This window comes from Pseudomonas sp. Hz4, assembly GCF_054898165.1.
On record NZ_CM142719.1, the window covers coordinates 3,955,001 to 4,185,686 of the forward strand.

General features: G+C 58.5%; 187 protein-coding genes, 10 tRNA genes, 1 other RNA gene and 14 pseudogenes (1 of these 212 only partly in view). 80 read left to right on the forward strand and 132 right to left on the reverse strand.

Annotated elements, in window-relative coordinates:
* Window positions 1-725: 725 nt before the first annotated feature.
* Window positions 726-976 (forward strand): annotated as a pseudogene (locus ACYZTR_RS18020) (hypothetical protein); the annotation flags it as partial.
* 23 nt (window positions 977-999) lie between these two features.
* Here ACYZTR_RS18020 and ACYZTR_RS18025 read toward each other — a convergent pair.
* The 9 genes from ACYZTR_RS18025 to thrS form a co-directional block, all read right to left on the reverse strand.
* Window positions 1,000-1,076: transfer RNA gene (locus tag ACYZTR_RS18025), tRNA-Pro, on the reverse strand.
* Window positions 1,077-1,165: 89 nt separating this feature from the next.
* The gene (locus ACYZTR_RS18030) at window positions 1,166-1,522 is read right to left on the reverse strand and encodes a MerR family transcriptional regulator (protein ID WP_003179985.1); all 357 of its coding nucleotides are present in this window, start codon (window positions 1,520-1,522) and stop codon (window positions 1,166-1,168) included.
* A complete protein-coding gene (gene ihfA, locus ACYZTR_RS18035; RefSeq protein ID WP_002553164.1) occupies window positions 1,503-1,805 on the reverse strand; it encodes an integration host factor subunit alpha in 303 nt (100 codons plus the stop codon). Before ihfA ends, ACYZTR_RS18030 begins: the two co-directional genes overlap by 20 nt.
* Window positions 1,806-1,808: 3 nt before the next feature.
* On the reverse strand, window positions 1,809-4,190 hold the full coding sequence (gene pheT / locus ACYZTR_RS18040; protein ID WP_461973012.1) for a phenylalanine--tRNA ligase subunit beta: 2,382 nt from the start codon (window positions 4,188-4,190) through the stop codon (window positions 1,809-1,811).
* Window positions 4,191-4,216: 26 nt separating this feature from the next.
* Window positions 4,217-5,233, reverse strand: a complete 1,017-nt coding sequence (gene pheS / locus ACYZTR_RS18045; RefSeq protein ID WP_461973014.1) for a phenylalanine--tRNA ligase subunit alpha — start codon at window positions 5,231-5,233, stop codon at window positions 4,217-4,219.
* A gap of 109 nt (window positions 5,234-5,342) precedes the next feature.
* Window positions 5,343-5,699 (reverse strand): 50S ribosomal protein L20, encoded by a 357-nt coding sequence (gene rplT, locus ACYZTR_RS18050; protein ID WP_461973016.1) that lies wholly within the window; start codon window positions 5,697-5,699, stop codon window positions 5,343-5,345.
* A gap of 27 nt (window positions 5,700-5,726) precedes the next feature.
* On the reverse strand, window positions 5,727-5,921 hold the full coding sequence (gene rpmI, locus ACYZTR_RS18055) for a 50S ribosomal protein L35 (protein WP_008145659.1): 195 nt from the start codon (window positions 5,919-5,921) through the stop codon (window positions 5,727-5,729).
* A 60-nt stretch (window positions 5,922-5,981) separates the two neighbouring features.
* A complete protein-coding gene (gene infC / locus ACYZTR_RS18060) occupies window positions 5,982-6,533 on the reverse strand; it encodes a translation initiation factor IF-3 (protein ID WP_176469887.1) in 552 nt (183 codons plus the stop codon).
* The gene (gene thrS / locus ACYZTR_RS18065; RefSeq protein WP_461973018.1) at window positions 6,533-8,455 is read right to left on the reverse strand and encodes a threonine--tRNA ligase; all 1,923 of its coding nucleotides are present in this window, start codon (window positions 8,453-8,455) and stop codon (window positions 6,533-6,535) included. The genes infC and thrS overlap by 1 nt, the downstream gene beginning before the upstream one ends.
* Before the next feature lie 373 nt (window positions 8,456-8,828).
* Here thrS and ACYZTR_RS18070 point away from each other — a divergent pair, with 373 nt between their 5' ends.
* Window positions 8,829-9,131 (forward strand): hypothetical protein, encoded by a 303-nt coding sequence (locus ACYZTR_RS18070; RefSeq protein ID WP_461973020.1) that lies wholly within the window; start codon window positions 8,829-8,831, stop codon window positions 9,129-9,131.
* Window positions 9,132-9,423: 292 nt separating this feature from the next.
* On the forward strand, window positions 9,424-9,636 hold the full coding sequence (locus ACYZTR_RS18075; protein ID WP_007905882.1) for a cold-shock protein: 213 nt from the start codon (window positions 9,424-9,426) through the stop codon (window positions 9,634-9,636).
* 72 nt (window positions 9,637-9,708) lie between these two features.
* On the opposite strand, the gene ACYZTR_RS18080 is transcribed toward ACYZTR_RS18075, so the two are convergent.
* Together ACYZTR_RS18080 and ACYZTR_RS18085 are read right to left on the reverse strand one after the other, a co-directional pair.
* On the reverse strand, window positions 9,709-10,029 hold the full coding sequence (locus ACYZTR_RS18080) for an I78 family peptidase inhibitor (RefSeq protein WP_461973022.1): 321 nt from the start codon (window positions 10,027-10,029) through the stop codon (window positions 9,709-9,711).
* A gap of 164 nt (window positions 10,030-10,193) precedes the next feature.
* Window positions 10,194-10,499, reverse strand: a complete 306-nt coding sequence (locus ACYZTR_RS18085; protein ID WP_461964683.1) for a hypothetical protein — start codon at window positions 10,497-10,499, stop codon at window positions 10,194-10,196.
* A 132-nt stretch (window positions 10,500-10,631) separates the two neighbouring features.
* Here ACYZTR_RS18085 and ACYZTR_RS18090 point away from each other — a divergent pair, with 132 nt between their 5' ends.
* Complete coding sequence (locus ACYZTR_RS18090; RefSeq protein ID WP_461973024.1) at window positions 10,632-10,844, forward strand: hypothetical protein; 213 nt, start codon at window positions 10,632-10,634, stop codon at window positions 10,842-10,844.
* A gap of 32 nt (window positions 10,845-10,876) precedes the next feature.
* Here ACYZTR_RS18090 and ACYZTR_RS18095 read toward each other — a convergent pair whose 3' ends face one another.
* The 8 genes from ACYZTR_RS18095 to ACYZTR_RS18130 all read right to left on the reverse strand — a co-directional run bounded on the left by ACYZTR_RS18095 (window position 10,877) and on the right by ACYZTR_RS18130 (window position 18,543).
* Window positions 10,877-11,905: a nucleoside hydrolase gene (locus tag ACYZTR_RS18095; RefSeq protein ID WP_461973026.1), complete on the reverse strand. Its 1,029-nt coding sequence runs from the start codon at window positions 11,903-11,905 to the stop codon at window positions 10,877-10,879.
* A 43-nt stretch (window positions 11,906-11,948) separates the two neighbouring features.
* Window positions 11,949-12,353, reverse strand: coding sequence for a D-ribose pyranase (gene rbsD / locus ACYZTR_RS18100; RefSeq protein ID WP_461973028.1), 405 nt, complete (start codon window positions 12,351-12,353; stop codon window positions 11,949-11,951).
* Entirely contained in the window at window positions 12,350-13,267 is a 918-nt protein-coding gene (gene rbsK, locus ACYZTR_RS18105; protein WP_461973030.1) for a ribokinase, read from the reverse strand. The genes rbsD and rbsK overlap by 4 nt, the downstream gene beginning before the upstream one ends.
* 58 nt (window positions 13,268-13,325) lie before the next feature.
* Complete coding sequence (locus ACYZTR_RS18110) at window positions 13,326-14,345, reverse strand: LacI family DNA-binding transcriptional regulator (RefSeq protein WP_461973032.1); 1,020 nt, start codon at window positions 14,343-14,345, stop codon at window positions 13,326-13,328.
* Between the two features lie 3 nt (window positions 14,346-14,348).
* A complete protein-coding gene (locus tag ACYZTR_RS18115) occupies window positions 14,349-15,326 on the reverse strand; it encodes an ABC transporter permease (RefSeq protein ID WP_282376628.1) in 978 nt (325 codons plus the stop codon).
* A complete protein-coding gene (locus tag ACYZTR_RS18120) occupies window positions 15,323-16,876 on the reverse strand; it encodes a sugar ABC transporter ATP-binding protein (RefSeq protein WP_461973034.1) in 1,554 nt (517 codons plus the stop codon). The genes ACYZTR_RS18115 and ACYZTR_RS18120 overlap by 4 nt, the downstream gene beginning before the upstream one ends.
* Before the next feature lie 56 nt (window positions 16,877-16,932).
* The gene (locus ACYZTR_RS18125; protein WP_461973036.1) at window positions 16,933-17,889 is read right to left on the reverse strand and encodes a substrate-binding domain-containing protein; all 957 of its coding nucleotides are present in this window, start codon (window positions 17,887-17,889) and stop codon (window positions 16,933-16,935) included.
* 195 nt (window positions 17,890-18,084) lie between these two features.
* On the reverse strand, window positions 18,085-18,543 hold the full coding sequence (locus ACYZTR_RS18130) for a hypothetical protein (RefSeq protein ID WP_461973038.1): 459 nt from the start codon (window positions 18,541-18,543) through the stop codon (window positions 18,085-18,087).
* A 349-nt stretch (window positions 18,544-18,892) separates the two neighbouring features.
* On the opposite strand from ACYZTR_RS18130, the gene ACYZTR_RS18135 reads away from it, so the two are divergent.
* The 3 genes from ACYZTR_RS18135 to ACYZTR_RS18145 all read left to right on the forward strand — a co-directional run bounded on the left by ACYZTR_RS18135 (window position 18,893) and on the right by ACYZTR_RS18145 (window position 21,136).
* Complete coding sequence (locus ACYZTR_RS18135) at window positions 18,893-19,981, forward strand: asparaginase (RefSeq protein WP_461973040.1); 1,089 nt, start codon at window positions 18,893-18,895, stop codon at window positions 19,979-19,981.
* Between the two features lie 170 nt (window positions 19,982-20,151).
* Entirely contained in the window at window positions 20,152-20,442 is a 291-nt protein-coding gene (locus ACYZTR_RS18140) for a DUF1654 domain-containing protein (RefSeq protein WP_461973042.1), read from the forward strand.
* Window positions 20,443-20,446: 4 nt separating this feature from the next.
* Window positions 20,447-21,136 carry an endonuclease gene (locus tag ACYZTR_RS18145; protein WP_461973044.1) on the forward strand — a complete coding sequence of 230 codons (690 nt, stop codon included), beginning with the start codon at window positions 20,447-20,449 and terminating at the stop codon, window positions 21,134-21,136.
* A gap of 220 nt (window positions 21,137-21,356) precedes the next feature.
* On the opposite strand, the gene ACYZTR_RS18150 is transcribed toward ACYZTR_RS18145, so the two are convergent.
* Window positions 21,357-21,722, reverse strand: a complete 366-nt coding sequence (locus ACYZTR_RS18150) for an SPOR domain-containing protein (protein ID WP_461973046.1) — start codon at window positions 21,720-21,722, stop codon at window positions 21,357-21,359.
* A gap of 250 nt (window positions 21,723-21,972) precedes the next feature.
* Here ACYZTR_RS18150 and csrA point away from each other — a divergent pair, with 250 nt between their 5' ends.
* Complete coding sequence (gene csrA / locus ACYZTR_RS18155) at window positions 21,973-22,167, forward strand: carbon storage regulator CsrA (RefSeq protein WP_007938114.1); 195 nt, start codon at window positions 21,973-21,975, stop codon at window positions 22,165-22,167.
* Between the two features lie 180 nt (window positions 22,168-22,347).
* Here csrA and ACYZTR_RS18160 read toward each other — a convergent pair whose 3' ends face one another.
* Window positions 22,348-22,803: a DUF2214 family protein gene (locus ACYZTR_RS18160; protein WP_461973047.1), complete on the reverse strand. Its 456-nt coding sequence runs from the start codon at window positions 22,801-22,803 to the stop codon at window positions 22,348-22,350.
* A gap of 210 nt (window positions 22,804-23,013) precedes the next feature.
* On the opposite strand from ACYZTR_RS18160, the gene ACYZTR_RS18165 reads away from it, so the two are divergent.
* From ACYZTR_RS18165 to ACYZTR_RS18175, 3 genes and pseudogenes are all read left to right on the forward strand, one after another.
* Window positions 23,014-23,226: a hypothetical protein gene (locus tag ACYZTR_RS18165; protein WP_461973049.1), complete on the forward strand. Its 213-nt coding sequence runs from the start codon at window positions 23,014-23,016 to the stop codon at window positions 23,224-23,226.
* A 587-nt stretch (window positions 23,227-23,813) separates the two neighbouring features.
* Window positions 23,814-23,975, forward strand: a pseudogene (locus tag ACYZTR_RS18170) (LexA family protein); the annotation flags it as partial.
* Between the two features lie 2 nt (window positions 23,976-23,977).
* A complete protein-coding gene (locus ACYZTR_RS18175; protein ID WP_461973051.1) occupies window positions 23,978-24,187 on the forward strand; it encodes a hypothetical protein in 210 nt (69 codons plus the stop codon).
* A gap of 1,226 nt (window positions 24,188-25,413) precedes the next feature.
* On the opposite strand, the gene ACYZTR_RS18180 is transcribed toward ACYZTR_RS18175, so the two are convergent.
* Window positions 25,414-25,490: transfer RNA gene (locus ACYZTR_RS18180), tRNA-Val, on the reverse strand.
* A 183-nt stretch (window positions 25,491-25,673) separates the two neighbouring features.
* Here ACYZTR_RS18180 and ACYZTR_RS18185 point away from each other — a divergent pair.
* A complete protein-coding gene (locus tag ACYZTR_RS18185; protein ID WP_461973053.1) occupies window positions 25,674-26,957 on the forward strand; it encodes an NAD(P)/FAD-dependent oxidoreductase in 1,284 nt (427 codons plus the stop codon).
* A gap of 61 nt (window positions 26,958-27,018) precedes the next feature.
* On the opposite strand, the gene ACYZTR_RS18190 is transcribed toward ACYZTR_RS18185, so the two are convergent.
* From ACYZTR_RS18190 to leuC, 35 genes and pseudogenes are all read right to left on the reverse strand, one after another.
* Window positions 27,019-27,651: an RraA family protein gene (locus ACYZTR_RS18190; RefSeq protein WP_461973055.1), complete on the reverse strand. Its 633-nt coding sequence runs from the start codon at window positions 27,649-27,651 to the stop codon at window positions 27,019-27,021.
* A complete protein-coding gene (locus ACYZTR_RS18195; RefSeq protein ID WP_461973057.1) occupies window positions 27,642-28,424 on the reverse strand; it encodes an IucA/IucC family C-terminal-domain containing protein in 783 nt (260 codons plus the stop codon). The genes ACYZTR_RS18190 and ACYZTR_RS18195 overlap by 10 nt, the downstream gene beginning before the upstream one ends.
* Window positions 28,421-29,212 (reverse strand): ABC transporter ATP-binding protein, encoded by a 792-nt coding sequence (locus ACYZTR_RS18200; RefSeq protein ID WP_461973059.1) that lies wholly within the window; start codon window positions 29,210-29,212, stop codon window positions 28,421-28,423. The genes ACYZTR_RS18195 and ACYZTR_RS18200 overlap by 4 nt, the downstream gene beginning before the upstream one ends.
* 12 nt (window positions 29,213-29,224) lie before the next feature.
* The gene (locus tag ACYZTR_RS18205) at window positions 29,225-30,256 is read right to left on the reverse strand and encodes a FecCD family ABC transporter permease (RefSeq protein ID WP_461973061.1); all 1,032 of its coding nucleotides are present in this window, start codon (window positions 30,254-30,256) and stop codon (window positions 29,225-29,227) included.
* Window positions 30,249-31,238, reverse strand: a complete 990-nt coding sequence (locus tag ACYZTR_RS18210) for a FecCD family ABC transporter permease (protein ID WP_461973062.1) — start codon at window positions 31,236-31,238, stop codon at window positions 30,249-30,251. Before ACYZTR_RS18210 ends, ACYZTR_RS18205 begins: the two co-directional genes overlap by 8 nt.
* The gene (locus tag ACYZTR_RS18215) at window positions 31,235-32,158 is read right to left on the reverse strand and encodes an ABC transporter substrate-binding protein (protein WP_461973064.1); all 924 of its coding nucleotides are present in this window, start codon (window positions 32,156-32,158) and stop codon (window positions 31,235-31,237) included. Before ACYZTR_RS18215 ends, ACYZTR_RS18210 begins: the two co-directional genes overlap by 4 nt.
* On the reverse strand, window positions 32,148-33,995 hold the full coding sequence (locus ACYZTR_RS18220; protein WP_461973066.1) for an IucA/IucC family protein: 1,848 nt from the start codon (window positions 33,993-33,995) through the stop codon (window positions 32,148-32,150). Before ACYZTR_RS18220 ends, ACYZTR_RS18215 begins: the two co-directional genes overlap by 11 nt.
* A 4-nt stretch (window positions 33,996-33,999) precedes the next feature.
* Window positions 34,000-34,773, reverse strand: coding sequence for an HpcH/HpaI aldolase family protein (locus tag ACYZTR_RS18225; protein WP_461973068.1), 774 nt, complete (start codon window positions 34,771-34,773; stop codon window positions 34,000-34,002).
* The gene (locus ACYZTR_RS18230) at window positions 34,767-36,638 is read right to left on the reverse strand and encodes an IucA/IucC family protein (protein ID WP_461973070.1); all 1,872 of its coding nucleotides are present in this window, start codon (window positions 36,636-36,638) and stop codon (window positions 34,767-34,769) included. The genes ACYZTR_RS18225 and ACYZTR_RS18230 overlap by 7 nt, the downstream gene beginning before the upstream one ends.
* Window positions 36,639-36,657: 19 nt before the next feature.
* Window positions 36,658-38,085 carry a DHA2 family efflux MFS transporter permease subunit gene (locus ACYZTR_RS18235; RefSeq protein WP_461979784.1) on the reverse strand — a complete coding sequence of 476 codons (1,428 nt, stop codon included), beginning with the start codon at window positions 38,083-38,085 and terminating at the stop codon, window positions 36,658-36,660.
* Complete coding sequence (locus tag ACYZTR_RS18240) at window positions 38,082-39,293, reverse strand: type III PLP-dependent enzyme (protein ID WP_461973071.1); 1,212 nt, start codon at window positions 39,291-39,293, stop codon at window positions 38,082-38,084. The genes ACYZTR_RS18235 and ACYZTR_RS18240 overlap by 4 nt, the downstream gene beginning before the upstream one ends.
* Window positions 39,286-41,070: an IucA/IucC family protein gene (locus tag ACYZTR_RS18245; protein ID WP_461973073.1), complete on the reverse strand. Its 1,785-nt coding sequence runs from the start codon at window positions 41,068-41,070 to the stop codon at window positions 39,286-39,288. The genes ACYZTR_RS18240 and ACYZTR_RS18245 overlap by 8 nt, the downstream gene beginning before the upstream one ends.
* A 210-nt stretch (window positions 41,071-41,280) precedes the next feature.
* Window positions 41,281-42,657, reverse strand: a complete 1,377-nt coding sequence (locus ACYZTR_RS18250; protein WP_461973075.1) for a diaminobutyrate--2-oxoglutarate transaminase — start codon at window positions 42,655-42,657, stop codon at window positions 41,281-41,283.
* Between the two features lie 357 nt (window positions 42,658-43,014).
* A complete protein-coding gene (locus tag ACYZTR_RS18255) occupies window positions 43,015-45,438 on the reverse strand; it encodes a TonB-dependent receptor (RefSeq protein ID WP_461973077.1) in 2,424 nt (807 codons plus the stop codon).
* Window positions 45,439-45,505: 67 nt separating this feature from the next.
* Window positions 45,506-46,456, reverse strand: a complete 951-nt coding sequence (locus tag ACYZTR_RS18260; protein WP_461973079.1) for a FecR domain-containing protein — start codon at window positions 46,454-46,456, stop codon at window positions 45,506-45,508.
* The gene (locus tag ACYZTR_RS18265; protein WP_461973081.1) at window positions 46,453-46,962 is read right to left on the reverse strand and encodes a sigma-70 family RNA polymerase sigma factor; all 510 of its coding nucleotides are present in this window, start codon (window positions 46,960-46,962) and stop codon (window positions 46,453-46,455) included. Before ACYZTR_RS18265 ends, ACYZTR_RS18260 begins: the two co-directional genes overlap by 4 nt.
* 392 nt (window positions 46,963-47,354) lie before the next feature.
* Window positions 47,355-47,431 (reverse strand) — tRNA-Asp (locus ACYZTR_RS18270).
* A gap of 93 nt (window positions 47,432-47,524) precedes the next feature.
* A tRNA-Asp gene (locus ACYZTR_RS18275) sits at window positions 47,525-47,601 on the reverse strand.
* A 55-nt stretch (window positions 47,602-47,656) separates the two neighbouring features.
* Window positions 47,657-47,732 (reverse strand) — tRNA-Val (locus ACYZTR_RS18280).
* A 159-nt stretch (window positions 47,733-47,891) separates the two neighbouring features.
* Window positions 47,892-48,668 (reverse strand): SDR family oxidoreductase, encoded by a 777-nt coding sequence (locus ACYZTR_RS18285; protein WP_461973083.1) that lies wholly within the window; start codon window positions 48,666-48,668, stop codon window positions 47,892-47,894.
* Window positions 48,665-49,876: an O-succinylhomoserine sulfhydrylase gene (locus ACYZTR_RS18290; protein ID WP_461973085.1), complete on the reverse strand. Its 1,212-nt coding sequence runs from the start codon at window positions 49,874-49,876 to the stop codon at window positions 48,665-48,667. Before ACYZTR_RS18290 ends, ACYZTR_RS18285 begins: the two co-directional genes overlap by 4 nt.
* Before the next feature lie 78 nt (window positions 49,877-49,954).
* A complete protein-coding gene (gene purF, locus ACYZTR_RS18295) occupies window positions 49,955-51,460 on the reverse strand; it encodes an amidophosphoribosyltransferase (RefSeq protein WP_010456022.1) in 1,506 nt (501 codons plus the stop codon).
* Between the two features lie 41 nt (window positions 51,461-51,501).
* Window positions 51,502-52,060: pseudogene (locus ACYZTR_RS18300) on the reverse strand (CvpA family protein).
* Window positions 52,061-52,158: 98 nt separating this feature from the next.
* Window positions 52,159-52,818 (reverse strand): SPOR domain-containing protein, encoded by a 660-nt coding sequence (locus ACYZTR_RS18305; RefSeq protein WP_461973087.1) that lies wholly within the window; start codon window positions 52,816-52,818, stop codon window positions 52,159-52,161.
* Entirely contained in the window at window positions 52,802-54,109 is a 1,308-nt protein-coding gene (gene folC / locus ACYZTR_RS18310) for a bifunctional tetrahydrofolate synthase/dihydrofolate synthase (protein ID WP_461973089.1), read from the reverse strand. Before folC ends, ACYZTR_RS18305 begins: the two co-directional genes overlap by 17 nt.
* Window positions 54,106-55,026 (reverse strand): acetyl-CoA carboxylase, carboxyltransferase subunit beta, encoded by a 921-nt coding sequence (gene accD / locus ACYZTR_RS18315; protein WP_461973091.1) that lies wholly within the window; start codon window positions 55,024-55,026, stop codon window positions 54,106-54,108. Before accD ends, folC begins: the two co-directional genes overlap by 4 nt.
* 206 nt (window positions 55,027-55,232) lie before the next feature.
* Window positions 55,233-55,856 carry a phosphoribosylanthranilate isomerase gene (locus tag ACYZTR_RS18320; RefSeq protein ID WP_461973093.1) on the reverse strand — a complete coding sequence of 208 codons (624 nt, stop codon included), beginning with the start codon at window positions 55,854-55,856 and terminating at the stop codon, window positions 55,233-55,235.
* A gap of 63 nt (window positions 55,857-55,919) precedes the next feature.
* Window positions 55,920-56,744, reverse strand: a complete 825-nt coding sequence (truA, locus tag ACYZTR_RS18325; protein WP_461979786.1) for a tRNA pseudouridine(38-40) synthase TruA — start codon at window positions 56,742-56,744, stop codon at window positions 55,920-55,922.
* Between the two features lie 197 nt (window positions 56,745-56,941).
* On the reverse strand, window positions 56,942-59,623 hold the full coding sequence (locus tag ACYZTR_RS18330; RefSeq protein ID WP_461973095.1) for a FimV/HubP family polar landmark protein: 2,682 nt from the start codon (window positions 59,621-59,623) through the stop codon (window positions 56,942-56,944).
* Window positions 59,624-59,830: 207 nt separating this feature from the next.
* Complete coding sequence (locus tag ACYZTR_RS18335) at window positions 59,831-60,841, reverse strand: aspartate-semialdehyde dehydrogenase (protein ID WP_461973097.1); 1,011 nt, start codon at window positions 60,839-60,841, stop codon at window positions 59,831-59,833.
* Window positions 60,842-61,085: 244 nt separating this feature from the next.
* Complete coding sequence (gene asd / locus ACYZTR_RS18340; RefSeq protein WP_461973099.1) at window positions 61,086-62,198, reverse strand: aspartate-semialdehyde dehydrogenase; 1,113 nt, start codon at window positions 62,196-62,198, stop codon at window positions 61,086-61,088.
* 69 nt (window positions 62,199-62,267) lie between these two features.
* Window positions 62,268-63,350, reverse strand: a complete 1,083-nt coding sequence (gene leuB / locus ACYZTR_RS18345; RefSeq protein WP_461973101.1) for a 3-isopropylmalate dehydrogenase — start codon at window positions 63,348-63,350, stop codon at window positions 62,268-62,270.
* A gap of 65 nt (window positions 63,351-63,415) precedes the next feature.
* Window positions 63,416-64,180, reverse strand: a complete 765-nt coding sequence (locus ACYZTR_RS18350; protein ID WP_461973103.1) for a class I SAM-dependent methyltransferase — start codon at window positions 64,178-64,180, stop codon at window positions 63,416-63,418.
* A 47-nt stretch (window positions 64,181-64,227) separates the two neighbouring features.
* Complete coding sequence (gene leuD, locus ACYZTR_RS18355; protein WP_461973105.1) at window positions 64,228-64,872, reverse strand: 3-isopropylmalate dehydratase small subunit; 645 nt, start codon at window positions 64,870-64,872, stop codon at window positions 64,228-64,230.
* Between the two features lie 10 nt (window positions 64,873-64,882).
* Window positions 64,883-66,301 (reverse strand): 3-isopropylmalate dehydratase large subunit, encoded by a 1,419-nt coding sequence (gene leuC / locus ACYZTR_RS18360; RefSeq protein ID WP_461973107.1) that lies wholly within the window; start codon window positions 66,299-66,301, stop codon window positions 64,883-64,885.
* Between the two features lie 153 nt (window positions 66,302-66,454).
* Here leuC and ACYZTR_RS18365 point away from each other — a divergent pair, with 153 nt between their 5' ends.
* On the forward strand, window positions 66,455-67,345 hold the full coding sequence (locus tag ACYZTR_RS18365; RefSeq protein ID WP_461973109.1) for a LysR family transcriptional regulator: 891 nt from the start codon (window positions 66,455-66,457) through the stop codon (window positions 67,343-67,345).
* Between the two features lie 64 nt (window positions 67,346-67,409).
* Window positions 67,410-70,688: an EAL domain-containing protein gene (locus tag ACYZTR_RS18370; protein WP_461973111.1), complete on the forward strand. Its 3,279-nt coding sequence runs from the start codon at window positions 67,410-67,412 to the stop codon at window positions 70,686-70,688.
* Window positions 70,689-70,800: 112 nt separating this feature from the next.
* Here ACYZTR_RS18370 and ACYZTR_RS18375 read toward each other — a convergent pair whose 3' ends face one another.
* The 9 genes from ACYZTR_RS18375 to gltX all read right to left on the reverse strand — a co-directional run bounded on the left by ACYZTR_RS18375 (window position 70,801) and on the right by gltX (window position 76,016).
* Complete coding sequence (locus ACYZTR_RS18375; RefSeq protein WP_150655386.1) at window positions 70,801-71,760, reverse strand: tRNA dihydrouridine synthase; 960 nt, start codon at window positions 71,758-71,760, stop codon at window positions 70,801-70,803.
* Between the two features lie 50 nt (window positions 71,761-71,810).
* Window positions 71,811-72,248, reverse strand: coding sequence for an acyl-CoA thioesterase (locus tag ACYZTR_RS18380; RefSeq protein ID WP_282377652.1), 438 nt, complete (start codon window positions 72,246-72,248; stop codon window positions 71,811-71,813).
* Between the two features lie 48 nt (window positions 72,249-72,296).
* Entirely contained in the window at window positions 72,297-73,130 is an 834-nt protein-coding gene (locus ACYZTR_RS18385; protein WP_461973114.1) for an alpha/beta fold hydrolase, read from the reverse strand.
* A gap of 30 nt (window positions 73,131-73,160) precedes the next feature.
* A complete protein-coding gene (locus ACYZTR_RS18390) occupies window positions 73,161-73,700 on the reverse strand; it encodes a TetR/AcrR family transcriptional regulator (protein ID WP_461973116.1) in 540 nt (179 codons plus the stop codon).
* A 183-nt stretch (window positions 73,701-73,883) separates the two neighbouring features.
* Window positions 73,884-73,959: transfer RNA gene (locus tag ACYZTR_RS18395), tRNA-Glu, on the reverse strand.
* Window positions 73,960-74,039: 80 nt separating this feature from the next.
* Window positions 74,040-74,115 (reverse strand) — tRNA-Ala (locus tag ACYZTR_RS18400).
* A gap of 53 nt (window positions 74,116-74,168) precedes the next feature.
* Window positions 74,169-74,244, reverse strand: a tRNA-Glu gene (locus ACYZTR_RS18405).
* A 79-nt stretch (window positions 74,245-74,323) separates the two neighbouring features.
* Window positions 74,324-74,399: transfer RNA gene (locus ACYZTR_RS18410), tRNA-Ala, on the reverse strand.
* 135 nt (window positions 74,400-74,534) lie between these two features.
* Complete coding sequence (gene gltX / locus ACYZTR_RS18415; protein WP_461973118.1) at window positions 74,535-76,016, reverse strand: glutamate--tRNA ligase; 1,482 nt, start codon at window positions 76,014-76,016, stop codon at window positions 74,535-74,537.
* A gap of 85 nt (window positions 76,017-76,101) precedes the next feature.
* Here gltX and ACYZTR_RS18420 point away from each other — a divergent pair.
* Window positions 76,102-76,272, forward strand: a pseudogene (locus ACYZTR_RS18420) (EmrB/QacA family drug resistance transporter); the annotation flags it as partial.
* A 31-nt stretch (window positions 76,273-76,303) separates the two neighbouring features.
* Here ACYZTR_RS18420 and uvrB read toward each other — a convergent pair.
* A complete protein-coding gene (gene uvrB / locus ACYZTR_RS18425; protein ID WP_461973119.1) occupies window positions 76,304-78,319 on the reverse strand; it encodes an excinuclease ABC subunit UvrB in 2,016 nt (671 codons plus the stop codon).
* Window positions 78,320-78,672: 353 nt separating this feature from the next.
* Here uvrB and ACYZTR_RS18430 point away from each other — a divergent pair, with 353 nt between their 5' ends.
* Together ACYZTR_RS18430 and ACYZTR_RS18435 are read left to right on the forward strand one after the other, a co-directional pair.
* Window positions 78,673-79,869, forward strand: a complete 1,197-nt coding sequence (locus tag ACYZTR_RS18430; RefSeq protein WP_461973121.1) for an amino acid aminotransferase — start codon at window positions 78,673-78,675, stop codon at window positions 79,867-79,869.
* A gap of 141 nt (window positions 79,870-80,010) precedes the next feature.
* Window positions 80,011-80,211 carry a hypothetical protein gene (locus ACYZTR_RS18435; RefSeq protein WP_461973123.1) on the forward strand — a complete coding sequence of 67 codons (201 nt, stop codon included), beginning with the start codon at window positions 80,011-80,013 and terminating at the stop codon, window positions 80,209-80,211.
* On the opposite strand, the gene ACYZTR_RS18440 is transcribed toward ACYZTR_RS18435, so the two are convergent.
* Window positions 80,208-80,438 carry a hypothetical protein gene (locus ACYZTR_RS18440; protein WP_033061947.1) on the reverse strand — a complete coding sequence of 77 codons (231 nt, stop codon included), beginning with the start codon at window positions 80,436-80,438 and terminating at the stop codon, window positions 80,208-80,210. The genes ACYZTR_RS18435 and ACYZTR_RS18440 overlap by 4 nt on opposite strands.
* Window positions 80,439-80,665: 227 nt before the next feature.
* On the opposite strand from ACYZTR_RS18440, the gene ACYZTR_RS18445 reads away from it, so the two are divergent.
* Window positions 80,666-80,741 (forward strand) — tRNA-Asn (locus ACYZTR_RS18445).
* 151 nt (window positions 80,742-80,892) lie between these two features.
* Here ACYZTR_RS18445 and ltrA (ACYZTR_RS18450) read toward each other — a convergent pair.
* The gene (ltrA, locus tag ACYZTR_RS18450; RefSeq protein WP_461973125.1) at window positions 80,893-82,185 is read right to left on the reverse strand and encodes a group II intron reverse transcriptase/maturase; all 1,293 of its coding nucleotides are present in this window, start codon (window positions 82,183-82,185) and stop codon (window positions 80,893-80,895) included.
* A gap of 505 nt (window positions 82,186-82,690) precedes the next feature.
* Window positions 82,691-84,208, reverse strand: a complete 1,518-nt coding sequence (locus ACYZTR_RS18455) for a nucleobase:cation symporter-2 family protein (RefSeq protein ID WP_461973127.1) — start codon at window positions 84,206-84,208, stop codon at window positions 82,691-82,693.
* Between the two features lie 254 nt (window positions 84,209-84,462).
* Here ACYZTR_RS18455 and ACYZTR_RS18460 point away from each other — a divergent pair, with 254 nt between their 5' ends.
* Entirely contained in the window at window positions 84,463-84,750 is a 288-nt protein-coding gene (locus ACYZTR_RS18460; RefSeq protein ID WP_461973129.1) for a BrnT family toxin, read from the forward strand.
* Complete coding sequence (locus ACYZTR_RS18465) at window positions 84,747-85,079, forward strand: BrnA antitoxin family protein (RefSeq protein WP_461973131.1); 333 nt, start codon at window positions 84,747-84,749, stop codon at window positions 85,077-85,079. Before ACYZTR_RS18460 ends, ACYZTR_RS18465 begins: the two co-directional genes overlap by 4 nt.
* A gap of 63 nt (window positions 85,080-85,142) precedes the next feature.
* Here ACYZTR_RS18465 and ACYZTR_RS18470 read toward each other — a convergent pair whose 3' ends face one another.
* From ACYZTR_RS18470 to ACYZTR_RS18480, 3 genes are all read right to left on the reverse strand, one after another.
* Complete coding sequence (locus ACYZTR_RS18470; protein ID WP_461973133.1) at window positions 85,143-85,970, reverse strand: arylamine N-acetyltransferase family protein; 828 nt, start codon at window positions 85,968-85,970, stop codon at window positions 85,143-85,145.
* 112 nt (window positions 85,971-86,082) lie between these two features.
* The gene (locus ACYZTR_RS18475) at window positions 86,083-86,877 is read right to left on the reverse strand and encodes an exodeoxyribonuclease III (RefSeq protein WP_461973135.1); all 795 of its coding nucleotides are present in this window, start codon (window positions 86,875-86,877) and stop codon (window positions 86,083-86,085) included.
* Between the two features lie 98 nt (window positions 86,878-86,975).
* Window positions 86,976-89,546 (reverse strand): bifunctional diguanylate cyclase/phosphodiesterase, encoded by a 2,571-nt coding sequence (locus ACYZTR_RS18480; protein WP_461973137.1) that lies wholly within the window; start codon window positions 89,544-89,546, stop codon window positions 86,976-86,978.
* A 239-nt stretch (window positions 89,547-89,785) separates the two neighbouring features.
* Here ACYZTR_RS18480 and ACYZTR_RS18485 point away from each other — a divergent pair.
* A pseudogene (locus ACYZTR_RS18485) lies at window positions 89,786-90,158 on the forward strand (GNAT family N-acetyltransferase).
* Between the two features lie 128 nt (window positions 90,159-90,286).
* A complete protein-coding gene (locus tag ACYZTR_RS18490; protein ID WP_461973139.1) occupies window positions 90,287-90,604 on the forward strand; it encodes a hypothetical protein in 318 nt (105 codons plus the stop codon).
* 154 nt (window positions 90,605-90,758) lie between these two features.
* On the opposite strand, the pseudogene ACYZTR_RS18495 reads toward ACYZTR_RS18490, so the two are convergent.
* From ACYZTR_RS18495 to ACYZTR_RS18515, 5 genes and pseudogenes are all read right to left on the reverse strand, one after another.
* A pseudogene (locus tag ACYZTR_RS18495) lies at window positions 90,759-91,694 on the reverse strand (DUF1254 domain-containing protein); the annotation flags it as partial.
* 125 nt (window positions 91,695-91,819) lie between these two features.
* On the reverse strand, window positions 91,820-93,391 hold the full coding sequence (locus ACYZTR_RS18500) for a sensor domain-containing diguanylate cyclase (RefSeq protein WP_461973141.1): 1,572 nt from the start codon (window positions 93,389-93,391) through the stop codon (window positions 91,820-91,822).
* On the reverse strand, window positions 93,343-94,098 hold the full coding sequence (locus ACYZTR_RS18505) for a hypothetical protein (protein ID WP_461973143.1): 756 nt from the start codon (window positions 94,096-94,098) through the stop codon (window positions 93,343-93,345). The genes ACYZTR_RS18500 and ACYZTR_RS18505 overlap by 49 nt, the downstream gene beginning before the upstream one ends.
* Window positions 94,099-94,340: 242 nt before the next feature.
* Window positions 94,341-94,541 (reverse strand): annotated as a pseudogene (locus ACYZTR_RS18510) (hypothetical protein); the annotation flags it as partial.
* 42 nt (window positions 94,542-94,583) lie between these two features.
* Window positions 94,584-96,335 (reverse strand): L,D-transpeptidase family protein, encoded by a 1,752-nt coding sequence (locus ACYZTR_RS18515; protein WP_461973145.1) that lies wholly within the window; start codon window positions 96,333-96,335, stop codon window positions 94,584-94,586.
* Window positions 96,336-96,416: 81 nt separating this feature from the next.
* On the opposite strand from ACYZTR_RS18515, the gene ACYZTR_RS18520 reads away from it, so the two are divergent.
* The 3 genes from ACYZTR_RS18520 to ACYZTR_RS18530 all read left to right on the forward strand — a co-directional run bounded on the left by ACYZTR_RS18520 (window position 96,417) and on the right by ACYZTR_RS18530 (window position 98,608).
* Window positions 96,417-97,118, forward strand: coding sequence for a murein L,D-transpeptidase catalytic domain family protein (locus tag ACYZTR_RS18520; RefSeq protein ID WP_461973147.1), 702 nt, complete (start codon window positions 96,417-96,419; stop codon window positions 97,116-97,118).
* Between the two features lie 173 nt (window positions 97,119-97,291).
* Complete coding sequence (locus ACYZTR_RS18525) at window positions 97,292-97,759, forward strand: hypothetical protein (protein ID WP_461973149.1); 468 nt, start codon at window positions 97,292-97,294, stop codon at window positions 97,757-97,759.
* Window positions 97,760-97,852: 93 nt separating this feature from the next.
* Window positions 97,853-98,608: a transporter substrate-binding domain-containing protein gene (locus tag ACYZTR_RS18530; RefSeq protein WP_461979787.1), complete on the forward strand. Its 756-nt coding sequence runs from the start codon at window positions 97,853-97,855 to the stop codon at window positions 98,606-98,608.
* 113 nt (window positions 98,609-98,721) lie between these two features.
* Here the strand turns inward: ACYZTR_RS18530 and ACYZTR_RS18535 are convergent, their stop codons facing one another.
* Entirely contained in the window at window positions 98,722-98,931 is a 210-nt protein-coding gene (locus tag ACYZTR_RS18535; protein WP_461973151.1) for a hypothetical protein, read from the reverse strand.
* A gap of 321 nt (window positions 98,932-99,252) precedes the next feature.
* Here ACYZTR_RS18535 and ACYZTR_RS18540 point away from each other — a divergent pair, with 321 nt between their 5' ends.
* The 3 genes from ACYZTR_RS18540 (at window position 99,253) to tal (ending at window position 101,834) form a co-directional block, all read left to right on the forward strand.
* A complete protein-coding gene (locus tag ACYZTR_RS18540; RefSeq protein ID WP_461973153.1) occupies window positions 99,253-99,522 on the forward strand; it encodes a short-chain dehydrogenase in 270 nt (89 codons plus the stop codon).
* Between the two features lie 211 nt (window positions 99,523-99,733).
* Window positions 99,734-100,729, forward strand: coding sequence for a tRNA dihydrouridine(20/20a) synthase DusA (dusA, locus tag ACYZTR_RS18545; protein WP_461973155.1), 996 nt, complete (start codon window positions 99,734-99,736; stop codon window positions 100,727-100,729).
* A 178-nt stretch (window positions 100,730-100,907) separates the two neighbouring features.
* Window positions 100,908-101,834 (forward strand): transaldolase, encoded by a 927-nt coding sequence (gene tal, locus ACYZTR_RS18550; RefSeq protein WP_461973157.1) that lies wholly within the window; start codon window positions 100,908-100,910, stop codon window positions 101,832-101,834.
* A gap of 128 nt (window positions 101,835-101,962) precedes the next feature.
* On the opposite strand, the gene rssC is transcribed toward tal, so the two are convergent.
* The 3 genes from rssC to ACYZTR_RS18565 all read right to left on the reverse strand — a co-directional run bounded on the left by rssC (window position 101,963) and on the right by ACYZTR_RS18565 (window position 104,668).
* A complete protein-coding gene (gene rssC / locus ACYZTR_RS18555; protein WP_007935262.1) occupies window positions 101,963-102,445 on the reverse strand; it encodes an anti-sigma factor antagonist RssC in 483 nt (160 codons plus the stop codon).
* Window positions 102,442-103,626 (reverse strand): two-component system response regulator RssB, encoded by a 1,185-nt coding sequence (rssB, locus tag ACYZTR_RS18560; RefSeq protein WP_461964740.1) that lies wholly within the window; start codon window positions 103,624-103,626, stop codon window positions 102,442-102,444. Before rssB ends, rssC begins: the two co-directional genes overlap by 4 nt.
* Window positions 103,627-103,978: 352 nt before the next feature.
* Entirely contained in the window at window positions 103,979-104,668 is a 690-nt protein-coding gene (locus ACYZTR_RS18565) for an MlaA family lipoprotein (protein WP_461973159.1), read from the reverse strand.
* 200 nt (window positions 104,669-104,868) lie between these two features.
* Between ACYZTR_RS18565 and ACYZTR_RS18570 the strand changes: the two genes are divergently transcribed.
* From ACYZTR_RS18570 to ACYZTR_RS18590, 5 genes are all read left to right on the forward strand, one after another.
* Window positions 104,869-105,489 carry an HAD family phosphatase gene (locus ACYZTR_RS18570; protein ID WP_461973161.1) on the forward strand — a complete coding sequence of 207 codons (621 nt, stop codon included), beginning with the start codon at window positions 104,869-104,871 and terminating at the stop codon, window positions 105,487-105,489.
* A 110-nt stretch (window positions 105,490-105,599) separates the two neighbouring features.
* Window positions 105,600-105,863, forward strand: a complete 264-nt coding sequence (locus ACYZTR_RS18575; RefSeq protein WP_131059929.1) for a DUF4404 family protein — start codon at window positions 105,600-105,602, stop codon at window positions 105,861-105,863.
* A gap of 534 nt (window positions 105,864-106,397) precedes the next feature.
* Complete coding sequence (locus ACYZTR_RS18580; RefSeq protein WP_461973163.1) at window positions 106,398-109,976, forward strand: hypothetical protein; 3,579 nt, start codon at window positions 106,398-106,400, stop codon at window positions 109,974-109,976.
* A complete protein-coding gene (locus ACYZTR_RS18585) occupies window positions 109,957-110,424 on the forward strand; it encodes a hypothetical protein (protein WP_461973165.1) in 468 nt (155 codons plus the stop codon). The genes ACYZTR_RS18580 and ACYZTR_RS18585 overlap by 20 nt, the downstream gene beginning before the upstream one ends.
* A complete protein-coding gene (locus ACYZTR_RS18590) occupies window positions 110,424-111,638 on the forward strand; it encodes a phosphorylase family protein (RefSeq protein WP_461973167.1) in 1,215 nt (404 codons plus the stop codon). Before ACYZTR_RS18585 ends, ACYZTR_RS18590 begins: the two co-directional genes overlap by 1 nt.
* Window positions 111,639-112,362: 724 nt before the next feature.
* Here ACYZTR_RS18590 and ACYZTR_RS18595 read toward each other — a convergent pair.
* The 7 genes from ACYZTR_RS18595 to ACYZTR_RS18625 all read right to left on the reverse strand — a co-directional run bounded on the left by ACYZTR_RS18595 (window position 112,363) and on the right by ACYZTR_RS18625 (window position 120,097).
* Complete coding sequence (locus ACYZTR_RS18595; protein ID WP_306493739.1) at window positions 112,363-113,241, reverse strand: hypothetical protein; 879 nt, start codon at window positions 113,239-113,241, stop codon at window positions 112,363-112,365.
* A 226-nt stretch (window positions 113,242-113,467) separates the two neighbouring features.
* On the reverse strand, window positions 113,468-114,127 hold the full coding sequence (gene gmtX / locus ACYZTR_RS18600) for a gamma-mobile-trio protein GmtX (protein ID WP_461973169.1): 660 nt from the start codon (window positions 114,125-114,127) through the stop codon (window positions 113,468-113,470).
* Complete coding sequence (gmtZ, locus tag ACYZTR_RS18605; protein WP_461973171.1) at window positions 114,124-116,721, reverse strand: gamma-mobile-trio integrase GmtZ; 2,598 nt, start codon at window positions 116,719-116,721, stop codon at window positions 114,124-114,126. Before gmtZ ends, gmtX begins: the two co-directional genes overlap by 4 nt.
* A gap of 9 nt (window positions 116,722-116,730) precedes the next feature.
* Complete coding sequence (gmtY, locus tag ACYZTR_RS18610; protein ID WP_283190420.1) at window positions 116,731-118,131, reverse strand: gamma-mobile-trio recombinase GmtY; 1,401 nt, start codon at window positions 118,129-118,131, stop codon at window positions 116,731-116,733.
* A gap of 30 nt (window positions 118,132-118,161) precedes the next feature.
* A complete protein-coding gene (locus ACYZTR_RS18615) occupies window positions 118,162-118,359 on the reverse strand; it encodes a hypothetical protein (protein ID WP_283190421.1) in 198 nt (65 codons plus the stop codon).
* Window positions 118,360-118,827: 468 nt separating this feature from the next.
* Window positions 118,828-119,658 carry an NADPH-dependent 7-cyano-7-deazaguanine reductase QueF gene (queF, locus tag ACYZTR_RS18620; protein ID WP_461973174.1) on the reverse strand — a complete coding sequence of 277 codons (831 nt, stop codon included), beginning with the start codon at window positions 119,656-119,658 and terminating at the stop codon, window positions 118,828-118,830.
* A gap of 61 nt (window positions 119,659-119,719) precedes the next feature.
* Window positions 119,720-120,097 (reverse strand): cupredoxin domain-containing protein, encoded by a 378-nt coding sequence (locus ACYZTR_RS18625; RefSeq protein WP_461973176.1) that lies wholly within the window; start codon window positions 120,095-120,097, stop codon window positions 119,720-119,722.
* A gap of 155 nt (window positions 120,098-120,252) precedes the next feature.
* On the opposite strand from ACYZTR_RS18625, the gene ACYZTR_RS18630 reads away from it, so the two are divergent.
* The gene (locus ACYZTR_RS18630) at window positions 120,253-120,933 is read left to right on the forward strand and encodes a heavy metal response regulator transcription factor (protein WP_461973179.1); all 681 of its coding nucleotides are present in this window, start codon (window positions 120,253-120,255) and stop codon (window positions 120,931-120,933) included.
* A complete protein-coding gene (locus ACYZTR_RS18635) occupies window positions 120,933-122,279 on the forward strand; it encodes a heavy metal sensor histidine kinase (protein WP_461973181.1) in 1,347 nt (448 codons plus the stop codon). Before ACYZTR_RS18630 ends, ACYZTR_RS18635 begins: the two co-directional genes overlap by 1 nt.
* A 36-nt stretch (window positions 122,280-122,315) precedes the next feature.
* Here the strand turns inward: ACYZTR_RS18635 and ACYZTR_RS18640 are convergent, their stop codons facing one another.
* The 3 genes from ACYZTR_RS18640 to ACYZTR_RS18650 form a co-directional block, all read right to left on the reverse strand.
* Complete coding sequence (locus ACYZTR_RS18640) at window positions 122,316-123,560, reverse strand: lipoprotein-releasing ABC transporter permease subunit (protein ID WP_449646009.1); 1,245 nt, start codon at window positions 123,558-123,560, stop codon at window positions 122,316-122,318.
* Window positions 123,561-123,626: 66 nt separating this feature from the next.
* Window positions 123,627-124,310, reverse strand: a complete 684-nt coding sequence (lolD, locus tag ACYZTR_RS18645) for a lipoprotein-releasing ABC transporter ATP-binding protein LolD (RefSeq protein WP_461973183.1) — start codon at window positions 124,308-124,310, stop codon at window positions 123,627-123,629.
* Window positions 124,311-124,317: 7 nt separating this feature from the next.
* Window positions 124,318-125,568: a lipoprotein-releasing ABC transporter permease subunit gene (locus tag ACYZTR_RS18650; protein WP_449646010.1), complete on the reverse strand. Its 1,251-nt coding sequence runs from the start codon at window positions 125,566-125,568 to the stop codon at window positions 124,318-124,320.
* Window positions 125,569-125,662: 94 nt separating this feature from the next.
* On the opposite strand from ACYZTR_RS18650, the gene ACYZTR_RS18655 reads away from it, so the two are divergent.
* A complete protein-coding gene (locus tag ACYZTR_RS18655; RefSeq protein ID WP_461973185.1) occupies window positions 125,663-126,244 on the forward strand; it encodes a PilZ domain-containing protein in 582 nt (193 codons plus the stop codon).
* A gap of 14 nt (window positions 126,245-126,258) precedes the next feature.
* Window positions 126,259-126,981 carry a glycerophosphodiester phosphodiesterase gene (locus ACYZTR_RS18660; protein ID WP_461973187.1) on the forward strand — a complete coding sequence of 241 codons (723 nt, stop codon included), beginning with the start codon at window positions 126,259-126,261 and terminating at the stop codon, window positions 126,979-126,981.
* 42 nt (window positions 126,982-127,023) lie between these two features.
* Here the strand turns inward: ACYZTR_RS18660 and sthA are convergent, their stop codons facing one another.
* The 3 genes from sthA to ltrA (ACYZTR_RS18675) form a co-directional block, all read right to left on the reverse strand.
* On the reverse strand, window positions 127,024-128,418 hold the full coding sequence (gene sthA / locus ACYZTR_RS18665) for a Si-specific NAD(P)(+) transhydrogenase (RefSeq protein ID WP_461973189.1): 1,395 nt from the start codon (window positions 128,416-128,418) through the stop codon (window positions 127,024-127,026).
* Window positions 128,419-128,625: 207 nt separating this feature from the next.
* A complete protein-coding gene (locus tag ACYZTR_RS18670) occupies window positions 128,626-129,606 on the reverse strand; it encodes an FAD:protein FMN transferase (protein ID WP_461979789.1) in 981 nt (326 codons plus the stop codon).
* A gap of 206 nt (window positions 129,607-129,812) precedes the next feature.
* Window positions 129,813-130,922, reverse strand: coding sequence for a group II intron reverse transcriptase/maturase (ltrA, locus tag ACYZTR_RS18675; protein WP_461973191.1), 1,110 nt, complete (start codon window positions 130,920-130,922; stop codon window positions 129,813-129,815).
* Window positions 130,923-130,944: 22 nt separating this feature from the next.
* Between ltrA (ACYZTR_RS18675) and ACYZTR_RS18680 the strand changes: the two genes are divergently transcribed.
* Window positions 130,945-132,204 carry an IS256 family transposase gene (locus ACYZTR_RS18680; RefSeq protein ID WP_461972851.1) on the forward strand — a complete coding sequence of 420 codons (1,260 nt, stop codon included), beginning with the start codon at window positions 130,945-130,947 and terminating at the stop codon, window positions 132,202-132,204.
* Between the two features lie 60 nt (window positions 132,205-132,264).
* On the opposite strand, the pseudogene ACYZTR_RS18685 reads toward ACYZTR_RS18680, so the two are convergent.
* A pseudogene (locus ACYZTR_RS18685) lies at window positions 132,265-132,486 on the reverse strand (group II intron reverse transcriptase/maturase); the annotation flags it as partial.
* A 502-nt stretch (window positions 132,487-132,988) separates the two neighbouring features.
* Window positions 132,989-134,452: a glyceraldehyde-3-phosphate dehydrogenase gene (locus ACYZTR_RS18690; protein WP_461973193.1), complete on the reverse strand. Its 1,464-nt coding sequence runs from the start codon at window positions 134,450-134,452 to the stop codon at window positions 132,989-132,991.
* A gap of 363 nt (window positions 134,453-134,815) precedes the next feature.
* Between ACYZTR_RS18690 and mfd the strand changes: the two genes are divergently transcribed.
* The 3 genes from mfd to ACYZTR_RS18705 are packed head-to-tail and all read left to right on the forward strand — an operon-like array spanning window position 134,816 to window position 141,547.
* A complete protein-coding gene (gene mfd / locus ACYZTR_RS18695; RefSeq protein ID WP_461973195.1) occupies window positions 134,816-138,265 on the forward strand; it encodes a transcription-repair coupling factor in 3,450 nt (1,149 codons plus the stop codon).
* A gap of 10 nt (window positions 138,266-138,275) precedes the next feature.
* On the forward strand, window positions 138,276-138,842 hold the full coding sequence (locus tag ACYZTR_RS18700; protein WP_461973197.1) for a CsiV family protein: 567 nt from the start codon (window positions 138,276-138,278) through the stop codon (window positions 138,840-138,842).
* An 11-nt stretch (window positions 138,843-138,853) separates the two neighbouring features.
* Complete coding sequence (locus ACYZTR_RS18705) at window positions 138,854-141,547, forward strand: DEAD/DEAH box helicase (protein WP_461973199.1); 2,694 nt, start codon at window positions 138,854-138,856, stop codon at window positions 141,545-141,547.
* Window positions 141,548-141,686: 139 nt separating this feature from the next.
* Here ACYZTR_RS18705 and ACYZTR_RS18710 read toward each other — a convergent pair whose 3' ends face one another.
* The 4 genes from ACYZTR_RS18710 to ACYZTR_RS18725 all read right to left on the reverse strand — a co-directional run bounded on the left by ACYZTR_RS18710 (window position 141,687) and on the right by ACYZTR_RS18725 (window position 147,667).
* Window positions 141,687-144,995 carry an SNF2-related protein gene (locus tag ACYZTR_RS18710; RefSeq protein WP_461973201.1) on the reverse strand — a complete coding sequence of 1,103 codons (3,309 nt, stop codon included), beginning with the start codon at window positions 144,993-144,995 and terminating at the stop codon, window positions 141,687-141,689.
* A gap of 45 nt (window positions 144,996-145,040) precedes the next feature.
* The gene (locus tag ACYZTR_RS18715; RefSeq protein ID WP_461973203.1) at window positions 145,041-145,778 is read right to left on the reverse strand and encodes an S-methyl-5'-thioinosine phosphorylase; all 738 of its coding nucleotides are present in this window, start codon (window positions 145,776-145,778) and stop codon (window positions 145,041-145,043) included.
* A gap of 12 nt (window positions 145,779-145,790) precedes the next feature.
* The gene (gene nagZ, locus ACYZTR_RS18720) at window positions 145,791-146,789 is read right to left on the reverse strand and encodes a beta-N-acetylhexosaminidase (protein WP_461979792.1); all 999 of its coding nucleotides are present in this window, start codon (window positions 146,787-146,789) and stop codon (window positions 145,791-145,793) included.
* Window positions 146,790-146,959: 170 nt separating this feature from the next.
* Window positions 146,960-147,667, reverse strand: coding sequence for a TetR/AcrR family transcriptional regulator (locus tag ACYZTR_RS18725; RefSeq protein ID WP_008028474.1), 708 nt, complete (start codon window positions 147,665-147,667; stop codon window positions 146,960-146,962).
* Between the two features lie 230 nt (window positions 147,668-147,897).
* Between ACYZTR_RS18725 and lexA the strand changes: the two genes are divergently transcribed.
* Window positions 147,898-148,506, forward strand: coding sequence for a transcriptional repressor LexA (gene lexA, locus ACYZTR_RS18730; RefSeq protein ID WP_461973205.1), 609 nt, complete (start codon window positions 147,898-147,900; stop codon window positions 148,504-148,506).
* Between the two features lie 10 nt (window positions 148,507-148,516).
* On the forward strand, window positions 148,517-148,990 hold the full coding sequence (gene sulA, locus ACYZTR_RS18735; RefSeq protein WP_461973207.1) for an SOS-induced cell division inhibitor SulA: 474 nt from the start codon (window positions 148,517-148,519) through the stop codon (window positions 148,988-148,990).
* 94 nt (window positions 148,991-149,084) lie between these two features.
* On the opposite strand, the gene ACYZTR_RS18740 is transcribed toward sulA, so the two are convergent.
* The 7 genes from ACYZTR_RS18740 to ACYZTR_RS18770 all read right to left on the reverse strand — a co-directional run bounded on the left by ACYZTR_RS18740 (window position 149,085) and on the right by ACYZTR_RS18770 (window position 157,551).
* Entirely contained in the window at window positions 149,085-149,318 is a 234-nt protein-coding gene (locus ACYZTR_RS18740) for a hypothetical protein (protein ID WP_285435759.1), read from the reverse strand.
* 154 nt (window positions 149,319-149,472) lie between these two features.
* A complete protein-coding gene (locus ACYZTR_RS18745; protein ID WP_461973209.1) occupies window positions 149,473-149,997 on the reverse strand; it encodes a DUF6586 family protein in 525 nt (174 codons plus the stop codon).
* 141 nt (window positions 149,998-150,138) lie between these two features.
* A complete protein-coding gene (gene topA / locus ACYZTR_RS18750) occupies window positions 150,139-152,766 on the reverse strand; it encodes a type I DNA topoisomerase (protein ID WP_461973211.1) in 2,628 nt (875 codons plus the stop codon).
* Between the two features lie 114 nt (window positions 152,767-152,880).
* A complete protein-coding gene (locus ACYZTR_RS18755) occupies window positions 152,881-153,117 on the reverse strand; it encodes a DUF1653 domain-containing protein (RefSeq protein ID WP_046047845.1) in 237 nt (78 codons plus the stop codon).
* A 99-nt stretch (window positions 153,118-153,216) separates the two neighbouring features.
* Window positions 153,217-154,392 (reverse strand): acetyl-CoA C-acyltransferase FadA, encoded by a 1,176-nt coding sequence (fadA, locus tag ACYZTR_RS18760; protein ID WP_007944141.1) that lies wholly within the window; start codon window positions 154,390-154,392, stop codon window positions 153,217-153,219.
* Between the two features lie 32 nt (window positions 154,393-154,424).
* Window positions 154,425-156,572: a fatty acid oxidation complex subunit alpha FadB gene (gene fadB / locus ACYZTR_RS18765; RefSeq protein ID WP_461973214.1), complete on the reverse strand. Its 2,148-nt coding sequence runs from the start codon at window positions 156,570-156,572 to the stop codon at window positions 154,425-154,427.
* A gap of 541 nt (window positions 156,573-157,113) precedes the next feature.
* Window positions 157,114-157,551, reverse strand: coding sequence for a hypothetical protein (locus ACYZTR_RS18770; protein WP_461973216.1), 438 nt, complete (start codon window positions 157,549-157,551; stop codon window positions 157,114-157,116).
* A gap of 104 nt (window positions 157,552-157,655) precedes the next feature.
* Between ACYZTR_RS18770 and ACYZTR_RS18775 the strand changes: the two genes are divergently transcribed.
* Window positions 157,656-158,093 carry a universal stress protein gene (locus ACYZTR_RS18775; protein ID WP_461973218.1) on the forward strand — a complete coding sequence of 146 codons (438 nt, stop codon included), beginning with the start codon at window positions 157,656-157,658 and terminating at the stop codon, window positions 158,091-158,093.
* Window positions 158,094-158,156: 63 nt separating this feature from the next.
* On the opposite strand, the gene ACYZTR_RS18780 is transcribed toward ACYZTR_RS18775, so the two are convergent.
* On the reverse strand, window positions 158,157-160,070 hold the full coding sequence (locus ACYZTR_RS18780; protein WP_461973219.1) for an ATP-binding cassette domain-containing protein: 1,914 nt from the start codon (window positions 160,068-160,070) through the stop codon (window positions 158,157-158,159).
* A gap of 213 nt (window positions 160,071-160,283) precedes the next feature.
* Here ACYZTR_RS18780 and ACYZTR_RS18785 point away from each other — a divergent pair, with 213 nt between their 5' ends.
* Window positions 160,284-162,212, forward strand: a complete 1,929-nt coding sequence (locus ACYZTR_RS18785; RefSeq protein ID WP_461973221.1) for a transglycosylase SLT domain-containing protein — start codon at window positions 160,284-160,286, stop codon at window positions 162,210-162,212.
* Between the two features lie 80 nt (window positions 162,213-162,292).
* Here the strand turns inward: ACYZTR_RS18785 and ACYZTR_RS18790 are convergent, their stop codons facing one another.
* A complete protein-coding gene (locus tag ACYZTR_RS18790; protein WP_461973223.1) occupies window positions 162,293-164,086 on the reverse strand; it encodes an ABC transporter transmembrane domain-containing protein in 1,794 nt (597 codons plus the stop codon).
* Between the two features lie 260 nt (window positions 164,087-164,346).
* Between ACYZTR_RS18790 and ACYZTR_RS18795 the strand changes: the two genes are divergently transcribed.
* Window positions 164,347-164,526 (forward strand): PA1571 family protein, encoded by a 180-nt coding sequence (locus tag ACYZTR_RS18795; RefSeq protein WP_449644286.1) that lies wholly within the window; start codon window positions 164,347-164,349, stop codon window positions 164,524-164,526.
* A 182-nt stretch (window positions 164,527-164,708) separates the two neighbouring features.
* On the opposite strand, the gene pdxB is transcribed toward ACYZTR_RS18795, so the two are convergent.
* Window positions 164,709-165,851, reverse strand: a complete 1,143-nt coding sequence (gene pdxB, locus ACYZTR_RS18800; protein ID WP_461973226.1) for a 4-phosphoerythronate dehydrogenase PdxB — start codon at window positions 165,849-165,851, stop codon at window positions 164,709-164,711.
* A gap of 200 nt (window positions 165,852-166,051) precedes the next feature.
* Between pdxB and ACYZTR_RS18805 the strand changes: the two genes are divergently transcribed.
* Window positions 166,052-167,461 (forward strand): MATE family efflux transporter, encoded by a 1,410-nt coding sequence (locus ACYZTR_RS18805; protein WP_461973228.1) that lies wholly within the window; start codon window positions 166,052-166,054, stop codon window positions 167,459-167,461.
* Here the strand turns inward: ACYZTR_RS18805 and tusA are convergent.
* Both tusA and rlmM read right to left on the reverse strand, forming a co-directional pair.
* On the reverse strand, window positions 167,458-167,709 hold the full coding sequence (tusA, locus tag ACYZTR_RS18810; RefSeq protein ID WP_095052036.1) for a sulfurtransferase TusA: 252 nt from the start codon (window positions 167,707-167,709) through the stop codon (window positions 167,458-167,460). The genes ACYZTR_RS18805 and tusA overlap by 4 nt on opposite strands.
* Window positions 167,710-167,867: 158 nt before the next feature.
* Window positions 167,868-168,941, reverse strand: a complete 1,074-nt coding sequence (rlmM, locus tag ACYZTR_RS18815; RefSeq protein ID WP_461973230.1) for a 23S rRNA (cytidine(2498)-2'-O)-methyltransferase RlmM — start codon at window positions 168,939-168,941, stop codon at window positions 167,868-167,870.
* A gap of 222 nt (window positions 168,942-169,163) precedes the next feature.
* Between rlmM and acnA the strand changes: the two genes are divergently transcribed.
* From acnA to ACYZTR_RS18830, 3 genes and pseudogenes are all read left to right on the forward strand, one after another.
* Window positions 169,164-171,905, forward strand: a complete 2,742-nt coding sequence (gene acnA / locus ACYZTR_RS18820) for an aconitate hydratase AcnA (protein WP_461973232.1) — start codon at window positions 169,164-169,166, stop codon at window positions 171,903-171,905.
* 127 nt (window positions 171,906-172,032) lie between these two features.
* Window positions 172,033-172,116, forward strand: a pseudogene (locus ACYZTR_RS18825) (CPBP family intramembrane glutamate endopeptidase); the annotation flags it as partial.
* A gap of 103 nt (window positions 172,117-172,219) precedes the next feature.
* Window positions 172,220-173,785 (forward strand): methyl-accepting chemotaxis protein, encoded by a 1,566-nt coding sequence (locus ACYZTR_RS18830; RefSeq protein WP_461973234.1) that lies wholly within the window; start codon window positions 172,220-172,222, stop codon window positions 173,783-173,785.
* Window positions 173,786-173,825: 40 nt separating this feature from the next.
* Here ACYZTR_RS18830 and ACYZTR_RS18835 read toward each other — a convergent pair whose 3' ends face one another.
* Complete coding sequence (locus tag ACYZTR_RS18835; protein ID WP_461973236.1) at window positions 173,826-174,503, reverse strand: alpha/beta family hydrolase; 678 nt, start codon at window positions 174,501-174,503, stop codon at window positions 173,826-173,828.
* 109 nt (window positions 174,504-174,612) lie between these two features.
* Between ACYZTR_RS18835 and ccoN (ACYZTR_RS18840) the strand changes: the two genes are divergently transcribed.
* The 8 genes from ccoN (ACYZTR_RS18840) (at window position 174,613) to ccoP (ACYZTR_RS18875) (ending at window position 181,532) form a co-directional block, all read left to right on the forward strand.
* Entirely contained in the window at window positions 174,613-176,037 is a 1,425-nt protein-coding gene (gene ccoN / locus ACYZTR_RS18840) for a cytochrome-c oxidase, cbb3-type subunit I (RefSeq protein ID WP_403138573.1), read from the forward strand.
* Between the two features lie 10 nt (window positions 176,038-176,047).
* Window positions 176,048-176,656: a cytochrome-c oxidase, cbb3-type subunit II gene (gene ccoO / locus ACYZTR_RS18845; protein ID WP_461973238.1), complete on the forward strand. Its 609-nt coding sequence runs from the start codon at window positions 176,048-176,050 to the stop codon at window positions 176,654-176,656.
* 21 nt (window positions 176,657-176,677) lie between these two features.
* Entirely contained in the window at window positions 176,678-176,878 is a 201-nt protein-coding gene (locus tag ACYZTR_RS18850) for a cbb3-type cytochrome oxidase subunit 3 (protein ID WP_461979794.1), read from the forward strand.
* Window positions 176,875-177,828 (forward strand): cytochrome-c oxidase, cbb3-type subunit III, encoded by a 954-nt coding sequence (gene ccoP, locus ACYZTR_RS18855; RefSeq protein WP_461973239.1) that lies wholly within the window; start codon window positions 176,875-176,877, stop codon window positions 177,826-177,828. Before ACYZTR_RS18850 ends, ccoP (ACYZTR_RS18855) begins: the two co-directional genes overlap by 4 nt.
* A gap of 482 nt (window positions 177,829-178,310) precedes the next feature.
* Complete coding sequence (gene ccoN, locus ACYZTR_RS18860) at window positions 178,311-179,753, forward strand: cytochrome-c oxidase, cbb3-type subunit I (protein WP_461973240.1); 1,443 nt, start codon at window positions 178,311-178,313, stop codon at window positions 179,751-179,753.
* Window positions 179,753-180,361, forward strand: a complete 609-nt coding sequence (gene ccoO, locus ACYZTR_RS18865) for a cytochrome-c oxidase, cbb3-type subunit II (RefSeq protein ID WP_017337535.1) — start codon at window positions 179,753-179,755, stop codon at window positions 180,359-180,361. The genes ccoN (ACYZTR_RS18860) and ccoO (ACYZTR_RS18865) overlap by 1 nt, the downstream gene beginning before the upstream one ends.
* A 5-nt stretch (window positions 180,362-180,366) precedes the next feature.
* Window positions 180,367-180,552, forward strand: coding sequence for a CcoQ/FixQ family Cbb3-type cytochrome c oxidase assembly chaperone (locus ACYZTR_RS18870; RefSeq protein WP_003175465.1), 186 nt, complete (start codon window positions 180,367-180,369; stop codon window positions 180,550-180,552).
* Window positions 180,549-181,532 (forward strand): cytochrome-c oxidase, cbb3-type subunit III, encoded by a 984-nt coding sequence (ccoP, locus tag ACYZTR_RS18875; RefSeq protein WP_461973241.1) that lies wholly within the window; start codon window positions 180,549-180,551, stop codon window positions 181,530-181,532. The genes ACYZTR_RS18870 and ccoP (ACYZTR_RS18875) overlap by 4 nt, the downstream gene beginning before the upstream one ends.
* Window positions 181,533-181,611: 79 nt before the next feature.
* On the opposite strand, the gene ACYZTR_RS18880 is transcribed toward ccoP (ACYZTR_RS18875), so the two are convergent.
* Window positions 181,612-182,598 carry a metallophosphoesterase family protein gene (locus ACYZTR_RS18880; protein WP_461973242.1) on the reverse strand — a complete coding sequence of 329 codons (987 nt, stop codon included), beginning with the start codon at window positions 182,596-182,598 and terminating at the stop codon, window positions 181,612-181,614.
* A 299-nt stretch (window positions 182,599-182,897) separates the two neighbouring features.
* Between ACYZTR_RS18880 and ACYZTR_RS18885 the strand changes: the two genes are divergently transcribed.
* From ACYZTR_RS18885 to ACYZTR_RS18925, 9 genes are all read left to right on the forward strand, one after another.
* The gene (locus ACYZTR_RS18885) at window positions 182,898-183,098 is read left to right on the forward strand and encodes a hypothetical protein (RefSeq protein WP_461973243.1); all 201 of its coding nucleotides are present in this window, start codon (window positions 182,898-182,900) and stop codon (window positions 183,096-183,098) included.
* 285 nt (window positions 183,099-183,383) lie between these two features.
* The gene (gene ccoG / locus ACYZTR_RS18890; RefSeq protein WP_461973244.1) at window positions 183,384-184,790 is read left to right on the forward strand and encodes a cytochrome c oxidase accessory protein CcoG; all 1,407 of its coding nucleotides are present in this window, start codon (window positions 183,384-183,386) and stop codon (window positions 184,788-184,790) included.
* 11 nt (window positions 184,791-184,801) lie between these two features.
* Window positions 184,802-185,341 (forward strand): FixH family protein, encoded by a 540-nt coding sequence (locus ACYZTR_RS18895; RefSeq protein ID WP_461973245.1) that lies wholly within the window; start codon window positions 184,802-184,804, stop codon window positions 185,339-185,341.
* Window positions 185,342-185,514: 173 nt separating this feature from the next.
* Window positions 185,515-187,965: a heavy metal translocating P-type ATPase gene (locus ACYZTR_RS18900; RefSeq protein WP_461973246.1), complete on the forward strand. Its 2,451-nt coding sequence runs from the start codon at window positions 185,515-185,517 to the stop codon at window positions 187,963-187,965.
* Between the two features lie 22 nt (window positions 187,966-187,987).
* Complete coding sequence (gene ccoS / locus ACYZTR_RS18905; RefSeq protein ID WP_007905420.1) at window positions 187,988-188,206, forward strand: cbb3-type cytochrome oxidase assembly protein CcoS; 219 nt, start codon at window positions 187,988-187,990, stop codon at window positions 188,204-188,206.
* Window positions 188,199-188,882, forward strand: coding sequence for a sulfite exporter TauE/SafE family protein (locus ACYZTR_RS18910; RefSeq protein WP_461973248.1), 684 nt, complete (start codon window positions 188,199-188,201; stop codon window positions 188,880-188,882). The genes ccoS and ACYZTR_RS18910 overlap by 8 nt, the downstream gene beginning before the upstream one ends.
* 141 nt (window positions 188,883-189,023) lie before the next feature.
* Window positions 189,024-190,406, forward strand: coding sequence for an oxygen-independent coproporphyrinogen III oxidase (hemN, locus tag ACYZTR_RS18915; protein ID WP_461979796.1), 1,383 nt, complete (start codon window positions 189,024-189,026; stop codon window positions 190,404-190,406).
* 127 nt (window positions 190,407-190,533) lie between these two features.
* The gene (fnr, locus tag ACYZTR_RS18920) at window positions 190,534-191,268 is read left to right on the forward strand and encodes a fumarate/nitrate reduction transcriptional regulator Fnr (RefSeq protein ID WP_282380436.1); all 735 of its coding nucleotides are present in this window, start codon (window positions 190,534-190,536) and stop codon (window positions 191,266-191,268) included.
* Between the two features lie 79 nt (window positions 191,269-191,347).
* A complete protein-coding gene (locus ACYZTR_RS18925) occupies window positions 191,348-191,896 on the forward strand; it encodes an adenine phosphoribosyltransferase (protein WP_154852465.1) in 549 nt (182 codons plus the stop codon).
* Window positions 191,897-192,035: 139 nt separating this feature from the next.
* Here ACYZTR_RS18925 and ACYZTR_RS18930 read toward each other — a convergent pair.
* From ACYZTR_RS18930 to dnaX, 5 genes and pseudogenes are all read right to left on the reverse strand, one after another.
* Window positions 192,036-192,623, reverse strand: a pseudogene (locus ACYZTR_RS18930) (acyl-CoA dehydrogenase family protein).
* 73 nt (window positions 192,624-192,696) lie between these two features.
* On the reverse strand, window positions 192,697-193,299 hold the full coding sequence (recR, locus tag ACYZTR_RS18935; RefSeq protein WP_046047871.1) for a recombination mediator RecR: 603 nt from the start codon (window positions 193,297-193,299) through the stop codon (window positions 192,697-192,699).
* Window positions 193,300-193,364: 65 nt separating this feature from the next.
* The gene (locus ACYZTR_RS18940; RefSeq protein ID WP_461973251.1) at window positions 193,365-194,399 is read right to left on the reverse strand and encodes an NADP-dependent oxidoreductase; all 1,035 of its coding nucleotides are present in this window, start codon (window positions 194,397-194,399) and stop codon (window positions 193,365-193,367) included.
* 266 nt (window positions 194,400-194,665) lie between these two features.
* Window positions 194,666-195,004: a YbaB/EbfC family nucleoid-associated protein gene (locus ACYZTR_RS18945; RefSeq protein WP_008028561.1), complete on the reverse strand. Its 339-nt coding sequence runs from the start codon at window positions 195,002-195,004 to the stop codon at window positions 194,666-194,668.
* A gap of 66 nt (window positions 195,005-195,070) precedes the next feature.
* Window positions 195,071-197,167, reverse strand: coding sequence for a DNA polymerase III subunit gamma/tau (gene dnaX, locus ACYZTR_RS18950; RefSeq protein WP_461973253.1), 2,097 nt, complete (start codon window positions 197,165-197,167; stop codon window positions 195,071-195,073).
* A 95-nt stretch (window positions 197,168-197,262) separates the two neighbouring features.
* Here dnaX and ACYZTR_RS18955 point away from each other — a divergent pair.
* Window positions 197,263-197,433: pseudogene (locus tag ACYZTR_RS18955) on the forward strand (amino acid ABC transporter substrate-binding protein); the annotation flags it as partial.
* On the opposite strand, the pseudogene ACYZTR_RS18960 reads toward ACYZTR_RS18955, so the two are convergent.
* A pseudogene (locus ACYZTR_RS18960) lies at window positions 197,430-199,129 on the reverse strand (putative bifunctional diguanylate cyclase/phosphodiesterase). The pseudogenes ACYZTR_RS18955 and ACYZTR_RS18960 sit on opposite strands and share 4 nt — an antisense overlap.
* 219 nt (window positions 199,130-199,348) lie before the next feature.
* Between ACYZTR_RS18960 and ACYZTR_RS18965 the strand changes: the two are divergent.
* Window positions 199,349-199,423 (forward strand): annotated as a pseudogene (locus tag ACYZTR_RS18965) (helix-turn-helix domain-containing protein); the annotation flags it as partial.
* Between the two features lie 184 nt (window positions 199,424-199,607).
* On the opposite strand, the gene ffs reads toward ACYZTR_RS18965, so the two are convergent.
* The 6 genes and pseudogenes from ffs to ACYZTR_RS18995 all read right to left on the reverse strand — a co-directional run bounded on the left by ffs (window position 199,608) and on the right by ACYZTR_RS18995 (window position 208,541).
* An RNA gene (ffs, locus tag ACYZTR_RS18970) (signal recognition particle sRNA small type) lies at window positions 199,608-199,704 on the reverse strand.
* 148 nt (window positions 199,705-199,852) lie between these two features.
* A pseudogene (locus ACYZTR_RS18975) lies at window positions 199,853-200,749 on the reverse strand (zinc-binding metallopeptidase family protein).
* 80 nt (window positions 200,750-200,829) lie between these two features.
* On the reverse strand, window positions 200,830-203,187 hold the full coding sequence (gene ligA, locus ACYZTR_RS18980) for an NAD-dependent DNA ligase LigA (protein ID WP_461973255.1): 2,358 nt from the start codon (window positions 203,185-203,187) through the stop codon (window positions 200,830-200,832).
* Between the two features lie 91 nt (window positions 203,188-203,278).
* Window positions 203,279-204,133, reverse strand: coding sequence for a cell division protein ZipA (gene zipA / locus ACYZTR_RS18985; protein WP_461973257.1), 855 nt, complete (start codon window positions 204,131-204,133; stop codon window positions 203,279-203,281).
* Between the two features lie 257 nt (window positions 204,134-204,390).
* Entirely contained in the window at window positions 204,391-207,879 is a 3,489-nt protein-coding gene (gene smc / locus ACYZTR_RS18990; protein WP_461973259.1) for a chromosome segregation protein SMC, read from the reverse strand.
* A gap of 2 nt (window positions 207,880-207,881) precedes the next feature.
* The gene (locus ACYZTR_RS18995; RefSeq protein WP_461973260.1) at window positions 207,882-208,541 is read right to left on the reverse strand and encodes a GntR family transcriptional regulator; all 660 of its coding nucleotides are present in this window, start codon (window positions 208,539-208,541) and stop codon (window positions 207,882-207,884) included.
* A 266-nt stretch (window positions 208,542-208,807) separates the two neighbouring features.
* Here ACYZTR_RS18995 and xdhA point away from each other — a divergent pair, with 266 nt between their 5' ends.
* The 4 genes from xdhA (at window position 208,808) to guaD (ending at window position 214,943) form a co-directional block, all read left to right on the forward strand.
* Complete coding sequence (xdhA, locus tag ACYZTR_RS19000; RefSeq protein ID WP_461973262.1) at window positions 208,808-210,262, forward strand: xanthine dehydrogenase small subunit; 1,455 nt, start codon at window positions 208,808-208,810, stop codon at window positions 210,260-210,262.
* Window positions 210,255-212,651, forward strand: a complete 2,397-nt coding sequence (gene xdhB, locus ACYZTR_RS19005; protein ID WP_461973263.1) for a xanthine dehydrogenase molybdopterin binding subunit — start codon at window positions 210,255-210,257, stop codon at window positions 212,649-212,651. Before xdhA ends, xdhB begins: the two co-directional genes overlap by 8 nt.
* A gap of 125 nt (window positions 212,652-212,776) precedes the next feature.
* Window positions 212,777-213,622 (forward strand): xanthine dehydrogenase accessory protein XdhC, encoded by an 846-nt coding sequence (gene xdhC / locus ACYZTR_RS19010; protein ID WP_461973265.1) that lies wholly within the window; start codon window positions 212,777-212,779, stop codon window positions 213,620-213,622.
* Between the two features lie 16 nt (window positions 213,623-213,638).
* Window positions 213,639-214,943, forward strand: a complete 1,305-nt coding sequence (gene guaD, locus ACYZTR_RS19015; protein ID WP_461973267.1) for a guanine deaminase — start codon at window positions 213,639-213,641, stop codon at window positions 214,941-214,943.
* 131 nt (window positions 214,944-215,074) lie between these two features.
* Here the strand turns inward: guaD and ACYZTR_RS19020 are convergent, their stop codons facing one another.
* Window positions 215,075-215,839 carry a GntR family transcriptional regulator gene (locus tag ACYZTR_RS19020; RefSeq protein ID WP_461973269.1) on the reverse strand — a complete coding sequence of 255 codons (765 nt, stop codon included), beginning with the start codon at window positions 215,837-215,839 and terminating at the stop codon, window positions 215,075-215,077.
* A gap of 266 nt (window positions 215,840-216,105) precedes the next feature.
* On the opposite strand from ACYZTR_RS19020, the gene ACYZTR_RS19025 reads away from it, so the two are divergent.
* Window positions 216,106-217,296 carry a benzoate/H(+) symporter BenE family transporter gene (locus ACYZTR_RS19025; protein ID WP_461973271.1) on the forward strand — a complete coding sequence of 397 codons (1,191 nt, stop codon included), beginning with the start codon at window positions 216,106-216,108 and terminating at the stop codon, window positions 217,294-217,296.
* Window positions 217,297-217,348: 52 nt separating this feature from the next.
* Here ACYZTR_RS19025 and ACYZTR_RS19030 read toward each other — a convergent pair whose 3' ends face one another.
* Window positions 217,349-217,693, reverse strand: coding sequence for a YggL family protein (locus ACYZTR_RS19030; RefSeq protein WP_007896965.1), 345 nt, complete (start codon window positions 217,691-217,693; stop codon window positions 217,349-217,351).
* Between the two features lie 234 nt (window positions 217,694-217,927).
* Between ACYZTR_RS19030 and dacB the strand changes: the two genes are divergently transcribed.
* Window positions 217,928-219,388, forward strand: a complete 1,461-nt coding sequence (gene dacB / locus ACYZTR_RS19035) for a D-alanyl-D-alanine carboxypeptidase/D-alanyl-D-alanine endopeptidase (RefSeq protein ID WP_461973274.1) — start codon at window positions 217,928-217,930, stop codon at window positions 219,386-219,388.
* A 130-nt stretch (window positions 219,389-219,518) separates the two neighbouring features.
* Here dacB and ACYZTR_RS19040 read toward each other — a convergent pair whose 3' ends face one another.
* Together ACYZTR_RS19040 and rlmKL are read right to left on the reverse strand one after the other, a co-directional pair.
* Complete coding sequence (locus ACYZTR_RS19040; RefSeq protein WP_461973276.1) at window positions 219,519-221,918, reverse strand: sensor domain-containing diguanylate cyclase; 2,400 nt, start codon at window positions 221,916-221,918, stop codon at window positions 219,519-219,521.
* Window positions 221,919-222,059: 141 nt separating this feature from the next.
* Window positions 222,060-224,330 carry a bifunctional 23S rRNA (guanine(2069)-N(7))-methyltransferase RlmK/23S rRNA (guanine(2445)-N(2))-methyltransferase RlmL gene (rlmKL, locus tag ACYZTR_RS19045; RefSeq protein ID WP_461973278.1) on the reverse strand — a complete coding sequence of 757 codons (2,271 nt, stop codon included), beginning with the start codon at window positions 224,328-224,330 and terminating at the stop codon, window positions 222,060-222,062.
* Between the two features lie 528 nt (window positions 224,331-224,858).
* Between rlmKL and rmf the strand changes: the two genes are divergently transcribed.
* Window positions 224,859-225,074 (forward strand): ribosome modulation factor, encoded by a 216-nt coding sequence (gene rmf / locus ACYZTR_RS19050; protein ID WP_003223300.1) that lies wholly within the window; start codon window positions 224,859-224,861, stop codon window positions 225,072-225,074.
* 283 nt (window positions 225,075-225,357) lie between these two features.
* Here rmf and ACYZTR_RS19055 read toward each other — a convergent pair whose 3' ends face one another.
* Entirely contained in the window at window positions 225,358-226,389 is a 1,032-nt protein-coding gene (locus ACYZTR_RS19055; protein ID WP_461973283.1) for a quinone-dependent dihydroorotate dehydrogenase, read from the reverse strand.
* A gap of 229 nt (window positions 226,390-226,618) precedes the next feature.
* Between ACYZTR_RS19055 and ACYZTR_RS19060 the strand changes: the two genes are divergently transcribed.
* From ACYZTR_RS19060 to ACYZTR_RS19075, 4 genes are all read left to right on the forward strand, one after another.
* A complete protein-coding gene (locus ACYZTR_RS19060) occupies window positions 226,619-227,830 on the forward strand; it encodes a CmpA/NrtA family ABC transporter substrate-binding protein (protein WP_461973285.1) in 1,212 nt (403 codons plus the stop codon).
* 15 nt (window positions 227,831-227,845) lie between these two features.
* Entirely contained in the window at window positions 227,846-228,421 is a 576-nt protein-coding gene (locus tag ACYZTR_RS19065) for an ANTAR domain-containing response regulator (RefSeq protein ID WP_008146285.1), read from the forward strand.
* A 354-nt stretch (window positions 228,422-228,775) separates the two neighbouring features.
* Window positions 228,776-229,987 (forward strand): nitrate/nitrite transporter, encoded by a 1,212-nt coding sequence (locus tag ACYZTR_RS19070; RefSeq protein WP_461973287.1) that lies wholly within the window; start codon window positions 228,776-228,778, stop codon window positions 229,985-229,987.
* Between the two features lie 7 nt (window positions 229,988-229,994).
* Window positions 229,995-230,686 carry the beginning of a protein kinase domain-containing protein gene (locus ACYZTR_RS19075; RefSeq protein WP_461973289.1) on the forward strand. Its footprint extends 976 nt past the window's final position, so 692 of the gene's 1,668 nt are visible here — the first part of the coding sequence; it begins with the start codon at window positions 229,995-229,997; the stop codon falls past the right edge of the window.

Here is a 230,686-nt window from a genome sequence, read left to right on the forward strand (position 1 = left end):
GGAGTTTTCCGTTTCGACTGCGCCGGAAGTGGGGCGAATTATAGACTTCCAGAATCTGCCGTCAACCCTTAATTGCGCTTTTCTATCAATCACTTGTAGAAAGGTGGAAACGCCCGCTCTCGTCTACAGAAAGAGCTAAATCAATCCTTCTATATAGAAGGACAGACACGACCGTCTTCAGCGGACGCAACTGCGAATGATGAGGCGCGCTGTGAAGCGGCGTTGATCGCCGCAACCGCGGTTTTTTTTTGCCGAACGACCGGACTAGTCGCCGACAATTATTGCCCCCCCCCGGGCAAAATACTGAAGCTCCACTGTCGATCAAGCTACAAGCCGTCCCTGCCATTCAAATCGCTCGCTTGACACTGCTTCAGGGCCAGCAGAAACGGCTCGGCGTATTTTGCAGCGTGCGCCCCGCTACGTGTGGAGCTCGGGGCTCGATGCAATCCGCGGAAGCGGCGGAGGCGAATTACTCAGCGTTGTCGATCGCAAACGTCGCGGCGAATAAAGGCTCGTTCAGTGCGAGCAGTGTGGAAAGCTGAAGCAACAACGATTCACCTGTTCCCCCAATTTACCTACCAGCCTGCCGGCGAACGAGCGCGAGGAATCCCTATGTCCGATTTTCAAATTGAATCCACGCCCATCGCTCGCAAGGTGCACGCTCGCAATGAATGTCGCGGCGATATCAGTCCGGGGCAGAATTACCAGCTAATTTCTGGTTGCTGGGATGGAAGGAAGAGGAGGTGCCGGGCTTTCATGAAGTACGTGCGTTGTCGCTGCACCGGTACAAGAGAGCCGGAAGGATGGGCAGAAAACTGCGAGGCACGCGCGTGAGGGCATGAACAAAAACTACTATCGGGACCACAAGATCGTCTGCTCCGAGGCGATTCCGGGCCTGAATATCAGCGAAAAGCCCCAGGTAGTTGTGCGCGTGTTTTGCGCAACCCCGAAACGAGAAAAGGGATCAAGCCACTAAGAGCTTGATCCCCTTACGAAATATGGTCGGGACGGAGTGATTCGAACACTCGACCCCTAGCACCCCATGCTAGTGCGCTACCGGACTGCGCTACGCCCCGACTAGGCGTGAAACTCGCCCCTCCTCTCGAAGAGCGCTCAAGAATATATCGCAAGCTTTTGAAAACTGAAAGTATTTAAAAGCAGGAATTTATTTCTTGAGTACCACCAGAACATCCTCCAGTTCGGCGATCATCTGGCGAATCATTTGCTTGTATTGAGTGGTGTCGTCTTTAGCTTCATCACCGGACAATCGCAAGCGTGCGCCGCCGATGGTGAACCCTTGATCGTAAAGAAGCGCGCGGATTTGACGGATCATCAGCACGTCTTGTCGCTGATAGTACCGACGGTTTCCGCGGCGTTTGACGGGGTTGAGTTGAGGAAACTCCTGCTCCCAGTAGCGCAGCACGTGCGGTTTTACCGCACACAGCTCGCTGACTTCACCAATGGTGAAGTATCGTTTGCCTGGGATGACGGGTAGCTCGTCGTTATGACTTGGTTCCAGCATAAGCCTCAACTCGGGCCTTTAACTTCTGCCCTGGACGAAAGGTGACCACACGGCGAGCCGTGATCGGGATTTCTTCACCCGTTTTCGGATTGCGGCCAGGCCGCTGGCGTTTGTCCCGAAGGTCGAAATTGCCGAAACCGGACAATTTGACTTGTTCGTTGTCTTCAAGAGCGTGCCTGATTTCCTCAAAAAACAGTTCGACCAATTCCTTGGCTTCCCGTTTATTCAGGCCCAGCTCTTCATACAGACGTTCCGCCATCTCAGCTTTCGTCAGAGCCCCCATACGTCACTTCCTTAGCGTGGCGTTCAACCTTTGTTCGAGCGAGGTGAGGATGTTTTGCGTCGTGGTATTCACCTCATCGTCATTAAGAGTGCGCGATGGATGCTGCCAGGTCAAGCCGACTGCGAGGCTTTTTCTATCAGGATCAATGCCTTTACCCTGATATACGTCAAATAGCCTGAGGTCTGTGAGCCATTCGCCTGCATTTTCACGGATTACATCCAGTACAGCGCTGGCCGCGACGTCCTTGGCCGCAATCAGTGCCAAGTCACGACGCACTTCAGGAAAGCGCGATAGCTCCTGGAATTTAGGCATTTTGCCCAATGCCACTTCAGCCAGAACCAGCTCGAAAGCGAAGACCGGACGGTCGAGACCGAGGGTTTTCGACAATTCAGGGTGAATAGCGCCGACGAAACCGACCAAGCGACCTTCACGCTCGATGCGTGCGGTTTGACCCGGGTGCAGCGCAGGATGTTTGCCCGGCACGAAGGTGAATGAATCCAGCGCACCGGCGAAGCCCAACACCGCTTCCACGTCGGCCTTGACGTCGAAGAAGTCCACGACATCGCGACCTTGTGCCCAGCCTTCCGGCAGGCGGCTACCGCAAACAACACCCGCCAGCATCGGCTCTTGCTTCAGGCCTTCCAGCTGACCGACGAAACGCAGGCCGCTTTCGAACAAACGAACGCGATCCTGCTGACGGTTCAGGTTGTGCTGAAGCGCCTTGACCAGACCTGGCCACAGGGACGAGCGCATGGCGGCCATGTCGTTCGAAATCGGGTTGGCCAGCAACAGCGGTTCGGCACCTGGATTAAACAGCTCAAACTGTTTCGGATCGATGAAGCTGTAGGTGATCGCTTCCTGATAGCCACGGGCTACCAGCAGACGGCGCAGCTCAGGCAAATCGCTACGCGCTTCCGCTTTGGCTTGCGGCGCCAGACGAGCTTGCGGGTAGCGAACCGGTAGACGGTTGTAACCGTACAGACGGGCCAGCTCTTCGATCAGATCGACTTCCAGACTGATGTCGAAGCGATGGCTTGGCACTTCAACGCGCCACTGCCCTGCCCCATCGGCAGAAATCTTTAGACCCAGGCCGCTAAGCAGTCGCTCGACTTCAGCCGAATCCATTTCCATACCCAGCATCTGAGTGATGCGTTGCGCACGCAGAGTAACCGGCGCAACCGACGGCAGATGCTGCTCGCTGACGGTTTCGATAATCGGGCCAGCTTCACCGCCCGTGATTTCCAGCAACAGGCCAGTGGCACGCTCCATGGCTTCACGGGCCAGTTGCCAGTCCACGCCACGCTCGTACCGGTGCGAGGCGTCGGTGTGCAGCCCGTAGGAACGAGCCTTACCTGCGACGGCAATCTGATCGAAGAACGCGCTTTCCAGGAAAATATCGCGAGTGGTCGCGGTGTTGACGCCGCTGTGCTCACCCCCCATGACGCCGGCGATAGCCAAGGCGCGGGTGTGGTCGGCGATCACCAGCGTATCGCTACGCAGGCTGACTTCCTGACCGTCGAGCAGCACCAGCTTCTCACCCTCTTCGGCCATACGCACGCGGATGCCGCCATTGATTTCGGCGAGATCGAACGCGTGCAGCGGTTGACCCAGTTCCAGCATCACGTAGTTGGTGATGTCGACGGCAGCGTCGATGCTGCGCACGTCGCCACGACGCAAACGCTCGACCATCCACAACGGTGTAGGCTTGGACAGGTCGACGTTACGGATCACGCGACCGAGGTAACGCGGGCAAGCGGCGGGCGCAAGCACTTCAACCGAGCGCACTTCGTCGTGCACGGCTGGAACGGTAGCAACGACCGGACGGGTGACTTCGGCGGCATACAGCGCGCCCACTTCACGAGCCAGACCGGCGAGGGACAAGCAGTCGCCGCGGTTCGGGGTCAGGTCGACCTCGATGCTGGCGTCGTCCAGGCTCAGGTACTCACGAATGTCCTGACCCACCGGCGCGTCGGCCGGCAATTCCATCAGGCCGTCATTGCCTTCGCCCACTTGCAGCTCGGCCTGAGAGCACAGCATGCCGTTGGACTCAACGCCGCGCAGCTTGGCTTTCTTGATTTTGAAGTCGCCCGGCAGTTCGGCACCGATCATGGCGAACGGGATCTTCAGGCCCGGGCGCACGTTTGGTGCACCGCATACTACCTGGAAGGTCTCCGAGCCATTGCTGACCTGGCAAACGCGCAGCTTGTCGGCGTCCGGGTGCTGCTCGGTGCTCAGCACCTCGCCCACGACCACGCCATTGAATTCACCGGCGGCCAGCGTAACGCTATCGACCTCAAGACCGGCCATCGACAGACGAGCAACCAGCTCGTCGCGACTTACCTGCGGGCTTACCCAGCCACGCAGCCATTGTTCACTGAATTTCATCCTGCTCTCCTAAGAATTCGTTACGACTAGCGAAATTGCGCGAGGAACCGCAAGTCGTTGTCGAAGAACAGACGCAAGTCGTTCACGCCGTAACGCAGCATGGCCAGACGCTCGACGCCCATACCGAAGGCAAAGCCCGAAAACGCTTCCGGGTCGATCCCGGACATGCGCAGCACGTTCGGGTGAACCATGCCGCAGCCCATCACTTCCAGCCAGCCCGTCTGCTTGCAGACACGGCAGCCTTTACCGCTGCACATCACGCATTCCATGTCGACTTCAGCGGACGGCTCGGTGAACGGGAAGTAGGAAGGACGGAACCGCACGGCCAGTTCTTTTTCGAAGAACACGCGCAGAAACTCTTCGATGGTGCCTTTCAGGTCGGCGAAATTGATGTCGCGATCGACCAGTAGGCCTTCGACCTGGTGGAACATCGGCGAGTGGGTGATATCGGAGTCGCTACGGTACACACGGCCTGGGCAGACGATGCGGATCGGCGGCTGTTTCGATTCCATGGTGCGGACCTGTACCGGCGAGGTATGGGTGCGCAACAACATGTTGGCATTGAAATAGAAGGTGTCATGCATCGACCGGGCCGGGTGATGGCCTGGGATGTTGAGCGCTTCGAAGTTGTGGTAGTCGTCTTCGACCTCAGGGCCTTCGGCGATGCCGTAGCCGATGTGGGTGAAGAACTGTTCGATACGTTCCAGAGTGCGGGTAACCGGATGCAGACCACCCGAGGTCTGGCCACGACCAGGCAGGGTCACGTCAATGGACTCGGCGGAGAGTTTGGCGGCTAGATCAGCCTCTTCAAACAATGCCTTGCGCGCATTGAGAACCTCTGTGACACGCTCCTTGGCAACGTTGATCAAAGCACCGACTTGCGGACGCTCTTCTGCCGGCAAATTCCCCAGGGTCTTCATCACCTGAGTCAATTCGCCCTTTTTGCCAAGGTAGTGAACCCGGATTTGCTCCAGGGCATTGATATCTTCAGCGCTTTGCACAGCCTCTAGTGCTTGAGAGACGAGCGCATCCAGGTTTTCCATGTACAGACTCCAGATACAAAATAGGGGAAGAGCTTGAAGGCTCTTCCCCTATTTATGACGTTTAACACCTGGCCCCACAGAGGTGGGGCTGGGTGACTGTCGGGGGTACTTAAGCCAAGGTGGCTTTAGCTTTCTCGACAATCGCAGCAAACGCCGCTTTTTCGTTCACTGCCAGCTCAGCCAGAACCTTACGGTCGATCTCGATGGACGCTTTTTTCAGGCCGGCGATGAAACGGCTGTAGGACAGACCGTTGATACGTGCACCAGCGTTGATACGAGCGATCCACAGGGCGCGGAACTGACGTTTTTTCTGACGACGGTCACGGTAGGCGTATTGGCCTGCCTTGATTACCGCTTGCTTGGCAACACGGAATACGCGCGAGCGAGCGCCGTAGTAGCCTTTAGCAAGTTTCAGAATTTTTTTGTGACGTTTACGGGCAATGACGCCACGCTTTACACGAGCCATGAGTTACTTCCTCTATTCTTGACTAAATTAACGAAGGCGCAGCATGCGCTCGACTTTTGCCACGTCACACGGTGCCAGCAAGCTGCTACCGCGCAGTTGACGCTTACGCTTGGTCGACATTTTAGTCAGGATGTGGCTCTTGAAAGCGTGCTTGTGCTTGATACCGTTAGCAGTTTTCAGAAACCGCTTAGCAGCACCACTTTTAGTTTTCATTTTTGGCATGTTCGGATACTCCGCATTCAGTTGATAAACATAATCAGAAGGCCTGCCGTGCCCTATTGATTATTTCTTCTTTTTCGGGGCGATGACCATGATCAGCTGGCGTCCTTCCATCTTAGGATGCTGTTCGACCGAACCGTACTCGAGCAAGTCACCTTCAACTCGCTTGAGGAGTTCCATCCCCAGCTCCTGGTGGGCCATCTCACGGCCGCGGAATCGCAAGGATACCTTGGCCCTGTCCCCATCACTCAGGAAACGTACCAGGTTGCGCAGTTTTACCTGGTAATCCCCTTCCTCCGTCCCTGGACGAAACTTGATTTCTTTAACCTGAATCTGCTTCTGGTTTTTCTTGGCCGCGGCAACTTGCTTCTTCTTCTCGAAGATCGATTTGCCGTAGTCCATCAGTTTACAAACAGGAGGTACTGCATCGGCGGAAATTTCCACCAGATCCAGTTTGGCCTCTTCAGCCTTAAGAAGCGCGTCTTCAATTGACACAATCCCAAGCTGTTCACCTTCAGCCCCAATTAACCGAACCTCGCGTGCCGAGATATTCTCGTTGATCGGGGCTTTCGGTGCAGCTCGTTTATCTTGTCTCATTTCACGCTTAATAGTAATTACTCCGAATCTGGGCGACCACGCCGGGAAACCGCTTGCGCGAGAAACTCAGCGAACTGGGCGACGGGCATCGAGCCCAGGTCAGCACCTTCACGAGTACGCACAGCGACAGTCTGCATCTCGACTTCCCGATCTCCAATAACCAAGAGATAAGGAACCTTGAGCAAAGTATGCTCGCGGATTTTAAAGCCGATCTTTTCATTTCTCAAGTCAGACTTGGCACGAAATCCGCTTTCATTGAGAGTTTTTTCAACCTCAGCGGCAAAATCGGCCTGTTTATCTGTGATGTTCATGATCACTGCCTGGGTCGGAGCCAGCCACGCAGGGAATGCACCCTCGTAGTGCTCGATCAGGATTCCGACGAAACGTTCGAAGGAGCCGAGGATCGCCCGGTGCAACATCACCGGGTGCTTGCGACTGTTGTCTTCGGAGACGTATTCGGCTCCAAGACGGACAGGCAGGTTAAAATCGAGCTGCAGAGTACCACACTGCCAGACGCGGCCGAGGCAATCTTTCAGCGAGAACTCGATCTTCGGACCGTAGAAAGCACCCTCGCCCGGCTGCAGATCGTACGGCAAGCCAGCGCTATCAAGGGCTGCAGCCAATGCAGCTTCGGCGCGATCCCACAGCTCGTCGGAACCGACGCGTTTTTCCGGACGAGTGGACAGCTTCATTTCCACTTCTTTAAAGCCGAAGTCGGCATAAACGTCCATGGTCAGCTTGATGAATGCAGCGGATTCGGCCTGCATCTGCTCTTCGGTGCAGAAGATGTGGGCGTCGTCCTGAGTGAACGCACGTACACGCATGATGCCGTGCAGCGCACCCGATGGCTCATTACGGTGGCAGGCACCGAATTCGGCCAGACGCATCGGCAACTCACGGTAGCTTTTCAGGCCCTGATTGAACACTTGCACGTGGCAAGGGCAGTTCATTGGCTTGATGGCATAGTCGCGGTTTTCCGACTGAGTGGTGAACATGTTGTCAGCGTAGTTGGCCCAGTGCCCGGATTTCTCCCAGAGGCTGCGGTCAACGACCTGCGGAGTCTTGATCTCCAGATAGCCGTTGTCGCGCTGGACCTTGCGCATGTACTGCTCGAGCACCTGATACAGAGTCCAGCCGTTGGGGTGCCAGAACACCATGCCCGGCGACTCTTCCTGGGTGTGGAACAGGCCCAGACGCTTGCCGATCTTGCGGTGATCGCGCTTTTCAGCTTCTTCGATGCGCTGGATGTAAGCCGCCAACTGCTTTTTGTCGGCCCATGCAGTGCCATAAACGCGCTGCAATTGCTCGTTCTTGGCATCGCCACGCCAGTAGGCGCCCGACAACTTGGTCAGCTTAAAAGATTTCAGGAAGCGCGTGTTCGGCACGTGCGGACCGCGGCACATGTCGACGTATTCTTCGTGATAGTACAGACCCATGGCCTGTTCGTTCGGCATGTCCTCGACCAGGCGCAGCTTGTAGTCTTCGCCACGGGCCTTGAACACTTCGATCACTTCGGCACGCGGAGTGACTTTCTTGGTGACGTCGTAATCTTTTTCGATCAGTTGCTGCATGCGCTGTTCGATAGCGGCCAGGTCGTCCGGAGTGAAAGGACGCTCGAAGGCGATGTCGTAATAAAAGCCTTCGTCGATGACCGGACCGATGACCATCTTCGCCGTAGGGTACAGCTGCTTGACCGCGTGACCCACCAGGTGAGCGCAAGAGTGGCGAATGATCTCCAGCCCCTCTTCATCCTTTGGCGTAATTATTTGCAGCGTAGCGTCGCTGTCGATGATGTCGCAGGCGTCGACCAGCTTGCCATCGACCTTGCCGGCCACGGTGGCTTTGGCCAGACCTGCACCAATGGATGCGGCGACCTCGGCTACGGAAACCGGGTGATCGAATGAACGTTGACTGCCGTCGGGAAGAGTAATAGTTGGCATGGCGCCTCCTCTCCTAGTGGTGACCCCTACCAAAGGTCACGTGGGTTGGGATGAGCCAGTACAAGATCCGATCCAGGCCATTCAATGACGAACGCCTGCCTTACAGCGGCAGGAGCCTTGCGGCCAACCGGAAACCGAACCAGAGTGACTGGGATTCAAATCAGGGTTATTCGCACATTTGCCGCTACCGGGACTGAAGGTCATCCGGGGCCTGCAAACGCCCGAGCGAGGCATGCTAGCACAGATGAACGGTCGTCGATGCAACGAGGATTTGTACCGGGGCAAATCGGGCAATTTTATGCCAGAGTGCTGAACTTGAACCCCGCTTTACCCCTCAGATAACAAGACATTGACCCACAAGGAGTATCCCAGCATGCGTCTGAATCGTTTGTTCGCAGTAATCGCCCCAATCGTTCTGCTGCTGCCACTGGCCGCCCATGCCGATTGGCCAAAAGGCGAGCGCGAGAAATACATGGCTCAGTGCACAGAAGCGGCCACTCCGCAGATCGGTGCTGCAGCAGCGAAGTCTCACTGCGCTTGCGGCGCCGACGCCATCAAATCGTACCCTGCCAAAGACATCCAGTCCCTGATGGACAACACCGCCAGTGATGCCCTGAAACAAAAAGCACTCACCCAAATTTCGTCCTGCAAAGCCGATAACAAGGCGAAAAAATAAGCCCGACCAAGCGCTTTTTGAGCCTGCAATGACAGCAAAAAGCCTCTGAAAACCGCTTTTTTGTACAATTTATTCAGGTTTTACAGGTTTTTTTATTGTCTTTACTTTTGGCTGAAAGCCTTTTAAAACGGGGCTTGCAGCCAGACAAAGCAGCAAACGGAACGCGACTGCAGGGCAAACAGCACGTCCGGGGGGCTCCCAAAGCGAACATTTCGACTATGATACCCCGGTGTGCCCAGTTGGCCTGAGCAGCACAGCACTACTGAAAATATATGTTTCTTGGAGATACACCATGTCTAATCGCCAAACCGGCACCGTTAAATGGTTCAACGATGAAAAAGGCTTCGGCTTCATCACTCCTCAGGGTGGCGGTGACGACCTGTTCGTACACTTCAAAGCTATCGAAAGCGACGGTTTCAAAAGCCTGAAAGAAGGCCAAACCGTTTCCTTCGTGGCTGAGAAAGGCCAAAAGGGTATGCAAGCTGCACAAGTCCGCGCTGAGTAATTTTCAGCCGCACTAGAAAAACCCCGTCCATGTGACGGGGTTTTTTATGGGCGAAACAAAAGCCTGAAGCGATCAGCCACAGTTGACACGGATGACCACTCGATCGGCATCGGTGTTGAGGTTCAGGCGATCAGAGCGGTACTCCAGGGTCACCATGTCGGTGGGCAAGAGGAACCGTGCATTCTGTGCGCCTGCGCGGGTACGCGCCTGCTCCAGCAATTCGGGCGAAGCTTTTTTGCCTATGGTGAATTCGGCAGCCTTTGCCTCACAACGGCTGTGGCCAGTGTCAGTCGTCGCCACAGAGTCTGTAGCCGACTCGGTGGAAGTAGTGCTGCAACCGGCCAGCATGGCAACGGCGAACAAAGTACCCAATGACGCGAGCTTCCAAGGCATGAAGCCTCCTTTTCAATAGTTATGCTGAGATCGTGCGAACACCCATCTGGCGTTTGGTTTCACAGGGGGACTAGCAGCACCCTGCCCCGATCCGGAAAAGCGGAGAGTTTGCCTGAGCATTCCCTGCCGTTCATCTCGCAATCGTGACTGAATATGAACAGCGCTCAATAGACATCAATGTAGTCGAACGGTGGATTCGGCCAATTTTCCTTGAGCGCATTGAAAATCTGCATGACCCAGACCTCGTCACTGGCCGCGACCAATCCTACATAACCGGAACCCTTGGCCCACGTCTCCAGGCGAAATAGCAGCCCGCTGATATCAGTGCCGCCCACAACGCCTGACGAAATGTAAGCGATGCCGCCCTTGGTCACCCGCAATTGAGTGTGCTCATCGTCGCTGGCGGAGGCCAGCAGCTGACGCACGGCCTCAAGGGTCAAGCCGTCGGGAGCGTTCAAATCGATCTGCACAGCACAGTCCTTGAAAATTCGTCAAAGACCAAGTGTCGCATAGGCCTCGCCTCATGCCTAAGTCGGAGTGTCAAAAGCCGCGCAAAATGGTTAACTCGAGACTCAGACTTTCCCGACTTCACGAGCGCCATCATGACCACCGTAAGCATCGACGCCGACATCAAAGCAAAGTGGCCACAGGGCCACAGCTCTTACAGCCCGGGCAGCCCGGAAGAGTTGGCAATCATTGGCATCGATCTACTGGTCAAGGAGTTGGGGACTGAAGCTGCACGATCCTTTATCGCGCAGGTGTTTGAGAAGTACCCGGGCGACTACAAAGGCGCAGAACATAATGAGAGAGAGTAAAACCCGCAGGCTGGCACCTGCGGGTGTATGGCTTACTTCAGACGAGCCAGACGCTCGGTCAGCAGGTCAAAGAAGCCCTGGGCGTCACCACTTCCAACCCAGAAGGCATTCTTCGGCGCTTTAAGGCCGTCATACCAGTCGACGATGGTTTGGCCGAACGTCGGGCCTTCGCGACTATCAACGACCACATTGACCGAACGACCGGTGAACAACTCAGGCTTGAGCAGGTAGGCGATGACGGTTGCGTCATGCACCGGGCCACCCGGAATACCGTAGTGCTCCATGTCGCCCTTGACGTATTCGTTGAGAATATCGCCTACCAGCCTGCTGGCATTGTTGTTGATTGCCGCGATCTGCTTCAGGCGCGCTTCACTGGTGAGAATCTTGTGAGTCACGTCCAGCGGCAGGTAGGTCAGCTTCACACCACTTTTGAGCACCACCTCAGCGGCTTGCGGGTCGGCGAACAGGTTGAACTCGGCCACCGGGGTGATGTTGCCACCGTTGAAGTGCGCACCGCCCATGATCACCACTTCCTTGATGCCCTGAACGATTTCAGGCTCCTGGATCAGCGCCAGGGCCAGATTGGTCTGCGGCCCCAGCATGGCGATGGTGATGCTATGGGGCTTGGCGGCTTTCAAGGTATCGATCAGGTAATTGACCGCATTGCCTTCGGCCAGGCCTTTCTTCGGTTCATGTACGGTGACGCCCGACAGGCCTTCCTTGCCATGGATGTTCTCGGCATAAATCGGCGTACGCATCAGCGGCTTCGGCGCACCCGCGTAGACCGGCACCTCCTCGCGCCCCGCCCACTCGCGGGCCAGCCGCGCATTACGCGAAGTCTTGTCCAGACGCACATTGCCGGCAACGGTGGTCAACGCACGAATGTTCAGCTCTTCCGGCGACGCCAGGGCAAACAGCAAGGCGACCACGTCGTCGGCACCCGGATCAGTGTCGATGATCAAGTCGATTTTTTCCGCCGCCTGGGCGCTTGTTGCGGTAATCAGGAACAAAAGCAGCAGACTCCGGAGCAGGTGGTGCAGTTTCTGAGCATAGCGGTGCATAGCGCACTCCTTGTGCGTGGGACAGCAGAAAGACAACAGCGAGTTAGAACGTGACCCCCGCCACCAGCACGATGTTGCAATACGGTTGACATTCGCCTGTACGAACAATCGCCCGTGCCTGTCGGCTGAGGACTTTGAATTGGTCATGACTGAGCAGCTCACGCTGACCTAGCGCACCTTCAGCATTCAGCTCATCGAGCGTCGCCAACACCGAAGGTTGCTTGTCCAGGATCTCCTGCGCCAGCACATGGCTCTCGACCTGCATTTCGCTGAGTACAACCTTCAACGTGCTGACGAAATCCGGGATGCCATGGGTCAGGGCCAGGTCGATCAGCTCAACGCCTGGTGGCACCGGCAGACCTGCGTCGCCGATCACCACTGTGTCGCCATGGCCCAGGGATGCGATCAGCCGCGACAGCGCGACGTTGAGCAAAGGTGTCTTTTTCATGGTGCTTTAAAGGCCTGTACGTCGGACAAGGTGGGGATCGAGGGTTGCGCGCCAGCACGGGTCACCGACAACGCTGCGGCGACTTGGCCGAAACGGATTGCTTCAGCTTCGCTTTTGCCCACCGCCAATGCCGCGGCGAAACCACCGACGAAAGTGTCGCCAGCCGCCGTGGTATCGACAGCTTTCACCTTCGGCGCAGGAAAATGCTCGAAGCTTTTGCCATTGGCAAACAGCGAGCCTTGGGCACCGAGGGTGATGATCACCTTGCCGGCGCCCATGGTGATCAGTCGGGCCGCTGCGGTTTCGGCGGTTGCCAGAGAATCTACTGGCAAACCACTCAGGGCCGAGGCCTCGCTTTCGTTGGGAATCAGGTAATCGATGGACGCGTACCAGTCCGCCGGCAGCGGGCGGCTGGCCGGCGCCGGATTGAGGATCACGGTCTTACCCAATTCACGGCCGCGCTTGAGCGCATGACCGACAGTGGCATCCGGCACTTCCAGCTGACAGATGATCACGTCCGCGGCCTGCAATACCGCATCGAAACGGTCGATCACCGCAGGCGTCAGCGCACCATTGGCGCCGGCAACGATCACGATTGCGTTCTGGCTGTTGTCATCGACCACGATTAACGCTACGCCACTGGAATCGTCGACGGTGCTGACCGCATGGCAATCGATCTGCTCGGCGAACAACGCCCCGCGCAGTTCTTCGCCGTAGGCATCGCTGCCCACGCAACCGACCATCGACACTTGCGCCCCCAGCCTCGCCGCGGCAACTGCCTGATTCGCGCCCTTGCCACCGGAAACCGTGGCAAACGACTCGCCGATCAGCGTCTCACCGCCACGGGGCAGCCGTGGCGCCCGGGTGACCAGGTCCATGTTCAGGCTGCCTATAACCACTACTTTTGCTGGCATACATCACTACTCATCAATTCTGTTTCCGGTGGTGCTTTTGATTTAGCGGCTTTCCATTTCAACGGAACTGGGCGAACACGCCGGCCAGCGGCGCAGTCGACTCCCGCAGGACAATACTGGGCATCACGATCCGTTGATCGGTGGCCATATCCGGTGTGGCGATTCTTCTTAAAAGCACTTCGGCTGCCATCTCACCGAGTTGCAGAATCGACTGCCCCACGGTGGTCAACGCCGGGTACACATAGCGGCTCATCTGAATATCGTCGAAGCCGATCACCGACAGCTCCGTCGGCACACGAATATTGCGCTCGGCCGCCGCTCGCAGCACACCGATGCCAATCATGTCGTTACCGGCGAAGATCGCGCTCGGTGGGTTCTGTTCCAACAGGATCGCAGCGGCGTTGTAACCGCCAGTGCTGGTGAAATCGCTTTCAAGCATGCGCTCGCGTGGTACGTCGACACCCGCTTCTTTCAGGGCACGGCAATAACCGGCCAAACGCATCTGCGCCACGCTGGTACTCGCCGGTCCACCAATGGTGGCGATGTCCCGATGCCCCAACTCCAGAAGGTGGCGGGTCGCCAGATACGCGCCGTATTCGTGATCGATGCGCACCAGATCGGCATTTACACCTTCCAGCCCACGGTCAACGATCACCATCGGTGTGCGCACGCCTGCCAGGCCTTCTGCCAGCCCCGCGTCACCGCCAGCCGAAGCGACGATCAGCCCGTCGATTCGTTTTTCCAGCAGTACGCGCAGGTAGCTGCGTTGCTTGTCCGGGTTGTCATCGGAATTACAGAGGATCACGCAGTAGCCATTACGCTCGCAGTAATCCTCGATGCCTCGCGCCAATTCGGCGAAGTACGGGTTAAGGCTGTTGGGTACCAGCAGACCGATGGTCGCCGTGGTTTTGGCCTTTAGGGACCGGGCCACGGCACTGGGCACGTAGTCGAGGGTTTTGATCGCCGCTTCGACCTTGACCCGTACCTCTTCACTGACCGGCCGGGTCTTGTTCACCACGTGGGAAACCGTGGTGTAGGAAATTCCCGCGAGCGCTGCCACATCCTTGATCGTTGCCATGACTCAGGTCCGCCGGCTTGCGCGCTGACTGCGATAAGTATCAAGCACCACCGCCACCACGATCACCGCGCCGGTGATGATGCGTTTGGTGGGTTCCGTCGCACCGATCTGCGCCAGACCGGCCGCCAACACGGAAATGATCAGAACCCCGAAGAACGTGCTGATGACCGAACCGCGACCACCCATCAAACTGGTACCGCCGATCACTACCGCGGCGATCACTTGCAGTTCAAGCCCGGAGCCGGCATTCGGATCCGCCGCTTCCAGACGGGAAATCTGGAACAACGCGGCAATACCGGCCAGCAGCCCCATCAGACTGAACACCAGGATCTTGTAGGGCTTTGGATTGATTCCTGCCAGACGCACCGCCTCTTCGTTGGTGCCGATGCCGATCAGGTAGCGGCCGAACACCGTACGCGTCAGCACTGCCTGGGCAATGAAGATGATCAGCAAGGCAATGATGAACGACGGCGAGATGCCGAAGGCGATCGGGTTGGACAACCAGGCAAAGGCGTCACCAATGTAGGCCGTGCGCGAACCGGTCATCTGATACGCCACGCCGCGGGCCATTTCCAATACGCCGAGGGACACGATGAACGACGGAATCCGCCACGCCACGGTGATCGACCCGGTGATAGTCCCGGCCAGCGCCGCCGCCGCCATTCCGAGCAGCGCCGCAGGTAGTACGCTCCAGCCCCAACCGAGAATGGCCACGCTGACCGTTGACGCCGCGAGCGCGAGCACCGAACCCACGGACAGGTCGATGCCGCCAATGATCAACACGAACGTCATGCCGACCGCCAGCACCATCAAGTCCGGAATCTGGTTGGCCAGGGTGCTGAAAGTGTCGTATGACAGGAAATGGCTGCTAAGAACCGAGAACAGCGCGACCATTGCCAGCAAGGCACCGGCCAGGCCCAGATAGGTACCGAGGCCGTAAAAGTTGCCACTACGTTTGCCGGCAGACACTGCAGTATTCATGTGAGATCCCTAGGCGTTGCTTCATTGAGCAACGCATCACGTTTTTGGTAGCCGGCGAACGCGGCGGCAAGCAAATCATCCTGGGACCAGCTGTCGCGCTCAAAGGTGTCGATCAGACGTCCCGCCGAGAGCACACCGATCCGGTCGCAGATCAACATCAGTTCACGCAGGTCGCTGGACACCACCACGAGCGCTTTGCCTTGACGGGTCAGCTCGCCGAGCAAGGCATAGATGTCAAACTTGGCGCCGACGTCGATGCCTCGCGTGGGCTCGTCGAACAACAACACTGAACAATCGCGCTCCAGCCAACGGCCGATCACGACTTTCTGCTGGTTGCCGCCGGAGAGTTCCGAAACCAATTGTGTCGGGCTGGAGCTGCGGATGCGCATGGCGTCGATCTGACGCTGGGCCAGGGCCATCTCGTCACCGTTGTTGACGAAGCCACCGCTGGAAATCACCGGCATGTTGCCCAAGGCAATATTGGCGCTGATCGATTGAGTCAGCAGCAGGCCTTCGCCCTTGCGGTCTTCGGTGATCAGGGCGATGCCATGACCGACCGCGTCAGCCGGTGACCGGAGACTGACAACCTGCGCCGGCGAACCGAGCGCAACAGTGCCGCTGTCTGCAATGTCAGCACCGAAAATCAACCGCAGCAACTCGGTGCGCCCTGCCCCGATCAAACCGGAGATCCCGTAGATCTCGCCGGCGCGTACTTCGAAGGATACGTCGCGAACCTTGTCGGAACGGGTCAGCCCTTTGACCGTCAAGGCTGGAGCACCCATCTTGCGCGGGCCCATGTCGATGTGTTCACCGAGCTCACGACCGACCATCAGCGTCACCAGTTGCTCGCTGTTGTAATTGGCCATCGGCTCGACGCAAACCAGGTTGCCATCGCGCAGTACCGCAATACGCTGGGCGACCCGCGCCAGCTCTTCGAGACGGTGCGAGATATAGATGATCGACACGCCGCGAGTTTGCAGACGAGTGATTTGCTCGAACAACATCTCGACTTCACGATTCGTCAACATCGCAGTCGGTTCGTCGAGGATCAGCACGTGGCAATCGCCGATCAGGTTGCGGGCGATCTCCACCATTTGCTGGTGACCAATGCCCAATTCGCCCACCAGCGTGTCCGGGTCAATCGCGTCGAGGCCAACCTGGGCCATGGCTTCGATCGCAGCCTTGCGCAATTGCTTGCGACTGATCCAGCCACAGCTACTAGGCAAGTTATCGAGAAACAGGTTTTCCGCCACGGACAGGGTCGGTAGCAGATTGAGTTCTTGCATGACCATTCGGATGCCCAGGTCTTCGGCCTGCGAGCGGCTGCCGGGGCGGTATTCCTGACCCTGGAATTGCATCTGGCCGGTGGTCGGTGTGACCAACCCGCCGATGATTTTCGACAAGGTGCTTTTGCCCGCACCGTTTTCGCCGGTCAGCGCCAGCACTTCACCGCGCATCAGCGTCAGGTCGATGCCGGTCAGGACGGGTTGGGCGTAGGTCTTACCGATACCGCTGACCGAGAGGACAGCGTTCGGGGCGGAAACTGACATAAAAACTCTCCATGCGCTCGCCCGGACGGGCGAGCACCGTTGTGTCGCCAGAAGGACTACTGGGTGACCAGCTCTACCGGAGTTTCGATGACGCTATTGGCGCCGCTATCGACTTTCGCACCTTTGATGATCTTCAGCGCAGTCTCGATGCCAAACACGGCTTGCCTGGCTGCAAACTGGTCAGCGGTGGCCAGGACACGGCCATCCTTGAGCATCGGCTTGATGGCGTTGATGTTGTCGTAACCGACCACTTGCACCTTGCCTGCCTTGCCCGCGGCGCGAACAGCGGAAACAGCGCCGACGGCCATGCTGTCGTTACCGGCCAGCAGGGCTTTGACTTGCGGGTACTCGCTGAGGATCGAGGCAGCAACCTTGTTGCCCTTGTCGATTTCCCAATCGCCGGACTGTAAGGACACGACCTTGATCTGGGCTGCTTCCATCGCATCCTTGAAACCTGCGGTGCGCTGCTGGGCGTTGGTGGTGGTGGACACGCCTTCGATAATGCCGACTTCGTCACCGGCCTTCAGTTGCTTGGCCAGGTACTCGCCCACCAGACGCGCGCCTTTGCGGTTGTCCGGGCCTACGAACGGTACGGTGATGTTCTTGCTTTTGACGACCGCCGGGTCCAGCTGGTTGTCGATGTTGATCACGGTGATACCGGCATCAATGGCTTTCTTGATCACTGGAACCATGGCCTTGGAGTCAGCTGGCGCGATGACCAGCGCATTGACCTTGGCCAGAATCATTTGCTCGACGATGCGCGTTTGGCCAGCCGTGTCGGTTTCGTCTTTGATGCCGTTGGAGATCAGCTCGAAATCGCCGGAGTGGTCTTTCTGATAAGCCTTGGCGCCGTCTTCCATGGTCAGGAAGAATTCGTTGGCCAGGGATTTCATGACCAGCGCGACTTTTGGCTTTTCAGGGGTCTCGGCGAAGGCCGAAGAGACAGGCAACGCAGCGGATGCGGCTGCCAGCATAGCGACAGCGAGAAGACGTCCAGCGAATGGCAGCTTCATGGGATCACTCCGATCTTATGATTATTGTGAGCAACGCTTGCGCGGGCATAGGCTCATGGCACTCACCGATGAACAAACCACCGGGAGCACCGCGCAAACGTTTGCGTAGAGCTGACTATGCGAACCCTGCCGACATTTGTCAACGACCAGAAAATCCGTTTTTCCGGGGCAATCCGCAAAAGCCGGGTATCCCTGTCATGCCGTCGTGTTAACCACCGATCCAGCACCGGAGCCCTTGGCCATTTCCTTGTACAGGCTGTTGGCCGCTTCCAGAATTGCAGCCGTGGTATCGGCCATTTGTCCCTGAATCGCCATCACGACTGTGGTCTTGGCTTCAGGCGTCGCGTAAGACGCTGCTTGGGCTGCTGCCAATTGTTGCTGTTGTTGACGCAGTTGCTCTTGCAGCTCTTTCAGACGCTGTAGCAAAACCTTTTCCGCGACAGAGGCATTGTCGGCGCCATTCGTTTCAGTCGATTCTGCACTTTTGCCCAGGCCCACAGCACCGGTTCTGACTTGCTTGCTGTCGCTTTCCTTCGTACCCAACGCTTGATTCGCGGCATCGGCCGCCTCATCGCTTAACGCTCGAATCGTAGCGGCGGACTTACCGCCGATGGTGACGCCTACGGCATTTGGGATACCGACAGATAACGACATGTCAACTCCTGAAAAAAAAGGTCCTTTAAAGAGGCATCGACCTACGCGCGTGTTTCTTTAGCACTAATTCACAATCTGGCAAGGCGGTTTGCTCTACAGAGGTCGTAGTACTTTTCGGAGAGCCGAACACAAATGCTTAACACGTTCGGAAACCCGGACATCCGACGATGTCACCATTTCACCAACCCACACAAATGATGATAAAAATCATCAGGTTAAAAGATTTTCTCATTCAAAGTACGACTGGTACAAATCCTGCTCTTCTCCTGCACCCCAAGCGTTCAGATCAGCCTGGGGCGTATCTAGATGAACCTGCATCAGCACCGTCTCACTACTAGAGAGAAAAATAATGACATCTGCTTTTAAGACCTTCGTTCCGGGCGCTTTGGCCCTCTTGCTGCTCCTGCCCTCCGCCCTTCAGGCAAAAGAAGTCGAAACCCAACAGAAACTGGCGAACGTGGTGATCCTGGCCACCGGTGGCACCATTGCCGGCGCGGGCGCCAGCGCGGCTAACAGCGCTACCTATCAAGCGGCAAAAGTCGGCATCGAACAATTGATTGCCGGGGTCCCGGAACTCAGCCAATTGGCTAACGTTCGTGGCGAACAGGTGATGCAGATCGCGTCCGAAAGCATCACCAACGACAACCTGCTGCAACTGGGTCGTCGCGTGGCTGAGCTGGCCGACAGCAACGACGTCGACGGCATCGTCATCACCCACGGCACCGACACTCTGGAAGAAACGGCCTACTTCCTGAACCTGGTGGAAAAAACTGACAAGCCAATCATCGTCGTCGGCTCCATGCGCCCGGGCACCGCGATGTCGGCCGACGGCATGCTGAACCTGTATAACGCTGTGGCCGTGGCCAGCAGCAAAGATGCACGCGGCAAAGGCGTACTGGTGACCATGAACGATGAAATCCAGTCGGGTCGCGACGTCAGCAAAATGATCAACATCAAGACCGAGGCGTTCAAAAGTGCCTGGGGCCCGCTCGGCATGGTGGTCGAGGGCAAATCCTACTGGTTCCGCCTGCCTGCCAAGCGCCACACCATGGACTCGGAATTCGACATCAAAACCATCAAGAGCCTGCCTGACGTCGAAATCGCCTATTCCTACGGCAATGTCAGCGACACCGCCTACAAAGCGCTGGCTCAATCCGGCGCCAAAGCCATCATTCACGCCGGTACCGGCAATGGGTCAGTCTCGTCCCGTGTAGTCCCAGCGCTGCAAGCCCTGCGCAAGGACGGCGTGCAAATCATTCGTTCCTCCCACGTCAACGCCGGCGGTTTCGTACTGCGCAACGCCGAACAGCCTGACGACAAGAACGATTGGGTTGTGGCGCATGACCTGAACCCGCAAAAAGCCCGCATCCTGGCCATGGTCGCACTGACCAAGACCAACGACAGCAAAGAGCTGCAACGGATGTTCTGGGAATACTGATTCGCCCTCGCCTGACCGGTTCCGGTCGGGCACCGCTTTCACCACTCGCCAACCCAGTCGAGTGGTTCACGCCTCCTCCCGATATTCCAATAAAAATTTTCTCATCGTCCTACACCAAACGGAAAAAACCGCTGTCAGAGGATTTTCTTGAATTTTAAGCAGTTGCGAAAATGCCTACAGTTAAATACTGTATGCACGTACAGCTTAATAAGGATAATTCCGTGGCCAACACCTCTGCTTCTCCTGATTCCTATGAACGCATGGGTCTGCGCGTTCAGAAAATCATCAATTCCCCCACCGCCCAAAAAGCCAAAGCCGCATTGATCTTCCGTCTACCGGACGAACCCGTGGACGAGTGGGAGCAATTGCTCGGAGAAATCGACGAGAACGACAACGTCACCCTCGCCTATCGCGACGATGGCGGTGTGCAGGTTTTCTGGGTTGTGCAGAAGGAAGATTGAGTCAATGAGTGTTCGCTGGTTTGCTTTGCTGTTTCTGTTCATCACTCTCGGTGCCCAGGCTGGCGCCCCCCGTACCTTCAACGAAGCCAAAAAAGTTGCCTGGAAGCTCTACGCACCGCAATCCACGGAGTTCTATTGCGGGTGCAAATACACCGGCAACAAGGTCAACCTCGCAGCCTGCGGTTATGTACCACGTAAAAACGCCAAGCGCGCTTCCCGCATCGAGTGGGAGCACATTGTTCCGGCCTGGCAGATCGGCCATCAGCGTCAATGCTGGCAAGAAGGTGGGCGCAAGAACTGCACGCGTTACGATCCGACCTATCAGAAGGCCGAAGCTGACCTGCACAACCTGGTGCCGAGCATCGGTGAGGTGAATGGTGATCGCAGCAACTTCAGCTTCGGCTGGTTGCCGTCGCAGTCGGGCCAATACGGTTCGTGCCTGACCCAGGTCGACTTCAAGGCGAAGAAGGTCATGCCCCGCCCGTCCATACGCGGCATGATCGCCCGGACGTATTTCTACATGAGCAAGCAGTATGGTTTGCGCCTGTCGAAACAGGATCGACAATTGTACGAAGCCTGGAACAAAACCTATCCGGTAGAGGCCTGGGAACGTCAGCGTAACCAGAGCGTGGCGTGCGTCATGGGACGTGGCAACGAGTTCGTCGGCGCGGTAGATATGAAAGCCTGCGGTTAAGCGTTCGCTGAAAACACAAAGGCTCGGGTTTAATGCCCGAGGCCTTTGTTTGTGCCTAACCGCCCACTTTTTTGTAGCGCCAGTAGCCCAGCAGGTTGGGTGACGCCTTGGCAATCCCGCATTCCTTGATCCCTATGGGAATCGACAGTGACTACGTCTAAAACGAGTCAATGTGGATCCCCTTTAAGGCGTTCCGTCGGAAGCTCCCTGGAAAAGACCGTTATTGGGCCACTGGGCGTTCGACAACCAGCAGTTCGATGTTCTGTTTCTTCGCCCGGACGAGCGCCGCGCGCACTTCTGCCTGTTTGGCCTCGGCCTCGGCTTTGGAACTGAATGGTCCGACCAGAATCCGGGTTTTCCCATTTTCCCTGACGACATTGGAAACGAAACTGTGCTCAATCAGCCAGCCGCTAAGGTCGCTGACCGCCTGAGTAGTTTCGCCTCGAACTTCGAGATCCCATTGTGGCGCGGATGCCACCGAAGGTGCAGCCGCAGCTGCCGGCTGCGGCTTTTGCGCGTCAACGCTCTTGCCCTCACCGCATCCCACCAGCGCCAGTACCGCGATTACCAAGACCATTTTGCGCACAACGCTTCCCTCAGAATGCTTAAAGCGACGATTTTAACATTCATAAATACTTCCCGAGTGCCGCAAAATGGGCTTAAAACAACGAGAATGATGGTTGCGGCCTCTGTATAGTTACGCCTTGGGAATTAATGCAGCATCTGCACGTCAGAAAGAGGCACCCAAACCGTGAGACTTCGCACTAATCTATACATACCACCGACCCCTGCACTGTCCGAATCAGGTGCCCTACCAAGCAATCAAGGAGAAGACCATGCTGATACTCACCCGCAAAGTCGGTGAAAGCATAAACATTGGTGATGACATTACGATCACCATTCTTGGCGTTAGCGGCCAGCAAGTCAGGATTGGCATTAACGCCCCGAAAGACGTTGCGGTGCATCGCGAAGAGATTTATCAGCGCATTCAGGCTGGCCTCACCGCTCCGGACAAACCCCAGACCCCCTGAATCCTGTTGCAGTCAGTAGCCAGCCCGTTCGTTACAGCGCAATGGCTGGCTAAAGATTCATGCTCGGCATTTTGCTGAGCACTCGCCTCCTCCCCTCATTACGTGAAGCCAATGCTACCGGCTTCGGCCTCGTCTTGGCTGTCAGATTATTCGCTTTAACCCCGACGAATCACGCCGTTATTAGCCGAAGGTCACACCGCGCGCCATGCCGGTGGCCGCAATCACCATCAACATCAACAACAACGCTTCGATATGGCTGATGCGTGCAAACAGCTTGGCTCGGCCCTGGTCAATCGAGGCGCCCCTGCCCAAGGCGATCCGCCACTTGATCAAGGTGATCATTGGTGCCACTTCGAGCAGCAGAATGATCACGAATAGCGTCATCTTCAGATGGAACAACGGCTGATGAAGGTAATAGTCGGTGCCTTTTTCGTACCCACCGAAGGCCCGCATCAAACCTGTGATCAGCAAAGTACCCGCACAGATGCCCCATACGTTATCGGCAACCAGCACGCTGCGAACCTGCGCCGTACCGACGACCAGGCGGCTTAACGCCGTCCCTCGGGCGAGCACCGCCCAGAGGCCCAAGGCAACAGCCAAGAGGTGGATCGCCGCAAGAAACCAGTGAGACAGCATAGGGATGCTCCTGTCAGGGATAAGGAAATGGGCTTGTCAGTAGTAGTCCAAAACCTGGAAATTTTCCTGCCAGGCACCCACGGTTGCTTATTGGTCGAATTGAGTAACACGCCGTGACATGACTGGCGAACAGCCAGCTATCTTCCTGTCATGCCGCCCACTGGCCCTTGCGTAAGGAGCCAGAGGACAATCATTTAAAAGGGAATAGTGGTGAAAGAGTTCGTAATAGGCGTAAACAACGTAGTTCTGTACGTCGCACTGGCCATTATCTGGATCGCCGCAGTGGTCATGATCTTCGTTCAGGGCTTCTGGTCCGGTGCAGGCGTTTTCATTACCGGCACCCTGACGTGGTGCATCATCTCCGGCTTCTGGTTTGTACAGTCGGCGACTTATGAAGAACTGAAAAAGTTGAACGCCAAGTAAGATTGGTTTTGTTGGTTGGACCTACCACGCAGGTCCGACGTTCAGGCAAGGACGATCAACGTTTCGTCATCCACCGCTGGATCGATGATGAAAATGGTGCTGGGTGCTGGGCGCACTGCCTTGCACCTGTCGGATGGGGTCAGCAAAGTATTGCTCGGCCGGTTCTCCACGAGCGCCTTGCGCGCAGCTCTACGCCAGGCCATCACTCAAGTGAGCCCTTCTGTAATGCGTTCACGACTGCGATCGGTTCTTACCGTGGACGTATCCGCCCAGCTCGCCCAAGTCAGCGTACCGACTATTTACCTTCGCGCTAAGCATGATTCGGTGGTTCCACGGACAGCGTCCGCGGTCCTTGGTGACGGAGTTATTTGTCACTGACTACGGCCTAGTAGCGAACCCAATTGATAGCATGTGCTGGGTCAAGTCGGACGCGCGCGACGAACCTTTTGATGGGAATCACTTGAGATTCCTCCTGATAAGCCTGTTTATATCCAAAGCAGAAGGAAACTTATTTGCACGCCGATAAGGAAACTTATAAATTCCAGCGAATGAGCACACTCGCCGAAAAAATCAAATCCGCACGAATTCACGCCAAGCTGCCGGTGAGCAACGAAGCCACGGTCAAGAAGCTCGTCAATGATAGCGGGAGACTGTACTTAAAGCCGCTGAACACTGGGTACCCGATTGAACCGCTTGACGAGCAATGCCGGATCGTGGGCGTCGTCGTGCGGGCGCTGCAGAAGTTCTGACAATGCCAAAGAAGCGGCCGGCAGACACCACTACAACAACCTCTGCAGAGATTGAAAGATCTATCCAGGCCCTGAATAAAATGGCTGAGCGCCTTTGGGGAGAGGGTCGAGAGACCGAGGCAAAGGCCCTCCTTGATGCGTTGGATTCTCTAAACCGGGCGCTGGACCGGATCAGGATTGGCGAAAGTCGCAGGGTCAGGACTCTTCATTGAAGACCTCCATGGACTTATTGGCATCATAACTGGCGCGTACCGAATGCTCGAAGACGACTTCCGAAAACGCTTCGGCCACGCTCCTTAGCATTGCCCTATCGCGCAGAGCCCGCACAGTGCAGGCTCTTTGTGCCTGCCGCTCGTCAGACGCCCAGCACGCTCCCTTTCCGCCATCTTCCAATGCACCACATCCGCCGCATGAAAGACTCCAAAATGAACAAAAAAAATCGCAGCTCTCACGCTTGCCAGCCTTGTGGCAACTTGCTCGCATTATACGTTTGCTGCCGAGACGACGACTCAGGAATCCTCCCTTCCTCCCACCGCTATTCCCGGCATTAACCAGGCTCAAGGCTCTGAATCTAGAGATCAAGGCCTAGCCAGGCTGAACGCTCAAGGCCCGAGCAACTGGGTACCCGCGGGTGCATTGGGAAAACTACCGAGAGGGAAAATAGACGTCACTGCTGCACCTTGGTGACGAGGTGCAGCGGAATGACAATCCAGAGAAACGCTGGAGGAGATCAGCCGGGGCATTAACCCACCTGAGGGCAAGCCAGAAAGGGTCAGTCGTCTCTATCGTCTCTATCGTCACGATCGCGACTGTGATTGCGATCATACCGTGAGTCGTTGTCACGGCGATCATATCCACGGCCATGCCCTCGATCATCGTCATACCCTCGGTCGTATCCACGACCGTGATCATGACTTCGATCACGATCACGATCCCGACCGTATCTTTCTCCGTCTTCCCAGTGATGCCCACAGCCTCCCAGTAAGAGAGAACCTGAAATGGCCATAAACATTATTACTGCGCGCTTCATTTGAACGTCCTAAAAACAAAGGTCAGCGTTATGACCATGAGGCGGATCAATGATTCATTGGTGAGATACAGCCAGCCAAAAAGCCAAATCTCAACGCCTGAATTAACAACGCGCCCCTTCCCCTCCCACACCACCCGCATGCACTCCCTCCGCGCCCAACGGCAACCAGCGGAACGGAATCACCATAATCCCCCGACCGAGCAACAGAAATTCCCGCAGGCGGACGAGTAGATGACGTAGCACTATCAGGAGGGGCACGACGAAAAGAAAATCGAGTACCTGGAGGTGGACGCCGAGTTGGCGTTTGGAGTGGGGGGTTTTGCAAAAGTTTTTGCAAATCGCAGACAACAAAAAAGGGCCCACCTTTCGGTGAGCCCTTCTAGACCGCCCAGCAGAGCGGATTTTGTTTGGTAGGCGCGATTGGACTCGAACCAACGACCCCCACCATGTCAAGGTGGTGCTCTAACCAACTGAGCTACGTGCCTGCTGTGAGGCGGCATTCTACGGAATTCCGGAGGGGTGTCAACACCTTTTTTCGAGCTAACCCTATGAATATGCAAAATATTTAATTTTGGCGCTGCAAAGAAGATTTTGCGGTGGCTGGCGGTCGTTTTTTATCTCGGGTAGGATCGATGCACTCGTAAAATATATTAAACAGAGGCTGCAGGATGGCGAACACACCCTACCCGGAATCCTATTACGCCGCTTCGGCCAATGCGGTTCCGCCGCGCCCGGCCCTGCAGGATGACGTAGAGACTGATGTCTGTGTGATCGGCGCCGGTTACACCGGTCTGTCCTCTGCCCTGTTTCTGCTGGAAAACGGTTTCCGAGTCATAGTGCTTGAAGCCGCGAAGGTAGGTTTTGGTGCGTCGGGGCGTAACGGTGGCCAGATCGTTAACAGTTACAGCCGCGACATCGATGTGATCGAGCGCAGTGTGGGTCCCAAGCAAGCGCAGTTGCTGGGGCAAATGGCGTTCGAGGGCGGGCGGATCATTCGTGAGCGGGTCGCCAAATATAATATCCAGTGCGACTTGAAGGACGGTGGTGTATTTGCCGCCATTACCGCCAAGCAGATGAGCCTTCTGGAATCCCAGAAGCGTCTGTGGGAGCGTTTCGGTCACACACAGCTTGAGCTGATGGATCAGCGTCGCATCAGCGAAGTGGTCGCGTGCGATCAATACATCGGCGGCATGCTCGACATGAGCGGCGGGCACGTTCATTCGCTTAACCTGGCCTTGGGCGAAGCGGCGGCTGTGGAGTCGTTGGGCGGCACCCTTTATGAGCAGTCGCCGGCGGTGCGCATAGAGCGCGGCGCGAATCCGGTGGTGCATACGCCTCAAGGCAAGGTCAGGGCCAAGTTCATCATCGTTGCGGGCAACGCGTATCTCGGTAATCTGGTGCCGGAACTGGCCGCCAAATCGATGCCCTGCGGGACTCAGGTGATCACCACTGAACCCTTGGGCGACGCATTGGCCAAGAGTCTGTTGCCGCAGGATTACTGCGTCGAGGACTGCAACTACCTGCTCGACTACTACCGTTTGACCGGCGACAAGCGCCTGGTCTTCGGCGGTGGTGTGGTGTATGGCGCGCGGAATCCGGCGAACATCGAGGCGATTATTCGGCCGAAGATGCTCAAGGCCTTCCCGCAACTCAAGGACGTGAAAATCGATTACGCCTGGACCGGCAATTTCCTGCTGACCTTGTCGCGGCTTCCTCAGGTCGGACGCTTGGGCGACAACATCTACTATTCCCAGGGCTGCAGCGGCCACGGCGTGACGTACACCCACCTGGCGGGCAAGGTGCTGGCCGAAGCGTTGCGTGGCCAGGCCGAGCGTTTCGACGCCTTTGCCGACCTGCCCCACTACCCGTTCCCCGGCGGACAACTGCTGCGTACACCGTTTGCTGCATTGGGCGCCTGGTATTACGGACTGCGAGACAAATTCGGCTTCTGACCGATAGATGCAAAAGAAGTGGGCCACTGCAAAGTGGCCCTTTTCATTTCAGCTTGGGAACTCAGCTCTTTCGCTGATTGAGCCTCTGCAACAATTCGGCGCTGCGCTGCTGGTCCATTTCCTCTTTGGCCAAGAGCTCGGGAAGCAACTCGGCCGCTCGCTGGGCGTCGAGGATGAAGACGCCGTCATCATCACCAATGGCCAAATCCCCCGCCTGCACCTGAACCCCGCCCACACTGATCGACTGATTGATTTCCCCACAGGCGCCAATACCGCGAGTCGTGTACGCACTGACGTCCCGACAAAAAATCGGCAAACCATGGCGACGCAATGCGCTGACATCCGTGACCGCACCCGACACCACCACCCCGGCCAACCCTTTGATCAGCCCGGCCAGGGTGCGCAGTTCGCCCCAGCAACCACACTCCTCGTCGCCCACACATTCGATGACCAGCACGTCGCCCGGCTGACTCAATAACAGCGCTTCACGCAAAATACTGCCATCCGGCGGGAAAACTTTGACGGTGACGACATTGCCGACCATGCGGATGTTGTTGAACAGCGGCTTGATCCCCCGCAGGAAGCCCCGATCGGAAAAATGGCCGATGGTTGACGAAGGGATCGACCGGTAGGCGTGGCGCTGCTCCGGGCTGACGAGCTGTTGGCGCGCGGCAATCTGATAACTCATCGGCATTTCCCCGGGCGTAGCAATGGGCAGGTCGAACAGTATTCAGCAGGCTCAGTAGCCAGGTAGTAGAAGCAGCAGGTCCGTCGAAAGCGAATACTGCGCTGCCCCTCGTCGAGCAGAGTCGGTGGACGGCGGAAGTGGCTCAGCGGGTTGTAATCGAGACCGAACAATGAAGGTTCTGCCTCGGTCAGCAACCACCTGAAGTCCGCTTCATAGCGCTCGCGCACCGACGGTTCCTCGATTTTTGCCATGCGTTTTTCATACAACGAATACACACGCACTGCGGAGTTTTCCCACAAGATGCGCCGTGAAACCCCACTCACACGGTTGAAGGTTTGCCACAACGGTTTCAGCAGCCCGGCAAACAGTGACTGCACCAGGGTTTCCCGCCAAGCCTCGCGCTCACCTGCCCGGTACGTCAGCGGCAGGGAATGAACCAGCGGCATCGAAGACGTCCACAGCCCCTCATCGTGGCCGTACTCGATCACTGCGTTGTCCAGTGACAGTAGCAATCCTTTGTCGTACACCGACATGGCGTACAAACAGGCGCCGGTGGCCAGAAACGACAAGCGCTTGCCCAGCAACGAGGCGGTGATCGCCCGCGACGGTGAGGCAATGACCGGGCTCAATGCGTCCAGCAGACGCTCGCACACGTCCTCTTGCAGCAGGTCACGCGCCATCAGGGAGCGTAATGGGTCACGCTCGGCGCAGTCCTTCAGACGCAACCCACCGCACAGCACGTTCCACTCTTGCCCGGTGAAGTGACGAGCCAGACTCATTGCGGCAATTCCCGACCAAATGGGATGCACATCGGCGTGCCAAAAAACGGGTCAGGAATAATCCGACAATTGAGGTCAAACACCGTTTTGACCAGCGCTTGGGTCAAGACGTCCTCAGGCCGGCCCTGGGCAAAAGCCGTACACTCATGCACCGCGACCATATGATCCGCATAGCGACAGGCCAGGTTGAGATCGTGAAGCACCATGATGATGGTTTTGTTCTCGAGCCGGTTGAGGTCGCGCAGCAGGTCCAGCACTTCAATCTGGTGAGCCAGGTCGAGGAAGGTCGTCGGCTCATCCAGCAGCACGATGCCGGTGTCCTGGGCCAGGGTCATGGCGATCCACGCACGCTGGCGCTGCCCGCCGGACAAGGCATCCACCGGCCGATCCGCCAGCGCCTGCAGACTGGTCTGCTCCAGCGCGCGATTGACCATGGCTTCATCCTCTGCCGACCACTGCTGCATCCAGCTCTGATACGGGTATCGGCCCAAGGCCACGAGCTGGCGCACGGTAATGCCTTCCGGCGCCGTTGGCGTCTGGGGCAGGATGGCCAACTCACGTGCCACCGCCGCGGTGGATTTTTGCTGGATATCCACACCGCTGAGAATCACCGAGCCTTGCTGCGGTTTCAGCAGTCGGGCGAAGGATTTGAGCAAGGTACTTTTGCCGCAGCCGTTACTGCCAATCAGCACCGAGATCTTGCCCTTGGGCAGTTGCATGTCCAGCGCGTCAATAATCACCTGGCGCTGATAACTCAGGGTCAGGCCGCGACTTGCAATCGACGTCATACGTTGAATTCCTTAATGACGCTGTTTAATCAGTAAATAGAGAAAAAAGGGTGTGCCCAGCACCGCGACAAAGATGCCGGCCGGTAGATCCAGGGGCAAAAACAGCGTGCGCCCGACCAAATCCGCCAGCATCACCAGGCTTGCCCCGACCAAGGCCGCCATCACGGCCTGCCCAGCGAAACCAGGTGCCACCAGACGTTTGGCAATATGCGGCGCGATCAGCCCGACAAACGCGATCGCCCCACCCCAGGCAATGGCTGCACCGGCCAACGCCACACTCACCAGCAACAAACCGGCCCGCAGCCATTGCACGCGCACGCCGATGCCCTGGGCCAGGTTGTCATCCAGCTGTTGCACCATCACCTGACGGGCCAACAGCACCAGCAGCGGACAAATGCCCAACAACCAGCCAGCCAGCGCCAGCGGTTCGGGCCAACTGGCGCCGTACACGCTACCGGTCAGCCAGACGTAGGCCGACAGGGTGGTGGTCAGCGGACTGAAAACCAGGATGAAGGTGGTCGCGGCCGTCAACATCGCCGAGACGCCCACACCAATCAGCACCAGCCGCAGCGGTGAGGTCCCCTGCTTCCAGGCCAGCAGATAAATGGCCAGTGTTGCCAGAGCCGCACCGAGCATTGCGGCCAGGGGCAGAAACTGTTGCCCCAGTGTCGCGGACAAGAACGACAGATAAAGCACGGCGGCGGCACTGGCACCGCTGGTGATGCCGAGCAGGTCGGGCGATGCCAGCGGGTTGCGGATGATGCTTTGCAAGATCAGCCCGGACACCGACAACGCAGCCCCCACCAGCGCCGCCAGCACAATGCGTGGAAAACGCAGTTGCTCGACGATCAACGTCAGGCTGGCGTCCTGACTGGAAAACAGGATTCGCAGCACCTCAAAGGGCGAGAGGATGACTTTCCCCAGTGACAACGAACCGAGCATTACCAGCACCGTCAGCACCAGGGCCATCGCCAGCCGCCACCACGTGGAGAGGTTGACCCGCCGGGAATACCCGCCCCGGCGCCAAGTCACCACCTTATCCATAACGGCCTCCGCGCCGGGCCAACATAATGAAGAAGGGTGCGCCGAACAGCGCCGTCATCACCCCCACCGGCACCTCCTGCGGCAGGATCACTACCCGCGACAGCGTATCCGCCAACAGCAGCAGAATGGCGCCGAGCAGTGCACAACCGGGCAGCAACCAGCGATGGTCGATGGACAACCCCTTGCGCACCATGTGCGGTACCAGAAGACCGATGAAACCGATGCTGCCGGCCAACGCCACCGCGCTACCCGCGAGACAGATCACCAGCACGCTCATCAGCAGCCGGATCAGGCCGGTTCGCTGGCCCAGTCCCGTGGCAATCTCTTCCCCGGCGTTCAACACGTTGACCTGCCCGGCCAGCAACAGCGCCCCCGACAACCCGAACACATCAGTCAGCAACAAGGGTGCGGCGCTCGACAGGTTGCGTTCGGTCAACGAACCGGCCAGCCAGAACAGCACCGTGTCCAGGCCATCCTGATTCACCACCAGCAGCGCCTGGCTGAAAGCGGAGAACAACGCGGCAATCGCCGCCCCCGCCAGCACGATGCGCAGCGGACTGAGACTGCCTTGCCCCATGTTACCGATCAGCCACACCAGACAACCCGCCATGGCAGCGCCAATGAACGCACACCATAGCCAGGCATCCGGGGATGACAGCGAGAAGATCGAGGAAAACAGGATGATAAAAAAGGTCGCACCGGCACTGATCCCGAACAGTCCGGGTGATGCCAATGGATTGCGCGTCAGTGCCTGCATCAAGGCGCCCGCGACCGCGAGACTGGCGCCTACGGAAATCGCCATCAAGGTGCGCGACAGACGCGTAGTGTTCACCAGTACATGACTGATACTCAACGGGTCGGGATGGACAAACGCCGCGGCAATCTGTGGCAGTGGAATCCAGGTGGCACCGACCGCCAGGCTTAACACGCAGCTCAGCAGCAACACGACACCCGCGCCGCACAGTTTTACACCGGGGCTCATGAGCTCGCCTGCGCTGCAGCCACGCGGGCAATGTCGTCGAGCATCAGGTTCGCCCCCAACATCCCGCCCGACAGACTCCACGCGATGCCATCGACCTGCCACACTTGTCCTTGCTGCGGGGCACGCATCTGCTTCCACAGCGGGTGTTGCACCAGGTTGTCGTAGTTGCGCTGCACCGCCGCGTTCTGCGCGCGCAGGAAAACAAAAAAGATGTCGGCATTCACCACGTCAAGGCTTTCCTTGCTGGTGAGTTTGATCGACACCCCGCTCGCCTCCCGACTGGTGTCACTCCAGTTGAATCCCAGTTCGGTGAGCACGGAGCCTGGAAAACTCGCCGGCAGGTAACTTCGGATGTGGTCTTCGCGGATATCCAGAATCGACACCGTGGGCGGCCAGCGTCCGGAAAATTTTTGCTGCAGTTGCTCGCACAGTTGGGCCACGCGCTGCTGCCATCGGTTCAGAATCTCGGCGGCCCTCTGTTCCTGGTGTAAGGCGGCGCCCATCAGCGCCAGGGTCTTTTTGAACTCAAACACCTCATCCAGCATCATCAGCGGGGCGATCTGCTTGAGTAATGGCGCAATGCGTTCATGGCGATAGCGCGAGGCAATAATCACGTCCGGTTTGAGCAGCGCGATGTCCTCAAGACTGGGTTGGGTTTCCAGCCCAACATGTGGCACAGCACCCAGTGCTGCGCGCAAATAGCGATAGGTCGGTTTTTCGCTCCAGGAATCAACCACGCCACACGGGGTCACGCCCAACACCACGGCGCTGTCGGTAGCCCCCTGAAACAGGGTGATCACCCGCAACGGCGCGGTGTCGGCCGCAGCCCACGCCGGCGCGGAAAACCTGAGGGCGAGCGCCCCCAGAGACAGGCGCAACAGCGTGCGCCTGGAGGGATCACGTCGTGGTTCAGGCTTCACGATCGAGCCTGTGAAACGGGTTGACCACCTGCCCTTTGCCAAACGGCATACTGCCAGGGCCGCCCGCGCGCTCGATCATCGGGGTGAGCAGCAATTTCTGCGGCCAATGCGGCGCCTCGAACAATTGGTGCTTGATCATGGCCCGTGCCTCGGCGGCAAACTCGATGGTGTCGATCAACTCGTTGAGCACCTCGCCCATCGCCGTCCACAATTGGGTCGCCGGCACTGCGTAGACCTCAGCCAGCGTATCGATGATGGCGCGGAGGTTGACCTGAATACCCAGGGTCTGCAACCAGAACAGCAGGTCTTCAGGGCGCTCGTGGTACAGCGTGTTGGCGTGCCCCTTCTTCAGCCGGTAAGCCGGGTCGGCCAGGCCGTTACGTTCCAGCCACGGCACGTAGATGCGCAACGAATCGTGATCGCGCAACAGCAGGCCCTGGGCGTAACCGGCCTTCCACACCAGCACCGCGTTCTGCCCGTGAATTTCCCCCAGCATGCCGATGCGCAACATCCGCAGATTGATATCGAAGAAGCTGTGGCACACCTCGCGGAACAGCGTCATCACCGACCCGGCGTTGGCCGGCAGTTGGCGGTAGCCCATCCAGTCATCGAAGAAGTGTTGCTTGCTGCCCGGCAGCGGTGTGCCCAACGCAGCCATCGGCACCAGTCGACAGTCCGGGTCTTCGAGCAGCGCGGGTGGATAGCCGCGCACCATGGCCGACAGGTGTCGCGGCGCTTCGTCGAACAGCGTCGCGTCCGGCGGCATGAATGCCCACCACTTGGTTTCGTCGCACAGGTGCAGCGACTGTTGCAGCGTTTGATCCTTGCCCAGTGCCTGACGCAGCAGCGCCTCGCTCAAGCCGCCGTTGATCATTTTTACGGCGGGCAGATAACGCGAAGCGCCCAGCGAATAGATCGCCATGGGCAACTTGAGGTAATCGGCACTGTTGAAGCACGGGGTCATCGAGCGCAACGACGAGGTAGCGAAAAAATCACCCTCGGTGAAGTCCAGTCGATGGCAGTCACCCTTTGCGAAGGCATCGCCGAGTTGCGCCTCCAGCACGTGTTCGAACTGCCATGGGTGTACCGGCAGCGCGATGTGGCTCTGGGCAATGCCCCGCTGTTGCAGCTCTTGCTGCAAGTTGGCCTGCAACAGCGGCGGCAACAGGTATTGAGCTGGATTACTCTGCGCCACGTCCGTCACGCCGTCGCCGCATTGCAGCAACGTGCGGTCGACCGCGACCCAATTGAGCGCCACCGGACGAGCAAATTCCGCCTGATACTGCTGATATTCGATTTCGCTCAAACCCTGCTTGGCTTTGGCCAGCGGGTGGTAGGGACGATCACGCAGCGAAGCCCACTGTTCCATCGCCAGGAAGAAGTCCGCGTTGCTCTTTTCCAGCAAGCGTTCGCTGTCGACCCGATGGGCCAGGGACAACTCGGTTTGCCGGACGCTGGTGTGCAATACATCCAGGAACAGGGCGAAGCCTTTTTCATTGTCCGGGTAGCGATCGGTCATTCCGGCCAACACCTGAGTCGTGAAGACCTCGGGTGACAACGCTGTCAGCTGGTCGCTCTGTCGAGCCCATACCGGGGTGCCCGGTACTTTTTCCCATTGCTGAGTGATACCGGGGCGCAGGGCTATGACGATGCAACTCTGGGGATCGCTGGGCCATTCCCAGATCCGCTGCCCGGCGCTCAACCCGGTAAACGGCTGATCGGCCGATGACGAGGGCGCCACCAGGTTCAGCGGCTCGGTACCGAAAAAATGTTCGGCGAGTAAACAATCGACCAGATCCTGCATCACCCTGTCGGCGGCCATTGCGGTGAAGTTCATTCGATTATTTTCCTTCTGCTGAAGTGGTGGCCAATTTGGCCTGGAGGGCACGAAAAGCGATGCCACGCTCGTCACCCAAAACAAAACTTTTTACGCCCCGAGCCAACCACCGTTCGTGGTCGCCCGGCTGGCGTGGAATGGCGCAGTACGGCACACCCACGGCATTGGCTGCCTGCCAGCTGGAGAGCAGCGCTTGCTGCACCTCGGGCCGGTCGATCTGCCAGGGCATACCCATCGATTGCGATAAATCGGCAGCCCCTTCCAGAATCATGTCCAGGCCAGGTACCGCGGCAATCTCTGCCGCCCGCCGCACACCTTCGGCACTTTCGATCATTGCCACGATCATGATTTGTTCGTTGGCCAGTCCGATGTACTCCGCCAGGCTGTGCTTGCCGAAAGCACCGGGGCGCCCGGCGTTCAGGCTGCGGGTGCCCTGCGGGTGGTATTTGCAGGCCCGAATGCTCTCGGCCAAAGGTTCAGGGCCTTCGATCATCGGCAACACAATGCCCTGCGCACCACCATCGAGCAGGCGCAGCAGGGTTTTCGGGTTGAGGTCCGCCACCCGCACCAGCGGGGTCAGCGCGTAACTCTCGGCGGTGCGAATCATGTTCTCCACGGTCTCGGGATTGATCAGCACGTGTTCCATATCGATGATCACGAAATCGAAACCGGCCTCGGCAATCAGTTCGATGGCCGCTGGCGAAGGAATCGAGCTGATCAGGCCGTAGACCGGCTCACCTGTCCTGAGCTTCTGCTTGAGCAGATTGGTCCTCAGCATGATTGCAGCCGGAACGCGTGCAGCGGATTCGGCACCGATTTGAAACGACGTTCACCGTCGCCCAGCAGGCGGCGCTTGGTCAGCTCTTCCACTTCATAGAAAGGCGCGAAGACATCAAACGCTGCATAACGCGGGCGGTGTTGCGGATGTTCGACTTGGTAAGCGCTGATCACCTCGGCGGCCATCTGCCAGAACAGGACCTCTTCCAGTTGATAGTGCTGATGCAGGAAGATCGCCATTTCGGCCAGGGCGATGAAAAAGAACGAATCACAGGAAAAATCCCGGACCGCATCCAGGTCGTCGGTGAGGATGAACGAGTTGCGATTGAGCTTGGCGTGGCTGGCGGGCAGCGGCACCAGGGTCGGACACAGATCGGGGCGTCCCAGGTGCTGCGGTGAATAGCGCACGCCGTCATGGAAGTCTTTCAGGGCAATACGTTGCGGCCAGCCCTGCTTCACGATCAGGACGATGTTCTGCCCATGGGACTCCATGCCGATCCCTTCGGCGTAGAGCATATGGATGATCGGCGACACCGCGACCTGCAACAGTTGACGGGTCCAGGCGTGCAGGCCGTATTGAGTGATCCACGCATCGATGAACGGAGTCTGTTCACCGTTGCCGTAGCGATTGTCCACGGAGCTCAAGCCATTGAACGGCACCGCTTGCTCATCGTCTTGCAGGTACTGGTGAATGCTTTCGCGCCACAGGGTGCCCATCGTGCCGTAGGCCTGGGACATCCGCGTGGCGGGCAGGTGATCGTAGTCAAAACTGACCCCGACCACTTCTCCGAGTATTACAAAGCCGAGGTCACGGGCGGTGCTGTCGCTGCGGATCAACTGCTGCAACCAGTCGGTGATGATCGGGCCGTTCATTACCGTGTGCCGGGCCAGAATTCGGGTGCTGGAGGTGTTGGTCATGCTCAGCGCGAGCTTGACGTAAGGCCGCTGTTTTTCACTGACGTTGGCCAGGGTGCGGATCGATTGCTGCGCCTGATAGCGATCATCCGTGGTGCCCAGATAGATCACTTCACCGCTGACCAGTTCTGGGTAGAACACGGGAACGATGACGTTTTCCCATTGCCACGGGTGCACCGGCATCAACCAATAATCGCCCATCGCCTTGCCGTGGCCGGTAAGGCTCTCAGCCAGTTGCTGCCAGCGCTGAAGTCCGAATTCCTGTTGGATAAACCCGTCGAACTCCAGGTGCCGCGAGATATTCATCGCCCCGCAAGTTTTCGCCACTGCCAACCAGACAATGGCGATGGGCGCGGCAAATTCCGGTCCGTAGCAGGCGTTGTCCTTGAGCGAAAAGCCGATGCGCGATTTGTAGCAGGGGTGATAGCTGTGGGCGTCCATGAAGTGCTGTTCCAGCGCATCGACATCCAGTTGATGGCCGGGCCGGGCCGCTTGATACCCCTGGCTGCGCGATTGCAGATCCTTGAGCATCGTTTGTTCAAGCTCATGGGTGAAGCGTGGCAGGTGCGGGCTGTCCTGAAGTTCGCTTAACAGCTCCGCCAATGCCTGATGAAGGTGCGGCCGGCTGCGCGCGCCCAACGCATCTACGCGCTCGAGACTGGCGTAGTCGAGGCGGATCAGCTCGAAGCTGGTGCTGAGCAATCCGCTGCAGTGGTATTCCACCGGTTGTTGCTGCGCATCGGTGCCGCTGACGACAAAACGGTGCTGGCCGCCATCGAGGGCCGAATGGCGATACGGCAGGACATTTTCATACAGCAGCGTTTGCAGCAGCTGTCCCACTACTCGCTGCTCCACGTGCTGATAGTGGCGCGGATCGGCGGTCGCCAGCCAGACGCTTGGCGCTGAATCCGCAGCCTGATGTGTTGCCTGTGAAGAAGTCGCCATAGTCATAACCTTGTCCATGAAAGAATTAACGGTGTTCGAGGGCTGAGGGCAGTGCCTCGGCCGACTCGTCGGATGCGGAAACTGGGAAACGCCAGGCACAGGGCAATGCCAGCAGAATGAGGATGCCGGTGACCATGAAGACCTCGCTGATTGCCCCTGAACTAACCATCGAAACAGCCCCGCCCCCCGTCTCAGCGGCCAGGCGAAACTCCAGCCACAGCGAGGCAATCACGATGGCCAGTGACGAGACGAGACGACGGGAAATGTTATTCATCGCCGCGCCCTGAGTGACCATCGGTTCAGGCAGCGCATCGAGCCCGGCAGTGGTGATGGGGATATAGGACAGGCCCAGCCCGACGCCGCGGACCATCATCAGAAAAAACACCACACCGATTGAAGCGCCAGCCCCCAGCATGCCCAATCCCAGGGTGGCGCCCCCGGTCAACAGCAGCCCCCAAAGCACTACTGCGCGCGGGCCGTGGCGGTCCAGCCACTTGCCGCCGAGATGCCCGAACAAGCTGGCGAACATCGCCGTGCACAGCAGCGACAAGCCGGTCCAGATCGCGCTGTAGCCCATCACCACTTGCACCAGCAGCGGCAGCAGGACCAGGCATTCGAACATGCCGACCGACTGCACCACCGCGATGATCACGCTCAAGCGATAACCGCGCAGGGCAAAGATGCGCAGATTGAGCAATGGCGAAGTCCGGTTCAGTTCCAGTCGCACAAACGCGACCAGGCACAGGATCGCCGCCAGCAACATGCCGAGGTTGAAAGGATCGGCCAGGGCTTGCGCGTGACGCAGACGGCCAACGGCGATCATCAGCAGACCGATGCCCGTCGCAATCAGTAGGTAACCTGCCAAATCGAAAGGTTTGCGCTCTGACGCTTCAGAGGCCGGAAGCACGCCGACACCCAGGATCAGCGCCAGCAAGCCAATAGGGACATTCATCAGGAACAGCGAGCGCCAACTGAACCACTCCAGCATCAGGCTGCCGCATAACGGCCCCAATGCCGGTGCCAGCATGACCGCCGCGCCCCACAGGCCAGTGACCTTCCCCCGCTCGCCTTTGGCGTACACCGAAAAAATGATCGCCAGGGACAGCGGAATCATCAGCCCGCTGGCGATGCCTTGCACCACGCGCGCGGCAATCACCAGCGCGATGGAGTTGGCCAGCGCCCCGAGCAACGAGCCGCAGACAAACAACGCCACGCCCCACAAATAGAGGGTTTTTCGCCCCACCCGCTGGCTGAGAAAACTGGTGAGGGGCATGGTCATGCCCATGCTCACCATGAACGCCGCCACAATCCAGGTGGCCAACAGCGGGCCGATCTCAAAGGCCTCCATGAAAGCCGGCAACGCCGGATTCAGCGAGCTGTTGTTCAGGCTGACCGTCAGCGTGCCCAACAGCACATTGACCACCACCAACCAACGCGGCACGGCAAACGTCAATCCCACGGTGCGACTCCGGCATCGTGCAGGAACACCTGTGATGGTCGCGGATGACAGAGGAAGTCGGCATGGGAAATGTTGTAGCCATAGGCACCTGCCAGCGGCAGCACCAGCATGTCGCCGACTTCGACACCCATCAGCGGGCAATCGCGGCTCAGCACATCCTTGGGCGTACAAAGTTGCCCGACCACGGTCCAGTCCTGTTGCAACGCGCCGGCTGTTGCTTGATGCCTGGGCAGATGAATGACCGGGTGATCGTGCCCCTGGGCGACCGGTAAACGGAATTGATGGGTGCCGCCCCGACAGACCAGAAAGTGCTTGCCGTGACTGGTTTTCTTATCCAGCACTTCAATGGCGTAGTAGCCACAGAAGGCGCTGATGAAACGACCGGGTTCAAAGCGCACGATGGGCGCATCGGCACACGCTGCAAGGCTCTGCCCCAAATGCGCACACAAGCGCTGCCAATCGAACTGCTGCGGGCTGAGGTAATTGACGCCGATTCCGCCGCCCACATTGAGGTGGGTGATCGCCGCCGGGTTGGCCGACAACGCTTTCCATTGCGGCCAGCGTTCCAGGTACAGATCGAGCAGTTGCTCATGACGGTCCACCAGCGACTGGTGAGACATCGCATGTATATGAAAGCCCTTGAGCCGCAGATGGCTGGCGTTATCGACCCAGCTTACCGCCTGGGCCAATTCTGACTCATCGATCCCGAACGGGGTGGCCGTGCCGGCCATCGCCAGTTTGCTGGACAGCGGCGATGGCAGTTCGGGGTTGATCCGCAGCAATACGTCTTGCACGCGCCCCGCTTCCAGTGCCAGCCGTTGCAGACGGACGATTTCACTCAGGCTTTCGATGTGGATGGCTTCGACCTGATGTTGCAGCGCCGAACGCAGGTCGGAATCCAGTTTGCCGGGGCCAGAGAATATGAACGGCTTGCGCGTAGAACAGGCCTGCAGGCGATCAATCTCACCGCCGGAGGAAATCTCGAACCCGTGCACCAACGGCGCCACAGCGGACACTATCTGCGGTTCACTGTTGGCCTTGATGGCGTAGTAAAGCTCCACGCCTTCAGGGAGCGCCGCCATCACCTGCGTCACGTGATGTTTAAGCGCGTCCAGGTCGTAGATGAACAGCGCCAACGGATCTTCGTGCTGCGTGCGGGCTTCGTCGATGGCGGCCAATATCGCTTCGGGCAATTTATCCATACTTGGCCTCCTTGCCCCACGGGGACACCAGACTGACGTAACCGGCCTGGCGATCGGCCTTGGCCGCCAAGCGGACTTTAAGGTTGGTTTTGCAGGCAATCGGCTGACCGGCGATCAGTGCGTCCAACTCCGGTGCATCGCGGGTCAGTTCGGCGCGGATACTGATCAATTGCTGCTCCACCCGTTGCCACATCAGCGGCGCCAGGTGCGGGCGTTCCCAGCTCAGGGCCAGTACAGCCTCGGACAAATTGTTGACGAACAGGCAATAAACGATGCGGTTCCATCCTTGCTGGCGGGAATAGAGCAGCGACTCACGCACCCGTGGATGAACGTCTGCGTCGATCCGCGAGGCACCCAGTTCGTCGGTCAGTTTGACCCCTTCAAAATCCCTTAGCAGCAAGCGTTGTGGACGACCGTTGTCGTGCACCAGCACGCTGTTCTGCAAATGCGGCTCCATCACGATGCCGTGGTTGAAGAACAGCGCCAGCACCGGCCGTAGCAACAGCGCCTGATAGTCGTCGAACCAGCTCAACAGCTGTTGGTCGTGGATGTCGTTGCCGTTGAACCGGCTCAGGAATTCATGCACCAACGGCGGTAAATGCAGGCCACGAGCGAACAACGTACCGGCCATGATGCTGCAGTCGGTGCCGGTGTCGAGGCAGAAGTTCTCCCGCAGGATCGCCCCGGTCTGTTCGCGGAACCAATGGTTATCGGCTTCGCCGGCCTGTTGCGGCGCCCAACTCAGAATGCCCGGTTCGGCCACCACCGAGAGCCCGCCAAGGGTCTCGGGGCGGGTCAGTTGCAGGTTACGAAAGATGCGGTCGATCATCAGTGCGCTTTCCAGTTCGTACCAGGCGTTTTTCCTGACGCAATTGGTGATGCGCACGTTCAGCGAGCCCTTGATGAAGAACTCATGACCCTCGATGTACCACGTCCGGATGGACGCAGTGGGGTTGGCCATCAGCCCTGTGGCGCCAAGATCGACGATGGCCGCGGATTTCAATAGACGCTGAACCCGGCCATCCTGCATGAATAACTGGGCCTGTACCGGATGCATGCAGATAACTGCGTGCCCTGGCCGCGCCTGCGCTTGATCGGCAAAACCGGCCAGCACTTGGGCTTTGCTCAGACCGTTGGCCCCGACGTTCAATCCTTCCAGCGGCACCTCGAACAGGTGCAACGGCGTGCGGGCCTGAAATTCCGGCGCATAGGTTTCCTGGGCCAGATGAGCTGGCCACAGGCGTGCCTTGGGTGCCGGGTGGTTCGGATGACCGAACCACAAGCCCTGCTCGCTGGCCAGGTAACCGCTGAGCGGTGCCGGGTGCTGGCCGTCCATGTTGTGGGCGACGATGGCTGCGGTCAGTAACTGGCTTTGCAACACCTGATCCAGCAACTCGTCGTTGCTGGCGCGGGTCATGTGTTCGCAAGCCGCGAGCAACTGTTCTACGAACTCGGCAAACCTCAGGCACGACCAGCAGCCCTCACCGCGCCGGGCATAGACGTCCGACAGGTAACGGTGACTGCCAAGGCCATCACGACGGTCCACCATCACAAAGAACTGCTGCTGGTTGGGCAGGTTGATGGTCAGCGGAATGCCCCTCCATTCCAGGCCCTCAAGGTAACTGCCCGGGGCAATACCTTGCATCTGCGTCGGCCAACTGTAACGGAGGCAGTTTTCCGGCAAGGCGAACTCTTTGATCAAACAATTAAGCAACGCGCGCGTCGTCGCCAACTCACTGACCATATTCGATAAAACACTGCGATCTGGATGACTCATGGGTGCTCCACAGTAGCCTGCTAAGCCACTGGACACGTTATATGGTGAAAAAATTAGTTGCTGATCGACCGATTAACAGCCGACGGAACCCCACGTAACGACATCACTTCACTGAACCTTTTAAACAATCTAACGACCACCGAAGTTACTTGCGCCAACGCCTTCAACCTGCAACTTGACGGGTTGTTAACGCAACGTCGATTGATTCACTCAAGCGCGCAACTGCAATAAAGCTGCCGCCATGGCGTTATCAAAACGCTGGATCACTTGCTGGCATTGTTCATCGTCGATAATCAATGGCGGCAACAAGCGGATGATATTGCCCTTACGCCCGCCGCGTTCCAGCAACAGGCCTTGTTTGAAGCACTGTTGCTGGATGGCCGCGGCCAGCGCCGGGTCCATCGGGAAACGCCCGTGGCGATCCGCCGGCTGGCGCTCGTCGACGATCTCGATGCCCAGCATCAGGCCGCGACCGCGCACTTGGCCAAGGGCCGGATAATGCACCTGCAACTCGACCAGTCGGTCCTTGAGCCACTGGCCACGACGCTCGGCCTGGGCGGCGAGGTTTTGCTGTTGCAGCACCTGCAACGTAGCCAGCCCGGCAGCCATGGCCATCTGGTTGCCGCGGAAGGTGCCGGCGTGGTTGCCTGGCTCCCAGGCGTCGAATTCACGCCGGATGCCCAGTACCGCCATGGGCAAACCGCCACCGACCGCTTTGGACATGACGATCAGGTCAGGCTCGATGTCGGCGTGTTCGAAGGCAAACATCTTGCCGGTGCGACCGAAACCGGTCTGCACTTCGTCGAGGATCAGCAGGATGCCGTGCTTGCGCGTCACCTCGCGGATCGCCCGCAGCCAGCTCGCCGGGGCACAGTTGACCCCGCCCTCACCCTGCACCGCTTCAAGGATCACCGCCGCCGGCAGTGACACGCCGCTTTCGACGTCTTCGATGAATTGAGTGAAATAGTATGTCAAGGCCTCGACCCCGGCCTCACCGCCAATGCCCAGGGGGCAACGGTATTCGTGGGGGTACGGCATGAACTGCACCCCGGGCATCAGGCTGGCGATGGCATTTTTTGGCGCGGTGTTGCCGGTCAGGGCCAGAGCGCCGTGGGTCATGCCATGGTAGGCCCCGGAAAAACTGATGATGTTGTTACGGCCGGTGTAGGTCTTGGCCAGCTTCAGCGCGGCCTCCACCGCATCCGCCCCGGACGGTCCGCAAAATTGCAGGCAATAATCACGGCCCTGGTTCGGCAACAGGCTGAGCAGGGTTTCGCTGAAGGCGTCCTTGACCGCGGTGGTCAGGTCCAGGGTGTGCATCGGCAGGCCTGAGGCGAGGAAGCTGTCGAGGCTGGCCATGATGGCCGGGTGATTGTGACCCAGGGCCAACGTGCCAGCGCCGGCCAGGCAGTCGAGGTAAGTATTGCCTTCGACGTCGGTGACCCAGAGCCCGTGCGCCTTGGCGATTGCCAGCGGCAACTTGCGTGGATAACTGCGCACATTAGATTCGAACTTGCTCTGTCGAGCCAGATAATCGGCATTGGTTTTTCGCAAAGGGTTAGAGTGCAATACGCCATCATTCAACATCGGTTGACCCTCGTTAAATCCGATATGCAACTTATTCTCATTACCAAGTTGTTGCAACTAATTCTTACAACCTATTTGGAAATTTACATATAGCGATTTTAACTATTCTAAAAATAATCAGACACGCAAAAACCAAGTTAATAAACCTGGTATATCTCCGGAAGCGCCATGATCTAGCCATGATCTTGTATGCAACTGACAACTTCGATATAGGTTACCGACAGACTGCAACTTATCCGAAAAGTGTCTTGAATGTTCATTAACTGATGGGGTGCATATGTCCTTCCTCTATTCGAATCAGGTCATGGCCCAACGACTGACTGCGCCCCGGTCTCTGGGGCGCATGACACGGATGAATCAGAAGTCGACAGTCGCCGAAAGGAGGTAGGTGCGTGGGGTCGATAGCGTCAAGCCAGGTTCGCTGTCATCCGAGGCTCCGGCCGAACTCCAGTAGCGCTTGTCCGCCACGTTCTCGATATTGGCACGCAGGGTGATGTTCTTTTCCTCAACCTTGAACGCGTAGCGTGCGCCCACGTCGAAACGCTCCCAGGAGTCGATTTCCTTGTTGTTGGACTGGTCCAGATACTGCGAGCTGGAATAGATGCCGCGGCTGGTCAGGGTCAGGCCCTGCACGGTCGGCACGTCCCACTCGGCCCCCAGGTTGACGTTGTATTTCGGCGTGGCCGGCGCCCGGTTGCCGTCAAAGGTGCCATTGGTGGTGTTGGACAGCTCGCTGTCGATGTACATGACACCGCCGAGCAGGCGGAAACCATCGAGCGGTTCACCGAACATACTCAGTTCCACACCCGTGTTCTCACGCTTGCCGTTCGGCCCGAAGACGCGCGTCGTGGCGTTGGTCTCGTAGGCCGGCTGCTTGATCCGGAATACGGCGGCGGTCACGGCGAACGCACCCGCGTCATACTTGGCGCCGACCTCGACCTGCCGGCTGATGAACGGCGGGAAGATTTCGTCCTCGTTGACCGAAGTCGACGGTGCGATCTTGCCCTGGCTCAGGCCTTCCATGTAGTTGGCATACAGCGACAGCTTGTCGGTCGCCTTGAACAGGATGCCGCCCGACGGCGAAACCTTTTCCTCATCGTAGGCCGTGTCGCCTCTGACATTATCGGTCCAGTCATCAACCTTCACGCGCTGCCAGCGGGCGCCGAGGGTCAGCAGCAGCCGGTCATCGAAGAAACCCAAGGTGTCGGACAACGCCACGCCGCTGGAGCGGTTCTCGGTATAGACCTGCGAATCCTGTCGCGTGGCTCTGACAGGCGTTGGTGTGTCCACGGGGTCGTAGAGGTTGCTGCGGGCAGCGGCATAACGGGCACCGCCATTCTCGAAGTCCATGTAGAAATAGCTGGCGGCCAGGTTGACTTCATGGCTCACCGGGCCGGTATGAAACCAGTTGCGCACCCCTGCCGTGGCCGTGCGGACATTTTCGTCACGGGTGAAATCACGCGGTTGAACGCTGAAATCGCCCGCGTCGTTGGTGACTGCAACGGCATGCCGGAGGAAGTCATGGTTACTTTTGCGCGCCCCCACGCCGCCGTACAGCATGACGGAATCGCTGACATCGAATTCGGCGTTCACCGTACCGAACGTGTCGTTGGTACTCGCCTTGCTCCAAGACTGCGCATAGTTGTGGCGGACATCGCTGGCATGCGGAACCTGCGCGTTGGCGCCAACCTGCACGCGTTCCTGCGGGGCGTCGGTATCACGCTCGGTGCGCCCGATATCCGTCGAGAGCCGCAGGCGTTCACCGCGAAAATCCAGGCCCAGCACGGCCATCTCGCGGTCGACATTCTGGTGATCCCAGTCGGTATCGCCAGACTGCTTTACGCCGTTGAAACGAAGACCGAACTTGTTGTCCTCACCGAAGCGCCGGCCGACATCCACGGCCCCACCGACCTGGCTATCGGAAGCGTAACTGCCCGTGAACGAAGTGATGGGCTTGTCGGTCGCGCGCTTGGGCACCACGTTGATCCCGCCACCCACGCTGCCCCGCGGCGAGATGCCGTTGATAAGCTGGCTCGGGCCTTTGATGACGTCGACGCGGTCGGCCATCTCCATGTCGATCGTATAGGTCGGCAGGACGCCGTAGAGACCGTTGTAGGCGACATCACTGTTGAACAGGCTCAACCCGCGAATGGTGAACTGCTCATAGCGCCCACCCGCCGGGTTGGTGGCGCGAACCGAGGGATCGCTGGCGATCAGGTCGCCCAGGGTACGAGCCTGCTGGTTTTTGACCACCTCGCTGGTGTAAGTGGTCATGCTGAACGGCGTTTCCATAAAGTCTCGCGAGCCCAGCAAACCTTGCGAACCGCGGCGCGCGACCTGGCCGCCGGCATACACCTCGCCATCCGCCCCGCCCGTGGCACCGAGAATCGAGGTGGGCGCCAGTTGCAGGCTGCGGCCTTCTGGCGCAGGGGTCAGGATGTACGCCTGTTCGCCCATCGGCTGCAATAGCAGACCGGAACCCTGCAACAGCCGGGCAAAGCCCTCCTTGACAGCGTATTCGCCAGAAAGACCAGGGCTGGTGCGACCACCCACCAGTGCCGGGTCCACTGACAGATTGACCCCGGCCAGCCCGGCGAAACGGGTTAGCGCTGCGCTGAGGCTTCCTGCAGGCACCTGATAACTGCGTCGTGGCGCATCTTCGGCCCAACCGGCAGTGATAAACAACGGACAGGCACTCAGACTCAGCAACAGGCTCAAGTGCAACAACGGGCGCAGCCTGGAAGAACCCAGACGCTTATTGCAGGGCATCACTGCGGGCATTGAGAATCTCTCTGATTTAGTTTCACACACCTTGAATGACAAGCGATGCGAAAAAAGGGGACAGACCTCAAACACTATTTTTGCGCGGCAGCAACGTAACCCAGTAGCGGGTTCGCCTATGCACCTCCAGCGGCAAGCTGGCCGCCAGCAACGTCAGGATGCGATCGGTGTCTTCCAGGCGAAAACTGCCGGTGACTCGCAGTGACTCGAGTTCCGGTTCCCAGCGCAGCACGCCCGGACGATAGGTGCTGAGTTCGCGCAGAAAATCGCCCAAGGGCTGGTTCTGCACCATCAGCACACCGTCACGCCAGCCTGGGGCAAGCACATCGAAAGGCTCTACGGCTCCCGCGCCCATTGCCTGAAGGCTGACTTGCTGGCCGGCGCGCAATGAAAAGACCGGTCCGCGCAAAGGCTGCAACTGCACCGTGCCTTTAAGCACTGACACCTTGCAACCCGCCTGCCCCTGACGAACGCACACTTCGCTCTGACTGACGACCACTTGCCCGAAGTGGGTCTGGATCGTCAGCGGCGAGGTTACGGGTACGTTCAGCGCTATTTCGCCTTCCACGAGTTTCAGTCGCCGGTTCTTCAGGTCTATATCGACGGCACTCGCGGTGTTCAATTGCAGCGAGCTGCCATCGGCCAATTGGACTTTTTTGCCCTCCCCGGTCGCGGTCCGCAGGTCGGCGCTCCAGACATCCAGAGGTAACTGCCGACTGATCAACCAGGCGGCCGGCACCAGCGCCACCGCTCCGACAGCGCGTTTGAGCACCGTGCGCCGACTCGTCTGCGGCCGATCCAGACTGGCCATGGCCAGTGCCGACGGCAGGTCGGCAAAGCGTTGGCGCAAGAGTTGAGCTTTCTGCCAGGCCTGTTCGTGGCTGGAATGGCTGTCACGCCAGCTCTGCAGATTGGCACGATCACGCTCATTGGCAGCGCCGGACTCCAGGAGTGCCAACCATTGCGCGGCAGCCCGCACGACTTGCCGGTCTTGCGCCGAAGGTGCTGAACCGATCACAACTCCACCAGCAGACAATGTTCGTAGGCTTGGGCCATGTAGCGCTTGATGGTGCGCTCCGAGACTTGCAGGCGCTCAGCGATGTCTTGGTAACCCAGGCCTTCCAGCTGGCTCCAGAGAAATGCCCGGCGCACCGGTGTCGGCAATCCATCGAGCAATTCGTCCAGGGCTTGCAGGGTTTCCAGCAGAATCCAGCGCTGCTCGGGAGATGGCACGCAATCCTCGGGCAGCAGCGCCAGTGCATTGAGGTAGACCTGCTCCAGGCTGCGACGCTTGTACAAATTGGTCAGCAACCGCTTGCCCACGGTCGCCAGGTAGGCACGGGGTTCTTGCAGGTCAGCAATGCGCTGGGAGCTGGCGAACAAACGCACGAACGTATCCTGGCTCAAGTCCGCCGCATCATGGCCATTGCTCATGCGTCGTCTCAACCAGCTTTCGAGCCAGCCACGATGGTCGCGGTACAGGTCGTGGAAGGTTTGCCCCGTCGGCATCGCTGCATCACTCATCTAAAGGAACCCTGCGCGAAGAAATATTTTAAATGCGACTCATTCTAATTAGTGTTGAGACTTCAAACCAAGCCCTTTGTGCGGTTTGCCCCCAGGAAGAACCTGAATAAATAAATGACGGACAGGCATTTCGGCCACGCAGGCGCCGGGGATTCAGGGCTGCGCGTTATTGAAGGAAATCATAAAGAAGAGTCAGAATTTATTGCACATCCGCGCTTGGCCGGCGGATGCAAATCCCTGAAGGTCAGGGAAAGGAGAGAAAAGCCAAATCGCAGACACAAAAAACCCTGGTCTTTCGACCAGGGTTTTTGCTATCGACTCGAAGTAGACACTGGCTTTACCAGCAGCTCTCTTCGTAGCTCCAAGGCGTTCAGTGGGCCTTGAAGCAGATATGGCGCAGCGGACGGGACTCGAACCCGCGACCCCCGGCGTGACAGGCCGGTATTCTAACCGACTGAACTACCGCTGCGTATCGCTTTGGACTTGCGTCCAATTAACTCGTCTGACTGGAAAGCTTCGAGGCTTTTCAATCTCGAGCCAGGTGAACCTGACTCGGAAAATATGGCGCAGCGGACGGGACTCGAACCCGCGACCCCCGGCGTGACAGGCCGGTATTCTAACCGACTGAACTACCGCTGCGCGTCGGTGGAGGCTTTTAAAAGCTTCCATCTTGCTTTCGCAAGACTCTCGGAAGTGGTGGGTGATGACGGGATCGAACCGCCGACATTCTGCTTGTAAGGCAGACGCTCTCCCAGCTGAGCTAATCACCCGTTTGCATCTCCGAGGCCGCGAAATTTACGCAGGTACCGAAGCTAAGTCAATACCCCGCTTGAAGTTTTTCTGAAAAAGACAAAATCATGTCATTTCCCGCGGTGCTGCCAATGGCCACCTGCAACCTCAAGCCGCAGCGGTCGCGGCCCCGGCTCGGATTACTCGCTGTAAATCATCTTCTTGGTCATGCCGCCATCGACCACGAACTCCTGGCCTGTGACGAAACCGGCGTTCTTTGACAACAGCCAAGCGACCATCGCCGCCACGTCCTCGACCGTCCCTACCCTGCCCGCCGGATGCTGAGCATGGTCGGCATCGGTCAGCGGTTCGGCTCGACGTGCGGAGGGGTCTCGCGCATCGATCCAGCCCGGGCTGACCGCATTGACACGGATTTCCGGCCCGAGGCTGATGGCCAAAGCGTGAGTCAGGGCCAACAGACCGCCCTTGCTCGCCGCGTAAGCTTCGGTGTTGGGTTCCGACTGCCCGGCGCGGGTCGAGGCCAGGTTAACGATCGCACCGCTGTGAGCGCGCAGGTACGGCGCACAGTGCTTGGCCAAGAGCATCGGCCCACTGAGATTCACTGCCAGCACCCGATTCCAGTACGCCAGATCAAGGCTTTCAAGGGTGATGTTGTGTGGGTCGGCAACCGCCGCGTTACACACCAGCGCATCCAAGCGCCCGAATTGCCCCAGCACCTCGGCAACGCCCAACGCCACCTGCCCTTCGTTCGCGACATCCATGGCGATGAACCAGGCGTTGTCGCCGAGCACTTTCGCCACTTTCGAACCGCGCACTCGATCAAGATCGATCAACACTACCTGCCAGCCTTCGCTGATCAGCCACGCCGCGATACCCAGCCCAACGCCCCGCGCAGCCCCCGTGACCAGCGCAACGCGGCCATTGGTGCCGGTAGTCGGTGTGGACAACTCGATCACAAGGCAGCCAACCCGCGCGCCAGATCGGCTTGCAGGTCTGCCACGTCTTCCAGACCGACCGCGATGCGGATCAGGCTGTCAAGAATGCCCGCTGCTTCACGCTCTTGCGGCGCAAGACGGCCGTGAGAGGTGGTGCTTGGGTGCGTGATGGTGGTCTTGCTGTCACCGAGGTTGGCGGTGATGGAAATCAGACGGGTTGCATCGATAAAGCGCCAGGCGCCCTCTTTGCCGCCCTTGACTTCAAAACTCACGACCGCACCGAAACCCTTCTGCTGACGCAGGGCCAAGGCGTGCTGCGGATGGCTTTTGAGGCCGGCGTAATGGACTTTCTCGATGCCGTCCTGCTGCTCCAGCCACTCGGCCAGTTGCTGAGCGTTGGCGCAATGCGCCTTCATCCGTAGGCTCAGGGTTTCCAGGCCCTTGAGGAAGATCCAGGCATTGAACGGGCTCAGGGTCGGCCCGGCAGTCCGCAGGAAACCGACGACTTCTTTCATCTGCTCGCTGCGACCGGCCACAACACCGCCCATGCAACGGCCCTGGCCGTCGATAAACTTGGTCGCCGAGTGCACGACGATGTCCGCGCCCATCTTCAGCGGCTGCTGCAACGCAGGGGTGCAGAAGCAGTTGTCGACCACCAGCAGCGCACCTTTGGCGTGAGCGATTTGCGACAGTGCGGCGATGTCCACCAGCTCGGCCAGCGGATTGGACGGTGATTCGACGAAGAGCAGTTTGGTATTGGCCTTGATCGCCGAATCCCAACCGGACAAGTCCGCCAGAGGCACGTAATCGACTTCGATGCCGAAGCGCTTGAAGTACTTCTCGAACAGGCTGATGGTCGAACCGAACACACTGCGCGACACCAGTACGTGATCACCGGCGCTGCACAGGCTCATCACCACCGCCATGATCGCGGCCATGCCGGTCGCCGTGGCCACGGCTTGCTCGGCGCTTTCCAACGCGGCAATGCGCTCTTCGAATGCGCGCACGGTCGGGTTGGTGTAGCGCGAGTAAACGTTGCCCGGCACTTCACCGGCAAAGCGTGCCGCCGCGTCGGCAGCGGTACGGAATACATAGCTGGAGGTGAAGAACATCGGATCACCGTGTTCGCCTTCCGGCGTGCGGTGCTGACCGGCACGTACGGCCAGGGTATCGAACGCTACGCCTTCGAGGTCGCTGTCCAACCGACCGGCATCCCAATCCTGACTCATGCTGTCACTCCTTGCCCTGCTCTTGATATAGAGAGTTTTTAGTAGATACAAAACCGGCCCCTCAGGGCCGGTAGAAACTCAGTTGTTGTACAGATCGATGATCGCACTGACTGCCTGCGTCTTGACCTTGGAGGCATCGTTACGTGCCTGCTCGATCTTGTTCAGGTAAGCCTCGTCGACGTCGCCAGTCACGTACTGGCCGTCGAACACTGCGCAATCGAACTTCTCGATCTTTATCTTGCCGCCACCGACCGCTTCGATCAAGTCAGGCAGGTCCTGATAGATCAACCAGTCAGCGCCGATCAGGTCAGCCACGTCTTGGGTCGAACGGTTGTGGGCGATCAGCTCGTGTGCGCTCGGCATGTCGATGCCGTAGACGTTCGGGTAGCGAACGGCCGGGGCCGCGGAGCAGAAGTAGACGTTTTTGGCGCCGGCTTCACGGGCCATCTGGATGATCTGCTTGCAAGTCGTGCCGCGAACGATCGAGTCGTCCACCAGCATTACGTTCTTGCCGCGGAATTCCAGTTCGATGGCGTTGAGCTTCTGGCGTACGGATTTTTTCCGTGCCGCCTGGCCCGGCATGATGAAGGTCCGGCCGATGTAGCGGTTCTTCACGAAGCCTTCGCGAAACTTGACGCCCAAGTGGTTCGCCAGCTCCAGGGCCGCGGTGCGGCTGGTGTCCGGAATCGGGATAACCACGTCGATGTCGTGTTCTGGACGCTCGCGCAGAATCTTCTCGGCGAGTTTCTCACCCATGCGCAGGCGGGCCTTGTAGACCGACACGCCGTCGATGATCGAATCCGGACGCGCCAGGTAGACGTGTTCGAAGATGCACGGGGTCAGGGACGGGTTGGTCGCGCACTGACGGGTGTGCAGCTTGCCGTCTTCAGTGATGTAGACCGCTTCGCCCGGCGCGAGGTCGCGAATCAGGGTGAAACCGAGCACGTCGAGGGAGACGCTTTCGGAGGCGATCATGTACTCGACGCCTTCATCCGTATGACGCTGGCCGAAGACAATCGGGCGGATGCCGTGCGGGTCGCGGAAACCGACGATGCCGTAACCGGTCACCATCGCCACGACCGCGTAACCACCGACGCAACGGTTGTGCACGTCAGTAACAGCGGCGAACACGTCTTCTTCGGTTGGCTGCAACTTGCCGCGCTGGGCCAGTTCGTGTGCGAACACGTTGAGCAGCACTTCCGAATCGGAGTTGGTGTTGACGTGGCGCAGGTCAGATTCGTAAATCTCCTTCGCCAGCTGTTCAACGTTAGTCAGGTTACCGTTGTGCGCCAGGGTGATGCCGTAAGGCGAGTTGACGTAAAACGGTTGGGCTTCGGCCGAAGTCGAGCTGCCCGCGGTCGGGTAACGCACATGGCCAATACCCATGTGGCCGACCAGGCGCTGCATGTGACGCTGATGGAACACGTCACGCACCAGGCCATTGTCCTTGCGCAGGAATAACCGGCCATCATGGCTGGTCACGATACCGGCAGCGTCCTGGCCGCGGTGCTGGAGGACGGTTAGCGCGTCATACAGCGCCTGATTGACGTTCGACTTACCGACGATACCGACGATGCCACACATGCGACGCAACCCCTACTTAATGGATCTGAACTGAACACCACTCACTGAGGCGTTTTGGCCGTCGGCAAGAGGTGCTCCTTGAACGGTATCAGCGGGTACGCTGATACCGCTGGCAAGCCACTGACTGCTCCACCCGAGGATCAGGTTTTTGGACCAGTCTGCGACCAATAGAAATTTTGGCACGAGCTGTGATTCTTGCCACCACCCGTCCTGCTGTACCGGCCCCAGGCTCAACAGCCCGACCGCCACGACCACCAGCAACACGCCACGCGCGGCGCCGAAGGCCATGCCGAGGAATCGATCGGTCCCGGAGAGCCCGGTGACGCGAACCAATTCGCCAATAAGATAATTGATCATTGCGCCTACGATTAACGTGGCGACAAACATGATGGCACAGCCAGTGATCACACGAGCCGACGGCGTTTGGATATATCCGGCGAGGTACTCGGACAATGAACCACCAAACATCCAGGCGACGACTCCTGCGATGATCCAGGTCACCAGCGATAGTGCTTCTTTGACGAAGCCGCGGCTCAGACTGATCAATGCGGAGATGGCGACGATTGCAACGATCGCCCAGTCAACCCAGGTAAATGGCACAGTGCAGCCTACAGACGGATAAGGCGGCGTATTTTAGCAGAGCCCATGCTTATCGGTAAGCTGCGATTGTCAGCGCATTTCAAATCGGGGCGATAGTTTTATCCACGCTCAGGCTGGAAACGCACCACAAAACCCTTGAGGTTCTGCTGGCGGCTCAACAAGTCACGCAAACGATCGGCTTCTGCGCGCTCGATCAGCGGTCCGACAAACACTCGATTCTTACCGTCGGCAGTACGGATGTAGGCGTTGTAGCCTTGGCTGCGCAGGGATTTCTGCAGGCTTTCTGCGCTTGCACGGCTAGACAGACTGGCCAGTTGCACCGACCAGCTGACCGACAGGCCATTGGCATCGACCCGGCTTTGAGTCGTGTCCGGTTTGCCCGGTGCGGCCGTGATCGGCTGGCTAGGCGCTGTCGTAGGCTTGGTGACCGGCACAGGAGCCGGAGCGACCGGTTTGGCCGCAGGCGCAGGCGCCACCGGGACACTTGGGGCAATCGCTGTCGACGGCGCTTCTTGCTGAGCAATTTCATCATCACTCGGTACAGGCTCCTGAGGCAGCGCTTGCGGCTCAGGCACCACCACCGGTTCGACCTGCACTTGCGGCATCGAAGGCACTTGCGGCGCAGCCGGGGCTTCAACCGTCACTTGCCGCTGTTCATCCTGACGGGAAAACAGCATTGGCAGGAAAATCACCGCCAGCGCCACCAGAACCAGGGCGCCAACCATGCGCTGTTTGTATGCCTTATCCAGCAATGCCATTTGCCGCTTCCTCCGTGGAGCGCCGGGCCAGCCATTCAAGGGCCTCGGCGACACAATAAAATGATCCGAACAACAGAATCTCGTCGTCGCTCGTCGCCAGCGCGCACTGCCCTTCCAGGGCGGCGGCCACGCTGTCATAGGACGTTACCGAGGCGCCAAGGTTCTGCAACGCCGTGTGCAAATCGGCAACCGGGCGTGCTCGCGGTGAATCCAGCGGCGCGACGGCCCAATGCTGGACACTAGCATTCAATTCACCGACAACACCATCCAGATCCTTGTCCGCCAGCAATCCGAACACCGCCAGACGCTTGCCAACCGGTGGTCGGCTGGCCAAGCGACGAGCCAGATACTCTGCCGCATGGGGGTTATGCCCCACGTCCAGCAACAGATTCAGGCGCTTGCCCTGCCAATCGAACTGACGACGATCAAGGCGACCGACCACCCGCGTCGCTTTCAGCGCTTCAATAATCTGTGCATCCACCCAAGGCAAGCTGAGCAACAGGTAAGCCTGCAATGCCAGCGCGGCGTTTTCCATCGGCAGATCGAGCAACGGCAGATCGAGCAGCTCGACCACTCGCCCTTGAGCGTCAAGTCCGCGCCATTGCCAGTTGTGATCGGTGATGCCGAGGTCGAAATCGCGCCCACGCAGGAAAAACGGGCAATTGAGCTCGCGCGCTTTATCCAGCAGAGGTTGTGGAGGATTCAGATCGCCACACAGTGCAGGCGCGCCCTGGCGGAAGATGCCAGCTTTTTCGTAAGCCACGGACTCTCGGGTATCGCCCAGATAGTCCGCATGATCGACGCCGATGCTGGTGACCAGTGCCATGTCGGCATCCACGACGTTGACGGTATCCAGACGCCCGCCCAGCCCGACTTCCAGCACCACCGCATCGAGACTGGCGTGTTGAAACAGCCAGAACGCCGCCAGGGTGCCCATTTCAAAGTACGTCAGGGAAGTGTCGCCACGCCCCGCCTCGACTGCAGCAAAGGCTTCGCACAGCTCGGCGTCGGTGGCTTCGACGCCATTGACCTGCACCCGCTCGTTGTAACGCAGCAGGTGCGGAGAATTGTAGACACCCACTTTCAGGCCCTGCGCCTGCAGCAACGAAGCCACGAATGCGCAGGTGGAACCTTTGCCGTTGGTGCCGGTGACCGTCATCACCCGTGGCGCCGGCTTGCCCAGTCCCATGCGGGAAGCTACCTGTTGCGAGCGCTCAAGGCCCATATCGATGGCCGAAGGGTGCAACTGCTCAAGGTAGGCGAGCCACTCGCCAAGGGTACGTTGGGTCATAGGTTGGCAGGTACCGGTGGGACCACGATGGGCTCGATTGGCGCGGCGACGAATTGCGGTGTCGGCAGGCCCATCATTTGTGCCAGCAGATTGCCCAGACGCGGACGCAGTTCCTGACGGTGGATGATCAGGTCGATCGCACCGTGTTCCAGCAGGAACTCACTGCGCTGGAAGCCTTCCGGCAGTTTTTCACGCACGGTTTGCTCGATCACGCGCGGACCGGCGAAGCCGATCAGGGCCTTCGGCTCACCGACAATCACGTCGCCGAGCATCGCCAGACTGGCGGAAACACCACCGTAGACCGGGTCGGTCAGCACGGAGATGAACGGAATGCCTTCTTCACGCAGACGAGCCAGCACCGCGGAGGTCTTGGCCATTTGCATCAGGGAGATCAGGGCTTCCTGCATCCGCGCACCACCGGAAGCGGCGAAGCAGATCATCGGGCATTTGTTTTCCAGCGCGTAGTTGGCAGCGCGAACAAAACGCTCACCCACAATGGCGCCCATCGAACCGCCCATGAAGGAGAATTCAAACGCCGAAACCACCACCGGCATGCCCAACAGAGTGCCGCTCATGGAGATCAGTGCGTCTTTTTCGCCGGTCGCCTTTTGCGCAGCAGTCAGGCGATCCTTGTACTTCTTGCCGTCGCGGAACTTCAGACGGTCCACCGGCTCCAGGTCCGCGCCCAGTTCGGCACGACCCTCAGCATCGAGGAAGATATCAATACGAGCGCGAGCGCCGATACGCATGTGGTGATTGCACTTGGGGCAAACGTCCAGGGTCTTTTCCAGCTCCGGACGATACAGCACAGCCTCGCAAGACGGGCATTTGTGCCACAGACCTTCAGGCACCGAGCTCTTCTTGACCTCGGAACGCATGATCGAAGGGATCAGTTTGTCTACTAACCAGTTGCTCATGCTTTCTTTCTCCAGTACCGGCGGCCCGAACGCTTTGGTTCGCAGCCCCGCGTATGCCCTTGAGCTAAATTCATGTGTGCGGCGATGATCGATGGATTGTCACGGTCAGCGAAAAACGTGACCTGCGTACAACGCATAAATCCTCAGCCATGCCCTACTTTTGTACAGTGCAGTGGACGGCGGCAGTCTGCCAGCCGTCACATCAGCTACGTGCTACTGCGTACCGCTTTAATAAATGCCTGAATCTTTGCGTGATCCTTGATGCCCTTGCTCGCCTCTACCCCACCGCTGACGTCCACGGCATAAGGCCGAACCCGGGCAATCGCCTCAGCGACGTTATCCGCAGTCAGGCCGCCGGCGAGGATGATCGGTTTGCTCAAGCCTTGCGGTATCAATGACCAGTCGAACGCTTCGCCGGTTCCGCCGGGTACGCCTTCAACGTAGGCGTCGAGCAGGATACCGCTGGCGTTCGGAAACGCATCGCATGCCGCCGCGATATCGTCGCCGGCCTTGACCCGCAGTGCCTTGATGTACGGGCGGTGCCAGCCTTCACAGTCGGCTGCGGTTTCGTCGCCATGGAACTGCAACAGATCCAGCGGCACGGCGTCGAGGATTTCCCCCAACTCGCAGCGGCTGGCGTTGACGAACAACCCCACGGTGGTCACGAACGGCGGCAGCGCCTTGATGATCGAGCGCGCCTGCTGGAACGTCACGGCCCGCGGGCTTTTGGCATAGAACACAAACCCGATGGCATCGGCCCCGGCCTCGACCGCTGCCAACGCATCTTCTATGCGGGTAATCCCGCAAATCTTGCTGCGAACGGACGACATGTCGATAGAACCCCAAGGCAAATCCGAGAAAGTCCCGGATGGTAACAAAAGCGTTCGAGGGCGTCAGCCGTCAAGTTCAGAGAAGCCGGTGAGGAAGTGCGGCCCGATGTAACGCTCGGGCAATTGGAACTCGTCGCGGTACTCGACCTGCACCAGGTACAGACCGAACGGGTGCGCCGTCACTCCACCGGAACGGCGAATGCGGCTCTCCAGCACCTCTTTCATCCACTCCACCGGGCGCTCGCCGGCACCGATGGTCATCAGCACGCCCGCAATGTTGCGCACCATGTGGTGCAGAAAGGCACTGGCACGGATATCCAGCACGATCATCTTGCCGTGGCGCGTGACGCGCAGGTGATGCAGTTCCTTGATCGGCGACTTGGCCTGGCACTGGCCAGCGCGGAACGCGCTGAAGTCGTGGGTACCGACCAGATACCGGGCCGCCTCGGCCATGCGCTCGACGTCCAGCGGGCGGTGGTTCCAGGTGATTTCATCGTTCAGGTGCGCCGGACGAATCTGATCGTTGTAGATCACGTAGCGATAGCGCCGGGCGATGGCCTTGAACCGAGCATGAAAATGCGCCGGCATGACCTTGGCCCAGGTGACACTGACGTCATGGGGCAAGTTGATGTTGGCGCCCATGACCCAGGCTTTCATCGAACGCTCGACCGGAGTATCGAAATGCACGACCTGGCCGCACGCGTGCACGCCGGCATCCGTACGCCCGGCGCAGAGCAGCGACACCGGTGAGTCGGCGACTTTGGACAAGGCCTTTTCGAGCGTCTCCTGCACCGTGAGCACGCCGCAGGCCTGGCGCTGCCAGCCGCGATAGCGCGAACCTTTGTATTCAACGCCCAACGCGATCCGGAATAAGCCGTCGGCCGCCATTTCGGCGGCCGGATTATCTATATTTGCCAAGGAGTGACAGCCTGCTGATGTACGCAAAGGCGGGCATTATAAGGCCGCCGGACCGGGACGCCAGAGGCGCGTGCTGTTTGTGGCCTGCCGGGGCGAGGTTAATCGTCGGTTGAAACAAAAACGGCAGCCTCAATGGGCTGCCGTTTCGTTTACGCCTTACCGATCAATCAAGCCAGACGCGAAAGCATTTCCTTGGCTTCGCTCTTCTGACCGGCGTCACCCTCGGTCACCACCTCATTGAGGATGTCCCGGGCGCCGTCGGCATCGCCCATGTCGATGTAGGCCTGGGCCAGGTCGAGTTTGGTAGCGACTTCGTCGGCGCCGGAAAGGAAGTCGAATTCCGGCTCGTCAGCTGCGGAGGCCATAGCGTCTTCCGCCGTGAAGGTCGGCTCGCCAATGCCCTGCGACAGACGATCCAGCTCGGCGTTGACGTCATCCAGCTCGGCTGCGAAAGCATCCGGAGCGTCAGGGGCGTCCATTTCGTCCGCCAGCGACAGGTCGAAATCGGCTGGAAGCTCCAGATCGTCCAGCGCAACCTCGGGAACAGCCGGCGCTTCAGCGGCAGGTAAATCCAAGTCCTTGACGCCGTCATCCAGGCTCAGCAGGAAGTCGTCTTCAGCCAGGGTCGCCGGCGAGTCATTGCCACCGAGATCCATATCCAAGTCAAAGTCCGACAGGTCATCGAGGTTTTCCTTGATGTCAGTCTGCTGCTGCAACACCGACTCGAAGCTCAGGTCGTCATCCAACGGGAACTCGTCCAGCTCCGCCGCAGACTCTGGCTCAGCTTCTGCTTCTGCTTCTGCTTCTGTTTCTGCTTCTGCTTCTGGTGCAACCACTGCCGGCGAGGCAGTTTCCAGATCGTCCAGACTCAAATCGAAGGCACTGTCGAAGTCATCGGGCACTGCCGGTGCCGGTGCCGGCGCTTCAGGCTCGTCCAGCAGCAGATCCTTGACGTACTGCGCGTCCAGTTCGGCAGCGATCGCAGCCGCTGCGATGCCACCGGCTGCCGCAATGACCATGGCCGGGAAGCGGCTCTTGAGTTTTTCGACCTGAGCAAAGTTGTCACCGTTGGCCACCAGTTGGCGTTCCTGGGCAACGAATGCATCGCGGTCGCCTTGCTGACCGTAGACTTCCATCAGCTTGAGGCGCAGGTCACTGCGTTGCGGCTCTTGCTTGATCCCGTCTTCCAGCAAGGCAGCCGCCTGATTCAGACGACCGGCAGTGATGTGCGACTGCGCCTTGCTCAGCACATCGTCATCGTGCTCGGCAGCAGGTGATACCAGTGGCGCGGCGATTGGCGGGGTGACCACAACCGGAGCAATCACCGGAGCGGGTGCCGGGGCTGGGGCTGGTGCAGGCGTTGGCGTTGGCGCGGTAGCAAGCTTCACGCTCGGCGGCGGCACTTCCAGGTCTTCGAAGATGCTTTTCGGCAGGTCGAGTTCAGCGGAGAACTCCTGCTCCTCGGCCAAGTCACGGGCCATTCGCAAATGTTTCTCGGCTTCTTGCTGGGCTTTGCGGCGACGCGCCAGCAACAGCAGCAACAGCAGCAGAACCACCGCACCGCCGCCCACCAGGCCGAGCAGCACCGGATTGGTCAGCAGCTCGTTGAATTTTTGATCGTCGGACGCTACAGGCGTCGGCTCGATTGGCTTCTCGACCGGAGCCGGCGTGGCCTCAGGCGCAGCAGCTTCAGGTGCCGCCGGAGCCGCGTCCGCAGGCGTTGCCGCTGGGTTGGCGGCCAATTCGGCTGACATCGCCGGAGCGTTCGCGGCAACCGGTGCGCCCGCGGCACCTTCAGCCTGCAACTTGGCCAGTTGATTGTTCTTCAGTTCGATCAGTCGTTGCAGCTTGTCCATCTGACTTTGCAGATCGGTCATGCGGCTTTTCAGTTCGGTGTTGTCACGACGGGATGTGTCGAGGCTTTCCTGGGTCACGGCCAGCTTGTTGCTCAGGTTCTTCGCATCACCCGCGGCGCCTTTGCTACCGGCCTTGCCGGACTCGGCAGAGACCAGGCTCAGGCTGTCGTTCGCCGTTTGCGACGAAGTGCCTTCACCGCGCGCGCGCTTGGTGGCATCGAGCTGCTGTTGTCCGGCCCCGGGCTTCGCCACGTAGCGACGACCCTGACGCCACGCGGTGTTCTGCGCGGAGACTTCAGCAATGGCCTTCGGTTGCGGCAGGCTGGTGCTCTGTGCCTGATCCGGCAAACGCAGCACCTGACCGGTTTTCAACCGGTTGATGTTGCCGTCGATAAAGGCATCCGGGTTCAACGCCTGGATGGCCAGCATGGTTTGTTGAACCGAACCGCCGTTGCGCGCCTTCGCAGCGATTTCCCACAGGGTATCGCGCGACGTGGTGGTGTATTGGGTCGGCGTGGTCGCGGCGGTTACTGGCGCAGTGACGGTTTGAGTCGGTGCCGGTTGCGCAGCCGCATCAGCGGTTTGCGGCGAGAATTTGGACGGATCAAGCAGCACGCTGTAATCACGCAGCAGACGACCGTTGGGCCACATCACTTGAACCAGGAATTTCACCATGGGTTCCGAGAGTGGTTTGCTGGATGTCACACGCAGGATGCTTTTACCGCTGGCGTTGAGCACCGGGGTAAAGGTCAGGTCATTGAGAAACGCCTGGCGGTCGACACCGGCCTTGGCGAAATCTTCGGGCGAAGCCAGGCTCGGCACCACTTCAGCAGCAGTGAGGTCCTTGACGTCGAGCAACTCGATTTCCGCCACCAGGGGCTGGTTCAGCGTCGACTTCAGGGTCAATTCCCCGAGCCCGAGGGCATGCGCCATACCGGAGGACAGCGCCGAGGCGGCCGCTATTGCTAACACCAGTTTGCGAACTTGAACCATAGCCTAATCCTTTGTTTGAACATTCCTCGGCCAGCGAGAAGGTGTTGATAGCCGCTGCCGTAAGGCATTGCGCGCGGCGGCGAAGAGTCGTCGCGCGCGATCGTTTCATTCATGCCACGCAAAGCCCCGGAGGGAGCCCGCCTTCAGCAGTCCGGCCAAGCATAGCGCTCGGCCCGCATCATTCTGTGAATTGTTGCAAAGTATCTTTTACAGCAGGTTTTTTATCAACAATTCAGCCACCTGCACAGCATTGAGCGCGGCGCCTTTGCGTACGTTATCTGACGTCAGCCACAAATTAAGTTCCGACGGGTCGTCGATCCCGCCGCGAACCCGACCAACGTAGACCACGTCCTGCCCTACCGCATCGCCTACCGGCGTCGGGTAATCACCGGCTTCCACCAGCTCGATACCGGGCGCGTCTTCCAGGGCGGCGTTGATTTTCGCCAGGTCGATGTCGCTCGATGACTGCAACGTCACGTTAAAGCTATCGCCAAAAAACACCGGGGCTTGAATGCAAGTGACGGAAATCTTTAATAAAGGCAGTGCCATGACCTGACGCAGCTCGCGTACCAGGCGTTTTTCCAGCAGCGTATGCCCCTGGTCATCGGGCTTGCCGACTTGCGCCAGCAGGTTGAAGGCCATCTGCCGATCGAAGAAGGTCGGCTCCAGCGGACGCACGTTGAGCAGCTCGGCAGTTTGCCGGGCCAGCTCGGTGACGGCTTCGCGCCCCTGGGCAGACACGGCCAGGCTGGCGGTCAGGTTGATGCGTTGCAGGTCGAGCAAACCGAGCAACGGTGCGAGCACTACCGCCAGCGTAGTGGCCGAAGGGCTTGGACTGCTGACCTGGAACGGCTTTTTCAAACCGGCCAGGATTTCGGCGTTGGCTTCAGGCACTACTTGCGGCGCCTGATCAGCCGGCAAGGCGCCGGACAGGTCGATCAGCGAGCAACCGGCCGCCGTGGCACGCGATGCGAAACTCAGGGTTACCGCAGGGCCGGCAGCGAAGAACACCAGCTGGACTTTGCTGAAATCGAATTCGTCGACTTCCCGCACCCGCACGTTCTTGCCGCGAAACGGCACCGAATGCCCCGCCGATTCGCTGCTGGCGAGCAGGTGCAGATTGCCGACCGGGAAGTCGCGCTCTTCGAGAATCTGCACGAGCGTTTCGCCGACAGTACCGGTGGCGCCGATCACGGCAATATCAAAGGACGGGCTCATGGTTCTACCTCTGGCGAAACGGGGGGAGCGGCACTTTACCGGGTGGTTGGCATGCAGGCAATTCTGCCGGGGATTTGTGGTGCCTGCGCCGGCCCCTTCGCGGGCAAGCCTCGCTCCTACATGGGATCGCGCTGCACTTGTAGGAGCGAGGCTTGCCCGCGAAGGGGACCGTCTTGACGACACATTTCCCATAAAAAAACCCGCACCTCTTTCAAGGCACGGGTTCTTTTATGACTTCAATCGATCAACGCTCAAGCAGGATCCGCAGCATGCGACGCAGCGGTTCGGCCGCGCCCCACAGCAGCTGGTCGCCGACGGTGAACGCGCCGAGGTACTGCGTGCCCATGTTCAGTTTGCGCAAACGGCCAACCGGTACGTTCAGGGTGCCGGTGACTTTCGTCGGGCTCAGTTCCTGAATGCTGACGTCACGCTGGTTCGGCACCAGTTTGACCCAAGGGTTGTGCTGGCTGATCAGCCCTTCGATGTCGGCGATCGGCACGTCTTTGTTCAGTTTGATGGTCAGCGCCTGGCTGTGGCAGCGCATGGCGCCGATGCGCACGCAGATGCCGTCGACCGGGATCGGGCTCTTGAAGCGACCGAGGATCTTGTTGGTCTCGGCCTGGGCCTTCCACTCTTCGCGGCTCTGACCGTTCGGCAGTTCCTTGTCGATCCACGGGATCAGGCTGCCAGCCAGCGGAACGCCGAAGTTTTCGGTCGGGTACGCGTCGCTGCGCATGGCTTCGGCGACACGGCGGTCGATGTCAAGGATCGCGCTGGCCGGGTCGACCAGTTGATCGGCGACAGCGGCGTGGGTCGCGCCCATTTGCTTGATCAGTTCACGCATGTTCTGCGCGCCGGCACCGGAGGCCGCCTGATAGGTCATGGCGCTCATCCACTCCACCAGACCGGCTTCGAACAGGCCGCCCAGGCCCATCAGCATCAGGCTGACGGTGCAGTTGCCGCCAATGTAGTTCTTGGTGCCCGCGTCGAGCTGCTGGTCGATGACCTTGCGGTTCACCGGGTCCAGCACGATCACCGCGTCATCCTGCATGCGCAGGCTGGAAGCGGCGTCGATCCAGTAACCCTGCCAGCCGGCTTCGCGCAGTTTCGGGAAGACTTCGCTGGTGTAGTCGCCACCCTGGCAGGTCAGAATCACGTCGAGGGTTTTCAGCTCTTCAATGCTGTAAGCGTCCTTGAGCGGAGCAATGTCCTTGCCCACGGACGGGCCTTGGCCACCGACATTGGAAGTGGTGAAAAACACCGGCTCAATAAGATCGAAATCCTGCTCTTCCAGCATCCGCTGCATGAGCACGGAACCGACCATACCGCGCCAACCGATCAGACCTACACGTTTCATCGCAACTACACCTTCTTTAAAAAGTGGGCCGCTGCTTTCAAGAGTGAAAGTTGCAGCGGGCCCAAGAGATTACAGATTCCGCAGCGCGGCGACTACTGCGTCGCCCATTTCCTGCGTACCGACTTTAGTGCAACCCGCCGACCAGATGTCGCCAGTGCGCAGGCCTTGGTCCAATACCAGACTGACGGCCTTCTCGATCGCATCGGCCGCATCCTGCAGATTGAAGCTGTAACGCAGCATCATCGACACCGACAGAATGGTCGCCAACGGGTTGGCAATGCCTTTGCCGGCAATGTCCGGCGCCGAACCGTGGCACGGCTCGTACATGCCTTTGTTGTGGGTATCCAGCGACGCCGACGGCAGCATGCCGATGGAACCAGTGAGCATCGATGCCTGGTCGGACAAAATGTCGCCAAACAGGTTGTCGGTGACGATCACGTCGAATTGCTTGGGTGCACGCACCAGTTGCATGGCGGCGTTATCAACGTACATGTGGCTCAGTTCGACTTCAGGGTAATCCTTGGCCACTTGCTCGACGATTTCACGCCACAGTTGGCTGGAGGCCAGTACGTTGGCCTTGTCCACCGAGCACAGCTTCTTGCCGCGCACCATGGCCATGTCGAAACCGACACGGGCGATACGGCGGATTTCGCTTTCGCTGTACGGCAGGGTGTCGTAAGCCTGACGCTCGCCGTTTTCCAGGGTGCGGGTACCGCGTGGCGCGCCGAAGTAGATACCGCCGGTCAGTTCACGGACGATCAGGATGTCCAGGCCAGCAACAATCTCGGGCTTCAGGCTCGAAGCCTCGGCCAGCTGCGGGTAGAGGATCGCCGGACGCAGGTTGCCGAACAGGCCCAGTTGCGCACGAATCTTCAGCAGGCCGCGCTCAGGGCGGATGTCACGCTCGATGGTGTCCCATTTCGGGCCACCCACAGCGCCGAGCAGTACAGCGTCGGCGGCGCGGGCGCGATCCAGGGTTTCGTCGGCCAACGGCACGCCATGCTTGTCGATGGCGGCGCCACCGATTACGTCGTGGCTCAGCTCGAAGTCCAGGCTGTACTTGTCGTTCGCCAGCTCCAGCACCTTGACCGCTTCGGCCATGATTTCCGGGCCAATACCGTCACCTGGGAGAATCAGAATCTGCTTGCTCATGCTTTCCTCATGTCATCAGTCGGCGTGCCCATAGGCATGCCCGGAAAAATTCTTTCGTTCGGCGCTTATCGTTCAGCCATCAGCACCAGCACATCGGTACTGAACGAACCATCGGCCTCAATCTCAAAATATTCGCGTACTTCATTGCCCATCGACTGCTGCAACTCGCGGATTGCCGCGCGCATCACCCCTGGCGTGCGCATGCGCTCGACCCAGGAGGTGTATTCCAGACGCAGACGTTGACGCGTGGTGCTGCGGGTATGCAACCCCGCTTCGCTGACCTGACGCAACCACTCGCCGGCGGAATAATCTCGCACATGGCTGGTATCGCGCAGCACTTCGACGCTTTGCAGGTAAGTGTCGAACAACGGACTGCCCGGTGACAACACGTCGATGAACGCCGCCACCCCGCCCGGTTTCAGCACCCGGCGAACTTCCCGCAGAGCCAGCCCGAGATCGCTCCAATGGTGCGCCGAATAACGGCTGAAGACGAAATCGAACTCGCCATCGGCGAATGGCAACCGCTCGGCGGCACCGAGCACCGTTGACACATTACTCAGACCGCGGTCGACGGCGGCACAGGCCACCACGTCGAGCATCTGCTGCGACAGGTCGTAGGCCACCACTTCTTTCACCAGCGAGGCCACGTGAAAACTCACGTGACCGGCGCCGCAGCCCAGGTCCAGCACACGGGCATCTCCCTGCCCTGCCAGTTCAGCCTGTAGCAGTGCGAATTCGGTGCCCTGAGCGTGAACGGCGCTGCTCAGGTAGGCCGAGGCCTGTTCACCGAATTGCTTCTGTACAACCTGACTGTGGGCGGTGCTGGTCATGGGACTTCCTTTTTGGGGGTGAGTCTTGTGGTGTTTTGTCGGATCAATCAAACGTCACGAAACAACCACGGCTGGCTCTCACGGTGTTTGGCTTCAAACGCCGCGATCGCCTCGCCTTCCTGCAAGGTCAGGCCGATGTCGTCCAGGCCGTTGACCAGGCAATGCTTGCGGAACTCGTCAAGCTCGAAGCTGTAAACCTTGCCATCAGGCCGGGTCACGGTCTGGGCTTGCAGGTCGACCTTCAACTCGTAACCAGGATTCGCTTCGACCTGCTGGAACAGCTCATCGACTTCAGCGTCGCTCAAGATGATTGGCAGCAAGCCGTTCTTGAAGCTGTTGTTGTAGAAGATGTCGGCGTAGCTCGGCGCGATGATGCTGCGAAAACCGTATTCTTCCAGCGCCCACGGCGCGTGTTCACGGCTGGAGCCGCAACCGAAATTCTCGCGGGCCAGCAGCACGCTGGCGCCTTGATAACGTTCGGCGTTGAGCACGAAGTCCTTGTTCAGCGGACGCTTGGAGTTGTCCTGGTAGGCGTAGCCCACGTCCAGGTAGCGCCATTCGTCAAACAGGTTCGGACCAAAACCGGTGCGCTTGATCGATTTCAAGAACTGCTTCGGAATGATCTGGTCGGTGTCGACGTTGGCACGGTCCAAGGGTGCGACCAAACCGGTGTGTTGGGTAAAAGCTCTCATGTGCGATTCCTCAGATCAGTTCGCGAACGTCGATGAAACGACCGTTGACGGCAGCCGCCGCGGCCATGGCCGGGCTGACCAGGTGAGTACGACCACCAGCGCCCTGACGCCCTTCGAAGTTGCGGTTGGAGGTCGAGGCGCAATGTTCGCCCGACTCCAAACGGTCCGGGTTCATCGCCAGGCACATCGAGCAACCCGGTTCACGCCACTCGAAACCGGCTTCGAGGAAAATCTTGTCCAGGCCTTCGGCCTCGGCTTGTGCCTTCACCAGGCCCGAGCCCGGCACCACGATGGCTTGCTTGATGGTCGAAGCAACTTTACGGCCCTTGGCGATCACCGCCGCAGCACGCAAGTCTTCAATCCGTGAGTTGGTGCAAGAACCAATAAACACCCGGTCCAGCTGAATGTCGGTGATCGCTTGATTGGCGCTCAAACCCATGTATTTCAAGGCGCGCTCGATGGAACCGCGTTTGACCAGGTCCGTTTCCTTCGCAGGATCGGGAACGTTCTGATCAACCGCCAAGACCATCTCGGGCGATGTGCCCCAGCTGACTTGAGGCTTGATTTGAGTGGCGTCGAGCTCGACCACGGTGTCGAACACGGCGTCAGCGTCGGACACCAGGTCTTTCCAGGCTTCGACCGCCATGTCCCATTCCGCGCCTTTCGGGGCGAATGGACGACCCTTGACGTAAGCCACGGTTTTTTCGTCGGCCGCCACCAGGCCTACGCGAGCGCCGGCCTCGATGGACATGTTGCAGATGGTCATGCGGCCTTCAACGGACAAATCGCGAATCGCGCTGCCGGCGAATTCGATGGCGTGGCCGTTACCGCCAGCGGTGCCGATCTTGCCGATCACCGCGAGCACGATGTCCTTGGCCGTCACGCCGAACGGCAATTTGCCTTCGACCGACACCCGCATGTTTTTCATTTTCTTGGCGACCAGGCACTGCGTGGCGAACACGTGTTCGACCTCGGAAGTGCCGATGCCGTGGGCCAAGGCGCCAAACGCGCCGTGAGTCGAGGTGTGCGAATCGCCGCAGACCACGGTCATGCCCGGCAAGGTGGCACCCTGCTCCGGACCGATCACGTGAACGATGCCCTGACGCACGTCATTCATTTTGAATTCGGTGATGCCATATTCATCGCAGTAGTCATCGAGGGTCTGAACCTGCAAACGCGAGACCTGGTCGGTAATCGCTTCGATGCCGCCCTTGCGATCCGGCGTGGTCGGTACGTTGTGGTCCGGGGTCGCGATGATCGAGTCGACGCGCCAAGGCTTGCGCCCGGCCAGACGCAGGCCTTCGAAAGCTTGGGGCGAAGTCACTTCATGGATGATGTGGCGGTCGATATAGATCAACGACGACCCATCGTCGCGCCGTTTCACTTCATGGGAATCCCAAAGCTTGTCGTAAAGCGTTTTGCCGGCCATCAGACGGTCCTCATCAGCTTGCTTCTATTTTCTATGCCTTGGGTTGTGCACGGTTCAATAACCCCTTGGCTTGTGAGGTCGATCCTAGGGGGTTACATTAAATAACTCAAATTCATATTTTTTATGCTTTGGATAACCAACTGGAATACCACAATGGATCTGGCCAACCTCAACGCATTTATCGCGATTGCCGAGACCGGGAGTTTCTCCGGCGCGGGCGAACGGCTGCACTTGACCCAACCGGCGATCAGCAAGCGCATTGCCGGGCTGGAGCAGCAATTGAAGGTGCGCCTGTTCGATCGCCTGGGCCGTGAAGTCGGCCTGACCGAGGCCGGTCGCGCCTTGCTGCCGAGGGCCTATCAGATCCTGAATGTGCTGGACGACACCCGCCGCGCCTTGACCAACCTGACCGGCGAAGTGTCCGGTCGCCTGACCCTGGCCACCAGTCACCACATCGGCCTGCACCGTTTGCCGCCCTTATTAAGGGAATTCACCCGACGTTATCCGCAAGTGGCGCTGGATATTCAGTTCCTCGATTCGGAAGTGGCCTACGAAGAAATCCTCCATGGCCGCGCCGAACTGGCGGTCATCACCCTGGCGCCGGAGCCCCACGCACTGGTCAAGGCCACACCGGTGTGGGACGACCCGCTGGACTTCGTGGTCGCCCCGGAGCACTCGCTGATCAGCGACGGCCCGGTCAGCCTGGCGGACATTGCCCTGCACCCGGCGGTATTTCCGGGTGGCAACACCTTTACCCACCACATCGTCCGGCGCCTGTTCGAAACTCAAGGCCTGACGCCGAACATCGCCATGAGCACGAATTATCTGGAAACCATCAAGATGATGGTCTCGATTGGCCTGGCCTGGAGCGTGTTGCCGCGCACCATGCTTGATGATCAGGTTGCGCGAATACCTTTGCCGGGCATACAACTGACTCGCCAGCTAGGCTATATCCTGCACACAGAAAGGACGCTATCGAATGCGGCGCGAGCCTTCATGGCCTTGCTGGATGCACAAATCGATCTGCCAGGGACTCTCGGCTAAGCTGTGCTACGTCTATAGAGCCTCGAGTTACTGTCACTAACACCCACTCAGCCAAGGCTTGCCAATGCCGAAATCTGTTGACCGTGTTCCGCCGATGCCGCGTATACAGGCGCTTGACCCAAAACGGTCCGAGCAGAGCTGGGAAAGCGCCCCACAATTGCTGGCCGCCCTCAACGGTGCACGTCTGGGCGCCTGGTATTGGGACATCGAGCGCGGGCAGATCAGTTGGTCGCGCGGTACCCAGGCGCTGTTCGGCTTCGATCCCCGGCAACCGCTGCCGGCGGATCTGGAATACCTCGACTTGCTACCGCCAGAGGATCGGGCGAAAACCATTCGCGCCTTCGACGCGGTGATCGCCGGCGCTCCGCTGGAACAGGCGATGCACCACCGCATTCGCTGGCCCGACGGCAGCCTGCACTGGCTGGAGATCAATGGCAGCCTGCTGCCGGACAAACACGGCCGGCCACGGATGATTGGCGTGATCCGCGAAATCACCCACCAGCGCCAGCGCGAACAGGCGTTGAGCAGCTCGGAAAAGCGTTTTGCCACGCTGTTCCACCTGTGCCCGAACATGGTCTTGCTGACCCGCCAGGAAGACGGCCTGATTACCGAAGCCAACCAGTATTTTGAAAGCCTGTTCGGCTGGCCCGTGCAAAACGCCATTGGTCGTACCACCGTGGAACTGGGCCTTTGGGTGCACCCGGAGCAACGGGAACAACTGGTCAAGGCCACCAAGGCCAAGGGCGAACTGGTCAGCATGGAGGTGCAATTTCGCGCCAGCAATGGCCAGGTCCATGACGGCATTCTCAGCGCACAAAAGGTGGAGCTCGAAGGCCAGCCGTATCTGCTGAGTACGTTTCTGGACACCACCGAACGCAAAGCCGCCGAGCTTGCCCTGAAAGACAGCCAGGAGCGGCTCGACCTTGCTCTGGATTCGGCGCAACTGGGTACCTGGGACTGGCATATCCCCAGCGGCATGCTGTACGGCTCGGGACGCGCCGCCCAGTTACACGGGCTGGAAGCCATACCCTTTCATGAATCTTTCGATGCGTTTTTCGAAGGCGTGCCCGACGAAGAGCGCGGCACCATGCGCGACGCCTATCGCAGTCTGCGAGAAGGCCCTGCCGGCAATTATCAACTGACCTACCGCGTGCAATTGCCGGATGGCAGCTCGCGCTTCCTGGAAAGCCGCGCCCGACTCTATCGCGACGACAGCGGCGCCCCGTTGCGCATGGCCGGCACGCTGCTCGACATCACCGATCAGGTGGAGCGCGAGCAGCTGCTGGTGGCGTCCGAAGAGAAGTTTGCCACCCTGTTCCAGGTCAGCCCGGACCCGATTTGCGTGACCCGTCAGGACACCGGCCAATTCATCGAGATCAACTCCAGCTTCACCCAGACCTTCGGCTGGAGCGCCGTCGATGTGATTGGCCACGGCGCCGACGAAATCGGTCTATGGGACGCTTCGGCGAAAAGCCTGCGACGGATCGAGCAGGTCATTCGCGAGCAAGGCCTGAACAACGTGGCGATCCTGGTTCAACACAAAGACGGGCAATCCCTGACCTGCGTGATTTCCAGCCGCCAGATCAGCGTTGGCGACCAGCCGTGCGTCGTCACTACCCTGCGCGACATCACCCAGCAACAGCGCTCGGAAGCGGCGCTCAAGGCCAGCGAAGAGAAGTTCGCCAAGGCGTTCCACTCAAGCCCCGATGCCATCACCATCACCGAGCGCGACACCGGGCGTTATCTAGAGGTTAACGATGGCTTTTGCCGCCTGACCGGCTACCGCGCCGACGAAGTGATTGGTCGCACGGTGTATCAGGTCGGCATCTGGGCCGATGAAAAACAACGCTCGGCGCTGCTCGCCGAACTGCAGATCAAGGGCCGGGTGCATCATCAGGAAATGCTCGGGCGCAATAAACGCGGCGAGCTGCTGACTGTCGAGGTCTCGGTGGAGCCGATCACCCTCAACGAAACCGCTTGCCTGCTGCTGACCGCGCGGGACGTCAGCTTGCTGAAAAACGCTGAAGCACAAATCCGTCACCTGGCTTACCACGACCCGCTGACCAACCTGCCCAACCGCGCGCTGCTGATGGATCGCCTGAGCCAGCAGATCGCCCTGCTCAAGCGCCACAACCTGCGCGGTGCCTTGATGTTTCTCGACCTTGATCACTTCAAGCACATCAATGATTCGCTCGGTCATCCGGTGGGCGATACCGTGCTGAAAATCATCACCGCGCGCCTCGAAGCCAGCGTGCGCATGGAGGACACCGTCGCCCGTTTGGGCGGTGACGAATTCGTGGTGTTGCTCAGCGGGCTCGAAGGCTCGCGCAACGAGGTCAGCGAGCAGGTTCAACAGTTGGCGGACACCTTGCGTGAACTGCTGTCGGAGCCGATGTTCCTCGACGGACAACGCCTGCAAGTGACCCCGAGCATCGGCATCGCGCTGATTCCCGATCATGGTTCGACCCCGACCGACCTGCTCAAACGCGCCGACATCGCTCTCTACCGGGCCAAGGATTCAGGCCGCAACACCACGCAGATGTACCACAACACCATGCAGAAGGCTGCGAGCGAACGCTTGCGCATGGAAACCGACCTGCGCCTGGCCCTTTCCCGGGGAGAGTTCCGCGTGCACTACCAACCTCAGGTGGACGCCCGCAACGACCGCATCGTCGGCGCCGAGGCGCTGGTACGCTGGAACCATCCGGCACTCGGCGCGCAATCGCCCACCGAGTTCATCAAGGTGCTGGAGGACAGCGGACTGATTCTGGAAGTTGGCACCTGGATCATCGACGAAGCCTGCAGCGCCTTCAAACAGCTGATCGCCAAACGCTTGATCGACCCGCTCGACTTCAGCCTGTGCGTGAACATCAGTCCGCGACAATTTCGGCAGAACGACTTCGTCGAACGCATCGAACACAGCCTCAGCAGTCATGGCCTGCCCTGCTCGCTGCTGAAACTGGAAATCACCGAAGGCATCGTGATCCAGAACCTGGAAGACACCATCAACAAAATGCGGCGCCTGAAAAAACTCGGCGTGAGTTTTGCGATGGACGATTTCGGCACCGGTTATTCCTCGCTGACTTACCTCAAGCGCCTGCCGGTCGACACCCTGAAAATCGACCAGTCGTTCATCCGCGACGCCACCACCGACCCCAACGACGCCGAGATCATTCGCGCGATCGTCGCCATGGCCCGCAGCCTCGAATTGAAAGTGATTGCCGAAGGGGTGGAGACACCGGAGCAGCTGGAGTTTTTGCAGGGGCTGGGCTGCCATTTTTATCAGGGGTATTTGCACAGCCCGCCGCTGCCGGTGGAGGCGTTTCAAAAGCTCCTTAAATAACGCGGACCTAGTAGCAGCTGCCAAGCAGCGCGAGACGGCGTTCGGTTTGGGCCACATTCGGACGAAGCAGTCGTGAGGTCTTCCTGCATGTGCTGTTTTTTTTCAATTGGATTCAGGCGGCTTCAGACACCTGTAGACCCAGTAAACGCGAGACCTGATCCAGTTCAGTCTCACGACGCAGGACCGTGAACAGCTCGACCGCTTCGGGATAATTGCGAGTCAGCATCGCCAGCCACTGCTTCAAGCGACCCGGCGACTGGCGTGGCGTCATCTGCGCCTTGGCTTGCAGCCAGAAGTCCTGAATCAGCGGCAGCAGCTCGGCCCAGGTCATCTCGACGACGTCCTCACCGGCCCGCGCTGCCGCGATTTGCCGCGCCAGGTCAGGACGCGAGACCAGACCGCGACCGAGCATGATGTCTTCCACACCGCTGATTTCGCGGCAACGACGCCAGTCTTCGACGCTCCAGATATCACCATTGGCGAACACCGGCACCTTGACCACGTCCTGCACCCGCGGAATCCATTCCCAGTGGGCCGGCGGTTTGTAGCCATCGGTCTTGGTCCGAGCATGAACGACGATGTGCGCCGCGCCACCTTCGGCCAACGCCGTGGCGCAAACCAGTGCACCGTCCGGACTGTCGAAACCGAGGCGCATCTTGGCGGTCACTGGAATGTGCGCCGGAACCGCACGACGGACATGTTCGACGATCTGGTTCAGCAGCTCAGGCTCTTTGAGCAGCACCGCGCCGCCACGGGACTTATTGACGGTCTTGGCCGGGCAGCCGAAGTTCAGGTCGATAACCTCGGACCCCAGCTCGCAGGCCAGCGCGGCGTTTTCTGCCAGGCATACCGGATCGGAGCCGAGCAGCTGTACCCGCAGTGGCACGCCGGACGCGGTCCGGGCGCCGGTCAGCAGCTCCGGGCCGAACTTGTGGTAATAGGCAGGCGTGAGCAGTTGATCGTTGATCCGAATGAACTCGGTCACGCACCAATCGATACCGCCCACACGGGTCAGCACGTCCCGCAGGATGTTGTCGACCAACCCCTCCATGGGCGCCAAAGCAATTTGCATGAAGAACACACTCAACGAAAAACGTGCGGCAGTTTACTCGAAAGCGTCGATTAGATCGCGACTTGCAACGCGGGACCGTAGCCCTCGATGAACTCGGTCGGCATACGCTTGGGCTTGCCGGTCGACAGTTCGATGCAGACGAAGGTGGTTTGCGCCCGCAGCAACGTAGTGTTGTCGCTGGGGCGCTTCAACTGGAAGTGCCGGGTCATTTTCAGGCGCTGGTCCCAATCGACGATCCAGGTCGCCAATTGCAATTCATCGCCTTCATAGGCGGCCGCCAGGTAATCGATTTCGTGCCGCACCACCGCCATCGCCCGGTCCAGACGACGATACTCGACCAGGTCCAGGCCCAGCCGCTGGGAGTGGCGCCAGGCACAGCGTTCGAGCCAGGTCACGTACACCGCGTTGTTCGCGTGACCCAGCCCATCGATGTCCTCTGCGCCGACTTCCAGATCAATGATAAATGGCGTTGCCCGATCCCAGCCCATGCCCCACTCCTGGTCAGAAAATTTTGACCGGGGCAGTGTAACGGATGCTCAGGCCAATTGGCGCGATTGCAGACTGCGACCGGCCAGCAGCGAAAGTACGCCGTCGATCACCCGAGGGTCAGCCAGCACCCGTTGATGACCACCCGCTTCCAGGCGCAACAGACGGCTGTCAAACCAGGCTTCGTTGATCAGCTGCGACTCCTTGACCGGAACGTAGCAGTCGTCTTCGGCATGGACGATCAGGCCGGGCATGTCGAGTTGATAGTGCGCGACATCCAGCGCCGCAGCGCGCATGCCGACGTCTCTTTCGATCTGACGAATGAACGCTGAACGGGCTTTCGGTGGCAACCGCACGTAACGGGCGAAACCGCGCAACACGCCGAGAATCCGAGCCGGGGCGGCGATCGTGACCAGGGTTTCGGTGCGCAAGCCCAGTTGAACGGCGAGCATGGCACTGGCACCACCCATGGAGTGACCGATAACCGCTTGCAGCGGCGGCAACTCGGCAGCGGCTTCAAGCATGGCTCGAGCAAACAGCACGACGTTCGCTTCGCTGCCCGGCGAGCGACCGTGAGCCGGGCCGTCCAGAGCAACCACGGTGTAACCGGCATCGACCAGTGCGGTGATGAGGCTGGCAAACTGCGTTGGCCGACCTTCCCAACCGTGCATCAGCAACACGGCCGGGCCCTGCCCCCAACGCAGTGCCGAGAGACCGAAGCGCAAGGTGATCCGCTCGGATGTCGCCAGCAGCGGCAATTCCCAATCGCGCGGCGGCAGCTCGCGCGGCGTCATGAATGCCAATCGCATTAGGTTCGCAACCAGTTTTGGTGCGACCCAGCCCAAGGTGCCATTAACGCCACGAACCCACTTCAACGTACTCATCGCTCTCACTCCCAAGGCTCGGCCTTCAGGTCATAGCACCGCCGATTTGGCGGCGCGCAGCAATCGATCGGACAACTCTCCTGGCCCCAGCGCGCGCGCCAGAGCCAAACCACCGACCATCAAGGCCATGTCGGCCAAGGCTTTGTCGGTGTCTTCCGGGCTGGCCGCCAACTGCGCGACCATCATTTCAACGTGCTCATTCAACGCCACACGAAACGCGTCCGGCAGCCGGCCCAGTTCGCCGACCGACGCCGGAATCGGGCACGCTGACTCAGAGGAGTCACGGTGTTTGCGTGACAGATAAAACGCAGCAACCAACACGCGACGCTCTTCGCCGGTCAACTCGGCGTCCATGTCGGCGATCAAGCCACGGCGGTGACCGAGCAGTTGCTTGAACGCTTCCAGCATCATCGCGTCCTTGCTTTCGAAGTGCGCATAGAAGCCGCCGACGGTAAGGCCGGCTGCGCCCATCACTTCGCCCACGCTCGGTTCGGCCGGGCCGCGCTGAATCAGCGCTGCGCTGGCAGCCTTGAGGATGCGTTCGCGGGTTTGAGCTTTTTTATCGTTCATCGTTGCCTCCGAATATTACGACTAGAATATTATTCTCATAATAATTTTACGCAAGTCGTGGATGTGACCGCTGGTCTGAAGAACAGTTTGAAAGAAATAGGGGATTTGGCCAAACGCCAGACAAACAAAAGGGCCATTCAATAATTGAATGACCCTTATAAAATCCCGCAGAGCGGGTAATCGTGGCGTCCCCTAGGGGACTCGAACCCCTGTTACCGCCGTGAAAGGGCGGTGTCCTAGGCCACTAGACGAAGGGGACGCAAAACCTTCTATACAACTGATCAGTGCTGAGAGCTGATCGATTCAAGGCCGGTGTGGCCAGACCTTGAACTGTAAAATTGGTGGAGCTAAACGGGATCGAACCGTTGACCTCCTGCATGCCATGCAGGCGCTCTCCCAGCTGAGCTATAGCCCCGGATTTTTCGCCTCACGGCGGAGCGACATTTTGCAACATCGCTTCTGTAAAACTGGCGTCCCCTAGGGGACTCGAACCCCTGTTACCGCCGTGAAAGGGCGGTGTCCTAGGCCACTAGACGAAGGGGACGCAAACCCTTCTATACAACTGACCAACCCTGAGAGTTGATCGCTTCAAGACCGGTGTGGCCAGACCTTGAAGTGTAAATTGGTGGAGCTAGACGGGATCGAACCGTCGACCTCTTGCATGCCATGCAAGCGCTCTCCCAGCTGAGCTATAGCCCCTCATCGCTGAGGACGGGGCGAATCTTAATGGCGCTTCGGAAAGCTGTCAAACATATTTTCAACAATTTCCAAAATTTTTTGTCGCCATAACAATCACTTACCGCCCTCCCCCTGAGAAACGGGGGTAAAACGATCTTAGGCGATGTTGCCCAAGAGTTTTTCCCATTCCTTGTTTTCCTTCTTCGACACGCCACCGAGCAAGTCGATCGCTTGGCGCAGACGGAAACGGGTCAAGTCCGGACCGAGGATTTCCATCGCATCCAGCACCGACACCGAACTGGCCTGGCCAGTGATCGCGGCAAACATCAGCGGCATGGCATCACGCAACTTCAGTTCCAGAGATTCGACCACGGCTTGAATCGTTGCGGTGATGTTGTCCTTCTCCCACTGACGCAGGCTTTCCAACTTCCACAAAATCAACTGCATCAACTGACGCACCTGATCGCCCGACAGCTTCTTGGATTCAAACAACTTGGCGTCCGGGTTCACGCCACCGGCGAAGAAGAAACCGGCCAGCGGTGCGACCTGGCTGAAGGTTTCAACCCGGCCCTGCACGTGCGGCGCGATCTTCATCATGTATTGCGGGTTCAGCGCCCAGGTCTGCAAGCGGCTGGCGAACTCTTCCACCGGCAGGTCCCGCAGCCACTGGCCGTTGAGCCACGACAGTTTCTCGATGTCGAAAATCGGGCCGCCGAGGGAGACGCGATTTAGGTCGAAGTGGTCGACCATTTCCTGCAGCGAGAACTTCTCGCGCTCGTCCGGCATCGACCAGCCCATACGGCCCAGGTAGTTGAGCATCGCTTCCGGCATGAAGCCCATGCGTTCGTAGAACGTCACCGAGGTCGGGTTCTTGCGCTTGGACAGCTTGCTCTTGTCCGGGTTACGCAGCAGCGGCATGTAGCACAGCTCCGGTTGTTCCCAGCCGAAGTACTCGTACAGCAGAATCAGTTTTGGCGCCGATGGCAGCCACTCTTCGCCACGCAGGACGTGGGTGATGCCCATCAGGTGGTCATCGACCACGTTCGCCAGGAAGTACGTCGGCAGGCCGTCGGTCTTCATCAGCACTTGCATGTCCATACGGTCCCACGGGATCTCGACGTCGCCCCGCAGCATGTCTGGAACGACGCAAACGCCTTCGCTCGGCACTTTCATGCGGATCACGTGCGGCTCGCCGGCGGCCAATCGGGAAGCGACTTCTTCCTTGGACAGCAACAGCGCACGGCCGTCGTAACGCGGGGTTTCGCCGCGAGCCATTTGCTCGGCGCGCATCTGGTCGAGTTCTTCGGCGGTGCAGAAGCACGGGAACGCGTGACCCATTTCAACGAGTTGCTGGCAGTACTTCTGATAGATCTCGCCGCGCTCGCTCTGGCGGTAAGGACCGTGCGGACCGCCGACGTCCGGGCCTTCGCTCCAGTCGATACCCAACCAGCGCAGGGCATCGAAAATCTGTTGTTCGGACTCGCGGGTCGAACGCAATTGATCGGTGTCTTCAATCCGCAGGATGAACTCACCGCCATGCTGCTTGGCAAAGCAGTAGTTGAACAAAGCGATGTAAGCGGTACCTACATGGGGATCCCCGGTAGGCGATGGCGCGATGCGAGTGCGGACGGTGGTCATGGCAAGTCTCGAAATGAAGATAAAACAAAGGGCGAATGGTAACAGGCGTTGCCTGCCCGGCTCCAGTGAGCAGGGCATTTAAGCCAGTGAAGCGGCGGCGCTGGGCAAACTCAGTGAGATTGCGCATCAGCAGGCGTCGATCATGGCTTACAACGATGCGTTTCACCTTGTCGGGATTGCGCTAGGGATCAGCATGCTGGCGGTGTTGTTGACCAAGGCGTTGCCGGCGGGGTTGAAGGCTGGTGGAGCACATTGAAATCGCGGCGCGGCCTCGGGTGCTGCAAAACTCAAACGGTGATCAACCGCTCCCGCAACTTGCCAATCTCATCACGCATCTGCGCCGCAGCTTCAAATTCCAGGTCGCGCGCAAGCTGGTACATCTTCTCTTCCAGCGCCTTAATACGCTTGGCGATTTCGCCCGGCGAACGCAATTCTGCTTCGTACTTGGCGTTTTCCTCGGCGGCCTTGGCCATGCCTTTGCGCTTCTTGCTGCGCGAACCCGGCACGGTGGCGCCTTCCATGATGTCGGCAACGTCCTTGAACACGCCCTTAGGCGTGATGCCATTGGCCAGGTTGAAAGCGATTTGCTTGTCGCGACGACGCTCGGTTTCGCCGATCGCCCGCTCCATGGAACCGGTAATGCGATCCGCGTAGAGAATCGCCCGCCCATTGAGGTTGCGCGCCGCCCGGCCGATGGTCTGGATCAGCGAGCGCTCGGAACGCAGGAAGCCTTCCTTGTCCGCATCGAGAATCGCCACCAGGGACACTTCCGGCATGTCCAGACCTTCACGCAGCAAGTTGATCCCCACCAAAACATCGAAGGTGCCCAGACGCAGATCACGGATGATTTCGACCCGTTCAACCGTGTCGATGTCCGAGTGCAGATAACGCACCCGTACGCCGTGGTCAGCCAGGTAATCGGTCAAGTCTTCGGACATACGCTTGGTCAACGTCGTGACCAGCACCCGCTCCTCCAGCGCCACGCGCTTGCCGATTTCCGAGAGCAAATCGTCGACCTGGGTCAGCGCCGGACGGATTTCGATTTGCGGGTCCACCAGGCCAGTCGGACGGACCAGTTGCTCGACCACGCGACCGGCGTGTTCGGCCTCGTAGTTACCCGGCGTCGCCGAGACAAATATCGTCTGCGGGCTAATGCTTTCGAACTCGTCGAAACGCATCGGCCGGTTATCCAGCGCTGACGGCAGGCGGAAACCGTATTCCACCAGCGTCTCCTTCCGGGAGCGGTCGCCTTTATACATGGCGCCGACCTGCGGCACGCTGACGTGGGATTCGTCGATCACCAGCAAGGCGTCGGCCGGCAGGTAGTCGAACAAGGTAGGTGGCGCCTGGCCAGATTCACGGCCCGACAGGTAGCGCGAGTAGTTTTCGATACCGTTGCAGTAACCCAGTTCGAGAATCATCTCCAGGTCAAACCGGGTGCGCTGCTCCAGACGCTGCGCTTCCACCAGTTTGTTGTTGGTACGCAGGTAGTCCAGGCGCTCCTGAAGCTCGACCTTGATGCCTTCGATGGCGCCGAGCAGGGTTTCCCGTGGCGTCACGTAGTGGCTTTTCGGATAGAAGGTGAAGCGCGGCAACTGGCGGGTCACTTCGCCGGTCAACGGATCGAAGGCCGAAATCTTCTCGACTTCATCGTCGAAGAGTTCGATGCGAATCGCTTCAAAGTCGGATTCCGCTGGGTGGATATCGATCACATCGCCGCGGACCCGGAAGGTCGCACGGGCGAAATCCATGTCGTTGCGGGTGTATTGCAGGTCCGCCAGGCGGCGCAGCAACGCACGCTGATCGAGCTTGTCGCCGCGGTCCACGTGCAGAACCATCTTCAAATAGGTTTCCGGGCTGCCCAGACCGTAGATACACGACACCGTGGTGACGATGATCGCGTCTTTGCGCTCCAGCAACGCCTTGGTCGCAGACAGTCGCATCTGTTCGATGTGATCGTTGATGGAGGCGTCTTTCTCGATGAACGTATCCGACGACGGCACGTAGGCTTCGGGCTGGTAGTAGTCGTAGTAGGAAACGAAGTACTCGACGGCGTTGTTCGGGAAGAACGCTTTGAACTCGCCATATAACTGTGCAGCCAGCGTTTTGTTCGGCGCCAGCACCAGGGTTGGACGCTGCACCTGGGCGATCACATTGGCGATGCTGAAGGTCTTGCCCGAGCCGGTCACACCAAGCAACGTCTGGTGCGCCAGCCCGGCTTCGATGCCCTCGACCATCAGACGGATGGCTTCCGGCTGATCGCCGGCGGGCTCGAAGCGGGAGACTAGCTGGAATTCAGACATGAAATAACCTCTCGGTTTTCGAAGCAGGAGTCGCGCCTTGTGCGGTCAAACCGGACAGCAACGAGAAAGACCGCAAACGACCGATGTCGCCCGAGGAAAAAACTGGATTGTGCTTAATGTGGAGCCGACTGCCCGCGCTTTCAAGGCAAACGTCCTACATCGGGTAAAACGTTTGACGCAGCCAATCGACTAACGGTCGAAAAATAATCGGAAAAACTTAACGTAAAAGCAGAATCGTCTGTCGCCATCAATCGCTGATGGCCTCTATACTAGCTCCCCGTTTGTGCACCGCTCTAGTGCATTCGGCTGGAGCGCGACACGTCCCTCCACTCTCCATTCAGAGCCGCCGCAAAATGAGCCTGTTCTCCGCTGTCGAAATGGCACCACGTGATCCAATCCTGGGCCTCAACGAAGCATTCAACGCCGATACCCGAACCAACAAGGTCAACCTGGGGGTCGGTGTTTACTGCAACGAGGAGGGGCGAATTCCACTCCTGCGCGCCGTTGTCGAAGCCGAGACGATTCGCGTCGCTCAACACGCCTCCCGTGGCTACTTGCCAATCGACGGTATCGCCGCCTACGACCAGGCCGTGCAGAAATTGTTGTTTGGCAACGACTCGCCGCTGATCGCCGCGGGCCGGGTCATCACCACCCAGGCCGTTGGCGGTACTGGCGCGCTGAAAATCGGTGCCGACTTCCTCAAGCAACTGCTGCCGAACGCTGTCGTGGCGATCAGCGACCCGAGCTGGGAAAACCACCGCGCGCTGTTCGAAACGGCCGGTTTCCCGGTTCAGAACTATCGCTACTACGACGCTGCGACCCACGACGTTAACCGTACCGGCCTGCTGGAAGACCTGAATGCTCTGCCGTCCGGTTCGATCGTCGTGCTGCACGCGTGCTGCCACAACCCGACCGGCGTGGACCTGAGCCCGGCGGACTGGAAAAACGTCCTGGACGTGGTGAAAGCCAAAGGTCACGTGCCGTTCCTCGACATGGCCTATCAGGGCTTTGGCGATGGCATCGACGAAGACGCCGCTGCCGTGCGTCTGTTCGCTGAATCGGGCCTGACGTTCTTTGTTTCCAGCTCGTTCTCCAAATCCTTTTCGTTGTACGGCGAGCGCGTGGGCGCCCTGTCGATCGTCAGCGAATCGAAAGAAGAAAGCGCGCGCGTGCTGTCGCAAGTCAAACGCGTGATCCGCACCAACTACTCCAACCCGCCGACCCACGGTGCAAGCATCGTCACCGCCGTGCTGAACAGCACGGACCTGCGCACTCAATGGGAAGAAGAACTGGCTGAAATGCGCCTGCGGATTCGCGGCATGCGCATTCAGATGGTCGACCTGCTTGCCCAGAAAGCGCCCCAGCGTGACTTCAGCTTCGTTGGCCGCCAGCGTGGCATGTTCTCCTACTCCGGCCTGACGGTTGAGCAAGTGACCCGCCTGCGCAGCGAGTTTGGCATCTACGCCCTGGACACCGGCCGCATCTGCGTTGCCGCGCTGAACCAGAGCAACATCGACGTCGTGACCAAGGCCATCGTTGCGGTGATCTGAGTCGTTGAGTGGTAAAAAAACGGGAAGCCCTTGGGCTTCCCGTTTTTTATTTGTCACAGATAATTCTCAAAGCAACGACCGAGGGCTCTAGACTGCACCCACAGGTTTTATGTACACCCCGAAATTCTTACGAGAGCCAACATGAAAAACGATGACCTACGCGCCGACCGCGATGAGCTGGATCACTTCGCGCCTCGCACCCCGGCCAAACGTAGTAATAACCTGATGATGCAAGTCGCTGCCGGCGTGTTTCTCGGCGGCCTGGCCTTGTGGCTGGTGCAACTGGCCGCTACGATGCTGTACGCCAAATTGATGGTCGCCACCGTCACCTTCGGCGGTTAGGCCAGTTCGGTTGCGCGCTGGCTGGCAGCGTCGTCATAGGCGACGTAGAGCGATTCGGCGACTTGGCTTTTGATGGCCTTGGCACTTTCCAGGCCCAGGACAAAACCTTCGGCCTTGCCACCGGCACGGTTCAATTCGTCAGCGGTGCTGGCCTGAGTGATTGCGTCGAACAGTTTTTCGGCGTGAGGACCGACACCTTTGGGCAGACTGATCTGAGCGATGCTCATGCGAACACCCCATTGTGGCGAGGCGTGGTGGTTAGTTGATTCATGGCGCGTACCTTTTCGGCGAATGGCCGGCAGCGCGTGTAACCACTTCCGGGCGGCCATGGTAGACCTCTGAGGCGATTCTGGTAACCGCCCACCGTCGATAAACCACCGCCCGCCCCCATGAATCCATCAAGCGGCTAACAGGTGCTTGACTTCTCTTTTTGAATCAGTAACATGCACGCCATTCCGCGATAGCTCAGTTGGTAGAGCAAGTGACTGTTAATCACTGGGTCCCTGGTTCGAGTCCAGGTCGTGGAGCCAGACAGCAATAGCGAAAAGCCCCTGAATCGAAAGGTTCAGGGGCTTTTTTGTGGCCGCAATAAAATCGGCATAGGGGGCGGCCTTCATAGGCCGCTCCCCTGCCACACCACCCGGCATGCGGGTCCGCACCGGGCGGTTCGAGAGATTGAGGTTATGAGAGTCGCACCAGTCCCAGCCTGTCGAACCATGCCACATCCAACACTCGATTCAGCTCAAATCGGCTGTTACGCCACCAGCTACACGAGTTGGCCGCCACTTTCCGGGCCGTTTGACTGCTGGCTCCCAGCACCCTCAGTTCGCGGTAGATCGTCGGTCCACGCCGCCATTGCTTAAGCTGGATCGCTCGCAGTCGGTGTCGTATCCATTCATCAAGCTCTCGCCAGATTTTCGGTGTTTGTGACAACCCAAAGTAAGTTTTCCAGCCCAAGAGATAAGGGCGTAGATTTTCGACGACTTGTCGCAGACTGCGGCCACCTGAGCGACGGGTGAGTTCGCGTATCCGTTGCTTGAACTGCTTGCGCGCTTTGACCGCCACAGCTCTTTTGACGCCTTGGGGCGACGCCCAAAAGGCATATCCAAGAAACTTGCGACCAAACGCACTCGCCACCGCACTCTTGCTCTCGTTGACACTCAAGTGCAGCTTTTCATACAGACGCTTCAGCAAAGCCATTACCCGCTGCCCAGCCCTGCGGCTGCGAACATACACATTCGCATCGTCGGCATAGCGTACGAAGCAATGACCTCGACGTTCAAGCTCCCGATCCACTTCGTCCAGCAGCACATTCGCCAGCAACGGCGACAGCGGGCCGCCTTGCGGCGCCCCGCAACGGCTTTTCTCGACCACGCCATTGATCAGCGTTCCCGCATCCAGATACGCCCGAATCAGCCGGATAACCGCCCGATCCGCAATCCGCTTGCGTAAACGATCCATCAGAATGTCGTGGTCGACCCGGTCGAAGAACTTCTCCAGATCAACATCCACCACCACTCTGCGCCCCGAAGACACATGGCGCTGAGCCGCCAAAACGGCGTCCTGCGCGCAGCGTCCCGGGCGAAAGCCGTAGCTGTGTTCACTGAAAGTCGGGTCGAGTAGTGGCTGCAAGACTTGCAGCAACGCTTGTTGGATCAAACGGTCGGTGACCGTCGGAATTCCCAACTCGCGCTGACCACCGTCGGGTTTGGGAATGACCACGCGGCGTACCGGACTGGGCCGGTAGATGCCGGATAGAAGCTGTTCACGAATCGCCGCCCACTGAGTCAGCAGATGTTCGGCCGTCCGTTCAATATCCAGACCGTCGACCCCCGCTGCACCTTTGTTGGCTTTGACCCGCTTCCACGCCCGCTTCAGGTTTTCTCTCGCAAAGGCCCGATCCAACAGCCCTTGCCCTGCGTTGTCGGATTCATCTTGCGGGCGATTGACCTCGTCGCTGATGGGGCTTCTCACGGTTTCACCGCTCCCGTCCTCACATCCGCCCCGCGTTTGGCAGGCATCTGACTTCCGGTCGTTCGCATCAACATGGCCTATAACGCTTTCTCTCGTTCGGCCCTTCGTCAAAAAAAAAGACTACTACGGCCTCTGCTGACTTCTCGCTCCGGCTGGCGCCGTCGCCCTTTCAGGCACAAGGCAAGATCTCCCCAGGTAAGAACGCAATCCTTCCCCGCACAACCGCCGGATTTACGCTGCCTGACCCTTGACCACAAGAGCTTCGCGGTTTGCTGCCCGCTCGCCCTGATCGGCATCGCCTTATATCCGGTTCTTGTCCATCGGCTCACGGTTTCGATTCACGCTTCCTCCCCACACTCGGTCACCCTCATGCAGTTGCGCTTCACTTCGTTCGCTGTGGTCAGCTTACGGCGGGACTTTCACCCACAAGATTGCGCCCATGCTGGGCGCACAGCAAAAAGGCCGACCTGTCTATTCAACAGATCGGCCTTTTAGTTAGCTGCCGTTACACATGCTCACTGCTTTTCGAATGCACCGCCCGCGGCTCCGTCGAACCATGGTCCGCCTCTACCACCGGAATCTCATTCCCGTCGCAGTCGCGCAGTTTACCTTCGCTGAAGTAATCCCCTTCGCGCAGCGCCGCCAGATCCTGATAGCGCAGGACACGCTCAGTACCGGCCGCGAACACCGATTGCTGATCCGAATTACCGGCGGTGAGGTGGTTGAAGGTCAGGTTGAGTACGATGGCCATGATTGCCGAGGAGCTGATGCCTGAATGGAAGATCGTTGCGAACCAGCTTGGGAAGTGGTCGTAGAAATTCGGCGCAGCGATGGGGATCATGCCGAAACCGATGGAGGTGGCGACGATGATCAGGTTGACGTTGTTGCGGTAGTCGACCTTGGACAGCGTACGAATCCCGCTGGCTGCCACGGTGCCGAACAGCACGATACCGGCGCCGCCGAGAACAGAAGTCGGTACCGCGGCGATGACCCGGCCCATAAACGGTAGCAAGCCGAGGACCACCAGAAACACACCACCGGTAGCCACCACGAAGCGGCTCTTGATGCCGGTCACCGCCACTAGCCCGACGTTCTGGGCGAAGGCGCTTTGGGTAAAGGAGCCGAAGATCGGCGCGATCATGCTCGACAGCATGTCGGCGCGCAGGCCGTTGCCCAAGCGTTTGGAGTCGACCTTGGTGTCGATGATTTCACCCACCGCGAGGATGTCCGCCGAGGTTTCCACCAGGGTCACCATGACGACGATGCACATCGACAGGATCGCGGCGAAGTGAAAGGTCGGCATGCCGAAATGGAAGGGTGTCGGGAAGCCGAACATCGGACCCTGGGTGACGGACGAGAAGTCTGCCATGCCGAGGAACACTGCGATCACCGTACCGATGACCATGGCCAACAGAATCGACAATCGAGAGATGGTCGCGCTGCCGATCTTGCTCAACAGCAGCACCAACATCAGCGTCACGGCCGCCAGACCGATGTTCGCCATGCTGCCGAAGTCCGGGGCGTGGCTGTTGCCGCCCATGGCCCAGCGTGCGGCTACCGGCATCAGCGTCAGGCCGATGGTGGTGATTACGATGCCCGTCACCAACGGCGGGAAAAACTTGGTAATGCGTGAGAATACCGGCGTGATCAGCAAACCAATCAAAGAGGCGGCAATCACCGCCCCGAGAATCGATTGAAACCCGCCCTCCCCGCCACTGCTGACAATCGCCACCATCGTCGCGACGCCAGAGAAAGACACGCCCTGTACCAGCGGCAATTGGCAGCCGAAAAACGGTAAACCCAGCGTCTGCAGTAATGTCGCCAACCCACCCGCAAACAATGAAGCAGCAATCAACAAACCGATGTCCGCCGGCGAGAGCCCGGCCGCCTGGCCGATGATCAAAGGCACTGCGACGATGCCGCCGTACATGGTCAGAACGTGTTGCAGGCCGTAAGCCATATTCGCGCCGACACCGAGATTTTCGTCCTCAGGCCGTTGGTGTGAAACAGGGGGCGTTTTCATGGTGTGGGGGGTTCCCTGGTTTTTGTTGTGCGCACACTGTATGCAAGAGTCAGGACAAATGTCTATAGAGTTGTATACAACTAATCAGTCAAATTATGGACACCTGTCCACGCGGTCCTTTACCTGCGCACCTCCCCCTCCAAAAACTTTTGAAATACATCCTTTCTTTGCCTCCTTCTTCGCCCGCTAGTCTTGGGAGTTCAAAGCGACCGCCGGCACGGACGCCTCTCGCTTATACATATAAAGTATGCATAATGAAGCCATTCGAAATTCAGTATCACAAGGCAAAGAACGCAGCTAACAAATTAAAGCATCAAGGAATCAGCCTCGCGGAAACCGAGGCCGTGTTTTATGACGAGAGAGCCCTCTCGTTGCAAGACAACCATCACGATGAGCAGCGGTGGATCATCATGGGTCAGGATGCCAGAGGTCGTTTGTTGGTCGTCGCGTACACCTATCGAGATCCGAATTTCGTTCGAATCCTTTCTGCGCGCATCGCCACCAAAAGCGAGCGCCGGCGCTATACGGAGGTTGATCAATGAAAGACGAATACGACTTCAGCAATGCCAAGCGCGGAGCAGTTGCTTCTGGCAAAGGCAAAACCCGAATTACCATCATGCTGGATGATGTTGTCATAGAGGCTGCTCGCTCTATGGCCGAGAGCGAGGGATTTGGCTATCAGACGGTAATCAACAACACCTTGCGCCAGGCCTTGCTCACCGATAAAGGCAAAACGGCTGAGTCGGATCAGTGCACCGCTGTGGCGAACGCGGGACATTTCAAAGAAGGGATTACGACCTCCGAACTGCGCAGTCTGGAGAAAAAACTCTCAGAGGTACTCAGCGAAATCCATCGAGTGATGGAGTCTTGATCCTGCCTCATGAACACTGTCGAGCGATTCACGCCCGAGTGCCGCTGTTTGGTACTAAAGCTGCTAGCTTGATTCAATCAGCCCCTCAAATACCTGCTTCAACCCGGCATGCACCGGCACCCGAATTCCGAACTCACGCTCCAGTAACCCGATCAACTCATCCACATCCGCCACTTGCCTGCGCTCAGTCTCACTGCCGATACGATGAATCGCAAAACTCCCGTTATTCAGTGTGCGGCGCCATCCCTCCCCTGTGCGCGCCACCATCAGCTGTCTGGCGAAAGACGATTCGGGATGGGTCGAGACATACCAGTTGCCGACGGCGTAATCGATGTCCTGCTGGCGCTGTAAATCGAAAATGTACATCGCCCGCCACTCGCCGGCGACGTTGGCACGGAGGGTGTAGCCATCCTCATGCCGTTCAATGCGATAGGGTTCGTGAGGTGTGAGCTGTTCAGCCGAGGTATCGAGCATCAGCGGTGCGGTGGGCACCATGCCGCCGAAGCCGACGTCGGTGATGTAGCGCACGCCTTCCAGTGTTACCAGGCTCAAACGGTGCGTACGGGCGGTCCACGCGTCTTCGGGTTGGCCCATGACCACTCGGCCGGAGATGCCGCGAGCATCGAAGCCCAGCTCCTGGAGCAAGACCAGAAACAGGTAGTTGAGTTCGTAGCAGTAACCACCGCGGCCATCGCGCAGGACCTTTTGCTCGATGGACGGCAGGTCCATGAGCACAGGCTGGCCCGATAACGTACTGAGGTTTTCGAACGGGAAGGCACCGGTGTGGCGCAGTTGAAGTTGGCGCAGGGTTTCCAGATTCGGCGCCGGGGGCGCGTCGAAGCCCAGACGCTGCAAGTACAACGCTCGGTTCGTCAGGTGTGGCTCGCTCATTGCTCTGTCCTTATGCAGGGTGCCGCGGATCTCTCCGCCGATGGGCGCCATGTATAAGGGATAAAGCGGTTCGACTGACAATTGATTTAACCAATCGCCGCACACATAAAGATCAACGCCGTTTGCGCGAACTCAACCGAATCCACGTCGGCGCGTGATCGCTGGCATGCGGCTCATTGCGAACCCAGGCATCCACTCCGGCCTCATGCAGATAAGGGCTCAGCGCCGGGTTAAGCAACAGATGATCAATGCGCAGCCCTGAGTTTTTCTGCCAGTGCTGGCGAAAGTAATCCCAGAAGGTATAGAGCCGATCCTCCGGATACAGTTGACGCAAGGAATCGGTCCAGCCCTGGGCCAACAGGCGCTGATAACACTCGCGGCTTTCAGGTTGCAGCAACGCATCCTTCAGCCAGGATCGCGGGTTGTAGATGTCCAGGTCGGTGGGCACCACGTTGTAGTCACCGGCCAGCACCACGGGATGCTCACTGGCCTGAAGCGTCTGCGCGTAGTGGATCAGCCGCTCGAACCACGCCAGCTTGTAATCAAACTTCGGCCCCGGCTGCGGGTTGCCATTGGGCAGGTACAGGCAGCCCACCAGAATCCCGTGCACGGCGGCCTCCAGATACCGGCTATGGGTGTCGCTGTCATCGCCCGGCAGACCTCGACGACTCTCCAGCGGCTGTGCATCCCGCGCCAGAATCGCCACCCCGTTCCACGAAGACTGACCTTGCCAGATTGCGCCGTAGCCAGCGGCCTCAAGCTCGGCGGCGGGGAATGCACTGTCGACCGACTTGAGCTCCTGCAAACAGGCAATGTCCGGCTGCTCTCGCTCAAGCCAGGCCAGCAAGTTCGGCAGCCGGGCGCGCATGCCGTTGACGTTGAACGTCGCGATTCTCAGGTTCTTCATGTTCCAACGCTCGCAATGGCGGGTCGATATCCAGTTGTGACCGGGGCGCGCTCCGGCAGTTGCCATCGCGAGCGCGACAGGCGACTAAAGGCACGCCCCTACACTGGAAACTCGTCCTGCGACGCCTTGAGCAACGGCAGCAACGCCTGCTTTTCCATGGGTCGACTCAAGTAGAATCCCTGCACCTCATGGCACTGATCCGAGATCAGGAAGTCCATTTGCTCCAGGGTTTCGACCCCTTCTGCCGTCACGGTCAGGCCCATGGCCTTGCCCAGGTTGATGATTGCCTGCACCACGGCGCGGTCATTACCGCCGCTGCTCATGGACGAGATGAAGCGCTTGTCGATCTTGATCCCGTCGAACGGGTATGTGCGCAGGTAACCCAAGGACGAATAACCGGTGCCGAAGTCGTCCATGTTCAATCGCACACCCAGCTCCTTGAGCGCATTCATGGTCGCCAACGCGCCCTCCACATCAATGAGCATCACGTTTTCAGTGATCTCCAGTTCCAGGCGACTGGCCGGTAAACGGGTCTGGATCAACGCCTCCCTGACGTCCTCCACCACATCGCTGCGGGCAAATTGAACAGGCGACAAATTGACCGACACCATCAACGCACCGGGCCAGGTCAGGGCCGTTTGACAGGCTTCGCGCAACACCCAACGCCCCAACGGCACGATCAGGTCAGTCTGCTCGGCCAATGGGATAAAAGCGTCGGGGCTCAGCAGCCCCTGTTCCGGATGCTGCCAGCGCAGCAACGCTTCCACCGAGACAACCTGCTTGCCGCCCATGTTGTAGCGCGGCTGGTAATGCATCACGAACTCGTTGTTCTGGATCGCCCGGCGCAGGTCGTTTTCCAGTTGCCGGCGGTGCTGGATCTGATCGTTCATGTGCGGCGCAAAGTAGCTCCAGGTCCTCTTGCCATCGGATTTAGCCTGATACAGCGCAATGTCGGCACACCGGATCAACTCATGGGGGATGTGACCCTGACGCCGACTCAAGGCGACACCGATGCTCGCCCCGATGTGCAGCGTGTGATGCTCGTAATGAATCGGCTGGTGCAGGCTCTTGAGCAAGCGCTCGCAGAACCGGTCGATTTCAGCGTGGCTGTCCATGCCGTTGAGCACCAGCACAAACTCATCACCACCGAGCCGAGCGACCAGATCAATGTCCCGCGTGCACTCGCGCAATCGGGTGGCAACTTCCAGCAGCACTGCGTCGCCGGCCGGGTGGCCGAGGGAATCGTTGATCGGCTTGAAGTTGTCCAGATCGATCATCAACAGCGCCAGCGCCGCCGAATGCTCTTTCTGCGCCAGGGCCTCATCGAGGAAACGCGCCAGCTTGTTGCGATTCGGCAGCCCCGTCAGGGCATCGTGCAACGACAGATGCTGGATCTGGGCATGGGCGGCGACTTCATCGGTGACGTCGCTGGCCGTCCCGCGATAGCCCAGCACCGCACCCTTGCGATGGATGGGTCGTGCCGAAACCCGGCAAATACGCTGTTGCCCCAACTGGTCGCGATAGGAGCAGCGCAAATGGCTGACGGGCTGTTCTTCATTGAGCTTATGCAGCCACAGCGACAAGGGAATCGTATCGCAATTGAGCAATTGCCCGATGTCCCGCCCTATCCATTGCTGATCGGAATAACCGGTGACGGTGGCGAAACGTCCTGACAGATAAGAGATGCAATGTTTGTCGTCGATTTCCCAGATCCAGTCGGAAGCGGCTTCAGCCACTGCACGAAAACGTTCTTCACTGGCCTCCAGCGCCTGGTTCGATAAATCGAGGTTGGTGTAGCTGGCATCCACCTGCCCGGACGTGCGTAAGACATGTTGGAAGAAATAAGCCGTTAACAACGCCAGCACCCACAGCGCGCCGCCCAATGGCGGCAGCAGCGACCAGAGCAATTGATGACCCGGTTGTTCAAGTCGGGACACCAGGCTGTAGCCGGTACCCGCCAGTGCCACGGCTGGCCTGCCGGGCGCGATGGCGTCATCAGGCGCCAGGTTTAAATCATGCAAACCGTAATCGGTGCTCAGGGCGCTGAGCTTGTCAGGGCTTAATGGGTCGACGAACACCAACACCGACGTGCTTTGAGGATCGGCCGCCGGCCTTTCGTCATTGGGGACGATCGCGGCAGCCGTCAGCAATGCCGGTTTGCCCTCGAACAACGTGAACTGGCTGACGGGATCAATGAGGCTTTCCTGACTCTGGACTGCCTGTATCAGCGTCGCCATCGATGCCGAAAGATAGGTGGTCGCAGCCTCCTGCACCTGAAGCCCACGCACCACGGCGTACTTGGTTTGCTGATGATCGACCACGAAGACGCCATCGTAGTGATCGATGCTGAACAAGGTTTTGCCCAGGTTCTGCTCGACGTAGGCCCATTGCACATCGACCTTGTCGTTCAAATGGTCGTAGGCGCTCGTCCAGTTTGCATAACTGGCGACGTAGCTTTTCGAGGCGGTGATGCGGTTTTCCAGCGCACGCTGGGTGTAGAAAGTGGTCTTGGCCAGGTCCTGGGCGTCCAGCCGCCCGGCAATGTTGAACAAGGCTAACAGGGCGATCAGCACACCCAGAACAAACAGCAGGCCGACGGCAAACACCAGGCTGCGGGTGATCGGCGTATGACGGGGAGCGACGACGGGGGTAACGGCGGTCATATCCATGCACTTGATCCTGTCAATCGATTGCCTGATCGGGATGCGACGCTCGCAATGCTTTTTTACCAGGGCACTCGCCGAACGTTCACTGACCATAGCAGCCATGCTAGGGCTCTGGCGCCTGGATAACGCAAGTCATTGCCGCAATTGAATAACCGTTAACTCAACCATTGCCAAAACGACGGCCGCTACCCTGTAATTGCACGCATCGCCCGCGAACCTTTTGATGCCGAGATTGCTTGCTCATGGACACACTGGAAGGTCAACGAATCTGCCTGCGCCCGCTGCAATTGAGTGATGCCGATGTACTGGTCAATGCTGCGCGGGACGGTGAACTGTGGAACCTGACCGTCACCGTTGTGCCCTCCCCGACCACCGTCGACAGCTACCTCAAGAAAGCCCTCGACGGCCGCGATGCCGGCACGGTCCAACCCTACGTCATTGTGCTCAAGGACACCGGCGAGGTGAATCCTCAGGCTCGGCGCACACCAAGAAGGCATCGTGCGCCACGAACGGGTCATGCCGGATGGACGCAAGCGCAATTCAGTACGGTTCAGCATCATTGATGATGAGTGGCCGCTGGTGCGGCAGAACCTTGAGCAGAAGCTGGCCGAATAAAAACTTTCGCTGACACCTGCGCGAGGCTTTCGCCTGAAACGCACCCCGACCACTCGTCAACCAACCGGCACCAACCGCCCAGCCCTTCACACCAACATCAGGTAACGACTCATCTTTGGAGACTTACCATGATGATCATCAAAGTCACCTCGCTGTTATTGGCTGGAGTGCTGTCCGTCGCATCCATGGCCACGTTTGCAGCCTCCGGCGATGGCGCTGACGCTACCGGAACCCAGTCTGGCTCCACCGGCGGTTCGACCATGGCACCCGACAACAACCCGGGCGAACCTTCAGGCGGTCACAACGCTGACGGCGGCAATGGTGGATCGGGCTCGTCGAGCGGCGACAATGGCGGCAACGGTGGAAACAGCGGCTCTGGCGCGGGTGGTGGCACGGGTGCGGCGGGGGGAGGAACGGGCGGTGCCGGAGGCGGGACAGGCAGCTGAACGCGTAGAGGCAGCCGATGATGATAGATCGCCGGCGGCTGTCAGTTGGGTTTGTTAATCACCGGCTTGTGACCACCGGCAGGTTCCACTTGCCGTTCCAACACCTCGGGCTTGAGCCCATACAAACGCGTGGTCAGGTTGAACCCACTCTTCGGCCGTTGACCACGCGCGTGAGTGTTGGAATCTTCCACGTCATCAGCGTCTGCGCGTCTTCGGGCACGGTCTGAAGCGCTGCTTTGATTTCAGGCTCCAGCGCATCCATGTTGAACGATTTTCCGGGTTCGAGACCGATACGCTTCATCTGCGCCAGGATCGGTTGATCGGTGATGTGCGCAGGGTGCTTTTTGAGCAACTGGACGGCGTAGGCGAAGTAGTCGGCCACCGACATGGTATCGACCTGGATCTTTGGCGGGGTCTTCAGGTCCACGGTCGGGTCGCCTTTCACGCTGGCAGGCTCGGGGCTTTTACCCAGCAGGGACAACGGGGTCACGGTATAGCCAGACTGAATTTTGTGCACGGCCGCGTCGTCCGCCGCACCGTCGGTGTTAGTGCGGCCAATGACCCATACAAAGGGTGTAGGCGCCGGCAAATGGTTCAGTCCGGCAGGCACCGTCCCGGTCCAGTCCGGCGGTGTCACCAGAAACTGCCCGGCTTGTATACCCGTGGTGCGCCAACCCGGTGAGGCGAACACCTCCGTCCACATGTCGAGCATCGGCAGCATGTAAAAACGCCCAGCCGTATCGGGCGCTGCGATCACCAGCGGTTCTCTGGTCAAATCCAGCCAGGCAATGGAATACACGGTGTCGACGTTCGAGCGCACCACCCCTTTGATATCTGCACGCGGATACTGCGGCACGCTGACAAACCTATTCATCGGACCTTGACCGAATGCCTTGCCCGGTTCGCGAGGGGTGAATTGCTTGCGGGTGATGTCCATGGTCAACAGCGGGTAAAAATAAAGGTAGGCATCCACGCCGATTGCGTGAGCTTCCGTGGCTGTGACTGTCGATTGAGCGTGGCTCGCGAGCGGAAAAATAGCGGTGACTGCAACGGTTAGAGCAACGGCTGTCAATGCTTGAGTTATCAACATTGTGGCGATCGTCCGTGCGGTGGGGAGACCTGCCGGAATCGGCAGGGGTACCGCAACTCTAGACGATCAATTCAAGAGGATCTGACAGGCGGACAGCCGGCTGGCCAAGGTGTTCGAGCTACACCTCAACGATCCGAACGCAGCAGTGCCTCGACACCGCCCTCCATCGACAGCACCGCCGAGCGGTTTCGCCCCGAATGCTTGGCTTGATAAAGCGCCGCGTCCGCTCGTTCGATAAACACGTCCATGCTGTCCCGCCCCGTCGGCACAAACGAATAACAGCCAAGACTGACCGTCACGAATCCCGTGGGTGAACCGCTGTGGATGATGTTCTTGTCCATGACGCTGCGGCGGATCTGCTCGGCAATCACCATCGCGCCGTGAATGTCGGTGTCGGGCAGCAAAACCGCAAACTCTTCACCGCCGTAACGCACGGCCAAATCGGCCTTTCGATGGCAGCACCCCTTCACCGCCCGCGCCACCTCAGCCAGGCAATGGTCCCCCGCCACGTGGCCGTAAGCGTCGTTGTAGGGTTTGAAGTAGTCGATATCGAGCATGATCAGGCTCAGCGAACTCGACTGCCGGGCGCCACGGCCGAACTCGATGTCCAGCGCCCCTTCGAACAACCGGCGATTGGCCAGGCCGGTCAGGCTGTCATGGGTCGCGATCAGCTTCAGCGCTTCCTTCGCCTTGCGCAAATCCGCCTCAACCCGTTCGCCTAGGCGCACCTGATGAAGGAACACCCAACCGAACAGCCCCACGCCCAGCACCACCAGGGCAACGATGACCGTGGAATGAAACGCGGTGTCGTACCAGTCCTTGAGAATCGATTCCCTGGACGAGGCGGCGGACACTACCAGCGGATAAGTGTCGAGCTGACGGTAGCCATGCAACCGCACAACACCATCGACCAGTGAGCTGAACATCGCATTACCGGAGGGCGCGTTGGGCAGCAATTTCTCAAAGATCTCGCTCTTGGCCAGTGATGTGCCGATCAGCGATTCCACAAACGGTCGTCGCGCCAGCAGGGTTCCGTCGGTCAACCCCAAAAACATTGAACCGTTGTCATCAATGCTGAAGCTTTTGAAGAACTGATCGAAGTACGCCATCTCGATTCCGGCCAACAAAACGCCCTGGAAATTGCCATTCTTGTCGTTCACACGCTTGGTTACCGGAATGATCCACTCGCCATTTTTCCGACTGCGAATCGCCGGCCCGATGTGCGCCAGGGAGGAGACGTTCTGCTGGTGGAACTTGAAATAATCGCGATCCGCCACACCCGGGCCGCGTGGCAGATCGTCGAAAGAGGTAACGACCCACTGCCCCTTCTGATCGAACAGAAATATCCCGTGCAATTGATTCAGTGCCTGCACACGCCGGGCGAATGTTTTCTGCAAGCGTGCCTTTTGGGGCGCGCCGAAACCGTCAGCCTGAATCCAGTCCGCCAGGCTGGTCAGCACCAGATCGGCTTGCATGAAGGTGTCTTCGGCCTGCTGCGCCATGGCCCGCGTCAGGTTTGAAGACGCGACTTGCGCCAATGCCAGAGCGTGCCGCCGCGATTGCTCCAGTTGCAGGTAAAGCAAACCGCACAGGCTCAGGCACACGAGCGCAATAAACAGCACCGCTGCTTTGCGCAGCGGTAACCGTTTCAGGGTGACATCCGGGGCGTTGTGCGGATCGTGAAGAGGGATTGGCAAAAGCTCATCCTGCAAGGGTAAGGCATGGGTAGAAGACCCAAAACCCTTATTTTTTGAGAGCTTAGTCTACGGGGGGGTAACGGGCAAATGTCCTTTGGATAGCCGCCGCATCGCACTCTGCAAATGTGCCCGGGCACTTTATACCCAGCGAGTTGCGCGACATTGCCGGCGATGATGTCGTCATCGGTGTTGATCATCTTGTCGATCTCATCCAACGTCACCCGGGGAATGAGTTCACCCGGAATTCTTGAGGAACTGGACAGGTTGTAGACCTGAAAGTCTGCATCCACGACGTACTTCGACAAGATCTCTAACGACGGCAGGATTCGCGTATAAAAATGCTGATCGAGCAGGCATGGCGACGCTAACGTGTCGCTCCCTTCGTAAAAACGGCTCACAGATTGATTCAAGTCGACGCCTACCAAAAACACCTTGGTAAACCCCACGTGATACGCAATCTGCAGAGCCAGATAAGCCACGGTGCGGGCATCAAAAAAACCGCGTTTAAGGTTCTTGCTGAAACCGAGGGTTCTATTGCGGCCATTTCCGAGTTTGCGACTTCTGACGAGTTCTTTATCAGCCCTGAAAACCAGGTCCGTCCAGGAGAATTTGGTCGCTCGGCCGAGTAAATACAGCTCGCCCTCAGGCGCTACCGTCGTATGCCAGATATGCTCTTCCCACAGTGCAACCCGCTGACTGACGCGCATGGCCTGTGAAAACAGTTCGGGCTGCTGCCGGGAAAAGCCTTGATCCGTACAGGCAGGCTCCGTTCATCGTGATCATTGGAATGTCGGCAAACTTTTCCAGCGGAAACTCTTTAGCGGACGCCCCCGAGGCAATGATAAACACAGCTCCTTTTTGAATGTTGCGGCACTCATCGAGGTCATGCGCATGAAGCATACCTGTGATGAGTGACGAGTTTTTTGCGCAACATCCATCTTCAATTTCCCTATCCCTTCACATCGATGATCAGTGACCATTTTGCATTGTGATAGTTTTCAACGGGTGAGCCAACCTTTTGGCTTTGTCCACGCCGGAATCTGCGACGGAGCGCAAAGGCTGGTACCGTGGAAGCGTACCCGTAGACATCGGGCTTAAACATCACTCGACCATCGTTACTCAGGTCCACTGTCCAGTAAGCCAACAGCACGGACCGTATAGGGGACAAACTTATTTAACCAAGCCTGATCCCCTACTGCTGCCTCAACCCCGCCGCCACCACCGAACCCGCCGAAGTGTGTAAATCCAGCACAGGCATTTGCGAAGGCCGATTCAATGCGCGCAACACCGGCGCATCGTATCCATACACATCAGGTTTGAACGCCACCCGACCATCACTGCCCAAATCCACCGTCCAGTACGCCAGCAACACCGGCACCTTCACCGGAAGCCGGATGTTCTCGGTCTTGCCGTTAGCCAGTTGCTTTTGAATGCCTTCGCTATTCCAGCGAACAGGGTCATTGAACAATAGCTCCACGAGTTGCAGCGGGTTCTCTACCCGAATGCAGCCCGAACTGGTGGCGCGGATAGTTTTGGCAAACAACTCGCGATGCGGTGTGTCGTGGAGGTAAATCGCATAGTCGTTGGGAAACCGGATCACCACCTGACCGAGCGAGCTGTCAGGTCCGGCGTCCTGACGCAGGGTGAGGCCGCGCGGATTGCTCCAGTCAACGGTCGACGGATCGAGCACATTGCCTTCTCTGTCAAGTACGCGAATCTGGTTGGCGGCCAGGTAACCTGGATCGTTCTGAACTTTTGGCAACACATCCTGTTTGAGGATCGTCGGCGGCACGGTCCAGGTCGGATTGAAAGTGATGTAAGAAATCTCGGCCTGGAATACCGGTGTATTGCGCACCGGTTTACCGACCTGCACCCGAGAACGCCAGATCGGGTGACCGTCGCGATACATCGCAACCTTGTACCCGGCGATATCCACGATGACGAACGTACCCTGAAGTTTGTAAAGCAGCCAACGCGCCCGCTCCATGTTCACCCGCACCTGATCGATGCGCGCATCAACGGACACATTCAGCGCTGCCAGCGTCGTTGCGCCTGCCATACCATCCGCCCCCAGATATTGCTCGATTTGATACTTTTTAACCGCGCCGGTGACGGCGGCGTCGTAGTTCGTGCCGCGCGTAATTCGCGGGTCCAGAAAACCGCCTGCAGCCAACCTCGCCCGCAACTGCGCGACAGCGGGTTCGTCCATGCCAGGCTTGAGGGAATGGCCCTCAGCAACCTTCGGCCAGCCGCCCATGTCCCGAACCTTGCGCAGTTGCGCCAAAGCTTGACGCAAGCCGACGTAAACCGCTTCCTGCGGCGGCGCTTGAGCAAAGGCACTGGCGACATCATGGTTGTCGAGTGCGGCGAAGAAGTTATTGACGTCGTCGCGGGGATCGACGCCGGACGGGTCGAAATTCCAGTGGATGTCGAGCCGTGAAGGATCGACCTTGCCCCGCCGCAATTGCATCAATGCAGTGATGAAGGTATGAGTCGTCGCCATATCAAAGGCTGCCCGTTGCTCGGGCGTGGCCGACGAGGTCTGCATCGATGACTGAGACCTGACCAGTTCATCAATATGGAAATCCGCCGGGTTCAAACCGTCGGCCTGGGTGTCGTTCAGGCTTTTAATTAACTGGCCGACGTCGCTGTCATTCGACCAGGCCGCGCGATAGGCGCGATGCGTATAAAAATCCATGACCAGGCGGCTGACATCCACCCGCCGATGGCGCGGTGAAGTGAGCAACGGTGGAAATGCTGTTTTCAGTGGCGCCAGCGTGGCCTGAATCGCCTGAGCGACGTTATCGCCCGCTGCGGCTTCCATAACGGTGCTCGACGCAATTGTCGACTCAATCGGCGAAGTTTCGGCGATCGCAGCGCCGCTGATCAGAAAGCCCATAAAAAACACGCGGCTTATGACGAATAACCTTGTTAACTGCCCCATGGATAATCCTTAATCTCCCGCATTCAACGGCTAGCTTTCCACACACTGCTAGACTCGAAACTATCATGATGAGACATCTATATGGCGCCAGAACGCTTCGGCCTCCTACTCACGGCACTGCTGCTGACGATAACGTCAGTACCGTCAGCCTACGCCGATTCGCTCGCGGCCGCCCTCATCAAAGCGGCCCCCAATGCTAACGCCAAGGTGATTGGACTGGCCGTACGCGCAACCCAGTGCAGCATTGCTCAAGGCAAAGCACCTGTCCAAAGACTCGCCGTCATCGACTATTCCCTGCCTTCGACCGAACAACGGTTGTGGGTGTTCGATTTAAAGAAGCGCAAGTTGCTGTTTCATGAACTGGTCGCCCACGGACGCAACAGCGGCGAGAACATGGCAGTCAACTTCTCCAACCAGAATGAAAGCTTTGCCACCAGTATCGGCTTGTACCGCACTCAACAGAGCTATGTCGGACAGAACGGCTATTCGTTGCGCATGGAAGGCCTGGAACCGGGTTTCAATGACAACGCGTTTGACCGGGCAATCGTCATTCATGGTGCACCTTATGTCAGCCCGGTGCTCGCCCGTGCGAATGGACGGATTGGCAGAAGCTTGGGCTGCCCTGCCGTGCGGCCGGCGATTGCTCATCGGCTGATTGATTCGATGAAGGATGGGCAATTGCTGTTTTCGTATTACCCCGATCAGCGTTGGTTGAAGTCTTCTTCGTATATCAATTGCGGCAGCGGCACTGTAGCGGATGCGTCCGGGCCGAATAAGATCTGATAAAAAAGGGCCGCCGCTCAGGCCGCCCTTCTTCGTAACACTATATCCCCTTCATTGAGCTCATTAAAAAGCGGCTCCGCAGGCGCGCCCTCTTATCCAGACATGACGCAAGGCAAAACCTGCATTACCTTGAAAGAGCTACGATTACGCTTACATCACGACAGGGAATCGAAATGAGTAAAGCAGACGAGCTCGCCACGAAACTAAAACAAACCCGGCACATCAGCGCTGATCATGCGATCGACAGTTGGCCCGTCCAAGTCTACGAGCTGTATCACCAGATCGAAGCCTGGCTGTCGCCGCTGACCGAAGTGGGCTTGATCCTGCGGCGCAATCCTACTCACGTGTTCGAAAGCGATCCGGACGGGGAAACCTTCGACTACGCCATCGACCAATTGATAATTGAGGGCAACCATCACACCCTCACTGTCGATCCTGTCGCGCGCTTTACCGCGGATGGCGAGGGACGTGTCGAAGTCCACTCGAAAGGCAACGAACTCGCGCTGGTACGAACCGTGGGTGAACATGGCGAGACGCATTGGTGGCTGCAGACAATCGAGAGTTCCGGGCAACAACCGGACGCGGTAGCGCTGACTGAGCACAATCTACTGGCAGTGGTGCAGGAAGGGCTGGCGCTCTAGACCAATGCCACTACATTGATTGCCGATGCTACCCCCCCACAAAAAGCCCGAGAACAATGAAGAACATAAAAAGCACGATGATGGCTCGGTAGCCTGCTCGCTCTATCCCTTGGCGTTCAGGCACAGGACGGCCCTTCACATCTGGACAGTGTCATCCAACAAGGCCAACTACGCGTGTGTACGACGGGTGACTACAAACCCTATGCCTACAAAGCCGAGGATGGCGAATACAGCGGAATCGACATCGCCATGGCCCGTTCGCTGGCCGACAGCCTGGGCGTCAAAGTCGAGTGGGTGCAAACCACCTGGAAAACCCTGATGCCCGACATGCTGGCGGGTAAATGCGACATCGGCGTCGGCGGCATCTCGGTCACGCTGGAGCGCCAGAAAAAAGCCTTCTTCAGCACCACGCTGGACGTCGACGGCAAAATCCCACTGGTGCGCTGCGAAGTACAGGCGTTGTACCAGACCGTCGAGCAAATCAACCAACCTTCGGTTCGTTTGGTCGAACCGGCAGGCGGCACCAACGAAGCCTTTGTTCACGCCTTTCTACCCAAGGCGCAATTGCGCCTTCACGACAACGTGACCATCTTTCAGGAGCTGCTGGACAAGAAGGCTGACGTGATGATCACCGACGCCTCAGAAGCGCTCTATCAGCAGAAACTCAAACCCGGGCTGTGCGCGGTTAACCCGACGCAATTCATGCAGTATGGCGAGAAGGCTTACTTGCTGCCCCGCGACGACATCACTTGGAAGTTGTATGTCGATCAGTGGTTGCACTTGGCCAAAGTGACCGGCAACTACCAGAACGTTTTGGGTCAGTGGATAGCAAAGCCCTCCCCCAAATAGCCGCCACGCATACGACCCCCTGAAGCAGCTGGCGAAGCCTGCGTCCGGCTGCGCAGCAGTCGCCCTTCAAGAGCAACGCAACGGCAGAAACACCTATGCCGTTGCGTCACACCTTAATCGTCGTGCATCAACCCCGAACTGTACTCACCGAAGCTGCTACCAATCGCGCTTCCGCCAAAATTCAACTTGTTGGGGTTGCTGGGGTTGTGGCCATCAAACGATTGGCAGTCTTCTATAAAACAGCTGCTGGTGCCGACACCCGAGCAGGCGCTCAACAGCAATGCACCGGCGATCAACACGACTTTGAAGAGGTTCGAGATCATTTTTCAGTTCCCTGTGGGTTGGAAGCGCGGTGACCTTAGGGAGTCATCCTAAGCCGCAAGACCATCAGGAATTATGAAATTTTGTTGGGCGACAGCGTTGGTTCAGGTACTGATCTCTTGAGGCAAAAAAACGGCGCTCCCCCAGACAAACCGCTAAAAAAAGCAACGTCCTACACAACACTCGGAATTGTCCGGGCTCATGTCCATTGCTGCGCTTTTGTCACGAAGCCTATAGTCCATCCAGCGCCAAAATGGCGTTTCGGGTTTGGCGACCAGATGCAATTGGAGTGATAGATCCCTTAAATTAATGGAGCTTCACTTATGAACGAATACATGGCGTTAACCAGCAATGCCGACGATCTTCCCTTACTGTATGTGAATACCACGCAACCGCTGCATTCACTGCTTAGCACCGCACGCTATCGAATTGGTGCGGTAACGCAGATTCTGGAAAACCTCGCGATGCGCGGCGACATCACTACGGATTCGGTGATTCTCAGCGACTTCGCAATGCTTTGCTGCATACCCTTGCGCGATGGCTGTGATGTGCTGGATGTCGTTGCGCGACGTATGGATGCTGAGCGGTCCTGACGTCTCAAAGGGGCGCTCTCCTAGGACGCCTCGTTGACCCATCTATCTTAGAAAATGGGGACCGATTTATTTACTCGTAGCGATCCAGCCGATTTCCTCCCATGCCGTTGCTCAGATGCCCTGAACAATCGCAGCAAGACTCGTCTAAGCCCCGCAACCCCAATCCTGATAAACTCCCCACCTCCCAGCCCCACCCATCTCAGAACCGCCAATGCCCCCAATCACCGCCGCACCCGCCCCGCTCTCCCGCCGCTTCTCCGTCGCCCCGATGATGGATTGGACTGATAGGCATTGCAGATTTTTCCTGCGCCTGCTCTCCAAGCACGCGCTCCTCTACACAGAGATGGTCACCACTGGCGCGCTCCTCAACGGCGATCACAACCGCTTCCTGCGTCACAACGAGGCCGAACACCCGCTCGCCCTGCAACTTGGCGGCAGTGTGCCGCTGGACCTGGCGATGTGTGCACGCATGGCGCAGGAGCACGGTTACGACGAGGTAAATCTGAATGTCGGCTGCCCGAGTGATCGGGTGCAGAACAATATGATCGGTGCGTGCCTGATGGGGCATCCGCAGTTGGTGGCTGATTGTGTGAAGGCGATGCGCGATGCGGTGTCGATTCCGGTGACGGTGAAGCATCGGATCGGGATTAATGGGCGGGACAGTTACGAGGCGTTGTGTGATTTCGTCGGCACGGTTCGGGATGCCGGGTGCACGAGTTTTACCGTGCATGCGCGGATTGCGATTCTGGAGGGGTTGTCGCCTAAGGAGAACCGCGACATTCCGCCTCTGCGCTATGACGTGGCGGCGCGGTTGAAGACGGATTTTCCGGAGCTGGAGATTATTCTCAACGGCGGAATCAAGACGCTGGAAGCCTGTCACGAACATTTGCAGACGTTCGACGGTGTGATGCTGGGGCGTGAGGCGTATCACAATCCTTATGTGATGGCTGAGGTGGATCAGCAACTGTTCGGCAGTACGGCGCCGGTGATCAGCCGGGCCGAGGCGCTGGCGCAGTTGCGGCCTTATATAGCGGCGCACATCGATGCGGGCGGCTCGATGCACCATATCACTCGGCATGTGCTGGGGCTGGGCACCGGGTTTCCGGGGGCGCGCAAGTTTCGGCAGTTGTTGTCGGTGGATATTCATAAGGCCAAGGAGCCTTTGGTGTTGCTGGATCAGGCGGCGGAGTTGCTTGAGGGCCGTTAACGGTCGCTTGGGTTGAACCTGCGCCCGGATTTGGCATCGTATTTACCGACACCGCGCCCCGCCTTTCAAACGGCCGTTTTCCGGTTGTTGCCGCTGGGGCCATCGATACGTACACGCACCCTTGAGTGGCTGACAGCGCTCGGGTAATGTCATTAGACCCATAGGACAGAGCACGCCCATGACTTCCAAGCTGGAACAACTCAAACAAATGACTACTGTGGTTGCCGACACCGGCGACTTCGAAGCTATCGCTCGCGTTAAACCCGTGGACGCTACCACCAACCCTTCCCTGCTGCTCAAAGCGGCGGCCATTTCCGGTTATGCCGAGTTGCTGAACGCGTGCGTCAGTGACTGCAAAGGCGATGTTGGCCTGGCCAGCGACCGTTTTGGCGTTGCGGTAGGGCTAGAAATTCTGAAGGTGATCCCGGGCCGGATTTCCACCGAAGTGGATGCGCGTCTGTCGTTCGACACTGACGCCGTATTGAAGCGTGCGCACCGTCTGATCGACCTGTACGACAAGGCCGGCATTGGCCGTGACCGCGTGCTGATCAAGATCGCTTCTACCTGGGAAGGTATCCGCGCTGCCGAGATTCTGGAAAAGGAAGGCATCCAGACCAACCTGACGTTGCTGTTCTCGTTCGCTCAGGCTGCGGCGTGTGCTGATGCAGGGGTGTTCCTGATTTCGCCGTTCGTAGGTCGTATCTACGACTGGTACAAGAAGGCCAACGGCAACGACTACACCGGCGCGGATGATCCGGGCGTGCAGTCGGTGACGCGCATCTACAACTACTACAAGGCCAATGACTACAAGACTGTGGTGATGGGCGCAAGCTTCCGCAACCTGAATCAGATCGAGCAGCTGGCCGGTTGCGACCGTCTGACCATCAGCCCGGATTTGATTGATAAGCTGGCAGCGGATACTGGCAAGCTGGAGCGCAAATTGGCGCCGGGTCATGCCGGTGAAGCGCGTTTGAGCCTGAATGAAGCGCAGTTCCGTTGGTTGTCCAACGAGGACGCGATGGCGACCGAGAAACTGGCTGAGGGTATTCGTCAGTTTGCTCGCGACCAGGAAAAGCTTGAGGCGTTGTTGCAAGCCAAGTTGTGATTTGATTTAGCTTGATGCAAAAAGGGCGAACCTTAACGGATTCGCCCTTTTTTATAGGTCGATTTTGGGGTTGCTTCGCAGCCCAGCGGGACGGTGCGGCGTTCCGACAAGCTCCCTCGCCACAGAGATCAGTGACGCTCGAGGGCGTTCACCAGATCATGGAATGCTTCACGATTGGAGTCGTTGAGGCCCATGAGGATCTTGTGTGCTTCGAGCACTTTGATACGCACCACTTCTTCGGACTGATCCTGGTCTGGCAGGTCGGTCAGGCACTCAGGGCACGGGATCGGGCGGTCAACGATGTTGAACACCTGCTCGAAGCCCATGGACTGCAGCAGACGGGTGATGTCTTCGTGGGTGGTGACGACGGTCGGCAGCAAGCCGACCTTTTGCCGCGACAGGATCGACAATTTGGCCAGCAGGCCCAACGTGGTGCTGTCGATGCTGCGGGTTTCGGTCAGGTCGATCACGATCGCATTGAAGTTCAACGCCGTAAAGATCCGCTCAATAGTCGCATCCAACGCCGAACACAGGGTCAGGCGAACTTCACCGACGAACTTCAGGACGAAGGTGCCATCCTGCTCGGCGAACTGGATTCTACCGGTACTCATTGAAGATTCCTGCTCAACACCAACAGGGCGATATCATCCGGCATCTCCCCTAGCGTGGCCAATCCAAAAACCTGCCGCAGACCATCCAGGCTGCCGCCCGCTGCCTTGACCCGTTGAGGCAAAGCCGCTTCTTTTTCTTTGAGTGTAGGTTCTGGCAAAAGGTCCAGGATGCCATCAGACATCAGCGTCAGGCTGAATGTCGGCGGCAGCTCCAGTACGTGGTCTTCGTAGGTGGCTTCATTAAAGAGGCCCACCGGCAGACCACGCCCTTCCAGATAACGAACACTGTCTGGCGTGTACAACACAGGCAACGGCAAATGACCACCGATGCTATAGGTCAACAAACCTGTCTCCTCGTCGATGACTCCACCGACCATTGTGACGTGTTTACCCAGCTTACAACTGATCAGGCCTCGGTTGATATGACCAAGGACCTCTGAAGGCTTGAATTCCGGCAATGTGCCGCTGCGCTTGGACTCGAACAGCAAGCGCGTGGTCATGAACTTCAGCAGCACGGTAACGAACGCGGAAGAGGCACCATGACCGGAAACGTCCGCCAGGTAGAAGGCTACCCGACGCTCGTCGACCCGAAAGTAGTCAACGAAGTCACCCGACAAGTACAGCGACGGGATGATCTGGTGAGCAAACTGGAACTCGTCGATGGTCCAGGGACTGACCGGCAGCATGTTCATCTGCACCTGGCGACCAGCGTTCTGGTCTTCCTGGAGCAGGTTCAAGCTGGCAGCGAGCTCGCGGTTGGCCTTTTCCAGCTTCTCGCGGTAGCGCTGGTTTTCCAGCAGCAGGCGCGCACGATCCAGGGCCCGGCGCACCGAGTGCTCGAGCACGGCAAGATCTTCGAGAGGCTTGATCAGGTAGTCCGCCGCGCCCAGGCGCAGGGCCTCGACCGCGTCGTTCATCACGCCGGCACCCGAAACCACGATTACCGGGGTTTGTGGCGACAGCCCGGTGACCTGACGAATGAGTTCGAGCCCGCCCATCTGCGGCATACGCAGATCGCAGATGACCAAGTCGGGCTTGTTTTGCTCGAATACCTGAAGACCCTGCTGGCCATTGCTGGCCTGCAGGACACTGAAACCACTGTCTTCCAAGTAGGCCGCGAGGCTCGCGCGCACTACTTCGTCATCATCGATTATCAGCAGCGTGGCACTGGTTTTTGGCATGTGGGCAAACGGCGCCAGAATTAGGTTGGCGTAGCAGGCAGGGGCTTTGTCCCGGCTCACACTACTGGATTCGCTTTCTAGCCTCTCTACTGCACTGTTTTCGAGCGTTTGCCCTACACACAGGTACACCAGAGGTGCCCTTCTAAGGCGCAGACGGTACTCCCATCCGCGGGGCGTTTCAAGCTCACGCCGATGGTCGCTTGACGTCTGTCCATTTCAAATCACCGGGAGTTATAAGAACAGGCAAAACCGTAACGTAATGGAAGGTTCGAACCCCTGCGTCAAACCGGTCCCGGAGGCTCAACGAAAGAAGGCGGCCAACTGGCCGCCTTGTCGGTTTTACCGGTCGAGATCAAAAATCGTCTTCGACCTGGCCGTCTTTGACTTTGAATTCGCGATTCTGCAAATACGCATTGCGGATGAAGGTGTATTTGTCGCCGCTGATCAGCTTCTCGGCCGACAGCAGGCTGGCGCGGGTATCGACAATGTTCAGACCGAAGATCGAGTTACGCACGGGCACGTCGTGGATGTACGGGTACGGGCCGGTGTAGCCGTCGACATACTTGGACGGCGCGTCACGTAGCGTGCTTGGACCCAACAACGGCAACATCACGTACGGGCCGCTGCTCACACCCCAGTAGCCGAGTGTCTGGCCGAAGTCTTCGTCACTGCGTTGCAGGCCCATTTTGGTGCCCACGTCGATGAAGCCCAGCAGACCGAACGTGGTGTTGAAGATCAAGCGTGCGGTGTCGACGCCAGCGGCGGCGGGTTTGGCCTGCAAGATGTTGTTGGCAAGGTTGGTGACATCACCGACGTTGCGGAACATGTTGTGAATGCCGTCTTCGAGAAACTGTGGCGTCACGTACTGATAGCCTTGCGCCAAAGGCTTCAGTGCATAGGTATCGACTACGTCGTTGAACGTGTAGATCGGGCGGTTGATGCTTTCCCAAGGGTCGTCTTCCGAGGCTGCCTGGGCAACGAACGGAACCAGCAGTACGCTGGCAAACACACAAAACTGAGCTAGATGATTGCTCCAGCGCATAGAAAAACTCCTTGGATTGTACTGGCGCGGGCGCGTGGCCCAAGCGTAAAGCTGGCTAGTATAAGACGGAAAAGCCGCTTAAGGCAGCACCGTGCGAGGCAGCCTACAGATCATTCGCAATGATTGTGAGCGATTCACATCAGTGTCACTCAACTGTCACCGTCGCCCCCTAGCCTTGAGGCTATTTCAGGGACGTTGATATGCCGCACGCCGAAACATTGCCCCACATTGCGCCCAGCCTGACCGCCGTGCTGTTCGGCCTCAGTGGTTGCCTGGTGGATTTCGGCGCACGCACGCGCACGCAAAGCAGCCACTCTGCCGTGCACGCCGAAGCCACGCCCGGTGCGCTGGATAGCCTGCGCAGCTTGCAGCATCAGCAGATTCCCTGTGCCTGGCTCGACGAGCTCCCCCCTGCCCTCAGCCATTCCCTGGCCGTCGCATTGCCTTCATGGATCAAACCCTCGCAACACCCCGAAACAAACAATCCATGGCCGGCACCGCACGCCTGCTGGCAAGCCTTGATGACGTTGAATGTCGACCGACTGGAGGGTTGCGTGCTGGTCAGCGGCGAACCGCGATTGCTGCAAGCGGGGCTCAATGCCGGGTTGTGGACGATTGGGCTGGCGTCCTGCGGCTCACTCTGCGGCCTGGCACCCAACGACTGGCAGGCGCTGACTCAGCAGGAACGGGAATTCAAACGCGGCAAAGCAACGGTGCAACTGTTCAGTCTGGGTGTGCATTCGGTGATTGATCACCTTGGTGAACTCGATACCTGCCTGGCAGATATCAGCCTGCGCCGACTCAAGGGCGAAAAGCCCTGATGGAGATCATGCAGGTTGCGCGCGAGTGGATTAATCTAAAGGTCAAGCCATAGACCTTTGGCGTGCTGCTGCGGTCTATGCCAGTGCCTATCGATAAAAGGAAGAACGCCATGCCTGCCCGCGAACTGCAACAACAGCTCAATACTCTGCGCGAGCAATTGGAACAGAATCCACCGCTGACCGAAGCCGAGCGCGAAGACCTGCACGCGCTGATGGCACAAATCGAACTTGAGCTTGAACTTGAAACCAAAACCCAGGACACCAACCTCGCCGACAACGTGAACCTGGCCGTCGAACGCTTCGAAATAGAACACCCGACCCTTGCCGGCACCTTGCGCAACATCGTGCAAGCGCTAGGAAATATGGGAATCTGAACCCGCCGAATACGCAAAAAGCCCCGCCTTTTACGACTTATACCCTAACGGTACATAGTTTTGTCAGCTGGGACCGAAGGTCTAACAGGTGTTGGCTTTCAATCATCCTAGCCTTACGATGTAGAAATACATCCTAAGACATCGTAATTCCTAAGCGCCCACGGCTACGTCGGCGCTTTTTTATTTTCCGATCCACAGCCCTAGTCGCGGCCCCTGGCCCAGTGTTTCCAGTCAGGCTGAAGGATGGGTAGTTGCACAGACTTGCCCACCCGTTTGCATTCAACTTGACCAGCCATTTGCATCGGACTTGACTACCAGCGTCGTGGCGGTGACCGGCAGAGAACGACCCATAGCTGCCGGTGAGCAACGGCAGAGTTCGGCCAAATGCAGACGGTCGTGATCAGCAGAGAATGGCTAATCGCGGTCAGCAAAATAGACTGTCGAAGATCTAGGTCTCCTCCGCCCTATCTGCGAGCTCCATTTAGCCACTGGATGGTAAACGGCGTTAAACAGCGTGCGATTTAGCATGGCATAATGGCTATCCGCTATGCTGTGTCCAACCCAGTTACTGCAGAGTACCTCATGCCAAGGAAGATCCCGAAGTGGCGCCAAGCTAGATCAATTTCCAACAGCGCGACCTTGCAAAAGAAAGTCGCCACGATTCAATCGGCTGGAGTTGACCCAGAAGTTATTGCTCGTTTGAAGAGCGAAGCTGCATCTAATGAACTGTTTACTTTGCTCAACAAATTAAGCTTAAGTCAAGAAGAACTGACCAAGCTAAAAGGTGACGCCTTTCCTCCAACCCTGGATAAAGTATTCACCGGGCCACTAACGGGTAATTACGGCGCTCTAGCTAACGAGCTAATATGGGGCGTAGCTACGCTTCTTCCTAGCGGAAAGAAACTAAGGGGGTTTGTCGGGCAGAAGCAATCGTTTGAACTTGCAGTTATCTCAAGCGATAAATCTAACGCCGCCAGAATTTTGGATGATTGTCATCGATCATTTGGATGGTCCGTATGGTATATGCAGAATACGCTCGCGATCGCGCAATTCAAGGATGGCGTTGAGGAAAAGAGGCGACTTACCTCGATATACGAACAACAGGTAACACATAGTCCACTATTAGCAACTATGCTTCATTACATGGCGAAGAGGATAGAGGGGACTGCTGTACCAGGGTACTTACAAGGTGAGCTAGCTAGTAGTTATGAAGGAGGGGCCTATCGATACTTAAAAGCAAAAATTATAGATATGTCCGACGCGGATATAGATACAATGGCATTTGTTTTAAGCATTGACTCGAGCTTCAGCGCAATTGACCATTACGAAAGCGTGATCTCAACGTTACAGAATATAATTGTTAGCGAAGAGCTTGCAAAGACTGTAGCGCCGGTGCTGACAATTCCGGTGCAGAAGCTCTATAGGTCCACAGCTGACAGACGGCTAGTACCAATTCTAATTGCATTTGGAACCTTGGACTCAGCTTTATACGAAATCGCAGATAGTAAAGTAAAATTTATAGAAGCTTACTCTCAGGGCAATTATCGTGAGGCACTGGGGCTTGCAGACACTCATCTGTCTCAGTACGCTGATGATATGGGCGCGTTTGTGATGCGGGTGCGAACAGAGGTAAAGTGTGGCGCTACTGCAGTGACTTGCGATGGAATACTTGGTGAAGTCGCCCAGCACCTGAGGAACATAATATCTTTGACTTCGGATACCTACTCATCTGCGCTTTCTTTATTTACCCTCCACGATAGGTTTTTCGGTCATTCTTGGACGAACTTTTTGAAAGGCGTGGTTAATTTTGAACTTGCAAGCAATCAGTTTGACCATCCCTCAATTGCTTTAAGGCGGATTCTTGTTTTAGAGTCTGGGCCAACACCATTTACTGCTCTTCTTCAGTCATGCAAAAACAACGAATATCATTTAATTAGGTTTTATATAAAGCGGAAGTTGTTTTCTAGCACAATTGATGTTTTTAGACTTGCCACTTACGGAGTTGCAAATAATCCTACAAATATCAGTGAGGAGCGTAGAAGACGCTACCTAGGTAGTTATGCTCTGACTAAGGGAGATTTCAAAAGCGCTATAGAAAACTTTGAATGGCTTATTGCAAACTCAACTGGGGCTGCATCAATGCGAGCCTCTGCGGCAGCAGCTATTGCATACGCTCGAAGTGGACAATATTTTAGCTCCGTTGAATCTTTAGTTTGTGGTTACTTAAATTGGCCACACGCTCCCACAGTACTTCCATTGCAGGAAATAGTTTCTAGACTGGAACTCCCGGAAAACTGGCCCGAATCAATTTGCCTACCACTGGTGTTTGAGCTTTATACGTCTTACTGCTCGAATGATCGAATGACACATCTGCGCTACGCATTTGAGCGTTTTCAAACAGACTTTGATGTGTCTTCACCCTTTGAGTTGAAGGAGCGGGTTTCCGAATTTGGCTTAAACAAAGTGATCTTCTACCTGAATAGTGTTTGGCGTCCTGAGGTAATGAGGCAAACAGTCTTGTATGAAGGCACCCGCGAAATTGAGGAAGAAAGAATCAAGGTCTGTCAATCTTTGGCTGACATCGATAGCGCTAATTCAATAAAGTACTTAGGTGAAATTCGTGAGCGTGTAAAAACCTTAGAAATCGCCAAGGCGACTAACCTGGTTGAGCAAAGCAAAGTCTACGTAGATATCGCCGCAATAAAGAAAGCTCTGCGAACTAAGCTAGGGGATGCGTATGCGCGATATAAATCTGCTGCTCCCGATGTAACTGCATCTGATACCACACTAATGGATGTGATCTCTGAAGCGCTTACACTGGCTGGAAGCGATATTTCTCTAACTCGCTTTATGTCGCAATTGCATATTGTGCGAAAAGATACAACCACAAGCGAACTAGATCTTCAGTTTGCAGCAATGTTCGCTGAGGTTACAAATGAGTTTTTGCGTGGCGATCATGGACTGAACGCCTATCTGAGCACTAGGGTTCGTCATGGAAAACTAAGTAATGCCCTCCGCAAGCCTGCCGTAGATGAGTTCCTCGTTACCGAACGAAAAGAAGGGTCTACATCGTATGTGCCGAACTATCACTGGGCACAAACATTAAACGGGCTCGATCTTGAGGAGCATGAGCAGCTTTCGAGTGTTTTAGAGGTTTTTGCGAGCACACTTGACTCAATAATATCTCACGTCAAAGATGACTTGATTCAGGTTAGGGTTACTCATGAGCTCAGATCAAAGGATACTAATCATTTTGCATTATTCGCTTATCAAACGACAAACTTAGAGCGGATGTACATGCAAGCGAATGACGCTGCTGTCAAAAGCTTAGATGAGTTTATTGACCTGTGTGTCGAAACCCTTTGGGACAAAACAGACGCAAATTTAGTACATGTACAAAACGTCCTTCGCACGGAAATTCGGCAAAGATTATCATCAGCTTTTGATGAGTTAAACCGTTCTTTGAATGCTTTGAACTTTGCAGATAGGCTTGGTGAACTTAATAATCATGTTTTCCGGGCTCGCACTAATACACAGGCGCAACTTAACAACGTGACGTCGTGGTTTAAGAGAAGCGAAGTCTACGACAGGCAAGATTACTCAATTGAATTTCCAATGCTTGTTGCTACAAATATGATACGTAATTCCATTTCCGGCGCCCGTGACTGGAAAGGTGTAGATATTAATATTTCAGACGTCCAAGGGCTCATGCCAGGCAGAAGCCTAGACGCGATGGTGGATATGTTCTGCGTTTTATTTGAAAACGCTATAGAGCACTCTGGGGAAGGCCTGCCAAACCTAAGAGTTTCTGCTGATTTGCGATTTGTTGATGGCTGTTTCAGTGCGACGCTCCGCAATTCAGTTTTTTCTAAAACATATGCTGATCGCGATGAAAGTAGATTGCAGCGCATTCGAGCTGAGTTAAGCAAGGATGACAATAGAAACAAAGCGCAAAAAGAAGGGCGGAGCGGATTCCACAAACTCTGGGCTATAATAAATGCTCCGCAATATTGGGAGCCATCATTGGAATTCGGCTTCAAAGAAGCTGGAACATTCGAAGTAATCGTAAGTTTTAAAACCGAGGTGACTCACGATGAAAATGCTTATAATTGAAGATGATGAAGACAAGCTGAAGACGCTTGCCGAGTTCATAGGTGCGGAGTTTCCTGGGTATCTTATCGAAACGGCCATGTCATATAATAGTGGGTTAAGGGCAATAATTAAAGGCAGTAAGGTATATGATTTTATTCTGCTCGACATGAGCATGCCTAACTATGATGTGAGTCCCTCTGAGCCTAGTGGAGGCAGCCCTGAAAGCTTCGCTGGGAGCGAGTTGCTTGCTCAAATGAAGCTGCGTGGCATCCAGATACCGACGGTAGTCGTTACTATGTTTGATGCTTTCGGCGACAACTCTTCTAAAGTTTCGCTACAGCAATTGGTTGAAAAGCTTGCAACACAATTCAAACCAACTTTTCGAGGTTCTGTCTACTATAATCCGGCGGAAAATGGATGGCGATCCTCACTCAAAGCAATAATTGATGATATTAGGGATAATGGCTAATGATTAAGCTTTTGATTGTAGATGATGAATATGTAAAGATTTCTGCTATTTCCGAAGTGGTGACGGCGCTCGATGACTCAATTCAAATAGAACACGCGAGTACCTCCAGTGAGGCGCGCCGTAAACTTAGACAAACTGAATATGATCTATTAATTATTGATCTCAACTTGCCGGCAGCTATCGGGGCTTCACCGACCAGAAATGGTGGTTTAGAGTTTTTCGATATTCTTTTACTCGATAAAGATATATTGCTTCCTGATGTTATATTCTTATCCGCGCTCGAAGATTCATTGGAAGAAGCGGAAAAAGCGGTAAACGAACGTGGTGCAATTTTCTGTTCCTTCAGTACTGGCGATTCTGGCATCTGGAAGCAGATTTTATCAGGTAAAGTTAAATACGCCTCACAACGGAGAGCCAGGATTAACGCAGCATCCCCTCGCTTCGATGTTGTAATTATGACAGCCCTTGGAGAGCCAGAATTAACCGCTGTGCTTAAGCTCAATTATGGTTGGAAAGCCCTGAGATTCAGTAACGATCCTACTGGCTATCATGTCGGTGAAATCCCAAGAGCAAATGGTAGTCTGAGTGTTGTGGCAGCTTCCGCCCGACGCAAGGGCATGCCATCATCAGCCTCACTGGCTTCAAAGATGGTTGCAAGATTCCAACCACGTTACGTCGTAATGTTAGGAATTTGTGCAGGGGTAAAAGACAAAACTAATTACGGTGATGTCATAGTCGCAGACCCATCGTGGGACTGGGGAAGCGGTAAACACGCGGAAAAAGAGGACGGAACGAGAGTGTTCATGGCTGCCCCGTACCCGCATCCATTGGATACTCATATCTCCCAACTGGCAATGGAGATAGGTACTGATAAAGTTGCTCGCGAACTTCAAGCTGGCTGGGAAGGAGGTTTGCCTGAAGGGAAACTAAGCATCAGAGTTGGGCCTATGGCTTCCGGTGCCGCTGTTTTGGCTACAAATGATGCAATGCAACCAATAACGGCGCAGAATCGCGAAGTTCTAGCCGTTGAGATGGAAGCGTACGCTGTTATGGCTTCTGCTGATTTCGCGTGCAAACCTTCGCCGATACCAATTGCGATTAAGTCAGTTTGTGATTTTGCAGATGCTGAAAAAAATGATCTGTGGCAAGGATACGCGGCATATACAAGTGCGGCTTTTTTCAATCGACTTTTTACTGACGAGCATCTGATGTAGTTGAGTACAATCTTGTTCAGACCGCCCCTGTTAACGTTCAGGTGATTTCTCGCCTCACTAGGTTTTATTCGGCCAGAAGTCTATAGACACTCAATGTCTGCTTCTGGCCGTTTTCTGCCCATCCCAAGAGGCACAAAGCGACCCAAAGCGGGCACTAACGATCAGGTAAACGGCAGGCAAAAGCGTACCGTTTGACTGTCTGGCAAGCCAAGTGAGCGACGTTTGCGTATTGTTAAAAACCATATACACAATTGCCTAGTAAGTCGCCAAAGGCGTTAGTTAGCGTGCCTATGGCAGTAATAACGATGCCTAGTGCAACATTATTACCAATCCTCCGTTCTTCTGCTGTCGTGATTATCGGCGTGCCGTCGGTGTGGAGGTCAGCGAAGCGCCCAGCGCTGGATTGTGACTTATAAACTCCGCTTGAAAACAGAGGTGACATAGTAAAAAGCAGGCCGACCACTATAACCACCGCGCCAAATCGATTCATCCACGACCAGTTTTCATTAATTAATGAAAAAATTAATTCCTGCGCCAAAGGCTGCTAAAGAAATAAAAATTAAAAAACCCTTAGAGGCGAGGGGTTTTACTATTGAATCGAGTATATGCCTGTCTGGATGTCGGTTTTGGGTGAACACGGAGCATTCCTTTGGCTACTAACGTTTGGTTAAGGGGCGGGCTTTAGCCCGTCCCAGTGAGCGAAGCGAATGATTTGAACCATTTGTTAGGTGGTGTGAACGATGTCGGCTGTTACAGACAGAGTTGAAAAAGCTCCTCGCCCAGGATCTTCAATGCCTGAATGGGCATAGCACTTGCTCCAACCTTGAACAATTTTAAAGTAGCATTGCCTTTTTAACTTCAGCTCCTTTATTTCTGTGATCTCGAACATCGAGCCTAAACCCAGAAACGCCTGCTCATCGGCTCGGAATGGTTGAAAGAGACCAAATGAACTCCAAGAAACTAAAAGCGACCACACTCTAACTAGTAGGCGCAGGTCGTTGTCAACGTCACTCCACTGGACAATTGGCATTGCCTCGTTGTGTGAAACTAGCTTGTTTCTGAATAATAATGTCTTGGAGTTTTCGTTTGTAAAGAGGCCGGATTTTATTTCCATTGCCGAGTGGATATAGTCGACTTCTTCTTTAGTGCACGCGCCGTTAGAAAGCATTAATGGAGAGGCAAGCTTCCATAACTTGCGCAATGAGTTGTCGCGTTTGTCTTTGCTTACAAGCTTTCCAATAATTGTGAATACACCATAGATTGAGCCGAGATACCATTGAGCATAAAAACCACTGTCTTTGAATGGATTGTTTTTTGTTTCTACATTTTGAAATGCATACACCATGGCTCGCCATTCGATGAGTTCAAGAATTAATTCATCAATGCCCTGAGGATAGTTTCCTTGCTTAAAGTCATCGCTATTTTTCCATTCTTTCAATTTTTCCAGTTCACTTAGCCATAAGCCCCGAGATTCCTCACTGTGTGCGCTCTCAAACATTTCCTGATAATGGCTTATGGTTGAGTTAATTTCTTCAAGTGTCTTCGCTTTGTTTGTGAGAGCGACAACATACTCTTTAGCTTCTTCTACAGTGCAAAACTGCATGTGCGGCTCCACCTAACGATTGAGCTAAGGGGCGGCGGCACGCCGTCCCAGCGAACGAAATGAGCGATTTCAGCGCCTTATTATCTCTTCACCATGTTTTTGTTCAATGAACTCAATAAAATCATCTAGTGGAGTCTTGGCCATATAATATCCCCTTTTTTTTTTGGTAGAACCAGCCTGACTGCCGTTGACCTTATCTGTTGCAGACCTAAATTTGGATCCTGGTTCAATTGCCCAGTATCTTCCGAATCGCTCGAGCAAAACCCACGTCGAACAACGTCCGTCCGCGCTCATTGACAATTTCGCCGTGGCTACCTTCCCGCAGACCGCATGTTTCCAAGTGTTCGGGCGATATAGCCTTCAGCAAGGCTTCGTACTCAGATGGGGTCAGTTGCGCAGCAAGGGCGAGCACTGCAACCTGCGCTCCAGGCGCACTCGCAATGGTTGCCCCCAGTGGACGCCGATCCACCGTAACTTGCGTGTTGGCCTTCAGGACGTTGAGCTGTGCCTTGAGCTTATCTCGCTCGGCAATAATGGCTTGCATGATGGAGCGAATGGCTGGATCTTCAATACGCATCAGATATTCGTGGCTCGCGAGAATCTTTGCCGGTTTGGGCGCGGGCGGTCCCGCGTAGGCGGCCCAGGCTTCGATGAGCACTCGGTAGTCAGCAGACTGAGCATTGTAGAGCGCTCGGCCCTTTATGATGCCATCCGCTTCTGCCAGACGGCCGATGGCTGGCAGCAAGAAGTCTCGAGAGCTGGCCTCATACTGCTTGCGGCAAAGTTCGTGCATCTTAACTAGGTTGGCGCGCCGGTTTGATCGCCCGCCCTTAGCGAGTAAAACTTCCAAGATCGCGTCCGGGTGGATGTCCGTTTTGCCATTCATGTTTCATCTCCCGCGAGGACTTGGTGCACGGAAAAAGCCGCCTGAACGCCTTTTTTCGTCGGTAGTAGAGTAGACAGGTCAATATCGAAGTGGTGACTGAGGCTCACGCCCGCATCAATCAAATGAATGACTTGGCGTTGACCAAGTGCGGGATTTTCAGGGTTCATTTTCTGCGCAAGGTGGCGCATGAAAGCATTGCCGGCGAGAAGTTGCTCCTGTTCACTTAACAGCATGAACAGGGGAGAAAGATCCTCGCGATAAAGGGTCGCGTCGAGCAATTGGCTGCGACGGAATATTGCTTTGCCCGGCTCTAGGTCGGGGTAGACCTCTACGCTTTCGCATACGCCCGCTAACTGGAGCAACTCCGATTCCGTCTCTTCAAAGACAATATTCGCATCACCCAACGTGCCAGCGGCAACCAATTGCGTACCATCGCTAGATGGCGCATTGAGGGCGTCCTTACATCGTTCGATGAGGCGCCAGCAGGCTACCAAGTCCTCGGCAAGGTCGCTGAAACGCTTCATGCTTTTTTCCCACATTCGTTCTGCCTGCCGGTATGTGTCGATCCGCGCAAACGGTTGGTTTTCTTCCTCGGCGTCAGCTCGTTGTTTTTTCAGGTCCTGCAGCGTTTTTTCGTGGGCAATACAAATGTTACGCGCCTCGTCAAAGTGGTAGGCGAGTGTATTGAAGTGGGCAGCCAGTGCAGGCAGGTGGTGCGGTTCAGTCACGAACCAGCGGCAACGTACGCAATTTCTGCTCCCGCCTGGCACGGGGCCATGTTTTTTCGAGCAAAGTGAGCCGATTTGAGGGCCACCGTTGTAACAGCCGCCCACCGAGTCATTTTCTTCGATTTCGCTGGTGTTGCCGCCTACCAAGCAAAGCCCGTGGTGCATTGGCATCCAGCCGACTGCGTTCCGCGCGGCCGGATGCTGGGGGATAGCTGCGGCAATACTGGAAACGCTGTTGCAGATGGTTTTATTTAAGAGTTCGCCATATTCGGTGTCCAGAAGAAAGTTTTGAATGCTCGCTTCTTTGTTCGCTTCCAGTCGTTCTACTGCCTTGAGTAACACGTCGTTGATATACGTCGCGCCAGGCTTGGTGTAATACAACGTCATCAGTAAGCGGCTGTGGCCTACGAGTTTTTGTAGGATGGGGAACGGCACCAGCCCCTCCAGGGCGAGCGCGGTGATGAGTGAAACTCGCAGGCTATGCAAAGGAAAAAGAGTTTTCTTCGAGGATAACTTTCGCTCTTCTAGGGGAGGAAGAAATCGTATCGGCTGCCCTTTGCAATGGGTTTCTCCACGCTCGATTAGCCGCAGTTCGAGCGCCTCAAGCAAGTTAAACCAAGGTTTCTCTAACGAATCTAAGGTCAATGGAAGATGGCGTTCGCTCGCCCGCGATTCCGCCAGACGGAACAGAAAGCAAGCATCAGAATAACCGGCCAATTGCAGTGCGCTCTTGGCTTTGATGTGACGGCCATCTAGCTGAGTCCAAGAAGTACGCTGCGAGATGGGGTTGTACTTTTCTTGCCAATTGCGCATCTTTTCAAGCCAGTAGTACACATCCTGATGCACTGATCCACCGAATGCCCACGGAAGTAAATAGCCTTTGTCGGGACCGTGCTTGGCTATATCGGCGGTCTTATTGGTGTTGATATACAGTACAACCGGAACTCCTTCGCTATCGGCGAGCTGGCTGGGGTAACGGAACACACCTTGTTGAATTGGTCTACGTTCACTGCCCTGGGCGAGTCGGCCCTTGTTTGGCTCCCAAGTTTCCCTTGCGTAGCGCCGAGTATCAGCTTCGCCCGAGTCGAGCATACGGATCTGGAAGGTGCGGAGCGGCAAGATAAGCTTGACCAGCAGTGCTACCCAGCGAACCGGGCTCCACATTTCTAAGCGCCTCCCATTCTTTGCCGAACGCTCACGCCATACGCAATCCGGGTCGCTCCGATCAATTTGCTCCTCGATTACCTCGAACCAGGCAGGCCCACCGGGCCCGCACAGACCAGCTACTTCGCTGAGTCCACCTTGGGCCCAATGCCAGTCACGAAAATGCGGCCCTGCGGCAAGTATTTGCCGCAGTTCCTCGATGTAGCCGTAGGGCAACGGTGAATGCACACTTTCGTCTAGTTTGCGTAGACCAGCGAATGAGAGGCGGGACACAGGATTGTGGAAGCCGGTTAAGACTACCGGTTGATCGTTGTGCCCAAGTTCACTGAAATTCCGCAGCAGAACGAAGTTTAGAAACGCGTGAATATAGTTGTTGTACCTAACACCTCTTTCCGAGTCGGGGCACGTCATCCGGTAGAAGTCAGGCAAAACTGACTCTCTCGCTAGAATTACCGCCGGATCGAGCGGAAGATTCTGTTGGATAAGAAAACGTTCTAGGAAGGCTACCAACCCGCTAAGTTTGGCGCTTACGTCAGTCATCTCACCCTTTAGCCAGTCAACAGCTAAGATGCGCCAAACGGTCAGTTCCGGGTATTCGCGTTCGACCCACCCAAGCGCCGTGTCCGTTTCACGTGTAACTCCTACTACCTTTGCGGTCGGAATGCTGGAGGGCTTTGGCATCATTTTGGTTCTGGCAGCCATGAGAGTCCCTCAGTCGTTGTGTCCCATACCGGGCAACGATAAGTCAGATGTATAGAATGTCCCGGCGTATTTGTTCCGTAGTAGCTGCGCAGCTATTTCCAGTGATGCAAGAGCCTCACGCGTGTTTGCCTGCGTGTATACCTCCTGGCTTTCCAGCGAGGCGTGATGCATGAAGCGGCGGATGAGCGCTTTGTCGATGCCGGCTTTGCTCAGCCGGCGGCCATAGGCGTGACGGTGGCCGTGCGGCGTCGTGCCCAGAGCCTTGCCTACTGTGAGACCAATACGCTCGCAGGCGGCGGCGTGTGCCTTGTTGTACTGGGTGAGCGTGTACATTGCACCGACGGGCTCGCGGCTAAGGTTTATGAAGGCGAAGGGATGGTCGCGCTCGACGTGCACCACCTGTGCCAGGTATCGGTACCAAAGGTTCAGGAACCACTCGCCAAACTCAGGCAAGAACCAATATGCCTGCTTGTAGTAGGGGCCATCGTGTGTGCCACCTTTCCAGCCGGCGTGACGGCTGTTCATTAGCTCAGTACGGGGCGTGAGGCCGAACTGATGGGCAAGGTATTCCGCTCGATTACCGTTACGTGATCGTCCTCGCTCATCGCGCCAATCCCCAGGTGCTGCACCGTAACTCGGATGGTGGATGAGGACCTTCGCCTTGCTCTTGTTTGCGGGCTCAGGGATCACGTCAGGAATATAGAGATGAAGAGGCTCCGACTCGCGAAAGCCCGCGCCGTGCAGCAACAAGGTGATGAGCATCCCGCGATAGTCGTATCGTCCACCAACGCAGAATCCCTTATATAGCAGCTCCTCAAAGCGCTCCTCCGGGAAAGCCGGTGGTTCGGGCTTCTCTACCTTGGGCAGGCGCCGGCCTCGCACACGGTGTCCGGTCTCGACGTGGGAGGTGTTTGCCGCCCAGGTGTGGCCAAGGAAAGCCTTACTACGTCGGTACTGGTAAGCTGCTTCTTCAGCCTGTCGGTCGAAGGCGCCAATCGTATAGCGTGGGTTCACCTTTGCAGCCTCGGGGCGCATCTCGCCGAGCCAGTCGAAGAAGTCAGTCAGGTGGGTGATAATGTGCGAAGCGTCTTGAGGAGTTCTCTGAACCCAGCATAGTTCGCTCGGGTCGAGGCCTGTCTCGCGGTTGAATGTCCCAGTGTAGAGGCGTTGAGCGAAATTCTGAAAAAGTCGAAAGGTATCGCGTTCTTCGGGATTTATTTGTAGATACTCAAGGAACATCCGAACTGAGCGAGCCACTTTCGTCATCCACGTCAGGCTGCGGTCGTGGCTGCGATAAAGGTAATAGTCGAGCAACGGTTCCAACACTCCAGCGGGCGTCAGCAGCACTGGAAGTTCTGTGTAGACACCTGTGGCATCTGTATAGACGCGCGCCTTGACTGTCACAAACATGAGATCTGACCTATCTGCGCAATGTACTTGTCAAATCTCCCATTCTTGTCCTTCTCCAATGACCTGGTGCGTCTCGCTGACCACAACTAGCGACTTGCCGCGATGAACCAAGCAGAAGCTAGATACGAGATCGGTGTCGACACCAACTGCGGACGTTGTGTCGCCAAGCGAGCCGATCCAGACATAGCGGTAGGTTTCGAGGCACGCCAGGTAGTATCCGGTAGGCATGTCATTGCTCCAATCAATGAGGTCGTGAGATGCGAAGCAATCTAATGCAAGCGCTAGCGACGATGGAAATGGGCAGGACGGACATTGCGACCAACGAGGTTGAGGCTAAGTTCTGCTCAACGTTTGTGTGTCGCGTGACTAGGCTGCTATCCAGTTTTCCATGGTGCGCGTGGGTTACATCGGATTGAACGGCGTCTACATACCATGCTAGATCACGGTATGGCTTTCACATTCGCAGAGCAAAAAATACCCCTCGGAGAGGGGTATTCGTGTAGCAAAAACCTGAAAAGCCCCAAATTATGTATTCCAAAGTGGGGGGAATAAAGTGATAGCGGGGCTTTTTCATATCCGGGATTTGCAATGCAATCCCTGCGGGAGCGAGCTTGATCGCGAAAGCGGAGTGTCAGTCATCATAGATGTTGAATGTGACGGACTCTTCGCGAGCAGGCTCGCTCCCACATTGGTTCTTTACTGGCGGACCAGCCGATGGTTCGGTAGCTGCACTTCTTCGGTACTGCGATACGGGTTGATGTCCAACCCACCGCGCCGCACATACCGCGCATACACCGTCAATTTCTCCGGTTTCAGCAACCGTTGCAGGTCGAGGAAAATCCGCTCCACGCATTGCTCGTGGAAGTCGGAGTGCTGACGGAAGCTCACGATGTATTCCAGCAAACTCGCGTGATCCAGCGCCGCGCCACGGTATTCCACCGCCACGCTACCCCAGTCCGGTTGACTGGTGACCGGGCAGTTGGATTTGAGCAAATGACTGTGCACGCTCTCCTCCACAATGCGCGATTCATCGCAACGCAGCAGTTCCGGACGCGGATGCTCATAGTTGCTGACGCTGATATCCAGATCATCAATGCACACACCCGGTAACGCCACAACGCCTTCGGCCTCGACGTCCTTGAGCCTGCGAATCCGCACGCCGACCGGTTTACCGGCAGCAGCCGACAGGTCTTTGACCAGCGTCGATTCAAGGCTTGCAGTGTCGGCAAACGGCGTCTGGTTCAGGGAGTTGAGATACAGCTTGAACGACTTCGACTCGATGATATTCGGTGAATCCGCCGGGATGCTGAATTCGCCAATGGCCACCACTGGCTTCCCCGACGGCAATAGCCACGACAATTCGAAGCAGTTCCAGAAATCCACACCTTTGTAGGGCAGGGTTTCAGCCGTCAGGCCCAGTTCTGCCCATTTCGCGGTGCGCGGGATCGGGAACAGCAAGGACGGCGTGTAGGTGGCGATGTATTCACTGGATTTGCCCAGCGGCGAGTGTTCGGCTGCGGGATGCATGGCGGAAACCTGACTGAAGAATCAGCGGATTCTACCAGCCTTTGCTCCCGCCTTTGAGTGCTTACTGACTGACAGTCAACTTGCCGACCATCCCGGCCTGGTAATGACCGGGGATATTGCAGGCAAATTCCAGGTTGGTGGCCTTGGTGAATGTCCAGGTCAGCTCGGCTGTTTTGCCCGGCTCGACGAGCACGCTGTTAGGGTCATCGTGTTTCATGCCATGCCCTTGAGATGAGTGTTCCGTACCGGGAATTGAGCCGTGGTCCATATCCGCCTTTGGCGTGAACGACATGTCACCCATGACAACTTCAACGCTACGAGTCGCCATGGCCGCCAGAGCCGGTTGACCGAAGTCATAGGTCTGCGCCGGGGAAGCCCACGCCGGCGAGCTCAGCGCCAGCAAACAGGCAGCCCGCACCAGGGATTTGCGCAAAAACATAGTCGTACTCCAACAAGGTAAGGTTCAGCCTGTGGAAAACTCTAAACTGCTGCTACTGCCCGCAACCTGACAGCCAGATTACAACGTTGTCAGGTTGGCCTGTATTAACGCCGCCCACGGTATAAAACGTTCGTTCCATTAGTCCCGAGTCGCCCATGAAACTGCTGATTGTCGAAGACCAACCGAAAACTGGCCACTACCTGCGCCAAGGCCTGACCGAGGCCGGTTTCAACACTGAACTGGTAGCGGACGGCAGCACCGGCCAGCAACTGGCGCTGACCGGCGATTACGCCCTATTGATTCTCGATGTAATGCTGCCCGGTCGCGATGGCTGGCAGATTCTGCAAGCGGTGCGCGATGCCGGCCTCGACACGCCGGTATTGTTTCTTACAGCGCGAGACGCAGTGGAGGACAGGGTTCACGGCCTCGAACTGGGCGCCGACGACTACCTGGTCAAACCTTTCGCCTTCTCCGAACTGCTGGCCCGGGTCCGCAGCCTGTTGCGCCGCGGTAGCGCCACACCTCAGGAAACCAGCCTGCAACTGGCGGACTTGCGCCTTGACCTGATCCGCCGCCGGGTTGAGCGCAGCGGCCAGCGCATCGGCCTGACGGCCAAGGAATTCGCTCTGCTGGAAATGCTCCTGCGCAGGCAAGGCGAAGTCCTGCCCAAGTCACTGATCGCGTCCCAGGTCTGGGACATGAATTTCGACAGTGACACCAATGTCATCGAAGTGGCAATCCGTCGTTTGCGCCTGAAGATCGACGATGAATTCCCCAACAAGTTGATCCATACCGTGCGCGGCATGGGTTACGTCCTTGAAGAGCGCCCCACCTGATGCGTCGACTCTCGTTAAGCAGCCGTCTGGCGCTGCTGTTTGCGGCGTGCACCGCCGTGGTGTCGCTGTTCGCCGGGGTGTTGTTCAGCCGGGCCAGTGACGCGCATTTCGTTGAACTCGATCAGCAGTTGCTGGACGGCAAGTTGATTGGTTTGCGCCGGGCACTTCATGACATTCAGTCGAGTGAAAGCGAAGTCAAACTGGCCGATGAATTGAACCGACAGGCCGATCTGTCGCTGCGGATCACCGGCAGCGACGGCAAGCGTTGGTATGACAGTTCGACGCACCTGCCCCAGAAGTTGCCTACCCAGCCGGGTTTGTCCACGGTGAGCCACGACGGTACTGATTACCGCGTCCTCAACGCTCCGCTTTACCTCGACAAACCCGACTCGCCGCAACTGACCTTGCTGCTGGACATCACCCATCACCAGCACTTTCTGCAACGCATGCAGCACCTGATCTGGCTGACCGTCGGTTTGTCAGCACTGGCCACTGCCCTGCTCGGCGCGTGGGCAGCACGCAGTGGGTTGCGGCCTTTACGGCGCATGAGCGCGGTCGCCAGCGGCGTTTCAGCGCAATCGCTCAATGCACGGCTGCCAGTAGAAAACATGCCGCCAGAACTCGCGGAAATGGCCCACAACTTCAACGCCATGCTCGGACGCCTTGACCACTCTTTTCAACGGCTCTCGGCCTTTTCCGCCGACATCGCCCATGAATTGCGCACGCCATTGTCGAACCTGCTGACCCACACCCAGGTCACCCTCACCCGCCCACGTCCCATCGAGGACTACCGCGAAACACTGCACAGCAACCTCGAAGAACTGCAATGGATGGCGCAACTGGTCAACGACATGTTGTACCTGGCCAAGGCTGACCACGGGTTGTTGGTACCCAAGCGCGAACCACTGGAGCTGGCGGAAGAAGCGGATCTATTACTGGAGTTTTTCGCGCCGCTGGCGGAGGACGCTCAGGTCAGCTTGAGTCGGGAAGGTAGTGCGCGCATGGAGGGCGATCGCAGCATGTTGCGTCGCGCGCTTTCCAATTTGCTGGACAATGCGTTGCGGTTTACGCCTGCCCAGGGCGAGGTTCGGGTGCGGATAGTCGAGCAATCCAAAGGGTTGAGTCTGACTGTTGAGAACAGTGGAAACGGGATTGACGGGGCGTTGCTGCCGCGCTTGTTCGATCGCTTCTACCGGGCTGATCCGGCGCGCCAGGAAGGCAGTAGTGAACATGCGGGGTTGGGGTTGGCGATTACTCAGTCAATCATCCGTGCCCATGGCGGGCAGATTCGTTGCGAATCGGATAACGGGTGGACGCGGTTTGTGATTGAGTTGCCGCGAACCTGATCGTTCCCACGCTCAGTGGGAACGATCACCGGTGGCTTACGAATACCGCAACGCGTGAGCCGGCTCGATTTTCGCCGCACGCCATGCCGGGTAAACGGTGGCGAGGAAGCTCAGAATGAAACCCGCCGAGCAGATCAACAACACATCCCCGCCCTGCAGTTCAGATGGCAAGTTACTGACGAAGTACACGTCGGAACTGAAGATGTGCTGCCCACTGACCCGCTCCATCCAGCCCACCAGTTCACTGACATTCAGCGCCGCTATCACGCCGAGCACGCCACCGATCAAAGTGCCGACAATCCCGATCACCGTGCCCTGGACCATGAAAATCGCCATGATTTGTCCCGGCGTGGCACCGATGGTGCGCAGGATCGCGATGTCCGCGCCCTTGTCGTTCACCACCATGATCAGGGTTGCGATGATATTGAACGCCGCCACCGCGACGATCATCAGCAACAGCAGGCCGATCATGGTTTTTTCCATTTTCATCGCGCTGAACAGACTGCCCTGAGTGTGGGTCCAGTCGTCAGCCTTGTAAGCGGTGCCCAGCCCGCCAGCAATATCGCTGGAAACCTTCGGCGCCGCGTACAAATCCTTCACCGCCAGGCGCACGCTCTGCACCTGATTCGGCGCCCAGTGCTGCATCTGCGCGGCATCGGCGACGTGGATCAGCGCCATGGAACCGTCCAGTTCGGCGCCGACTTTGAACACGCCGACCACGTTCAACCGCTGCATGCGTGGGGTGATGCCGCCCGGTGCGTTGCTGATTTCCGGCACGATCAGGGTGATCTTGTCGCCGACGTTCAAGCGGAAGCGGCGTGCCGTGATCTCGCCGATCACCACGCCGAACTCACCCGGTTTCAAGGCATCAAGACGGCCCTGAACAATGTGCTGGGCGACGATCGATACCTTGCCTTCCAGCGCCGGATCAACGCCGCTGACCTGGATCGGCTGCATCGTCCCCTTGTAGGACAGCATGCCTTCCATCTCGGTGAACGGCACGGCGGCCGTCACTTCAGGGTTCTTCATGGCCGCAGCGGCGACGGGCTGCCAATCATCGATCGGATTGACGCCGACGATCGTCGCGTGAGGCACCATGCCGAGGATGCGCGAGCTCATTTCGCGCTGGAAGCCGTTCATCACCGACAGCACCACGATCATCGCCAGCACGCCCAGGGCGAGGCCGATCATCGAGGTCATCGAGATGAAGGAAACAAAGCGATTGCGGCGCTTGGCGCGGGTATAGCGCGTGCCGATAAAGATCGATAACGGTCTGAACATTCGCTGGGGCACCGTATAAAAATAAAAGACCCGACGCACTTTTCAGTTACGCCGGGTTTCGGCCAATCAGATGGGCGTCAGGCAACCTTCCTGCAAATGCAGGACGCGATCCATCTGGCGAGCCAGGTTCATGTCGTGAGTCACCACCAGGAACGCCGTGCGCATCGAGGTGCTGAGTTCCAGCATCAAATCCTGAATGCCCTGGGCGGTGTGGGAGTCGAGGTTGCCGGTCGGCTCATCGAGCATCACCAGGCCTGGCTTGTTCACCAGGGCACGGGCGATGGCCACACGCTGGCGTTCACCACCGGACAGTTCCGAAGGCTTGTGTTCCAGGCGATGGCCCAGCCCTACCCGCTCCAGCAACGCGGTGGCACGCTGACGTGCTTCGGGGATCGCGGTCTTGCCGATCAGCAGCGGCATGCAGACGTTTTCCAGTGCGGTGAACTCGGGCAGCAAGTGGTGGAACTGGTACACGAACCCAAGGGAACGGTTACGCAGCAGGCCACGTTTCTTCTCGCTCAGTGCCGAGAGTTCTTCGCCGTCGAGCCAGACGCTGCCCTTGGTCGGCGTATCGAGGCCGCCCAGCAGATTGAGCAACGTACTTTTGCCCGAACCCGAGGTGCCGATAATCGCCACGCGCTCACCCGGATGCAGTTCCAGTTGCAGACCGGCCAGAACCTCAACCGACTCTGGGCCTTCCTCGTAGGATTTGCCCAGGTTGCGGCAGCTCAAGATTGCTTTATCACTCATGCCCAACTCACTCATAACGTAGCGCCTCCGCGGGCTGGGTGCGCGCGGCACGCCAGGCTGGATACAGGGTGGCGAGGAAACTCAGGACCAACGCGGCGGCGCAGACCATCAACACATCCTGGCTCTGCACTTGCGACGGCAGGTAATCGATGAAGTACACGTCGGCGTTCAGGAACTTGTGCCCGATCAGGCCTTCGAGGGCCGAGATCGCGGCGCTGACGTTCAGCGCGGCGAAGATCCCGACCACGGCGCCGATCAGCGTACCGATTACACCAATGACCGTGCCCTGGACCATGAAGATCGCCATGATCTGCCCTGGCGTGGAACCAAGGGTGCGCAGAATCGCGATGTCGCCCTTCTTGTCGTTCACCACCATCACCAGTGTGGAAATAATGTTAAACGCCGCGACGGCGACGATCAGCAGCAACAGCAAACCGATCATGGCTTTCTCCATGCGGATCGCTTGATACAGATTGCCGTGGCTGCGCGTCCAGTCGCGGGCATAAAAATGGTCTTCGCCGAGCTGCTGGGCGATAGTCCACGCGACGCGTGGCGCCTGGAACAGGTCATCGAACTTCAGGCGAATGCCCTGGACCTGATCCGGTTTCCAGCGATGCAATTTGGCCAGATCCTGAAGATTGGTGATGCCCAGGTAGCCGTCCAGCTCGCCGGCGCCGACATGGAAGATGCCGACTACCGTGAAGCGTTTCATGCGCGGGAACATCCCGGCCGGGGTCACGGTGACTTCAGGCGCCACAAACGTCAGCTTGTCACCGACCGCAGCGCCAAGCTTGGCCGCCGCCTTGTCGCCGATGACTATGCCGAAACTGCCCGGCGCCAGGTCGTCGAGTTTGCCCTGCTGCATGAAGTTATCAATGATCGAGACCTGCCGTTCCAGCGCAGGGTCGATGGCATTGAGCAGGACTTTGGAGACCTTGCCGTTGTTGGTCAGCAAACCCTGCATCTGGGTAAACGGTGCCACGGCCGTCACCTGCGGGTTCTGCTTGACCTTGGCGGCCAGGCTTTGCCAGTCGCTGATCGGTTCACCGGACTCGATGGTCGCGTGGGGCACCATGCCCAGCACGCGGGTGCGCATCTCATGATCGAAGCCGTTCATGACCGACAGCACAACGATCATCACGACCACGCCAAGGGCGAGTCCGATCATCGAGGTCAGGGAAATGAATGACACAAAATGATTGCGACGCTTTGCACGGGTATAACGCGTGCCAATAAATACGAAGAGAGGTCTGAACATGTCGGGGCTTGTTCGGAGGGAAAAGGAACGTCCTTGTGGCGGGGGTCGATAACCAGCTTTACACTCAGACCACCGCCGCTACCATGGGTTCGCCATGTCGACATTAGATGAAGAAGATCGCCGCGAATACTACCGTATCGAGGACACGATCGCACTGGAAATTCGGCCCCTGTCCGCTCCCGAAGCCGCAGGCCAGGAAGTGTTGCAGGATGCTTCCCCTCTGTTCAACGTGCTCAGCGAACTGCACCTGAGCGAATTCGAGTCACAGCACTTGTTGCGCCAGATCAGTGAGCGCGACCGGAACCTCGCGGCGTTCCTGAAATCTCAGAATAAACGCATCGATTTGCTGAGCCAGGTGATCGCAATCACCGTGCTCGGGCAGATCGGCGAGCCGCAGCCGGTGATCATTTCCGAAGGCGGGATCGACTTTCAGCATCCGACGCCGATTGCCGAGGGCGCACACCTGTCGGTCAAACTGGTGCTGATGCCGCAAGCCCTCGGGCTGTTGCTGCGGGCCCGGGTCACCCATTGCGATCGCAAAGGCGACGGCTACGACGTCGGTACCGAGTTCGAGTATCCCAGCGATGCCCAGCGCCAATTGCTGGCCCGCTACATTTTGCAGAAGCAGGCCCAGGAACGACGTCTGGCCCGCGAACAAAACGAACCAGGCATTTAATTTAAGGAAGAACCGTGACTCTCATCTACGGCCATCGCGGCGCCAAGGGCGAAGCACCGGAAAACACGCTGACCAGCTTTCAGCAATGCCTCAAGCACGGCGTGCGCCGCTGCGAACTGGACTTGCACCTGGCCATGGACGGCGAGCTGATGGTCATCCACGACCCGACGCTCAAGCGCACCACCGACCGTCGCGGCAAAGTCGTCGAGCACACGGCGGCCGAGCTGGTGACTTACGACGCGCGCAAGGGCGGCCCGGGCTGGATCAAGCCCTGCCCGATTCCAACACTGGAAGAACTGTTCGAGAAATGCGATTTCGAGCACTGGCAGCTGGAAGTCAAAAGCGCTTCACGCACCCGCGCCGCGACGACGGTGTTGGCGATTCGCGAAATGGCTCAGCGTTTCGGCCTGCTCGACAAAGTCACGATCACCTCGAGTTCGCGGGAAGTGTTGAAAGCCGCGCTGGACCTGGTGCCGGACGTGTCCCGCGGATTGGTGGCCGAGTACGCCTGGCTCGACCCGCTGAAGGTCGCGCAAAGCTATGGCTGTGAGATTCTCGCGCTGAACTGGACCCTGTGTACGCCGGAACGCCTGCAGAGGGCGCAGCGTCAGGGGCTGCATGTGTCGGTATGGACAGTCAACGAGCCCGCGCTAATGCGCAGACTCGCCGACTTCGGCGTTGACAGCCTGATTACAGACTTTCCCGGTTTGGCCAGCGCCACGCTCGAGAATTGCTGAAATCGGTCTCCCCGGCCGGCTCAGGCCACCGGCCGGAGCCACTCAAAAAAGCCGGTTGAGGCCATCGTACGCCGCTACCCGATAGGCTTCGGCCATGGTCGGGTAGTTGAACGTCGTGTTGACGAAGTACTTCAGCGTGTTCAGTTCGCCCGGCTGGTTCATGATCGCCTGACCAATGTGAACGATCTCCGACGCCTGATAACCGAAGCAGTGAACGCCAAGCACTTCCAGGGTTTCGCGGTGGAACAGAATCTTCAGCATGCCCTGAGGTTCGCCGGCGATCTGTGCACGCGCCATGCCCTTGAAGAACGCCTTGCCCACTTCGTATGGCACCTTGGCCTGAGTCAGCTCCTGCTCATTCTTGCCGATCGAGCTGATCTCCGGAATGGTATAGATACCGGTCGGCACGTCGTTGACGAAGCGCCAGCTATTGTTATCAACGATGCTGCCAGCAGCCGAACGACCCTGGTCGTGAGCAGCACTGGCCAGGCTCGGCCAGCCGATCACGTCACCGGCGCCGTAGATGTTCGGCTTGCAGGTACGGTAGGCCTCGTCGACTTCGATCTGGCCACGGCTGTTGACCTTCACGCCGATGTTTTCCAGACCCAGCTGATCGGTGTTGCCGGTACGACCGTTGCACCAGAGCAAGGCGTCGGCCTTGATCTTTTTGCCGGATTTGAGGTGCAGGATCACACCGCTGTCCACGCCTTCGACGCGCTCGTAGTCTTCGTTGTGGCGAACCGTGATGTTGTTGTTGCTGAAGTGATAGCTCAGGGCCTGGGAGATTTCCGAGTCGAGGAAGCTCAGCAACTGACCGCGGTTGTCCACCAGTTCAACCAGCACACCCAGACCGCTGAAGATCGAGGCGTATTCGCAACCGATTACGCCAGCGCCGTAAACGATGAGTTTGCGCGGGGTGTGGCCGAGGCTGAGGATGGTGTCGCTATCGTAGATACGCGGGTGGTGGAAATCGATGTCCGCCGGGCGATACGGGCGCGAACCGGTGGCAATGATGATGTGCTTGGCCACCAGTTTTTCGACCACGCCGTTGGCGCAGACCACTTCGATGGTTTGCTCGTCGGCGAAGCTGCCGGTGCCGAAGAACACGTCGACGCGATTACGGGCGTAGTAGCCGGTGCGCGATGCGACTTGTTTGGAGATGACTTTTTCGGCGCTTTTCAGCACGTCCGGAAACGAGAACCAGCGTGGTTCACCAATGGCCCGGAACATCGGGTTGGTGTTGAACTGCATGATCTGCCGGACCGAGTGACGCAGTGCCTTGGACGGGATGGTACCCAGGTGGGTGCAGTTGCCGCCGACCTGGCGACGGCTATCGACCATCGCCACCTTGCGCCCTGCTTTAGCGGCGTTCATTGCCGCCCCTTCTCCCGCTGGGCCGGAACCCAGCACCACCACGTCGTAGTTGTAGACAGCCATGCGTACTCCTCAGAACAGGCCGCGGCGCCATCGGCACCTGCGGCTAAATCACACCGATCTGCGGCGTGAAGGAACAATTTTGGGCCAGTGCAGAACCCGGACACAGTCTATATAAGCGTCAACGCCGGGCACATTAACCCTTGGTCGCGTCGTAGGCTACTTTTGCCTGCACTACAACGCCAGTCTTCGATGCTTGAATCGCCGCCATCACTCGGTTTTTCCGCCACTCAAGCGTTCAAAAGCCTGATTGGTTCGTGTGACGAAACCTGTATCGGCACGAATCACAAAGAATGCACCGATGTCATGTGTTTCGGCATAGTCCCAACCCCTTTCGGGACCCAGAATCAGCAACAGCGTCGATAAGCCATCGGCCATCAATGCTGAAGGATGAATCACCGTGACTGACGCCAAGGTGTGTAAGACCGGTGCCCCGCTGCGGGCATCGAAGGTGTGGGAATAACGCCGACCGTCCTGCTCGAAATAGTTGCGATAGTCGCCGGAGGTAGAAACGCCGTAGCCGTCGACAGCGATGATGCGCTCGGCCACTTGCTGGTCGTCGCGGGGTTCTTCCAGGGCAATGCGCCACGGTGAACCGTCAAGTTTTTTACCGGCCGCCTTGAGTTCGCCTGTGGCTTCGGCGAGGTAGTTATGGATGCCCATCCCGTCGAGTTTTGCGGCAATCGTATCGACCGCGTAACCGGCGGCGATGCTATTGAAGTCGACCTCGACGGCGGCGTCCTTGCACAGTTGATCGCCATCGATACGCAGGTGCTGATAACCGACTCGCTGCCGCACTTCGGCCAGCGCTTGGGCCGCGGGGGTTTTTTCCTCGCGAGCCTGCGGGCCGAAACCCCAGAGATTGAGCAGAGGTTCCACCGTCAAGTCGAAGGAACCTTCGCTTTGTTCCGACAGACGCTCACCGACGCGCACCAGTTTGAGGATCGACGCGGGCATTTTCTGACAGCGATTGGCGGGTAGACCGTTGAAGCGCTCGATGTCCGAGTCGCTGCGGTAGGTCGACATTTGTTGATCGACTTCAGCGAGGATCTTTTCGACCTGGACTTGGACTTCTTTTGGAGCGGGAAGACCGGCATGGCGCAGGTACTTGATCGAATACGTGCTGCCCATGGTCGGGCCGCCGAAGCTTTCCATGGAATCTCCGTTTCCGCACCCTGTCAGGACGCCCATCAGGACCACAAAACCGCACAGCCGCCATTTCAACAATCCTGCATCCCCTGGAGATTCCCATGACACAACGCCAAGGCTCGCCATTATGCGGTAGAAGTGTGGGAGCGAACACCGCACAATCGGCATAGGGGGCGGCCTTCATAGGCCGCTCCCCTGCCACACCACCCGGCATGCGGGTCCGCACCGGGCGGTTCGAGAGATTGAGGTTATGAGAGTCGCACCAGTCCCAGCCTGTCGAACCATGCCACATCCAACACTCGATTCAGCTCAAATCGGCTGTTACGCCACCAGCTACACGAGTTGGCCGCCACTTTCCGGGCCGTTTGACTGCTGGCTCCCAGCACCCTCAGTTCGCGGTAGATCGTCGGTCCACGCCGCCATTGCTTAAGCTGGATCGCTCGCAGTCGGTGTCGTATCCATTCATCAAGCTCTCGCCAGATTTTCGGTGTTTGTGACAACCCAAAGTAAGTTTTCCAGCCCAAGAGATAAGGGCGTAGATTTTCGACGACTTGTCGCAGACTGCGGCCACCTGAGCGACGGGTGAGTTCGCGTATCCGTTGCTTGAACTGCTTGCGCGCTTTGACCGCCACAGCTCTTTTGACGCCTTGGGGCGACGCCCAAAAGGCATATCCAAGAAACTTGCGACCAAACGCACTCGCCACCGCACTCTTGCTCTCGTTGACACTCAAGTGCAGCTTTTCATACAGACGCTTCAGCAAAGCCATTACCCGCTGCCCAGCCCTGCGGCTGCGAACATACACATTCGCATCGTCGGCATAGCGTACGAAGCAATGACCTCGACGTTCAAGCTCCCGATCCACTTCGTCCAGCAGCACATTCGCCAGCAACGGCGACAGCGGGCCGCCTTGCGGCGCCCCGCAACGGCTTTTCTCGACCACGCCATTGATCAGCGTTCCCGCATCCAGATACGCCCGAATCAGCCGGATAACCGCCCGATCCGCAATCCGCTTGCGTAAACGATCCATCAGAATGTCGTGGTCGACCCGGTCGAAGAACTTCTCCAGATCAACATCCACCACCACTCTGCGCCCCGAAGACACATGGCGCTGAGCCGCCAAAACGGCGTCCTGCGCGCAGCGTCCCGGGCGAAAGCCGTAGCTGTGTTCACTGAAAGTCGGGTCGAGTAGTGGCTGCAAGACTTGCAGCAACGCTTGTTGGATCAAACGGTCGGTGACCGTCGGAATTCCCAACTCGCGCTGACCACCGTCGGGTTTGGGAATGACCACGCGGCGTACCGGACTGGGCCGGTAGATGCCGGATAGAAGGGGAGTGTCATAAATTTTGTGTTCGGGCATATCATGTTGAAGAGGTGCATGTATGCCGACTAAGAAAAAACCGGCCCGTGAGGCCACGCGAGACCTTCCAGCCATTCCAAAAGAGCTGATTGATCAGTTCGTAAACGGCCCGATGAGTGCAGAAGCCATTCAGGACGCCTCGATGGCGTTCAAAAAAGCGCTGATCGAGCGGGTGCTTGGTGCGGAGTTGGGGCACCACCTGGGCTACCCTCAGGGCGCGGAGCGTCCTGAGGATTCGAGTAACCAGCGCAACGGCAAAAGCGGCAAAACCGTGCTCACCGATGACGGCCCGTTGCGCCTGGACATCCCCAGAGACCGGGATGGCAGCTTTGCTCCGATCCTGATCCCCAAGCACGAACGCCGTTTTACAGGCTTCGATGACAAAATCATTGCCATGTATGCCCGCGGCATGACCGTTCGCGAGATTCGTGCATTCCTCTCGGAGCAATACGGGACAGACGTCTCCCCTGACTTCATCAGCTCAGTCACCGACGCTGTTCTGGAAGAAGTCAGTACTTGGCAGCAACGCCCACTTGAACCCATGTATCCGGTCATTTTCTTCGATGCGCTGCGGGTCAAAATCCGTGACGAGGGGGTGGTTCGCAACAAGGCAATCTACTTGGCCCTGGGCGTATTACCGGACGGTACCCGAGATATTTTGGGCATCTGGATTGAAACTACCGAGGGCGCCAAGTTCTGGATGAAGGTTTTCAATGACCTCAAGACCCGAGGCGTCGAAGACGTTTTGATCGCGGTAACTGATGGCTTGAAAGGGATGCCAGAAGCCTTGAGTGCGGTGTTCCCTGAGACGACGTTACAGACTTGTATCGTCCACTTGATCCGCAACAGCCTTGATTACGCGGCTTGGGACAAGCGGCGTGAGCTGGCCAAAGCGCTGAAGCCGATCTATCAAGCGCTCAACGCTGAAGTTGCCGAGCAAGCTCTAGAGGCGTTCGAGGCTGGACCTTGGGGCAAGCAATATCCAACGGTAGCTGCGGCCTGGAGACGCGCTTGGGACCGAGTCATCCCATTTTTCGTTTTCCCGCCAGCCATACGAAAAGTGATCTACACCACCAACGCCATCGAGAGTATCAATGCTCAGTTGCGCAAGATCATCAAGACAAGAGGCCACTTTCCAACTGACGAAGCTGCGACGAAATTGATTTGGCTTGCACTGCAAAATATCACCGCCAATTGGGGCACTGCGGCCCACGATTGGAAGAGCGCCATGAATCAATTTGCGATTTTGTACGGAGATCGATTCAGCAGGCCGAGCTATTGAAATGAAGGTCTGCCTGACGGCAGGCCGTTATCGGCCCGCACACAAAAAAACTGACACTCTCGATAGAAGCTGTTCACGAATCGCCGCCCACTGAGTCAGCAGATGTTCGGCCGTCTGTTCAATATCCAGACCGTCGACCCCCGCTGCACCTTTGTTGGCTTTGACCCGCTTCCACGCCCGCTTCAGGTTTTCTCTCGCAAAGGCCCGATCCAACAGCCCTTGCCCTGCGTTGTCGGATTCATCTTGCGGGCGATTGACCTCGTCGCTGATGGGGCTTCTCACGGTTTCACCGCTCCCGTCCTCACATCCGCCCCGCGTTTGGCAGGCATCTGACTTCCGGTCGTTCGCATCAACATGGCCTATAACGCTTTCTCTCGTTCGGCCCTTCGTCAAAAAAAAAGACTACTACGGCCTCTGCTGACTTCTCGCTCCGGCTGGCGCCGTCGCCCTTTCAGGCACAAGGCAAGATCTCCCCAGGTAAGAACGCAATCCTTCCCCGCACAACCGCCGGATTTACGCTGCCTGACCCTTGACCACAAGAGCTTCGCGGTTTGCTGCCCGCTCGCCCTGATCGGCATCGCCTTATATCCGGTTCTTGTCCATCGGCTCACGGTTTCGATTCACGCTTCCTCCCCACACTCGGTCACCCTCATGCAGTTGCGCTTCACTTCGTTCGCTGTGGTCAGCTTACGGCGGGACTTTCACCCACAAGATTGCGCCCATGCTGGGCGCACAACAAAAACGCCCCGACCAAAGTCGGGGCGTTTTCATGTGCAGCTAATGCTTAGCGCGGGAATGCTGGCGGGCTTACACCGGCCATGTCTTCCATCACGCGAACCACCTGGCAGCTGTAACCGAATTCGTTGTCGTACCAAACGTACAGAACAACGCGGTTGTCTTGGGTGATGGTTGCTTCAGCATCCACAACGCCTGCGTGGCGCGAGCCAACGAAGTCGGTGGAAACCACTTCCTGCGAATTGACGTAGTCGATTTGCTTATGCAGATCGGAGTGCAGCGCCATGTAGCGCAGGTACTCGTTCATCTCTTCACGAGTGGCGGCTTTCTCAAGGTTCAGGTTGAGAATGGCCATCGACACGTTTGGCGTCGGAACGCGGATCGCGTTACCGGTCAGCTTGCCGGCCAGCTCAGGCAGCGCCTTGGCAGCAGCGGTGGCAGCACCGGTCTCGGTGATAACCATGTTCAACGCGGCGCTACGGCCACGGCGATCGCCTTTATGGAAGTTGTCGATCAGGTTCTGGTCGTTGGTGTACGAGTGAACGGTTTCCACGTGTCCATTGATGATGCCGAACTTGTCGTTAACCGCTTTCAGCACCGGCACGATGGCGTTGGTGGTGCAGGAAGCGGCAGAAACGATCTTGTCGTCGGCGGTGATTTCGCCGTGGTTGATGCCGTGAACGATGTTCTTCAGCTTGCCTTTACCCGGCGCGGTCAGAACAACGCGATCGATACCCGGGCAAGTCAGGTGCTGGCCCAAGCCGTCGGCGTCACGCCACACACCGGTGTTGTCCACCAGCAGCGCGTCTTTGATGCCGTACTGGGTGTAGTCGACTTCGGTCGGGTTTTTCGCGTAGATAACCTGGATCAGGTTGCCGTTGGCGGTGATGGTGTTGTTGGCTTCATCAATGGTGATGGTGCCATCGAACGGACCATGAACCGAGTCGCGACGCAGCAGGCTGGCTCGTTTGACCAGGTCGTTCTCGGCGCCCTTGCGGACAACGATGGCACGCAGACGCAGGCCGTCGCCACCACCGGTTTTCTCGATCAGGATGCGCGCCAGCAGACGGCCGATACGACCGAAGCCGTACAGAACAACGTCGGTGCCTTTGCGGGCGGAAATGTTTTGCTGACCAACGACGTCTGCCAGTTCTTCACGGACGAACTGCTCGGCAGTGCGGCCATTGCCTTCAGCCTTGAACTTGACTGCAAGCTTGCCCAGGTCTACCGAAGCGGCGCCGAGCTTGAGCTCGCTCATTGCTTTGAGCAGCGGGAATGTTTCGTGGACGGACAGTTCGCTGTCGTCGGACTGGCGATGGCGGGCAAAGCGGTGGGCTTTGAGAATCGCAATGACTGAACGATTGATCAGGCTGCGGCCATAGATCGAGCTCACCACGTTATTGTTGCGGTAGAGCTGACCGATAAGCGGGATCATCGCTTCTGCGAGTGCTTCACGGTCGATCCATTCACCAAGACACTGGTCGGGCTTCTGAGTCACGGGAACCTTCCACATGTAGGGGCAGAAAAAAGGGGCTACATTATGCCGCCGAGTGCCTCCCGTAGCAATGCGCGCCTGTCGCGTGACCAGTAACAAAATCCTCTTCAAAAAAACCACGCACCGCTCAAGCCCAATAAAACCGTGGCCTGCAGCGCAGTCAATTTTTTGGGGACAATGTTGTATTGTCTGTAACCCTCCGTAACACTCGGTCGTTTTGCCACTACATATTCGGTCGTTTTTGCTAAAAAACGGCCCGATTTTGTGTTTACCACTACATTTCGCCCAACCTACGTAATAGACACAGTCTGCAACTGACAGGCGGCACCCGGGGCCGTTACAATTACCGACTTTGTCGCAACGCTTGGAGCTCAAACTTCCGTGCCCGTTCTGCGTCTACCGCTTCTCCCTGCCGCGGCAGGTAAACAGCACTGGGGCAATCTGCCCGGTGCCGCCCTGAGCCTGGCTATTGCCGAGGCTGCCAGCGCTGCCAAGCGCTTTACCCTGCTACTGACCGCCGACAGCCAAAGTGCCGAACGGCTGGAACAGGAGCTGAGTTTCTTCGCCCCGGATTTGCCGGTGCTGCATTTCCCGGACTGGGAAACCCTGCCCTACGATCTGTTTTCGCCGCACCAGGACATTATTTCCCAGCGAATCTCAGCGCTGTATCGATTGCCGGAGCTGAGTCATGGCGTTTTGGTCGTACCGATCACCACGGCCCTGCATCGCCTGGCGCCGACCAAATTCCTGCTCGGCAGCAGCCTGGTGCTGGACATCGGCCAGAAGCTCGATGTCGAGCAAATGCGCACCCGGCTTGAGGCCAGCGGCTATCGCTACGTCGATACCGTCTACGAGCACGGCGAATTTACCGTACGCGGCTCGCTGATCGATCTGTTCCCGATGGGCAGCAAATTACCTTTTCGCATCGACCTGTTCGACGACGAGATCGAGACCCTTCGTACATTCGATCCGGAAAACCAGCGCTCCATCGACAAGGTTGAAACCGTTCGTCTTCTGCCAGCGAGAGAATTTCCGCTGCAAAAGGACGCGGTCACCCGCTTCAAGGCACGCTTCCGTGAGCGTTTCGATGTGGATTTTCGTCGCTGCCCGATCTTTCAGGATTTGAGCAGCGGGATTACACCGGCCGGTATCGAGTACTACTTGCCGCTGTTCTTCGATGAAACCTCCACGTTGTTCGATTACCTGCCGCAGGACACGCAAGTGTTTTCCTTACCGGGCATCGAGCAGGCGGCGGAAAACTTCTGGAACGACGTGCGCAATCGCTATGAAGAACGCCGCGTCGATCCGGCTCGTCCTTTATTGCCGCCAGCCGAGTTATTCCTGCCGGTGGAAGATTGCTTCGCTCGCCTGAAGAATTGGCCGCGCGTGGTCGCCAGTCAGCAGGACGTGGAAACCGGCGTCGGCCGCGAGCGCTTCCCTGCTCGAGAACTGCCGAACCTGGCCATTGAAGCCAAGGCGACTCAACCGTTGGCGGCGCTGGCGGGTTTTCTCGACGAGTTTCCCGGTCGCGTGCTGTTTACCGCCGAGTCCGCGGGCCGTCGTGAAGTGTTGCTGGAGTTGTTGGAACGCCTGAAGCTGCGACCGAAAACAGTCGACAGCTGGCCGGACTTCGTCGCGAGCAAAGAGCGCCTGGCGATCACCATCGCGCCGCTCGACGAAGGCCTGGTGCTCGACGACCCGGCGCTGGCCCTGGTCGCCGAAAGCCCGTTGTTCGGTCAGCGCGTGATGCAGCGCCGTCGCCGCGAGAAACGCGCCGACGCCAACAACGATGCCGTCATCAAAAACCTCACCGAGCTGCGCGAAGGCGCGCCGGTAGTGCACATCGATCATGGTGTCGGGCGTTACCTCGGGCTGACGATTCTGGAAATCGATAATCAGGCCGCCGAATTCCTGACCCTTGAATACGCCGAAAACGCCAAGCTTTACGTGCCGGTGGCCAACCTGCACCTGATCGCCCGTTACACCGGCAGCGACGATGCCCTCGCCCCACTGCACCGTCTCGGCTCCGAGACCTGGCAGAAAGCCAAACGCAAAGCCGCCGAACAAGTGCGTGACGTCGCCGCCGAGCTGCTCGACATCTATGCCCGCCGCGCCGCTCGCGAAGGTTATGCGTTCGCCGACCCGAAAGCCGATTACGCGACCTTTAGCGCCGGTTTCCCGTTCGAAGAAACCCCGGACCAGCAAACCACCATCGAAGCGGTGCGCACCGACATGCTCGCGCCGAAACCGATGGACCGCCTGGTCTGCGGCGACGTCGGTTTCGGCAAGACCGAAGTGGCGATGCGCGCTGCCTTCATCGCGGTACACGGCGGTCGTCAGGTGGCGATTCTGGTGCCGACCACCCTGCTCGCGCAGCAGCACTACAACAGCTTTCGCGACCGCTTCGCCGATTGGCCGGTGAGCGTGGAAGTGATGAGCCGATTCAAGTCGACCAAAGAAATAAATGCTGCGGTCGCGGATCTGGCCGAAGGCAAGATCGACATCGTCATCGGCACGCACAAGTTGCTGCAAGACGACGTAAAAATCAAAAACCTGGGTCTGGTGATCATCGACGAGGAGCACCGTTTCGGTGTCCGTCAGAAGGAACAGCTCAAGGCCCTGCGCAGTGAAGTCGACATCCTCACCCTGACCGCCACGCCGATTCCGCGCACGCTGAACATGGCGGTCTCGGGCATGCGCGACCTGTCGATTATCGCCACGCCGCCGGCCCGTCGCCTGTCGGTACGGACGTTCGTCATGGAGCAAAACAAGAGCACGGTCAAAGAGGCCTTGCTTCGTGAGCTGTTGCGTGGAGGTCAGGTCTATTACCTGCACAACGACGTGAAGACCATCGAGAAGTGCGCCGCCGACCTTGCCGAACTGGTGCCGGAGGCGCGGATCGGCATTGGCCACGGGCAGATGCGCGAACGCGATCTCGAACAGGTGATGAGCGACTTCTACCACAAGCGCTTCAACGTGCTGATCGCCTCGACCATCATCGAGACCGGCATCGACGTGCCGAGCGCCAACACCATCATCATCGAGCGCGCCGACAAGTTCGGCCTGGCGCAGCTGCACCAATTGCGCGGTCGAGTCGGTCGCAGTCACCACCAGGCTTACGCTTATTTGCTGACGCCACCGCGTCAGCAGATCACCCCCGATGCGGAAAAACGTCTGGAAGCGATCGCCAATACACAGGACCTTGGCGCGGGCTTTGTACTCGCCACCAACGACCTGGAAATCCGTGGCGCCGGCGAATTGCTCGGCGATGGTCAGAGCGGGCAGATTCAGGCCGTCGGTTTCACGCTGTACATGGAAATGCTCGAGCGCGCGGTGAAGTCGATCCGCAAAGGCGAACAACCTAACCTCGATCAACCGCTTGGTGGCGGCCCGGAAGTCAATCTGCGAGTACCGGCGTTGATTCCCGAGGACTACCTGCCAGACGTACATGCTCGACTGATTCTCTACAAACGCATCGCCTCGGCCACCGACGAGGAAGGCCTCAAGGACCTGCAAGTGGAGATGATCGATCGTTTCGGCCTGTTGCCGGAGCCGACCAAGAACTTGATGCGCATCACCGCACTGAAATTGCAGGCCGAGCTACTGGGCATCAAGAAAGTCGACGGCGGCCCGCAAGGGGGTCGAATCGAGTTCGCGGCGCAAACCCCAGTTGACCCGCTGACGCTGATCAAGCTGATCCAGAGCCAGCCCAAACGTTACAAATTCGAAGGCGCCACGATGTTTAAATTCCAGGTGCCGATGGAGCGTTCGGAAGAGCGCTTTAGTACTGTAGAGGCGCTGTTTGAGCACCTCATTCCGAAAACTGCTTGAAGGACGCCGCATGCGCCTGTTTCGCTCACTATTCCTGTTGATGACCCTGGTTGCGCCGACGACGTTTGCCGATGACCTGTATCAGATTGAAATGATTCTGGTGCGCCAAAACACCGTGCCTGCGATCGTCAGCCGCGCCGCGCCGGAAGACTGGGCTGCCGGAGCTCAGCCCATCAGCCCCGACAGCCTGCGCACACCGAGCCTCAGTGGCGAAGTGGAAAAACTCACCGCCAGCAATGAATACACGGTGTTGCTGCACAAGGCCTGGCAACAGAACCTTGGCGAAGAAGCCAGCAAAGTCGCGATCAGCGAGGGCAAAGAACAGTTCGGCCAATTCCCGATCGAGGGAACGCTGAGCCTGAAACTGGGGCGTTTCACCGACGTCGACGCCGACTTCTGGGTCAACCAGATCGACGCCAACGGCATGGTCACCGCCAGCGAACGCCTGAAACAGGAAAGTCACACAAAGAACGGCCTGCTGAACTTCCTCGATAACGGCCACCTGGGCCTGCTGATCAAGATCACGTCCCTGACCGCCCCTGCGCCTCGGCCAGACGCTGTTGAAATACCGGACTGATTGAAGTCCTTATGCCTGCGACCCTGAGCAAACCCCTGGCACCTTCCTGGGTCAGCCGATTCAAGGAACAGAGCCTGGAGCGTGGCCGCCGCTACGCGCTGGAGAACCGCGTCAGGATCGTCGAGGCCGGCGACGCCACGATCATCGCCGCCTGCGAAGGCTCTGGCGGTAACGTTTACCGTCAGACCATTCATCTGCGCGAGTCGGCCAAAGCCACCTTGCTGATGATTGACGCCACTTGCACCTGCCCGGTCCACAGCAACTGCAAACACTGCGCGGCGGTGCTACTGAAAGTACAGGAAACCCTCGCTTATCCCGCTGCGGCGCAAGACGCCGAGCTGCTGGAAAAACTTCAGGCCGTACTGGAAAACCGTAGCCCGAAAGCGCCGCCGCAAGTGCTGGTGGATAACGTGCAACCGGTGCCGCGCTTGTGGCTGGCGAGCATTGAATTCAGCGCGTTCGAACCGCGCAACGGCAAGATGCAGCGCTATATCCAGCATCGCGCAGCGCTGTCCTTCAGCTACCTGGATGAATACGCTAGCGGGCAGAAGAACGCCGACATCCTGATTCGTCAGGAAACCCAGACGCTGCGGATAAAACGTCACCCGGAAGTCGAACAGACCTACCGGGAACAGCTACGAATCCTCGGCTTCAAAGTCGCCACCCGGCAAAGCAAGGCCTTGCCGGAAAGTGCTGGCGAGCTCTTCGAGATGGTCAACGACAGCGCCTGGCTGACCTTCACCCTCAATGAACTGGCGAAGTTGCGCACTCAGGGCTGGGAGCTGCAGATCGACGAAGACTTCGGTTTTGACCTGACGGCCGTGGACGACTGGTACGCCACCGTCGAACAGGCGCCGGAGCGCGACTGGTTCGACTTGGAACTGGGGATCATCGTCAACGGCGAACGGCTGAGCCTGTTGCCGATCCTGTTGAACCTGATGCGCTCCCACACCGAGATCCTAAACCCGGAACGCCTGGCCCGACGTCGCGACGACGAGTTGATTCTGGTGAACATCCCCAACCGCCCGAACTCCGAGTACGGCCCGCTGCAAGTCGCCCTGCCCTTTGGTCGGTTGAAACCGGTGCTGGCGACCCTCGGCGAGTTCTACCTGCAAGGGCCCGGCGAAACTGCGCTGCGCCTGAGCAAGGCCGATGCCACACGATTGAATCCGCTGGAAGACCTGCCGTTGCTCTGGGAAGGTGGCGAGCAAATTCGCACCTTTGCCCAGCGACTGCGGGACATCAAGGACTTCACCTCGACCGCACCGGAAGGCTTGAACGCGACCTTGCGCCCGTATCAGCTGGAAGGGCTTAGCTGGATGCAGTCGTTGCGGCAACTGGAAGTCGGCGGGATCCTCGCGGACGACATGGGATTGGGCAAAACCCTACAGACCCTGGCGCACATTCTCAGTGAGAAGAACGCTGGACGCCTCGATCGGCCGTGCATGGTGGTGATGCCCACCAGCCTGATCCCTAATTGGCTCGACGAAGCGGCGCACTTCACACCGCAACTCAAAGTGTTGGCGCTGTACGGTGCCAGTCGCAAAAAGCATTTCGACAATCTGGCCGATTACGACCTGATCCTGACCACCTACGCACTGTTACCCAAAGACGTCGAACGCCTGGCCGCGCAGCCTTTGCACATATTGGTTCTGGATGAGGCGCAATACATCAAGAACCCCAACAGCAAGGCCGCCCACGCTGCCCGCGAGCTGAATGCCCGTCAGCGTCTGTGCCTGAGCGGCACACCGCTGGAAAACCACTTGGGCGAGCTGTGGTCGCTGTTTCACTTCCTGTTGCCCGGCTGGCTCGGCGATGTGAAAAGCTTCAACCGCGATTACCGTGTGCCGATCGAAAAGCGCGCCAGCGAAGTACGACTTCAGCACCTCAACGGTCGGATAAAACCATTCCTGCTGCGCCGAACCAAGGAACAGGTGGCGACCGAGTTGCCGCCGAAAACCGAAATCATCCATTGGGTCGAGCTCAACGAAGCCCAGCGCGACGTGTACGAAACCATGCGCTTGGCCATGGACAAGAAAGTCCGCGACGAGATCACTCGCAAGGGCGTGGCGCGCAGCCAGATCATCATTCTTGAGGCGCTGCTGAAACTGCGTCAGGTGTGCTGCGATTTGCGCCTGGTCAATGATGCCGCCCTGCCCACTCGCGGCAGCACGTCCGGCAAGCTCGACAGCCTGATGGAAATGCTAGAGGAATTGTTCGATGAAGGTCGGCGGATTCTGCTGTTCTCGCAGTTCACTTCGATGCTGTCGTTGATTGAAGATGAGTTGAAAAAGCGCGGAGTCGATTATGCACTGCTGACCGGGCAAACCCGCGACCGCCGCGCCCCGGTAAAAGACTTCCAAAGCGGTAAGCGTCAGATCTTTCTGATCAGCCTGAAGGCAGGTGGCGTTGGCCTGAACCTGACCGAAGCCGACACGGTGATTCACTACGATCCGTGGTGGAATCCGGCGACCGAAAATCAGGCGACTGATCGGGCGTATCGCATTGGTCAGGAGAAGCCGGTGTTCGTTTACAAGATGATTGCCAGAGGCACTGTGGAAGAGAAGATTCAGCACTTGCAGAAGGAAAAATCTGACCTGGCGGCCAGCGTGCTGGATGGGCGCAAGACCGGGGACTGGAAGTTGCAGAGTGATGATATTGAAGCGTTGTTTGCGCCGCTGCCGGACAAGTTGGAAAAACGCTGAGATCGGCGGCGCCAGAAAAATTGCTATCGCGGGCAAGTCGGATCGCCGCACCGCCGCTCCCACAGGGTTGACATCAATCCTGTGGGAGCGTGGCTTGCACGCGATGGCGTCAGCTCGGACTCACTGCATTCACGCTTTATCAGGATTTGGAATCAGGCAATGGCGCAAATAGCGCTTCAATGTCACTCTGCTCAAGCTTCCACCCGCCGGTGGTTCCACCGTCAAGTACCGCCCCGGCCAGCGCCGCCTTCTCTTGCTGCAGCGCCTGTATTTTTTCTTCCACCGTGCCGCGCGCAATCATCTTGTAGACGAACACCGGCTTATCCTGACCGATACGATAAGCACGGTCCGTCGCCTGGTTTTCAACGGCAGGGTTCCACCAAGGATCGAAGTGGATCACCGTGTCCGCCGCTGTCAGGTTCAGTCCTGTCCCGCCTGCCTTGAGGCTGATCAGGAACAACGGCACCTTGCCGCCCTGAAAGTCTTTTACCGGCGTGCGCCGATCCGTCGTTTCACCCGTCAACAATGAATAACCGATCCCTCGCCGCTGCAATTCTTCCTCAATCAATGCAAGCATCGACGTGAACTGCGAGAACAGCAAAATCTTGCGGCCTTCGCTGAGCAACTCTTCGAGCATCTCCATCAGGCTGATCAACTTGCCGCTGCCCGCACGGAGGGCTTTCGCCGTCAGGGGCATTTTGATCAGCCGTAGATCGCAGCACACCTGACGCAGCTTGAGCAAGGCATCGAGAATGATGATCTGGCTACGCGCAACGCCGCTTCGGGCAATTTCGTCACGCACCTTCTTGTCCATCGCCACACGCACGGTTTCATAGACATCCCGTTGCCCATCGCTGAGTTCAACCCAATGCACAATCTCGGTTTTAGGCGGCAGCTCGGTGGCGACCTGTTCTTTCTTGCGACGTAGCAGAAAGGGTTTTATCCGAGCCGTCAGGTGCTGCATCCGTTCGATATTGCCGTGCTTCTCGATCGGGGTACGGTAGTCACGATTGAAGGTTTTACTGTCGCCAAGCCAGCCGGGTAACAAGAAGTGAAACAGTGACCACAACTCGCCAAGGTGATTTTCCACCGGCGTGCCGGACAAGCACAAACGCTGCCGAGCTTCCAGATCCCGCGCAGCTTGAGCGGCCTTGCTGAGCGGATTTTTGATGTTTTGCGCTTCATCGAGAATCAGCACGCTCCAGACCTGTGGTTGCAAAACCTCAAGATCACGCGGCAGCAACGCATAGGTGGTCAGCACCAGATCGTACTCGGCAAGGTTGATGAAGTCCTTTTGCCGAGTGGCGCCATGCAGTGCCAGTACTTTCAACTGCGGAGTGAAGCGTGCCGCTTCGTCTAGCCAATTGGGAATCAGGCTGGTCGGCATCACCGCGAGCGCCGGCCGATCGAGTCGACCCGCCTGCTTTTCCAACAGCAGATGAGCCAGGGTTTGCAGGGTCTTGCCCAAGCCCATGTCGTCGCCGAGGATACCGCCGACCTCCAGCTCACGAAGGGTTTGCATCCAGTTCAGGCCTTCATGCTGATAAGGCCGTAGTGTGGCGTTGAGGCCTTGCGGAACAGCAACGTTTTGCTGAGTCGATTCACGCAAGCGTTTCGCGAAACTACGTAACCGCTCGCCGCCCTGCCAGACCAGCGGCAGCCCTTCCAATTCACTCAAGCGCGCTGCATCAGGGGCGTTCAAGCGCAACGAAGTGCCGCTGCTCACACCCATATACAATTCGCCGAGCGTCGCCATCAATGGCTTGACCCGCCCTAGGGACAGCGCAACTTTTATGCCTGGCTTGGCACCCAACTGCCCACTATTGAGATCGATCAGCACTTGCTCGTCATCGTCACGCAACGCCAGTTCTGCCAAGTTCAACAGTTGCGGTTGCCGGCGCATCAATTGCAGCAGAATTGGTAGCAAACTGTGGCGCTCGCCGTTGACCACGATGCCCAACTGCAGATCGAACCATTCACGCCCCGGAGACTCCTCGACGTCGGCATACCATTCTTCTACGGGCTGCAAATTGAAATGAAAACCGTCGTTGATATGGATCTGCCAATTGGCCTCTCTGAGCACCGGCACACCGGACTGCACAAAAGCCAGCCACGCCGAGTCATCCGGCAAACCAAACATTTCACCTGCGCTGTCGGGTAACGCATCACTTTTACGGGTGGTCTTTTTCAAGCCTTGTTTTTGCAAGGCTTGACGCAAGACTTTTTCGGCGGCGGGTTTACGTTGAATGCGTTGGGTTTCGGTGCCGGACAGTATCAATATTTCCGTGGATTTTTTGTCTGCCGCCATATGCCCGTCGTAGGTAAAGGCCAGCGCAGCGCGATGCTCGTGTTCATACTGCCAGCGTCGATTTCTTTGCACATAGCTTGCAAGTGTCAGGTGGGCTTGGGGTTCAACGTCGTCGACAACCCGTTCGGTCAACGCGTGCGGAGGAGAAACGACTCGAGTCGCTGCACTCATCCGATGGCTGAACTGCATCGCCTGACGTGCCGGAATGTCAGGGGCCAATGACAGGTGGCACGCCAGTTTCTCATCCAGCTCACTGAGCAGCGGCCCAACCTCCATCCGTTGGCGGTCCAGGTAGTACAAAGGTTCCAGCGCCAGAATCGTTTCTTCAGGCGCTTCGTCACTATGCCACTGAGGACGGAAACTGCCACTGGCTTGCTCGGCCCAGGAAAACTGCGCAGACCTGCTCATTCCAAATGTCAAGGGCTGCAATTGTTCGAAGTCGAGAAATAACCGCGAAGTTTTCAATGCCAACTGGAGGACTTCAGCCCCACTGCTGCCTTGCAGGGGGTAACCGCTGTAAAAAGAATGATAGGAGTGGATCGCGACCAGCAACCTGGCGATTCGCAGGTCAAGCTCGGATAGATAGCCAGGCTCTCGCATCAATGCTTCTGACGGCGAGAACACAGGTTTGATGTCCTGCAAGCGGCCGTCCTTGAGTTGACGAGCCTTGCAGATTTCCAGCAACCATTTGCCTGCAGTCGACGTTGCCCTGAGTTTGTATACCCAGCACGTGCCGGTGCTCTTGGCAGACTCATCGCGATCTGCAACGTCGCGAGGAACATCATTGAGCCAGCGCTCCAGGTCGCGATTCAGCTGGACTGGGGCAGTGCTTTTGAACGAGTCCATGGGGAGTTCTTGCAACATATAAAGCACGGTCGCGCAGTGCTTGCAATTGACCACTACAGGGCACGAACAGCAGCACACCAGTTCGAACTCGCCGTTAAAGTCTTCGATGAGTTCAATGGTTTGCTCGTAGATATTCCCCTGGGAACCTTTGCAGGTTGCGAGAACGACGACGTCCTCCATTTCGCGGACCTGCACCCGATTTTCCACAGCGTATCGGCGAGCTTTATCCAGTGCACGATGACTGAACTCATCCGCCCACGGTAGCTCATGGAGCTGTTCAATTATTGTCAGCATCAGATCCAACGCTTATGCAAATTGCTGAAGTCTGGAGCGTCAAGCTCAGCTTTTCAATACCCGCGCCAACGTCGACTTCACCTTGCCCATCCCGTCATACAACGCTTGCTCGATCTCGGCCATGGTGATCACCGACGTGGATTTGCCCGCTGCCGGGTTCACCACCAACGCCAGACAGGCGTATTCCAGCTCCAGCTCGCGAGCCAATGCCGCTTCAGGCATCCCAGTCATGCCGACGATGTCGCATCCGTCGCGCTCTAGTCTCGCGATTTCCGCTGCGGTTTCCAGACGCGGCCCCTGGGTGCAGGCGTACACGCCTTGACTGCTAAAACCAACGCCTTCAGCCGCCAATGCCGCGATCAGTTGCTGACGCAGGGGTTCGCTGTAGGGATAGCTGAAATCGATGTGGGTGACCTGTTCGAGATTATCGGCGAAATAGGTGTGCTCGCGACCACTGGTGTAGTCGATCAACTGATCCGGTACGCAGAGAAATCCGGTATCCATCACGGGATGAATCCCGCCCACGGCGTTGACTGCGAGAATCGCCTCGGCACCGGCCTGCTTCAGCGCCCAGAGGTTGGCGCGGTAGTTCACCTGATGCGCCGGAAAACGGTGCGGATGACCGTGGCGCGCAAGGAACAGCACTTCTTTGCCGGCGTACTCGCCGATCTGCACTTGCGCCGAAGGCGCGCCGTAAGGAGTGTCCACCGCCAGTGACTGGCGAATGCTCAGGCCTTCAAGTTGAGTCAGGCCGGTGCCACCGATAATCGCGTAAACCGTCATAGCGAAAAGTCCTTATTCGATCAGTTGAGCTTCTTTGAGCGCGCCGACCGCTGCGAGCCAGCGCGGGTTCTGACGGTATTCGATGTTGGCGTACGACTGTCCGCGCATCCGCGCGATGCGCTCGGACGGTTTTACCTTCAGACGCTGGGCGGCGCACAGGGCCAATTCGGCGGCCGCGCGATCGTTGCACACCAGGCCCATGTTGCAACCGGCCGACAGCGCCGCTTCGATACGGCTGGCAGCATCGCCGACCACGTGGGCACCGGCCATGGACAGGTCGTCGCTGAAGATGACGCCGTCGAATTGCAGCTCGCCGCGCAGAATGTCCTGCAACCAGCGGCGGGAGAAGCCGGCGGGTTGGGAATCGACTTGCGGATAGATAACGTGAGCCGGCATGACGGCGGCCAGTTGCTTGCTCAATTTGGCAAACGGCACCAGGTCGTTGGCGCGGATCTCGTCGAGGCTGCGCTCATCATTAGGGATGGCGACGTGGGAATCTGCCTCGGCCCAGCCGTGACCGGGGAAGTGCTTGCCGGTAGCGGCCATGCCGGCGCTGTTCATGCCACGAATAAATGCACCGGCCAGCAATGCTGCGCGCTCGGGGTCACCTTCGAATGATCGGGTGCCGACCACGGCACTGCGCTGATAATCGAGGTCCAGTACCGGAGCGAAGCTCAGGTCGAGGCCGACGGCCAGCACTTCAGTCGCCATGATCCAGCCGCACTGTTCAGCGAGGTATTCGGCATTCAGGTTGTCAGCGATGGCGCGCATGGCTGGCAATCGCACGAAGCCTTGGCGCAGGCGCTGCACCCGGCCACCCTCCTGGTCCACCGCCAGCAGCAGATCAGGACGAATGGCACGGATCGCGGCGCTCAGCTCGCGCACCTGACGGGGATGCTCGATGTTGCGGGCAAAAATGATCAAGCCACCTACTTCAGGCTGGCGCAATAATTGGCGATCTTCAGCCGTCAGCCAGGTACCGGCGACGTCCACCATCAACGAGCCTTGCAGGCCAGCAGTCATAGAGATTCCTTGATAACGATAAAACCGGCTCGCACGAATTCACCGCCACGGGCGGTACCCGGCAGGTCGGTGACATAAATGGGGAACAGGTTCAGAACGAGAGTCGGCATGGGCGGCTAGCTTAGCGGATGTCAGCTGCCGCGCCCACCCGTGTGCGGTTAAACCTTGGCGGCAACCTGTGTCGATTTGCTGCGCGGCCGCAGCTGCGCAGTGGCCATGGCCGTGTCGGTGACGCCGGTTTCGGCACGCATGCCGGCAGCCAGGAACGGTACCATCAGGCGCATGACCTGCTCGATGGAGGTGTTGACGCCAAAGTCGGTCTCGGCAATTGCGCGCAGGGCTTTGATACCGGACATGCTAAACGCGGCGGCACCGAGCATGAAGTGCACGCGCCAGAACAGCTCAATCGGCGGAATACGCGGTGCAGCTTCGTTGACCAACATCATGTAGCGGCGGAACACCTTGCCGTACATGTCTTCCAGATAACGCCGCAAGTGCCCTTGGCTCTGACTGAAGGCCAGACCCAGCAAACGCATGAAAATCGACAGATCGTTACCGCTGCGTGGTTGCACCACCAGGGCTTGTTCGACGAGGATTTCCAGCAGTTCTTCAAGTGTCGGCTTGTTCTCTGGCTTGGCCTGACGCCGCTCCAGCTCTTTATCAAGGCTTAAGCAGAACGGCCCAAGAAAGCGCGAGAAGACGGCCTGAATCAGCGCCTTCTTCGAGCCGAAGTGATAGTTCACCGCCGCCAGATTGACACCGGCCTTGCTGGTGATCAGACGCAATGAGGTTTCAGCGAAACCTTTTTCCGCGAACAATTGCTCGGCAGCATCAAGAATGCGTTCAACGGTTTCCGACTGGGCCATGGCTACTCCGCCTGACAAACACTTGTTTGAAACATACGTTTCAGCCTGTGCATTGTCAAGCCTGCCGGTTCGTTTTGGGAATGGTCGGTCAGCTATTTAACCATACAACTCCCGAGCGTGAATCTGCAGGCTGATCGACCGTCTGGCGGTCGGGCAAAAAAAGGGGCATTGCCAAGACCGTTTCACTGTATATAATCCCAGTCACTGTATAAAAAGACAGAGCGATCAATATGCTAAAGCTGACGCCACGCCAAGCAGAGATTCTGGCCTTCATCAAACGTTGCCTCGAAGACAACGGCTACCCGCCAACCCGTGCGGAAATCGCTCAGGAACTGGGTTTCAAGTCACCCAACGCCGCGGAAGAACACCTCAAGGCGCTGGCTCGCAAGGGTGCGATCGAGATGACGCCCGGCGCTTCCCGTGGCATTCGCATTCCCGGCTTCGAAGCCAAGGCCGACGAGTCCACCCTGCCGATTATTGGCCGAGTGGCTGCCGGTGCTCCGATCCTCGCCCAGCAACACATCGAAGAGTCCTGCAACATCAACCCGGCGTTCTTCCATCCTCGCGCCGATTATCTACTGCGGGTTCATGGCATGAGCATGAAGGACGTGGGCATTTTCGACGGTGACCTGCTGGCAGTGCACACCACCCGTGAAGCCCGCAACGGCCAGATCGTGGTGGCGCGGATCGGCGACGAAGTGACCGTCAAGCGCTTCAAGCGCGATGGCAGCAAGGTCTGGTTGATTGCGGAAAACCCTGAATTCCCCCCTATCGAAGTGAACCTGAAAGATCAGGAACTGGTGATCGAAGGCTTGAGTGTCGGCGTCATTCGCCGCTAAAGGAGGCTTTATGCAGTTCCCACACACATCACAGCAAGCCCAACTGCCGTTGTTCGAGGCTTTCATGGTGCAGCCGTTGGCGCCGATCCTGAAAGACGTGGTCGAGTCACCCTGGAGCGCCGAGCCCGAAGTCTTCAGTGAGCTGTCGCTGCGTGGTGCAGCCGGGAACTGCCTGAACCTTCTTGCGCCGATCCTCAGGGAACTGAGCCAGGAACAGGACGCGCGCTGGTTGACGCTGATCGCCCCGCCCGCCAGCCTCACCCAGACCTGGTTGCGGGACGCCGGCCTTAACCGCGAACGCATCCTGCTGCTGCAACCACGTGGCGCTCAGAGCGCACAGCAGTTGACCTGCGAGGCCTTGCGCCTGGGCCGCAGCCACACGGTGGTCAGTTGGCTCAACCCATTGAGCACAACTTCACGGCAACAGTTGATCAGCGCCGCCCGGATCGGGGACGCACAAAGTCTGAATATTCGATTGGGCTAACTGACAAACAATACGCGCTTTGAACAGCGCGGGGCTTCTCCAAGGATAGAGAAGCCGATCTGTAGCAATACCAGCAAAAAACCGACGAGCGGGATCAATGAAGAACCCGTGATCCCTCATCTGTATTGAATTCGCCTTCAACCAGGCGCCCGGCCATCTGAACGCCAACGCTTAGCATCGCCTTTGCGACCTCAACGTGCTGGCCTTGCAGGAACACTTTGGCATCCTCGGAGAAATCCAAGGTAACCAGAGACCCCTCGTCCTCGGCCCTGCGCAGCTCGATACGACCGTCTGGTAACTCGACAATTTCTAGAAAGGACGTTGGCATAAAGGTCTGTTCTCCACGAAAGGCGGGGATTATATAGGCATCGGCCAGGCTTCGCTCGGGATCTTGACCTGATGCCACCACAAAGAGAAATTTCCGACAGCGCTCATCCCTGAGCGGACAACCCACCGGGTCATCCGTTATTCCGCTCGATCCTTCAGCATTCGTTCAGACCTTCGCGAAAGCGAATCGCCAAGCCTTTGAGGTTCTGACGCCAGCTCTCCAGCTCTTCCCGGCTCAGCTCTTGCGGAGCCTCTTCTTCATCCAGGTTAACGGCCAGGATCAGCGGTTGCGTCACGTCACCCTTGGGTTTGTGCGGCGCCCGTGGCGGTTGAAACAGCGCAGCATGGGCCGCGAGCAGTTTGGCCAGCCAGGTTTCAGAATTGTTGGCCAACTCGACCATCTCGGCCATTTCTGGAATCGCGATGGCTTCCAGTACTTCGCGAGTCAGCAGCAGCTCGGCCCGAGGCGCATTGGCCTGAGGCAAGCGATAGAAACCGGCGATTTCATGGCACAGCCCCAGCAACGCACCGTACAAGTGAAATAACGCCGATTCGCGTCCGGCCTGAATCAGCGCCAGGGAGTTCATCGCATGTCCCTCTTCGGCTCTGGCGAGCGCTTCCAGCGACAGGCCGGCGAAGTAAATCTTCTGGTTGGTACGGGTATAGAGTTCGTGGGCCATGACGGCAGCCTCCACAACGAAATAATTGCTTCACGCAGGTCAGACAGTGTCGTGGATCACCCAAGTTCACCGCAAGCACAAAACAAAAGGCCGCATGAAAACCCGAGGGTTGTCATGCGGCCTTTTGTGTACAACGCCTTTCTAAGCCTTGGCTGATGGACGCTTGTCTTCAACCTTCCACTTGCCGCCGTCGTAGTACGCCTTCCAGCCAGTCGGCTTACCGTCGACCTCAGTCTGCACGTACTGCTCTTTGGTCTTGCGGCTGTAACGGATCACGGCGGGGAGGCCGTCCGGATCTTTCTTCGGTGCTTCGCAAAGGAAGTGGTACTTCGGATCGATCTCATCTTTGTGCGGCACAATTTCCATGACCAGCGGAGCACGCGTCTCGCGGTTTTTCGGGAATTGGCTGGCCGCCAGGAACAGGCCGGAAGCCCCGTCGCGCAGGATGTAGGTGTCGTTGACCTTTTCGCATTTCAGCTCAGGCATCTTCACCGGATCCATCTTCGGCGGCGCTGCATCACCGCTTTTCAGCAGTTTGCGAGTGTTCTTGCACGTCGCATTGGTGCAACCGAAGAACTTGCCGAAACGGCCGGTCTTGAGCTGCATCTCGCTGCCGCACTTGTCGCATTCCAGGCTCGGACCTTCGTAGCCTTTGATGCGATAAGTGCCCTCTTCGATTTCGTAACCTGAGCAATCGGGGTTGTTACCGCAGATGTGCAGCTTGCGCTTCTCATCCAGCAGGTAAGCGTCCATCGCTGTGCTGCAGATCGGGCAGCGGTGCTTGCCGCGCAGCACCAGCGATTCCGATTCACCCTCGTCGTCCGCCGCGATTTCGTCGCCCGGAACCAGGTTGACGGTGGCCTTGCAGCGTTCTTTCGGCGGAAGGCTGTAGCCCGAGCAGCCGAGGAACACACCGGTCGATGCAGTACGAATCTGCATCGGACGACCGCACAACACGCACGGAATGTCAGTCATCACCGGCTGGTTGGCGCGCATGCCGCCTTCGGCGCTTTCGGCTACTTCGAGTTTCTTCTTGAAGTCGCCGTAGAACTCGTCGAGCACGTTTTTCCAGTCTCGTTCGCCTTGGGCCACGTCATCGAGGTTCTCTTCCATGCCGGCGGTGAAGCCGTAGTCCATGAGATTGGAGAAGCTCTCGGCCAGACGCTCGGTAACGATGTCGCCCATCTTTTCCGAGTAGAAACGACGGTTGTGCAGCGCCACGTAGCCGCGGTCCTGGATGGTCGAAATGATCGCTGCGTAGGTCGAAGGACGACCGATGCCGCGTTTTTCCATTTCTTTTACCAGGCTTGCTTCCGAGTAACGCGCCGGTGGCTTGGTGAAGTGCTGGGTCGGATCAAGCTTGATCAGCTGTATCGCGTCGCCTTGGGCCATGTCCGGCAGCACGTCGTCATCACCAGGCTTGGCGATTTGCGGCATGACGCGGGTGTAACCGTCGAACTTCAGGATGCGGCCCTTGGCGCGCAGCTCGAAATCACCGGCACCCACGGTCACCGTGGTCGACAGGTATTGCGCAGGCAGCATCTGGCAAGCGAGGAACTGGCGCCAGATCAGCTCGTAAAGCCGCTCTGCGTCACGTTCCATGCCCGACAGCTTGCTTGGCTCGGTATTGGCGTCGGAGGGACGAATCGCTTCGTGAGCCTCTTGTGCGCCTTCCTTGCTGCTGTAGACGTTCGGGTTTTCCGGCAGGTACTTCTTGCCGAATTCGCCTTCAATATAAGTACGCGCCATCGTCACCGCATCAACCGAAAGGTTGGTGGAGTCGGTACGCATATAAGTGATGTAGCCGGCCTCGTACAAACGCTGGGCCATCATCATGGTTTTCTTCACGCCGAAGCCCAGGCGGTTACTCGCAGCCTGTTGCAGAGTGGACGTGATAAAAGGTGCCGACGGCTTGCTACTGGTCGGTTTGTCTTCGCGTTTGACGATGCTGTAGCTGGAAGCCTTGAGCTTCTCCAGCGCGGCCATCGCCTGGGCTTCGTTAAGCGGTTTGAAGGCTTCGCCTTTCTCGCGAGCCACGTCGAAGCGCACGGTGGCGCCCTTGGCGGTGCCGAGGTCGGCGTGAACTTCCCAGTATTCTTCCGGGTTGAACGCGCGAATTTCGCGCTCACGCTCGACCACCAACTTCACGGCAACCGATTGCACGCGACCAGCGGACAAGCCACGGGCCACTTTGGCCCACAGCAGTGGCGAAACCATGTAACCCACCACGCGGTCGAGGAAACGACGCGCCTGCTGGGCGTTTACACGATCGATATCCAGCTCGCCCGGCTTGGAGAAGGCTTCCTGAATCGCCTTCTTGGTGATTTCGTTGAACACCACGCGCTTGTAGCGGCTGTCATCACCACCGATGGCTTCGCGCAGGTGCCAGGCAATGGCTTCCCCCTCGCGATCCAAGTCGGTTGCGAGATAGATGGTGTCAGCATCTTTGGCAAGCCGGCGCAGCTCTTCGATGACCTTTTCCTTGCCCGGGAGGATCTCGTACTGGGCTTTCCAGCCATGATCGGGATCGACACCCATGCGCGAGACCAGCTGCTTGCGCGCCTTCTCTTTCGGCGTGAGCACCGGACCTTCACCCGCGGCGGCCTTACCGCGCTTGGCGGCTGGCTCTTTGCTGGCGCTAGCCGAACCGCTGGTGGGCAGGTCTCGGATATGGCCGATACTCGACTTCACCACGTATTGGTTACCCAGATACTTGTTGATGGTCTTGGCCTTAGCCGGGGATTCCACAATGACCAGCGATTTGCCCATGGATCAGAAAATTCCTGAATTCTAGAAGTGAAAGGCGGTTGGCGCCTGACGCGGCACCGCTATATATAGTGGCTGCAAGGTGAGGTCAAGCGCAGGGTTTTGCGCGCACTCAGCTTATGGCTTCGAAAAAAGGCTCGGTTCGGCTTGCACCAAAGCAAAGCGCGGCACCTGTTCGCCGTCAACCTCGACCGACTCCAGGAACATGCTCAAGGGACGCACCCAAAAGCCGTAATCGCCATACAGGGCTTGGTAGAAGACCACTTCTTCTTCGGTTTCCGAATGTCGCGCAATGCTGAATACGCGGTACTGCGGACCTTTGTAATGTTGGTAGAGCCCAGGTTGTATCGGCATGCTTTGGCCCTCACTCAAATCTTTTCAAAATAAAAACAAAAATAAATTCAGAAAAACAAAAACCGGGGCACTTGGCCCCGGCTTCCTTCGACGAAACGCTTAAACGCGTTCGAAGACGGTGGAGATGCCTTGGCCGAGACCAATGCACATGGTGGCCACCCCGAAGGTGCCGCCATTTTGCTTCATCACGTTCAGTAGAGTGCCGGAGATACGCGCACCGGAGCAACCAAATGGGTGACCCAGGGCGATCGCGCCGCCGTGCAGGTTAACCTTCTCGTTCATCTTGTCGAGCACTTTCAAATCTTTCAGCACTGGCAGGGCCTGTGCGGCGAAAGCTTCGTTGAGCTCGAAGAAGTCGATATCGTTAATGCCTAGACCCGCGCGCTTCAGTGCTTTCTGCGTAGCCGGTACTGGACCATAGCCCATGATTGCCGGGTCCACACCTGCCACCGCCATCGAGCGGATAACCGCCATCGGCTGGATGCCCAGGTCCTGCGCACGTTGCGCCGACATCACGATCATGCACGAAGCACCGTCGGTGATCTGCGACGACGTACCGGCCGTCACGGTGCCGCCCTTCGGGTTAAACGCCGGCTTCAATGCTGCCAGGCTTTCCAGGGTGGTTTCCGGACGAATGGTTTCGTCGTAGTCGAACAGTTTCAGGAAACCGTTCTCGTCGTACCCCTGCATCGGGATGATTTCGTCTTTGAACTTGCCCTCCAGCGTCGCTTTATGAGCGAGCTGGTGGGAGCGCACGCCGAAAGCGTCCTGTTGTTCGCGAGTGATGCCGTGCATTTTACCCAGCATTTCAGCGGTCAGGCCCATCATGCCCGAGGCTTTCGCCGCGTACAGGGACATGTGCGGGTTCGGATCGACACCGTGCATCATGCTCACATGGCCCATATGCTCGACGCCGCCCACCACGAACACGTCACCGTTGCCGGTCATGATCGCTTGCGCGGCAGTGTGCAATGCGCTCATCGACGAGCCACACAGGCGGCTGACAGTCTGACCGGCAGCGGTGTGCGGGATCTGCGTCATCAGGGACGCCATGCGAGCGATGTTCCAGCCCTGCTCCAGGGTCTGGTTCACACAGCCCCAAATCACGTCTTCGACTTCGTTCGGGTCGACCTTGACGTTGCGTTCCAGCAGTTTGCTGATCAGGTGCGCCGACATGTCTTCGGCGCGGGTGTTGCGGTGCATGCCGCCCTTGGAGCGGCCCATCGGAGTACGACCGAAGTCGACAATCACGACGTCTCTTGGATTCAAGCTCATAAAATTTCACTCTCGCTCAAGTGTTTGGACGCTTAACCGAAGAACCGTTGGCCGGTTTTGGCCATTTCACGCAGCTTCGCGGTCGGGTGGTACAGCGCGCCCAAATCAGAGTACTGGTCAGCCAGGGCAACGAACTCTGCAACACCGATCGAATCGATGTAGCGCAGCGCACCGCCACGGAATGGAGGGAAACCAATACCGTAGACCAGACCCATGTCGGCTTCGGCAGCGGTTTCGACAATGCCGTCTTCCAGGCAACGCACGGTTTCCAGGCACAGCGGGACCATCATCCAGTTGATGATGTCTTCGTCTGTAACTTCGCGCTGCTCGTAAACGATCGGCTTGAGCACTTCCAGCACCGACGGGTCGGCGACTTTCTTCTGCTTGCCGCGCTTGTCAGTCTCGTAGGCGTAGAAGCCCTTGCCGTTCTTCTGGCCCAGGCGCTTGGCTTCGTAGAGCACATCGATAGCCGAACGACGGTCGTCTTTCATGCGATCCGGGAAGCCTTCAGCCATGACGTCGCGACCGTGGTGACCGGTGTCGATGCCGACAACGTCCATCAGGTAGGCAGGGCCCATTGGCCAGCCGAATTTTTCCATGACCTTGTCGATACGGACAAAGTCCACACCGGCGCTGACCAGTTTGGCGAAACCGCCGAAGTACGGGAACAGCACGCGGTTGACCAGGAAGCCCGGGCAATCGTTCACAACGATCGGGTTCTTACCCATTTTCTTGGCGTAGGCAACGGTGGTGGCAACGGCCAGCTCGCTGGACTTCTCGCCACGGATCACTTCGACCAACGGCATCATGTGCACCGGATTGAAGAAGTGCATGCCGACGAAGTTTTCCGGACGCTTGAGAGCTTTCGCCAGCAAGGTGATGGAAATGGTCGAGGTGTTGGACGCGAGAATGGTGTCCTCTTTGACCTTGTCTTCGACTTCGGCCAGAACGGCTTGCTTGACCTTAGGGTTCTCGACGACAGCTTCAACCACCAGGTCGACGTGACCGAAATCACCGTAGGACAGGGTCGGACGAATGCCGTTAAGTACTTCAGCCATTTTCGCCGGGGTCATGCGACCTTTATCAACGCGGCCTACCAGCAGTTTGGCGGCTTCCGCCAGACCTTGCTCGATGCCGTGCTCGTTGATGTCCTTCATCAGGATCGGCGTCCCTTTGGAAGCCGACTGATAAGCGATACCGCCCCCCATGATGCCGGCCCCCAATACGGCAGCCTGCTTCACGTCTTTGGCGATTTCGTCGTAGGCCTTGGCCTTTTTCTTCAGCTCCTGATCGTTCAAGAACAGACCGATCAAGCTCTGCGCGGCAGGAGTCTTGGCCAGTTTGACGAAACCGGCGGCTTCGACTTCCAGCGCCTTGTCGCGACCGAAGTTCGCCGCTTTCTGGATGGTCTTGATCGCTTCAACCGGCGCCGGGTAGTTCGGGCCAGCCTGCCCTGCCACGAAACCCTTGGCAGTTTCGAACGACATCATTTGTTCGATGGCGTTGAGCTTGAGCTTTTCCAGTTTCGGCTGACGCTTGGCCCTGTAGTCAAATTCGCCGGAGATGGCGCCCTTGACCAGGTTCAGCGCCGCTTCGTGCAATTTCTCTGGGGCGACCACGGCGTCGACTGCGCCGACTTTCAGCGCATCTTCAGGGCGGTTTTCCTTGCCGGCGGCAATCCACTCGATGGCGTTGTCGGCACCGATGATGCGCGGCAGGCGAACGGTACCGCCGAAGCCCGGGTAGATGCCCAGTTTGACTTCCGGCAGACCGATCTTGGCCTTGGTGGACATGACGCGGTAGTCCGCCGCCAGGCACATTTCCAGACCGCCACCCAGGGCGATGCCGTTGATCGCGGCGACAGTCGGGACGTTGAGGTCTTCGAAATCACTGAAAATCTTGTTGGCTTCCAGATTGCCAGCAACAAGCTCTGCATCAGGCAGCTTGAAGTTTTCGACAAATTCGGTGATGTCGGCGCCGACGATGAACACGTCCTTGCCACTGCTGACGATCACACCCTTGATCGAAGCATCTGCCTTGATAGTGTCTACGGCCTGACGCAGTTCGTTCAGGGTTAGACGGTTGAACTTGTTGACGGACTCACCCTTGAGGTCGAATTTCAATTCGACGATGCCACTTTCAAGAGCCTTAACCGTGATGGCTTTACCTTCGTAAATCATCAACTGATCTCCACGATATGGAAGCTGAACAGTACACGTCGAACGCAGGCGAATGGCTCGGCAGAGACGTTTATCGTCGATGCTAACGCCAATCCACCCGGCACACCCGCCAACGCGATAGTCGGGATTCTGTAGGAGCGATCTGTAATACAAACGCTCAATTCATACGCCCGTTTGATTTGGGTACGTCACCTTCACGGAATTTCCGACAATTGTCAATCGCCCAAAATATTGGTTGAAATGCGACTTTCCAGTCATTTCCGTACCACGAAGACCTGCAACACGCCGCTGCATGTGAGGCCATTCATAGAATCAATAGTTAGAAAAGTCGCCCTAATTCTCTGCCGACTTGTTTAACAAGCTACGCTGGCGGGACCTTGGGGAAAAAAACATCAACGCTTTTGGCGAATGCCCAGCGTAAGATCAGCTCCATACCGAATTACCGGCCTGCCTGGCCAACTCCAGCCCGATGATGATGTCGGGCTTTTTAGTGCCTGTCTGCCGGGTGTTTCGCACCATTGCGGCGCGAAATTTCCGCGATTTACGCCAGCGCTTTCAGCAGCGCATCAATATCCTGCAAAACCGTCGCTTCGCCCTTTTCACCCCAATACAAAGTGATCATCTGCTTGTCCGCTTCGATCTTGTAGACGTTAGCTGGCAATTTTTCGAAATGATTAAGCAGCGCTCTATCCTCGCAGACCTCCTGCCACTGATTGACCCACACACCGGGTGCTTTTTGCCAGTAACTCCAGCACGCCGGCTGATTGCCACGCCGCGGCCGATGGTACTGGGCGCAAGGGCTCGGCGGCTCCTGGCTCAGCCAGTGCGGCCAGTCCTGGGGCGCCAACTGCATCGCCAATCCGATGCGTCGCGCCTCCATGCGCAAGGCCATGCGGCCGCTCTGGTGGCGTGACGGCCGCAACCATGCCAGCGGACTCAGAACCACTAGCAGGATTGACACCACTATCCAGACCGTCATATGTGTACTCCCGATTCTTGATGAGCGCATTGAGTCACTTTGAGACCAATGCGCTTGAAACCAGCCATACTTACCAATATTGCAATCCTCAGGAGGAGCACCTCATGCCCTACACCCACATTCTGGTCGCTGTAGATCTAACCGAAGAGTGCGATCCTGTCATCCACCGCGCTCGCGAACTGTCGGTGAGTAGCGGCGCGAAATTGTCCCTGGTGCACATTGTTGAGCCAATGGCCATGGCCTTTGGTGGCGACGTCCCCATGGACCTGTCACAACTGCAACAACAGCAGTTCGATCAGGCCAAGGAACGCCTGGACCGACTGATCGTGAAGTATCCGGAGCTTTCCAAGGAATACAGCCACCTGACCTACGGCCAGCCACGCCAGGAGATCCACCACCTGGCCAAGGAACAAACCTGCGACCTGATCGTGGTGGGCAGCCATGGCCGACATGGCCTGGCATTGCTGCTGGGTTCGACCGCCAATGACGTGCTGCACGGTGCGCCATGCGATGTACTCGCGGTGCGCCTGCTCAGAAGCTAAACGACTCCTACGAAAAGCCCGGCGCTCATCACTGAACGCCGGGCTTTTTTATAGCAGGATCAATCAGGCATCCAGCTCGGCCCAGCGCTCGACCATTACATCGTGCTCAGACTGCAACTGCTCCAATTGAGCGATCACTGCAGCGGTCTCGGCAGCAGGACGCTGATAGAAACCGGCATCGGCCATTTGCGCCTCAACGGTAGCGATCTGCTGTTCCATGGCTTCGATCTGAGCCGGCAACATTTCCAGCTCACGTTGCAACTTGTAGCTGAGCTTCTTCTTCGCCACCGGCGCTTCTATAGCCACTGGCGCAGCTTCGGCTGTCACGACCGCGGAGGTCAGGTCGGCTTTGCCAGACTTGCTCTCGGTCACGCCCAGCAGGCGCGGCGAGCCGCCCTGACGCAGCCAGTCCTGATAACCACCGACGTATTCGCGAACCTTGCCTTCACCTTCGAAGACCAGGGTGCTGGTGACCACGTTGTCGAGGAATGCCCGGTCGTGACTGACCATCAGCACGGTACCGTTGAAGGTCAGCAAGACCTCTTCCAGCAACTCGAGGGTTTCGACGTCGAGGTCGTTGGTCGGTTCATCGAGGACCAGCAGGTTCGCTGGCTTGCTGAACAGTTTGGCCAGTAACAGACGGGCACGCTCACCACCGGACAGCGCCTTGACCGGCGTGCGGGCACGCTGCGGGCTGAACAGGAAGTCGCCGAGGTAGCTCAGTACGTGACGGCTCTGACCATCGATATCGATGAAGTCGCGACCTTCTGCGACGTTGTCGATGACGGTCTTTTCCAAGTCCAGCTGATGGCGCAACTGGTCGAAGTAGGCCACGTCGATGCGCGTCCCCTCTTCCACTGTGCCGCTGGTTGGCTGCAGACCGTTGAGCATCAGTTTCAGCAAGGTTGTCTTGCCGGTACCATTGGCGCCGAGCAGACCAATACGGTCGCCGCGCTGCAGGACCATCGAGAAATCCTTGATCAGGAACGGGCCGCCCGGGTGAGCGAAGCTCACGTTGTCGAGGACCATCACCTGCTTGCCGGACTTGTCAGCGGTATCCAGCTGAATATTGGCCTTGCCGCTGCGCTCACGACGCTCGCTACGCTCGTTGCGCAGGGCTTTGAGGGCGCGCACGCGGCCTTCGTTACGGGTGCGGCGCGCCTTGATGCCCTGGCGGATCCAGACTTCTTCCTGGGCCAGTTTTTTGTCGAACAGCGCGTTGGCCGTATCTTCAGCCGCCAGAGAGGCTTCTTTGTGCACCAGGAAACTGGCGTAGTCGCCGTTCCAGTCGATCAGGCCGCCGCGATCCAGTTCGAGGATGCGGGTGGCGAGGTTCTGCAGGAATGAACGGTCGTGCGTGATGAACAGCACGGCGCCCTGGAAATCCTTCAGCGCCTCTTCAAGCCAGGCAATTGCACCGATGTCCAGGTGGTTGGTCGGTTCATCGAGCAGCAGCAGATCGGGTTCGGAAACCAGAGCCTGAGCCAACAGGACGCGACGACGCCAGCCGCCGGACAATTCGGCGAGGGTCTTGTCGGCCGGCAACTGCAGACGGCTCAAGGTGCTGTCGACCAATTGCTGCAAACGCCAGCCGTCACGGGCTTCAAGGTCGTGCTGGACGTGCATCAGTTTGTCCAGATCAGCGTCGGTGACGATGTTCTGGCTGAGGTGGTGATACTGCGCGAGCAGCTCGCCGACACCGTCCAGGCCTTCGGCTACCACGTCGAACACGGTCCGCTCGTCGGCTACCGGCAATTCTTGCGGCAATTCGCCAATTTTGAGGCCGGGTGCACGCCAAACAGAACCGTCATCAGGCTTCTGGTCGCCCTTGACGAGCTTCATCATGCTGGACTTGCCAGTGCCATTGCGGCCGATGATGCACACCCGCTCACCACGGGCGATCTGCCAGGACACCTTGTCCAACAACGGCATAGCGCCGAAAGCAAGGGACACATCGCTGAATTTGAGCAGGGTCATGAGCTTCTCCAAAAACCGGGCGCGCATTCTACCTGACTTGAGGCTTCAGAAGGCCGGCAATTTCACCTTCGCGACACTCTGCATGACAAATGTTGCGAACTGATGCTGACAGGCCGGCAAAGCTTTCGCCCGCTGCTGGCAAAAGGCTAAGCTACAGGTAATTCAGCGCGGGCATTGCCCGCGCTTGTCATGATTTCTCTGCCCGGACGTCTCATGCGCAGTCGCCTTTTCAGTTTTTTATCCTGTTTTCTACTTTCTGCCACTGCCGTTCAAACCGCCCAGGCGGTGGACCTGTCCACCCAGCGCCAGTATTACGATGAAGCCAAGCGTGCCCTCGCCAAGGGGGATACCGGTCCTTATTTTCGTTACAGCCAGGCCCTCAGCGATTACCCGCTGGAGCCGTACCTGGCGTATGACGAACTGACCGCCCGTCTTAAAACCGCGAGCAATGCTGAAATCGAGAAATTCCTCGCTGAGCACGGTGACCTGCCCCAGGCCAACTGGATGAAGTTGCGCTGGTTGCGTTGGCTGGCCGAACGCGGCGACTGGGCGACCTTCGTCAAGTACTACGATCCCAAGCTCAATTTCACCGAACTGGACTGCCTGAACGCGCAGTATCAGATCGGGCATAACCAGAAAACCGAGGGTTACGCCAACGCCAATAAACTCTGGCTGACCGGCAAATCCCAACCCGCCGCGTGCGATGCGCTGTTTGGTATTTGGGCCGCCGAAGGTCAACTGACCGAGCAGAAACGCTGGGAGCGCGCCAAGCTTGCCGCCCAGGCACGCAACTATCCGCTGGCCAACAGCCTGGTGAACGGTCTGACCACCCTCGCCCCTCGCGGTCGTTTGCTGGTGGAGGTGGCGCAGAAACCCGAACTGCTCAACGCTCCTTCACGGTTCATTCCGGCCGACGAGCCGATGTCCGACGTGGTTAGCCTTGGCCTGCGCCGTCTGGCGCGGCAGGATCCTGACCGGGCGATGCAGATGCTCGATAGTTATGCCAGCAGCATGCACTTCTCCCGTGACGAAAAAGTGGCGATCGCCCGGGAAATCGGCCTGTCCCTGGCTAAACGGTTCGACAGCCGCGCGCTGGACATGATGACTAAATACGACCCGGAACTGCGTGACAACACGGTGTCCGAATGGCGCTTGCGTCTGCTGCTGCGCCTGGCCCGCTGGGACGATGCCTATCAGTTGACTCGCCGCCTGCCGCCGGACCTGGCGACCACCAACCGCTGGCGTTATTGGCAGGCCCGCAGCCTGGAACTGGCGCAGCCGCAGAACCCGGAAGCGCAGACGCTTTATAAGGGCCTCGCCCGCGAGCGTGATTTCTATGGCTTCCTCGCGGCGGATCGCTCGCAGTTGCCCTACTCGCTGAACAACAAACCGCTGGTGCTCAGTCAGGCGCTGATCAACAAGGTCCGCAATACCCCAGGCGTGCGTCGGGCGCTTGAGTTTCACGCTCGCGGACAGATCGTCGACGGTCGCCGCGAGTGGTACCACGTCAGCCGCCACTTCAGCCGCGACGAAATGGTTGCCCAGGCGAAACTGGCTTACGACCTGAAATGGTATTTCCCGGCAATCCGCACCATCAGTCAGGCGAAGTACTGGGACGACCTGGACATCCGTTTCCCGATGGCCCACCGCGAAACCCTGGTGCGCGAAGCCAAGGTTCGTGGCCTGCATTCGAGCTGGGTGTTCGCCATCACCCGTCAAGAAAGTGCTTTCATGGTCGACGCCCGTTCCGGTGTCGGCGCCAGCGGCCTGATGCAACTCATGCCCGGCACCGCCAAGGAGACCTCGCGCAAGTTCAGCATTCCGCTGGCCTCGCCGCAGCAAGTGTTCGACCCGGACAAGAACATCCAGCTCGGCGCCGCCTACCTGAGCCAGGTCCACAGCCAGTTCAACGGCAACCGCGTCCTCGCTTCCGCCGCCTACAACGCCGGCCCGGGCCGAGTGCGTCAGTGGTTGCGCGGTGCGGACCACCTGAGCTTCGACGTGTGGGTGGAAAGCATCCCGTTCGACGAAACCCGCCAGTACGTGCAAAACGTGTTGTCGTACTCGGTGATCTACGGCCAGAAGCTCAACTCACCGCAGCCGCTGGTGGATTGGCATGAGCGCTACTTTGACGATCAATGAGCCTACTTTGAAGCGCTGACAAAAATGCCCGCATCGGTTGATGCGGGCATTTTTTTTGGGCGCTCTACTGGGTCGGTTACTTAGTCGGTTACTGGGTCGGTTGGAACATGGCGCCCATCACTGAACTGCAACGCCGCCAACCGCGCATACAGCGCGTTGCTCGCAATCAATTCTTGATGTGTGCCCACCGCTACCAGTTTCCCCTGATCCATCACCGCTATCCGGTCAGCGTTTTTCACCGTAGCCAGCCGGTGGGCGATGACCAGCGTGGTGCGGTTTTTCATCAGGCTCGGCAGGGCTTGCTGAATCAGGTGTTCACTCTGCGCGTCGAGGGCGCTGGTGGCTTCGTCCAGCAGCAGAATCGGCGCGTCCACCAGCAGCGCCCGGGCAATGGCCAGGCGCTGGCGTTGGCCGCCGGACAAACCGAGGCCACCGTCGCCAAGATGGGTCTGGTAGCCGTTGGGCATTTGCTCGATGAAGTCGTGGGCGTACGCGATTTTCGCCGCGTCCTGAACCTGGGCCAGGGTTGCCGTCGGATTGCCGTAGCGGATGTTCTCTTCGATGCTGCCAAAGAACAGTGCCGGCGTTTGCGAGACCAGGGCGAAGCAGCGGCGCAGGTCCAACGGGTCGAGTTGAGTCAGCGGCACACCATCGAGCAGGATGCGTCCTTCGACCGGGTCGTAAAAGCGCAGCAGCAAGTCATACACCGTCGACTTGCCGGCACCGGAGGGGCCTACCAATGCGACGGTTTCGCCAGTATTGATGGTCAGATTCAACCCATCAACGGCATAGCTTTCGGGACGCGAGGGGTAGGAAAAGCGCACGTCTTGCAGCACCAAGTCACCCTTCACCCGTTCAGGCAAGGTCACCAGGCCAGTGGTCGGTGGCTGGATAATGTTCTCCGAACGCAGCAACTCGGCGATCCGCTCGGCGGCGCCGGCGGCACGCTGCAGTTCGCCGATCACTTCGCTCAACGTGCCGAATGCGCTGCCGACGATCAGGCTGTAAAACACAAACGCCGCCAGCTCACCCGCGGAAATCCGCCCGGCGATGACATCCATTCCACCAACCCAGAGCATCACCCCGACCGCGCCAAGCACCAGCACGATCACCAGAGTAATCAGCCAGGCCCGCTGGAAGATCCGCTTGCGAGCAGTGCTGAACGCCTCCTCCACCGTTACGGCAAAACGCTGCTCGTCCTGGACCTGATGGTTGTAGGCCTGCACGGTTTTGATCTGGCCGAGGGTTTCGGAGACATAGCTGCCAATATCGGCAATCCGGTCCTGACTCAGGCGCGACAGGCTACGCACCCGACGGCCGAAGATCAGGATCGGCGCGATCACCAACGGCAAGGCGACCACCACGATGCTGGTGAGCTTGGGGTTGGTGATAAACAGCAAGACGATCCCGCCGATCACCATCAACAGATTGCGCAGGAACAGTGACAGCGAAGAGCCGATCACCGATTGCAGCAACGTGGTGTCGGCAGTCAGGCGCGACTGAATTTCAGAGCTGCGATTGTCTTCATAAAATCCTGGGTGCAAGTAGATCAGATGGTTGAACACCTGACGGCGGATGTCCGCGACAACGCGCTCGCCGATCCATGAGACCAGGTAAAAACGCGCAAAGGTGCCAATCGCAAGGCCCACCACCAGCAGCATAAACAGGCCGATAGACTGGTTGAGCAAATGCGGTGACTGGGTCATGAAACCCTGATCCACCAGCAGGCGAATCCCCTGCCCCATGGACAAGGTGATGCCCGCCGTGACGATCAATGCGAGCAAGGCACCGAAAGCCGGCCAGCGATAAGGCGCGACGAAACGCAAAGCCAGGCGCATGGCGCGCCGTTGACGGGATGAGAGGATGGAGATCATTCGATGGCACAACCAGTAGGGTTTGACGCGATCAAGCCTACACCGGTCGATGGGATTGAACGCTGTAAATCATAATGAGTCAGGTTAATTATGACCGCAAAGACTAGGCCCTAGACGGTATCGGTCTAAAGTCCGGGTGGCAACACGGGGGTATTTCTGGTGGACTGGTATTGCCGCCTTGGAAAGATCGCAGGGAGTTGTCACAGCCCGGTCACCTGGCGGTTCTACAGTAAGCGTACAACCTGATGAGGAGACAGGCCATGTCCTTGCAAAACAGCAGCGATGACAAGATTGAAGTGATCCGCACACAGCCAGACCAGTCGCTGGGTTGCTCAATCATTGACGAAAAAGGGCGCGAAGTACCCATCACTGAAGGCATGATCCAGGACGCTTGCCGCGAACTGGAGCAGCGATTGGTCAAGCCTGCCAAACAAGATTGATACAGCCAACGTCTTATTGACCCGGCCCCTGATGGCCGGGTTTTTTGTGGGTGCTGATCCAGAATTGAGGTGCGGCCATTCGCGAGCAAGCCCGCTCCCACAGGTTTGAGTCGTCCACCTATTTAGCGAACGACTCAAACCTGTGGGAGCGGGCTTGCCCGCGATAGCGGCCGACTCGGTCTCTAGACAGCCGTTGCGCCAAGGGCCGAGACGATCCGCTGCAATGCCAGCGAATCCCCCTCAATCCGCACCTTCAACCCATCAATCTCCCGCCGCAGCGGATAATGCTTGCGCAGTGAATCGAACGCAGCACGCTGCTCGTTCACATTGCCTACAAGGCTGCGACGGAAATCCGCATCGTCGCGGCGCGGGTCGTACACGCCACGGCACAACATGGCCAGCGCCCAGGCCGGATCGCTTTCAGCGTTCAAGGTCACTTGCGACAACCACGGCGACGGCAGCAAATCGCTCAAGACGACCTGGGCCGGTTGCCCGATAAATTTGCAATACGCCTCATAGATCTGCGCGGTCCCACGCTGTTTGCCATCGAGGCTGTAACCGGCAATGTGCGGGGTCGCCAGCACGCAGAGATCGGCCAACGCCACATCGACCTCAGGCTCGCCTTCCCAAACGTCCAGCACCGCTTGCAGGTCTTCGCGTTGCAGCAGCACCTGGCGCAGGGCGGCGTTGTCCACCACCGGGCCGCGACTGGCGTTGATCAGCCAGGTACCGGATTTGAGCTGGTTCAAGCGGTTTTTATCGAACAGATGCCAAGTCGCCTGAGCGCCGTGTTTCTTCAACGGCGTGTGCAGACTGATGACATCGCACTGCTCGATGATCTGTTCGAGGCTGACGTAATCGCCACCGTCAGCGGCCTGTCTTGGCGGATCGCAGACCAGCACCTTCCAGCCCAGACCTTGCAGAACCTTGACCAAACGGCCGCCCACTTCACCGGCACCAACGACGCCGTAGGTGCGCTGCGTCAGGTCAGCGCCTTCGATTTCGGCCAGGGTCAGCAGACTGCCGAGCACGTAGTCGACCACGCCGCGGGCATTGCAGCCAGGTGCGCTGGACCAGGTGATGCCAGCCCGCTGAAAGTAATCCAGGTCCAGGTGATCAGTGCCGATGGTGCAGGTGCCGACAAAGCGCACCTTGCTGCCTTCGAGCAACGCGCGGTTGACGTTAGTCACCGAACGCACCAGCAGCACATCGGCCTGTTCGACGGTGGCGCGGTCAATAGAACGTCCCGGCACCTGGCGGATTTCACCGAAACCTTCAAAGAAGGCATCGAGCAGCGGGATATTTTCGTCGGCAACAATCAGCATGGCAGGCTCCTTTGGCGGATCGGCAGTGTAGGCGGAGATGACCGCAGTGGGCCAGCAGGCATTAGGGGTCATCACGCCCCCTGTGGCGAGGGACACCTTCAAAGCTGATTACAAATCGGTAACACGGGATTTTTCCTGACCACTGCGTCAGGGCGTAGAATGCGTCGCCTAGCGCATCAATATCTTTGGACGTTTCGCCCTTGAATTCCGTGACTGACCGCCTCGCCGCTACTTCCCTCACCCGCCCGGCCCGGGTTCGCCTGGAGCTGAAAAACCTGCTCGGCCTGGCCCTGCCGATCATGATCGCGCAACTGGCGACCACCGCCATGGGCTTCGTCGATGCGGTGATGGCGGGCCAGGTCGGGCCACGGGATCTGGCGGCCGTGGCGCTGGGCAACTCGATTTGGGTGCCGGTGTTTCTGTTGATGACCGGCACTCTGTTAGCGACCACGCCGAAAGTCGCCCAGCGCTTCGGCGCCGGCAACCACAGCGAGATCGGCCCGATTGTGCGCCAGGCGCTGTGGCTGGCCTTGGTGGTGGGCTTGATGGCGACCACGATGCTGTTCAGCGCCGAACCGATTTTGCACATTATGAAAGTCGATCCCGAACTGATCGGCCCGTGCATGCAATACCTGCATGGCATCGCCAGCGGTTTGCCTGCGGTCGCCTTCTACCATGTGCTGCGCTGCTTCAGTGACGGCCTGGGGCGCACCCGTCCGGCCATGGTGCTGGGCCTATGCGGACTGGCGCTGAACATTCCGCTGAACTACGTCTTCATCTATGGCCACTTCGGTGTGCCGGCCATGGGCGGTGTCGGTTGCGGTTGGGCCACGGCGATCGTGATGTGGGTAATGGCGCTGGGCATGGCCGGCTGGGAGCGCTGGGCGCCCGCGTATCAGTCGAGTCAGTTGTTCAGCCGTTTCGACTGGCCGCAATGGTCGGTGATCAAACGCCTGCTGGGCATCGGCCTGCCAATCGGCATCGCGGTGTTCGCCGAGTCAAGCATCTTCGCTGTCATTGCGCTGCTGATCGGCAGCCTCGGCGCGACGGTGGTGGCCGGGCATCAGATCGCGCTGAACTTCAGCTCGCTGGTGTTCATGATTCCCTACTCCCTGGGCATGGCCGTGACCGTGCGGGTCGGTCAGGCGCTCGGCCGTCAGCAACCCCGCGAAGCCCGCTTTGCCGCCGGGGTCGGCATGGGCACGGCGCTGGCTTATGCGTGCATTTCCGCGAGCATGATGCTGCTGCTGCGTGAACACATCGCAACGATCTATACGGCTGATCCGACGGTGATTCAGGTCGCGACGATGCTGATTGTGTATTCGGCGCTGTTCCAGTTTTCCGATGCGATTCAGGTCACTGCAGCCGGTGCGTTACGCGGCTATCAGGACACTCGGGTGACGATGATCCTGACGCTGTTCGCTTACTGGGGGATTGGTTTGCCAGTGGGTTACGCGCTGGGCCTGACCGACTGGTTTGGCACGCCGAGCGGCCCGAGCGGGCTGTGGCAGGGCTTGATCGTGGGATTGAGTTGCGCGGCACTGATGCTGTCGATCCGCCTGACGCGCAGCGCACGCAAGCGGATTCGCATCAGTCATTCGGCAGCTTAAGCGAGCTTCTTGCGGATCCAGTAGAGGTAGGTGCCTGCCTCTTCGTGCTGCGCAACCAATTCGTGGTCGAGAAACACGCAGAACTTGGGAATGTCGCGACGGGTCGACGGGTCGGTGGCTATCACCTTGAGCAAACCGCCGGGCGCCAGATCACGGATGTGCTGGTGCAGCATCATCACCGGTTCCGGGCAGTTGAGGCCGGTGGCATCGAGGGTGCCGTCTACCGGCGTATCAATCATTTCACTCATGATTCACTCCTGAAACTTGCCGGCATTGTCGCGCATTGCCGGGTATCTAGTCACTGACAGCTGATCGTTCCCACGCTTTGCATCACATCCAAAGGCGGAACGCGGAGCGTCCCCGGCGGCATTCCCACGCAGAGCGTGGGAACGATCAGTGCACCAAATCAGCGGGACTTGGGTTTCTTTGTGTCCAGTCGGCGCAAGTGGCAGGTCACTTCTTCACGGTCGTGGTACAGCTGTTTGCAGCCGATCTCGACCCGAATGCCGCGTTCCTTGAACCCGTCGGCAATGCGCTCCAGCAATCGCTTCACTTCGGCGTAACGCTGTTTCATTGGCAGTTTGAGGTTGACCACCGCTTCGCGGCAATGCCCCTCGCCAATCCATTCTTCCAGCATCGCGGCGTTGCGCGCCGGTTTCTCGACGATGTCGCAGACCATCCAGTCCACCGGTTGCTTGGGCTTGAACGTGAAACCGTCGGCCATCAAGTGTTGCACCAGACCCGTGTCCATCAGGCTTTCGGCCATCGGACCGTTGTCGATCGCCGTCACCAGCATGCCGCGGTTGACCAGTTGCCAGGTCCAACCACCGGGCGCGGCGCCAAGGTCGACGCCAGTCATATCACTGTGCAGACGCTCATCCCACTGATCGCGAGGAATGAAGTGGTGCCAGGCCTCTTCCAGCTTCAGGGTCGAACGGCTTGGCGCATCGCGCGGAAACTTCAGACGCGGAATGCCCATCGGCCACATCGCCGAGTTATTCGACTCGGCCAGCCCCATGAACACTTCGCGGCCACTTTTAAACGTCAGCAGCAGGCGCGGTTTATGGGCATCTTCAACCAGTTTGCCAGCCGCCATCAGCGCCTTGCGCAGGTGGCCTTCGAACTTCTTGCAGAAGTTCGACAGTTCCTTGCCATCGTTGGTGTCGACCATTTGCAACCACAGGCTGCCGCACAGCGGAAAGTCTGCCATGTGGGCGAGGATTACGCTGATGCGGTCGGTTTCCGGCAGATCGATGAAGATCCCGCGAGCCCATTGGCGCGGGAAGATCAGATCGGCGAAACGCTGACCACGCATTAGGCGCTCGGCGCCGTCTTCTTCGGTGCAGATGAATTCAGCGCAGGCGCTGGCCGTCTTGGCCTTGGCATAACCGGCCACGTTCAGCCGCGCGGCGTGTTCGGAAATCTCGGAACAGACTTCGCTTTCGAAGCCCGGCCGGCAATGCATAAAGAGGGTGTTCATTCATACTCCTGGGCAGATGGCGAGAAATTCAACCACTGCGCGATGCCCAGACTTGCGTTGAAGCAAAGCCTGTCACGAAAACCGGCGCATGATAGCCGAGTTCGGAACCTTGGACCTGGCCATAGAGTCCAGTTATTAGCCTTAAGCACCAAACAGGACTAGGTTTAAACCTCAGTTCGTTCCCTCAGTCCGTAGCCGTGCGGACCCAAAGGAGTTATTTCAATGCCGTCCCTCGATAGCCTGAAAACCCTTAAAACCTTACAAATCGACGACAAGACCTATCACTACTTCAGCTTGCCGGATGCCGCCAAAAGCCTGGGCGACCTCGACAAGCTGCCCATGTCGTTGAAAGTGCTGCTGGAAAACCTGCTGCGCTGGGAAGATGAAAAAACCGTCACCGGCGCCGACCTTCGGGCGATTGCCGCCTGGCTCAAAGAGCGTCGCTCCGACCGCGAAATCCAGTACCGCCCGGCGCGGGTATTGATGCAAGACTTTACCGGCGTGCCTGCCGTGGTCGACCTCGCCGCCATGCGCGCCGCGATGGCCAAGGCCGGCGGCGACCCGCAACGAATCAATCCGCTCTCCCCCGTGGATCTGGTGATCGACCACTCAGTGATGGTCGACAAATTCGGCAGTTCAAGCGCCTTCGAACAGAACGTCGACATCGAAATGCAGCGCAACGGTGAACGTTATGCCTTCCTGCGCTGGGGCCAAAGCGCCTTCGACAACTTCAGCGTGGTGCCGCCGGGCACCGGGATCTGCCACCAGGTGAACCTGGAATACCTGGGGCGCACGGTCTGGACCAAGGACGAGGACGGCCGCACGTATGCCTTCCCGGACACCCTGGTCGGTACCGACTCCCACACCACCATGATCAATGGCCTCGGCGTACTCGGCTGGGGTGTCGGCGGGATCGAAGCGGAAGCGGCGATGCTGGGCCAACCGGTGTCGATGCTGATCCCGGAAGTGATTGGCTTCAAACTCACCGGCAAGCTCAAGGAAGGCATCACCGCCACTGACCTGGTGCTGACCGTCACCCAGATGCTGCGCAAGAAAGGCGTGGTCGGCAAGTTCGTCGAGTTCTACGGCGACGGCCTCGCCGACCTGCCGCTGGCCGACCGTGCAACCATCGCCAACATGGCCCCGGAATACGGCGCCACCTGCGGCTTCTTCCCGGTGGACGACATCACCCTGGACTATCTGCGTTTATCCGGTCGCCCCAGCGAAACCGTGAAACTGGTCGAGGCCTACAGCAAAGCTCAGGGCCTGTGGCGTCTGCCCGGCCAGGAACCGGTGTTCACCGACAGCCTGGCGCTGGACATGGGCAGCGTCGAGGCCAGCCTTGCCGGGCCGAAACGCCCCCAGGACCGAGTATCGCTGCCGAATGTCGCGCAAGCGTTCAGTGACTTCATCGAACTGCAATTCAAACCCACCAGCAAGGAAGAAGGTCGCCTGGAAAGTGAGGGCGGCGGTGGTGTCGCGGTGGGTAATGCGGATTTGGTCGGCGAAGCGGATTACAGCGATGAAGGTCAGACCTATCGATTGAAAAACGGTGCGGTAGTGATCGCCGCGATCACCTCCTGCACCAACACTTCCAACCCAAGTGTGATGATGGCCGCCGGCCTGGTGGCGAAGAAGGCCGTGGAGAAAGGCCTCAAGCGCAAACCGTGGGTCAAGAGTTCGTTGGCCCCCGGCTCGAAAGTGGTCACCGACTACTACAAGGCTGCCGGCCTGACCCAGTACCTTGATGAACTGGGTTTTGCCCTGGTCGGCTACGGCTGCACCACGTGTATCGGCAACTCCGGGCCCTTGCCGGAGCCCATCGAAAAAGCCATTCAGGCCGCCGACCTGACCGTCGCCTCGGTGCTGTCGGGCAACCGCAACTTCGAAGGTCGCGTGCATCCTCTGGTGAAAACCAACTGGCTGGCCTCCCCACCGCTGGTCGTTGCTTACGCGCTGGCCGGCACAGTGCGCACCGACATCAGTAGCGAACCTTTAGGTACCGACAAAGAGGGCAATCTGGTTTATCTGCGGGACATCTGGCCGAGCACCCAAGAGATCGCCGACGCGGTGAATCAGGTCAACACCGCGATGTTCCACAAGGAATACGCCGAAGTGTTTGCCGGCGATGAGCAATGGCAGGCGATTGAAGTGCCGCAAGCGGCGACCTATGTCTGGCAGGACGATTCGACTTACATCCAGCACCCGCCATTTTTCGATGACATCGGCGGCCCGCCGCCGGTGGTCAAAGACGTAGCGGGTGCCAAGGTTCTCGCGTTGCTCGGCGACTCGGTGACGACCGACCACATTTCCCCGGCCGGTAACATCAAGACTGACAGCCCGGCGGGCCAGTACCTGCGCGAGAAAGGCGTGGAACCTCGGGATTTCAACTCCTACGGCTCCCGGCGCGGCAACCATGAAGTGATGATGCGCGGTACGTTTGCCAACATCCGCATCCGTAACGAGATGCTCAGCGGCGAAGAAGGCGGCAATACGATCTACATTCCCACCGGAGAGAAAATACCGATCTACGACGCGGCCATGCGTTATCAAGCCTCGGGCACGCCGCTGGTGGTGATTGCCGGGCAAGAATACGGCACCGGTTCGAGTCGCGATTGGGCGGCCAAGGGCACCAATTTGCTGGGAGTCAAAGCGGTCATTGCGGAAAGTTTCGAACGAATTCACCGCTCCAATCTGGTGGGCATGGGCGTGTTGCCGTTGCAGTTCAAGCTGGATCAAAACCGCAAGAGCCTGAACCTGACCGGCAAGGAAACGCTGGATATTCTGGGTTTGACAGGCATCGAGCTGACACCGCGGATGAACCTGACGCTGGTGATCACCCGTGAAGACGGCAGCCGCGAGAAAATCGAGGTGCTGTGCCGGATCGATACCCTTAACGAGGTGGAGTACTTCAAGTCGGGGGGGATTTTGCATTACGTGTTGCGGCAGTTGATTGCGTCGTAACAGCTTGCTGACACAGACACCGCCTTCGGGCGGTGTTTTTGTTTGTGTGCTGTTTATAATCGCCGCCCTCGCAACATCCACTGATCTGCGGCCGACTCGGCTGGTGGGCCGGGATCTCTGTCGTGCTGGGTTGGCGGCCGCCATCGCCACCCATTTCGGCTTGAACCTGCTGCACTTCGGCCTGCTCACCTATCCGATGCTCTCCGGCTGAAGCAATGGCCGTTTTGCGACGTGCTGCTGATTACTGAAAAATAATTTCAACTAATTCCTGACAGCGCCGACAACCACTGAAAGCCTTGCGGATTGAAAAAGCCATGCGTAACAACCAACCCACCACACAACGCGAACGGACCTTCCCGGCTCAGCAACGGTTAATTTCCACCACCGATGCCAAGGGCGTGATCACCTACTGCAACGACGCGTTCGTCGAAATCAGCGGTTACTCCCGTGAGGAACTGATCCGTGCACCGCATAACCTGGTCCGTCACCCTGACGTCCCGGCCGCGGTGTTCGCGCACATGTGGGGCACACTGAAACAAGGCTTGCCATGGATGGGCATCGTCAAAAATCGCTGCAAAACCGGCGATCACTACTGGGTTAACGCCTACGTCACACCGGTTTTCGACGGCAACCAAGTGATCGGTTACGAGTCGGTGCGGATCAAACCCACCGCCGAACAGATCCGCCGTGCCGAAGCACTCTACCAACGCATCAACCAGGGCAAGTCGGCGATTCCTGCAACAGACAAATGGCTGCCGGTGCTGCAGGACTGGCTGCCGTTCATTCTGGTCAGCCAACTGAGCTTCATGATCGGTGCGTCGCTCAACTCCCAATGGGGTTTTGCGTTGGCCGCCGGTCTCTCCGTGCCATTGGGCTTGCTGGGTTTGAGCTGGCAGCAGCGCGGCCTCAAGCGTCTGCTGCAACTGGCCGGGCAGTCGACCTCCGACCCGCTGATCGCGCAGATGTACACCGACAGTCGCGGCGCTCAAGCACGTCTGGAGATGTCGATCCTCAGCCAGGAAGCGCGCCTGAAAACTTGCCTGACCCGTCTGCAGGACACCGCCGAGCACCTGACCGAACAAGCGAAACAGTCCGACACCCTGGCGCACAACAGCTCCACCGGCCTGGAACGTCAGCGCGTCGAAACCGAGCAAGTGGCCACCGCCGTCAATCAGATGGCCGCCACCACTCAAGAAGTCGCCAGCCATGTGCAGCGCACTGCCGACGCCACCCAGGAAGCCAATCGCCTGACCGGTCGCGGCCGCGACATCGCCGGGGAAACCCGCGAAGCCATTCAGCGTCTGTCGGTGGTGGTCGGTGAAACCGGTATGACCGTGACTCAACTGGCCAAGGACAGCGACGAAATCGGTGGCGTGGTCGATGTGATCAAAGGCATCGCCGACCAGACCAACCTGCTGGCCTTGAACGCCGCCATCGAAGCGGCCCGTGCCGGTGAGATGGGGCGTGGGTTTGCGGTGGTTGCCGACGAAGTCCGTCAACTGGCGCAACGCACCAGCGAATCCACCGGGCAGATCCACGCGCTGATCGCCAAGCTCCAGCAAACCGCCAGCACTGCAGTTCAAACCATGGAAGCCGGGCATCGCCAGGCAGAAGAAGGTGTGGCGCGGGTACTGGAAGCGGACCAGGCGCTGGTGGGCATCAGCGAAGCGGTGGCCAACATCACCGACATGACCACCCAGATCGCCGCGGCTACCGAAGAACAAAGCGCTGTCGCCGAAGAAATCAGCCGCAACATCAGCAACATCTCACAACTGGCGGATAAGACGTCGGAACAGGCTCAACACTCGGCGTTGTTGAGTGAAGAGCTGACGAAGACGGCGAATACTCAGTATTCGTTGGTGGCTCGGTTTAACCGCTGATCGTCCTGATCGTTCCCACGCTCCGCGTGGGAACGATCGCTTAACCAAGGAAATCAGCTACCTTTTGCGCCGCAGCTTCCAAATGCTGCTCATGCGTAAACCCCGAAGCCTTCAACGGCTTCAAGTCATGATCCCCCGCGACCAGCCAAAACACTTCGATACTCGGCGCCAACTTATAGCCCTCGACCGACTCACGATTGCCCAACGCGTCCCGCTCACCCTGCACAACCAACGTCGGCGTCTTGAGCGCGGCCAAATGCTCGACCCGAGGTTTCTCCGGTTTTCCCACCGCATAAAACGGATAACCCAGACACACCAACCCATCCGCTCCCAACTCATCGGCCAGCAAACTCGCCATCCGCCCGCCCATGGACTTGCCGCCAATGGCCAGACGTCCGGCGACATGGCGTCGCACCACGGCATACACCTCACGCCAGCACTCGAGCAGTTTCGGCGCCGGATTCGGTGGGCGTTTGCCGCCATCAATGCGCCGTTGCGCCATGTACGGAAACTCGAAACGCAGCACGTTGACCCCAGATGCAGCAAGGCGCGCAACCATGTCGTTCATCCAACCGCTGTCCATCGGTGCACCGGCACCGTGAGCCAGAATCAGCGTCGTCGATGACGGCGCCGAGGCGGCGTCCCACAGCCAGCCATGTTCCGCCACACACTGCGCCCATTGATCCCCGTCAATACTGGCCTTGTGCTCTTTGTCCATGCTTGCCTCGCTTTTAGTCTGCCTATAACTCCAGGCGAAGGGAGCGTCTGCCGTGCGGCTTACTCGCAAAGGCAGGCCTTCACTTCGGCTGAACCGTGGATGGGGAACCATGAACACTTCTATCAGTACCGCCTACAACTACAAGGTGGTCCGCCAATTCGCCATTATGACGGTGGTGTGGGGCATCGTCGGCATGGGGCTCGGGGTTTTTCTCGCGGCCCAATTGGTCTGGCCTGAACTCAACTTCAATCTGCCGTGGACCAGCTTCGGGCGCCTGCGCCCGTTGCACACCAACGCGGTGATCTTCGCGTTCGGCGGTTGCGCCTTGTTCGCCAGTTCGTTCTATTCGGTGCAGCGCACCTGCCAAACACAGCTGTTCGCGCCGAAAATCGCCGCGTTCTGCTTCTGGGGCTGGCAAGTGGTGATCCTGCTGGCGGCCATCAGCTTGCCGCTGGGTTACACCAGCTCCAAGGAATACGCCGAGCTGGAATGGCCGATCGACATTTTGATCACCATCGTCTGGGTCGCCTACGCCGTGGTGTTCTTCGGCACGCTGGCGAAGCGCAAGACCAAGCACATCTACGTCGGCAACTGGTTCTTCGGTGCATTCATCATCACCGTGGCGATTCTGCACATCGTCAACAACCTTGAGCTGCCGGTGAGCTTCACCAAGTCCTACTCGGTGTACGCCGGTGCGACCGATGCCATGGTTCAGTGGTGGTACGGGCACAACGCCGTAGGCTTTTTCCTCACCGCCGGTTTCCTCGGGATGATGTACTACTTCGTGCCGAAACAGGCCGAGCGTCCGGTGTATTCCTACCGCTTGTCGATCGTGCACTTCTGGGCGCTGATCACCCTGTACATCTGGGCCGGCCCGCACCACTTGCACTACACCGCGCTGCCGGACTGGGCCCAGTCGCTGGGCATGGTGATGTCGCTGATCCTGCTCGCCCCAAGCTGGGGCGGGATGATCAACGGCATGATGACGCTCTCGGGCGCCTGGCATAAGTTGCGCAGCGACCCGATCCTGCGCTTCCTCGTGGTTTCGCTGGCGTTCTACGGCATGTCGACCTTCGAAGGGCCGATGATGGCCATCAAAACGGTTAACGCCCTCTCCCACTACACCGACTGGACCATCGGCCACGTTCACGCCGGCGCTCTCGGTTGGGTAGCGATGATCTCCATCGGCGCGCTGTACCACATGATCCCGAAAATCTTTGGCCGCACGCAGATGCACAGCATCGGCCTGATCAACGCGCACTTCTGGCTCGCCACCATCGGCACCGTGCTGTACATCGCTTCGATGTGGGTCAACGGCATCGCCCAGGGCCTCATGTGGCGCGCAGTCAATGAAGACGGCACGCTGACCTACTCCTTCGTCGAAACCCTGGTGGCCAGCCACCCAGGCTTCGTCGTGCGACTGGTGGGCGGCGCGATTTTCTTCAGCGGCATGTTGCTGATGGCCTACAACACCTGGCGCACCGTGCGGGCCTCGCAGCCTGCCGAAGTCGCCGCTGCTGCGCAGATCGCCTGAGGAGGCCGCCATGAAACACGAAACAATCGAGAAAAACGTCGGCCTGCTGATGTTGCTGATGGTGTTGGCCGTGAGCATCGGCGGTCTGACCCAGATCGTCCCGCTGTTCTTCCAGGACGTGACCAATAAGCCGGTGGAAGGCATGAAGCCCTACACCGCGCTGCAACTGGAAGGTCGCGACATCTACATCCGCGAAGGCTGCGTCGGCTGCCATTCGCAGATGATCCGCCCGTTTCGCGCCGAGACCGAACGCTACGGCCACTACTCGGTGGCCGGTGAAAGCGTCTGGGATCACCCGTTCCTGTGGGGCTCGAAACGTACCGGACCGGACTTGGCCCGGGTCGGCGGTCGCTACTCCGAAGACTGGCATCGCGCGCATTTGTACAACCCGCGCAACGTGGTGCCGGAATCGAAAATGCCCGGCTATCCGTGGCTCGTGGACAACCCACTCGACAGCAGCCACACCGAAAGCAAGATCAAGGCGATGCGCACCCTCGGCGTGCCGTACACCGACGACGACATTGCAGGCTCAGTCGCCTCGCTCAAGGGCAAGACCGAAATGGACGCACTGGTCGCTTACCTGCAAGTGCTTGGCACATCCATCAAGAGCAAGAGGTGAGCCATGGCCATGCCCTTTGAAATAGTGAGCGAAATGAGCAGTGGAATGATCCGCGGCCTGGGCACGGTCGTGGTGTTCCTGGCCTTTGTCGGCCTGACGCTGTGGGTGTTCAACGGCAAGCGCAATCCGGAATTCGCCGAAGCGCGTTTGCTGCCGTTCGCCGATGAACCCCTATCCGACGATGCCACCCAAGAACCTGAAACAAGGAGTACCCGGCCATGACCACCTTCTGGAGTACGTGGATCTGCGTACTGACCATCGGCAGCCTGATCGGCCTGACCTGGCTGCTGATCGGCACCCGCAAGGGCGAAACCAAGGGCAGCGTCGACCAGACCATGGGCCACAGCTTCGACGGGATCGAGGAGTACGACAACCCGCTGCCGCAGTGGTGGTTCATGCTGTTCGCCGGCACGCTGGTGTTTGCCGTGGGCTATCTGGTGCTTTACCCAGGGCTGGGCAATTGGAAAGGCGTTCTGCCGGGTTACGAGGACGGTTGGACCGGCGTCCACGAGTGGGAAAAGGAAATGGCCAAGTCGGATGCGAAGTTTGGACCGATCTTCGCCAAATTCGCAGCGATGCCCGTGGAAGAAGTGGCCCAGGATCCGCAAGCGCTGACAATGGGCGGTCGCCTGTTTGCCTCCAATTGCGCGGTCTGCCACGGCTCTGATGCCAAGGGCGCCTTTGGCTTCCCCAATCTGGCTGACAACAGCTGGCGCTGGGGCGGCCATGCCGACACCATCAAAGCCACGATCATGGGCGGTCGCATGGCCGCGATGCCGGCCTGGGGAGTAATCCTCGGTGATGCCGGGGTGAAGAATGTCGCGGCGTATGTGCGGCATGACCTGGCCGGCCTATCGTTGCCTGCCGACAGCGGCGCCGACCTGAAAGCCGGACAGCAAGCGTACAGCACGATGTGCGTAGCCTGTCACGGGGCGAACGGCCAGGGCACTGAAGCCATGGGTGCGCCGAATCTGATGCAACCGGCCGGTTTTATCTATGGAACAGGCCTGACGCAGCTTGAACAAACGATTCGTCATGGCCGCCAGGGCCACATGCCGGCGCAGAACGAACTGCTCGGCAACGACAAGGTGCAACTGCTGGCCGCCTACGTTTACAGCTTGTCACAGGGTCTGACCACCCAGCGTTTGCAGGCTGAAGGCAAACACGAATAAATCTCGACCGCTCTGCTGCCGCATTCTTTGGATGCGGCAGTTCCCTGCCCCTTTGCGACCCATTGTCGCACCCTCCGTTAGTCCTCCTTTCAGTTCCCCAGATTCGGGGCTAAGCTTGCTCCGATGCGGACTGGCGTGAGCCGGTTCCAGGTCGACCCAACCCCGATGTGTTCGACGAATCTGCTCGATGACAAGCCGCAAAGGCTGGTAGATACCGGCTGTCCTGCCAATTGCCATCTGTCACCCGATCGTTATGTTTGAACATACCCCGTTACATCCGACCTGACCCCCTCACCATTTTCGTCTGCCGCGACATTTTGCCCTTGGGCAATTTTGTCCTTACGCGGCGCATGGAAAGGCCGCAGAATCAGCTTTTGAAAGCATTGACCCAGGTCATGGCGCGTTGCAATGACCCCCCGCTTTCTCCATACTTGCGACCGATTTTTACTCCTAATAAAACACCCAAACCGTGGAACCTTAGAATGAGCACAGCAATCAGTCCGACTGCTTATAACTATAAGGTAGTCCGCCAGTTCGCCATCATGACGGTGGTCTGGGGGATCCTTGGCATGGGGCTCGGTGTCTTCATTGCCTCGCAACTGGTCTGGCCGGAGTTGAACTTCGGTCTGGAATGGACGAGCTTTGGACGCCTGCGCCCGTTGCACACCAACCTGGTGATTTTCGCCTTCGGTGGTTGTGCACTGTTTGCCACTTCTTATTACGTCGTGCAGCGAACCTGCCAAACGCGACTGATTTCCGACAGTCTCGCGGCCTTCACCTTTTGGGGTTGGCAAGCGGTGATCGTCGGTGCAGGCATTTCCTTGCCGCTGGGCTACACCACGTCCAAGGAATACGCTGAATTGGAATGGCCTATCGCCATTTTGCTGGCCATTGTCTGGATCACCTACGCCGTGGTGTTCTTCGGCACCATCACCAAGCGCAACACCAAGCACATCTATGTGGGTAACTGGTTCTACGGTGCCTTCATCGTTGTGACGGCGATGCTGCACATCGTCAACCACGCTTCCCTGCCGGTCAGCTTGTTCAAGTCCTACTCGGCCTACGCCGGTGCGACGGACGCGATGATCCAGTGGTGGTACGGCCACAACGCGGTGGGTTTCTTCCTGACCACCGGCTTCCTGGGGATGATGTACTACTTCGTTCCGAAGCAGGCCGAGCGTCCGATCTACTCCTATCGTCTGTCGATCGTGCACTTCTGGGCGCTGATCACCCTGTACATCTGGGCCGGTCCGCACCACCTGCACTACACCGCTCTGCCGGACTGGGCTCAGTCGCTGGGCATGGCGATGTCGATCATCCTGCTGGCGCCAAGCTGGGGCGGCATGATCAACGGCATGATGACCCTGTCGGGCGCCTGGCATAAGCTGCGCACCGACCCGATCCTGCGCTTCCTCGTTGTATCGCTGGCCTTCTACGGCATGTCGACCTTCGAAGGCCCGATGATGGCCATCAAGACCGTCAACTCGCTGTCTCACTACACTGACTGGACCATCGGCCACGTACACGCCGGTGCGTTGGGCTGGGTGGCGATGATCTCGATCGGTGCCATCTACCACATGATCCCGAAACTGTTCGGTCGTACGCAGATGCACAGCATCGGTCTGATCAACGCGCACTTCTGGCTCGCGACCATCGGTACCGTTCTGTACATCGCTTCGATGTGGGTCAACGGCATCACCCAGGGTCTGATGTGGCGTGCAATCAACGACGACGGCACCCTCACCTACTCGTTCGTCGAAGCGCTGCAAGCCAGCCATCCTGGTTTCATCGTTCGCGCCCTGGGCGGTGCGTTCTTTGCCAGCGGCATGCTGTTCATGGCCTACAACGTATGGCGTACCGTACGTGCCTCGAACCCGGCTGAAGCCGAAGCCGCCGCTCAGATTGCTGTAGTTGGAGCTCACTGATGAAGCATGAAGCAGTCGAGAAGAACATTGGCCTGCTGGCCTTCTTCATGGTGATCGCCGTCAGCATCGGCGGCTTGACCCAGATCGTTCCGCTGTTTTTCCAGGATGTCACCAACAAGCCGGTCGAAGGCATGAAGCCTCGCACCGCCCTTGAACTGGAAGGCCGCGACATCTACATCGCCAACGGTTGTGTCGGCTGCCACTCGCAGATGATCCGCCCGTTCCGTGCTGAAACCGAACGTTACGGCCACTACTCGGTTGCCGGTGAAAGCGTCTGGGACCACCCGTTCCTGTGGGGTTCCAAGCGTACCGGTCCGGACCTGGCCCGTGTCGGTGGTCGTTACTCCGATGACTGGCAGCGTGCGCATTTGTACAACCCGCGCAACGTGGTGCCTGAGTCGAAAATGCCGGCCTACCCGTTCCTCGTGGAAAACAAGCTCGACGGCAAAGACACCGCCAAGAAAATGGAAGTGTTGCGCACGCTCGGCGTCCCTTACACCGACGAAGACATCGCCGGTGCCCAGGATGCTGTGAAGGGCAAAACCGAAATGGACGCGCTGGTGGCCTATCTGCAAGGCCTGGGCACCATCATCAAAAGCAAACGGTGATTTAGATGGATATCGGGATGATTCGTGGCCTGGGCACCGTTGTTGTGATGGTGGCCTTCATCGGTCTGGCGTTGTGGGTGTTCAGTCCCAAGCGCAAGTCGGAGTTTGAAGACGCGACCTTGCTGCCTTTCGCGGATGATCCCGAAGCCATCAAGCACGTCGAGCAAGCTTCTAGGAGTAACAAAGAATGACTACGTTCTGGAGTCTGTACGTCACAGTCCTCAGCCTCGGCACGATCTTCACCCTGACCTGGCTGCTGCTGTCCACCCGCAAGGGCCAGCGCAGCGAAGCCACCGAAGAAACGGTTGGCCACTCCTTCGACGGGATCGAGGAGTACGACAACCCACTGCCGAAATGGTGGTTCATGCTGTTCGTGGGCACCATCATCTTCGCCCTGGGCTACCTGGTTCTGTACCCGGGCCTGGGTAACTGGAAAGGCCTGCTGCCGGGTTACAACTACCTCGATAACGACAAGCAGACCGCGTTCGCCAACGGCCAGAACGGCTGGACCGGCGTTCACGAGTGGGAAAAGGAAATGGCCAAGTCGGACGCCAGGTTCGGCCCGATCTTCGCCAAGTTCGCTTCCATGCCCATCGAAGAAGTGGCCAAAGACCCGCAAGCCCTGAAAATGGGTGGCCGCCTGTTCGCCTCCAACTGCTCGGTTTGCCACGGTTCCGATGCCAAGGGCGCTTATGGCTTCCCTAACTTGACCGACGCCGATTGGCGCTGGGGCGGCGAGGCAGAAACCATCAAGACCACCATCATGGGTGGCCGTCACGCGGTCATGCCGGCGTGGGCCGAAGTGATCGGCGAGCAAGGCGTCAGCGATGTTGCCGCATTCGTACTGACCAACCTTGATGGCCGCAAGCTGCCGGAAAGCACCAAGGCTGATCCGGTTGCCGGGCAGAAACTGTTCGCTGCCAACTGCGTGGCGTGCCACGGTCCGGCAGGCAAAGGTACACCAGCAATGGGCGCACCTGACCTGACTCACCCGGGCGCGTTCATCTACGGTTCGAGCTTCGCTCAACTGCAGCAGACCATCCGTTACGGCCGGCAGGGCCAGATGCCTGCGCAGGAACAGCTGCAAGGCAACGACAAGGTTCACCTGCTGGCGGCTTACGTCTACAGCCTGTCTCACGGTGAGAAGGCTCCGGTGGCGGACGCCCAGTAAGGCAAACGTTTCAAGCAATAAAAAACGGCCCCGCCAATGTGAATTGGCGGGGCCGTTTTCATTTCTGCCTCAAACCTGCTTACTTCAACACAGGAATGAGCTTCACGACTTCACGACTAGGCCAGTTACTTTTTTGTACTGCGCTGATTTTCAGAGACTTTCGATCTTCGGTAAAACTGCCAATCAGATAGGTTTGCTGAGAAGCAGATCCGCTCATGAATACCGGCACTTCGCCAAACAACTCCCATTTTTTGGCATACGTATGGACCCCTACCCCCCAGTGATCATGCCCGCCAAATACAGCAGTCACTTTGTATTGCTCGATCATCTGCTTAAACCGGGAAATTTGCGCATCACTGCCTGCCCAGTCATAAACCTTGTGCATATTGAGAATGATAATTTTGCCCTGCGCTCTCGCGTTCTTTAGATCACGCTCAAGCCAGTTCAACGCATCAGTCACTTCAAAGGACGTTCGAGCAAACGGACTACCGGAAGTAAAACTTACGGCATACGTCGGCTCGTTATTCAACTGAACCACATGTACATCACCGAACTCCTTTGAGTAGGCGAGACTGCCGTAATAAATCGTCCCAAGACCCGCACTTCTTGCCGCCAGGTCCATGGACACCCCCTTCCCCCAATAGCGCGCCTTGAGGTCATTGATACTCCCGGCCGCACAACTATTCAAAAAACAATCGTCTACGTTATTGGCATAATCATGATTACCCAGACCGTAATCATAGAGCCCCTCCAGTTTATTCTCGAACACCGATTTCATATATGAGCGCTCGCCCCCATGACCAAAGGCGGTGATATCTCCGTTAATCATCACTGGTATCCGCGACGCGCCGCCATTGAGCGCTCTGAAGCTGGCAATGTCGGAATACTGAAGTTCTATCAGTTCTCGTGATCGTCTTTCTTTGTTCGGGTCCGTAAGGTTCTCATCGGTGAGGTCGCTCCACGGGTACTGCGAATCTGAAGCAAATATCATATGCCGAGGCGAATCTGCAGCGTATGCCCCCGACATGACCGACAACACGGCAAGACAGCTCAATACTTTATACATTTTAGATAACATAGAATTCCATTTCCAAAACAGCGTGATTTTCAGTTGAGTTACAAACTCCAGTTAAAAACTAACGTAAAGCGGCGCTCAAAACAAACCCTCGCAATACTCCGCACAGCAAAACTTATTACAAGACTCATCCACTGCCTATTTAATAAATTGAAACCTATGCTTGATAGCACCTGACTGCTGACAGCTGATAGTTTTACTTCCAGATTGATGACGGGGTAAAAAGACCACTTCTCAAACACCCTCATCAACGCCAACCCAACCGTTATTCAACACACAAGGAAGTCATTATGTCCGAGCAAAACACTAGCACCCACCACCCCGACAACATTGAACATCTAACGAACAATGAAGATGCACCACTGACAGAAGTGGTCAACGAAACAAGCATCCCGAAACCTCGTGCAAAGTTCGCGAATATCGAAAGCAGCGCAGATAGAAAACGCGGTACCGGCGGACTGGACAGCTTGGGAGGCGGCCGGCTTCCTTGAGGTTGGGCTAACCGCCGCAGTTATGGAGTGCAGCGCAGCGCGCTGCACTCCATTGCGGTATCGCGCGTCGGTGCCAAGGAGGAATATGATTCGTCTATAGTCAATTGACCTGCATCACGTTTTGTTACATTCGCTACACCATTCGAGATTTTTCACCAACGCGACTAAAGGTCGCACCCTTGGGCTAGAGCTACAGGCGTATCATTGCGCCACTGCAACACCTCTTTTTGACCGCGGTCGGCATGTACTGACCGGGGCATTTTTCCACTGCCGTGGGATGCAATGATGAGCAACCAGATTCCGGTACACGACGTCACACCTGCCAAGAACAACAGTGTCGACCTCTACGCCTCTCGAGAAAAGATCTACACCCGCGCCTTCACCGGCCTGTTCCGCAACCTGCGGATGATGGGCGGTGCCGGGCTGTTTCTGTTGTATTTCGGTACGGTCTGGCTGAGCTGGGGTGGCCATCAGGCCGTCTGGTGGAACCTGCCGGAGCGCAAATTCTTCATCTTTGGCGCAACCTTCTGGCCTCAGGACTTCATCCTGCTCTCGGGGATCCTGATCGTCAGCGCCTTCGGCCTGTTCTTCATTACCGTGTACGCCGGGCGAGTTTGGTGCGGCTATACCTGCCCACAGAGTGTCTGGACCTGGATTTTCATGTGGTGCGAGAAGGTCACCGAAGGCGACCGCAACCAGCGCATCAAGCTCGACAAAGCGCCCATGAGCGCCAATAAATTCCTGCGCAAACTCAGCAAACACTCGATGTGGTTGTTGATCGGCTTTGTGACCGGCATGACCTTTGTGGGTTACTTCTCGCCCATTCGCGAGCTGACCATCGACTTCTTCACGGGTGAAGCCGACGGCTGGTCGTATTTCTGGGTCGGCTTCTTCACCCTCGCCACCTACGGCAATGCCGGCTGGTTGCGCGAGCAGGTGTGCATTTACATGTGCCCGTACGCGCGCTTCCAGAGTGTGATGTTCGACAAAGACACCCTGATCGTTTCCTACGACCCGCGTCGTGGTGAAAGCCGCGGCCCGCGCAAGAAAGGCGTCGACTACAAGGCCATGGGTCTGGGCGACTGCATTGACTGCACCATGTGCGTCCAGGTCTGCCCGACCGGTATCGACATCCGCGACGGCCTGCAAGTCGAATGCATTGGCTGTGCGGCCTGCATCGATGCCTGCGACAGCATCATGGACAAGATGGATTACCCGCGCGGCCTGATCAGTTACACCACCGAGCACAACCTGTCCGGGCAAAAAACCAATAAACTGCGCCCGCGCCTGATCGGTTATGCCACGGTGCTGCTGGCGATGATCGCTTTGCTGATGACCGCGTTCTTCATGCGCTCGCTGGTCGGTTTCGACGTCAGCAAGGACCGTGTGCTGTACCGCGAGAACGCCGAAGGCCGGATCGAAAACGTCTACAGCCTGAAGATCATGAACAAGGATCAGCGCGACCACACCTACGTGCTCGAAGCCGCTGGCTTGCCGGACCTCAAGCTGCAAGGCAAGCGCGAGATCAAGGTCGCCGCAGGCGAGATCTACAGCCAGCCCGTCGAACTGTCCATGGCCCCGGAAAAACTGCCATCGAGCACCAACGAGGTGAAATTCATCCTCAAGGATGCCGATGACGACAACGTCCACATTGAAGCTCAGAGCCGGTTCATCGGCCCACAAGTTCGTTGAGAGAAGTGATCATGCCCGCAGCAAATGCCGCAAGTCCCTGGTACAAGCACCTTTGGCCGTGGATCATCATCGCCATCCTGGCGTGCTCCGTGACGCTGACCTTGTCCATGGTGACGATCGCGGTGAAAAACCCGGATAACCTGGTCAACGACAACTATTACGAGGCCGGCAAAGGCATCAACCGCTCCCTCGACCGTGAACTGCTGGCGCAGACCCTGCTGCTGCGCGCCAGCGTTCATCTGGACGACGTGACCGGCGAAGTCGATCTGCGCCTGAGCGGCAACAGCCAGCCCAAATCCCTAGAGCTGAACCTGATCTCGCCGACACAGCCGGAGAAGGATCGCAAGATCACCCTGGCGCGCAGCGAATCCGAACAGGGCCGCTACATTGGCCAGCTGAACGACAAGGTCGATGGTCGCCGCTTTGTAGAACTGCTGGGCGTACAGGACGACAAGACCTGGCGCATGTTCGAAGAAGAACAGGTCAGCCATGACAAGGATTTGCTGCTGGGTGATGAGCCGCTGCAGGGTGCGGAAGACCTGAAGAAGTAAAGTTGCAATGTGGCGAGGGGATTTATCCCCGTTGGGCTGCGAAGCGGCCCCAGCATTCTTCCAGTCATGTTTTGCTAACAGGTTTCACGACTGCTTCGCAGCCGAACGGGGATAAATCCCCTCGCCACAGAACCTGGCCCGGTTTTAACAATATTGTTTTCATGGCCACTAAGATGACCACCCAACTCCCCTGCTACCACTGCGCCCTGCCCGTCCCGGCCGGCAGCCGCTTCACCGCTGCCGTCCTCGGTGAAACCCGCGAGTTCTGCTGCCCGGGTTGCCAGGCCGTGGCCGAAGCAATCGTGGCCGGCGGCCTGGAAAGCTATTACCAGCATCGCAGCGAGTCATCGGCCAACCCCGAAGCGCTGCCGGTGCAGTTGGTGGACGAACTGGCGCTGTACGACCGCGCCGATGTACAAGCACCCTTCGTCCGCCACGAAGGCGAACTCGCCGAAACCACTCTGTTGATGGAAGGCATCAGTTGCGCCGCGTGCGGCTGGTTGATCGAGAAACACCTGCGCGGCTTGCCGGCGGTGACCGAAGCGCGCCTGAACCTGTCCAACCATCGCCTGCACGTACGCTGGGCTGCCGCGCAACTGCCGCTGAGCCAGGTGCTCAGCGAATTGCGCCATATCGGATACGCCGCCCACCCGTATCAAGCCGATCGCGCCAGCGAACAACTGGCCAGCGAAAACCGCCTGGCCCTGCGCCAACTCGGCGTGGCCGGGCTGCTGTGGTTCCAGGCGATGATGGCGACCATGGCCACCTGGCCGGAATTCAACATCGATCTCAGCCCCGAGCTGCACACTATCCTGCGTTGGGTCGCACTATTTCTCACCACCCCTATCGTGTTCTACAGCTGCGCGCCATTCTTCAAAGGCGCGATGCGCGACTTGCGCACCCGCCACCTGACCATGGATGTCTCGGTCTCGCTGGCCATTGGCAGTGCTTATATCGCCGGGATCTGGACGTCGATCACCGGCGTCGGTGAACTGTATTTCGATGCGGTGGGCATGTTCGCGCTGTTCCTGCTGGCCGGACGGTATCTGGAACGCCGCGCCCGCGAACGCACCGCCGCCGCCACCGCGCAACTGGTCAACCTGTTACCCGCCTCGTGTCTGCGCCTGAGTGCCGACGGCCAGAGCGAGCGGATCCTGCTCAGTGAATTGCGCGTCGGCGATCAGGTGCTGGTGCATCCCGGCGCAATCCTTCCGGCTGACGGCAAGGTCCTCGACGGACAGTCGAGCATCGACGAGTCCCTGCTCACCGGCGAATACCTGCCACAGCCGCGCATGCCGGGTGATGCCGTCACCGCCGGCACGCTGAATGTCGAAGGTGCATTGACCGTGGAAGTCCTGGCGCTGGGTCAAGACACCCGACTGTCCGCCATCGTCCGCCTGCTGGACCGTGCTCAGGCCGAGAAGCCGCGACTGGCGGAAATTGCCGACCGCGCCGCGCAATGGTTCCTGCTGCTGTCGCTGATTGCCGCTGCCGTCATCGGCCTGATCTGGTGGGAACTGGATTCGTCGCGGGCCTTCTGGATTGTATTGGCGATGCTCGTTGCGACATGTCCGTGCGCTTTGTCCCTGGCCACGCCGACCGCCCTCACTGCCGCCACCGGAACACTGCACAAACTCGGTTTGCTGCTGACTCGCGGTCATGTGCTGGAAGGCCTTAACCAGATCGACACGGTGATTTTCGACAAGACCGGCACGCTCACCGAAGGTCGGCTGGCCTTGCGTTCGATTCGCCCGCTCGGCGCACTCAACAGCGATCAATGCCTGAGCCTGGCCGCGGCCCTGGAAAACCGCTCTGAACATCCGATCGCCCGCGCATTTGGCCGCGCGCCGCTCGCTGCCGAAGAAGTCCACAGCACGCCAGGGCTGGGTCTCGAAGGGTTGGTCGGCGAGCAACGCCTGCGCATCGGCCACCCGGGTTTTGTCTGTGAACTCAGTGACGCTGCCGTGCCGTTGATGCCGGATGAAGCCGGTCAATGGCTGTTGCTCGGCGACAGCCAGGGGCCGTTGGCATGGTTTGTTCTCGACGACCGTTTGCGTGCCGACGCACCCGCCCTGCTCGCCGCCTGCAAGTCTCGCGGCTGGCGCACGCTATTGCTGTCTGGTGACAGCTCGCCGATGGTCGCCAGTGTCGCCGCGGAACTCGGCATCGATGAAGCCCTCGGCGGCTTGCGTCCGGACGATAAATTGCAGGTCCTGCAACAGCTGCACAAGGAAGGACGCAAGGTGTTAATGCTCGGTGACGGCGTCAACGACGTGCCAGTGCTGGCCGCCGCCGACATCAGCGTGGCCATGGGCTCGGCCACTGATCTGGCGAAAACCAGTGCCGACGCGGTATTGCTGTCGAACCGCCTCGACGCACTGGTACAAGCCTTCAGCCTGGCTCGACGCACCCGTCGGGTAATCATCGAGAACCTGCTGTGGGCCGGGCTGTACAATGGCCTTATGTTGCCGTTCGCTGCCCTCGGCTGGATCACACCGGTATGGGCCGCAGTCGGCATGTCCATCAGTTCGTTGACCGTGGTGCTGAACGCCTTGCGCCTGACTCGCATGCCAAAGACGCCTGCGGTCAGCGCCACGCCAGAAACCCGCCCGCTGCCGGCCTGAGCCGCGTGGGCATGGAGTCCAGATGCCAGCTCTCTATGTGATGATCCCGGCCGCGCTGCTGATCGTGGCCATCGCCATTTACATCTTCTTCTGGGCAGTCGACAGCGGTCAGTACGACGACCTCGACGGCCCGGCCCACAGCATTCTGTTCGACGACCAGGACCCGAACCACAAGGCGGCCGTCGACGAGGCCAGCGGCCATCCGGCCAAACCGGACGACAAGGCCCCACCCCATGCTTGAGTTGGCGCCGCTGCTGGTGTCTGCAGTGATTCTCGGTCTGCTCGGTGGTGGGCATTGCCTGGGCATGTGCGGCGGTTTGATGGGCGCGCTAACCCTGGCGATTCCTCAGGAACAACGCAGCCGACGCTTTCGACTGCTGCTGGCCTACAACCTGGGGCGAATTCTCAGCTATGCAACGGCCGGCCTGCTGATCGGCCTGGCCGGTTGGGCGGTGGCCAACAGCCCGGCGGCGATGTTCATGCGCATCATCGCCGGAATGCTGTTGGTCGCCATGGGCCTGTACCTCGCCGGTTGGTGGAGCGGCCTGACCCGCATCGAAAGCCTCGGTCGCGGCCTGTGGCGGCATATCCAGCCGGTTGCCAATAAACTGCTGCCGGTGTCGAGCGTACCCCGCGCGTTGCTCCTGGGCGCGCTCTGGGGCTGGCTGCCGTGCGGATTGGTTTACAGCACGTTGCTGTGGTCGGCGAGTCAGGGCAATGCGCTGGACAGTGCGCTTTTGATGCTCGCGTTCGGGCTGGGCACCTGGCCCGTGTTGCTCGCCACGGGGCTGGCGGCTGAACGGGTTACGGCGTTGTTGCGCAAGCGTAGCGTGCGGATGGCTGGCGGATTACTGGTGATTCTGTTCGGCATCTGGACTTTGCCGGGGCCGCATCAGCATTGGCTCATGGGCCACTGACCCTGTGGCAAGGGAGCAAGCTCCCTCGCCACAAAAGCCAACCATGGCCGCCCATCACCTTTGATGCAAATCAAGATGCCCCACCGCCCCGCCCCATAGACTCGCTGACACTGCCAGCCTATCCGGGGGAATGCCCGCATGTTGCTCGACGCCATTCGTTGGGACACCGATCTGATCCGCCGTTATGACCTGGCGGGACCGCGTTACACCTCGTATCCGACCGCCGTGCAATTCGACGGTCATATCGGCACCTTCGACCTGTTCCATGCGCTGCGCGAAAGCCGTAAGGCTCTGCGTCCGTTGTCGCTGTACCTGCATGTGCCGTTCTGCGCGAACATTTGCTACTACTGCGCCTGCAACAAAGTCATCACCAAGGATCGCGGCCGGGCTCTGCCCTATTTGCAGCGTCTGGAGCAGGAAATCCAGTTGATCGCCTGCCACCTCGACCCCGCGCAGAAAGTCGAGCAACTGCATTTCGGCGGCGGCACCCCGACCTTTCTCAATCACGATGAACTGCGCCAGCTGATGGCACAGTTGCGCAAAAGCTTCAACTTGCTGGACGACGATTCCGGCGACTACGGCATCGAAATCGACCCTCGCGAAGCCGACTGGTCGACCATGGGCTTGCTCCGTGAGCTGGGTTTCAATCGGGTCAGTATCGGCCTGCAAGACCTCGACCCGGCGGTGCAACGGGCGGTCAATCGCCTGCAAAGCCTGGAAGAAACCCGCGCGGTGATCGACGCTGCCCGCACCCTGCAGTTTCGCTCGATCAACATTGACCTGATCTATGGCTTGCCAAGACAGACACCCGAGAATTTCGCCCGCACCGTCGATGAAGTCATCAACCTGCAACCGGACCGCCTCTCGGTGTTCAACTACGCGCACCTGCCGGAACGCTTCATGCCGCAACGGCGAATCAACAGCGACGAACTGCCGACTCCGGCGCAGAAACTGGAAATGCTCCAGGGCACCATCGAGCAGCTGACCAAGGCCGGGTACCGCTACATCGGCATGGACCACTTCGCGCTGCCCGACGATGAACTGGCGATTGCTCAGGAAGATTCGACCCTGCAACGCAACTTCCAGGGCTACACCACCCACGGTCATTGCGACTTGATTGGCCTGGGCGTCTCGGCCATCAGCCAGATCGGCGACTTGTACTGCCAGAACAGCAGCGACCTGAATCAGTACCAGAACACGCTGGCCAGCGCGCAGCTGGCCACCAGCCGTGGTCTGCTGTGCAACACCGATGACCGCCTGCGACGAGCGGTTATCCAACAACTGATCTGCACTTTCAGCCTGGAATTCGCCCAGATCGAACAAGCCTTCAACATCGACTTTCAGGGCTACTTCGGCGAACTCTGGCCACAGTTGCAGGGAATGGCCGAGGACGGACTGATCGACCTTGATAACGAACGGATCACCGTACGGCCCGCCGGACGATTGCTGGTGCGTTCGGTGTGCATGGTGTTCGACGCGTACCTGGAACAGCAAAATCGCCAGCGTTTTTCACGGGTGATCTAGCAATCACCGCACTGTCGGTCTACGAAACGCTGATTAACGACCCTGCGACAAAATCGCCGCGTGCCTGAACGTCCTCCCGTGGGTTACCCTTACGGCTTATGTGTGTTTTCCCACAAGGATTGAAGAAATGTCCGAGCCAGTAAAACTGCGCGCTCATAACCAGGCCCATTGCAAGGATTGCAGCCTGGCGCCCCTCTGCTTGCCACTTTCTTTGAATCTGGAAGACATGGATGCGCTGGACGAAATCGTTAAACGTGGCCGCCCGCTGAAAAAGGGCGAATTCCTGTTCCGTCAGGGCGACACGTTCGATTCCGTTTATGCAGTACGCTCTGGCGCCCTGAAGACCTTCAGCCTGAGCGATGGCGGCGAAGAGCAACTCACCGGGTTCCACCTGCCGAGTGAACTGGTCGGCCTGTCGGGCATGGACACCGAAAAACACCCGGTCTCGGCACAAGCCATGGAAACCACGTCGGTGTGTGAAATCCCTTTCGAACGCCTTGACGAACTGGCGCTGCAACTGCCGCAACTGCGTCGTCAGTTGATGCGCGTGATGAGTCGCGAGATTCGTGACGACCAGCAAATGATGTTGCTGCTGTCGAAGAAAACCGCCGACGAGCGCATCGCCACGTTCCTGGTCAACCTGTCGGCCCGTTTTCGCGCCCGGGGATTCTCGGCCAACCAGTTCCGCCTGAGTATGTCGCGCAACGAAATCGGCAATTATCTGGGCCTGGCGGTGGAAACCGTGTCTCGGGTGTTCACTCGTTTCCAGCAAAACGAACTGATCGCCGCTGAAGGCAAGGAAATCCATATTCTCGACCCGATCCAGCTCTGCGCCCTGGCCGGCGGTTCGCTGGAAGGCTGATTTCGGCGAGTGCGGCTGAGCGAAACGGTTCAGCCGCCGTTATACTGCGTCGTTTGCAGCCTGCCAGGATTCTTCGACTATGGCCTTCGACTCCTTCGACATCAAATCCCTCATCCGCCCCGTGATCGACTTTCCCAAGCCGGGCGTGATCTTTCGCGACATTACCCCGCTGTTCCAGTCCCCCACGGCCCTGCGCCTGGTGATGGACAGCTTTGCCCATCGTTATGTCGAGGCCGACTTCACCCATATCGGTGCGATGGACGCTCGTGGTTTTCTGATCGGTTCGGTCCTGGCCTATCAATTGAACAAGCCACTGGTGCTGTTCCGCAAGCAAGGCAAACTGCCGGCCGACGTGCTGGCCGAGGGTTATGCGACCGAGTACGGCGAAGCGTTCCTCGAAGTCCACGCCGACAGCCTGTGCGAGGGCGATTCGGTGGTGATGTTCGATGACCTGATCGCCACGGGCGGTACGCTGATCGCGGCGGCAAACCTGATTCGACGCATGGGTGCTCGGGTTCATGAAGCGGCGGCGATCATTGATTTGCCGGAGTTGGGCGGGTCGCAGCGGCTGGAAGACATGGGTATTCCGACGTTCTGCCTGACGCAGTTTGCCCTGGACGATAAGTAAGGCAGCTGGGCTTGATTGATCGTTTCCACGCTCTGCGTGGGAATGCCTCAACGGACGCTCCGCGTCCGCTTTTGGGACGCGGAGCGTCCCGGGCTGCATTCCCACGCGGAGCGTGGGAACGATCAGGTCACCGTAAAACTCACAGTCCCATCTTACTGATGATCTCGTTCATCACTTCCCGCGTTCCGCCGCCGATCGACAAAATACGGTTATCGCGGTACAGCCGCTCCACCAGACTCTCGCGCCCAGACCACCAAGAATCTGCACCGCATCGGTAGTAATGCGATCAGCCGTGTCGGTAGCAAAATTCTTGGCCATGGAAATCTCCTTGATCACACTCTGCCCCGCCGCCATTTTCGCCGCCTGGCGGTAGGTGAATTCCCGTGACACTTCCAGCGCCGTGGCCATTTCGGCAAGGCGATGCTTGAGCCAGGCCGATGTCCAGCGAGCCGAGCCCCGCCACCAAGCCGCCGGAGCCGCAGCGCATCAGCTCTTCGCTGGCGGCGACCTTGGCGAACAGATCGCCTTCGTGGCTGCCACCCAGGGCTTCGGGGTAACCGATCCCCAAAATCCCCGCCGCTCCGGCCTTTTGGTAGAGCTCACGGGGAAAGCTTTCGGCTTCCTCCCACTGGTCGATGTCCGGCAAGATCTCGCGCTCGACGAAGCGTCTGACGCTGTCGCGGACCAATTGGTGGCTGGGGTCGAAGTATTCCTGAAAGGCAGGCATCGGCGAGCTCCACTGAAGGTTCAGCGAACTTACCGAGCGCTTGCTTGGTTTTCAAGAGGTGACACGGTAGAAGCTACAAAACGATCGGCTTACGCCCGGCAAACGAATGCGCCAACGTTCCGCCATCCACCAATTCCAGCTCGCCGCCCAATGGCACGCCGTGGGCGATACGCGAGGCGATCAGGCCTTTGTTGCTGAGCAATTGGGCAATGTAATGCGCTGTGGCTTCACCTTCCACGGTCGGGTTGGTCGCAAGGATGACTTCAGTGAACGTGCCCGCCTCCTCGATCCGCGCCAGCAGTTGCGGAATACCGATGGCTTCCGGCCCGAGTCCGTCGAGCGGTGACAGATGGCCCTTGAGCACGAAGTAGCGACCACGGAAACCGGTCTGCTCCACCGCGTAGACGTCCATCGGTCCTTCCACCACGCAGAGCAAGGTGTCGTCACGACGGGTATCGGCGCATTGCGGGCAGAGGTCATCTTCAGTCAGCGTGCGGCACAACCGGCAATGGCCCACCCCTTCCATGGCTTGGCTCAGTGCCAAGGCCAGTCGCGAGCCGCCGCTGCGATCACGTTCGAGCAACTGCAACGCCATGCGCTGGGCGGTTTTCTGACCCACACCTGGCAAAATTCGCAGGGCGTCGATCAGTTGGCGAATCAAAGGGCTGAAGCTCATGGGGAAAAGTCCGACAAAACAACGAGACGCGGTTTATACCCGCGCCTCTGATTAGCGTCAATTACTCAGTCCTGGGCGAGCCGCACAACCAGTTTGCCGAAGTTGCGTCCTTCCAGCAGACCGATGAACGCTTCAGGTGCCTGCTCCAGGCCATCGACCACGTCTTCGCGGAACTTCACCTTGCCGTCGCGCACCCACGGCGCCATGGCACTGACGAATTCCGGCTGACGGTCGCCATAGTCGTCGAATACGATGAAGCCCTGGATGTGCACGCGCTTGGTCAAAATCGTCCGTTGCAACTGCGGCAGGCGATCCGGGCCGCTCGGTGCTTCGTGGGCGTTGTAGGACGCAATCAGGCCACAGAGAGGAATTCGTGCTTTAGGTTTGAGCAGCGGCAGCACTGCATCGAAAACCTTGCCGCCGACGTTTTCGAAATAAATGTCGATGCCCTCGGAGCACGCCTTGGCCAATTCATCGGCGAAGTTCGGGCTCTTGTGGTCGATGCAGGCATCGAAGCCCAGCTCTTCAACCACGTAACGGCATTTGTCCGCGCCACCGGCCACGCCGACCACGCGCAGGCCCTTGATCTTCGCCACCTGACCGACCACCGAACCCACCGCCCCGGACGCCGCCGCAACCACCAGAGTTTCGCCAGCCTTGGGCTGGCCGATGTCCATCAGCCCCATGTAGGCGGTCAGGCCCGGCATGCCCAGCACACCCAACGCCATCGACGGGCTCGGCAGCCCGGACGGCACCGGCATGATGTTGCGACCGTCGCTGATGCTGTGGCTTTGCCAGCCGGTGGCGCCAACCACCAGATCGCCTTCGTGGAATTTCGGATTCAGCGAGCGCTCGACCCGGCTGACAGCGCCACCGGTCATCACTTCGCCGATTTCAACCGGTGCGGCGTAGGACGGCGCGTCACTCATGCGTCCGCGCATGTAGGGATCCAGAGACAGAAAAAGGGTCTTGAGCAGCACCTGACCGTCGGCGAGGTCCGGCAGCGCAACGCGCTCCAGACGGAAATGCTCCGGCGTCGGCGCGCCTACCGGGCGGGACGCCAGAACGATACGTTGGTTGAGGGTCAATGCGTCTGGCATGTGAGCGTCTCCTTTGATCGATGAATTCGGCGGTATAGGGAGCAGACCTTTATGCGGGTGTCGCGTTCGATGTTTCTACCTATTCTGATCATTCCCACGCTTCGCGTGGGAATGCCTCAATGGACGCTTCGCGTCCGCTTTGGGACGCGGAGCGTCCCGGGCTGCATTCCCACGCAGAGCGTGGGAACGATCGGTGTGGCAGAAACAAAAATGCCAGGCGCGGTGCCTGGCATTTTTTTGTAGCCCATCCGACGCGCTTTAGCGAATCAGAATGGCAGTTTCATACCCGGTGGCAGTTGCATGCCAGCGGTCATGCCGGACATTTTGTCCTGGCTGTTGGCTTCGATCTTGCGCACGGCATCGTTGACGGCGGCGGCGAAAACAGCCTCCAGCATCTCTTTGTCGTCTTCGCTCAAGCCTTCGACCAGGCTTGGATCGATGGTCACGCGCTTGACGTCGTGACGACCGGTCATTACCACGGTGACCATATCGCCACCGGCTTTACCGGTGACTTCAGCGTTGGCCAGCTCTTCCTGCATTTTGGCCATTTTTTCTTGCATCTGCTGCGCCTGCTTCATCAGGCCGGCCATGCCACCTTTCATCATGGGAATCACCTCAAAAGTACTTGGATAAAAACAGCGCCCTACCCTTTCGGCCGAACGCCTTCAGTATTAGCCCTGAGTGACCAGGGTCTCGACAGGCTCAATAGTATCGTTACGGACGACCGCACCGAACTGCTGCATCATTTGCTGGATGAACGGATCACCGTGGATCGACTCTTCCGCCTCGCGCTGACGGTTCGCCCGGCGTCGGGATCCGGCCTGGGCCGGGGTTTCCTGCTCGGGCTTGATCAGCTCCATGCTCAGGTTCAGCGTACGCCCATGAAACTGATTCAACGCATCGTTCAAGCGACGCTGTTGAGTCGCGTTGAACAACGCGCTGTGGGCCGGGTCCAGGTGCATCAGCCAGTTGTCACCCTCGACGGTGATCAGCGTGCAGTTGGCGGCGATACTGCCGGTCATGCCGGAGATCGGCAGTTTCGGGAACAGCTCCAGCCATTGCAGCGCCAGACCGGTGGCCGGCATGGCGGCCGGCTCAGGCTCGGGTTCCGGCACGGGATCGGCGGTGTGTTCACTGGCCAGTTCGTCGAGGTAGCTGTAGGCCGATTCCATATCCGGCTCGATGTAATCCTCGTCCAGCGGCGGCTCGTCGTCCAGGTCCATGCCCGGCGTCGCGGCATCGACTTCGGCCACCGACGGCTCTGGAATCGGCGCAGCGGCCCACTCCGGTGCGTCCGGCACCACGCTGTCGGGGGTCGGCAATGGCATCGGCGCCAATTCGGGTTGTTCGGCGGAAGTTTCCAGCACCGGCTCGACGGCGGGCTCCTGAACGACTTCGGGTTCTATCGGGTCGTTCCAGGGCAGATCGACGATTGCTTCGACCGCTACGGCCTCAACCACAGGCTCGGGTACGACGACGGCCGCGACTGGCTCAGGCTCGGGCGCTTGCACAGGAGCAACCACCGCCGCAATCGGCGCAGGCGCAACTGTTACCACTGCCGGTGCAACTGCCGCAGCCACTACCTGCGCAACAACGGGCGCGGCAGCCACTGAATTTGCGGAATCAACTGTGGCCTGGCTGATCCCCACTGGCTTTAACGGTTGCCTCGGAGCGTCCGCGGTGTCTGCCGGTCGGAACGCGAGCATTCGCAGCAGGACCATTTCGAAACCACCGCGCGGGTCCGGCGCCAGCGGCAAGTCGCGGCGGCCGATCAGGCCCATCTGGTAATAGAACTGCACGTCTTCGGCCGGCAGCGCCTGAGCCAGTGCCAGCACCCGATCGCGGTCGCCATGACCGTTGTCGACGCCTTCAGGCAGGGCCTGGGCGATGGCGACACGGTGCAGCACGTTGAGAATTTCCGAGAGCACGCCGCTCCAGTCCGGGCCTTGCTCGGCCAGGTGCCGGACGGCTTCAAGCAATGCCTTGGCGTCGCCTTCAATCAGCGCATGCAGAACGTCGTAAACCTGACCGTGATCGAGCGTGCCGAGCATCGCCCGTACGTCGGCAGCCATGACTTTGCCTTCACCGAAGGCGATCGCCTGGTCGGTCAGGCTCATGGCGTCGCGCATCGAACCGTCGGCAGCACGGCCCAACAGCCACAGCGCGTCGTCTTCGAACGGCACGTTCTCGACACCCAGCACGTGGGTCAAATGCTCGACCACCCGCTCCGGCGTCATGTTCTTCAGAGAGAACTGCAGGCACCGCGAAAGAATCGTTGCAGGAAGTTTCTGCGGATCGGTGGTCGCCAGGATGAACTTGACGTAGGGCGGCGGCTCTTCAAGGGTTTTCAACAGCGCATTGAAGGAATGGCTGGAGAGCATGTGCACTTCGTCGATCAGGTAGACCTTGAAGCGCCCGCGGCTCGGCGCGTACTGCACGTTGTCGAGCAGCTCGCGGGTATCTTCGACCTTGGTCCGGCTCGCGGCGTCGATCTCGATCAGGTCGACGAAGCGGCCCTCATCGATCTCACGGCACACCGAGCACTCGCCACAAGGCGTTGAAGTGATACCTGTTTCACAGTTCAGGCATTTGGCGATGATCCGCGCGATTGTGGTCTTGCCAACCCCGCGGGTACCGGTAAACAGATAGGCGTGGTGCAGCCGCTGGCTGTCCAAGGCATTGATCAGAGCCTTGAGCACATGGGTCTGGCCGACCATTTCGCGGAACGAGCGCGGACGCCATTTACGTGCAAGAACCTGATAACTCATCGAAAACCGTCGCAACGAAGGAACAGAAGCGGCTAATGCTAGCGGAGCAAGGCCAAAATTGCATCCGGTGCGCTCGTCTTATCTGGCTAAGAGAGTCTTTGTTGCAGGAACAGAATGTCGGTTGTTATGTGCGTAACGACCCCAGGATGCCGGTGCAACGCATTCTGCGCACCTTGCTGCGAATGAAAATGTCCGGTGAAATCGACGACATTATCCGGCTCTACATCGGTGGCGAACCACTCAACGAGGACAATGGCAAGCCTTAGCCTGCCTGCTCCAAAATCTGCCATTGCAGCGGCGCAACAAACCCCGCGACCCAGCCCGGCACGTCTGCGGGCGGCATCGGCCGGGCAATGAAATAGCCTTGAGCAACTTCGCAGCCCAGGCGCAGCAGCAATTCACCGTGCTCGATACTTTCCAGCCCTTCAGCGATCACCTGCCGGCCAAAGGCCCGAGCCAGACCAATGACCGCCATGGTCAGGGCCAGATCATCACGATCATTAACGATGTCGCGCACGAACGACTGGTCGATCTTGATGGTTTGGGTTTGCAAACGCTTGAGGTAGCTCAGGGACGAATAACCGGTGCCAAAGTCGCCCAATGAAAACTGCACCCCCAGCGCTTGACAGGCCTGCATACAGTCACTGACATGCTGAATGTTCTCGATCACCACCGACTCGACAATCTCCAGATCGAGCATCTGCGGAGCCACTTGGGGATGCCGGGCGAGCACGTGTTTGAGCCGGTCGACGAAATCCGCTCGCTGAAAATGTCGCGCCGCAATATTAATGCTGACTGGCCAGCCCTGCCCCACCTGCTGCCAATGGTGCAACTGCGACAGGACCTGATCCATCACCCATTCACCAATATCGATGATCAGGTCCGTCTCCTCCACCAGCGGCAAAAACTCCCGTGCCGGTACGATGCCCTGTTGCGGATGCTCCCAACGTAACAACGCCTCAAAGCCGACAACCTCACCACGACGCATATTCACCTTGGGCTGGAAATGCACGCGAAACTCACCGGCAGCCAGCGCCTGGCGCACTCGCTCGACCGTCTGGTGTGTGGCCTTGACCTCCTGATCCCGGGACACGTCGAACAAATGAAAGCGATTACGACCGCTTTGTTTCGCCACGTACATGGCCTGATCGGCATGACGCAACAAGGTTTCGGCATCTTCATTGTCGTGAGGGAACAGGGTGACGCCGATACTGGCAAACACATTGACACCCTTGCCATGCAGCGAGTACGGCGCCGAAATGGCGCCGAGCACCCGGTTCAACGCCGCACGCAGTTCCGGCAGATCACGCACGCAACGCAACACCAGCACAAACTCGTCACCGGCCAGCCGCGCCACCACATCTTCACCGCGCACAATGGCGCGCAAACGCTTGGCCACCTCGACCAACAGCAGATCGCCACTGGCATGCCCGAAGCCATCGTTGACCGCTTTGAAGTCGTCGAGGTCGAGCATGCACACCGCCAGCGGGATGTTTTCGTTCCGGGAGAACTCCAGCGCCTGATCCAGCAGATCCGAGAGAAAGGTGCGGTTCGGCAGCCCGGTCAGCACGTCATGCCCCACCCGCCATTGCAGAGAGTGCAGCAATTGGCTTTTTTCGCTGATGTCGAAACGAATCGACAGATAGCGGTCAACCCGCCCGGTAGCGTCATCAAGCACCGGCACCATGGTGCTGTCGACCCAATACAGGCTGCCATCCTTCGCGCGATTACAAATCTCGCCTTTCCAGACGTCGCCCAAGGCGATGGTGCGCCACATAGCCGCGAAGAAATCAGCGGAGTGCAGACCCGAGTTGAGAAGACGATGGTTCTGCCCGAGCAGTTCTTCGCGGCTATAGCCGGACACGGCACAGAATTGATCGTTGACGTGGGTGATCCGGCCGTTAGATCGGTCTCGGAAAAAATCGCGGCGGCATCCACGGCCCTGCGGTATTTCTCATCCATGAGTCAGGCTCGCTGTGGCTAGCGATGGTACCGCTCGACCAGTGCAGGATGCCCGGAAGAGATGTTTTTATAGGTAATGCGCAGCAACACGATATCACTCCATGAACAGCGCTTGATGGCCTCCTGACAGCAGAGATCAACTCACCTAAAAGACCCCAAATACCCTTTTTGAGCGGCGACTCTACGAAATGCATCACATTTTGCAAAGCAAGGTGATGGATCCTACATAAAGCCACCCCGAAGGCTCTGGGAAAGCTGATTGCGGCGGTTGACCAGGCCTTGTCCAAGCCATAGTGCCAGAAATGAAAAAAGGAGGCCGAGTGTCGCATTCGACAACTCGGCCTCCTTTTATAGGTTCGTTCTGAAAAATCGGAAACGAAAAAACACCGCCCTGAACAAGATCCATGGCAGAGCAACAAGAACGTATTTTTTTAGACACATAACGCGAGAGAGGTCTCGCGGTGCGTTATGGAGGCAACCCCACCAGCCACACCCCGGCACACAATGTTCCCGCTGTGGCTGCTCCCTTCCGGGTCTGACCAGGTTCACGGGTAATCGTTGCGGGGGGACCGATGGGGTCACCATAACGACGCTCACCTGACGGCGAACGGCGCCATTGTACCTATCTGAGACGAAGTTACAACCGTTCGGGCGGATTAAAAAATATGTGCTGCTTCAAGGACATGCGCAAAGCCCTGAAAAGATCGCAGCCTGCGGCAGCGCCTACCCCTGCAACACCTCATCCCCCGGCCGCCCTCCTGCTGGATCACCAAGTGGATGAAGTGCAGCTTGGCGATCACCGCCGGCGGCAGGACGAACGGATAGAAATCCGGTTGCCCCATGCTGCGTGACAGTTCATTGAGCATGCCTGCCAGTTCGATCCACGCATTGACGAACGACAGGAACGCCGCGCCGCCGGGATGTTGTGGATCGTAGAGCGTGTCGGGCGGAAATGGCCTGTAGTCGAAGTCCATTTCCCGCGCGCTCATGCCGAATCCCAGCGCCGTATCCACCGCGTCCATCATGTGCAGGTAATGAGCCCAGGTTTCGGCCCAATCTTCCCAGGGATGCATGGTCGCGTAGGCGCTGACGTAATGTTGCTGCCAGTCGAGCGGTGCGCCTTGCTGGTAATGCCGTTCGAGGGCCTCGGCGTAACTCGCGCGCTCGTCGCCGAACAGTCCGCGGAACGGTTCCAGCCATTGGCTGTTGGCGACCAGTCGATCCCAGTAATAATGCCCGACCTCATGACGAAAATGCCCGAGCAGCGTGCGATAAGGTTCATGCATCTGCACCCGAATCTGCTCGCGATGTGCGTCGTCTGCTTCGTTGATATCGAGGGTTGCACGCAGCCGGGGAATCGAGGTTGGCGCAACGGCGCAAGACACCCGCTTCGGGACCGGTGTCGAGTAACCAGGTATCGGCCTGCAAGCCGGGCTGCCGCGACGACAAGCGACTCTGCTCCGGTTGATAACCCAATGCCGCCGAACAGGCCAGGCACTGACTGTTGCGAAAAAACAGCGACTGCCCGCAGCGGCACTGCCAGACCTTGCTGTTGCGCGAGCTCTCGCCAATGAAGGGCGCAGCGATGCGTGAACTGAGCTGCTCGAAGAAGCGGTACATGGCGATCTCTCCCTGGGGCTTGCCAAGACTAGAGCATTCCCGCGTGAAGATCGTTCCCACGCTCTGGTGGGAACGATCAACTAAACCGCAATACCGTGTGTGCTCAGAAACTCGACGAATGCCTCTTCATCGAGAACCTTCAATCCCAGCTCATTAGCCTTCGTCAACTTGGAACCTGCACCTGGCCCAGCGACCACACAATGGGTCTTGGCCGATACCGAGCCCGCCACCTTGGCACCAAGGCTTTCAAGTTTGTCCTTGGCGATGTCGCGGCTCATCAATTCGAGCGAACCGGTCAGCACCCAGGTCTGTCCGGCCAGAGGCAAGCCTTCGACGACTTTCTTTTCGCTCTGCCAGTGCATGCCGAAATCGCGCAGCTGTTTCTCGGCGGATTCAGCAACTTGACGATTTTGCGCAACCGCGAAGAACTCCCGCACGGAATTGGCCTGCTTCTCCGGCAGTGCCTGACGCATATCCAGCCAGTCGGCGCTGAAAACCCCTTCAAGCGAACCGAATTTGTCGGCCAATTTCTGCGCCCCACCCGGTCCAACCGAAGGGATGTGCAACTTGTCGAGGAAACCACCCAACGTGGTGCTCGCGGCAAACTCGGCGCCCAGCCCAGCCTGATCCTGAATCTGCATGCCGTGGGTGAGCAGATCCTTGATCACCTGCTGGTTATGCGCATCTTCAAAGAAGCTGTGAATCTCATGGGCCACTTCCAGGCCAACGTCCGGCAAGTACGTGAGCACTTGCGGCAACGCCTGCTGAACCCGCTCCAAAGCGCCGAGGGAACGCGCCAGCACCTTGGCCGTCTCTTCGCCGACATCAGGAATCCCGAGGGCATAGATGAACCGCGCCAGGCTCGGCTTCTTGCTGTCTTCGATGGCGCTGAGCAGGTTCTTGCTCGACAGCTCGGCAAAGCCTTCCAGGTCGACAATCTGCTCGAACGTCAGGGCGTACAGATCGGCCGGCGAATTCACCAGGCCTTCGTCCACCAGTTGCTCCACGCTCTTCTCGCCAAGGCCTTCGATGTCCATGGCGCGACGGGAGACGAAGTGAATGATCGCCTGCTTGAGCTGCGCACCGCAGGCCAGACGACCAACGCAGCGATACACCGCACCTTCGCTGACGGTTTCGCGACCCTTGCTGCGCTTGACCAGTTGCGTGCGTTCGACATGGGAACCGCACACCGGGCACTTCTCGGGAATCTGCACCGGCCGCGCGTTATCCGGGCGGCGCTCGGTGACCACTTGCACCACTTGCGGAATCACGTCGCCCGCGCGGCGGATGATCACGGTGTCACCGATCATCAAGCCAAGGCGCGCCACTTCGTCCATGTTGTGCAACGTCGCGTTGGCCACGGTGACGCCGGCCACCTTGACGGGTTTCAAGCGTGCTACGGGCGTCACCGCACCGGTACGACCGACCTGGAATTCCACGTCGAGCAGTTCGGTGAGCTCTTCCATCGCCGGGAATTTGTGAGCAATCGCCCAGCGCGGTTCACGCGCGCGAAAACCGAGTTCACGCTGGGACGCGATGCTGTTGACCTTGAACACCACGCCGTCGATTTCATAGGGCAGCGAATTGCGCCGCTCACCGACGTCGCGGTAGTAATCCAGGCATTCATCAATGCCCTGCGCCAGCTTCAACTCATGACTGATCGGCATGCCCCAGGTTTTGAGTTGCTGCAGGTTGCCAATGTGCGTGTCGGCAATATCGGCCGAAATCTGACCAATGCCATAGCAGCAGAATTCCAGCGGACGGTTGGCAGTAATCTTCGAATCCAGCTGCCGCAAGCTGCCGGCCGCCGCGTTGCGCGGATTGGCGAAGGTCTTGCCGCCGACTTCCAGTTGCGTGGCGTTAAGGCGCTCGAAACCGGCCTTGGACATGAACACTTCGCCGCGTACTTCCAGGGTCGCTGGCCAGCCAGTACCGTGCAGCTTGAGCGGAATGTTGCGCACGGTGCGTACGTTGACGCTGATGTCTTCGCCAGTAGTGCCATCGCCGCGAGTGGCACCGCGCACCAGCACGCCGTCCTGATACAGCAGGCTGACCGCCAAGCCATCGAGCTTGGGTTCGCAGCTGTATTCCACCGCCGCACCGCCACCGAACAGATCGCCGACCGGCAAGTCCAGCCCTTCGGTTACGCGACGATCGAATTCGCGCATGTCAGTTTCTTCGAAGGCGTTGCCGAGGCTGAGCATCGGCACTTCGTGACGCACCTGAGTGAACGCCGACAGCGCCGCGCTGCCGACGCGCTGGGTCGGCGAGTCGCTGGTGATCAATTCGGGATTGGCCGCTTCGAGGGCCTTGAGCTCATTGAACAACCGATCGTACTCGGCGTCCGGAATGCTCGGCTCGGCCAGCACGTGGTAGCGATAGTTGTGCTGATCCAGCTCAGCGCGCAGCTCTAGAATACGGTTTTTGGCGGCGGTCATGGGTGTTCTCTCATAAAGCAAAAGAGCAGCCGAGGCTGCTCAATCTATTTTGCTGATCGTCCCGCGCACAGCGCGGTAACAACCTTTTGAATCAACGCTTCTGGGTCAGGGCGCGACGTTCGAACTCAACGATGCGCTGACGGTAATGCTCAATCGTTTGGGCGGTCAGCACGCTGCGCTGATCGTCTTTGAGCTCACCATTCAGCTCCTGGGACAATTTGCGCGCTGCGGCCACCATCACGTCGAAGGCTTGCTTGGGATGACGCGGGCCTGGCAGACCGAGGAAGAAACTCACCGCCGGCGTGCTGAAGTGGTCGATGTCGTCCAGATCGAAGACGCCCGGCTTGACCGCATTGGCCATCGAGAACAGGACTTCGCCATTGCCGGCCATGCTTTCGTGACGGTGGAAGATGTCCATCTCGCCGAAACGCAGACCGCTTTCCAGAATGTTCTGCAACAACGCCGGGCCTTTGAAGCCCGCGGCGTCGCGGCAGATCACGCTGATCACCAGCACTTCTTCGGCTTGCGGGTGTTCCTTGTTGCTGGTCGAACTCGACGCCTTGGTGTCATCCGGGAAATCGTCGTCACGGCTGCTGAAGCTCGGGCCGCCGTCCAGATCCAGGCTGAGGTTCATGTCGCCCTGGGAAGGCTCGCCGTGGCCACGCTTGCTGCGCTTGGAACCCGACTCACGCGATTCACGGGCAGGCATGCTCACCGACGGCAGATCGTGCTCGTCCAGTTGCGGCTCTTTATGGGCATCCAGCACGCGGGGCGGGCCCAACAGCTCGGCGCTGGTGTCCTCGTCCGGCAGATTGGACAGGCTCCGGTCAAGACGAAATCTCAGTTTTCCCTTGCCGCCGCGCATGCGACGCCAGCCATCGAAAAGAATACCGGCAATGACAATAATGCCGATGACGATCAGCCACTCGCGCAGACCGATTTCCATGTAATCCCGTGCCTCTATAAAAAATGCTGAAAAATAAGGGGTTTACAACTCGCAAACCGCTTTAAAACGTGGCGCCAACTCTATGTTCTGACAGGCGTTTTGCCCACGTATACGAAAAATTGACATTAAACTAGCACGACCAAAGGCAACTTTACACCGTCTGTCACAATGGCTTGCGCGAATATGTCGATTGGCCAGCAGGTAGAGGTGGGTAAAAAAGTCCTACAGACTAAAAATACCTTCCCTACAAGTGCCCCTCACGCATCCACCATCGCCATCGCCTCCTCGACATCCACTGCCACCAGACGCGAGCATCCCGGTTCATGCATCGTCACCCCCATCAGTTGATCAGCCATTTCCATGGCGATCTTGTTGTGGGTGATATAGATGAACTGCACCGTCTCGGACATCTCTTTGACCAGCCGTGCGTAGCGTCCAACGTTAGCGTCATCCAGGGGTGCGTCAACTTCGTCAAGCATGCAGAACGGCGCCGGATTCAACTTGAAGATCGCAAAAACCAGGGCCAGTGCGGTCAGGGCTTTTTCGCCACCGGAGAGCAAATGGATGGTGCTGTTCTTCTTTCCGGGCGGTTGCGCCATGATCGTCACCCCTGTATCGAGTAGATCTTCGCCCGTCAGTTCCAAATACGCGCGGCCTCCACCGAAAACTTTTGGGAAAAGCGCCTGTAATCCGCCATTGATCTGATCAAAGGTATCTTTGAAGCGGTTACGGGTTTCCTTGTCGATCTTGCGAATCACGTTTTCGAGGGTGTCCAGTGCTTCCACCAGATCGGCGTTCTGTGCATCCAGATAACGTTTACGCTCGGATTGTTGCTGATATTCGTCGATGGCCGCGAGGTTGATCGCGCCGAGACGCTGAATGCGTGCGGCAATGCGTTCGAGTTCTTCTTCGGCGTCCTTCTCGTTGGCCTCGGCCGTCAGCGTGGCGAGCACGCCGTGGAGGTCGTAGCCGTCCTCGAGCAATTGATCTTCAAGGGTCTTGCGGCGCACGGTCAGGGCTTGCCATTCCATGCGCTGCTGTTCGAGCCGGCCGCGGATCAATTGGGATTGCTGCTCGGCCTGATTGCGGCGTTTCTCGGCGTCGCGCAATTCGCGATCCGCATCTTCCAGGGCGATCTGCGCAGTCTTGAGTTCTTCGTCGACCGTCATGCGCTTGTCGAGCAGCTCTTCAAGTTTCAACCGCAGCTCTTCCAGCGGCGCCTCGCCCTCCTCCAGGTTGAGACTCAGCTGTTCGCGTTTTTCGGTCAGGCGCTCGGACTGCATTTCCAGACGTTCCAGCGCCTGACGCGTGGAATCGTGCTGGGCCTTGAGCGAACCCAGGCGCACCGCCAGTTGATGCGCGCGATCCTTGTGCTGCCGGGCTTCCTGACGCACTCGATCAAGTCGCTCGCGCAAGCTGTCGCGCTGAGCCAGCAGCAACTCACGCTGCTCGGTGTCCAGCGCCATGCTGTCGAGGGCGTCCTGCAATTGCAGGCGCGCTTCGCCGATGTTTTCGTGTTCAAGTGCGCGCTGCTCGGCCAATTCGGTGAGTTCGTCATCGAGCCGCGTGCGACGCAACGTCAGCTGTTCGGCCTTGGCTTTACCGGCAGATAACTGAGCTTTCAATTCACCTTGCTGACGCGCTTCGTCCTGCAACAAACGCCGCAAATGTTCGCGACCGTTTTCTTGCTGACGCTGTTGCGCCCTGAGATTTTGAAGTTGGGTTTCCAGGGTTTCGACCGTGGCTTCGCGCTCATCGCGCTCAAGGCCCAGGCGCTGGATTTCCTGACCACGAGCCAGCACACCGCTTTGCGCTTCGCTGGCCCGGCGTACACGCAAAAAGTGCCGACCGACCCAGTAACCATCGCGGCTGATCAGACTCTCACCGGCGCTCAATTGACTGCGCAGGGCCAACGCCTGTTCTAGGCTGTCGACCGGTTTAACCTGCCCCAACCATGGCGACAGATCGATCTGCGCTTCGACTTTATCGAGCAAGCTGCCAGGCACCAGCACGCCATCGCTGGCAGGACTGAGCAAGCGTAAATCACCCTGGACAAACCCGGCCAGATCGAAATCGCCGAAATCATCCACCAGCACCGCTTGCAGGTCGGCGCCGAGCACGGTTTCCACCGCCAGCTCCCAACCGGCTTCGACTTTCAGACCTTCGGCCAGACGCGGACGGTCCGCCAAATGTTGTTCGCGCAACCATTCAGCGGTGCCGGTGCCCGGATCGAGTGCGGCTTGCTGCAAGGCTTCAAGGGAGGCGAGGCGACCGTTCAGACGCTGCAAATCACCCTGAGCCTGCTGCTGATTTTGCAGCGCCAATTGCAATTCCTGTCGCAGTTGCTCAAGGCGTTCGACCTGGGCTTCTTCGCTGGCCTGCAAATCTTCAAGCGTGGCCTCGGAAGCGGCCAACTGCTCACTGAGTTCCATGATCGCCGCGTCTTCCGGGTCCGCCGACAGCAACGCGCGTTCCTCGCCAAGACGCTTCTGACGATCGGCCAGTCGCTCCATGCTGGTGTCCAGCTGCTGGATGCGCGACTGCTGCACTTCAGACTGACGACGCGGCTCGGCAGCGGTGAGGTTGAACGTGTCCCACTGCTCTTGCCAGCCATGCATGGTGGTTTCGGATTCTTCCAGCGCGGCGGCGGCCTCTTCGGCGGCGGCGCTGGAGACTTCCTGTTCCGGAGTGAGCAAGTCCAGCTCTTCGCCGAGTGTCTGCAGCAAGGTGCGGTCGAGGCCCAGATGAGACTCGGTTTCCTGACGCGCACGCTCGGCCTCTTTCAGGTCGTCCTGCAATTGACGCAGGCGCTGCTGTCCGTGCTGGATGCTCTGCTCGACCCGGGCAATGTCGCCGCCGACCGAATAGAAGCGTCCCTGCACCAGATTGAAGCGCTCGGACAGGTCGTGGTGACCGTCGCGCAGGCGTTCGATGGCCGCGTCGGCATTGCGCTGTTCCGCAACCAGGGCTTCGAACGTGACTTCCTGAGTGCCGATGATCGCTTCGCGCTGACCGACCTGCTCGTTCAAGGCCTGCCAGCGCAGCGCCGACAGTTGGGCCTTGAGCTGACGCTCCTCGCCCTTGCATTCCTGATACTTCTTGGCGGCTTCGGCCTGGCGGTGCAAGCGTTCAAGCTGACGTTCGAGCTCTTCGCGCAGGTCGGTCAGTCGGGCAAGGTTTTCGTGGGTGCGGCGGATGCGGTTTTCGGTCTCGCGCCGACGCTCCTTGTACTTGGAGATGCCGGCGGCTTCTTCGATGAAGTTACGCAGGTCTTCGGGCTTGGACTCAATCAGCTTGGAGATCATCCCCTGCTCGATGATCGAGTAGCTGCGCGGGCCCAGGCCTGTACCGAGAAAGATGTCGGTGATATCGCGGCGGCGGCATTTGGTGCCGTTGAGGTAGTAGGTGGTCTGGCTGTCGCGGGTGACTTTGCGGCGAATGGAAATTTCCGCGTAGGCGGCGTATTCGCCGAGCAGAGTGCCGTCGGAGTTATCGAACACCAGCTCGATGCTCGCCTGGCTCACCGGTTTGCGGCTGGTCGAGCCGTTGAAGATGACGTCGGTCATCGACTCGCCGCGCAGGTTTTTGGCCGAACTCTCGCCCATCACCCAGCGGACGGCGTCGATGATGTTCGACTTGCCGCAACCATTGGGCCCGACCACCGCCGCCATGTTACTGGGGAAGTTCACCGTGGTCGGGTCGACGAAAGATTTGAACCCCGCCAGTTTGATGCACTTTAGCCGCACGCTTAAGCGTCCGTCAGGGCAGAAACCACCAGATCGGAGCTGCGCTGGGCATACGCCGTCAGCACGATGCGGATCTGCGGAAAATCACGGGCCAGCACGGCGGCGAGCAAGCGTTCGAACAGTTCGAGGAACTCGCTCATCGAGGCCTTGCGCTGTTCCAGGGCGAGGAAATATGCGCGGCTCATGGCCGGCTGCAGATTCTCGACGGTTTCCTGCAAGTACGGGTTGTTGGCGAACGGATACGCGGCGCGCATCACATTAAAGCTGTCGTCGACGAAGGTGCGGATGTCCTGACGTTCGTAGCTGGCGGTCAGACGCTGCTGGATTTGCACGAACGGCGCCATGTCGGTCTGGACTTGCCAGCCGCTGGCCACTGCATTGCCCAGCAGAATGTAAAGCTCGCTCATCAGCGTGCACAGGCTCCGGACCTTATGGACCGTCAGCTCAGTCACATGGGCGCCGCGTCGCGGCAGAATCGCGATCAGGTGGCGGCGTTCGAGGATCAGCAAGGCCTCACGGACCGAACCGCGGCTGACATTGAGGGCCAACGTGACCTTCTGTTCCTGGATGCGCTCCCCGGGCTTCATTTCGCCACGAATGATGCGTTCGGCGAGGTGGTGAGCAATTTGCTCGGCGAGGCTGTCCGGCGCCTTGAACGTCATGGTTGTCCTTCAAACTCTTCGATTTGCACAAGCGGCGCAGTGTACCGCACATAAAGGGTCATGGCGGAGTGCCCACTGGGCGGTTTTTGGCACGATTCAAGCAAAAAGCAGGCTATCGCGTAAGGGTCAATAATGAAGGAACGAGTCGTTTATCGACAAAATGCTATTTCCTGACCTTTAAGTCAGAAAATCATTGACCGGAAAGTCAGACCTGATAAATTCGGTTCACGTCGGTTAACAACAATAATGAGTCTGCGAGGCCTTCCGTGATCCAGTTTTTACTTAACCAGGAACTCCGTAGCGAGCACGCCCTGGACCCAAACCTGACCGTGCTCAATTATCTGCGCGACCATGTGGGCAAACCCGGCACCAAAGAAGGCTGCGCCAGCGGTGACTGCGGTGCGTGCACCGTGGTGGTCGGCGAGCTGCAAACGGATGACGATGGCCGCGAACACATTCGCTATCGCAGCCTCAACTCGTGCCTGACGTTCGTTTCGTCACTGCACGGCAAACAACTGATCAGCGTCGAAGACCTCAAGCACCAGGGCCAACTGCACAGCGTGCAGAAAGCCATGGTTGAATGCCACGGCTCGCAATGCGGTTTCTGCACGCCAGGCTTTGTGATGTCACTGTTCGCGCTGCAAAAGAACAGCGATCAACCGGATGCTCATAAAGCTCACGAAGCCCTGGCCGGCAACCTCTGCCGCTGCACCGGCTATCGGCCGATTCTGGCCGCCGCCGAACAATCCTGCTGTGGCAAGCAACCGGATCAGTTCGATGTTCGCGAAACCGACACCATCGCTCGCCTGAAAGCCATTGCACCTACCGACATCGGCGAACTCAACAGCGGCGACAAACGCTGCCTGGTGCCGCTGACCGTCGCCGATCTGGCTGACCTATATGACGCTTATCCACAGGCTCGCCTGCTGGCCGGCGGTACGGATCTGGCGCTGGAAGTCACCCAGTTCCACCGCACCCTGCCGGTGATGATTTATGTGGGCAACGTCGCCGAGATGAAGCGCGTCGAACGCTTTGACGACCGCCTGGAAATCGGCGCTGCCACGGCCCTCTCCGATTGCTACGAAGCCTTGAAGGCGGAATACCCGGACTTCGGCGAATTGCTGCAGCGTTTCGCCTCTTTGCAGATCCGCAACCAGGGCACCCTCGGCGGCAACATCGGCAACGCCTCGCCGATCGGTGACTCCCCGCCGCTGCTGATTGCACTCGGCGCGCAGATTGTCCTGTGCAAAGGCGAAGTCCGCCGCACGATGGCGCTGGAAGATTACTTCATCGATTACCGCGTCACCGCGCGTCAGGAAAGCGAGTTCATCGAAAAGATCATCGTGCCTCGCGCCAGCGCCGAACAACTGTTCCGCGCCTACAAGGTGTCGAAGCGTCTGGACGATGACATATCCGCGGTCTGCGCTGCGTTCAACCTGCGCATCGACAACGGCGTGATCGCCGACGCCCGCGTGGCCTTCGGCGGCATGGCGGCTACACCAAAACGCGCCAAGGCCTGCGAAGCTGTATTGCTCGGCGCCACTTGGAACAACGACACCGTCGAACGCGCCTGCACCGCATTGGCCGAAGATTTCACGCCGCTCTCGGATTTCCGCGCCAGCAAGGAATACCGCCTGCTCAGCGCGCAGAACCTGCTGCGTAAATACTTCATCGAACTGCAAACACCGCACATCGAGACTCGGGTGACCGCTTATGTCTAATCATCACGCCGTAGAGAAGACTCAAGTCGAATTGGCTGAATTGTTCGCCAAGGACCTGACCACCGGCGTCGGCCGCAGCGTCAAGCACGACAGCGCCGACAAGCATGTGTCCGGTGAAGCGCAGTACATCGACGATCGCCTGGAATTTCCGAACCAGCTGCACGTTTACGCACGCCTGTCGGACCGCGCCCACGCGAAAATCATCAGTATCGACACCCGGCCTTGCTACGCCTTTGAAGGTGTGCGCATCGCTATCACCCACGAAGATGTGCCGGGCCTGAAAGACATCGGTCCATTGCTGCCGGGCGACCCGCTGCTGGCCATCGACGATGTGCAATTCGTCGGTCAACCGGTGCTCGCCGTCGCCGCGAAAGACCTGGAAACCGCACGCAAAGCCGCCATGGCCGCGATCATCGAATACGAAGATCTCGAACCGGTGTTGGACGTGGTCGAAGCCCTGCGCAAACGCCACTTTGTACTCGACAGCCACACCCATCAGCGCGGCGATTCGGCCGGCGCTTTGGCAACTGCCGAGCATCGCATCCAGGGCACGCTGCACATCGGCGGCCAGGAACACTTCTACCTCGAAACCCAAATCTCTTCAGTGATGCCGACTGAAGATGGCGGGATGATCGTTTATTGCTCGACGCAGAACCCCACCGAAGTGCAGAAACTGGTGGCAGAAGTGCTCGATGTGTCGATGAACAAGATCGTCGTCGACATGCGCCGCATGGGCGGTGGTTTCGGCGGCAAGGAAACCCAGGCCGCCAGCCCGGCATGCCTGTGCGCGGTTATCGCGCACCTCACCGGGCAACCGACCAAAATGCGCCTGCCGCGCGTCGAAGACATGCTGATGACCGGCAAGCGTCACCCGTTCTACGTTGAATACGACGTGGGCTTCGACAGCACCGGTCGACTGCACGGAATCGCCCTGGAGCTGGCCGGTAACTGCGGTTGCTCGCCAGACCTGTCGGCGTCAATTGTCGACCGCGCAATGTTCCATGCCGACAACTCGTACTACCTGGGCGATGCGACCATCAACGGTCATCGCTGCAAGACCAACACCGCGTCGAACACCGCTTACCGGGGTTTCGGCGGCCCGCAAGGGATGGTCGCCATCGAAGAAGTGATGGACGCGATTGCCCGCCATCTGGCCCTTGATCCGCTGGCCGTGCGCAAGGCCAACTACTACGGCAAGACCGAGCGCAACGTCACCCATTACTACCAGACCGTCGAGCACAACATGCTCGAGGAAATGACCGCCGAACTGGAAGAAAGCAGCCAGTACGCCGAGCGCCGCGAAGCGATCCGTCGCTACAACGCCAACAGCCCGATCCTGAAAAAAGGCTTGGCGCTGACCCCGGTGAAATTCGGTATTTCCTTCACCGCCAGCTTCCTCAATCAGGCTGGTGCGCTGATCCACATCTACACCGACGGCAGCATCCACCTGAACCATGGCGGCACCGAAATGGGCCAGGGTTTGAACACCAAGGTTGCGCAGGTTGTGGCCGAAGTGTTTCAGGTGGAAATGGACCGCGTGCAGATCACCGCGACCAACACCGACAAGGTCCCGAACACCTCGCCGACCGCCGCTTCCAGCGGTGCCGACCTGAACGGTAAAGCCGCGCAGAACGCCGCTGAAATCATTAAGAAGCGCCTGGTTGAATTTGCCGCACGGCAGTACAAGGTCAGCGAAGAAGACGTGGAATTCCACAACGGTCACGTGCGGGTTCGCGATCACATCCTGACGTTTGAAGCGCTGATCCAGCAGGCGTATTTCGCCCAGGTGTCGCTGTCGAGCACCGGGTTCTACAAGACCCCGAAAATCTTCTACGATCGCAGCCAGGCTCGTGGTCGGCCGTTCTACTACTACGCCTTCGGTGCAGCCTGTTGCGAGGTGATCATCGACACCCTGACCGGCGAGTACAAGATGCTACGCACCGACATCCTCCACGACGTCGGCGACTCGCTGAACCCGGCGATCGACATCGGTCAGGTCGAGGGTGGTTTCATCCAGGGCATGGGTTGGCTGACCATGGAGGAACTGGTGTGGAACAACAAAGGCAAACTGATGACCAACGGCCCGGCCAGCTACAAGATCCCGGCGGTGGCGGACATGCCGCTGGACCTGCGCGTGAAGCTGGTGGAAAACCGTAAAAACCCGGAAGACACGGTGTTCCATTCCAAGGCCGTGGGTGAGCCGCCGTTCATGCTTGGCATCGCGGCGTGGTGTGCGATCAAAGACGCTGTGGCGAGTCTTGGCGACTATAAGCATCAACCGAAAATCGACGCACCGGCGACGCCGGAGCGGGTGTTGTGGGGCTGTGAGCAGATGCGGCAGTTGAAGGCGGCGAAAGCCGTGGAAGCCGAATCCGAGGTGGTGGTTTGATCGTTCCCACGCTCTGCGTGGGAATGCAGCCCGCGACGCTCTGCGTCGCATAGTGAACAGCGGACGCGGAGCGTCCAGAGATGCATTCCCACGCAGAGCGTGGGAATGATCTTGAGAGGTGAAACATGTACAACTGGATCGACGCCCTCGCCGACCTGCAAACCCGGGGTGAAACCTGCGTGTTGGTGACCATCATCGAAGAGCTCGGCTCGACGCCGCGCAATGCCGGTTCGAAGATGGTCATCAGCGCCACCCAGGCCTTCGACACCATCGGTGGCGGGCATCTGGAATACAAGGCCATGCAGATCGGCCGGGAGATGCTAGCCAGCGGCAAGCAGGACACCCATCTGGAGCGCTTCAGCCTCGGTGCCAGTCTGGGCCAGTGCTGCGGCGGCGTGACCGTGTTGCTGTTCGAGCCGATGGGCCAAGTCCAGGCGCAGATCGCCGTGTTCGGCGCCGGCCATGTCGGTCGGGCGTTGGTGCCGCTCCTCGCCAGCCTGCCCTGCCGGGTGCGCTGGATCGATTCGCGGGAAGCCGAGTTCCCTGAACAGATCCCCCACGGCGTACGCAAAATCGTCGCCGAGGAACCTGTGGATGAAATCGACGACCTGCCCGCTGGCAGCTACTGCATCGTCATGACCCACAACCACCAGCTCGACCTCGAACTCACCGCCGCGATCCTCAAACGCAACGACTTCGCCTACTTCGGCCTGATCGGTTCGAAGACCAAACGAGTGAAATTCGAACACCGCTTGCGTGACCGTGGTTTCGACAGCGCCGTGCTGCAACGCATGCGCTGCCCGATGGGCATCGGCGAAGTCAAAGGCAAGTTGCCAGTGGAAATCGCCATCTCCATCGCCGGCGAAATCATCGCCACCTATAACGCCAATTTCGGCCAGCACACCGCCAGCGCCGGATCATCGATTGCCAAACTGTTGCCTGCTTCACGCCGCAGCCAAGTCTCGAACTGACAAACTGAGAACTCACATGCCTTTGACTCGAAAAGCCTACCGCGCCGCCATTCTGCACAGCATCGCCGACCCCGCTGAAGTGGGCATCGAAGCCTCGTATGAGTATTTCGAGGACGGCCTGCTGGTGGTCGATAACGGCCAGATCAGCGCCGTCGGCCACGCCAGCGAATTGCTGCCGACTCTGCCGGCCGACATCGAAATCACCCATTACCAGGATGCGTTGATCACCCCAGGCTTCATCGACACGCACATTCACTTGCCGCAAACCGGCATGGTCGGCGCCTATGGCGAGCAGCTGCTGGACTGGCTCAACACTTACACCTTCCCGTGCGAAAGCCAGTTCGCCGACAAGGCTCACGCCGACGAAGTCGCGGGCATTTTCATCAAGGAACTGCTGCGCAACGGCACCACGACTGCGCTGGTATTCGGCAGCGTGCATCCACAATCGGTGAACTCGTTTTTCGAGGCCGCCGAGCAGTTGGACCTGCGGATGATCGCCGGCAAGGTGATGATGGACCGCAACGCCCCGGACTACCTGACCGACACTGCCGAATCCAGCTATGTCGAAAGCAAGGCGCTGATCGAACGCTGGCACGGCAAGGGTCGCCTGCACTACGCGGTCACCCCGCGCTTCGCCCCGACCAGCACCCCGGAACAACTGACCCTCGCCGGCCAGTTGCTCGGTGAATACCCGGACCTGTACATGCAGACCCACATCAGCGAAAACCTCAAGGAAGTCGAGTGGGTCAAGGAGCTGTTCCCGGAGCGCAAGGGCTACCTGGACGTTTACGATCACTACCAGTTGCTGGGCGAGCGCTCGGTTTTCGCCCACGGCGTGCACCTGTGCGATGACGAGTGTGCGCGGCTGGCGGAAACCGGCTCGGCGATCGCCTTCTGCCCGACCTCGAATTTCTTCCTCGGCAGCGGCCTGTTCAACCTGCCGATGGCTGAGAAGCACAAATTGAATGTTGGTCTGGGCACAGACGTCGGTGGCGGCACCAGTTTCTCGCTGCTGCAAACGCTGAACGAAGCCTACAAGGTCATGCAGATGCAAGGTGCGCGACTGAGCCCGTTCAAGTCGCTGTACCTGGCGACCCTCGGTGGCGCCCGCGCGTTGCGCCTGGAAGACAAGATTGGCACCCTGCAACCGGGCACCGACGCCGACTTCCTGGTACTGGACTACAACGCCACGCCGCTGCTGAGCTATCGCTTGAGGCAGGCCAATAACATTGCTGAGACGTTGTTTGTATTGATGACGCTGGGGGATGACCGGACGGTGTTGCAGACGTATGCGGCGGGGAATCAGGTGCATCAGCGCTAAAATCTCTCCACGCTGATCGTTCCCATGCTCCGCGTGGGAATGCCTCTAGGGACGCTCTGCGTCCAGTGACGCGGAGCGTCACGGGCTGCATTCCCACGCAGAGCGTGGGAACGATCATCACTCGGTCTGACTTATAGCTTGGCGACCGGCCGCCCTGGCTTCTTGGTCTGCAACAAGTGCGAGAACACCGCATGCAAATCATCCGACGCGCTTTCTTCATCGAGGTTGAGTTTGCTGTCGATGTGATCCATGTGATGCATCATCAGGTCCACCGCCAGCTCAGCGTTGCGCGCTTCGATGGCGTCGATCAGCTGGGTGTGCTCATCGTAGGAACAGTGGGAGCGATTGCCGCTTTCGTACTGGGCAATGATCAACGAAGTCTGGGACACCAGGCTGCGCTGGAAGCTGATCAGCGGCGCGTTTTTCGCCGCTTCGGCCAGCTTCAAGTGAAACTCGCCCGACAGACGGATGCCGGCACCGCGATCGCCACGGGAGAAGCTGTCGCGCTCGTCGTCGACCATCTGCCGCAATTCAGCGATCTGCTCGGCGGTGGCGTGTTGCACCGCCAGTTCAGTGATCGCCCGCTCTACCAGACGTCGTGCGAGGAACACTTGGCGAGCCTCTTCGACACTCGGGCTGGCGACGACAGCGCCACGGTTCGGACGCAGCAGCACGACACCTTCATGGGCCAGGCGCGACAGCGCGCGGCGAATGATGGTGCGACTGACCCCGAAAATTTCCCCCAGCGCTTCTTCGCTCAACTTGGTGCCGGGCGCCAGACGCTGTTCGAGGATAGCCTCGAAGATATGCGCGTAGACAATATCGTCCTGGGTACCGCTACGGCCGGCTTTGCCTGCTCGCGGTTGTTTCTTTAGGGGTTGCAACTGTTCGTTCATGGGCACTCGAGTCGGAAGAACTGCGGCGAATTGACCGTGACTGTAATACGGCACAGTGGGTCGCTGGCAAGTATCGCGTAAAAAACACTGCGATTGTACACAATGGACGGTGGCAACACGACTGTACGGCTGTTTGCGGCCTCGGCTGTATTGCAATGGTTGGTTACTTTTGAGTTTAGGCTTGAACCCAGAATCCGCAGCCTGAACACAATCCCCTGTGGAAGCGTTGATTCGACATCTTTATCAAAACAAGGAACACCGCGGTCATGAACGACGCAACGCACACGGAGCTCCGCCCTTTGGCCGATACGTCACCTTCGGCGATCGTCGCCGGCTTCATCGCGATGATGACCGGTTACACCAGCTCGCTGGTCCTGATGTTCCAGGCCGGGCAAGCGGCAGGTCTGACCAGCGGGCAGATTTCGTCGTGGATCTGGGCGATCTCCATTGGCATGGCGGTGTGCTCGATTGGCCTGTCCTTGCGCTATCGCACCCCCATCACGATCGCCTGGTCGACCCCCGGCGCGGCGTTGCTGATCACCAGTCTGGGCGGCGTGACGTACGGCGAAGCCATTGGTGCCTACATGACCTGCGCGGTACTGGTGACCCTTTGTGGCCTGACCGGCAGCTTTGAACGGCTGATGAAAAAGATTCCAGCGTCATTGGCCGCAGCTTTGCTGGCGGGAATTCTGTTCAAGATCGGCAGCGAAATCTTCGTCGCCGCCCAGCATCGCACTGCTTTGGTACTGGGGATGTTCTTCTGTTACCTGGTGGTCAAGCGCCTGTCGCCGCGTTATGCCGTACTGGCCGCGCTGTTGATCGGCACGGCGCTATCAGGGTTCATGGGGCTGCTGGACTTCAGCGGTTTCCATCTGGAAGTGGCGACGCCGGTCTGGACCACGCCGCACTTCTCCCTGGCCGCGACCATCAGCATCGGCATCCCGCTGTTTGTCGTGGCAATGACGTCGCAGAACATGCCGGGCATCGCCGTGCTGCGCGCTGACGGTTACACCGTGCCGGCCTCACCGCTGATCACCACCACCGGCATCGCCTCATTACTGCTGGCGCCGTTCGGCTCCCACGGGATCAACCTCGCGGCCATCAGTGCAGCGATTTGCACCGGGCCGCACGCCCATGAAGATCGCGACAAACGCTATACCGCAGCGGTCTGGTGCGGGATTTTCTACGGGATCGCCGGGGTGTTCGGCGCGACGCTGGCGGCGTTGTTCGCCGCGCTGCCGAAAGAGTTGGTGCTGTCGATTGCGGCACTGGCCTTGTTCGGCTCGATCATCAATGGCTTGAGCATTGCCATGAGCGAAGTGAAGGAACGTGAAGCGGCGTTGATTACCTTTATGGTCACGGCGTCGGGGTTGACACTGTTTTCCATCGGTTCGGCGTTCTGGGGGATTGTGGCGGGGGTGATGACGCTGGTGATCTTGAACTGGCGTAAAAGCTAAAAGATCTTCACAAAAAAAAACGGCGACCCTTGGGTCGCCGTTTTTTAGAACATCAAGCTACCGGATTGATCGGCTTTTCCGGGTACCAGACGTCGATCAGCGGGCTGACGGTTGCTTCAGTCAGTTCGCTGCGGCCTTTGAGCCAGGCTTCAACAGCGGCACGCTGCTCTTCGGAAACCGAGCCACGCTTCTGCAGGCAAACCAGACCGAAGTCGTCGCCGCCAACATAGCCCAGACCGTTGGCTTCCATGGCTTCTTTCAGGAACGCGTCGAGGAAAGCATCAATGGCTTCATCAGCCAAATCTTCTTTGAAATCCAGGTTCAGTTCGAAACCCAGCTCTTGAAATTCATCGACGCACAGTTTTTTGCGCAGACGCTGGGAACGGTTAGTCGCCATTGGAACAATCCTCATAAGTAATAACGGGCGGCACTTTAGCAGTTTAAGGCGCCGATTGTCCGTCTCTCTGGGTTGCAGGCCCTACCGTCGGTAAAAAAATAGCGGATTAGAGGACCAGGGTACGGCACAAGCCGCTACACCTTGGGGCATAATGCCGACACTTTCATGACCGCTGAGGGAATTTATCTTCATACCCTCGTCTTTTTCCCCCTCGGCTGTAGGGTTTTATTTCACATGATCAAATCTTTGCGTCCATTGTTGCTGGCCGGTTTTCTGCTTCCCCTGGCCTTCTCCGTTTCCGCTGCCCCCATCAACACCGGGCTGACGCCCAACGTTGAAAAGGCCATCAAGGCCAGCAAAATGCCGAACAACGCCTTGTCGCTGGTGATGATCCCGCTCAACGGCCCTGGCACCCCGACCATTTACAACGCTGACGTATCGGTCAACCCGGCCTCGACCATGAAACTGGTCACCACTTACGCGGCCCTGGAAATGCTCGGCCCGAACCACCAGTGGAAAACCGAGTTCTACACCGATGGCACCCTTAGTGGCGGCATCCTCAACGGTAACCTCTACCTCAAGGGTGGCGGCGATCCAAAGCTGAACATGGAAAAACTCTGGCTGCTGATGCGCGACCTGCGCGCCAATGGCGTGACGCAAATCACCGGCGACCTGGTGCTGGACCGCAATTTCTTCGTGCAACCGCAGCTGCCCGTGTTCAACGACGACGGCAATGACGACAACAAACCGTTCCTGGTCAAACCCGATTCGCTGATGGTCAACCTCAAGGCCCTGCGTTTTGTGGCGCGTAACGACAACGGCAGGGTTCTGATTTCGGTAGAACCGCCGATTGCCACGATTCGCATCGAAAACCTGGTCAAAGCCGTCAACTCCAAGCAATGCACCGGTGGCGTGCGTTACAACCCGGTGACCCAGGCCGATGGCAGCGTGACCGTGACGGTCGGCGGCCAGTTGGGCGAGGGCTGCAGCTCCCAGACTTATCTGTCGCTGCTCGACCACGCGACCTACACCGCGGGCGCCGTGCGGGCGATCTGGAAGGAGCTGGGCGGCAGCATTCAGGGCGTGGACCGTCTGGCGCCAACGCCCAAAGACGCCAAGGTCCTGGCTCGGGCCTTCTCGCCGGACCTGGCGGAAATCATCCGCGACATCAACAAATACAGTAACAACACCATGGCTCAGCAACTGTTCCTGAGTTTGGGCGCGAAGTTCCGCACCGAGGCCGACGGCGATGATGCCAAGGCTGCGCAGCGTGTCGTGCGCCAGTGGCTGGCGAAGAAAGGCATCACCGCGCCGCACCTGGTGATGGAGAACGGTTCCGGTCTGTCTCGTGCCGAGCGCGTGAGTGCGCGTGAATTGGCGGGCATGCTGCAAGCGGCCTGGAAAAGCCCTTACTCGGCCGAGTTCATCAGCTCGATGCCGATTGCCGGCACTGACGGCACCATGCGCAAACGCCTGAAGACCACGGCGATGCGCGGTGAAGCGCACATCAAGACCGGCACCCTGAATACCGTTCGGGCCATTGCCGGCTTCAGCCGCGACATCAACGGCAATACCTGGGCGGTGGTGGCGATCCTCAACGACAAGGCACCGTTTGGCGCCTCCTCGGTGCTGGATCAGGTGCTGCTAGACCTGTATCGCCAGCCGAAACTGCCGGAAACGGCTTCGGTGTTGTAACCCCCAACTTGATCGTTCCCACGCTCTGCGTGGGAATGCAGCCCGTGACGCTCCGCGTCACTGGACGTAGAGCGTCCCTAGAGGCATTCCCACGCGGAGCGTGGGAACGATCATCGCGTGCAGCCAGCACTTAGTTCATCTCCCTTTCTACCCGATCCCGTCCTGCCTGCTTCGCGGCATAAACGCCTGAATCCGCCCGCAACAGCAGCGCATCCGCGCCCTCGCCGACTCGCCAACCGGCAATCCCGAAACTTGCGGTCACTGTCCCGACGCCTTCGATCGGCGAACTGCGCAACCCTTGCCATAACTGCAAGGCCAGGACATGCGCATGGCCGCCGTCGATGTCCGGGCAAAGCACCATGAACTCCTCGCCACCCAGGCGACAGAACACGTCGGTGCGGCGCAGCCGATGGCCGATGCGTTCGCACACGATCTGCAACACCCGATCGCCGACAGCGTGGCCATGCTGGTCATTGATACGCTTGAAGTGGTCGATATCGAGCATGATCACTGACAGTTCGCCGCCACCGCGCTCGACCCGCGCCATTTCGGTGATCAGGCGTTCCTGGAAATAGCGGCGGTTGTGGATCCCGGTCAGCGAGTCAGTGATCGACAGCGCGCGCAATTCTTCTTGCACCCGCTTGAGGTCGGAGATGTCCGAGATGTAGCCATGCCAGAGCACGCCGCCACCGGGCAGTTCCTCCGGCGTCGCCTCGCCACGAACCCAGCGCAGGCCGCGCAGGGGCAGCAGCACGCGGTATTCCTCGCGCCAAGGGCTGAGGGTGTCCGCCGACGCCCGGATCGAGGCGCGGACTCGGGTGGTGTCCTGCGGATGAATCCGCGTGAAAATCGCTTCGGCATTGAGCAACAGCACATCCGGCTCAAGTTCGTAGATCTCGCGAATGCCGTCGCTGGCGTAGATCACGCTGAAGCGCCCATCGAACTCCATCTTGAACTGGTAGATCCCGCCGGGCACATGAGCGCTGAGTTTCTTCAGCAACAAGTCCCGTGCCGCCAGGGCCTCGTGGACCCGCTTGCGCTCGGTGATGTCGATACAGATCGCCAAGTGCCCGACCCACAGGCCTTGCTCGTCGAGTATCGGGGTCGCGAGCATGTTCACCGTCAAATGGCTGCCGTCGCTACGTAGCAGCGTCCATTCCCGCGCTTCGTGACCGCCCTCCTCGCCGCCCTCGACCAACATCGCCTGGCAGGTCGGAATCGGCTTGCCATAGCGCGCACTCAACTCTGCCGAGCGTGCAAGGAGCTCACGGGGCAGGTGCAGGTTTTCCAGGGTCATGTGGCCCACCACCTCAGCGTTGGTGTAGCCGAGCATGTGCTCTGCACCGGCATTAAAGGTACTGATGACCCCGCGCAAGTCAGTGGCGATGATCGCCACTTGGGTCGCGGCATTCAGCACGCCGCGCAACTGGCCATGGGTGCCGCGCAACTCCTGCTCGCGGGCGCGCAGTTCCTGGGTTCGTTGCTCGACCATTTTCAGCGCCCGTTGCCGCTGACTGACCAGCACATAGAGCAAGGCACTGAGCAACAGACTGAGCAAGCCACCCAGCACCATTAGGCTGGTCACTGGAGAGTGGTTGGCTTTCAGGAAGGCATCGCTGGGCTTGATGTCGACTTGATAGTCATGGTCCGCAAGCCGCAGCAGCCGGGTCGCGGCCAACTCACTGCGGGCTGGCGTATTGGGGGACTCATAAAGCACTTCGTGCTGATCGTCTGTGGATAAGTCGAGGATGCGCACCGAAAGGTAGTCACGGCCCGCCTCCGGCAGCCCGTCCGCGAGCAACTGGCGCATGCTGATCACGGCCATGACATAACCGAACGGTTTCAACTCCGTCGTTGCCAGGTTATTGCGCAGCAGCACCGGCGCGACCAGCAGCACGCCACGCGCATAGGCCGGCTCGATATTGACCAGATGCATCGGCTGCGATACCGCCATGCCGCCGTGCTGATCGGCCCGTTCAAGGGTGGAACGGCGCAAGGGTTGAACCAACAAGTCGTAGCCCAGTGGTGAGCCAAGCTTGCTTTGGGTCTGGCTATAAAGCACCGCCACGTACTCATTCCGTTCGGCCGCCCGTTGCAGCTGGCCGTCGGCATTGAGTTCCCGCAGGGTGAAGTCGGGTAAACCCTCTGCACGCACCTGGCGTTCAAATTCCGCTCGTTCGGCGCGGGTTATCCGTTTGGCGAAGGTATAGGCCTGAGTCCGGTGCAGCAGCGGTTGGGTGTAACCGTCGAACTCCTCGCGGGAGACCGAATCGGAATTGGCAAAGAACCGGCGCAGGCCATCGAGGCGCTGCTCCTGATCTTCGAAACGTTCTTCGATACGGCTGTAACGTTCACTGGCCAGCAGTTGGAAACGTTGCCGCAATTGATGGTGAAACAGATTTAGCGTCGACCACGCCAGCAATCCCGTGAGAATTGCGCCGACAACCAATACCAGCAGCGTGACCAACCAGGCCGAGGCATCTTCACTGATAAAACCCAGGATCTTCGGGCGCACGGCGTGCAACGACATAGACGCAACTCAAAACGCCAGGTGCGGGAAAGCCCATTGGCCATGCGTTGAGTTATAGCTATTAGCCATCAATTTGACCAGCCCGGAAAGAAGCCAAGAGCCTTTAAAAATCAAGGCTCTGTGGATCCAATACGGGAAGTGTCAACGGGCCGTGATTTTCCAGGCACGGTGGATCTTGCCATTACGGGCGAAATCCGGATCGATGGTCTGGGCGGTGATTTCCTCGACCGCGTAACGCTCGGTGAGGTTTTCCTCGAGCTGGAACTTGCGGAAGTTGTTGGAGAAGTACAACACGCCGCCCGGTGCCAAACGCGCCATGGCCAGATCGATCAATTGCACCTGGTCGCGCTGCACGTCGAAGATCCCTTCCATACGCTTGGAGTTGGAGAAGGTCGGCGGATCGATGAAGATCAGGTCGTACTCGTCACGGCAGGCGTCGAGCCAGGCCATTACATCGCCCTGCTCCAGACGGTTCTTGTCAGAGAAACCGTTCAGCGACAGGTTGCGACGCGCCCAGTCCAGATAGGTTTTCGACAAGTCGACGCTGGTGGTGCTGCGTGCGCCGCCCTTGGCTGCGTGAACACTGGCGGTCGCGGTGTAGCTATACAGGTTGAGGAAGCGCTTACCTTCGGCCTCTTTCTGGATGCGCATGCGCATCGGCCGGTGGTCGAGGAACAACCCGGTGTCGAGGTAATCCGTGAGGTTCACCAGCAGCTTCACGCCACCTTCGTTGACCTCGACGAACTTGCCCTGTGCCGCTTGGCGTTCGTACTGCTTGGTGCCGCTCTGACGCTCGCGACGCTTGACCACCACGCGACTCTTGTCGATGTTCAGGGCCTGCGGAATCGCGGCCAGGGCATCGAACATACGCGCCGAGGCTTTTTCCGGATCGATGGATTTCGGCGCGGCGTATTCCTGAACGTGAACCCAATCCTGATACAGGTCGATGGCCATGGAGTATTCCGGCATGTCGGCATCGTAGACCCGGTAGCAGTCGATGCCTTCACGCTTGACCCACTTGCCGAGGGCCTTGAGATTCTTTTGCAGACGATTGGCGAACATCTGCCCGCCTTCGCTCAAGCGCGGCTGCTCAATCACCACCGGTGCCGGTTTGATCGGGTTGCCGTTCTTGTTGTACTTCTCGTACTTGCCCGGCGCCACATCGTTGTCTGCGACGTCGACTTCGGCTTGCTCTCGCTCGACCTGACGCTGTTCCGGGGTGCGACGTTCGCCAGTGACGAACTGGTCCGGCGTGACTTTGATCAGCAGCAATTTGCACGGCAAGGCGCCGTTCCAGAATGAATACTGTTTGTGGCTGCGGATGCCCATGCGCTTGCCCAGGTCCGGGGCGCCGGTGAATACCGCCGCTTCCCAGTTCAAGCAGGCCTGACGCAGACGTTCGCCGAGGTTCTGGTAGAGATAGAGCAAACTCGCTTCGTCACCCAGACGCTCGCCGTAGGGCGGGTTGCAGATCACCAGACCTTTCTGGTTCTGGTCCGGACGCGGCTCGAACGTCCCGACTTCGCCCTGGTAGATCTTGATCCACTCGCTCAGGCCGGCACGTTCGACGTTGTTGCGGCCCGGTTGAATCAGGCGCGGATCGGCTTCGTAACCGCGAATCCACAGCGGTGGCTTGGCCAGGCCGGCAGCGGCACGGTCGGAGGCTTCTTCGTGCAGTTTTTTCCACAGCGCCGGGACGTGACCGAGCCAGGCGGTGAAGCCCCACTGCTCGCGGCGCAGGTTCGGCGCCATGTCGGCGGCGATCATCGCCGCTTCTACCAGGAACGTACCAACACCGCACATCGGGTCAGCCAGCGCGCCGCCATCGGCCGCAATGCGAGGCCAGCCGGAACGGATCAGGATCGCTGCCGCGAGGTTTTCCTTCAGCGGCGCCGCGCCCTGCTGCAAGCGATAGCCGCGCTGATGCAGGCTGTGGCCCGAGAGGTCGAGGGACAGAATCGCTTCGCCGCGATCCAGGCGCAGGTGAATGCGCAGGTCCGGATTGAGCTTGTCGATGGATGGACGGTCGCCCTGCGGGGTGCGCAATTTGTCGACGATGGCGTCCTTGACCTTCAAGGCGCCGAAGTGGGTGTTGTCGATGCCCGAGCCGTGACCGCTGAACTCGACGGCCAGGGTGCCGTCGTTGAGCATGTGGTCTTGCCACTCGATATCCAGCACGCCGTGATAGAGGTCTTCAGCGTCTTTCATCGGGAAACGCTTGAGCACCAGCAGCACCCGGTTCGCCAGACGCGACCACAGGCACAGGCGGTAAGCGGTTTCCATGGTTGCCATGCCGCGCACGGCAGAGGTGTGCTCACGCGCTTCTTCAAGGCCAAGCCCGACGGCTTCCTCGATGAGCAGGCCTTCAAGGCCTTTTGGGCAAGTGAGGAAGATTTCGAATTGATCGGACATTGGAATTTCAGAGCCTTTGGCTAAGTGAACCGACAACGCATTGCCGGCCCGGTTTTCAATCAGGCACTTTTCTAAAAGAGCGCCCGCGTGGCACGAAGGTGTGCCGTCCCACCCTTGCTGCTCGGGTTAAAAGAGCTTAGATGCAAAGGCAGATAAAAAGTTGATGCAACAAAATGTCATAAGTCGACCCTTCGTCGAATAGTTCCCCTGCTCAACAGGAGGCATTCTCACTTAGGTATTCAATTCATCATGCAGCGCAGGGCCGATCATACCGGGGTTTTGCCAATAAACACGGGACAACATCGTGTTACTTATGGCCATACCACCTTAATAGTTACGTCCTTATGACAAAACGATCATTCCCTCAATGTGACGCATTGGTTAGAACTCAACACAGGTTGACGCCGCAATGACGTCAACACCTTGGCTCGCGACGCCGGCAGCGAGCCCCAACGGCAGGAGTTTTTCTGCCAGACCTCAATTGAGGTCGACGCGATAAATACAGTCAACAAGTGAGGGCAACACCCTATGAGAAGACTTAAGCGTGATCCGTTGGAAAGAGCATTTTTGCGCGGATATCAATATGGCGTTGGTGGCAAATCCCGTGAGCTTTGCCCATTTACTCTACCGTCGGTACGCCAAGCCTGGATTAACGGCTGGCGAGAAGGACGCGGCGACAACTGGGACGGTATGACCGGCACTGCGGGAATCCATAGACTCAACGAACTTCACGCCGTCGGCTAATGACAGGGCTTAACACACTCCGACACGACAATCTGATGACTGAATGACTTAACCACGCACGCCCCATCCGGGCGGCGGGCTCCGGCCCAGGGGCTCCCTCGAGGAGCCCTTTTTTATATCTGCTCCGAATTCTGCGACGAAACCATTGTGGCGAGGGGGCTTGCCCCCGTTCGGCGGCGAAGCCGTCGTAAATCCAGCGAATGGGTTTTATCTGACTCACTGAGTTGGCTGATTTTAGGGCCGCTTCGCAGCCCAACGGGGGCAAGCCCCTCGCCACAGGGATCTACATCAGCCTTCGGCGCAATGCTGCGATGGCGTCTACGGATTCACGAATCAACGACGGGCCCTTATAGATGAAGCCGGAATAGAGCTGCACCAGGCTCGCCCCCGCAGCGATTTTCTCAGCCGCGTGCTTGCCTTCGGTGATACCACCCACGGCGATGATCGGCAAGCGACCGGCCAACTCTGCGGCCAGCATCTTCACGGTGTGGGTGCTCTTTTCGCGAACCGGTGCGCCGGACAGACCGCCCGCCTCGTCGCCGTGCTCCATGCCTTCAACGCCGACGCGGCTCAGGGTGGTGTTGGTGGCGATCACCGCATCCATCCCGGTTTCGATCAGCGCTTGCGCGACCTGAGCGGTTTCTTCGTCGGTCATGTCCGGCGCAATCTTGATCGCCAGTGGGACATGTTTGCCGTGGCGCAGCGCCAGTTCTGCCCGGCGCGTAGCCAGGTCCGCCAACAATTGCTTCAGCGAATCACCGAACTGCAGGCTACGCAGCCCCGGGGTATTCGGCGAGCTGACGTTGACCGTCACGTAGCTGGCGTGGGCGTAGACCTTGTCCAGACAGATCAGGTAGTCGTCGACCGCCCGCTCAACCGGAGTATCGAAGTTTTTGCCGATATTGATGCCCAGCACGCCCTTGTACTTGGCCGCCGCCACGCGAGCCAGCAAGTGATCGACGCCGAGGTTGTTGAACCCCATGCGGTTGATGATCGCCTCGGCTTCCGGCAGACGGAAAATCCGCGGTTTAGGATTGCCCGGTTGCGGACGTGGCGTAATGGTGCCGATTTCGACAAAACCAAAACCCAGTTGGGCAAAACCGTCGATGGCCGCGCCGTTCTTGTCCAAACCGGCCGCCAGACCCACCGGGTTCGGGAAGTCCAGGCCCATGACGGTCACCGGCATCTTCGCCGGTGCCTTGCACAGCAAGCCGTTGAGGCCCAAACGCCCGCCCGCGCCGATCAGGTCCAGAGACAGATCGTGGGAGGTTTCCGGGGAAAGTTTGAACAACAGCTGACGGGCCAGGGTGTACATGGGCGGGTTTGACTCTGGGCTACGAAAAGTGGCGGCGATTATAGCCGGGCATCGAGGTTGCAGGCGAGGCGCGCGACAAAATCAGTGAGCGATGGCATATGCCTTGCACCGTCACTGACATCAGCACTCATGCCAACGGCGGGATGAGTCGAAAGACAAAGGCGTCGTCACTTGGCCTTGCTCTGGCAAGCAGCCCGGTACGGCGCTTTTTTATGGAAGGTGTTTACTGATGATTGAAGTTCCAGCCACCCCTCTGGCCTGGGTCAACGGCAGCGATGCCCCGGAAAAGACCGAAATCAACCTCGGCTTCATGGCCCTCAGCGACTGCGCCTCCGTGGTGGTCGCGGCCACGCAGGGCTTCGCGCAACCTTATGGCCTGACCCTGAACCTCAAGCGCCAGCCGTCCTGGGCCAACCTGCGGGACAAACTGGTCAGTGGCGAACTCGACGCCGCCCACAGCCTGTACGGTTTGATCTATGCCGTGCATTTGGGCATCGGCGGTGTCGCGCCGACCGACATGGCGGTACTCATGGGCCTGAATCAGAATGGCCAGAGCATCAATCTCTCCCATGGCTTACAGGCCTTGGGCGTGACCAGTCCTGAAGCACTCGACCGGCACGTGCACCAAAGTCGCCCAAAACTCACTTTCGCCCAGACATTTCCGACCGGCACTCACGCCATGTGGCTGTATTACTGGCTGGCGAGTCAGGGGATTCATCCGCTGCAGGACGTCAACAGCGTAGTCGTGCCGCCGTCGCAAATGGTCGCGCACCTGCAAGCCGGACGCATCGATGGTTTCTGCGTCGGCGAGCCATGGTCCGCCAGCGCGGTGCAGCAGAACCTGGGGTTCACCCTGGCCACCACCCAGACCCTCTGGCCCGATCATCCGGAAAAAGTCCTCGGTTGCACCCGCGCGTTTGTCGAGCAATACCCCAACACCGCCCGGGCGCTGGTGATGGCGATCCTCGAAGCCAGCCGCTTCATCGAACAAAGCACGGAAAATCGCTGCAGCACCGCGAAGCTGTTGAGTGCGCCCGAATACCTCGACGCGCCACTCGACTGCATCGCGCCGAGGCTGCTCGGTGACTACGCCGATGGCCTCGGCAATCGCTGGCAGGATCCGCACACCCTGCGTTTCCATGCAGACGGCGAGGTCAACCTGCCTTACTTGTCCGACGGCATGTGGTTCATGACCCAGTTCCGCCGCTGGGGTTTGTTGCGCGACGACCCGGACTACCTCGGCGTGGCCCGTCAGGTCCAGCAACTAGACTTGTATCGAGAGGCCGCCACGGCGGTGGGTGTAGCTGCGCCGGCTCAGGAAATGCGCAGAAGCCAATTGATCGACGGCAAGGTCTGGGACGGCTTGGACCCCGCCGGCTATGCCCGCAGCTTCAAGCTGCACGCCATGAGCGACAGCTCACCCCTTCTCGCCAGCCGCTGACAGGAGACTGCGAATATGTTGCGTATCCTGCTGATCAACGACACCGCGAAGAAAGTCGGTCGCCTGAAGGCGGCGCTGACCGAAGCCGGGTTCGAGGTGATCGACGAGTCGGGCCTGACCATCGACCTGCCTGCGCGCGTCGAAACGGTGCGTCCGGATGTGATTTTGATCGATACCGAGTCACCGAGCCGCGATGTGATGGAGCAAGTGGTGCTGGTGAGCCGCGACCAACCGCGGCCGATTGTGATGTTTACCGATGAGCATGACCCCGATGTGATGCGTCAGGCGATCAAGTCCGGGGTCAGTGCCTACATCGTCGAAGGCATCCACGCACAGCGCTTGCAGCCGATTCTTGATGTGGCCATGGCACGTTTTGAAAGCGACCAGGCCCTGCGCGCCCAACTCAACGCCCGCGACCAGCAACTGGCCGAGCGCAAGCGCATCGAGCTGGCCAAAGGGCTGTTGATGAAAATGAAGGACTGCAACGAGGAAGAGGCCTACACCCTGATGCGCCGCCAGGCGATGAGCCGGCAGCAGAAGCTGATTCAGGTGGCGGAGCAGATCATCGCGATGAGCGAGTTGCTCGGCTGAAGTGTGGTGGCGCCCGTGAGAACGCCTTCGTCGGAACGCCGCCCGGAGCCGGCTCGCTCCCACAGTTGATTTATATACGACGCAAATCCCCTGTGGGAGCGAGCCTGCTCGCGAATGGCTGCAACTCGGTCCCCGACTGTTGGCACAGATCTCGCTAGGTAATCACCACAGGTAACCAACGGCGGTTGCCCCACCTACGACAAAGACGTCGCTCACCTCATTTGCCCATGGCGAATCCGGTGGCGGCGTTTTTTTGTTTTGCCCCAGAGACCGGGGCCGGTGGTGCGGCCGATGCGGCGCCCCACCTGCAAGCTCATGACTCTTTCTCGAGACTATTAACAGCTGAGGTGCGCGATGAATTCAAGCTTCTGGAAATCTGGCCATACCCCGACATTGTTCGCGGCCTTCCTCTACTTCGACCTGAGCTTCATGGTTTGGTACGTGCTCGGCCCACTGGCCGTGCAAATCGCCGCCGACCTGCACCTGACCACCCAACAGCGCGGGCTGGTGGTGGCCACGCCGATTCTGGCCGGGGCCGTGCTGCGCTTTGTGATGGGCTTGCTGGCTGATCGCCTGTCGCCGAAAACCGCCGGGCTGATTGGCCAGGTGATCGTCATCTGCGCCCTGTTCGTCGCTTGGAAACACGGCATTCACAGCTACGAGCAAGCGCTGCTGCTGGGCCTGTTCCTCGGCATGGCCGGCGCGTCCTTCGCCGTCGCCCTGCCGCTGGCGTCGCAATGGTATCCGCCACAACACCAAGGCAAAGCCCTGGGCATCGCCGGTGCCGGCAACTCGGGCACCGTGCTCGCTGCACTGATCGCCCCGGTGCTGGCCGCTGCATTTGGCTGGAGCAACGTGTTCGGCTTCGCCCTGATCCCGCTGATTCTGACCATCATCGTCTTCGCCTGGCTGGCCAAAAACGCGCCTGAGCGGCCAAAAGCCAAGTCCATGTCCGACTACTTCAAGGCCTTGGGTGACCGCGACAGCTGGTGGTTCATGTTTTTCTACAGCGTGACCTTCGGCGGCTTCATTGGCCTGGCCAGCGCTCTGCCCGGCTATTTCAACGACCAATATGGCCTCAGCCCGGTGACCGCCGGCTATTACACCGCAGCCTGCGTGTTCGGCGGCAGTTTGATGCGTCCGTTGGGTGGCGCTCTGGCCGACCGTTTCGGTGGCATTCGCACCCTCCTGGGGATGTACACGGTGGCGGCGATCTGCATCGCAGCGGTGGGTTTCAATCTGCCGAGTTCCTACGCTGCACTGGCACTTTTCGTCTGCACCATGCTCGGTTTGGGTGCAGGTAACGGCGCTGTTTTCCAATTGGTACCGCAGCGTTTTCGTCGGGAGATCGGTGTGATGACCGGTTTGATCGGTATGGCCGGCGGGATCGGTGGGTTTGCACTGGCAGCGGGCATGGGCGCGATCAAGCAAAGCACCGGCAGCTATCAACTGGCCTTGTGGTTGTTTGCCAGCCTCGGCGTACTCGCCTGGTTCGGCCTGCACGGTGTAAAACGTCGCTGGAGAACCACGTGGGGTTCGGCCGCCGTGACGGCCGCACGGGTCTGAAGCCCCAATGAGCCTGCAACTGAGTTTTGCCGAAGCCAGCGCCATCGGCCCTCGCGAGGAAAATCAGGACGCTCTGCGCCTGGTGACCCCGGCCCCGGCGCTGGCAGCGAGCAAGGGTTACCTCTTCGCCATCGCCGATGGCGTCAGCCAGTGCGCCGACGGCGGCCTCGCCGCCCGCTCGACGTTGCAGGCCCTGGCGCTGGATTACTACGCCACACCGGAAACCTGGGGCGTCGCTCAAGCGCTGGATCGCCTGCTACTGGCGCAAAATCGCTGGCTACAGGCCAATGGCGGTGGGCAACCGCTGCTGACCACTGTCAGTGCTTTGGTCATGCGCGGTAGGCGTTTTACCCTGGCCCATGTCGGCGATTGCCGGGTTTATCGCTGGCACGCCGATCAGTTGCAGCGGGTCAGCGAGGATCACGTCTGGGATCAACCGGGCATGCAGCATGTGCTCAAGCGGGCGCTCGGGCTCGATCAGCATTTGGTGCTGGATTTTCTCGATGGCGAACTGCGCCTTAATGAGAGCTTCGTGTTGCTCAGCGACGGCATCTGGGCCGTGCTGGGCGACACGGCCATTGCCGCGATTCTGCGCGATCAGCCGGATCTGAACAGCGCTGCGCAGACCTTGGTCAACGCGGCGCACCTTGCCGGCAGCCAGGATAACGCCAGCGCTTTGCTGGTGCGGGTCGATGCCCT

What these genes read in the sequence shown, in the direction of transcription:
- ACYZTR_RS18940 (WP_461973251.1), bottom strand. Translation starts at nt 194,399, where the DNA reads ATGCCAGACGCATTGACCCTCAACCAACGTATCGTTCTGGCGTCCCGC.
- ccoG (WP_461973244.1), top strand. Translation starts at nt 183,384, where the DNA reads ATGAGCAACCAGATTCCGGTACACGACGTCACACCTGCCAAGAACAAC.
- ACYZTR_RS18995 (WP_461973260.1), bottom strand. Translation starts at nt 208,541, where the DNA reads ATGACGTTCAAGGCGCCGGACAGCCTCGCCGAGCAAATTGCTCACCAC.
- ACYZTR_RS18350 (WP_461973103.1), bottom strand. Translation starts at nt 64,180, where the DNA reads ATGACCAGCACCGCCCACAGTCAGGTTGTACAGAAGCAATTCGGTGAA.
- rlmM (WP_461973230.1), bottom strand. Translation starts at nt 168,941, where the DNA reads ATGAACACCCTCTTTATGCATTGCCGGCCGGGCTTCGAAAGCGAAGTC.
- ACYZTR_RS18210 (WP_461973062.1), bottom strand. Translation starts at nt 31,238, where the DNA reads ATGAGCCCCGGTGTAAAACTGTGCGGCGCGGGTGTCGTGTTGCTGCTG.
- fnr (WP_282380436.1), top strand. Translation starts at nt 190,534, where the DNA reads ATGTCCGAGCCAGTAAAACTGCGCGCTCATAACCAGGCCCATTGCAAG.
- ACYZTR_RS18225 (WP_461973068.1), bottom strand. Translation starts at nt 34,773, where the DNA reads ATGCTGAGGACCAATCTGCTCAAGCAGAAGCTCAGGACAGGTGAGCCG.
- ACYZTR_RS18650 (WP_449646010.1), bottom strand. Translation starts at nt 125,568, where the DNA reads ATGTTCAGACCTCTCTTCGTATTTATTGGCACGCGTTATACCCGTGCA.
- ACYZTR_RS18435 (WP_461973123.1), top strand. Translation starts at nt 80,011, where the DNA reads ATGAAAAACGATGACCTACGCGCCGACCGCGATGAGCTGGATCACTTC.
- ACYZTR_RS18140 (WP_461973042.1), top strand. Translation starts at nt 20,152, where the DNA reads ATGCCTACAGTTAAATACTGTATGCACGTACAGCTTAATAAGGATAAT.
- ACYZTR_RS18080 (WP_461973022.1), bottom strand. Translation starts at nt 10,029, where the DNA reads ATGCCTTGGAAGCTCGCGTCATTGGGTACTTTGTTCGCCGTTGCCATG.
- ltrA (WP_461973191.1), bottom strand. Translation starts at nt 130,922, where the DNA reads ATGCCCGAACACAAAATTTATGACACTCCCCTTCTATCCGGCATCTAC.
- ACYZTR_RS18480 (WP_461973137.1), bottom strand. Translation starts at nt 89,546, where the DNA reads ATGGATATGACCGCCGTTACCCCCGTCGTCGCTCCCCGTCATACGCCG.
- rbsK (WP_461973030.1), bottom strand. Translation starts at nt 13,267, where the DNA reads ATGCCAGCAAAAGTAGTGGTTATAGGCAGCCTGAACATGGACCTGGTC.
- ACYZTR_RS18440 (WP_033061947.1), bottom strand. Translation starts at nt 80,438, where the DNA reads ATGAGCATCGCTCAGATCAGTCTGCCCAAAGGTGTCGGTCCTCACGCC.
- csrA (WP_007938114.1), top strand. Translation starts at nt 21,973, where the DNA reads ATGCTGATACTCACCCGCAAAGTCGGTGAAAGCATAAACATTGGTGAT.
- ACYZTR_RS18490 (WP_461973139.1), top strand. Translation starts at nt 90,287, where the DNA reads ATGATGATCATCAAAGTCACCTCGCTGTTATTGGCTGGAGTGCTGTCC.
- ACYZTR_RS18120 (WP_461973034.1), bottom strand. Translation starts at nt 16,876, where the DNA reads ATGTCAGTTTCCGCCCCGAACGCTGTCCTCTCGGTCAGCGGTATCGGT.
- truA (WP_461979786.1), bottom strand. Translation starts at nt 56,744, where the DNA reads ATGGCGGCCGACGGCTTATTCCGGATCGCGTTGGGCGTTGAATACAAA.
- dnaX (WP_461973253.1), bottom strand. Translation starts at nt 197,167, where the DNA reads ATGAGTTATCAGGTTCTTGCACGTAAATGGCGTCCGCGCTCGTTCCGC.
- ACYZTR_RS18790 (WP_461973223.1), bottom strand. Translation starts at nt 164,086, where the DNA reads ATGATCTCCATCCTCTCATCCCGTCAACGGCGCGCCATGCGCCTGGCT.
- ACYZTR_RS18540 (WP_461973153.1), top strand. Translation starts at nt 99,253, where the DNA reads ATGAACGAATACATGGCGTTAACCAGCAATGCCGACGATCTTCCCTTA.
- ACYZTR_RS18385 (WP_461973114.1), bottom strand. Translation starts at nt 73,130, where the DNA reads ATGAGTACGTTGAAGTGGGTTCGTGGCGTTAATGGCACCTTGGGCTGG.
- ACYZTR_RS18615 (WP_283190421.1), bottom strand. Translation starts at nt 118,359, where the DNA reads ATGCCTACCGGATACTACCTGGCGTGCCTCGAAACCTACCGCTATGTC.
- dusA (WP_461973155.1), top strand. Translation starts at nt 99,734, where the DNA reads ATGCCCCCAATCACCGCCGCACCCGCCCCGCTCTCCCGCCGCTTCTCC.
- pheT (WP_461973012.1), bottom strand. Translation starts at nt 4,190, where the DNA reads ATGAAATTCAGTGAACAATGGCTGCGTGGCTGGGTAAGCCCGCAGGTA.
- sthA (WP_461973189.1), bottom strand. Translation starts at nt 128,418, where the DNA reads ATGGCTGTCTACAACTACGACGTGGTGGTGCTGGGTTCCGGCCCAGCG.
- ACYZTR_RS18515 (WP_461973145.1), bottom strand. Translation starts at nt 96,335, where the DNA reads ATGGGGCAGTTAACAAGGTTATTCGTCATAAGCCGCGTGTTTTTTATG.
- ACYZTR_RS18570 (WP_461973161.1), top strand. Translation starts at nt 104,869, where the DNA reads ATGCCGCACGCCGAAACATTGCCCCACATTGCGCCCAGCCTGACCGCC.
- asd (WP_461973099.1), bottom strand. Translation starts at nt 62,198, where the DNA reads ATGAAACGTGTAGGTCTGATCGGTTGGCGCGGTATGGTCGGTTCCGTG.
- ACYZTR_RS18700 (WP_461973197.1), top strand. Translation starts at nt 138,276, where the DNA reads ATGCGCCTGTTTCGCTCACTATTCCTGTTGATGACCCTGGTTGCGCCG.
- ACYZTR_RS18710 (WP_461973201.1), bottom strand. Translation starts at nt 144,995, where the DNA reads ATGCTGACAATAATTGAACAGCTCCATGAGCTACCGTGGGCGGATGAG.
- ACYZTR_RS18670 (WP_461979789.1), bottom strand. Translation starts at nt 129,606, where the DNA reads ATGGGCGTCCTGACAGGGTGCGGAAACGGAGATTCCATGGAAAGCTTC.
- queF (WP_461973174.1), bottom strand. Translation starts at nt 119,658, where the DNA reads ATGCATCCCGCAGCCGAACACTCGCCGCTGGGCAAATCCAGTGAATAC.
- leuD (WP_461973105.1), bottom strand. Translation starts at nt 64,872, where the DNA reads ATGAGAGCTTTTACCCAACACACCGGTTTGGTCGCACCCTTGGACCGT.
- guaD (WP_461973267.1), top strand. Translation starts at nt 213,639, where the DNA reads ATGCCTTTGACTCGAAAAGCCTACCGCGCCGCCATTCTGCACAGCATC.
- ACYZTR_RS18575 (WP_131059929.1), top strand. Translation starts at nt 105,600, where the DNA reads ATGCCTGCCCGCGAACTGCAACAACAGCTCAATACTCTGCGCGAGCAA.
- ACYZTR_RS18305 (WP_461973087.1), bottom strand. Translation starts at nt 52,818, where the DNA reads ATGGCATTGCTGGATAAGGCATACAAACAGCGCATGGTTGGCGCCCTG.
- ccoN (WP_403138573.1), top strand. Translation starts at nt 174,613, where the DNA reads ATGAACACTTCTATCAGTACCGCCTACAACTACAAGGTGGTCCGCCAA.
- ACYZTR_RS18690 (WP_461973193.1), bottom strand. Translation starts at nt 134,452, where the DNA reads ATGTGGAAGGTTCCCGTGACTCAGAAGCCCGACCAGTGTCTTGGTGAA.
- recR (WP_046047871.1), bottom strand. Translation starts at nt 193,299, where the DNA reads ATGAGCTTCAGCCCTTTGATTCGCCAACTGATCGACGCCCTGCGAATT.
- ACYZTR_RS18075 (WP_007905882.1), top strand. Translation starts at nt 9,424, where the DNA reads ATGTCTAATCGCCAAACCGGCACCGTTAAATGGTTCAACGATGAAAAA.
- ccoP (WP_461973241.1), top strand. Translation starts at nt 180,549, where the DNA reads ATGACTACGTTCTGGAGTCTGTACGTCACAGTCCTCAGCCTCGGCACG.
- ACYZTR_RS19030 (WP_007896965.1), bottom strand. Translation starts at nt 217,693, where the DNA reads ATGGCGACTAACCGTTCCCAGCGTCTGCGCAAAAAACTGTGCGTCGAT.
- lolD (WP_461973183.1), bottom strand. Translation starts at nt 124,310, where the DNA reads ATGAGTGATAAAGCAATCTTGAGCTGCCGCAACCTGGGCAAATCCTAC.
- ACYZTR_RS18240 (WP_461973071.1), bottom strand. Translation starts at nt 39,293, where the DNA reads ATGGATAAATTGCCCGAAGCGATATTGGCCGCCATCGACGAAGCCCGC.
- ACYZTR_RS18460 (WP_461973129.1), top strand. Translation starts at nt 84,463, where the DNA reads ATGAAGCCATTCGAAATTCAGTATCACAAGGCAAAGAACGCAGCTAAC.
- ACYZTR_RS18725 (WP_008028474.1), bottom strand. Translation starts at nt 147,667, where the DNA reads ATGGCCCAGTCGGAAACCGTTGAACGCATTCTTGATGCTGCCGAGCAA.
- ACYZTR_RS18320 (WP_461973093.1), bottom strand. Translation starts at nt 55,856, where the DNA reads ATGTCGTCCGTTCGCAGCAAGATTTGCGGGATTACCCGCATAGAAGAT.
- ccoS (WP_007905420.1), top strand. Translation starts at nt 187,988, where the DNA reads ATGCCAGCTCTCTATGTGATGATCCCGGCCGCGCTGCTGATCGTGGCC.
- folC (WP_461973089.1), bottom strand. Translation starts at nt 54,109, where the DNA reads ATGACCCAACGTACCCTTGGCGAGTGGCTCGCCTACCTTGAGCAGTTG.
- ACYZTR_RS18465 (WP_461973131.1), top strand. Translation starts at nt 84,747, where the DNA reads ATGAAAGACGAATACGACTTCAGCAATGCCAAGCGCGGAGCAGTTGCT.
- pheS (WP_461973014.1), bottom strand. Translation starts at nt 5,233, where the DNA reads ATGGAAAACCTGGATGCGCTCGTCTCTCAAGCACTAGAGGCTGTGCAA.
- ACYZTR_RS18115 (WP_282376628.1), bottom strand. Translation starts at nt 15,326, where the DNA reads ATGAATACTGCAGTGTCTGCCGGCAAACGTAGTGGCAACTTTTACGGC.
- ACYZTR_RS18635 (WP_461973181.1), top strand. Translation starts at nt 120,933, where the DNA reads ATGCGTCGACTCTCGTTAAGCAGCCGTCTGGCGCTGCTGTTTGCGGCG.
- ACYZTR_RS18070 (WP_461973020.1), top strand. Translation starts at nt 8,829, where the DNA reads ATGCGTCTGAATCGTTTGTTCGCAGTAATCGCCCCAATCGTTCTGCTG.
- ACYZTR_RS18390 (WP_461973116.1), bottom strand. Translation starts at nt 73,700, where the DNA reads ATGAACGATAAAAAAGCTCAAACCCGCGAACGCATCCTCAAGGCTGCC.
- ACYZTR_RS18795 (WP_449644286.1), top strand. Translation starts at nt 164,347, where the DNA reads ATGTCCTTGCAAAACAGCAGCGATGACAAGATTGAAGTGATCCGCACA.
- ACYZTR_RS18900 (WP_461973246.1), top strand. Translation starts at nt 185,515, where the DNA reads ATGACCACCCAACTCCCCTGCTACCACTGCGCCCTGCCCGTCCCGGCC.
- ACYZTR_RS18330 (WP_461973095.1), bottom strand. Translation starts at nt 59,623, where the DNA reads ATGGTTCAAGTTCGCAAACTGGTGTTAGCAATAGCGGCCGCCTCGGCG.
- ACYZTR_RS18740 (WP_285435759.1), bottom strand. Translation starts at nt 149,318, where the DNA reads ATGCCAACGTCCTTTCTAGAAATTGTCGAGTTACCAGACGGTCGTATC.
- fadB (WP_461973214.1), bottom strand. Translation starts at nt 156,572, where the DNA reads ATGATTTACGAAGGTAAAGCCATCACGGTTAAGGCTCTTGAAAGTGGC.
- ACYZTR_RS18175 (WP_461973051.1), top strand. Translation starts at nt 23,978, where the DNA reads ATGCCAAAGAAGCGGCCGGCAGACACCACTACAACAACCTCTGCAGAG.
- ACYZTR_RS18525 (WP_461973149.1), top strand. Translation starts at nt 97,292, where the DNA reads ATGAGTAAAGCAGACGAGCTCGCCACGAAACTAAAACAAACCCGGCAC.
- zipA (WP_461973257.1), bottom strand. Translation starts at nt 204,133, where the DNA reads ATGGAAATCGGTCTGCGCGAGTGGCTGATCGTCATCGGCATTATTGTC.
- ACYZTR_RS18755 (WP_046047845.1), bottom strand. Translation starts at nt 153,117, where the DNA reads ATGCCGATACAACCTGGGCTCTACCAACATTACAAAGGTCCGCAGTAC.
- xdhB (WP_461973263.1), top strand. Translation starts at nt 210,255, where the DNA reads ATGTCTAATCATCACGCCGTAGAGAAGACTCAAGTCGAATTGGCTGAA.
- ACYZTR_RS18185 (WP_461973053.1), top strand. Translation starts at nt 25,674, where the DNA reads ATGGCGAACACACCCTACCCGGAATCCTATTACGCCGCTTCGGCCAAT.
- gmtX (WP_461973169.1), bottom strand. Translation starts at nt 114,127, where the DNA reads ATGAATGGCAAAACGGACATCCACCCGGACGCGATCTTGGAAGTTTTA.
- acnA (WP_461973232.1), top strand. Translation starts at nt 169,164, where the DNA reads ATGCCGTCCCTCGATAGCCTGAAAACCCTTAAAACCTTACAAATCGAC.
- ACYZTR_RS18125 (WP_461973036.1), bottom strand. Translation starts at nt 17,889, where the DNA reads ATGAAGCTGCCATTCGCTGGACGTCTTCTCGCTGTCGCTATGCTGGCA.
- sulA (WP_461973207.1), top strand. Translation starts at nt 148,517, where the DNA reads ATGCAGTTCCCACACACATCACAGCAAGCCCAACTGCCGTTGTTCGAG.
- pdxB (WP_461973226.1), bottom strand. Translation starts at nt 165,851, where the DNA reads ATGCTGATTGTTGCCGACGAAAATATCCCGCTGCTCGATGCCTTCTTT.
- ACYZTR_RS18190 (WP_461973055.1), bottom strand. Translation starts at nt 27,651, where the DNA reads ATGCCGATGAGTTATCAGATTGCCGCGCGCCAACAGCTCGTCAGCCCG.
- ACYZTR_RS18870 (WP_003175465.1), top strand. Translation starts at nt 180,367, where the DNA reads ATGGATATCGGGATGATTCGTGGCCTGGGCACCGTTGTTGTGATGGTG.
- ccoO (WP_017337535.1), top strand. Translation starts at nt 179,753, where the DNA reads ATGAAGCATGAAGCAGTCGAGAAGAACATTGGCCTGCTGGCCTTCTTC.
- ACYZTR_RS18195 (WP_461973057.1), bottom strand. Translation starts at nt 28,424, where the DNA reads ATGAGTCTGGCTCGTCACTTCACCGGGCAAGAGTGGAACGTGCTGTGC.
- ACYZTR_RS18110 (WP_461973032.1), bottom strand. Translation starts at nt 14,345, where the DNA reads ATGGCAACGATCAAGGATGTGGCAGCGCTCGCGGGAATTTCCTACACC.
- ACYZTR_RS18130 (WP_461973038.1), bottom strand. Translation starts at nt 18,543, where the DNA reads ATGTCGTTATCTGTCGGTATCCCAAATGCCGTAGGCGTCACCATCGGC.
- rbsD (WP_461973028.1), bottom strand. Translation starts at nt 12,353, where the DNA reads ATGAAAAAGACACCTTTGCTCAACGTCGCGCTGTCGCGGCTGATCGCA.
- ACYZTR_RS18885 (WP_461973243.1), top strand. Translation starts at nt 182,898, where the DNA reads ATGTCCGAGCAAAACACTAGCACCCACCACCCCGACAACATTGAACAT.
- ACYZTR_RS18680 (WP_461972851.1), top strand. Translation starts at nt 130,945, where the DNA reads ATGCCGACTAAGAAAAAACCGGCCCGTGAGGCCACGCGAGACCTTCCA.
- ACYZTR_RS18630 (WP_461973179.1), top strand. Translation starts at nt 120,253, where the DNA reads ATGAAACTGCTGATTGTCGAAGACCAACCGAAAACTGGCCACTACCTG.
- ACYZTR_RS18945 (WP_008028561.1), bottom strand. Translation starts at nt 195,004, where the DNA reads ATGATGAAAGGTGGCATGGCCGGCCTGATGAAGCAGGCGCAGCAGATG.
- ACYZTR_RS19060 (WP_461973285.1), top strand. Translation starts at nt 226,619, where the DNA reads ATGATTGAAGTTCCAGCCACCCCTCTGGCCTGGGTCAACGGCAGCGAT.
- ACYZTR_RS18370 (WP_461973111.1), top strand. Translation starts at nt 67,410, where the DNA reads ATGCCGAAATCTGTTGACCGTGTTCCGCCGATGCCGCGTATACAGGCG.
- ACYZTR_RS19020 (WP_461973269.1), bottom strand. Translation starts at nt 215,839, where the DNA reads ATGAACGAACAGTTGCAACCCCTAAAGAAACAACCGCGAGCAGGCAAA.
- ACYZTR_RS18520 (WP_461973147.1), top strand. Translation starts at nt 96,417, where the DNA reads ATGGCGCCAGAACGCTTCGGCCTCCTACTCACGGCACTGCTGCTGACG.
- ACYZTR_RS18705 (WP_461973199.1), top strand. Translation starts at nt 138,854, where the DNA reads ATGCCTGCGACCCTGAGCAAACCCCTGGCACCTTCCTGGGTCAGCCGA.
- rlmKL (WP_461973278.1), bottom strand. Translation starts at nt 224,330, where the DNA reads ATGTCCGATCAATTCGAAATCTTCCTCACTTGCCCAAAAGGCCTTGAA.
- ACYZTR_RS18265 (WP_461973081.1), bottom strand. Translation starts at nt 46,962, where the DNA reads ATGAGTGATGCAGCGATGCCGACGGGGCAAACCTTCCACGACCTGTAC.
- ACYZTR_RS18220 (WP_461973066.1), bottom strand. Translation starts at nt 33,995, where the DNA reads ATGAACTTCACCGCAATGGCCGCCGACAGGGTGATGCAGGATCTGGTC.
- xdhC (WP_461973265.1), top strand. Translation starts at nt 212,777, where the DNA reads ATGTACAACTGGATCGACGCCCTCGCCGACCTGCAAACCCGGGGTGAA.
- ACYZTR_RS18090 (WP_461973024.1), top strand. Translation starts at nt 10,632, where the DNA reads ATGACCACCGTAAGCATCGACGCCGACATCAAAGCAAAGTGGCCACAG.
- ACYZTR_RS18205 (WP_461973061.1), bottom strand. Translation starts at nt 30,256, where the DNA reads ATGGATAAGGTGGTGACTTGGCGCCGGGGCGGGTATTCCCGGCGGGTC.
- rplT (WP_461973016.1), bottom strand. Translation starts at nt 5,699, where the DNA reads ATGGCTCGTGTAAAGCGTGGCGTCATTGCCCGTAAACGTCACAAAAAA.
- ihfA (WP_002553164.1), bottom strand. Translation starts at nt 1,805, where the DNA reads ATGGGGGCTCTGACGAAAGCTGAGATGGCGGAACGTCTGTATGAAGAG.
- ACYZTR_RS18910 (WP_461973248.1), top strand. Translation starts at nt 188,199, where the DNA reads ATGCTTGAGTTGGCGCCGCTGCTGGTGTCTGCAGTGATTCTCGGTCTG.
- ACYZTR_RS18880 (WP_461973242.1), bottom strand. Translation starts at nt 182,598, where the DNA reads ATGTATAAAGTATTGAGCTGTCTTGCCGTGTTGTCGGTCATGTCGGGG.
- ACYZTR_RS18030 (WP_003179985.1), bottom strand. Translation starts at nt 1,522, where the DNA reads ATGCTGGAACCAAGTCATAACGACGAGCTACCCGTCATCCCAGGCAAA.
- fadA (WP_007944141.1), bottom strand. Translation starts at nt 154,392, where the DNA reads ATGAGCTTGAATCCAAGAGACGTCGTGATTGTCGACTTCGGTCGTACT.
- ACYZTR_RS18380 (WP_282377652.1), bottom strand. Translation starts at nt 72,248, where the DNA reads ATGGGCTGGGATCGGGCAACGCCATTTATCATTGATCTGGAAGTCGGC.
- gmtZ (WP_461973171.1), bottom strand. Translation starts at nt 116,721, where the DNA reads ATGGCTGCCAGAACCAAAATGATGCCAAAGCCCTCCAGCATTCCGACC.
- ACYZTR_RS18835 (WP_461973236.1), bottom strand. Translation starts at nt 174,503, where the DNA reads ATGGACAAAGAGCACAAGGCCAGTATTGACGGGGATCAATGGGCGCAG.
- ACYZTR_RS18475 (WP_461973135.1), bottom strand. Translation starts at nt 86,877, where the DNA reads ATGAAGAACCTGAGAATCGCGACGTTCAACGTCAACGGCATGCGCGCC.
- ACYZTR_RS18430 (WP_461973121.1), top strand. Translation starts at nt 78,673, where the DNA reads ATGAGCCTGTTCTCCGCTGTCGAAATGGCACCACGTGATCCAATCCTG.
- ACYZTR_RS18470 (WP_461973133.1), bottom strand. Translation starts at nt 85,970, where the DNA reads ATGAGCGAGCCACACCTGACGAACCGAGCGTTGTACTTGCAGCGTCTG.
- ACYZTR_RS18335 (WP_461973097.1), bottom strand. Translation starts at nt 60,841, where the DNA reads ATGAGCCCGTCCTTTGATATTGCCGTGATCGGCGCCACCGGTACTGTC.
- ACYZTR_RS18375 (WP_150655386.1), bottom strand. Translation starts at nt 71,760, where the DNA reads ATGCAAATTGCTTTGGCGCCCATGGAGGGGTTGGTCGACAACATCCTG.
- ACYZTR_RS18230 (WP_461973070.1), bottom strand. Translation starts at nt 36,638, where the DNA reads ATGACTATGGCGACTTCTTCACAGGCAACACATCAGGCTGCGGATTCA.
- dacB (WP_461973274.1), top strand. Translation starts at nt 217,928, where the DNA reads ATGATCAAATCTTTGCGTCCATTGTTGCTGGCCGGTTTTCTGCTTCCC.
- purF (WP_010456022.1), bottom strand. Translation starts at nt 51,460, where the DNA reads ATGTGTGGCATCGTCGGTATCGTCGGTAAGTCGAACGTCAATCAGGCG.
- ACYZTR_RS18565 (WP_461973159.1), bottom strand. Translation starts at nt 104,668, where the DNA reads ATGCGCTGGAGCAATCATCTAGCTCAGTTTTGTGTGTTTGCCAGCGTA.
- ACYZTR_RS18095 (WP_461973026.1), bottom strand. Translation starts at nt 11,905, where the DNA reads ATGCACCGCTATGCTCAGAAACTGCACCACCTGCTCCGGAGTCTGCTG.
- ACYZTR_RS18775 (WP_461973218.1), top strand. Translation starts at nt 157,656, where the DNA reads ATGCCCTACACCCACATTCTGGTCGCTGTAGATCTAACCGAAGAGTGC.
- tusA (WP_095052036.1), bottom strand. Translation starts at nt 167,709, where the DNA reads ATGAGTGAAATGATTGATACGCCGGTAGACGGCACCCTCGATGCCACC.
- ccoN (WP_461973240.1), top strand. Translation starts at nt 178,311, where the DNA reads ATGAGCACAGCAATCAGTCCGACTGCTTATAACTATAAGGTAGTCCGC.
- leuB (WP_461973101.1), bottom strand. Translation starts at nt 63,350, where the DNA reads ATGAGCAAGCAGATTCTGATTCTCCCAGGTGACGGTATTGGCCCGGAA.
- accD (WP_461973091.1), bottom strand. Translation starts at nt 55,026, where the DNA reads ATGAGCAACTGGTTAGTAGACAAACTGATCCCTTCGATCATGCGTTCC.
- rmf (WP_003223300.1), top strand. Translation starts at nt 224,859, where the DNA reads ATGAGAAGACTTAAGCGTGATCCGTTGGAAAGAGCATTTTTGCGCGGA.
- ACYZTR_RS18715 (WP_461973203.1), bottom strand. Translation starts at nt 145,778, where the DNA reads ATGACGGTTTACGCGATTATCGGTGGCACCGGCCTGACTCAACTTGAA.
- ACYZTR_RS18145 (WP_461973044.1), top strand. Translation starts at nt 20,447, where the DNA reads ATGAGTGTTCGCTGGTTTGCTTTGCTGTTTCTGTTCATCACTCTCGGT.
- ACYZTR_RS18780 (WP_461973219.1), bottom strand. Translation starts at nt 160,070, where the DNA reads ATGACCCTGCTCAAATTCAGCGATGTGTCCCTTGCTTTCGGCGCTATG.
- ACYZTR_RS18830 (WP_461973234.1), top strand. Translation starts at nt 172,220, where the DNA reads ATGCGTAACAACCAACCCACCACACAACGCGAACGGACCTTCCCGGCT.
- ACYZTR_RS18290 (WP_461973085.1), bottom strand. Translation starts at nt 49,876, where the DNA reads ATGAGTCAGGATTGGGATGCCGGTCGGTTGGACAGCGACCTCGAAGGC.
- gltX (WP_461973118.1), bottom strand. Translation starts at nt 76,016, where the DNA reads ATGACCACCGTCCGCACTCGCATCGCGCCATCGCCTACCGGGGATCCC.
- rssC (WP_007935262.1), bottom strand. Translation starts at nt 102,445, where the DNA reads ATGAGTACCGGTAGAATCCAGTTCGCCGAGCAGGATGGCACCTTCGTC.
- ACYZTR_RS18455 (WP_461973127.1), bottom strand. Translation starts at nt 84,208, where the DNA reads ATGAAAACGCCCCCTGTTTCACACCAACGGCCTGAGGACGAAAATCTC.
- ACYZTR_RS18640 (WP_449646009.1), bottom strand. Translation starts at nt 123,560, where the DNA reads ATGTTCAGACCGTTATCGATCTTTATCGGCACGCGCTATACCCGCGCC.
- ACYZTR_RS18770 (WP_461973216.1), bottom strand. Translation starts at nt 157,551, where the DNA reads ATGACGGTCTGGATAGTGGTGTCAATCCTGCTAGTGGTTCTGAGTCCG.
- ACYZTR_RS19040 (WP_461973276.1), bottom strand. Translation starts at nt 221,918, where the DNA reads ATGTCGTTGCACGCCGTGCGCCCGAAGATCCTGGGTTTTATCAGTGAA.
- ACYZTR_RS18655 (WP_461973185.1), top strand. Translation starts at nt 125,663, where the DNA reads ATGTCGACATTAGATGAAGAAGATCGCCGCGAATACTACCGTATCGAG.
- ACYZTR_RS18200 (WP_461973059.1), bottom strand. Translation starts at nt 29,212, where the DNA reads ATGACGTCGATTGCAAGTCGCGGCCTGACCCTGAGTTATCAGCGCCAG.
- ACYZTR_RS18925 (WP_154852465.1), top strand. Translation starts at nt 191,348, where the DNA reads ATGGCCTTCGACTCCTTCGACATCAAATCCCTCATCCGCCCCGTGATC.
- thrS (WP_461973018.1), bottom strand. Translation starts at nt 8,455, where the DNA reads ATGCCAACTATTACTCTTCCCGACGGCAGTCAACGTTCATTCGATCAC.
- rpmI (WP_008145659.1), bottom strand. Translation starts at nt 5,921, where the DNA reads ATGCCAAAAATGAAAACTAAAAGTGGTGCTGCTAAGCGGTTTCTGAAA.
- ACYZTR_RS18505 (WP_461973143.1), bottom strand. Translation starts at nt 94,098, where the DNA reads ATGCGCGTCAGTCAGCGGGTTGCACTGTGGGAAGAGCATATCTGGCAT.
- ACYZTR_RS18250 (WP_461973075.1), bottom strand. Translation starts at nt 42,657, where the DNA reads ATGTTGAATGATGGCGTATTGCACTCTAACCCTTTGCGAAAAACCAAT.
- ligA (WP_461973255.1), bottom strand. Translation starts at nt 203,187, where the DNA reads ATGACCGCCGCCAAAAACCGTATTCTAGAGCTGCGCGCTGAGCTGGAT.
- ACYZTR_RS19055 (WP_461973283.1), bottom strand. Translation starts at nt 226,389, where the DNA reads ATGTACACCCTGGCCCGTCAGCTGTTGTTCAAACTTTCCCCGGAAACC.
- ACYZTR_RS18625 (WP_461973176.1), bottom strand. Translation starts at nt 120,097, where the DNA reads ATGTTTTTGCGCAAATCCCTGGTGCGGGCTGCCTGTTTGCTGGCGCTG.
- ACYZTR_RS18785 (WP_461973221.1), top strand. Translation starts at nt 160,284, where the DNA reads ATGCGCAGTCGCCTTTTCAGTTTTTTATCCTGTTTTCTACTTTCTGCC.
- ACYZTR_RS18365 (WP_461973109.1), top strand. Translation starts at nt 66,455, where the DNA reads ATGGATCTGGCCAACCTCAACGCATTTATCGCGATTGCCGAGACCGGG.
- lexA (WP_461973205.1), top strand. Translation starts at nt 147,898, where the DNA reads ATGCTAAAGCTGACGCCACGCCAAGCAGAGATTCTGGCCTTCATCAAA.
- ACYZTR_RS18895 (WP_461973245.1), top strand. Translation starts at nt 184,802, where the DNA reads ATGCCCGCAGCAAATGCCGCAAGTCCCTGGTACAAGCACCTTTGGCCG.
- ACYZTR_RS18745 (WP_461973209.1), bottom strand. Translation starts at nt 149,997, where the DNA reads ATGGCCCACGAACTCTATACCCGTACCAACCAGAAGATTTACTTCGCC.
- uvrB (WP_461973119.1), bottom strand. Translation starts at nt 78,319, where the DNA reads ATGTCTGAATTCCAGCTAGTCTCCCGCTTCGAGCCCGCCGGCGATCAG.
- ACYZTR_RS18255 (WP_461973077.1), bottom strand. Translation starts at nt 45,438, where the DNA reads ATGCCCGCAGTGATGCCCTGCAATAAGCGTCTGGGTTCTTCCAGGCTG.
- ACYZTR_RS18595 (WP_306493739.1), bottom strand. Translation starts at nt 113,241, where the DNA reads ATGCAGTTTTGCACTGTAGAAGAAGCTAAAGAGTATGTTGTCGCTCTC.
- ACYZTR_RS18135 (WP_461973040.1), top strand. Translation starts at nt 18,893, where the DNA reads ATGACATCTGCTTTTAAGACCTTCGTTCCGGGCGCTTTGGCCCTCTTG.
- ACYZTR_RS19065 (WP_008146285.1), top strand. Translation starts at nt 227,846, where the DNA reads ATGTTGCGTATCCTGCTGATCAACGACACCGCGAAGAAAGTCGGTCGC.
- ccoO (WP_461973238.1), top strand. Translation starts at nt 176,048, where the DNA reads ATGAAACACGAAACAATCGAGAAAAACGTCGGCCTGCTGATGTTGCTG.
- rssB (WP_461964740.1), bottom strand. Translation starts at nt 103,626, where the DNA reads ATGCCAAAAACCAGTGCCACGCTGCTGATAATCGATGATGACGAAGTA.
- ACYZTR_RS19070 (WP_461973287.1), top strand. Translation starts at nt 228,776, where the DNA reads ATGAATTCAAGCTTCTGGAAATCTGGCCATACCCCGACATTGTTCGCG.
- ACYZTR_RS18585 (WP_461973165.1), top strand. Translation starts at nt 109,957, where the DNA reads ATGAAAATGCTTATAATTGAAGATGATGAAGACAAGCTGAAGACGCTT.
- ACYZTR_RS19025 (WP_461973271.1), top strand. Translation starts at nt 216,106, where the DNA reads ATGAACGACGCAACGCACACGGAGCTCCGCCCTTTGGCCGATACGTCA.
- tal (WP_461973157.1), top strand. Translation starts at nt 100,908, where the DNA reads ATGACTTCCAAGCTGGAACAACTCAAACAAATGACTACTGTGGTTGCC.
- ACYZTR_RS18160 (WP_461973047.1), bottom strand. Translation starts at nt 22,803, where the DNA reads ATGCTGTCTCACTGGTTTCTTGCGGCGATCCACCTCTTGGCTGTTGCC.
- ACYZTR_RS18580 (WP_461973163.1), top strand. Translation starts at nt 106,398, where the DNA reads ATGGCTATCCGCTATGCTGTGTCCAACCCAGTTACTGCAGAGTACCTC.
- ACYZTR_RS18590 (WP_461973167.1), top strand. Translation starts at nt 110,424, where the DNA reads ATGATTAAGCTTTTGATTGTAGATGATGAATATGTAAAGATTTCTGCT.
- leuC (WP_461973107.1), bottom strand. Translation starts at nt 66,301, where the DNA reads ATGGCCGGCAAAACGCTTTACGACAAGCTTTGGGATTCCCATGAAGTG.
- topA (WP_461973211.1), bottom strand. Translation starts at nt 152,766, where the DNA reads ATGGGCAAATCGCTGGTCATTGTGGAATCCCCGGCTAAGGCCAAGACC.
- ccoP (WP_461973239.1), top strand. Translation starts at nt 176,875, where the DNA reads ATGACCACCTTCTGGAGTACGTGGATCTGCGTACTGACCATCGGCAGC.
- ACYZTR_RS18535 (WP_461973151.1), bottom strand. Translation starts at nt 98,931, where the DNA reads ATGATCTCGAACCTCTTCAAAGTCGTGTTGATCGCCGGTGCATTGCTG.
- gmtY (WP_283190420.1), bottom strand. Translation starts at nt 118,131, where the DNA reads ATGTTTGTGACAGTCAAGGCGCGCGTCTATACAGATGCCACAGGTGTC.
- ACYZTR_RS18245 (WP_461973073.1), bottom strand. Translation starts at nt 41,070, where the DNA reads ATGAGTCATCCAGATCGCAGTGTTTTATCGAATATGGTCAGTGAGTTG.